This window comes from Streptomyces minutiscleroticus (genome assembly GCF_014650875.1).
Taxonomy (GTDB): Bacteria; Actinomycetota; Actinomycetes; order Streptomycetales; family Streptomycetaceae; genus Streptomyces; species Streptomyces minutiscleroticus.
Map to the genome: position 1 here is coordinate 461372 of NZ_BMVU01000001.1, position 228887 is coordinate 690258.

The 228887-nt window shown below is 73.7% G+C and carries 197 protein-coding genes, 1 tRNA gene, 2 pseudogenes and 2 riboswitches (2 of these 202 running past the window's edge); of the genes and pseudogenes, 120 read left to right on the forward strand and 80 right to left on the reverse strand.

Features of this window, described 5'->3' with window-relative positions; all coding sequences use genetic code 11:
- A protein-coding gene (locus IE271_RS01795) for an arsenate reductase family protein (RefSeq protein WP_190188295.1) crosses the window boundary here: on the reverse strand, positions 1-241 show its 5' portion. The gene continues 119 nt to the left of window position 1, outside the view; the window shows 241 of its 360 coding nt (coding positions 1-241); it begins with the start codon at positions 239-241; the stop codon falls past the left edge of the window.
- A gap of 154 nt (positions 242-395) precedes the next feature.
- On the opposite strand from IE271_RS01795, the gene IE271_RS01800 reads away from it, so the two are divergent.
- The 5 genes from IE271_RS01800 to IE271_RS01820 all read left to right on the forward strand — a co-directional run bounded on the left by IE271_RS01800 (position 396) and on the right by IE271_RS01820 (position 5013).
- Complete coding sequence (locus IE271_RS01800; RefSeq protein WP_190188296.1) at positions 396-710, forward strand: hypothetical protein; 315 nt, start codon at positions 396-398, stop codon at positions 708-710.
- A 130-nt stretch (positions 711-840) separates the two neighbouring features.
- Positions 841-1437 (forward strand): chemotaxis protein CheB, encoded by a 597-nt coding sequence (locus tag IE271_RS01805; RefSeq protein WP_190188297.1) that lies wholly within the window; start codon positions 841-843, stop codon positions 1435-1437.
- Positions 1438-1454: 17 nt separating this feature from the next.
- A complete protein-coding gene (locus IE271_RS01810) occupies positions 1455-3326 on the forward strand; it encodes a CheR family methyltransferase (RefSeq protein WP_190188298.1) in 1872 nt (623 codons plus the stop codon).
- A gap of 24 nt (positions 3327-3350) precedes the next feature.
- Complete coding sequence (locus tag IE271_RS01815) at positions 3351-4223, forward strand: GAF and ANTAR domain-containing protein (protein WP_190188299.1); 873 nt, start codon at positions 3351-3353, stop codon at positions 4221-4223.
- Between the two features lie 52 nt (positions 4224-4275).
- Positions 4276-5013 carry an ANTAR domain-containing response regulator gene (locus IE271_RS01820; RefSeq protein ID WP_190188300.1) on the forward strand — a complete coding sequence of 246 codons (738 nt, stop codon included), beginning with the start codon at positions 4276-4278 and terminating at the stop codon, positions 5011-5013.
- A 20-nt stretch (positions 5014-5033) separates the two neighbouring features.
- On the opposite strand, the gene IE271_RS01825 is transcribed toward IE271_RS01820, so the two are convergent.
- Entirely contained in the window at positions 5034-5756 is a 723-nt protein-coding gene (locus IE271_RS01825) for an alpha/beta hydrolase (RefSeq protein WP_190188301.1), read from the reverse strand.
- 202 nt (positions 5757-5958) lie between these two features.
- Between IE271_RS01825 and IE271_RS01830 the strand changes: the two genes are divergently transcribed.
- Positions 5959-6264, forward strand: a complete 306-nt coding sequence (locus IE271_RS01830) for a hypothetical protein (RefSeq protein WP_190188302.1) — start codon at positions 5959-5961, stop codon at positions 6262-6264.
- Positions 6265-6369: 105 nt separating this feature from the next.
- Here IE271_RS01830 and glnA read toward each other — a convergent pair whose 3' ends face one another.
- A complete protein-coding gene (gene glnA, locus IE271_RS01835; RefSeq protein ID WP_190188303.1) occupies positions 6370-7779 on the reverse strand; it encodes a type I glutamate--ammonia ligase in 1410 nt (469 codons plus the stop codon).
- A 212-nt stretch (positions 7780-7991) separates the two neighbouring features.
- On the opposite strand from glnA, the gene IE271_RS01840 reads away from it, so the two are divergent.
- Complete coding sequence (locus tag IE271_RS01840) at positions 7992-8459, forward strand: RDD family protein (RefSeq protein WP_190188304.1); 468 nt, start codon at positions 7992-7994, stop codon at positions 8457-8459.
- A gap of 135 nt (positions 8460-8594) precedes the next feature.
- Here the strand turns inward: IE271_RS01840 and IE271_RS01845 are convergent, their stop codons facing one another.
- From IE271_RS01845 to lipB, 4 genes are all read right to left on the reverse strand, one after another.
- Entirely contained in the window at positions 8595-9296 is a 702-nt protein-coding gene (locus IE271_RS01845; RefSeq protein WP_190188305.1) for a DUF4191 domain-containing protein, read from the reverse strand.
- 137 nt (positions 9297-9433) lie between these two features.
- The gene (locus IE271_RS01850; RefSeq protein WP_190188306.1) at positions 9434-9637 is read right to left on the reverse strand and encodes an SCO2195 family GlnR-regulated protein; all 204 of its coding nucleotides are present in this window, start codon (positions 9635-9637) and stop codon (positions 9434-9436) included.
- Positions 9638-9911: 274 nt separating this feature from the next.
- Positions 9912-10877 carry a lipoyl synthase gene (gene lipA, locus IE271_RS01855; protein ID WP_190188307.1) on the reverse strand — a complete coding sequence of 322 codons (966 nt, stop codon included), beginning with the start codon at positions 10875-10877 and terminating at the stop codon, positions 9912-9914.
- A 166-nt stretch (positions 10878-11043) separates the two neighbouring features.
- Complete coding sequence (gene lipB, locus IE271_RS01860) at positions 11044-11841, reverse strand: lipoyl(octanoyl) transferase LipB (protein ID WP_190188308.1); 798 nt, start codon at positions 11839-11841, stop codon at positions 11044-11046.
- Between the two features lie 269 nt (positions 11842-12110).
- On the opposite strand from lipB, the gene IE271_RS01865 reads away from it, so the two are divergent.
- On the forward strand, positions 12111-13589 hold the full coding sequence (locus IE271_RS01865; RefSeq protein ID WP_190188309.1) for an NsdA family TPR-like regulatory protein: 1479 nt from the start codon (positions 12111-12113) through the stop codon (positions 13587-13589).
- Between the two features lie 74 nt (positions 13590-13663).
- Here the strand turns inward: IE271_RS01865 and IE271_RS01870 are convergent, their stop codons facing one another.
- A complete protein-coding gene (locus IE271_RS01870) occupies positions 13664-14962 on the reverse strand; it encodes an FAD-dependent oxidoreductase (RefSeq protein ID WP_190188310.1) in 1299 nt (432 codons plus the stop codon).
- A 236-nt stretch (positions 14963-15198) separates the two neighbouring features.
- On the reverse strand, positions 15199-16098 hold the full coding sequence (locus IE271_RS01875) for a TIGR01777 family oxidoreductase (RefSeq protein ID WP_190188311.1): 900 nt from the start codon (positions 16096-16098) through the stop codon (positions 15199-15201).
- 103 nt (positions 16099-16201) lie between these two features.
- Between IE271_RS01875 and IE271_RS01880 the strand changes: the two genes are divergently transcribed.
- On the forward strand, positions 16202-16699 hold the full coding sequence (locus IE271_RS01880) for a GNAT family N-acetyltransferase (RefSeq protein ID WP_190188312.1): 498 nt from the start codon (positions 16202-16204) through the stop codon (positions 16697-16699).
- Positions 16700-16784: 85 nt separating this feature from the next.
- Here the strand turns inward: IE271_RS01880 and IE271_RS01885 are convergent, their stop codons facing one another.
- Both IE271_RS01885 and IE271_RS01890 read right to left on the reverse strand, forming a co-directional pair.
- Positions 16785-17381, reverse strand: a complete 597-nt coding sequence (locus tag IE271_RS01885) for a TetR family transcriptional regulator (RefSeq protein ID WP_190188561.1) — start codon at positions 17379-17381, stop codon at positions 16785-16787.
- Positions 17382-17640: 259 nt separating this feature from the next.
- Positions 17641-18831: a MarP family serine protease gene (locus IE271_RS01890; RefSeq protein WP_190188313.1), complete on the reverse strand. Its 1191-nt coding sequence runs from the start codon at positions 18829-18831 to the stop codon at positions 17641-17643.
- A gap of 183 nt (positions 18832-19014) precedes the next feature.
- On the opposite strand from IE271_RS01890, the gene IE271_RS43820 reads away from it, so the two are divergent.
- The gene (locus tag IE271_RS43820; protein ID WP_190188314.1) at positions 19015-20202 is read left to right on the forward strand and encodes a peptidoglycan recognition protein family protein; all 1188 of its coding nucleotides are present in this window, start codon (positions 19015-19017) and stop codon (positions 20200-20202) included.
- Positions 20203-20297: 95 nt separating this feature from the next.
- On the opposite strand, the gene IE271_RS01900 is transcribed toward IE271_RS43820, so the two are convergent.
- From IE271_RS01900 to cobT, 9 genes are all read right to left on the reverse strand, one after another.
- A complete protein-coding gene (locus tag IE271_RS01900) occupies positions 20298-20816 on the reverse strand; it encodes a DUF4240 domain-containing protein (RefSeq protein ID WP_190188562.1) in 519 nt (172 codons plus the stop codon).
- Positions 20817-21204: 388 nt separating this feature from the next.
- Positions 21205-22179 carry a helix-turn-helix transcriptional regulator gene (locus tag IE271_RS01905; protein WP_190188315.1) on the reverse strand — a complete coding sequence of 325 codons (975 nt, stop codon included), beginning with the start codon at positions 22177-22179 and terminating at the stop codon, positions 21205-21207.
- 136 nt (positions 22180-22315) lie between these two features.
- Entirely contained in the window at positions 22316-25018 is a 2703-nt protein-coding gene (aceE, locus tag IE271_RS01910; protein ID WP_190188316.1) for a pyruvate dehydrogenase (acetyl-transferring), homodimeric type, read from the reverse strand.
- Between the two features lie 338 nt (positions 25019-25356).
- On the reverse strand, positions 25357-25980 hold the full coding sequence (locus IE271_RS01915) for a GntR family transcriptional regulator (protein WP_190188317.1): 624 nt from the start codon (positions 25978-25980) through the stop codon (positions 25357-25359).
- Positions 25981-26222: 242 nt separating this feature from the next.
- Positions 26223-28076, reverse strand: a complete 1854-nt coding sequence (gene sucB / locus IE271_RS01920; RefSeq protein ID WP_190188318.1) for a 2-oxoglutarate dehydrogenase, E2 component, dihydrolipoamide succinyltransferase — start codon at positions 28074-28076, stop codon at positions 26223-26225.
- A gap of 54 nt (positions 28077-28130) precedes the next feature.
- Entirely contained in the window at positions 28131-29519 is a 1389-nt protein-coding gene (lpdA, locus tag IE271_RS01925; protein WP_190188319.1) for a dihydrolipoyl dehydrogenase, read from the reverse strand.
- Positions 29520-29816: 297 nt separating this feature from the next.
- Positions 29817-31343 (reverse strand): leucyl aminopeptidase, encoded by a 1527-nt coding sequence (locus IE271_RS01930; protein ID WP_190188320.1) that lies wholly within the window; start codon positions 31341-31343, stop codon positions 29817-29819.
- A gap of 363 nt (positions 31344-31706) precedes the next feature.
- Complete coding sequence (locus IE271_RS01935; RefSeq protein ID WP_190188321.1) at positions 31707-32492, reverse strand: adenosylcobinamide-GDP ribazoletransferase; 786 nt, start codon at positions 32490-32492, stop codon at positions 31707-31709.
- Positions 32493-32630: 138 nt separating this feature from the next.
- Positions 32631-33776, reverse strand: coding sequence for a nicotinate-nucleotide--dimethylbenzimidazole phosphoribosyltransferase (gene cobT, locus IE271_RS01940; RefSeq protein WP_190188322.1), 1146 nt, complete (start codon positions 33774-33776; stop codon positions 32631-32633).
- 251 nt (positions 33777-34027) lie between these two features.
- On the opposite strand from cobT, the gene IE271_RS01945 reads away from it, so the two are divergent.
- The gene (locus IE271_RS01945; RefSeq protein WP_190188323.1) at positions 34028-35197 is read left to right on the forward strand and encodes a class I SAM-dependent methyltransferase; all 1170 of its coding nucleotides are present in this window, start codon (positions 34028-34030) and stop codon (positions 35195-35197) included.
- 70 nt (positions 35198-35267) lie between these two features.
- Here IE271_RS01945 and IE271_RS01950 read toward each other — a convergent pair whose 3' ends face one another.
- Entirely contained in the window at positions 35268-36470 is a 1203-nt protein-coding gene (locus IE271_RS01950) for a bifunctional adenosylcobinamide kinase/adenosylcobinamide-phosphate guanylyltransferase (RefSeq protein ID WP_190188324.1), read from the reverse strand.
- 113 nt (positions 36471-36583) lie between these two features.
- Here IE271_RS01950 and IE271_RS01955 point away from each other — a divergent pair, with 113 nt between their 5' ends.
- On the forward strand, positions 36584-36796 hold the full coding sequence (locus tag IE271_RS01955; protein ID WP_190188325.1) for a hypothetical protein: 213 nt from the start codon (positions 36584-36586) through the stop codon (positions 36794-36796).
- A 228-nt stretch (positions 36797-37024) separates the two neighbouring features.
- Here the strand turns inward: IE271_RS01955 and IE271_RS01960 are convergent, their stop codons facing one another.
- From IE271_RS01960 to IE271_RS01970, 3 genes are all read right to left on the reverse strand, one after another.
- Positions 37025-38227: a S1C family serine protease gene (locus tag IE271_RS01960; protein WP_190188326.1), complete on the reverse strand. Its 1203-nt coding sequence runs from the start codon at positions 38225-38227 to the stop codon at positions 37025-37027.
- Between the two features lie 131 nt (positions 38228-38358).
- Positions 38359-39084, reverse strand: a complete 726-nt coding sequence (locus tag IE271_RS01965) for a class I SAM-dependent methyltransferase (protein ID WP_229919077.1) — start codon at positions 39082-39084, stop codon at positions 38359-38361.
- Positions 39085-39152: 68 nt separating this feature from the next.
- Complete coding sequence (locus IE271_RS01970; RefSeq protein WP_229919098.1) at positions 39153-39788, reverse strand: DUF3043 domain-containing protein; 636 nt, start codon at positions 39786-39788, stop codon at positions 39153-39155.
- 421 nt (positions 39789-40209) lie between these two features.
- Between IE271_RS01970 and IE271_RS01975 the strand changes: the two genes are divergently transcribed.
- The 5 genes from IE271_RS01975 to IE271_RS01995 all read left to right on the forward strand — a co-directional run bounded on the left by IE271_RS01975 (position 40210) and on the right by IE271_RS01995 (position 47198).
- On the forward strand, positions 40210-41004 hold the full coding sequence (locus tag IE271_RS01975; protein ID WP_190188327.1) for a PspA/IM30 family protein: 795 nt from the start codon (positions 40210-40212) through the stop codon (positions 41002-41004).
- Positions 41005-41035: 31 nt separating this feature from the next.
- Entirely contained in the window at positions 41036-41314 is a 279-nt protein-coding gene (gene pspAA / locus IE271_RS01980) for a PspA-associated protein PspAA (RefSeq protein WP_190188328.1), read from the forward strand.
- A 560-nt stretch (positions 41315-41874) separates the two neighbouring features.
- Positions 41875-43167, forward strand: a complete 1293-nt coding sequence (locus IE271_RS01985; RefSeq protein WP_190188329.1) for a histidine kinase — start codon at positions 41875-41877, stop codon at positions 43165-43167.
- Complete coding sequence (locus IE271_RS01990) at positions 43164-43844, forward strand: response regulator transcription factor (protein ID WP_190188330.1); 681 nt, start codon at positions 43164-43166, stop codon at positions 43842-43844. Before IE271_RS01985 ends, IE271_RS01990 begins: the two co-directional genes overlap by 4 nt.
- A 177-nt stretch (positions 43845-44021) precedes the next feature.
- Positions 44022-47198, forward strand: coding sequence for an efflux RND transporter permease subunit (locus tag IE271_RS01995; RefSeq protein ID WP_190188331.1), 3177 nt, complete (start codon positions 44022-44024; stop codon positions 47196-47198).
- Between the two features lie 207 nt (positions 47199-47405).
- Here the strand turns inward: IE271_RS01995 and nadA are convergent, their stop codons facing one another.
- Positions 47406-48590: a quinolinate synthase NadA gene (gene nadA / locus IE271_RS02000; RefSeq protein WP_190188332.1), complete on the reverse strand. Its 1185-nt coding sequence runs from the start codon at positions 48588-48590 to the stop codon at positions 47406-47408.
- Between the two features lie 332 nt (positions 48591-48922).
- Here nadA and erpA point away from each other — a divergent pair, with 332 nt between their 5' ends.
- On the forward strand, positions 48923-49279 hold the full coding sequence (gene erpA / locus IE271_RS02005) for an iron-sulfur cluster insertion protein ErpA (protein ID WP_067280313.1): 357 nt from the start codon (positions 48923-48925) through the stop codon (positions 49277-49279).
- Positions 49280-49378: 99 nt separating this feature from the next.
- Here the strand turns inward: erpA and IE271_RS02010 are convergent, their stop codons facing one another.
- Positions 49379-50845: a hypothetical protein gene (locus tag IE271_RS02010; protein WP_308435147.1), complete on the reverse strand. Its 1467-nt coding sequence runs from the start codon at positions 50843-50845 to the stop codon at positions 49379-49381.
- Positions 50846-51003: 158 nt separating this feature from the next.
- Positions 51004-51213, reverse strand: coding sequence for a hypothetical protein (locus IE271_RS02015; protein WP_190188333.1), 210 nt, complete (start codon positions 51211-51213; stop codon positions 51004-51006).
- Between the two features lie 133 nt (positions 51214-51346).
- On the opposite strand from IE271_RS02015, the gene IE271_RS02020 reads away from it, so the two are divergent.
- A complete protein-coding gene (locus IE271_RS02020) occupies positions 51347-52321 on the forward strand; it encodes a carbohydrate kinase family protein (RefSeq protein ID WP_190188334.1) in 975 nt (324 codons plus the stop codon).
- Between the two features lie 58 nt (positions 52322-52379).
- Here the strand turns inward: IE271_RS02020 and IE271_RS02025 are convergent, their stop codons facing one another.
- Positions 52380-53762 (reverse strand): cysteine desulfurase/sulfurtransferase TusA family protein, encoded by a 1383-nt coding sequence (locus IE271_RS02025; protein ID WP_190188335.1) that lies wholly within the window; start codon positions 53760-53762, stop codon positions 52380-52382.
- A 286-nt stretch (positions 53763-54048) separates the two neighbouring features.
- Here IE271_RS02025 and ctaC point away from each other — a divergent pair, with 286 nt between their 5' ends.
- From ctaC to IE271_RS02045, 4 genes are all read left to right on the forward strand, one after another.
- Positions 54049-55008, forward strand: coding sequence for an aa3-type cytochrome oxidase subunit II (gene ctaC / locus IE271_RS02030; RefSeq protein ID WP_190188336.1), 960 nt, complete (start codon positions 54049-54051; stop codon positions 55006-55008).
- On the forward strand, positions 55005-56741 hold the full coding sequence (ctaD, locus tag IE271_RS02035; protein ID WP_190188337.1) for an aa3-type cytochrome oxidase subunit I: 1737 nt from the start codon (positions 55005-55007) through the stop codon (positions 56739-56741). The genes ctaC and ctaD overlap by 4 nt, the downstream gene beginning before the upstream one ends.
- Positions 56738-57136 carry a cytochrome c oxidase subunit 4 gene (locus IE271_RS02040; RefSeq protein ID WP_190188338.1) on the forward strand — a complete coding sequence of 133 codons (399 nt, stop codon included), beginning with the start codon at positions 56738-56740 and terminating at the stop codon, positions 57134-57136. Before ctaD ends, IE271_RS02040 begins: the two co-directional genes overlap by 4 nt.
- Positions 57137-57263: 127 nt before the next feature.
- Entirely contained in the window at positions 57264-58532 is a 1269-nt protein-coding gene (locus IE271_RS02045; protein WP_190188339.1) for a L,D-transpeptidase, read from the forward strand.
- Between the two features lie 34 nt (positions 58533-58566).
- Here IE271_RS02045 and IE271_RS02050 read toward each other — a convergent pair whose 3' ends face one another.
- Entirely contained in the window at positions 58567-58968 is a 402-nt protein-coding gene (locus IE271_RS02050; RefSeq protein WP_190188340.1) for a response regulator transcription factor, read from the reverse strand.
- 188 nt (positions 58969-59156) lie between these two features.
- On the opposite strand from IE271_RS02050, the gene ctaE reads away from it, so the two are divergent.
- From ctaE to IE271_RS02080, 6 genes are all read left to right on the forward strand, one after another.
- Positions 59157-59777 carry an aa3-type cytochrome oxidase subunit III gene (ctaE, locus tag IE271_RS02055; RefSeq protein ID WP_190188341.1) on the forward strand — a complete coding sequence of 207 codons (621 nt, stop codon included), beginning with the start codon at positions 59157-59159 and terminating at the stop codon, positions 59775-59777.
- Between the two features lie 62 nt (positions 59778-59839).
- Positions 59840-60649, forward strand: a complete 810-nt coding sequence (gene qcrC / locus IE271_RS02060; RefSeq protein ID WP_190188342.1) for a cytochrome bc1 complex diheme cytochrome c subunit — start codon at positions 59840-59842, stop codon at positions 60647-60649.
- On the forward strand, positions 60646-61701 hold the full coding sequence (gene qcrA, locus IE271_RS02065) for a cytochrome bc1 complex Rieske iron-sulfur subunit (RefSeq protein ID WP_190188343.1): 1056 nt from the start codon (positions 60646-60648) through the stop codon (positions 61699-61701). Before qcrC ends, qcrA begins: the two co-directional genes overlap by 4 nt.
- Positions 61698-63335: a cytochrome bc1 complex cytochrome b subunit gene (gene qcrB / locus IE271_RS02070; RefSeq protein ID WP_190188344.1), complete on the forward strand. Its 1638-nt coding sequence runs from the start codon at positions 61698-61700 to the stop codon at positions 63333-63335. Before qcrA ends, qcrB begins: the two co-directional genes overlap by 4 nt.
- Before the next feature lie 185 nt (positions 63336-63520).
- On the forward strand, positions 63521-64585 hold the full coding sequence (gene trpD / locus IE271_RS02075) for an anthranilate phosphoribosyltransferase (protein ID WP_190188345.1): 1065 nt from the start codon (positions 63521-63523) through the stop codon (positions 64583-64585).
- A 252-nt stretch (positions 64586-64837) separates the two neighbouring features.
- A riboswitch (SAM riboswitch) is annotated at positions 64838-64954 on the forward strand.
- Between the two features lie 186 nt (positions 64955-65140).
- Positions 65141-66529 (forward strand): aminotransferase class V-fold PLP-dependent enzyme, encoded by a 1389-nt coding sequence (locus tag IE271_RS02080; RefSeq protein ID WP_229919078.1) that lies wholly within the window; start codon positions 65141-65143, stop codon positions 66527-66529.
- Positions 66530-66639: 110 nt separating this feature from the next.
- Here IE271_RS02080 and IE271_RS02085 read toward each other — a convergent pair whose 3' ends face one another.
- On the reverse strand, positions 66640-66921 hold the full coding sequence (locus IE271_RS02085; protein ID WP_024882613.1) for an Lrp/AsnC family transcriptional regulator: 282 nt from the start codon (positions 66919-66921) through the stop codon (positions 66640-66642).
- Entirely contained in the window at positions 66918-67679 is a 762-nt protein-coding gene (locus IE271_RS02090; protein ID WP_190188346.1) for a rhomboid family intramembrane serine protease, read from the reverse strand. Before IE271_RS02090 ends, IE271_RS02085 begins: the two co-directional genes overlap by 4 nt.
- Positions 67680-67831: 152 nt before the next feature.
- On the opposite strand from IE271_RS02090, the gene IE271_RS02095 reads away from it, so the two are divergent.
- The 6 genes from IE271_RS02095 to IE271_RS02120 all read left to right on the forward strand — a co-directional run bounded on the left by IE271_RS02095 (position 67832) and on the right by IE271_RS02120 (position 74743).
- Positions 67832-68071 (forward strand): hypothetical protein, encoded by a 240-nt coding sequence (locus IE271_RS02095; protein ID WP_190188347.1) that lies wholly within the window; start codon positions 67832-67834, stop codon positions 68069-68071.
- Between the two features lie 39 nt (positions 68072-68110).
- The gene (locus IE271_RS02100) at positions 68111-69460 is read left to right on the forward strand and encodes an NYN domain-containing protein (RefSeq protein ID WP_190188348.1); all 1350 of its coding nucleotides are present in this window, start codon (positions 68111-68113) and stop codon (positions 69458-69460) included.
- 535 nt (positions 69461-69995) lie between these two features.
- Complete coding sequence (locus IE271_RS02105; RefSeq protein ID WP_190188349.1) at positions 69996-71057, forward strand: C40 family peptidase; 1062 nt, start codon at positions 69996-69998, stop codon at positions 71055-71057.
- A 227-nt stretch (positions 71058-71284) separates the two neighbouring features.
- The gene (locus IE271_RS02110; RefSeq protein ID WP_190188350.1) at positions 71285-72301 is read left to right on the forward strand and encodes a C40 family peptidase; all 1017 of its coding nucleotides are present in this window, start codon (positions 71285-71287) and stop codon (positions 72299-72301) included.
- A gap of 32 nt (positions 72302-72333) precedes the next feature.
- Entirely contained in the window at positions 72334-73533 is a 1200-nt protein-coding gene (locus IE271_RS02115) for a hypothetical protein (RefSeq protein ID WP_190188351.1), read from the forward strand.
- Between the two features lie 67 nt (positions 73534-73600).
- The gene (locus tag IE271_RS02120; protein ID WP_190188352.1) at positions 73601-74743 is read left to right on the forward strand and encodes a glycosyltransferase family 4 protein; all 1143 of its coding nucleotides are present in this window, start codon (positions 73601-73603) and stop codon (positions 74741-74743) included.
- Between the two features lie 91 nt (positions 74744-74834).
- Here IE271_RS02120 and IE271_RS02125 read toward each other — a convergent pair whose 3' ends face one another.
- Positions 74835-76631 (reverse strand): AMP-dependent synthetase/ligase, encoded by a 1797-nt coding sequence (locus IE271_RS02125; protein ID WP_190188353.1) that lies wholly within the window; start codon positions 76629-76631, stop codon positions 74835-74837.
- Positions 76632-76928: 297 nt separating this feature from the next.
- On the opposite strand from IE271_RS02125, the gene IE271_RS02130 reads away from it, so the two are divergent.
- From IE271_RS02130 to IE271_RS02155, 6 genes are all read left to right on the forward strand, one after another.
- Positions 76929-77729: a metallophosphoesterase family protein gene (locus IE271_RS02130; protein ID WP_190188354.1), complete on the forward strand. Its 801-nt coding sequence runs from the start codon at positions 76929-76931 to the stop codon at positions 77727-77729.
- Positions 77730-78091: 362 nt separating this feature from the next.
- Positions 78092-78535 (forward strand): SRPBCC family protein, encoded by a 444-nt coding sequence (locus IE271_RS02135; protein WP_190188355.1) that lies wholly within the window; start codon positions 78092-78094, stop codon positions 78533-78535.
- A 545-nt stretch (positions 78536-79080) separates the two neighbouring features.
- Positions 79081-80259: an ArsA family ATPase gene (locus IE271_RS02140; RefSeq protein WP_190188356.1), complete on the forward strand. Its 1179-nt coding sequence runs from the start codon at positions 79081-79083 to the stop codon at positions 80257-80259.
- 175 nt (positions 80260-80434) lie between these two features.
- A complete protein-coding gene (locus tag IE271_RS02145) occupies positions 80435-80914 on the forward strand; it encodes a DUF5304 domain-containing protein (RefSeq protein WP_190188357.1) in 480 nt (159 codons plus the stop codon).
- A gap of 53 nt (positions 80915-80967) precedes the next feature.
- Positions 80968-81921 carry an ROK family glucokinase gene (locus IE271_RS02150; RefSeq protein WP_190188358.1) on the forward strand — a complete coding sequence of 318 codons (954 nt, stop codon included), beginning with the start codon at positions 80968-80970 and terminating at the stop codon, positions 81919-81921.
- A gap of 296 nt (positions 81922-82217) precedes the next feature.
- Positions 82218-82982: an endonuclease/exonuclease/phosphatase family protein gene (locus IE271_RS02155; protein WP_190188359.1), complete on the forward strand. Its 765-nt coding sequence runs from the start codon at positions 82218-82220 to the stop codon at positions 82980-82982.
- Positions 82983-83067: 85 nt separating this feature from the next.
- On the opposite strand, the gene IE271_RS02160 is transcribed toward IE271_RS02155, so the two are convergent.
- A complete protein-coding gene (locus tag IE271_RS02160) occupies positions 83068-83829 on the reverse strand; it encodes a hypothetical protein (RefSeq protein WP_190188360.1) in 762 nt (253 codons plus the stop codon).
- On the reverse strand, positions 83822-84631 hold the full coding sequence (locus IE271_RS02165; RefSeq protein ID WP_190188361.1) for an alpha/beta hydrolase: 810 nt from the start codon (positions 84629-84631) through the stop codon (positions 83822-83824). The genes IE271_RS02160 and IE271_RS02165 overlap by 8 nt, the downstream gene beginning before the upstream one ends.
- A 264-nt stretch (positions 84632-84895) precedes the next feature.
- Between IE271_RS02165 and IE271_RS02170 the strand changes: the two genes are divergently transcribed.
- From IE271_RS02170 to IE271_RS41615, 5 genes and pseudogenes are all read left to right on the forward strand, one after another.
- Positions 84896-85771: a lysophospholipid acyltransferase family protein gene (locus IE271_RS02170; protein ID WP_229919079.1), complete on the forward strand. Its 876-nt coding sequence runs from the start codon at positions 84896-84898 to the stop codon at positions 85769-85771.
- A gap of 54 nt (positions 85772-85825) precedes the next feature.
- On the forward strand, positions 85826-87052 hold the full coding sequence (gene macS, locus IE271_RS02175) for a MacS family sensor histidine kinase (protein ID WP_190188363.1): 1227 nt from the start codon (positions 85826-85828) through the stop codon (positions 87050-87052).
- Complete coding sequence (locus tag IE271_RS02180) at positions 87049-87750, forward strand: response regulator (RefSeq protein ID WP_190188364.1); 702 nt, start codon at positions 87049-87051, stop codon at positions 87748-87750. Before macS ends, IE271_RS02180 begins: the two co-directional genes overlap by 4 nt.
- A gap of 200 nt (positions 87751-87950) precedes the next feature.
- On the forward strand, positions 87951-88979 hold the full coding sequence (locus IE271_RS02185; protein ID WP_190188365.1) for a 6-phosphofructokinase: 1029 nt from the start codon (positions 87951-87953) through the stop codon (positions 88977-88979).
- A gap of 216 nt (positions 88980-89195) precedes the next feature.
- Positions 89196-89468: pseudogene (locus IE271_RS41615) on the forward strand (2-hydroxyacid dehydrogenase); the annotation flags it as partial.
- Here the strand turns inward: IE271_RS41615 and IE271_RS02190 are convergent.
- Both IE271_RS02190 and IE271_RS43825 read right to left on the reverse strand, forming a co-directional pair.
- Positions 89429-91408: an anthranilate synthase family protein gene (locus IE271_RS02190; protein WP_190188366.1), complete on the reverse strand. Its 1980-nt coding sequence runs from the start codon at positions 91406-91408 to the stop codon at positions 89429-89431. The pseudogene IE271_RS41615 and the gene IE271_RS02190 sit on opposite strands and share 40 nt — an antisense overlap.
- A 114-nt stretch (positions 91409-91522) precedes the next feature.
- Positions 91523-91624: a trp operon leader peptide gene (locus IE271_RS43825; RefSeq protein WP_190188367.1), complete on the reverse strand. Its 102-nt coding sequence runs from the start codon at positions 91622-91624 to the stop codon at positions 91523-91525.
- Positions 91625-91691: 67 nt separating this feature from the next.
- Between IE271_RS43825 and IE271_RS02200 the strand changes: the two genes are divergently transcribed.
- Entirely contained in the window at positions 91692-93044 is a 1353-nt protein-coding gene (locus IE271_RS02200; protein WP_190188368.1) for a class II 3-deoxy-7-phosphoheptulonate synthase, read from the forward strand.
- Between the two features lie 157 nt (positions 93045-93201).
- Positions 93202-93474 carry a (2Fe-2S)-binding protein gene (locus tag IE271_RS02205; RefSeq protein WP_190188369.1) on the forward strand — a complete coding sequence of 91 codons (273 nt, stop codon included), beginning with the start codon at positions 93202-93204 and terminating at the stop codon, positions 93472-93474.
- 33 nt (positions 93475-93507) lie between these two features.
- On the opposite strand, the gene bfr is transcribed toward IE271_RS02205, so the two are convergent.
- Positions 93508-94014: a bacterioferritin gene (bfr, locus tag IE271_RS02210; protein ID WP_190188370.1), complete on the reverse strand. Its 507-nt coding sequence runs from the start codon at positions 94012-94014 to the stop codon at positions 93508-93510.
- Between the two features lie 152 nt (positions 94015-94166).
- Between bfr and IE271_RS02215 the strand changes: the two genes are divergently transcribed.
- Positions 94167-94799 (forward strand): sulfite oxidase-like oxidoreductase, encoded by a 633-nt coding sequence (locus IE271_RS02215; protein ID WP_190188371.1) that lies wholly within the window; start codon positions 94167-94169, stop codon positions 94797-94799.
- A 39-nt stretch (positions 94800-94838) separates the two neighbouring features.
- Here IE271_RS02215 and IE271_RS02220 read toward each other — a convergent pair whose 3' ends face one another.
- From IE271_RS02220 to thiO, 5 genes are all read right to left on the reverse strand, one after another.
- On the reverse strand, positions 94839-95717 hold the full coding sequence (locus IE271_RS02220) for a deoxyribonuclease IV (protein WP_190188372.1): 879 nt from the start codon (positions 95715-95717) through the stop codon (positions 94839-94841).
- A gap of 103 nt (positions 95718-95820) precedes the next feature.
- Positions 95821-97767, reverse strand: a complete 1947-nt coding sequence (gene pknB, locus IE271_RS02225) for a Stk1 family PASTA domain-containing Ser/Thr kinase (protein ID WP_190188373.1) — start codon at positions 97765-97767, stop codon at positions 95821-95823.
- Positions 97768-97883: 116 nt separating this feature from the next.
- The gene (locus IE271_RS02230) at positions 97884-98678 is read right to left on the reverse strand and encodes a thiazole synthase (protein ID WP_190188374.1); all 795 of its coding nucleotides are present in this window, start codon (positions 98676-98678) and stop codon (positions 97884-97886) included.
- A 5-nt stretch (positions 98679-98683) separates the two neighbouring features.
- The gene (gene thiS / locus IE271_RS02235) at positions 98684-98884 is read right to left on the reverse strand and encodes a sulfur carrier protein ThiS (RefSeq protein ID WP_190188567.1); all 201 of its coding nucleotides are present in this window, start codon (positions 98882-98884) and stop codon (positions 98684-98686) included.
- Between the two features lie 17 nt (positions 98885-98901).
- Entirely contained in the window at positions 98902-100206 is a 1305-nt protein-coding gene (thiO, locus tag IE271_RS02240; RefSeq protein ID WP_190188375.1) for a glycine oxidase ThiO, read from the reverse strand.
- Positions 100204-100317: riboswitch (TPP riboswitch) on the reverse strand. It overlaps the preceding gene by 3 nt.
- 50 nt (positions 100318-100367) lie before the next feature.
- Between thiO and IE271_RS02245 the strand changes: the two genes are divergently transcribed.
- The 6 genes from IE271_RS02245 (at position 100368) to IE271_RS02270 (ending at position 105514) form a co-directional block, all read left to right on the forward strand.
- Positions 100368-100745 (forward strand): avidin-fold protein, encoded by a 378-nt coding sequence (locus tag IE271_RS02245; protein WP_190188376.1) that lies wholly within the window; start codon positions 100368-100370, stop codon positions 100743-100745.
- 54 nt (positions 100746-100799) lie between these two features.
- On the forward strand, positions 100800-102029 hold the full coding sequence (locus tag IE271_RS02250; protein ID WP_190188377.1) for an NAD(P)/FAD-dependent oxidoreductase: 1230 nt from the start codon (positions 100800-100802) through the stop codon (positions 102027-102029).
- A gap of 201 nt (positions 102030-102230) precedes the next feature.
- Positions 102231-102596, forward strand: coding sequence for an Rv2175c family DNA-binding protein (locus tag IE271_RS02255; RefSeq protein ID WP_190188378.1), 366 nt, complete (start codon positions 102231-102233; stop codon positions 102594-102596).
- 91 nt (positions 102597-102687) lie between these two features.
- Entirely contained in the window at positions 102688-103338 is a 651-nt protein-coding gene (thiE, locus tag IE271_RS02260) for a thiamine phosphate synthase (RefSeq protein WP_190188379.1), read from the forward strand.
- Between the two features lie 246 nt (positions 103339-103584).
- A complete protein-coding gene (metF, locus tag IE271_RS02265; protein ID WP_190188380.1) occupies positions 103585-104508 on the forward strand; it encodes a methylenetetrahydrofolate reductase [NAD(P)H] in 924 nt (307 codons plus the stop codon).
- Positions 104509-104563: 55 nt separating this feature from the next.
- A complete protein-coding gene (locus tag IE271_RS02270) occupies positions 104564-105514 on the forward strand; it encodes an SCO2102 family sporulation regulator (protein WP_190188381.1) in 951 nt (316 codons plus the stop codon).
- Between the two features lie 174 nt (positions 105515-105688).
- On the opposite strand, the gene IE271_RS02275 is transcribed toward IE271_RS02270, so the two are convergent.
- The 5 genes from IE271_RS02275 to IE271_RS02290 all read right to left on the reverse strand — a co-directional run bounded on the left by IE271_RS02275 (position 105689) and on the right by IE271_RS02290 (position 111466).
- Positions 105689-107233, reverse strand: a complete 1545-nt coding sequence (locus IE271_RS02275; RefSeq protein ID WP_190188382.1) for a phytoene desaturase family protein — start codon at positions 107231-107233, stop codon at positions 105689-105691.
- Positions 107234-107268: 35 nt separating this feature from the next.
- Positions 107269-107400, reverse strand: a complete 132-nt coding sequence (locus IE271_RS43235; protein ID WP_268256164.1) for a hypothetical protein — start codon at positions 107398-107400, stop codon at positions 107269-107271.
- A 394-nt stretch (positions 107401-107794) separates the two neighbouring features.
- Entirely contained in the window at positions 107795-108424 is a 630-nt protein-coding gene (locus IE271_RS02280; protein WP_190188383.1) for a TetR/AcrR family transcriptional regulator, read from the reverse strand.
- A 23-nt stretch (positions 108425-108447) separates the two neighbouring features.
- Positions 108448-110565, reverse strand: a complete 2118-nt coding sequence (locus tag IE271_RS02285; RefSeq protein ID WP_190188384.1) for a YhgE/Pip family protein — start codon at positions 110563-110565, stop codon at positions 108448-108450.
- Positions 110537-111466 (reverse strand): ATP-binding cassette domain-containing protein, encoded by a 930-nt coding sequence (locus tag IE271_RS02290; RefSeq protein ID WP_190188385.1) that lies wholly within the window; start codon positions 111464-111466, stop codon positions 110537-110539. The genes IE271_RS02285 and IE271_RS02290 overlap by 29 nt, the downstream gene beginning before the upstream one ends.
- Before the next feature lie 165 nt (positions 111467-111631).
- Between IE271_RS02290 and IE271_RS02295 the strand changes: the two genes are divergently transcribed.
- The 3 genes from IE271_RS02295 (at position 111632) to IE271_RS02305 (ending at position 113977) form a co-directional block, all read left to right on the forward strand.
- Entirely contained in the window at positions 111632-112219 is a 588-nt protein-coding gene (locus IE271_RS02295; RefSeq protein WP_190188386.1) for an SAV_6107 family HEPN domain-containing protein, read from the forward strand.
- A gap of 270 nt (positions 112220-112489) precedes the next feature.
- The gene (locus IE271_RS02300; protein WP_190188387.1) at positions 112490-113272 is read left to right on the forward strand and encodes a methyltransferase; all 783 of its coding nucleotides are present in this window, start codon (positions 112490-112492) and stop codon (positions 113270-113272) included.
- A 300-nt stretch (positions 113273-113572) separates the two neighbouring features.
- Positions 113573-113977 (forward strand): SCO2097 family morphological protein, encoded by a 405-nt coding sequence (locus tag IE271_RS02305; RefSeq protein ID WP_190188388.1) that lies wholly within the window; start codon positions 113573-113575, stop codon positions 113975-113977.
- A 512-nt stretch (positions 113978-114489) separates the two neighbouring features.
- Here IE271_RS02305 and IE271_RS02310 read toward each other — a convergent pair.
- The 4 genes from IE271_RS02310 to IE271_RS02325 all read right to left on the reverse strand — a co-directional run bounded on the left by IE271_RS02310 (position 114490) and on the right by IE271_RS02325 (position 120191).
- Positions 114490-116979, reverse strand: a complete 2490-nt coding sequence (locus tag IE271_RS02310; RefSeq protein ID WP_190188389.1) for a transglutaminase TgpA family protein — start codon at positions 116977-116979, stop codon at positions 114490-114492.
- Complete coding sequence (locus tag IE271_RS02315; protein ID WP_190188390.1) at positions 116976-118355, reverse strand: DUF58 domain-containing protein; 1380 nt, start codon at positions 118353-118355, stop codon at positions 116976-116978. The genes IE271_RS02310 and IE271_RS02315 overlap by 4 nt, the downstream gene beginning before the upstream one ends.
- Positions 118355-119425, reverse strand: a complete 1071-nt coding sequence (locus IE271_RS02320; protein WP_373308686.1) for an AAA family ATPase — start codon at positions 119423-119425, stop codon at positions 118355-118357. Before IE271_RS02320 ends, IE271_RS02315 begins: the two co-directional genes overlap by 1 nt.
- 208 nt (positions 119426-119633) lie before the next feature.
- The gene (locus IE271_RS02325) at positions 119634-120191 is read right to left on the reverse strand and encodes a beta-class carbonic anhydrase (protein ID WP_190188391.1); all 558 of its coding nucleotides are present in this window, start codon (positions 120189-120191) and stop codon (positions 119634-119636) included.
- A gap of 445 nt (positions 120192-120636) precedes the next feature.
- On the opposite strand from IE271_RS02325, the gene rsmH reads away from it, so the two are divergent.
- The 16 genes from rsmH (at position 120637) to IE271_RS02405 (ending at position 138597) form a co-directional block, all read left to right on the forward strand.
- Positions 120637-121641, forward strand: a complete 1005-nt coding sequence (rsmH, locus tag IE271_RS02330) for a 16S rRNA (cytosine(1402)-N(4))-methyltransferase RsmH (RefSeq protein ID WP_190188392.1) — start codon at positions 120637-120639, stop codon at positions 121639-121641.
- Positions 121642-121786: 145 nt separating this feature from the next.
- On the forward strand, positions 121787-122302 hold the full coding sequence (ftsL, locus tag IE271_RS02335; RefSeq protein WP_190188393.1) for a cell division protein FtsL: 516 nt from the start codon (positions 121787-121789) through the stop codon (positions 122300-122302).
- Between the two features lie 8 nt (positions 122303-122310).
- On the forward strand, positions 122311-124299 hold the full coding sequence (locus IE271_RS02340; protein WP_190188394.1) for a peptidoglycan D,D-transpeptidase FtsI family protein: 1989 nt from the start codon (positions 122311-122313) through the stop codon (positions 124297-124299).
- Positions 124300-124544: 245 nt separating this feature from the next.
- Positions 124545-126065 (forward strand): UDP-N-acetylmuramoyl-L-alanyl-D-glutamate--2,6-diaminopimelate ligase, encoded by a 1521-nt coding sequence (locus IE271_RS02345; RefSeq protein ID WP_190188395.1) that lies wholly within the window; start codon positions 124545-124547, stop codon positions 126063-126065.
- 4 nt (positions 126066-126069) lie between these two features.
- Positions 126070-127485 (forward strand): UDP-N-acetylmuramoyl-tripeptide--D-alanyl-D-alanine ligase, encoded by a 1416-nt coding sequence (locus tag IE271_RS02350; RefSeq protein WP_190188396.1) that lies wholly within the window; start codon positions 126070-126072, stop codon positions 127483-127485.
- Positions 127485-128555 (forward strand): phospho-N-acetylmuramoyl-pentapeptide-transferase, encoded by a 1071-nt coding sequence (gene mraY / locus IE271_RS02355; RefSeq protein ID WP_190188569.1) that lies wholly within the window; start codon positions 127485-127487, stop codon positions 128553-128555. Before IE271_RS02350 ends, mraY begins: the two co-directional genes overlap by 1 nt.
- A complete protein-coding gene (murD, locus tag IE271_RS02360) occupies positions 128537-129961 on the forward strand; it encodes a UDP-N-acetylmuramoyl-L-alanine--D-glutamate ligase (protein ID WP_190188397.1) in 1425 nt (474 codons plus the stop codon). The genes mraY and murD overlap by 19 nt, the downstream gene beginning before the upstream one ends.
- A gap of 81 nt (positions 129962-130042) precedes the next feature.
- On the forward strand, positions 130043-131407 hold the full coding sequence (gene ftsW, locus IE271_RS02365; protein WP_190188398.1) for a putative lipid II flippase FtsW: 1365 nt from the start codon (positions 130043-130045) through the stop codon (positions 131405-131407).
- Between the two features lie 6 nt (positions 131408-131413).
- Positions 131414-132502: an undecaprenyldiphospho-muramoylpentapeptide beta-N-acetylglucosaminyltransferase gene (murG, locus tag IE271_RS02370; protein ID WP_190188399.1), complete on the forward strand. Its 1089-nt coding sequence runs from the start codon at positions 131414-131416 to the stop codon at positions 132500-132502.
- A 42-nt stretch (positions 132503-132544) separates the two neighbouring features.
- The gene (locus tag IE271_RS02375; protein ID WP_190188400.1) at positions 132545-133345 is read left to right on the forward strand and encodes a cell division protein FtsQ/DivIB; all 801 of its coding nucleotides are present in this window, start codon (positions 132545-132547) and stop codon (positions 133343-133345) included.
- Positions 133346-133621: 276 nt separating this feature from the next.
- The gene (gene ftsZ, locus IE271_RS02380; RefSeq protein WP_190188401.1) at positions 133622-134821 is read left to right on the forward strand and encodes a cell division protein FtsZ; all 1200 of its coding nucleotides are present in this window, start codon (positions 133622-133624) and stop codon (positions 134819-134821) included.
- The gene (gene pgeF, locus IE271_RS02385) at positions 134818-135555 is read left to right on the forward strand and encodes a peptidoglycan editing factor PgeF (protein WP_190188402.1); all 738 of its coding nucleotides are present in this window, start codon (positions 134818-134820) and stop codon (positions 135553-135555) included. Before ftsZ ends, pgeF begins: the two co-directional genes overlap by 4 nt.
- A 6-nt stretch (positions 135556-135561) precedes the next feature.
- Complete coding sequence (locus IE271_RS02390; protein ID WP_190188403.1) at positions 135562-136281, forward strand: YggS family pyridoxal phosphate-dependent enzyme; 720 nt, start codon at positions 135562-135564, stop codon at positions 136279-136281.
- A 129-nt stretch (positions 136282-136410) separates the two neighbouring features.
- Entirely contained in the window at positions 136411-137043 is a 633-nt protein-coding gene (locus IE271_RS02395; protein ID WP_190188404.1) for a cell division protein SepF, read from the forward strand.
- A gap of 50 nt (positions 137044-137093) precedes the next feature.
- Positions 137094-137378 carry a YggT family protein gene (locus IE271_RS02400; protein ID WP_188339419.1) on the forward strand — a complete coding sequence of 95 codons (285 nt, stop codon included), beginning with the start codon at positions 137094-137096 and terminating at the stop codon, positions 137376-137378.
- 55 nt (positions 137379-137433) lie between these two features.
- Positions 137434-138597: a DivIVA domain-containing protein gene (locus IE271_RS02405; RefSeq protein ID WP_190188405.1), complete on the forward strand. Its 1164-nt coding sequence runs from the start codon at positions 137434-137436 to the stop codon at positions 138595-138597.
- A gap of 355 nt (positions 138598-138952) precedes the next feature.
- Here IE271_RS02405 and ileS read toward each other — a convergent pair whose 3' ends face one another.
- Complete coding sequence (gene ileS / locus IE271_RS02410; protein WP_190188406.1) at positions 138953-142126, reverse strand: isoleucine--tRNA ligase; 3174 nt, start codon at positions 142124-142126, stop codon at positions 138953-138955.
- A 595-nt stretch (positions 142127-142721) separates the two neighbouring features.
- Here ileS and IE271_RS43830 point away from each other — a divergent pair.
- The 6 genes from IE271_RS43830 to IE271_RS02440 all read left to right on the forward strand — a co-directional run bounded on the left by IE271_RS43830 (position 142722) and on the right by IE271_RS02440 (position 148901).
- Positions 142722-143915, forward strand: coding sequence for a TraR/DksA family transcriptional regulator (locus tag IE271_RS43830; protein WP_190188407.1), 1194 nt, complete (start codon positions 142722-142724; stop codon positions 143913-143915).
- Positions 143916-144078: 163 nt separating this feature from the next.
- The gene (lspA, locus tag IE271_RS02420) at positions 144079-144894 is read left to right on the forward strand and encodes a signal peptidase II (protein ID WP_190188408.1); all 816 of its coding nucleotides are present in this window, start codon (positions 144079-144081) and stop codon (positions 144892-144894) included.
- Between the two features lie 73 nt (positions 144895-144967).
- Positions 144968-145912, forward strand: a complete 945-nt coding sequence (locus IE271_RS02425) for an RluA family pseudouridine synthase (protein ID WP_190188409.1) — start codon at positions 144968-144970, stop codon at positions 145910-145912.
- Entirely contained in the window at positions 145909-146379 is a 471-nt protein-coding gene (locus IE271_RS02430) for a GNAT family N-acetyltransferase (RefSeq protein ID WP_190188410.1), read from the forward strand. The genes IE271_RS02425 and IE271_RS02430 overlap by 4 nt, the downstream gene beginning before the upstream one ends.
- A gap of 130 nt (positions 146380-146509) precedes the next feature.
- Positions 146510-148096, forward strand: a complete 1587-nt coding sequence (locus tag IE271_RS02435) for a Na+/H+ antiporter (protein WP_190188411.1) — start codon at positions 146510-146512, stop codon at positions 148094-148096.
- Between the two features lie 64 nt (positions 148097-148160).
- Positions 148161-148901 (forward strand): SDR family NAD(P)-dependent oxidoreductase, encoded by a 741-nt coding sequence (locus tag IE271_RS02440; RefSeq protein ID WP_190188412.1) that lies wholly within the window; start codon positions 148161-148163, stop codon positions 148899-148901.
- A 127-nt stretch (positions 148902-149028) separates the two neighbouring features.
- On the opposite strand, the gene IE271_RS02445 is transcribed toward IE271_RS02440, so the two are convergent.
- A complete protein-coding gene (locus tag IE271_RS02445; protein ID WP_190188413.1) occupies positions 149029-150153 on the reverse strand; it encodes a mechanosensitive ion channel family protein in 1125 nt (374 codons plus the stop codon).
- 262 nt (positions 150154-150415) lie between these two features.
- On the opposite strand from IE271_RS02445, the gene IE271_RS02450 reads away from it, so the two are divergent.
- The gene (locus tag IE271_RS02450; RefSeq protein WP_190188414.1) at positions 150416-150985 is read left to right on the forward strand and encodes a dienelactone hydrolase family protein; all 570 of its coding nucleotides are present in this window, start codon (positions 150416-150418) and stop codon (positions 150983-150985) included.
- A gap of 18 nt (positions 150986-151003) precedes the next feature.
- On the opposite strand, the gene IE271_RS02455 is transcribed toward IE271_RS02450, so the two are convergent.
- The 4 genes from IE271_RS02455 to IE271_RS02470 all read right to left on the reverse strand — a co-directional run bounded on the left by IE271_RS02455 (position 151004) and on the right by IE271_RS02470 (position 156003).
- Positions 151004-152575: an alkaline phosphatase D family protein gene (locus IE271_RS02455; RefSeq protein ID WP_229919099.1), complete on the reverse strand. Its 1572-nt coding sequence runs from the start codon at positions 152573-152575 to the stop codon at positions 151004-151006.
- Between the two features lie 271 nt (positions 152576-152846).
- Complete coding sequence (locus tag IE271_RS02460) at positions 152847-153659, reverse strand: DsbA family protein (protein WP_190188416.1); 813 nt, start codon at positions 153657-153659, stop codon at positions 152847-152849.
- A gap of 194 nt (positions 153660-153853) precedes the next feature.
- A complete protein-coding gene (locus IE271_RS02465; RefSeq protein ID WP_190188417.1) occupies positions 153854-154543 on the reverse strand; it encodes a hypothetical protein in 690 nt (229 codons plus the stop codon).
- A 101-nt stretch (positions 154544-154644) separates the two neighbouring features.
- Entirely contained in the window at positions 154645-156003 is a 1359-nt protein-coding gene (locus tag IE271_RS02470) for a DUF2252 domain-containing protein (RefSeq protein ID WP_190188418.1), read from the reverse strand.
- Between the two features lie 528 nt (positions 156004-156531).
- Between IE271_RS02470 and dnaE the strand changes: the two genes are divergently transcribed.
- The gene (gene dnaE, locus IE271_RS02475) at positions 156532-160071 is read left to right on the forward strand and encodes a DNA polymerase III subunit alpha (RefSeq protein ID WP_190188419.1); all 3540 of its coding nucleotides are present in this window, start codon (positions 156532-156534) and stop codon (positions 160069-160071) included.
- 148 nt (positions 160072-160219) lie between these two features.
- Here dnaE and IE271_RS02480 read toward each other — a convergent pair whose 3' ends face one another.
- A complete protein-coding gene (locus IE271_RS02480) occupies positions 160220-160399 on the reverse strand; it encodes a hypothetical protein (RefSeq protein ID WP_190188420.1) in 180 nt (59 codons plus the stop codon).
- 223 nt (positions 160400-160622) lie between these two features.
- Here IE271_RS02480 and IE271_RS02485 point away from each other — a divergent pair, with 223 nt between their 5' ends.
- From IE271_RS02485 to IE271_RS02500, 4 genes are all read left to right on the forward strand, one after another.
- Entirely contained in the window at positions 160623-161843 is a 1221-nt protein-coding gene (locus IE271_RS02485; protein ID WP_190188570.1) for an NYN domain-containing protein, read from the forward strand.
- 443 nt (positions 161844-162286) lie between these two features.
- A complete protein-coding gene (locus IE271_RS02490; protein ID WP_190188571.1) occupies positions 162287-163258 on the forward strand; it encodes an ABC transporter ATP-binding protein in 972 nt (323 codons plus the stop codon).
- A gap of 64 nt (positions 163259-163322) precedes the next feature.
- On the forward strand, positions 163323-164153 hold the full coding sequence (locus tag IE271_RS02495) for an ABC transporter permease (RefSeq protein ID WP_190188421.1): 831 nt from the start codon (positions 163323-163325) through the stop codon (positions 164151-164153).
- A 34-nt stretch (positions 164154-164187) separates the two neighbouring features.
- A complete protein-coding gene (locus tag IE271_RS02500; RefSeq protein WP_190188422.1) occupies positions 164188-164859 on the forward strand; it encodes an AAA family ATPase in 672 nt (223 codons plus the stop codon).
- A 174-nt stretch (positions 164860-165033) separates the two neighbouring features.
- Here the strand turns inward: IE271_RS02500 and IE271_RS44440 are convergent, their stop codons facing one another.
- From IE271_RS44440 to IE271_RS02520, 5 genes are all read right to left on the reverse strand, one after another.
- Positions 165034-165108 carry a hypothetical protein gene (locus IE271_RS44440; protein ID WP_491591085.1) on the reverse strand — a complete coding sequence of 25 codons (75 nt, stop codon included), beginning with the start codon at positions 165106-165108 and terminating at the stop codon, positions 165034-165036.
- Between the two features lie 129 nt (positions 165109-165237).
- Positions 165238-165741: a Cys-tRNA(Pro) deacylase gene (ybaK, locus tag IE271_RS02505; protein ID WP_190188423.1), complete on the reverse strand. Its 504-nt coding sequence runs from the start codon at positions 165739-165741 to the stop codon at positions 165238-165240.
- A gap of 70 nt (positions 165742-165811) precedes the next feature.
- Complete coding sequence (locus IE271_RS02510; protein WP_190188424.1) at positions 165812-166552, reverse strand: LON peptidase substrate-binding domain-containing protein; 741 nt, start codon at positions 166550-166552, stop codon at positions 165812-165814.
- 11 nt (positions 166553-166563) lie between these two features.
- Positions 166564-167643 (reverse strand): hypothetical protein, encoded by a 1080-nt coding sequence (locus IE271_RS02515; protein ID WP_190188425.1) that lies wholly within the window; start codon positions 167641-167643, stop codon positions 166564-166566.
- A gap of 194 nt (positions 167644-167837) precedes the next feature.
- On the reverse strand, positions 167838-169412 hold the full coding sequence (locus tag IE271_RS02520; RefSeq protein WP_190188426.1) for an oxidoreductase: 1575 nt from the start codon (positions 169410-169412) through the stop codon (positions 167838-167840).
- 379 nt (positions 169413-169791) lie between these two features.
- Between IE271_RS02520 and hisD the strand changes: the two genes are divergently transcribed.
- From hisD to hisF, 8 genes are read left to right on the forward strand one after another with little or no spacing between them, the layout of a single operon-like run.
- Positions 169792-171117 carry a histidinol dehydrogenase gene (hisD, locus tag IE271_RS02525; protein WP_190188427.1) on the forward strand — a complete coding sequence of 442 codons (1326 nt, stop codon included), beginning with the start codon at positions 169792-169794 and terminating at the stop codon, positions 171115-171117.
- Positions 171114-172226 carry a histidinol-phosphate transaminase gene (locus tag IE271_RS02530; RefSeq protein ID WP_190188428.1) on the forward strand — a complete coding sequence of 371 codons (1113 nt, stop codon included), beginning with the start codon at positions 171114-171116 and terminating at the stop codon, positions 172224-172226. Before hisD ends, IE271_RS02530 begins: the two co-directional genes overlap by 4 nt.
- Positions 172223-172816: an imidazoleglycerol-phosphate dehydratase HisB gene (gene hisB / locus IE271_RS02535; protein WP_190188429.1), complete on the forward strand. Its 594-nt coding sequence runs from the start codon at positions 172223-172225 to the stop codon at positions 172814-172816. The genes IE271_RS02530 and hisB overlap by 4 nt, the downstream gene beginning before the upstream one ends.
- 4 nt (positions 172817-172820) lie before the next feature.
- The gene (locus IE271_RS02540) at positions 172821-172985 is read left to right on the forward strand and encodes a CG2302 family histidine operon protein (protein WP_190188430.1); all 165 of its coding nucleotides are present in this window, start codon (positions 172821-172823) and stop codon (positions 172983-172985) included.
- A complete protein-coding gene (hisH, locus tag IE271_RS02545) occupies positions 172976-173623 on the forward strand; it encodes an imidazole glycerol phosphate synthase subunit HisH (protein WP_190188431.1) in 648 nt (215 codons plus the stop codon). Before IE271_RS02540 ends, hisH begins: the two co-directional genes overlap by 10 nt.
- Positions 173623-174348, forward strand: a complete 726-nt coding sequence (priA, locus tag IE271_RS02550) for a bifunctional 1-(5-phosphoribosyl)-5-((5-phosphoribosylamino)methylideneamino)imidazole-4-carboxamide isomerase/phosphoribosylanthranilate isomerase PriA (protein WP_190188432.1) — start codon at positions 173623-173625, stop codon at positions 174346-174348. Before hisH ends, priA begins: the two co-directional genes overlap by 1 nt.
- 16 nt (positions 174349-174364) lie before the next feature.
- Positions 174365-174769 carry a RidA family protein gene (locus tag IE271_RS02555; RefSeq protein ID WP_190188433.1) on the forward strand — a complete coding sequence of 135 codons (405 nt, stop codon included), beginning with the start codon at positions 174365-174367 and terminating at the stop codon, positions 174767-174769.
- Positions 174766-175521 (forward strand): imidazole glycerol phosphate synthase subunit HisF, encoded by a 756-nt coding sequence (gene hisF / locus IE271_RS02560; RefSeq protein WP_190188434.1) that lies wholly within the window; start codon positions 174766-174768, stop codon positions 175519-175521. Before IE271_RS02555 ends, hisF begins: the two co-directional genes overlap by 4 nt.
- Before the next feature lie 149 nt (positions 175522-175670).
- Here hisF and IE271_RS02565 read toward each other — a convergent pair whose 3' ends face one another.
- Positions 175671-176075 (reverse strand): VOC family protein, encoded by a 405-nt coding sequence (locus IE271_RS02565; protein WP_190188435.1) that lies wholly within the window; start codon positions 176073-176075, stop codon positions 175671-175673.
- Positions 176076-176094: 19 nt separating this feature from the next.
- The gene (locus IE271_RS02570) at positions 176095-176730 is read right to left on the reverse strand and encodes a TIGR03085 family metal-binding protein (protein WP_190188436.1); all 636 of its coding nucleotides are present in this window, start codon (positions 176728-176730) and stop codon (positions 176095-176097) included.
- Between the two features lie 140 nt (positions 176731-176870).
- Between IE271_RS02570 and hisI the strand changes: the two genes are divergently transcribed.
- The 14 genes from hisI (at position 176871) to IE271_RS02640 (ending at position 194147) form a co-directional block, all read left to right on the forward strand.
- Positions 176871-177269, forward strand: coding sequence for a phosphoribosyl-AMP cyclohydrolase (gene hisI / locus IE271_RS02575; RefSeq protein ID WP_190188437.1), 399 nt, complete (start codon positions 176871-176873; stop codon positions 177267-177269).
- 11 nt (positions 177270-177280) lie between these two features.
- The gene (locus tag IE271_RS02580; RefSeq protein ID WP_190188438.1) at positions 177281-178795 is read left to right on the forward strand and encodes an anthranilate synthase component I; all 1515 of its coding nucleotides are present in this window, start codon (positions 177281-177283) and stop codon (positions 178793-178795) included.
- Between the two features lie 127 nt (positions 178796-178922).
- Positions 178923-179564, forward strand: coding sequence for a TIGR02234 family membrane protein (locus IE271_RS02585; protein ID WP_190188439.1), 642 nt, complete (start codon positions 178923-178925; stop codon positions 179562-179564).
- 124 nt (positions 179565-179688) lie between these two features.
- Positions 179689-179919 (forward strand): HGxxPAAW family protein, encoded by a 231-nt coding sequence (locus IE271_RS02590; protein WP_190188440.1) that lies wholly within the window; start codon positions 179689-179691, stop codon positions 179917-179919.
- Positions 179920-180117: 198 nt separating this feature from the next.
- Positions 180118-180582 (forward strand): DUF2752 domain-containing protein, encoded by a 465-nt coding sequence (locus tag IE271_RS02595; RefSeq protein WP_190188441.1) that lies wholly within the window; start codon positions 180118-180120, stop codon positions 180580-180582.
- Positions 180583-180746: 164 nt separating this feature from the next.
- The gene (gene trpC, locus IE271_RS02600; protein ID WP_190188442.1) at positions 180747-181556 is read left to right on the forward strand and encodes an indole-3-glycerol phosphate synthase TrpC; all 810 of its coding nucleotides are present in this window, start codon (positions 180747-180749) and stop codon (positions 181554-181556) included.
- Between the two features lie 237 nt (positions 181557-181793).
- The gene (gene trpM, locus IE271_RS43835; protein WP_229919081.1) at positions 181794-182201 is read left to right on the forward strand and encodes a tryptophan biosynthesis modulator TrpM; all 408 of its coding nucleotides are present in this window, start codon (positions 181794-181796) and stop codon (positions 182199-182201) included.
- A gap of 420 nt (positions 182202-182621) precedes the next feature.
- A complete protein-coding gene (gene trpB, locus IE271_RS02610) occupies positions 182622-183905 on the forward strand; it encodes a tryptophan synthase subunit beta (protein WP_190188443.1) in 1284 nt (427 codons plus the stop codon).
- Positions 183902-184717, forward strand: coding sequence for a tryptophan synthase subunit alpha (trpA, locus tag IE271_RS02615; RefSeq protein ID WP_190188444.1), 816 nt, complete (start codon positions 183902-183904; stop codon positions 184715-184717). Before trpB ends, trpA begins: the two co-directional genes overlap by 4 nt.
- A gap of 106 nt (positions 184718-184823) precedes the next feature.
- On the forward strand, positions 184824-185597 hold the full coding sequence (locus IE271_RS02620; RefSeq protein ID WP_190188445.1) for a DsbA family protein: 774 nt from the start codon (positions 184824-184826) through the stop codon (positions 185595-185597).
- Between the two features lie 95 nt (positions 185598-185692).
- Complete coding sequence (lgt, locus tag IE271_RS02625; RefSeq protein ID WP_190188446.1) at positions 185693-186691, forward strand: prolipoprotein diacylglyceryl transferase; 999 nt, start codon at positions 185693-185695, stop codon at positions 186689-186691.
- Between the two features lie 216 nt (positions 186692-186907).
- The gene (locus IE271_RS02630; protein ID WP_190188447.1) at positions 186908-187639 is read left to right on the forward strand and encodes a VIT1/CCC1 transporter family protein; all 732 of its coding nucleotides are present in this window, start codon (positions 186908-186910) and stop codon (positions 187637-187639) included.
- Between the two features lie 456 nt (positions 187640-188095).
- Positions 188096-192694 (forward strand): glutamate synthase large subunit, encoded by a 4599-nt coding sequence (gltB, locus tag IE271_RS02635; RefSeq protein ID WP_190188448.1) that lies wholly within the window; start codon positions 188096-188098, stop codon positions 192692-192694.
- Entirely contained in the window at positions 192687-194147 is a 1461-nt protein-coding gene (locus IE271_RS02640; RefSeq protein WP_190188449.1) for a glutamate synthase subunit beta, read from the forward strand. Before gltB ends, IE271_RS02640 begins: the two co-directional genes overlap by 8 nt.
- A 214-nt stretch (positions 194148-194361) precedes the next feature.
- Here the strand turns inward: IE271_RS02640 and IE271_RS02645 are convergent, their stop codons facing one another.
- On the reverse strand, positions 194362-195273 hold the full coding sequence (locus IE271_RS02645) for a chitosanase (RefSeq protein WP_190188450.1): 912 nt from the start codon (positions 195271-195273) through the stop codon (positions 194362-194364).
- Positions 195274-195397: 124 nt separating this feature from the next.
- The gene (locus IE271_RS02650) at positions 195398-196321 is read right to left on the reverse strand and encodes a rhomboid family intramembrane serine protease (RefSeq protein WP_190188451.1); all 924 of its coding nucleotides are present in this window, start codon (positions 196319-196321) and stop codon (positions 195398-195400) included.
- 844 nt (positions 196322-197165) lie between these two features.
- On the opposite strand from IE271_RS02650, the gene IE271_RS43240 reads away from it, so the two are divergent.
- Entirely contained in the window at positions 197166-199886 is a 2721-nt protein-coding gene (locus tag IE271_RS43240) for a helix-turn-helix transcriptional regulator (protein WP_268256165.1), read from the forward strand.
- Between the two features lie 576 nt (positions 199887-200462).
- On the opposite strand, the gene IE271_RS02660 is transcribed toward IE271_RS43240, so the two are convergent.
- A complete protein-coding gene (locus IE271_RS02660) occupies positions 200463-201359 on the reverse strand; it encodes a hypothetical protein (protein WP_190188453.1) in 897 nt (298 codons plus the stop codon).
- Positions 201360-201495: 136 nt separating this feature from the next.
- Between IE271_RS02660 and IE271_RS02665 the strand changes: the two genes are divergently transcribed.
- The 4 genes from IE271_RS02665 to pepN all read left to right on the forward strand — a co-directional run bounded on the left by IE271_RS02665 (position 201496) and on the right by pepN (position 205908).
- Positions 201496-201924, forward strand: a complete 429-nt coding sequence (locus IE271_RS02665; RefSeq protein WP_229919082.1) for a helix-turn-helix domain-containing protein — start codon at positions 201496-201498, stop codon at positions 201922-201924.
- Between the two features lie 11 nt (positions 201925-201935).
- On the forward strand, positions 201936-202361 hold the full coding sequence (locus IE271_RS02670; RefSeq protein ID WP_190188454.1) for a chorismate mutase: 426 nt from the start codon (positions 201936-201938) through the stop codon (positions 202359-202361).
- A gap of 188 nt (positions 202362-202549) precedes the next feature.
- A complete protein-coding gene (locus IE271_RS02675; protein WP_190188455.1) occupies positions 202550-203095 on the forward strand; it encodes a response regulator in 546 nt (181 codons plus the stop codon).
- A gap of 323 nt (positions 203096-203418) precedes the next feature.
- Positions 203419-205908 carry an aminopeptidase N gene (gene pepN / locus IE271_RS02680; protein WP_190188456.1) on the forward strand — a complete coding sequence of 830 codons (2490 nt, stop codon included), beginning with the start codon at positions 203419-203421 and terminating at the stop codon, positions 205906-205908.
- A gap of 148 nt (positions 205909-206056) precedes the next feature.
- On the opposite strand, the gene IE271_RS02685 is transcribed toward pepN, so the two are convergent.
- The gene (locus IE271_RS02685; RefSeq protein ID WP_190188457.1) at positions 206057-207871 is read right to left on the reverse strand and encodes a bifunctional metallophosphatase/5'-nucleotidase; all 1815 of its coding nucleotides are present in this window, start codon (positions 207869-207871) and stop codon (positions 206057-206059) included.
- A gap of 345 nt (positions 207872-208216) precedes the next feature.
- Between IE271_RS02685 and pyk the strand changes: the two genes are divergently transcribed.
- The 5 genes from pyk (at position 208217) to IE271_RS02710 (ending at position 213604) form a co-directional block, all read left to right on the forward strand.
- The gene (gene pyk, locus IE271_RS02690; RefSeq protein ID WP_190188458.1) at positions 208217-209653 is read left to right on the forward strand and encodes a pyruvate kinase; all 1437 of its coding nucleotides are present in this window, start codon (positions 208217-208219) and stop codon (positions 209651-209653) included.
- A gap of 103 nt (positions 209654-209756) precedes the next feature.
- Positions 209757-210482 (forward strand): response regulator transcription factor, encoded by a 726-nt coding sequence (locus tag IE271_RS02695; RefSeq protein WP_190188459.1) that lies wholly within the window; start codon positions 209757-209759, stop codon positions 210480-210482.
- A gap of 64 nt (positions 210483-210546) precedes the next feature.
- Entirely contained in the window at positions 210547-212436 is a 1890-nt protein-coding gene (locus IE271_RS02700; protein WP_190188574.1) for a sensor histidine kinase, read from the forward strand.
- Between the two features lie 51 nt (positions 212437-212487).
- Positions 212488-212946, forward strand: a complete 459-nt coding sequence (locus IE271_RS02705; protein ID WP_308435149.1) for a hypothetical protein — start codon at positions 212488-212490, stop codon at positions 212944-212946.
- Positions 212947-213007: 61 nt separating this feature from the next.
- Positions 213008-213604 (forward strand): class F sortase, encoded by a 597-nt coding sequence (locus IE271_RS02710; RefSeq protein WP_190188460.1) that lies wholly within the window; start codon positions 213008-213010, stop codon positions 213602-213604.
- Here IE271_RS02710 and IE271_RS02715 read toward each other — a convergent pair.
- Positions 213573-214194: pseudogene (locus tag IE271_RS02715) on the reverse strand (transcriptional regulator). The gene IE271_RS02710 and the pseudogene IE271_RS02715 sit on opposite strands and share 32 nt — an antisense overlap.
- Positions 214195-214299: 105 nt before the next feature.
- Positions 214300-214372 (reverse strand) — tRNA-Leu (locus tag IE271_RS02720).
- A 99-nt stretch (positions 214373-214471) separates the two neighbouring features.
- Here IE271_RS02720 and IE271_RS02725 point away from each other — a divergent pair.
- The gene (locus IE271_RS02725; RefSeq protein ID WP_190188461.1) at positions 214472-215131 is read left to right on the forward strand and encodes an ANTAR domain-containing response regulator; all 660 of its coding nucleotides are present in this window, start codon (positions 214472-214474) and stop codon (positions 215129-215131) included.
- Between the two features lie 309 nt (positions 215132-215440).
- On the opposite strand, the gene IE271_RS02730 is transcribed toward IE271_RS02725, so the two are convergent.
- The 8 genes from IE271_RS02730 to IE271_RS02765 form a co-directional block, all read right to left on the reverse strand.
- Positions 215441-216157 (reverse strand): ABC transporter ATP-binding protein, encoded by a 717-nt coding sequence (locus tag IE271_RS02730; protein ID WP_190188462.1) that lies wholly within the window; start codon positions 216155-216157, stop codon positions 215441-215443.
- On the reverse strand, positions 216154-217086 hold the full coding sequence (locus IE271_RS02735; protein WP_190188463.1) for an ABC transporter ATP-binding protein: 933 nt from the start codon (positions 217084-217086) through the stop codon (positions 216154-216156). The genes IE271_RS02730 and IE271_RS02735 overlap by 4 nt, the downstream gene beginning before the upstream one ends.
- A gap of 5 nt (positions 217087-217091) precedes the next feature.
- A complete protein-coding gene (locus IE271_RS02740; RefSeq protein ID WP_190188464.1) occupies positions 217092-218921 on the reverse strand; it encodes a branched-chain amino acid ABC transporter permease in 1830 nt (609 codons plus the stop codon).
- A 5-nt stretch (positions 218922-218926) separates the two neighbouring features.
- Positions 218927-219859, reverse strand: coding sequence for a branched-chain amino acid ABC transporter permease (locus tag IE271_RS02745; RefSeq protein ID WP_190188465.1), 933 nt, complete (start codon positions 219857-219859; stop codon positions 218927-218929).
- Between the two features lie 150 nt (positions 219860-220009).
- Complete coding sequence (locus IE271_RS02750; protein ID WP_190188466.1) at positions 220010-221239, reverse strand: branched-chain amino acid ABC transporter substrate-binding protein; 1230 nt, start codon at positions 221237-221239, stop codon at positions 220010-220012.
- 899 nt (positions 221240-222138) lie between these two features.
- Positions 222139-222582, reverse strand: coding sequence for a hypothetical protein (locus IE271_RS02755; RefSeq protein WP_190188467.1), 444 nt, complete (start codon positions 222580-222582; stop codon positions 222139-222141).
- A 124-nt stretch (positions 222583-222706) separates the two neighbouring features.
- Positions 222707-223186, reverse strand: coding sequence for a PaaI family thioesterase (locus IE271_RS02760; protein WP_190188468.1), 480 nt, complete (start codon positions 223184-223186; stop codon positions 222707-222709).
- 74 nt (positions 223187-223260) lie between these two features.
- Positions 223261-225540, reverse strand: a complete 2280-nt coding sequence (locus IE271_RS02765) for an FdhF/YdeP family oxidoreductase (RefSeq protein ID WP_190188469.1) — start codon at positions 225538-225540, stop codon at positions 223261-223263.
- Positions 225541-225698: 158 nt separating this feature from the next.
- On the opposite strand from IE271_RS02765, the gene polA reads away from it, so the two are divergent.
- Positions 225699-228425, forward strand: a complete 2727-nt coding sequence (polA, locus tag IE271_RS02770) for a DNA polymerase I (RefSeq protein ID WP_190188470.1) — start codon at positions 225699-225701, stop codon at positions 228423-228425.
- Between the two features lie 378 nt (positions 228426-228803).
- Here polA and IE271_RS02775 read toward each other — a convergent pair whose 3' ends face one another.
- Positions 228804-228887, reverse strand: the 3' portion of a protein-coding gene (locus IE271_RS02775; RefSeq protein WP_190188471.1) for a DUF4184 family protein. Its footprint extends 831 nt past the window's final position; 84 of the gene's 915 nt are visible here — the last part of the coding sequence; its start codon lies off the right edge, out of view; the stop codon is at positions 228804-228806.

Consider the following 228887-nt stretch of genomic DNA (forward strand, 5'->3'; position numbering starts at 1 on the left):
ACCGCTCCCGTGCGCCGGCGTCGCGCGGCCACTCCTTCAGGCCGAGCTCCTTCGCGGCCGGCTCCTGGGTACGGGTGATGTCCCACGGTTCGAGCCCGAGCCGGCCGAGCACGTCGCGGATCTCGTCCTCGCCCGGGACGTCCTCCAGGTAGCGGCGGACGGTGTAGTCGGCGCCCTCGGCGTCGAGCAGGCGCAGCGCGCTCCGGCACTTCGAGCAGGCCGGGTTGATCCAGATCTCCATGCTCCAAAGGTACGCGGAACACCGTGCGCCCCGGGTGTCACAGAAGGCCTCAAAGCCCTTCTGGCCAGGGGCTTTTGTCAGTGCCCGGCAGTAGAATAGAAGCAGTGTTCGAGGGGTCGTCGTATGTTCCGAGGTCCCCGACCGCGACAGGAGGATGCCCGTGCCCGCTGCCGCCATCACCCCGCTGCCCACCCAGACCACGGTCAGGAGGGCGGTCCCGCTCGACCGTCCGTACGCCCCCGTGGAGAAGCGCCCGCTGCCGCCGGGCCGCCCCCGCGAGTGGTACATCACCCACAACCGCCGCCTGAAGGCGATGCGGCTGGCCATCGCCCTGCTCGACCTCGGGGTCCACAGCGCGAACCAGGCCCGCGACGAGAAGATACGCAGCACCGCCGAGCTGATCGGCGTCCACCCGCCGTCCGACACCACCTGCCGCATGGTCCGGGCCCTCATGCGCTACTCCCGCTGAGGTCCCGCCACGGCCTCCGGCGTCCCGGTCCCGGCGGACCGGGGCGCCGGCCCGTGCCACCTGCGCCGCCCGCCCGGTTCCGTCCGTCCGCGCCGCTGCCACGCGCCCGGCCCCCCGTTACGCTGGCCGTGTGGGACCGGAGAGGTCCGCCGACCACTACGCCGTGGTCGCGGTCGCGTCGTCCGCGGGCGGCGTCCACGCGCTGGGCACCCTGCTCGGCGGTCTCGGTCCCCGGCTGCCGGTGCCGGTCCTCGTCGTGCAGCACCTCGACCCGCGCCACCGCACCGTCATCGCCGACGTCCTGCGCCGCCGTACGCGCCTCGCCGTCGAGCTCGCCGAGGACGGCGGGCGGGCGCTGCCCGGCACCGTGCACATCGCCCCGCCCGACCGCCATCTCCTGGTCGGCCCCGGCGGCACCCTCACCCTGACCGGGAGCGAGCTGGTCCACTTCGTACGGCCCTCCGCCGACCTGCTCTTCGAGTCCTGCGCGGGCGCGTACGGACGGCGGACCATCGCCTGCGTGCTGACCGGCACCGGACGGGACGGCGCGATGGGCGTCGAGGCGGTGAAGTCCCGCGGAGGCACCGTCATCGTGGAGGATCCGCGCTCGGCGGAGTTCGCGGGCATGCCCGAGGCGGCGGTGGGTACGGGCGCGGTGGACTTCGTGCTACCTCTTGAGGAGATCGCCCCGGTCGTATGCGGGCTGACGGACATCGAGAAGCGGTAGCGCATGAAGGGGCGGCCATGAGCGACGTGCGGGACGTGGAGACCGACGAGGAGCTGGAGGAGCTGCTCGGCTTCCTGCGGGACGCCCGCGGTTTCGACTTCACCGGCTACAAGCGGTCCACGCTCGGCCGCCGCATCCGCAAGCGCATGGCGGAGGCGGAGGCGGAGACGTACGCCGACTACCGCGACCACCTGGAGACCAACGCCGACGAATTCAACGCGCTGTTCAACACCATCCTGATCAACGTCACGTCGGTCTTCCGCGATGCCGACGCCTGGACGTTCCTGCGGCGCGAGGTGCTGCCCGAGCTGCTGTCCCGGAGCGGCGCCGACGACGAGATCCGGGTGTGGAGCGCGGGCTGCTCCAGTGGCGAGGAGGCGTACTCGCTGGCGATCATGTTCGCGGAGGCCCTCGGCGTCGACGAGGCCCTCGGCCGTGTCAAGATCTACGGCACGGACGTCGACGAGGAGGCGCTGCGCGAGGCGCGCTCGGGGCTGTACCCGGCGAAGGCCCTCGAACCGCTCGCCCCCGAACTGCGCGAGAAGTACTTCGAGCAGCACGGCACCCGGTTCGGCTTCCGCCCCGACCTGCGCCGCCGCGTCATCTTCGGCCGCCACGACATCACCCGGGACGCGCCCATCTCCCGCCTCGACCTGCTGGTGTGCCGCAACACCCTCATGTACTTCAACGTCGAGGCGCAGACGCAGATCCTCGACCGGTTCCACTTCGCCCTGCGCGAGGGCGGCTTCCTCTTCCTCGGCAAGGCCGAGATGCTGCTGAACGACGCCGACCGGTTCGACGTCCTCAACATGCGCCAGCGGATCTTCCGCCGCCGCCCCGGCGACGCCGTGACGCCCTACCAGCCGACCGCGCCGAAGCCCAGGTCCGGCCTCGGCGCGGGCAGCGAACCGCACACCGCCGTGCGCGCCCGCCAGCTGCGCGACCTCATCCTCGACGCCTCGCCCGGCGCCTCCCTCGCCGTGGACACGGAGGGCACCGTCGTCCTCATCAACAGCCAGGCGCGCGGGCAGTTCGGGCTGACCGCGAACGACGTCGGACGGCCCATCCAGGACCTGGAGATCTCCTACCGCCCGGTGGAGCTGCGCTCGCTGATCGAACAGGCCACGCACGAACGCCGCACGCTGCGGGTCAACGGGGCCGAGCGCCGCACCGGCGACGACGTCCAGTACTTCGACATCTCCGTCCAGCCGCTCATCGGCGCCGACAGCCTGCCCGCCGCCACCGCCGTCACCTTCGTGGACGTCACGGTGGCCACCCGGCTCAAGGCCGAGGTCAAGCGCGTACGGGAGGACCTGGAGACGGCGTACGAGGAGCTCCAGTCGACCAACGAGGAGCTGGAGACCACCAACGAGGAACTCCAGTCCAGCATCGAGGAGCTGGAGACGACCAACGAGGAGCTCCAGTCGACCAACGAGGAGCTGGAGACCACCAACGAGGAACTCCAGTCCGGCAACGAGGAGCTGGAGACCATGAACGAGGAGATGCGCATCCGCACCGACGAGCTGGACGAGGCCCGCGCCTTCCTGGAGGCCGTCCTGACCAGCATCGCGGCGGGCGTCGTCGTCCTCGACAAGGACCTGAGGGTCAGGAGCTGGAACAAGGGCGCCGCGGACCTGTGGGGCCTGCGCCCGGAGGAGGTGCTGGACCGGCCGTTCTTCGACCTGGAGTTCGGACTGCCCACCCGGGAGCTGCGCGGGACGGTCCAGCGGTGCCTCGACGACGGGCGGCGCGCCGAGCCGGCCCTCGTCCCCGCGGTCAACCGGCTCGGCCGGCGCATCGGGTGCTCGGTGCTGTGCAGCCCCTTCGACGGGCACAACGGCGGTGTCGTCCTGCTGATGGAAGAGGAGCGAAGCGGCAGCGCTCCGTGACGGCCGTGGGCGTACCATGCAGGCATGCCCCCCGAGCGGGAAGTTCCGGAAGCCGCCTGGCGAGCACGTCGCCGCGCGGCCCAGGCGAGCGAGCGGGCGGAGCGGGAGCAGGCCGCCGCCGAGCGCAACGAACGCCTGGCCGCCGACACGGGCCAGGACTTCTACCGGCAGGCCGCGGCCGCGCACCGCAGGGCGGCCGCCGCCCACCGCAGGACGGCATCCTGCCAGCTGACGACCGCCCGGTTGCACGAGGCGCACGCGAGCAGCCTGCGGGCCTGGCGGACGAGCCGGAGCGGCGACCGCCCGCGCTTCATGACCGGTGTCGCGAGAGCGTGCGGCACCACGAGCGCGGCCGTCTCCCTCATCGGCCCCGACCGCGCCAGGCTCGCGGTCGCGGCCTCGAACGACCGGGCGCACGCCGCCCAGGAGCTGGAGTACCTGCTGGGCGAGGGGCCGGCCCGCGACGCCGCGAACGAGGTCCGCGTGGTCGCCGAGTCCGGCCGGGCCCTGCAGGAGCACTGGCCCGCGTACGGCCCGGCCCTGCGCGAGATGGGCATCACCGGGGTGATCGCGGCGCCGCTGCACGTGCCCGGCGGGTGCATCGGGGCCCTCTCCGTCTTCGGCGAGGGGGACGGCATGGCCGGAACCGGGCTCATCGCCGAAGTCGCCGACGCCCTCACCCGTACTGTGTTCCTCGGCCCGGACGCGGACCCGGGACTGTACGGTGACACCGACCTGGAGGCCGTCGTGCACCAGGCGGCCGGCATGGTCTCCGTACAGCTCGGCTGCCGGATCGGTGACGCGCTCGAACTCGTCAAGGCGCGTGCCTTCGCAGAAGGGGAGAGTCTGCGGACGATCGCCGAGCGCATCGTGCGCCGTGAACTGACACTCGGCTGAGACCGGCCGGGTGTCCCGTCAACGCCACGGACCTAGAGGCGGAAGGGAAACCATGACCACGCCCACGCCGGAGCAGCAACTGGCGCATATGTTCGTCGAGCTTGCCGGCGGTACGGTCACCGAGCCGTCGGACCCGTCGGGGATCCTGGCGATGCTGGCCGCGCACAGCACGCGCCTCCTGGCCGCCCGCGCCTCCAGCGTGCTGTACGTGCCGGACGACCGCGCCCCGCGCCAACTGGCCTCCACGGACCAGGAGCTGCTGCACCTGGAGGAGAGCGCCGTCGAATGGGGGGAGGGGCCCGGGTACGACGCCCACCGCTCCGGCCGGCGGGTGCCGGACACCCCGCTGGACTCCGACGAGGCGCACCGCCGCTGGCCGCAGTACGCGCCGCGGGCCGTGAAGCTGGGGCACCGGCGGGCCGCCGCGCTCCCGCTGCCCGGCCGGTCGGCCGAGCAGCCGGTGCTGGGCGCCCTGATCCTGCTGCGCTCCGACGACACGCCGTTCACCGCCGAGGTCCTGACGCTCGGCCAGTCCCTCACGGCCGTCGCGGGGCAGGTGCTGGCCCGCGAGCGCGAGGTCAGCGAGAGCCGCGCCCTGGCCGACCAGCTGGGCCAGGCGCTGACCAGCCGCGTCATCATCGAGCAGGCCAAGGGGGTGCTGGCCGCCCGGCTCTCCGTCCCGGTCGACGAGGCGTTCCGCCTGCTGCGCGGATACGCCCGCTCGCACCAGCGGCGCCTTGCCGAGGTGGCCCGCGAGGTGGTCCACGAGGACCTCAAGATCACCGGCTGACCGGGGGCGGGGCGCGGGACTCAGCCGAGGACCGCGTCCACGAACCGCCGCCGGTCCGCCGCGTGCTGCTGCAGCCACAGCCCCACCTGGTGCCCGGCGTCCGGCAGGTCCAGCCGCGCGAAGTCGGCGCCCTCGGTGAGCGCGGCGGCGACGGCCCCGGTCACCTCGGGCGGGATCACCTCGTCGGTGCCGGGCACGGCGAGGACCGCCCGGCCGGTGTACCGCCGCAGCGCGTCGAGCGCGGGGGAGTCGCGCCAGCTGCCGGGCGTACGGATGAGGGTGCTGAACGGCCCGTCGCCCGTCCCGAAGGGCAGGGACCAGGCCGCCGCCGCGTAGACGGCGGGCGCGCACAGGCCCAGCGCCACCACCCGGCTCCCGAAGTGCCCGGCCAGGTCGGCGACCGTCTGGCCGCTCATGCTGAAACCCACCACGACCAGCGGCCCGTCCGCCGGCACGCGCGCCCCGACGACGGAGACCGCCTGCTCGAACCGTCCCCGCAGGCTCAGCCCGCGCTGCTCCCCGGTGCTGTCCCCGTGCCCGGAGAAGTCGAAGGCCAGCCCGCGCAGGCCGCGCGCCGCGAACTCCTCGAGCAGCGGGAGCAGCCGCTCCTTGCTGCCGTGCCCGGCTCCGTGCAGCAGGACGGCGGTGGCCGGCCGCGCGCCGTCCGCGCCGGCGGGCACCGCCTCCACCCCGCTGAGGCGCTCTCCGTCGTGGTCGTGTGTGAAGGGGATCAGCTCGGTCATGCCCTCCATTCACTCACGCCCCACGGGGCCGCGGTCCACCCCTCCCGGCCGTTATTCGCTACCGCGGGGACGCCGCCCCCGGCAGACTGGAGTTACGCTCGACGCACGGACAACTACTCTCCGCGCACCGGCGGGCCGGTGCCGACACCCGCGCCGCGCCGGACACCTCAAGGTCCCACACCCCCGTTCAAGGAGATCCGCCATGGGTGCCTTGATCACTACGGCGACCCTCGTCCTGGTCGTCCTGGGCTTCGGCGAACCGCTCTGGTGGCTCGCCGCCTGCGCCCTGCTCCTCCTCTACGCCCTGTACGGCCGCCCCGGACGGCGCTCGTCCACCCGCTCCTCGTACGGCAGCGGCGTCCCGGCGGCCCCGCAGACGCGGTTCGACACCAGCTACCGCGCCTACCGCGAGCGCCGCGACCGCCAGGCCAGGTACGAGCGCCGCTACCGCCGCGAGCGTCCCGTCGAGGCCCGGCGGCAGGAGCGCCAGGGAGGCGGCCGGGCGTAGCACGGGACGAGGCCCCGTCCCCACCCGAAGGGCGGCGACGGGGCCTCGTCCCGTGAACCGTGCGGCGCGGCGCACGCGGTGCGTCCGCGCGGGTCCGGCTGCCGATCACACGTCGAAGTAGAGCTCGAACTCGTGCGGGTGCGGACGCAGCTGCAGCGGCGCGATCTCGTTCGTGCGCTTGTAGTCGATCCACGTCTCGATCAGGTCGGACGTGAAGACGTCGCCCTGGAGCAGGAACTCGTGGTCGGCCTCCAGCGAGTCGAGGACGGCCGGGAGCGAGGTCGGGACCTGCGGGACGCCCGCGTGCTCCTCGGGGGCCAGCTCGTAGAGGTCCTTGTCGATCGGTTCGGCCGGCTCGATCTTGTTCTTGATGCCGTCGAGGCCGGCGAGCAGCAGCGCCGAGAAGGCCAGGTACGGGTTGCCGGAGGAGTCCGGGGCGCGGAACTCGACGCGCTTGGCCTTCGGGTTGGAGCCGGTGATCGGGATGCGCATGGCCGCGGAGCGGTTGCGCTGCGAGTACACCAGGTTGACCGGGGCCTCGAAGCCGGGCACCAGGCGGTGGTAGGAGTTCACCGTCGGGTTGGTGAAGGCCAGCAGCGACGGGGCGTGCTTGAGGATGCCGCCGATGTAGTAGCGGGCGGTGTCGGACAGGCCCGCGTAGCCGGCCTCGTCGTAGAAGAGCGGGGAGCCGCCCTGCCACAGCGACTGGTGGACGTGCATGCCCGAGCCGTTGTCACCGAAGATCGGCTTCGGCATGAAGGTCGCGGTCTTGCCGTTGCGCCAGGCCACGTTCTTCACGATGTACTTGAAGAGCTGGAGGTCGTCGGCGGCGGCGAGCAGCGTGTTGAACTTGTAGTTGATCTCGGCCTGGCCCGCGGTGCCCACCTCGTGGTGCTGGCGCTCGATCTGCAGGCCGGCCTTCTCCAGCTCCAGGGAGATCTCGGCGCGCAGGTCGGCGAAGTGGTCGACCGGCGGGGCCGGGAAGTAGCCGCCCTTGTAGCGGACCTTGTAGCCGCGGTTGTCCTCGACGGCCCCGGTGTTCCAGGCGCCCGCCTCGGAGTCGATGTGGTAGTACGCCTCGTTCTCGGCGGTCTTGAAGCGCACGCTGTCGAAGACGTAGAACTCGGCCTCGGGGCCGAAGAAGGCGGTGTCGGCGATGCCGGTGGAGGCGAGGTATGCCTCGGCCTTCTTCGCCACGTTGCGCGGGTCGCGGGAGTACTGCTCGCCCGTGATCGGGTCGTGGATGAAGAAGTTGATGTTGACCGTCTTGTCGCGGCGGAAGGGGTCGACGCGCGCGGTGGACAGGTCGGCGCGGAGCGCCATGTCGGACTCGTGGATGGCCTGGAAGCCTCGGATCGAGGAGCCGTCGAACGCCAGCTCCTCGGACGGGTCGAAGGTCGCGGCCGGCACCGTGAAGTGCTGCATCACGCCCGGCAGGTCGCAGAAGCGGACGTCGACGAACTTGACGTCCTCGTCCGCGATGAACTTCTTGGCCTCGTCGGCGTTCTGGAACATCCAGCTCCTCCTACTCCCGGCCCGCCTCGGACCGGGGTGGTAGTTCGTTCGTGCGGCCAGTGCGGTGGCACACGCTGGACCCGACCATAGGGACGGGGGATTTCTCCAGCATGACTCATTTGTTTCGGAGAAGTTAACCGGAGTGGCGCCGCCGGGCCGCCCCGTCCACCCCGCCCGGCGGGCACCGCGCCCCGGCGCAGTACCGTGGACGGGTGGACAACAGGCAAGCAATCGGATCGTGGCTCTCCGGACCGCGCGCGGCCGCGGAGGACGCGGGTGTCGACTTCGGCTACCGGGGCGAGCAGCTCGGCCTCCCCGAGCACGGACCGGGTTCGATCGCCCGTCCCGGGCGGCGCCTGGGGGCCCTCGCCGTCGACTGGGCCCTGTGCCTGCTGATCGCATACGGCCTCCTCGCCGACGGTTACGACCAGACGACGAGCAACTGGGCGCTGCTCGTCTTCTTCGTCCTGAGCGTCCTCACCGTCGGCACGGTGGGCTTCACGCCGGGCAAGCGCCTGTTCGGCCTGCGGGTGGTCGCCGAGGGCACCGGCCGCGTCAGCCCGGCCCGCGGGCTGCTGCGCACCGTCCTGCTGTGCCTCGCGATCCCCGCCCTCGTCTGGGACCGCGACGGCCGCGGCCTGCACGACCGCCTGGCCCGCACGGTCGAGGTACGGAGCTGACCCCGCCGGGGCCGGGGCGCGGGCCCCGGTCCGGGGGCCCCGTACGGCGTGCCGGGAGTCCACGGCGTGCGCGGGAAAGGAAGAGGGGCGCCCGGGAACGTCGTTCCCGGGCGCCCCTCGCCGTGTCCGGCGCTGTCAGCGCATCTTCGGTCCGCCGCGCGGCATCCGCATGCCCTTGGGCATCGGGCCCTTCGGCAGCGGCATGTTGCTCATCAGGTCGCCCAGCGCGCGCAGGCGGTCGTTGGTCGCGGTGACCTGCGGGCCGCTGAGGACGCGGGGCAGCTTCAGCATGGTCGTGCGGACCTTCTTCAGCGGCACCTGGCCCTCGCCGTTGCCCACGACGATGTCGTGCACCGGCACGTCCGCCACGATGCGGTTCATCTTCTTCTTCTCGGCGGCCAGCAGGCTCTTCACCCGGTTCGGGTTGCCCTCGGCGACCAGCACGATGCCGGCCTTGCCGACGGCCCGGTGCACCACGTCCTGGCTGCGGTTCATGGCCACCGCCGGGGTCGTCGTCCAGCCGCGCCCGACGTTGTCGAGGACGGCCGCGGCGGCGCCCGGCTGGCCCTCCATCTGCCCGAAGGCGGCACGCTCGGCCCGGCGCCCGAAGACGATCGCCGTCGCGAGGAAGGCGAGCAGGAGGCCGAGAATGCCGAGATAGACCGGGTGACCGATCAAGAAGCCGATCGCGAGGAAGACACCAAGGGTGACGATGCCGACAGCCGCGAGTACAAGACCGATCTTCGAATCGGCCTTGCGGGTCATCTTGTAGGTCAGGGCGATCTGCTTGAGCCGCCCGGGGTTCGCAGCGTCCGCTGCGGGTTCCTTCCTCGCCATGCTCTGAAGTCTACGTGTCCCCCACGGGGCGGACGACGTCAGGAGGCCGGTGGTGCCGTCCGCGGAAACGATCGGTACCGAACCGGTACGGGACCAGTAGGGGTCCGTAATGATCGGTGACCGGTCGGAGCCGGACGCTACGGGCGGGTGGCCAGACCGGCCTGTTCGAACACGCGCTGCGCCTCGACCCTGTCCTTGGCGCGGCGGCGGTCCTCCAGGACCGACGTCCAGGCGTTGCGGCGGGCGGTGCGCTGACCGCCGCTCATGAGGAGGGACTCGACGGCACGGAGTGCATCGGTGAACGACGGGATCGCGGTGGCGCGGACGGGCGCGGCCTGCATGGTGGAGGTCCCCCCTCGGGATGGCGGCACTGGGTGAAGCTCTACGTGCGTGAGTCCAGGGTCACTGATTGGTGTTACCAGGGCGTGACCTGGCGGTCAAACGCCCATGAAGCCCCCATGTCGCGGCCCGGAGCGCGGGCGCGGCCCCGGCACCGCTCCCCATCTGCGGGAACGGCCGGGGCCGCGGCGTCTCGGACACTACTGGGAAGTAGCCTCTTGTGCGCGAATTCACACGGAAGGCGGAGCCCCCGTGCGGGGCACGGCTGACGGCGCGTCAGACGGCCTGCGAGGCGACGTACGCACCGCGCTTCTCGACCGCCATCTGGTAGAGGCGCCCGGCGCGGTACGAGGAGCGCACCAGCGGGCCCGACATCACACCGGAGAAGCCGATCTGCTCGGCCTCCTCCTTCAGCTCCACGAACTCGTTCGGCTTGACCCAGCGCTCCACCGGGTGGTGGCGGACGCTCGGCCGCAGGTACTGCGTGATGGTGATCAGCTCGCAGCCGGCCTCGTGCAGCTGGCGCAGCGCCTCGCCGACCTCCTCGCGGGTCTCGCCCATGCCGAGGATCAGGTTCGACTTGGTGACCAGGCCGTGGTCGCGGGCCTCGGTGATGACCTTCAGGGAGCGCTCGTAGCGGAAGCCGGGGCGGATGCGCTTGAAGATCCGCGGGACCGTCTCGACGTTGTGCGCGAAGACCTCGGGGCGGGAGGCGAAGACCTCCGCCAGCAGCTCCGGGACGGCGTTGAAGTCGGGGGCGAGCAGCTCGACCTTGGTGCGGCCGCCCTCGCGGTCCGCCGTCTGCGCGTGGATCTGGCGCACGGTCTCGGCGTACAGCCAGGCGCCGCCGTCCTCCAGGTCGTCGCGGGCGACGCCGGTGATCGTGGCGTAGTTCAGGTCCATCGTGACGACGGACTCGCCGACACGGCGCGGCTCGTCGCGGTCGAGCGCCTCGGGCTTGCCCGTGTCGATCTGGCAGAAGTCGCAGCGCCGGGTGCACTGGTCACCGCCGATGAGGAAGGTGGCCTCGCGGTCCTCCCAGCACTCGTAGATGTTGGGGCAGCCGGCTTCCTGGCAGACCGTGTGCAGGCCCTCGCTCTTCACGAGGTTCTGCATCTTGGTGTACTCGGGGCCCATTTTCGCCCGCGTCTTGATCCACTCGGGCTTGCGCTCGATGGGGGTCTGGGCGTTCCGGACCTCCAGGCGCAGCATCTTGCGTCCGTCGGGTGCGACTGCGGACACATCGGCTCCCTGTAGCTTCGATTCGTGGGCGTACCTCAGGGTACGCCCGTTGATTGCGCGGCCGGACGGCCGGGTGCCGGCCGCACTGCCCCTTGAGGCAACCCCGGCCCCGCGGGGCGCATTCCCCCGCGCCGGACCGGGGTCCCACCGCGGGCCGTGGCCCGCGTCACACCGTGGCGCGCTCGACCTCGCGCGGCTTGAGCTCGGCGTTCTCCAGCACCTCGCGCAGGTGGCGCTCCACCACCGGCAGGACCTCCTCGACCGTGACGTCGCGGCCCAGCTCGTTGGCCAGCGAGGTGACGCCCGCGTCGCGGATGCCGCACGGGATGATCCGGTCGAACCAGGCGTTGTCCGGGTTCACGTTGAACGAGAAGCCGTGCATCGTGACGCCCTTGGCGACGCGGATGCCGATGGCGGCGATCTTGCGGTCCTCGCGGCGCTGGCCCGCGTTGGAGGGCGCGTACTCCGGGCCGTTCAGGCGCGGGTCGAACTCCTCGTCCGTCAGGCGCGGGTCGAAGTCCAGGGACAGGCCGCCGAGCGACGGGCGCTGCTCGACGGGGTCGCCGAGGACCCAGACGCCGCTGCGGCCCTCGACCCGGGTGGTCTCCAGGCCGAACTCCGTACACGTGCGGATCAGGGCCTCCTCCAGGCGGCGCACGTGGGCGACGACGTCCACCGGGCGCGGCAGCTTCTGGATCGGGTAGCCCACGAGCTGGCCCGGGCCGTGCCAGGTGATCTTGCCGCCGCGGTCCACGTCGATGACCGGCGTGCCGTCCAGCGGCCGCTCGCTGTCCTCGGTGCGCCGCCCGGCCGTGTAGACCGGCGGGTGCTCCAGCAGCAGGCAGGTGTCGGGGATCTCGTCCTGGAAGCGGGCGGCGTGCACACGGCGCTGCTCGTCCCACGCCTCCTGGTACTCCACGGCGTCCGGGCCGAACCCCATGCGGACGAACCGCAACTCACTCACGGCAAGCGCCTCCTCTTCAGCGGCCGCGGGCCCGGAGACCGTCACCCCGGGTCTGCGTAAGGCACGAAAGATGCCCTTGCCACTGTACGACCGCCCGCCGTCCGTCAGCCGCGCGGGCGATACTCACCCGATTGGATGAATGGACGTGGAAGTGTGCGAGTCCCTGACTACGGAACGCTACATTCGCGCCGTTCATGAGGCCAATGAGGGCTGCTTGAGGCACGGCGGCCGACCTCGCCGACGCCGGAAGGCAGGAGATCGCACCGCAGATGACGGAACGACCCGCGCAGCGCATCCCCAATCGTCAGCTAGCCGCGCTCATCGCAGAAGCGGGATTCTCCAACGCGGGGCTCGCCCGCCGCGTGGACCAGCTCGGTCTGGAACACGGGCTGGACCTGAGATACGACAAGACCTCGGTCACCCGCTGGCTGCGCGGCCAGCAGCCCCGGGGCACGACCCCGGCCCTGATCGCCGAGGTGTTCACCCGCCGGCTCGGACGCCGGCTCACCGCCCAGGACCTCGGTCTCGACGCCTGCGCCCCCGTCTACGCGGGGCTGGAGTTCGCGGCCAGCCCGGAGGAGGCCGTCGACATCGTCAGCGGGCTGTGGCGCAAGGACTCCGGCAGCCACGCCGAGCTGCGCAAGATCGCGTTCACCCCGGCCGGGCTCGTCGTGCCGAGCCGGGACTGGCTGATCGGCCGCCCCGACGACCGGGTCGCCCGGGCCGAGGCGCCCCCGGGCGGCCGGGTGCCCCCGCAGGGCCGGCCCGTCGGCCGCCCCATGGCGGTGCCGGAGCAGCCGGGACAGGTGCCCCGGCAGCGGGCGCGCACCGAGCGCGAGCCCGGCCAGCGGGTGACCGGCGGCGACATCGCCGCGCTGCGCTCGGTGGGCGAGCTCTTCCGCGCGCTCGACCACGCCTACGGCGGCGGCCACGCCCGCCAGGCCCTGGTCCGCTACCTGGAGCACGAGGCCGAGCCGATGCTCCGCGGCAGCTACGGCGAGCAGACCGGGCGCCGGCTGTTCGCCGCGGTCGCCGACCTGACCCGGCTGGCCGGCTGGACCTCGTTCGACATCGGCGCGCACGGCCTGGCCCAGCGCTACTTCGTGCAGGCGCTGCGGCTCGCGCAGGCGGCGGGCGACCGGGCCTACGGCTCGTACGTGCTGGTGACCATGAGCCGCCAGGCCGTCTACCTGGGCCACGGCCGGGAGGCGATCCAGCTGGCGCGCGTCGCCCAGCAGGGCGTGGGCTCGTCCGCGCCGCCCGCCGTCCAGGCGCTGCTGTACGCCGTCGAGGCGCGCGGCCACGGCGTGCTCGGCGAGGTCCGGGCGTGCACCGCCTCGCTCGTCCGGTCCGAACGGGCGCTGGAGGCGTCCCGGACCACCGACGAGGTGCCGCACTGGGCGCGCTTCTTCGACGAGGCCCAGCTCGCCGACGAGTTCGGGCACTGCCACCGCGACCTGCAGCAGTACCGGGCCGCGGCGCAGCACGCGGAGCGCTCGCTGCAGCTGAGGGCGCCCGCCTTCGCGCGCAGCCGGCTGTTCTGCCGGGTCGTCCTCGCCTGCTCCCGGCTGGGTCTCGGCGAGCTCGACCAGGCGTGCCGGCTGGGCGCCGAGTCGGCGGCGCAGGCGTCGGAGATGCGGTCGGCCCGCGCGATCGAGTACGTGCGGGACTTCGAGCGCCGCCTGGAGCCGTACCGGGACGCGGCGCCCGTGCGCGGCTACCGGGACAAGGTGGCGACGCTCGGCTAGCCGGGCGGGACGCCTCCTGAGCGGCGGCCCCGGTGCGGACCCCTTCCGCGCCGGGGCCGCCCGCGTCCCGGCGGTCAGGCGGCGTGCGGCAGCGGGTCCGAGGCGAACGCCGCGCCCACGCCCAGGTCCGCGAGGACCGCCGCGGCGGCCCGGTGCCCCGAGCGCAGCGCGCCCTGGACCGTGCCGGTGTCGCGGTGGTCGCCGCAGACGTAGAGGCCGTCGAGGAGGCGGACCGGGCGGCGGGCGTCGTGCGGCGGCGGCATGGCCGGGACGGCCTCCGGCGTGTGGCGCACGGCGAGCGTCTCCCAGCGGTACGTCGGTCTGCCGTACAGGACCGCGAGCCGGGCCCGGACCACGGCCTCGACGTCGGCGGGCGGCGGACCGAGGACCGTGGTCGAGACCAGCGCGCGGCCCGCGGGCGCCCGCGACGGGTCCACCTCGCTGACGACCGCCGTGTGCGCCACCGGGCTGCGGCGGTCCGCGTCGAGCAGCAGCGACGGCTCGGCGAGCGGCGCCTCGTCGGCGGTGTGGTGCACCACCGTCACCGGGTGGAACGGCGGGACCCTGAGCCCCGGCAGCAGCTCGGCCGCGTCCCGCGCGCCGGTCGCCACCAGGACCGCGCGGCAGCGCAGTACGCCGTGGTCCGCGGTCGTCACGGAGGTGGTGGACACCGAGGTCGCCCGCACCCCCGTGCGGACCGTGCCGGCGGGCAGGGCCGCCGCCAGCAGCTCCGGCAGCGCGTCGGCGCCGCCCTCCGGCACGCACAGCCGGCCCGCGGCGAAGGAGCGCAGCGCGAGGTCCGCGCAGCGGCTGGACGTCGTCAGGTCCGGATCGCCGAGCAGCGCGGCCAGCAGCGGGCGCAGCAGCCCGTCGGCGGTACGGGAGGCGACGCCACGCGCCGCGAACGCCTCGCGGGCGGTCGTCTCCGGCCGGGACAGCAGCCGTTCCACGGGCGTGGCGGCGAGGCGGGCGAGCGCGGCGGTCAGGCGCGCCTGGTCGGAACCCAGAGGGGCGCTCACGAGGGCGCGTGCCGCGGTGAGTGCGCCCCGCGCGCCCCCGGCGCGTACGGTGCCGCCGACGCGCTGGGTGCGTCCCTCGCCGTGCACGAGGACGCCGGGCGCGAAGGGCCGCAGGACCAGGGCGTCAAGGCCCGGGGCGAGGCGCGGTTCCTGGGGCGAGGCCGACAGGAACCGCCCGACGCGGTCCAGCCGGAACCCGTCGATCTTCTCGGTCGCCATCCGGCCACCCGCACAGGAGGCGGCCTCCAGAACCACGGTGGGGACTCCCGCCCTGGTCAGCCGGTGGGCTGCGGTGAGTCCCGCGACTCCCGCCCCCACGACGACGACATCCGCCCGGAACGCCGGCTCAAGCACGTGCCCCTCCTCGAGGTTGCGCGGCTGTCGGAGACGTCATGCCCCCAACAACGTTCGGAAATACCCGAGTTCGCGTCGAGAGTAGGTCCGTGTCCGATCAGAGACAGTCGCGCATCGGAGAGGCACGGTCGCACGCCGGTCGCATACGGGTCGCACACGGCCGGAAGTTGTCACGGAGGGTGAGGCCGGGGCCCGGACCGGGGTCGGGGCCCGAGGTCCGGAGCCCGGACCGGCGCTCAGTCCAGTGCCGCCCTGATGGCCTGCTCGATCTTCGGGAAGGCGAAGTCGAAACCCGACTCCAGCAGGCGCGAGGGCAGGACGCGCTGGCTGCCGAGCACGTCCCCGGAGAACTCCCCGAGCACGGTCCGCAGGACCGGCGCCGGCACCGCGAACACCGTGGGCCGGCGCAGCACCCGCCCCATCGCCGCCGTCACCTCCCGGTTGGTGACCGGTTCCGGTGCCGTCAGGTTGAACGGGCCCGACAGGCCCTCCGTCTCCAGCAGGTGCCGCAGCGCCGCCACCTCGTCGTGCAGCGCGATGAAGCTCCAGTACTGCCGCCCGTCGCCGAGGCGCCCGCCGAGCCCCGCCTTGAACAGCGGGAACAGCCGCCCCCACGCGCCGCCGCCGGAGGCCACCACCAGGCCGGTGCGGGCGAACACCGTCCGGACGCCCGCCTCCCGCGCCGGAGCCGCCGCCTCCTCCCACTGGACGCACAGCGAGGGCAGGAAGCCGTCGCCCGGGGGCGCGCTCTCGTCCACCGCGCGGTCGCCGGTCTCCCCGTAGAAGCCGATCGCGCTGCCGTTGAGCAGCACCCGCGGCGGTTCGTCGAGCGCGGCGGCCGCCTCCGCGAGCGTCGCCGTGCCGAGCACCCGGCTGTCGCGGATCGTCCGCTTGTACGCGTCGGTCCAGCGGTGGTCGCCGACGCCGGCGCCCGCGAGGTTCACCACGGCCGTGCAGCCGGCGAGTCCGGCCGCGTCGACGTACTGCCGTTCCGGGTCCCAGCGGACCTCGTCCTGCGCGCGCGGCGCGCGCCGCACCAGCCGCACCACCTCGTGCCCGTCGGCGGTCAGTGAGCGCACCAGTGCCGTACCGATCAGTCCGGACGCGCCGGCCACGGCGATTCGGGTAGGTTCCATGCCCCCATCCTGCGCCACCCGCCCCCCGGACGAGGGGCGCGGGCCCGGGCCGGAGCAGGTGATTCCGGACGTGCCGCCGTGTTCCGGCCGTACAGTGACGTCCATGCCCGAGCCGCACGAGCCGTACATACGCACCGCCCTGCCCGACGACGAGGACGAGCTCGGCCGTCTGGACCGGGCGGCCTGGTCGCCCCTGCACGCGGTCAGCCCGCCGCCGCGACCGCCGTACGAGCCGTTCTTCACCGAGCGCTTCGGACCGCGCGACCACCTCGTCGCCGAGCTCGACGGGCGGATCGCCGGCTACGTGCGCCTCGGCTTCCCGACCTCCCTGCCCTCCAACGCGCACGTCCGCCAGATCCAGGGGCTCGCCGTCGCCGCCGAGGCGCGCGGCCGGGGCGTCGGCCGCGCGCTGCTCAGGGCGGTGGCCGAGGTGGCCCGCCGCCAGGGGGCGCTGCGCCTCACGCTGCGCGTCCTCGGCCACAACACGCCCGCGCGCAGGCTGTACGAGTCGGAGGGCTTCGTCGTCGAGGGCGTCCAGCCGGGGGAGTTCCACCTGGACGGGGAGTACGTGGACGACGTGCTGATGGGGCGCAGGCTCTAGGAGCCCGAAGCCCGAAGCCCGGGGGCCGGGGTTCCGGAGGCCCGGACGGCGGTGTCCCGTCGGGGGCGGGCGGGCCGGTGTCCCGTCAGGGGCGGATGCCGTCCATGAAACGGCGCAGGCAGCGGACCGCGAGGTCCCGGGGCGAGCCCGGGCCCTCCACGTCCGCGTCCGTCTCGGACCAGGTCTCCAGGGCGACCCGGATGGCGTCGGTGGCGGCCGCGGCCGCCAGGCGCACCTCCAGCGGGTCCGCGTCGCCGGCGAAGCGGGCCACCACCGGGACGAGCCGGTCCTCCGACTCCCGGTTCACCCGGTACCAGACCGTGCGCAGCGCCGGGTCCGCCGCGGCCGCCCGCAGCAGTCCGCGCGTCCAGCGCAGCCCCTCCGCCTTGAGCTCGCCGCGGACGGTCAGGGACTCCGCGATCGCCGCCTCCAGCGCCTCCGGGAGCGCCGTGTCCGGCGGCATCGCCGCCAGCCGCTCCCGCCAGTGGTCCCCGCCGACCGCCAGGAGCGGCGCGACCGCGTCCTGCTTGTTGCGGAAGTAGCGGTAGAACGTGCGCAGCGCGACGCCCGCGCGGGCCGCGATCTCCTCCGTCGTGGTGGCGTCCGGGCCCCGCTCGGTGAAGAGCTCGGCCGCCGCCCGGGCGATCTCGAACTGGGTGGCGGCCTTGCGGCGTTCGGTCAGGGAGGGGCCCTTGGCGGGGCCGGTGGACGCGCTGGACGCGGGGGGCGCGGGGGGCGCGGGGGACCCGGCGGGCGGAGTGGACCCGGCGGGTGCGGCGGACCCGGCGGACGCGACGGGCTTGGCGGACCTGGTGCTCACCGAAGGAAGCGTACGCCCGTGCGAGCACCGGCAACATGTGTCGCGCCCGTCCCGCCCGTCCCTTCCGCCTCGGGCACCGGCAGGGAGGCGGAAAGGGCGGGCGGTGCCGGGGACGCGCAGCTCAGGAGGTGACCGGGTCGCCGGTGTCCACCGGCCGCGTGGCGTCCGCCGCGCGTTCCGCTTCGGCCGCCACCTCGTCGGCCGTCAGCACGTACCCCGTCTCGTCGTCCGACGTGGAGCGGGCGAAGACCACGCCGTAGACCTCGCCGCCGGTCGTCAGCAGCGGCCCGCCGGAGTTGCCGGGGCGGACCGTGGAGCGGATCGAGTAGATCTCGCGGGTGACCATGCCGGTGCCGTAGATGTCCTGGCCGCGGGCCTGCGTCTTGCCGGCGACCGTGGCCGCCCGCAGGTCCAGGCCGCCGTCCTCCGGATAGCCCGCCACGACGGCCGCGTCCCCGCCGGCCGCACCGGTGTCGAAGTCCAGCACCGGTGCCCGGAGCCCGGGCACGTCGAGCACGGCCACGTCCTTGCCGGGGTCGAAGAGCACGACGCGCGCCTCGTACGCCCGGCCCGTGCCGCCCACCCGTACGGTCGGCTCGTCGATGCCGGCGACCACGTGCGCGTTCGTCATCACGTGCTCCGCCGCGTACACGAAGCCGCTGCCCTCGCGGCCCTGGGTGCCCGTGACGCCCTCGACCTTGACGGTGCTGAGCTGGGCCGCGCGCCTGGCGGCGGCCGTGACGCTGTCCCCGGAGGGGCGGGCGACGCCGGTGGTGGGCTCGTTCTCGAAGGGGTTGAACACCTGCGGGAACCCGGCCTCCGTGAGGGCCGAGGTGGCCCGCGCGAACCAGGTCGGCGTCGTCTCCGGCATCACGTCCTGCACCGTGCCGAGCAGCGCGGAGCCGCGGATCGCCCGGGTGAGCACCGGCGAGGCGGACGCGGCCAGGACGCTCGCGGCGACCCAGGCGACGAGCAGGACGGCGACGGCGTTCGCGGCGGCGCCGCCCACGCCGTCGACCACCCGGACCGGGCCGCCCGCGCGGTCGAGGCCGCGGCGCAGCCGCAGCGCAAGCCGCCCGGTCAGCTCGTGGCCGATCACGGCGGGCACCAGTACGGTCAGGACGGCCGTGACCGTCGCCGCCGTCGTGCCCGCCGTCACGAAGTCCATCACCCAGGGCAGCAGCCACACACCGACGACGGCTCCGCCCACGAAGCCGGCCAGCGAGACGCAGCCCGCCACGAGGCCGCGGCGGTAGCCGGACCCCGCGTAAGCCACCATCACCAGCAACAGCACGATGTCGAGCAGGTCCACGAGGCTCCTTCCGTCCGGGTCCCCTCGTCCGTACGACGCCGGGACCCCACGTACGTACGCCGCGTGCCCCGTGATCAGGCGCGGCCCGTGGACCTGTATAAACGTCCCGGACCAGGACATTGGTTCCACCGGCCGGCACACCACACGTCGCGGACGTCCGGAGTGTCCCGGAGAGTGGGGACCATGCGTGTCTTCCGCCCGCCCACCGTGCGCAGCAGCCGGGGCGCCGCCCTGCGCCGCCTGCTGCGCACGAGGCACGCGCGCGGAACGCACGGCGCGGCGAGCGGGGCGACGGAGCCTGAGCAAGACGAGGCGAGCGGGACGACGGCGCCTGCGCGAGGCGACGTGAGCGGGGCGACGGCATCGGCGTGCGGCGCGGCGAGCGGGGCGACGGCACCCGCGCACGACGGTGCCTCCGGGGCGACGGCGCCCACCCGGGGCACCTCTGCCCAGGGGGCCTCCGCCCAGGGCGCCCCCGGCCGGTACACCCCGCCCCAGGGCGCCTCCGCCCACGGCGCCTCCGTCCCGCCGCGCCGCTCCCCGTACCGCCGGCCCCCCGGCCGGCGGCGCCGGGCCAGGCACAGACGGCCGCGGGCCGTCCGGCCGGCGGTGCCGTTCCGGGGAGCGGCGCTGCCGCGCGCCGCGCGGGCCGCGCTCGGGTGCCTTCCCGGGCTCGTGGCCGTCGCCGCGCTCGTGCTGTGCGCGACGGGGGTCGACCGGAGCGCCACCGGGCCGGGGCGGGCCGCCGGGACACGGGCCACCGGGCCGCGGCCCGACATCGTGCCGCGGGAGCGCTGGGCCGCCGGCACCACGCGGAGCGAGGCACCCGTACGGTACGCGGACCGGGTGGCCGCCGTCTTCGTGCACCACACCGACTCCCCGAACGACTACGACTGCGCCGACGTGCCCCGCATCATCCGGACCCTGTACGAGGGCCAGGCCGGCGACCGGCACTGGGACGACATCGGCTACAACTTCCTCGTCGACCGCTGCGGCACCGTCTACGAGGGCCGCGCGGGCGGCGTCGAGCGCCCCGTCGTCGGCGCGCACACCCAGGGCTTCAACGCCGGCACGGCCGGCATCGCCGCGATCGGGACGTTCACGGAGGGCGTGCCCGTGCCGCGGGCCATGACCGACGCCATCGCGGCGGTCGCCGCCTGGAAGCTGGGCCTGTCCGGCGTCGACCCGCGCGCCCCGGTGCGACTGGTGTCCAGCAACAGCCTGAGCAGGTACCGCGCGGGCACCAGCGCCACCTTCAGGGCCGTCGCCGGGCACACCGACGGCTACGCCACCGTCTGCCCCGGCGCCGCCCTCACGGCCCGGCTCCCGGGGATCAGGGAGCGGGCCGCCCGCCTCCAGGGCCGCACCTGAGGCCGGCGCACCGCACAGGCGCCCCACAGCCGCCCCACCGGCCCCGCCGGCCCCGCCGGACTCCGCCCCCCGCTGCGGCCGGGGCGGTCCGCCGGTCAGTCCCCGAAGCGTTCCCAGAGCCTGGGCAGCCGGCGCGCCAGCGCCGCCTCGTCCGTCAGGTCCAGGGCGGTGCCCGCCGGCTGCGCGGGCGCGGGCGGGAGATCGAGGTCCGGCACGACGGTGCCGGTGAGCTGCTCGTACGCCTCGTCCGCCGCGTAGCCGAGCTCCTCGCCGTCGCCGTCGACCTCCTCGTCGAACCCGGCCAGCAGGTGGGCCAGCGCGTCCGGGTCGTGCACGGCCCTCTCGTACACCTCGCGCCCCTGCCCGATCAGCCAGCAGCGGAAGAGGTCGAAGGCGTCGTCGCCGTCGTCTCCCAGGAGGATCCGGGCGGCGCCCCACAGGTCCCAGGTGTACGCGCGGTTGTAGCGGGCCTCGAAGTGACGGGCGAAGTCCAGGACCGACTCGGGGTCCGACCGGACGAGCCGCTCGACGAGCAGGTCGGCCTGCTCGTCGGGGTCGCCCCCGGCGGCCTCGCGCGTGGTGTCCACCAGCTCCCAGAACCGTGTCTCGTCCATCACGGGTCCAGCATCGGCCTTGCGCCGGGCCCGCGCACCCGGGACATACGGCCCTTTGTCCGTGCCCGGCACCGCACGTCCCCTCCGTCCGCGGCGTCCGTCCGGCGGGCGGCCGGACGCCCCCGACGGGGGGAAGGAAAATCCGGCGGAACGTGCCGCCCGCGCGGTCGCCGCCCCGGTCTCCCGCGGTCGCCGGCCCGGACCGGGCCCGCCCGAACGGCCGGTCCCCGCCCGGCGGGCGGCCCGCCCGGGGGCGCGGCGTCACGGGCGCCGTCGGCTCCCGCCCGGACGTGCGGGGCCGCCCGCGGGACGGATCGGCGGGCCGGGAGGGCAGCCCGCCGCCGGACCCCGCAAGCCGCCGCCGGAGCCGCCCGGCGGGGGCGGCGCCTCAGTCCGCGTACAGCGCCGCCGCCCGCGCCGCCGCCTCCGCGAAACGGCGGCGCAGCGCGGGCGGCTCCAGGACCTCCGCCTCCGGGCCAAGCGCCAGCAGCTGGGCGTACGCCACCTCGTGCGACTCGACCGGGAGGGTCACGGTGAGCCGGCCCCCGGCGTCCGGCGGTCCCGCCGCCTCCAGCGCCTCGCGGGCGGCGGCGGGGTCGGCCACGTGCGGCAGCAGGCGGGCGCCCTGCTCCGACAGGCGCACCACCGCCTTCGCGCGCAGCAGCGAGCGCGCGAACTGCTCGGCCCGCTCCGCCCAGAAGGCGGGGAGGTCGAACTCCTCGTCGCGGTCGTAGCGGTCGGCGCCCGGCTCCACCGAGGTGAAGCGGTCGATCCGGTAGACGCGGTACGCCCCGGCTTCGGGGACGCGGGCGCACAGGTACCACACGCCCGCCTTCAGCACGAGCCCGTAGGGCTCCAGCTCCCGCTTCACGTCCGCCTCCCGGCGGCGGTAGCGGGCGACGACCCGCCGGTCGTCCCACACGGCGTCCGCGACGGCCGGCAGCCACTCGGGCGTGCGCGGCTCGGCGAACCAGGCCGGGGCGTCCAGGTGGAACCGCTGCGCCGCCGTCCGCGAGGCGTCCCGCAGGGACGGCAGCAGCGCGGCGGACACCTTCAGCCGGGCCGCCGAGGCCGCGTCCTCCAGGCCCATCTCGCGCAGCGCGCCCGGCACCCCGCTGAGGAACAGCGCCTCCGCCTCACCCCGGGCCAGGCCCGTCAGCCGGGTGCGGTAGCCGCCGATCAGGCGGTAGCCGCCGGTCCTGCCGCGGTCGGCGTACACCGGGACACCCGCCTCCGACAGGGCCTGGGCGTCCCGGGCGATCGTCCGCTCGGACACCTCCAGCTCCCGGGCCAGCTCCGCGGCGGTCATCGACGGCCGGGACTGGAGCAGCAGCACCATCTTGATCAGGCGGGCAGCGCGCATGGACTCATCATGCCGCGCGCCGCCGGCACCGCACGGCGGCAGCCGGGGGAGGAGGGCGCGTACGGCGAGGGGCGCGGCGGCCGAAGCCACCGCGCCCCTCGTCACCCCTCCCGGTCCACCGGAAGGGGATCACAGATCACAGGCCGTAGCGCTCGCGCGCCTCCTTCACGGCCGTCGCCTTGACCTCGCCGCGCCGGGCCAGCTGGGCCAGCGCCGCGACGACGATCGACTGCGCGTCGACGCCGAAGTGGCGGCGGGCCGCCTCGCGGGTGTCGGAGAGGCCGAAGCCGTCCGTGCCCAGCGAGGTGTAGTCCTGCTCGACCCACTGCGCGATCTGGTCCGGGACCTGGCGCATGTAGTCGGAGACCGCGAGGACCGGGCCCTCGGCGCCCTGGAGCGCCCGGCGCACGAACGGCACCCGCTCCTCGCCGCGCAGCAGCGCCTCGTCGGCCTCCATGGCGTCGCGCCGCAGCTCGGTCCAGGAGGTCGCGGACCACACGTCGGCGGCCACGCCCCACTCCTCGGCGAGCAGCCGCTGGGCGTCGAGGGCCCAGTGGATCGCCGTGCCGGAGCCGAGGAGCTGGATGCGCGGGGCGTTCGCCGGCGCGGTCAGGCCCGCGGTCTCCGCCGTGTTGAAGCGGTACAGGCCCTTGACGATGCCCTCGTCGATGCCGGGGACGGCCGGCTTCGCGGGCTGCGGCAGCGGCTCGTTGTAGACCGTCAGGTAGTAGAAGACGTTCTGGTCCTCGCCCGGGGCCGCCTCGCCGTACATCCGGCGCAGGCCCTCCTTGACGATGGCCGCGACCTCGTAGGCGAAGGCCGGGTCGTACGTCAGCGCCGCCGGGTTGGTGGCCGCGATGACCGGGGTGTGGCCGTCGGCGTGCTGCAGGCCCTCGCCGGTCAGCGTGGTGCGGCCGGCCGTGGCGCCGATCAGGAAGCCGCGGCCGAGCTGGTCGCCGAGCTGCCACATCTGGTCGGCGGTGCGCTGCCAGCCGAACATCGAGTAGAAGATGTAGAACGGGATCATCGCCTCGCCGTGCGTCGCGTACGCGGTCGACGCGGCGATGAAGTCGGCCATCGAGCCGGCCTCGGTGATCCCCTCGTTGAGGATCTGGCCGTCCTTGGCCTCCTTGTAGTACATCAGCTGGTCGCGGTCGACCGGCTCGTACGTCTGGCCCTTGGGCGAGTAGATGCCCAGCGACGGGAAGAGGCTCTCCATGCCGAAGGTGCGGGCCTCGTCGGGGACGATCGGCACCCAGCGCTTGCCGGTCTCCTTGTCGCGGACCAGGTCCTTGACCAGGCGGACGAAGGCCATGGTGGTGGCCACGTTCTGGGAGCCGGAGCCCTTGTCGAAGGCGGCGAACGCCTTGTCGGCGGGGGCGGGCAGCGGGGCGAGCGCGTGCGTGCGGCGGGCCGGGGCGGGGCCGCCGAGGGCCGCGCGGCGCTCCTGGAGGTAGCGGACCTCGGGGGAGTCGGCGCCCGGGTGGCCGTAGGGAACCTGGCCGTCGGCGAAGGCGCTGTCCGCGATGGGCAGCTCCAGGAGGTCGCGCATCTCCTTGAACTCGTCCACCGTCAGCTTCTTCATCTGGTGGTTGGCGTTCTTGGAGGCGAAGCCCTTGCCGAGCGTGAAGCCCTTGACCGTCTGCGCGAGGATCACGGTCGGCGCGCCCTTGTGGGACAGGGCCGCCTTGTAGGCCGCGTAGACCTTGCGGGCCTCGTGGCCGCCGCGCGAGAGGTGGAAGCACTCGAGGATCTTGTCGTCGCTCAGCAGCTTCGCCATCTCGACGAGCGCCGGGTCCTTGCCGAAGAAGTCCTCGCGGATGTAGGCCGCGTCGCGCGTCTGGTACGTCTGCACCTGCGCGTCGGGCACCTCGCGCAGGCGGCGGACCAGGGCGCCGGTGGTGTCGAGCCGGAACAGCTCGTCCCAGGCGGTGCCCCACAGGGTCTTGACGACGTTCCAGCCGGCGCCGCGGAACTGGGCCTCCAGCTCCTGCACGATCTTGAAGTTGGCGCGGACCGGGCCGTCCAGGCGCTGCAGGTTGCAGTTGATGACGAAGGTCAGGTTGTCCAGGCCCTCGCGGGAGGCGAGCGCCAGGGCCGCCGTCGACTCGGGCTCGTCCATCTCGCCGTCGCCGAGGAACGCCCACACGTGGGAGTCGGAGACGTCCTTGATGCCGCGGCTGGTCAGGTAGCGGTTGAAGCGCGCCTGGTAGATCGCCGACAGCGGGCCGAGGCCCATGGAGACGGTCGGGAACTCCCACAGCCAGGGGAGGCGGCGCGGGTGCGGGTAGGAGGGCAGGCCGTTGCCGCCGGCCTCCTGCCGGAAGTTGTCGAGGTGCGCCTCGGTGAGGCGGCCGTCGAGGAAGGCGCGGGCGTAGATGCCGGGGGCGGCGTGGCCCTGGACGTAGAGCTGGTCGCCGGAGCCGTCACCCTCCTTGCCCCTGAAGAAGTGGTTGAAGCCCGTCTCGTAGAGCCAGGCCGCGGAGGCGAAGGTGGCGATGTGGCCGCCGACGCCGTACTTGCTGCCGCGGGTCACCATCGCGGCCGCGTTCCAGCGGTTCCACGCGGTGATCTTCCGCTCCATCTCCTCGTCGCCGTCCACGGTGGGCTCGGCGGCGGTGGGGATGGTGTTGACGTAGTCCGTCTCCAGGAGCTTGGGCAGCGCGAGGCCGTTGCCCTCGGCGCGCTCCAGCGTGCGCCGCATCAGGTACGCGGCGCGGTGCGGCCCGGCCGCCTGGGTGACGGCGTCCAGGGAGGCCTGCCATTCGGCGGTCTCCTCGGGGTCGCGGTCCGGGAGCTGGTCGAGCTCGCTCGGCTGGATAGCGGTGGGGTCGGTCATTGCGCCGCCTTCCGGATGCGGAGGGGGGTTCCCTCGTCGGTAAGGGGTTTGGGGGTGCCCTTGGTCTTTGGCAGGACAGGGCGGCGGGCTTGGTGGAAGCCCGTCGAGGACTGTAACTCCGTGATCGATGATCGATCAAAGGGTTGACCAAGAAAACTTCTTGATCGCGACAAAGTAGGCACCGGGTGCCTTCCCATTAGGCACCCGGTGCCTTGTTTTCGAAGGATTCTCGCAGGTCGTGGCGGGTTCGAGCGAATCCGCGGCTTGCCGCGGGACGCCGTCCGGCGGTTTCGGCAACCGATGACCGGTGCTTTTCGCCCAGGCTCGTCCGGCGCCCCTCACGCACGCGGCGCGCAGCCCAGGACGTGCGCCTTGACCAGGTCCGCGATCAGCGGGTCCCGCCGCCGGAACGCCGCCACGAGCGCCTCGTGCTCCTCCGCGTACGACTGCTGCACGGTGCCCAGCCAGCGGATGGACAGCGCCGTGAACACCTCGATGCCGAGGCCCTCCCAGGTGTGCAGCAGGACGGAGTTGCCCGCGGCCCGCACCAGCTCGCGGTGGAAGGCGACCGTGTGGCGCACCTGCGCCGTGCCGTCCGCGTGCCGGTCGGCCTCGTAGAGCGCGGCCACGTGCGGCTCCAGGGCCGAGCAGTCCTCGGCCAGCCGGGCGGCCGCCAGCTCGGCGGCGATGGCCTCCAGACCGGCCCGCACCGGGTAGCTCTCCTCCAGGTCCGCCGCCGTCAGGTTCCGCACCCGCACGCCCTTGTTGGGTGCCGACTCGATCAGCCGCAGGGACTCCAGCTCGCGCAGCGCCTCGCGCACGGGGGTCTGGCTGACCTCCAGCTCCGTGGCGATGCGGCGCTCGACGATGCGCTCGCCCGGCTTCCAGCGCCCGCTGACGATCCCCTCCACGATGTGCTCGCGGATCTGTTCGCGCAGCGAGTGGACGACGGGCGCGGTCATGGAGGCTCCTTCGGCGGGGACGCACAGGACCCGAGGGCGTTGACTTCTAGACAATAAAGCCGTATCGCCCCGGTGCAGACCCGCGCGGGGGCGCTCGTCCACAGGTGAGACGAGGCGCACACGCCCCCGTCCCGCTCGTCCCTTTCGTACGCGGAGCCGGGCCGGGCGGACGGCCGCCGGACACGGCGGTGCCCCCGCCCGGACGTCCGGACGGGGGCACCGCGCACACCTGGCCCGAGGGGTCAGAGGCCGAGCTCGACCTCGAACTCGCCCGCCTCCAGGATGGCCTTGACCGTGGTCAGGTAACGGGCCGCGTCGGCGCCGTCCACCAGACGGTGGTCGTAGGAGAGGGTCAGGTAGGTCATGTCGCGGACGCCGATGACCGTGCCCTCCTCCGTCTCGATGACGGCCGGGCGCTTGACCGTGGCACCGATGCCGAGGATCGCGACCTGGTTCGGCGGCACGATGATCGTGTCGAACAGCGCGCCGCGCGAGCCGGTGTTGCTGATGGTGAAGGTCGCGCCGGCCAGCTCGTCCGGGCTGATCTTGCTGGCCCGGACCTTGCCCGCCAGCTCGGCCGTGGCCTTGGCGATGCCGGCGATGTTCAGGTCGCCCGCGTGCTTGATGACCGGGGTCATCAGGCCCTTCTCCGAGTCCACCGCGATACCGACGTTCTCGGTGTCGAAGTAGGTGATCGTGCCCTCGGCCTCGTTGATCCGGGCGTTGATGACCGGGTGGGCCTTCAGCGCCTGGGCGGCGGCCTTGACGAAGAACGGCATCGGGGAGAGCTTGACGCCCTCGCGCGCCGCGAACGCGTCCTTGGCCCGGGCGCGCAGCTTCATCAGGCGGGTGACGTCGACCTCGACCACCGAGGACAGCTGGGCCTGCTCGTGCAGGGCCTTGACCATGTTGTCGCCGATGACCTTGCGGATGCGCGGCATCTTGACGGTCTGGCCGCGCAGCGGGGAGGCCTCCAGGGAGGGGGCCTTCCTCGCCGAGGGGGCGGCCTGGGCGGGAGCCGCGGCCGGGGCCGGAGCGGCCTTCGCGGCCTCGGCGGCGGCGACGACGTCCTGCTTGCGGATGCGGCCGCCGACGCCCGTGCCCTTGACGGAGCCCAGGTCGACGCCGTTCTCGGCGGCGAGCTTGCGCACCAGCGGGGTCACGTACGCGCCCTCGCCACCGGAGGCCGCGGCCGGAGCCGGGGCCGGAGCGGCGGGAGCCTGCGCGGGGGCCGGAGCCGGAGCGGGGGCGGCGGGCGCCGGCTCGGAGGCCGGGGTGCGCTGCTCCTGCGGGGCCGGGGCGCTGGGCGCCTGCGGGGCGGCCGGCTGGGCCGGGGCCGCGGGGGCGGCCTGGGCCGGGGCCGCCTGCTGCGGGGCCGGAGCCGGGGCGGGAGCCTCGGCCGGGGCCTGCGGGGCCTCCTGCGGGGCGGCGGCCGGAGCCGCGCCCGGGGCGCCGATGACGCCGAGCTTGGCGCCCACCTCGGCCGTCTCGTCCTCGTTGACCGTGATCTCCAGGAGCACACCGGAGGTGGGCGCCGGGATCTCGGTGTCGACCTTGTCCGTGGAGACCTCGAGCAGCGGCTCGTCGGCCTCGACGGAGTCGCCCACCTCCTTGAGCCAGCGGGTGACGGTGCCCTCGGTGACCGACTCGCCCAGCGCGGGCAGGACGACGTCGGTGCCCTCGGCGCTGCCGCCGCCGGAGGCGGCCTCGGCGGTCGGGGCCGGGGCGGGGGCCTCGGTCTCGGTGGACGGCTTGGCCTGCGGGGCCTCGGGGGCCTGCTCCTGCCGGGCCGGAGCCTGCTCCTGCTGGGCCGGGGCGGCCTCGGCGGCCGGGGCCGGGGTCTCGGCCGGGGCGCCGGAACCGTCGTCGATCACGGCCAGCTCGGCGCCGACCTCGACGGTCTCGTCCTCGGCGACCTTGATGGAGGCGAGCACGCCGGCGGCCGGCGAGGGGATCTCGGTGTCGACCTTGTCGGTGGAGACCTCGAGCAGCGGCTCGTCGGCCTCGACACGCTCGCCCTCGGCCTTCAGCCAGCGGGTGACAGTGCCCTCGGTGACGCTCTCGCCGAGCGCCGGAAGGGTTACGGAAACCGCCATGGTTTCGGTTGCTCCTTACGAAAGTGCGGAAGTCTTGTCGTCGCCCGAGGGCTGTCAGTCGTGGGAGTGCAGCGGCTTGCCGGCCAGGGCCAGGTGGGCCTCGCCGAGCGCCTCGTTCTGGGTCGGGTGGGCGTGGATGAGCTGCGCGACCTCGGCGGGCAGCGCCTCCCAGTTGTAGATCAGCTGGGCCTCGCCGACCTGCTCGCCCATGCGGTCGCCGACCATGTGGACGCCGACCACGGCACCGTCCTTGACCTGGACGAGCTTGATCTCGCCCGCGGTCTTGAGGATCTTGCTCCGGCCGTTGCCCGCGAGGTTGTACTTCAGCGCGACGACCTTGTCCGCACCGTAGACCTCCTTGGCCTTGGCCTCGGTGATGCCGACGGAGGCGACCTCGGGGTGGCAGTAGGTCACGCGCGGCACGCCGTCGTAGTCGATCGGGACGGTCTTCAGGCCGGCCAGGCGCTCCGCGACGAGGATGCCCTCGGCGAAGCCGACGTGCGCGAGCTGGAGGGTCGGGACGAGGTCGCCGACGGCCGAGATCGTCGGCACGTTCGTACGCATGTACTCGTCGACCAGGACGTAGCCGCGGTCCATGGCGACCCCGGCCTCCTCGTAGCCCAGGCCCTGCGAGACCGGGCCGCGGCCGATGGCGACCAGCAGGACCTCGGCCTCGAACTCCTTGCCGTCGGCCAGGGTGACCTTGACGCCGTCCTGGGTGTACTCGGCCTTCTCGAAGAAGGTGCCCAGGTTGAACTTGATCCCGCGCTTGCGGAAGGCGCGCTCCAGCAGCTTGGAGCTGTTCTCGTCCTCGACCGGGACGAGGTGCTTCAGGCCCTCGACGATGGTGACGTCGGTGCCGAAGGACTTCCATGCGGAGGCGAACTCGACGCCGATGACGCCGCCGCCCAGGATGATCGCCGACTTCGGCACGCGGTCCAGGACGAGGGCGTGGTCGGAGGAGATGATCCGGTCGCCGTCGATGGTCAGGCCCGGCAGCGACTTCGGCACGGAGCCGGTCGCCAGCAGGACGTGGCGCCCCTGGACCCGCTGACCGTTGACGTCCACCGAGGTCGGGGAGGACAGGCGGCCCTCGCCCTCGATGTAGGTCACCTTGCGGGAGGCGATCAGGCCCTGCAGACCCTTGTACAGGCCCGAGATGACCTCGTCCTTGTACTTCTGGACGGCGGGGACGTCGATCCCCTCGAAGGTGGCCTTGACACCGAACTGCTCGCTCTCGCGGGCCTGGTCGGCGATCTCGCCCGCGTGGAGCAGGGCCTTGGTGGGAATGCATCCCTTGTGCAGGCAGGTGCCGCCGACCTTGTCCTTCTCGATCAGGGCGACGTCCAGACCCAGCTGCGCCCCGCGCAGGGCCGCGGCGTAACCACCGCTACCACCGCCGAGGATCACTAGGTCGAAAACGGTGCTGGCGTCGTTCGCCACGTCACGTCCTCCATGCATTGCGCCGTACGCCGGTCTCCACTGACCGGGCGGCGGCTGGTGTCCGGCCGCTCTTTCTTCGGCCCTGTGGTGGGGGCCCTGTCCTGCCGAGAACCCATCTTCGCACTTGTCGGGGACAGGTGGGACGCGGGGCCGGTGTGTGGACGTGTGATCGCTCACGTGACCGCCCGCGTGCGGGGAGCGCGGGCGCGCGGCGAGGCGCGGGTCCCGCCGGACGCGGAACGCGGCGCCGCGGGCCGGCTCCGGGCGCGTGGGCGCCCGGAGCCGGCCCGCCGGTGCTCAGCCCAGGTCGCCGGCGGCCGTCAGCTCGGCGAGCCGGACCAGGGTGCGCACCGCGGAGCCGGTGCCGCCCTTCGGGGTGTAGCCGAAGGGGGCCTGCTCGTTGAAGGCCGGGCCCGCGATGTCCAGGTGGGCCCACGAGATGCCCTCGCCGACGAACTCGCGCAGGAACAGGCCGGCCACCAGGCCGCCGCCCATGCGCTCGCCCATGTTGGCGATGTCGGCGGTCGCGGAGTCCATGCCCTTGCGCAGGTGCTCGGGCAGCGGCATCGGCCAGGCCGGCTCGCCGACCTCCTCGGCGGCCTCGTGGACGGCGGTGCGGAACGCGTCGTCGTTGGCCATGATGCCGAAGGTGCGGCTGCCGAGCGCGAGCATCATCGCGCCGGTCAGGGTCGCCACGTCGACGATCGCGTCCGGCTTCTCCTCGGAGGCCATCCACAGCGCGTCGGCCAGGACCAGGCGGCCCTCGGCGTCGGTGTTGAGCACCTCGACGGTCTTGCCGCTGTACATGCGCAGCACGTCGCCGGGGCGGGCGGCGGAGCCGGAGGGCATGTTCTCGGCGAGCGCCAGGTAGGCGGTGACGTTGACCTCCAGGCCGAGGCGGGCGGCGGCCACGACCGCGGCGAACACGGCGGCGGCGCCGCTCATGTCGCACTTCATCGTCTCGTTGTGCCCGGCCGGCTTGAGCGAGATGCCGCCCGAGTCGTACGTGATGCCCTTGCCGACGAAGGCCAGGTGCTTCTTCGCCTTGGAGGAGGTGTACGACAGCTTCACCAGGCGCGGGGGCGTGGCGGAGCCGGAGCCGACGCCGAGGATGCCGCCGTAGCCGCCCTTGGCCAGCGCCTTCTCGTCGAGCACCTGCACCTTCAGGCCGTGCTCCTTGGCCACGGTCTGCGCGATGGCGGCGAAGGCCGGCGGGTTGAGGTCGTTCGGCGGGGTGTTGATCAGGTCGCGGGCGCGGTTGAGCTCCTCCGACACGGTGACGGCGCGCTCGAGCGCGGCCTTGTAGGCCTTGTCGCGCGGCTTGCCGCCCAGGAGCACGGCCTCGCCGAGCGGGGCCTTGCCCTTCTTGGCGGCGTCCTTCCCGCCGTTCTCCTTGTACGCGTCGAACACGTACGCGCCCAGCAGGGCGCCCTCGCCGATCACGCCCGCGTCCGCGGCGTCCGCGACCGGCAGGGCGAAGGCGGCCTTCTTGGCGCCGACGAGCGCGCGGGCCGCGGACCCGGCCGCGCGGCGCAGGGCGTCCGCGTCGAAGGAGCCGTCCTTCTCGGGGACCGCGCCCAGGCCGACCGCCACCACGACGGGGGCCTTGAAGCCGGAGGGGGCCGGCAGCTTCGTCACCTCGCCCTCGGCGCCGGAGGCGCCGAGGGTCTCCAGGACACCGGCGAGCTTGCCGTCGTAGGCCTTGTCCACGGCCTCGGCGCCCGGCGCGACGACCGGTCCGTCGGTGCCCTTGGCGACACCGACGACGATCGCGTCGGCCCGCAGGCCCGACACCGCGGAGGTACTGAGAGTGAGAGCAGTCACGGTGGTGAAATCTCGCTTCCATTGAGTTGCTGTGGCCGGAGGGTGGGTCGACCGGGCCCTGAGCAGATCATGGAAACCCTAGAACGGGGCGATGAGACAGCCTGGACCGGGCCGGAGCGGTGCCCAGGACGAGCCTACGCGCGGGGTCGGGTTTCGCGGCTGCGCCGGAGCGGTTCGTTCCCGTGCGGCGTGGTGGCCGCGTTCCGTTGTGTGACGTCGTGTGCCCGGGAGCCGGGCGCGGATTCCCATGGGACCACGGCGGCGTCCCCCGTGTCCGCGCGGTACGCCGTACGGGGTGCCCGCGTCCCGTACGGCGGCGCACCGGGCTTCGGCTGACGGCCCGTCAGGGGCGGGGGCGGGGCCTCAGGGGCGCAGCGCCATGACGACCAGGGCGGCGGTCGCGGCCGTCTCGGCGAGGCCGCCGAAGACGTCGCCGGTCACCCCGCCGAAGCGGCGGGTGCAGCGGGCCAGCAGGAGCTCCGCGGCGCCGCAGGCCGCGACGACGGCGAGCGCGGCCCGCGCCGCGCCCCAGGGGCCCGCGAGCGCGCCCGCGCCGGCGGCGGCGCACACCACCACGGCCGCGGTGGCCAGCGCCGCGGGCACCGGGACCGTGCCCGCGACGGCGGCCCCCAGCCCTTCCGGGCGGGCCGGGGGGACGCCCGTGCGCGCGGCGAGGGTGAGGGCGAGCCGGGCGGCGACCGCCGGCACCACGGCGGCCAGGGCGCCCCACGCCCACGACGCCTCGTACGCCCGGGAGAGCGCCGCCACCTGGGCGAGCAGGACGAGGACCAGCGTGACGACGCCGAACGGGCCGATGTCGGACTGCTTCATGATCCGCAGCGCGTCCTCGGCGGGCCTGCCGCTGCCGAGGCCGTCCGCGGTGTCCGCGAGGCCGTCGAGGTGCAGTCCCCGGGTCAGCACGGCCGGCACCGCCGCACTCGCCACGGCGGCGAGCAGCGGGCCGGCGCCCAGGGCCAGCGCCAGCAGTCCGGCGGCGGCCGAGCCGAGGCCGACCACGAGCCCCGCGACGGGCGCGCACACCATGCCGCCGCGCGCCGCCCCGCGGTCCCACCTGGCCACCCGCACGGGCAGCACGGTGAGGGTCCCGAAGGCGAAGCGCAGGCCGTCCGGCCAGGGGTTTCTCGACACGGGCGCAGGCTACGCCACGGCCGGGGCGGGGCCGGTCCGCGGCCTCGGCCCGGTGCACGGGGCGAGTGGCCGGGGTGCCGTCCGCCGGGGGAGGGCGGTCCCGTGGCGCGGTCCCGGGCCCGCCCGTCGCCCCGTGCCCTATGCGGCGCCCGAGGGGTTCCCGGCGTCCGGCGCCTCCGCCGTCTCCGGCTCCTCCACCGCTTCCGGCGTCTGGGGCGTCTTCGTCAGGGCCGTCGGGGCCGGGTGCTCGGGCAGTTCCGCCGACAGGGCGGCCGCCGCCTGGACCAGGGGGAGGGCGAGCAGGGCGCCCGTGCCCTCGCCGACCGTCACGCCGTGGTCGAGGAGGGGTTCGAGGGCCATCCGGTCCAGGGCCTTGGCCTGGGCCGGCTCCCCGCTGGCGTGACCCGCCAGCCACCAGTCCGGGGCCCGGAACGCCACCCGCTGCCCGACCAGCGCGCACGCCGCCGACACCACGCCGTCCAGGATCACCGGCATCTTCCGCACGGCGCTCTGCAGCAGGAACCCGGTGATCGCGGCGAGGTCGGCGCCGCCCACCGTCGCCAGCAGCCGCAACTGGTCCCCGAGCACCGGACGGGCCCGGCGCAGCGCGTCCCGCACCGCCGCGCACTTGCGCATCCACGCCAGGTCGTCGATGGCCCGCCCGCCGCGCCCGGTGACCACCGAGGCGTCGGTCCCGCACAGCGCGGCGACCAGCACCGCCGCCGCCGTCGTCCCGCCCACGCTCAGGTCGCCGAGGACGACCAGGTCGGTGCCGGAGTCGGCCTCCTCGTCGGCGACCGCCATGCCCGCGCGGACGGCGGCCTCCGCCTCCTCCAGGGTCAGCGCGTCCTCGACGTCGATCCGGCCCGAGCCCCGGCGCACCCGGTGGCGCGTCACCTCCTCGGGCAGCCCCGCCGGGTCGCCGTCGAGCGCCATGTCCACCACGCGCACCGGCACGCCGAGCCGCCGGGCCAGCACCGCCACCGGGCTGCCGCCGTCGAGCACGTCCCGCACCAGCCGGCCGGCCGTGCCCGCGGGGCGCGCCGACACGTCCAGTCCGGCGACGCCGTGGTCGCCCGCGAACAGCACCACGCGCGGGTGCTCGATCGGCCGCACCGGCACGGCCGCCTGCGCCGCCGCCAGCCACTCACCCAGTTCGTCGAGCCGGCCCAGGGCCCCGGGGGGCACGGACAGCCGTTCCCGGCGGGCCTCGGCGTCACGGCGCACACCACCGTCCGGACGCTCGATCAGATCGGTGAAGTCGTCGAGATTAAGCGAGCTCATTCGCCGAACAGTACCGGCCGCGATCGAACACGGTCCCTGACGGGCCGTCAGGGGCGCGGAGGGGGAGGAAAGGCCCGCGTGCGCGGCGGTCCCGGCCCCTCCCGTCCCGCCGGCGGCGGCCGCTCCCGGCCCCCGGCCCGCCGGATCGGGTCACGCCGCGTGAACCGCCGACCCCGGCACGTCATTGCATCGGGGGCACCCATCCCATACGTTCCGGTTCGCACGGATTGTCGTAGCGCCAGGAGCTGCCCATGCCGCCCACCCCGCAGACCGTCGCAGCCCGCCGTGTCGCGTACCTCGGCGCACTCGCGCGGGGCACGGAGCGGTTCCACGAACCGCGCCGCCCCGACTGCCCCTGGTGCGGCTCCCGCCGCCTGCGCACCCGGCTGCGCACCGGCGACCTGCTCCAGGGCAAGCCCGGCACCTTCGTGGTCGACGAGTGCGAGGACTGCGCCCACGCCTTCCAGAACCCGCGCCTGACCGCCGAGGGACTCGCCTTCTACCACCGCGACCTGCGGCTGAACTCCGGCCCGGGGGCCTTCGCCGAGCGGTTCCTGCGCGGACGGGCGAACCGGGGCCGCCACCTCGCGGCGGCCCGCGCCATGCTCCCGTACCCCGAGCCCGAGAGCTGGCTGGACGTCGGCACGGGCCTCGGCCACTTCCCGGCCGCCGCCCGCGAGGTGCACCCGTACACGGCCTTCGACGGGACCGGCGCCGGCCGCGCCGTCGAGGTGGCGCGCACCGCCGGGCGGATCGACGAGGCGCACCGCGGCCGCCTCACCGACCTCGCCGGACGGCTGAGCGCCCGCTACGACGTGGTCAGCATGTTCCACCACCTGGAACACAGCCCCGACCCGCGCGAGGAGCTGTGCGCCGCGCTGCGCGTGCTGCGCCCCGGCGGCCACCTGCTGATCGAGGTGCCGGACCCCGCCTGCGCGTTCGGGATGCTGCTCGGCAAGTGGTGGGTGGCCTACGACCAGCCCCGCCACCTGCACCTCATCCCGCTGCACAACCTGCTCGGCGAACTGGAGCGGCTGGGCTGCTCCGTCGTCCGCACCGACCGGCGCGAGCCGCACGTCCCGTACGACCTGACCGGCGCGCTGGCCCTCGCCATCGGGCACCGGCTGCCCGGCGCCGACGAGCCGTGGTACCCCGTCCCGCCGTCCGAGCTCCAGCGCACCGTGCGCACGGTCCTCACCCGGGCCGCCGTGCCGGTGCTCGCCTCCGCGGCCGTCGTGGACCACGCCCTCGCCCCGCTGCTGCGGCGCACCCGCTTCTCGAACGCGTACCGGCTCATCGCCCGCAAGAACCCGGAACCGCCCCCGCTGTGGCCCGGCCACGAGGAGGGGGCGTCCGCCGACGGCACGGACGCCGGCGGACGGGGCGCCAGGAGGAGGAGCGCCGGGGGAACGGACGCCTGAGCGCCCCGGGCCGTACGGGACGCGCCGGTCCGGGGCGGGGCGGTACGGGACGGGCGCCGGGCCGGGGCGCTCAGGCGCCCTTCAGCGGCAGCGCCTGCCCCGCCACCACCAGCAGCACGTGCTCGCACTCGGCCGCGAACGCCGCGTTCAGACGGCCCAGTTCGTCGCGGTAGCGGCGGCCGGAGGCGGTCGCGGGGACGATGCCGGAGCCCACCTCGTTGGAGACGGCGACGACCGTGCGGCGGGTGTGCCGCACCGCCTCCGCCAGCTCCCCGACGCGGGTCCGCAGCTCCCGCTCGCCGCCGCCCGCCCACTCCGCGTCGTCCCAGGCGCCCACCGCGTCCATGGCGTCGGTCAGCCACAGCGACAGGCAGTCGATCAGCAGCGGCGGCCCGTCGTCCTTCAGGAGCGGGACGAGGTCGCAGGTCTCGGCGGTGCGCCAGGAGCCGGGCCGCCGCTCCCGGTGGGCGTGCACGCGCGCCGCCCACTCGCCGTCGCCGTTCCGCGTCCCGCCCGTCGCCACGTACAGCACGTCCGGGAACGCCTCCAGGCGCCGCTCCGCCTCCGCCGACTTGCCCGAGCGGGCGCCGCCCAGCACCAGCGTGCGGCGCGGCACGTCCGGCACGTCCTCGTACGCGCCCACGATCAGCGTGCTGCCGTCCGGCACCGCCCGCGCCCCGGCGGCCGCGAGGCGGCGCCGCAGCTCCGCGCCGGGCGGCACGTCGTGGTCGAGGTGCACGGCGACCACGTCCGTGGTCGGCCCGACGGCGCCGGCCGCCCGCAGCCGGGCCAGGGCGTCGGGCCGCCCGAGCACGTCCGCGAGGACCATGCCGTACACGCCGGGCGCCTCGCCGGGCGCCGCGGGGGCCGCGCCCGGCGGCAGGTAGAGCAGCCGCTCCCCGTCCGGGCCCGTCACCGCGTACCCGGTGCCCGGCGCGTCCATCGGCACCGCCCGCACCCGGTGCCCCGTCAGCAGCGCCAGCTCCCGCCCGTCGGGCACCCGGGCCGGCTGCGGCAGACCCGCCGGGATCTCGACCGGGGGACCGTCGTGCGGATGCGTGAGCAGCACCTGCCGTACGCCGCCCAGCGAGTGCCCGGCGCGGGCGGCCGCCAGGACGGCGCCGGGCGTGAGGTCGAGCAGCAGCGTGCCGTCCACGAGCAGCGCGGTCGCCGCGCGCGCCTGCGCGCCGTGCGCGGTGGCGCAGGAGGCGCAGGGGCAGTCGGGGCGGGGCAGGCCCGCGGGGGCACCGGTGCCGAGCAGTGTCAGTTCCACGGTGCCGATTTTTCCGTGTCCCCGCAGGTCTTGCGCGCCCGGCTAGGCTTCGGACGGGGAGTGGGATCTTGTCCGGCCCCCGCTCGGCAGCGAGTTCACACTGGGAGGCGTACATGGCGGCATGGACGTGGCGGTTCGAGAAGGCCGACGGGACGGAGGTCGAGCCCGCGGTCCAGCCGGAGGAGTTCACCACCCAGGGCGACGCCGAGTCCTGGGTCGGCGAGCACTGGAAGGAACTGGCCGACGGGGGAGCGGACCAGGTCCGCCTCTTCGAGGACGCCACCGAGATCTACGGGCCGATGAGCCTGCACGCGGCGGACTCGTGATCCCGCGGTCCCGCGACGCCCGCGACCCGCGGCCGTAGTCCGCTGGACCCGCGTGCACGTGCGCGTGCGACGGCCCCGTCCGGACCGCTCCGGACGGGGCCGTCGCACGCCGTGCCGCTGCGGGCCGTGCACCGAACCGCCGCACGCCGTGCCGCTGTCGCGCGCCGTGCCCTCGCGCGCCGTGTCCCGCGCCGCCGTGGCCGGCCGTCCGCCGGACGCGGCTCAGGGTCACTGCTCGCCCAGCGTGACCCGGGCGGTCCGCTCCCGCCCCTCCCTGACGTACGTCACCTTCGCCCGGTCGCCGGGCCGGAGGGCCGCGAGCGCCTCGGAGAGCGCGGTGATCGTGGCGACGTCCGTGTCGCCGAGCCGGGTGATCACGTCCCCGGCGCGCAGGCCCGCCCGGTCGGCCGCGCCGCCGTCCCGCACCTCCGCCACGGCGACCCCGGCGGGCCGCGCGTCCCCGCCGACCACCGTACGGCCGGTGATGTCCAGCGCCGCCCGGCCCGAGTCGACGACCCGGCCGTGCTCCACGATCTGCCCGGCGATCGTCCGCACCGTCGACGCGGGGATCGCGAAGCCGATGCCGGGCGCCGCGCCGCCGCCCTGCCCCGGGTCCGCCGCGGCGAGCGTCGGGACGCCGACGACCCGGCCCCGGAGGTCGACCAGGGCGCCCCCGCTGTTGCCCGGGTTGATCGCCGCCGACGTCTGCACCAGGCCGGGGATCGTCGCGCCGGTGCCGCCGCCCTCACTGCTCTCGGTGACGGTCCGCCCGGTCGCCGACACGATGCCCTGGGTCACGCTGGACGACAGCCCGAGCGGCGAGCCCATCGCCAGCACGATCTGCCCGACCTGGACCTTCCCGGAGTCGCCGAACTCGGCGGCCCGCAGCCCGTCCGGCACCCGGTCCAGCTTGATCACCGCCAGGTCCTGCTGCGGGTACGAGGAGACCAGGCGCGCGGCCAGCACCTCCTCGCTGCCCGCCGTCGTCACCCGGAACGTCCGTGCGTCGCCGACGACGTGGGCGTTGGTGACGATGTGCCCCTTGTCGTCGTAGACGACGCCGGAGCCGAGGTCGGAGCCGGCCTGGATCTGCACGACCGACGGCAGCGCGTCCTCGATCACGCGCAGGTAGTCGTCCTCCAGCGCGTTGGCGGCACCGGGCGCGACGGCCCGGGCGGCGTCGGCCGCCTCGCGCGGGCGCTCGCTCCGCGCCGCGGCCGGCGTCTCGGAGGTCCCGCTCCCGGCGGCCCGTTCCGTGCCGGGGCCGGAGCAGCCGCCGAGCAGCGCGGCACAGCAGGCGGCCGCGGGCGCGACCGCGGCCGCGACCGGCAGGACCGGCTCCGGAGCCCGGCGGGACCTGCGGACGGAACGGGCGGAACGGGCGGAGCGGACGGACGTGCGGGGGGCTTCCGAGTCCCTGGGGGCTTCCATGTCCCGAGTGTGACCGCGGCACCACCGCCCGGTCCTGCGGTGCGCCGCCGATCAGGGGGTCTGCCGGGCCGGCCTGGGCGCCCGCACCGGGCGCCCAGGCCGCGGGGCCGCCCAGGCGGCTCGTCCGCGGTTCAGCCGCGCACCCCGCACAGGTGCAGCAGGGCCGCCACCCGCCGGTAGGGATCGGTGCGGCCGGCCCGCTCCTCCACGGCCAGCAGGGTCTCCAGGGCCGCCGGGTCCGCCGGGGGCTCCGCCTCGTCGGCCGCCGTGTCGGTGAAGACCCGTACGCCGTACCACGCGTGCAGCGGGGCGCTGATGCCCGTGAGCGTGGCCGTCAGCGCGTCCAGCCGGTCGGCGCGCACGTCCAGGCCGAGCCGGTTGGTGTACGCGTCGGTGCCGAACGCGGCCAGCGCCCCGGCCCAGTCGCCGGCCAGGCCCGGCCGCATGGCGAGCGCGTCGGCGTTGCGCACGAGCAGCGACAGCAGCCCGCCCGGGGCCAGCATCCGGGCCAGCCCGGCGAGCGTCGCGTCGGGGTCCTCGACGTACATCAGCACGCCGTGGCAGACCACCACGTCGAAGCTGCCCGGCAGGAAGTGCACGCCGGTCTCCTGGCCCGCGCCCTCCACGAACCGCACCCGGCCGCGGATGCCCTCCGGCTCGGCGGCCAGCGCCTCACGCGCCGCGGCCAGCAGCTTGGCGTCCCGCTCCAGGCCGGTGACCTTGTGCCCCGCCCGGGCCAGGCGCAGCACCTGGCCGCCCTCGCCCATCCCGACGTCGAGCACGCGCAGCCGCCGCCCGACCGGGAACCGCGCGGCTATCTGCTCGTCGAGCTGCCGGGCCACCAGCTCCTTGCGCACGACCTCGCGCAGCCCGCCGAGGCGGTTGAGCCAGGTGTCCGCCGCATCCGGTGTGTACGGTGCCTCGCTCAGGGCCGCTCTCCGCGCTTGACCTGCGGCTTCGGCAGGCGCAGGCGACGCATCTGAAGGGTGCGCATCAGCGCGTAGGCGACGGCGCCCTTACGGGGCGTGTCGGGGAAGCGCTCGTTCAGCTGCTTCTTCAGACGGAACCCGATGCCGATCGAGTCGATCACGATCAGCACGATCACGAAGAGCCACAGCAGCAGTGCGATGTTCTGCAGCTGCGGGACCCGGATCATGCTGAGGACCAGGATGACCACGGCCAGCGGCAGGAAGAACTCCGCGATGGCGAACCGGGAGTCCACGAAGTCGCGCGCGAACTTGCGCACCGGCCCCTTGTCCCGGGCGGGCAGATAGCGCTCGTCGCCGCTGGCCAGCGCCTGGCGCTGCTTCTCCAGCTGGGCACGGCGCTCGTCGCGCTGCCGCTTCGCCGCTTCCTTGCGGGTCGTCGGCGTATTGGCGACGCTGCGGCGCTGGGACTGCGCCACGCTGCGCTTCGGCGTGGGCCGGCCCTTCGGGGCCTGCGGGTCACGGGGCTGATTGGAGACGGCCACCTGCGCCTGATCGGCGGGGGCCTTCTCTTCCTTGGCACGGCTACGGAACACAAAAGCCAAGGGTACGGGGTGGGGCCCCGAGGACCCCAGCGGAGTGGGGAACGATCCGGCAACACCGGACGTCTGTACGGGGACAGAGGGGACGATGCGCGCGGTTCGCCGGGATCGGGACCGGGGCCGCAGCGGCGTCCGGGATGACGGGTGCGGAAGCCGGGAAGGATCTCCGGGACGGCCGGTGGCGAGCGCGGGGACGGCTCGGGGACGGCTCGGGGAGGGACCTCGGGGAAGGACGGGGGAGCACCGGGGTACCGGGGAAGCGACCAGGGGAGCCCGGGGAGGGGGACTCGGGGAAGCGCCTACTCCTCACGCCGGATCGGAGCACGTCGCAGGTCGTCCTTGGGGAGGAGCGCATCCGTCCCCGAACAGTGCGGTAATGGAAGCAGGACCCGTACTGTGGGTTCTGTTGCAGTGGCTGGAGCCGGAGTCCGTCAGAAGGGGGCGCGCGAAGCCCATGAGCGGTGTCATGAAGCGTATGGGGATGATCTTCCGCGCGAAGGCGAACAAGGCCCTTGACCGGGCCGAGGACCCGCGCGAGACCCTGGACTACTCGTACCAGAAGCAGCTGGAGCTGCTGCAGAAGGTCCGCCGGGGCGTCGCCGACGTGGCGACCTCCCGCAAGCGGCTCGAACTGCAGCTCAACCAGCTCCAGTCGCAGTCCTCCAAGCTGGAGGACCAGGGCCGCAAGGCGCTGGCGCTGGGCCGGGAGGACCTGGCCCGCGAGGCGCTGTCACGCCGGGCCGCGCTCCAGCAGCAGGTCACCGACCTGGAGACGCAGCACCAGACGCTCCAGGGCGAGGAGGAGAAGCTCACCCTCGCGGCGCAGCGGCTGCAGGCCAAGGTGGACGCCTTCCGCACGAAGAAGGAGACCATCAAGGCCACGTACACCGCGGCGCAGGCGCAGACCCGGATCGGCGAGGCCTTCTCCGGCATCTCCGAGGAGATGGGCGACGTCGGCCTGGCCATCCAGCGGGCCGAGGACAAGACCGCGCAGATGCAGGCGCGGGCCGGCGCCATCGACGAGCTGCTCGCCTCCGGCGCCCTCGACGACCCGTCCGGCATGGCCAAGGACGACATCCAGGCCGAGCTGGACCGGCTCTCCGGCGGTACGGACGTGGAACTGGAGCTGCAGCGGATGAAGGCGGAACTGGCCGGGGGGTCGGCGCCCCAACAGGCGATCGAGCCCGGACAGGACCAGACTCGGTCGCAGCAGCAGCCGCAGGACACCCCGCGCTTCGACAAGCAGTAGCGCGGGCGGGTCCCACGCCGAGGAGGGCGACGTGATCGTACGGATCATGGGAGAGGGACAGGCGAGGCTGGACGACGGCCACCTCGCGGAACTCGACCGGCTGGACGACGAGCTCCTGGCGGAGGTGGAGAAGGGCGACGAGCCCGGGTTCCGCCGGACGCTCGGCGCCCTCCTCGACGCCGTGCGCCGCCTCGGCACGCCCCTGCCCGACGACGCCCTGGAACCGTCGGAACTGATCCTTCCGGCCCCGGACGCCTCCCTGGAGGAGGTCCGCGAGATGCTCGGCGACGGCGGCCTGATCCCGGGCTGACCCGGGCCCGAGTCCGGGACCGGTGCCACGCCGCCCCGCCCCGGGCGCGTACCGCACCGGTCCGCTCCCGGGGACGCACCCCGCACGGGCTCGTCCTCGGGGACGCACCGCCCCGGCCGCCTCACGCGCACGCCCCACCACCGGCTCGCTCCGGGCGCGCACGGACACGTTCCGTCCCCGGGCGCGCGCCGCAGCGGTCCGCTCCCGGGCGAGTGCCGCACCGCCCCGATCGGCTCACGCGCCCGTGCCGCACCACCGGCCTGCTCCCGGGCGCGCCCGGACACGGCCCGTTCCCGGGCGCGTGTGCCGTGCCGGGCGGTGCCCAGGCGCAGGGCGTCCCGGGCGGCTCCGGGCACTCGTCGCCCCGGGCGGCTCCCGGGCGTGGGCCGCCGGGCGGCTCCCCGGGCGTACGCGCCGGGGCGACCGCTCTCCGCCGGACGCGCACGCCGAGAGGGCACCGCCGGGAGGGCGGCCGCCCCGGCGGCGCGCCGCCACGGGGACGGCCCCGCTCCCGGCCGTCCGCGTTCCGCCCGCCCGCGGCGGCCCCGTACCGTGTGGGCGTGAGCACACTGGAGCGGACGCGGTGCCGGATGCGGGCGCACCCGCTGGTCGTGGACGGGGCACTGGCCGCGGCCGTGCTGGTCTGCATGGTGGTGGCCTCGTTCGCCGGTCCGCACGGCGGGCAGGGGCCCGAGTGGGGCACGCGCTCGCCGGGCGTCCTCGGGGTGGTCCTGATGGTCCTCGGCGCCGCCGCGCTCGTCCTGCGGCGCCGCGCCCCGATGGCGGTGCTCGCCGTCACCGCGGCCCTGTGCCTGGTGGAGTTCGTGGCCGGCGAGGTCCGCGTCCCCGTCGCGATGTCCTGCGCCGTCGCCCTGTACACGGTGGCCGCGACCACCGACCGCCCCACCACCTGGCGCGTCGGCCTGCTCACCATGACCGTGCTCACCGGCTGCGCCATGCTCGCCGGCCCGCTGCCCTGGTACGCCCAGGAAAACCTCGGCATCTTCGCCTGGACCGGCATGGCCGCCGCCGCGGGCGACGCCGTCCGCAGCCGCCGCGCCTTCGTGGACGCCATCCGCGAGCGGGCCGAGCGCGCCGAGCGCACCCGCGAGGAGGAGGCCCGCCGCCGGGTGGCCGAGGAGCGGCTGCGCATCGCCCGCGACCTGCACGACGTCGTCGCGCACCACATCGCCCTGGTCAACGTGCAGGCCGGGGTCGCCGCCCACGTCATGGACCGGCGCCCGGACCAGGCCAAGGAGGCGCTCGCGCACGTGCGCGAGGCCAGCCGCTCCGCGCTGGACGAGCTGCGCGCCACCGTCGGCCTGCTGCGGCAGAGCGGCGACCCGGCGGCGCCCACGGAACCGGCGCCCGGCCTCGACCGGCTCGACGACCTCGTCGGCACCTTCCACAGCGCCGGGCTCGCCGTCGAGGTGGCCCGCGCCGACCACGGCACGGTGCTGCCCGCGGCCGTCGGCCTCGCGGCGTACCGCGTCGTCCAGGAGGCCCTCACCAACGTGCAGAAGCACGCGGGAACGGGGGCGAAGGCCGAGGTCAGCATCGTACGCGTGGGCGCGCACGTGGAGATCACCGTCCTCGACGACGGAGGCGGGGGCGGGCGCGGGGAGGACGGGAGCGACGGGAGCGGGGGCCGCGACCGCGACGGGAGCGGGGACGGCGGCGCCCGGCCGGACGGCTCCGGCGGCCACGGCCTCCTCGGCATGCGCGAGCGCGTCACCGCCCTCGGCGGCCGCTGCACGGCGGGACCCCGGCACGGCGGCGGCTGGCGGGTCCATGCGATCCTGCCGGTCGACCACCGCGACCGGACCACGGCCACCACGGGGGAGCCCGCATGACCATCCGCGTCCTGCTCGCCGACGACCAGGCGCTCCTCAGGAGCGCCTTCCGCGTCCTGGTCGACTCCGAGCCCGACATGGAGGTGGTGGGGGAGGCGTCGGACGGGGCCGACGCGGTCCGCCTCGCCCGCGAGGAGCGCGCCGACGTCGTGCTCATGGACATCCGGATGCCCGGCACCGACGGGCTCGCCGCGACCCGCCTGATCAGCGCGGACCCGGACCTGAAGGACGTACGGGTGGTCATGCTCACCACCTTCGAGGTGGACGAGTACGTGGTGGAGTCGCTGCGGGCCGGCGCCTCCGGCTTCCTCGGCAAGGGCTCGGAGCCCGACGAGCTGCTCGCCGCCATCCGCATCGCGGCGGCCGGCGAGGCGCTGCTGTCGCCCGCCGCCACCAAGAGCCTGATCGCCCGGTTCCTCGCCCAGGGCGGCGCGGACGACGGCCGCGACCCCGCCCGCTCCGACCGCCTCGACGCGCTCACGGTCCGGGAGCGGGAGGTGCTGGTCCAAGTGGCGGGCGGCCATTCCAACGACGAGATCGCCGAACGCCTCCAGGTCAGTCCGCTGACCGTCAAGACGCACGTCAACCGGGCGATGGCCAAGCTGGGCGCCCGCGACCGGGCGCAGCTGGTGGTCATCGCCTACGAGTCCGGACTGGTCCGTCCGAGGGTGGACTGAGACACCGCCCGAGGGTGTACCGGTGGCGCGCCCGGTCTACTGCGCTCGTAGTAGGGAGGGCGTGAGGAACGGCACCGGGGGCTGACACATCGGGCCCCGCGCATGCCCCAGTGTGAGAGAGCGGGTGCCGTTCCGCGCCCGGCCTGCTTTCCCGCCACGGAAGAGAGACCCTGACCCATGTCCTGGCTGTCCCGATTCAGCCTCGCACAACGGGCCCTGATCGGACTGATGTCCATCGTCGCGCTCGTCTTCGGAGCGATCGCGATACCGCAGCTCAAGCAGCAGCTCCTGCCCACCATCGAACTGCCCATGGTCTCGGTGGTCGCGCCCTACCAGGGCGCGTCCCCGGACGTGGTCGAGAAGCAGGTCGTCGAGCCCATCGAGAACAACCTCGAAGCCGTCGACGGCCTCACCGGCGTCACCTCCACCGCCAGCGAGGGCAGCGCCGTGATCATGGCGTCCTTCGACTACGGCCCCGGCACCGACCAGCTCGTCGCCGACGTCCAGCAGGCCGTCAACCGGGCCCGCGCCCTGCTGCCCGACGAGGTCGACCCGCAGGTCGTCGCCGGGTCCACCGACGACCTGCCGACCGTGGTGCTGGCCGTCACCTCGGACAAGGACCAGCAGGCGCTCTCCGACCAGCTCGACCGGACCGTCGTCCCCGAGCTGAAGGGGATCGACGGCGTCGCCCGGGTCGCCGTGGACGGCGTGCGCGACCTCCGGGTCGCCGTCACGCCCGACGACGCGAAGACCGCGCGGGCGGGCCTCACCTCCGCGGCGATCGTCCAGGCCCTTCAGGCCGGCGGCGCCAGCGTGCCCGCCGGCTCCTTCGACGAGGACGGCGCCAGCCGCACCGTCCGGGTCGGCGGCGGCTTCACCTCGGTGAAGCAGATCGAGGACCTGAGGATCACCGGCGAGGGCGACGGCGGGCCCGTACGCCTCGGCGACGTCGCCGAGGTGAAGGAGGAGCAGGCCCCGGCCGACTCCCTCACCCGCACGAACGGCGAGCCGAGCCTGGCCGTGTCCGTCACCATGGACCACGACGGCAGCGCGGTCGCCATCTCCGACGCCGTCGCCGACAAGCTGCCGGAGATGCGCGAGGCGCTCGGCTCCGGCGCGACGGTCACCGTCGTCAGCGACCAGGGGCCCGCGGTCTCCAAGTCGATCGAGGGCCTGACCACCGAGGGCGCGCTCGGCCTGCTCTTCGCGGTCGTCGTCATCCTCGTCTTCCTGGCCTCGGTCCGCTCCACGCTGGTGACGGCCGTGTCCATCCCGCTGTCGGTCGTCCTCGCGCTGATCGTGCTGTGGACCCGCGACCTGTCGCTGAACATGCTGACGCTGGGCGCGCTGACCATCGCCATCGGCCGCGTCGTCGACGACTCGATCGTGGTCCTGGAGAACATCAAGCGCCACCTCGGCTACGGCGAGGAGCGCCAGGAGGCGATCCTCAAGGCCGTGCGCGAGGTCGCGGGCGCGGTGACCTCCTCGACGCTGACGACGGTCGCGGTGTTCCTGCCGATCGGCCTGACCGGCGGCATGGTCGGCGAGCTGTTCGGTTCCTTCAGCCTGACCGTGACGGCGGCGCTGCTCGCGTCCCTGCTGGTGTCGCTGACCGTGGTGCCGGTGCTGTCGTACTGGTTCCTGCGCGCGCCCAAGGGCACGCCCGAGGACGCCGAGGAGGCCCGCCGGCAGGCCGAGGAGAAGGAGGCGCGCAGCCGCCTGCAGCGCTTCTACGTGCCGGTCCTGCGCTTCGCCACCCGGCGCCGGCTGACCAGCGTGGCCATCGCGGTCGTCGTCCTGATCGCCACGTTCGGCATGGCGCCGCTGCTGAAGACGAACTTCTTCGACCAGGGCGAGCAGGAGGTCCTGAGCATCAGCCAGGAGCTGGAGCCCGGCACCGGCCTGGCGAGGACCGACGCGGCCGCGCAGAAGGTCGAGAAGCTGCTCGACGGCGTCGAGGGCGTGGCCGACTACCAGGTCACCGTCGGCTCCTCCGGCTTCATGGCGGCCTTCGGCGGCGGCTCGGGCACCAACCAGGCGTCGTACTCGGTCAGGATCGCGGACTCCGCCTCGTACGCGGACGTGGAGGACGCGATCGAGAAGGGGCTCGGCAAGCTCTCCGGGATCGGCGAGACGACCGTCGCGGGCGGCGACGGCTTCGGCAACCAGGACCTCAGCGTGGTGGTCAAGGCCGCCGACGCGGACGTGCTGCGCAAGGCCGCGGACGAGGTGCGGGACACGGTCGCCGGCCTGGACGACGTCACCGACGTCACCAGCGACCTGGCGCAGTCGGTGCCGCGGATCTCGGTGAAGGCCAGGCCCGCCGCGGCCGCGGCCGGGCTCGACGACCAGAAGCTCGGCGCGCTGGTCGCCCAGGCGGTGCGCGGCACCACCGGAGGCAAGGCGGTCCTGGGCGACACCGAGCGCGACGTCGTGGTCGTGTCGGCGAAGCCCGCGCGGACGCTGGACGAGCTGAAGAGGCTGCCGGTCGGACCGGACGCGCGGCTGAGCGACGTCGCGACGGTCGAACTCGTCGACGGACCGGTGTCGATGACCCGGATCGACGGCCAGCGGGCCGCCACGATCACGGCGAAGCCGACCGGTGACAACACCGGCGCGGTCAGCGCCGACCTCACGAAGAAGCTCGACGCGCTGAAGCTGCCGGCGGGCGCCACGGCCGAGATCGGCGGCGTCACCGCGGACCAGGACGAGGCGTTCACCAACCTGTTCCTCGCGATGCTCGCGGCGGTCGCCATCGTGTTCATGCTGCTGGTGGCGACCTTCCGTTCGCTGGTCCAGCCGCTGATCCTGCTCGTGTCCATCCCGTTCGCGGCGACGGGCGCGATCGGCCTCCTGGTGGCGACCGGCACCCCGATGGGCGTCCCCGCGATGATCGGCATGCTGATGCTGATCGGCATCGTGGTGACCAACGCGATCGTGCTGATCGACCTGATCAACCAGTACCGCGCCCAGGGGTACGGTGTCGTGGAGGCCGTCCTGGAGGGCGGCCGGCACCGGCTCCGCCCGATCCTGATGACGGCCCTGGCGACGATCTTCGCCCTGCTCCCGATGGCCCTCGGGGTCACCGGCGAGGGCGGCTTCATCGCCCAGCCGCTGGCGGTCGTGGTGATCGGCGGTCTGGTCACGTCGACGCTGCTCACGCTGCTGCTCGTGCCGACGCTCTACGCGATGATCGAGCTGCGCAAGGAGCGCCGGGCCGCGAAGCGCGCGGCCCGGCGGGCCGGCCGGGAGGGCGGAACGGGCGAGGGCCGGGACGGCGGCAGGGACGAGGGCGACGGCGGCACCCCGCCCACCCCGTCCCCGTCCGACGACCCGGAGCCGGCCCGGGCCTGACCGGAACCGGACACGGGGTGCGCGTCCCGCCCGCAGGACGGCGGGACGCGCACCCCTTCCGAGACAGTGCAAACGGCGCAGAGGGCGCGGAGACCACTCTCCGCGCCCTCTGCGCCGTTCCGGGAAGGTGCCCGCAGCCCGCCGGGACTCCGGTGCACCGCCACTCCAGTGCGCGGGGCCCCGGCGCGCCGGGGCCCCGCGGGTCCGCTACGGCAGCGCCAGCATCCGCTCCAGCGCCAGCTTCGCGAACGCCTCCGTCTCCTTGTCGACCTCGATGCGGTTGACCAGGGTGCCCTCGGCCAGGGACTCCAGGGTCCACACCAGGTGGGGGAGGTCGATGCGGTTCATCGTCGAGCAGAAGCAGACCGTCCGGTCGAGGAAGACGATCTCCTTGCCCTCGGGAGCGAAACGGTTCGCCAGACGGCGGACCAGGTTCAGCTCCGTGCCGATCGCCCACTTGGAGCCGGCCGGGGCCGCCTCCAGCGCCTTGATGATGTACTCCGTGGACCCCACGTAGTCGGCCGCGGCGACGACCTCGTGCCTGCACTCGGGGTGGACGAGGACGTTCACGCCGGGGATGCGCTCGCGCACGTCGTTCACCGAGTCCAGGCTGAACCGGCCGTGCACGGAGCAGTGCCCGCGCCACAGGATCATCCTCGCGTCGCGCAGCTGCTCGGGCGTGAGCCCGCCGCCCGGCTTGTGCGGGTTGTAGACCACGCAGTCGTCCAGGGACATCCCCATGTCCCGCACGGCGGTGTTGCGGCCCAGGTGCTGGTCGGGCAGGAAGAGCACCTTCTCGCCCTGCTCGAACGCCCACTCCAGGGCCCGGCGGGCGTTGGAGGACGTGCAGATCGTGCCGCCGTGCTTGCCGGTGAAGGCCTTGATGTCCGCCGACGAGTTCATGTACGAGACGGGCACGACCTGCTCGGCGATCCCCGCCTCGGTCAGCACGTCCCAGCACTCGGCGACCTGCTCGGCGGTGGCCATGTCGGCCATCGAGCAGCCGGCGGCCAGGTCCGGCAGGACGACCTTCTGGTCGTCGGAGGTCAGGATGTCGGCCGACTCGGCCATGAAGTGCACGCCGCAGAAGACGATGTACTCGGCCTCCGGGCGGGCGGCGGCGTCCCGCGCGAGCTTGAAGGAGTCGCCCGTGACGTCCGCGAACTGGATGACCTCGTCGCGCTGGTAGTGGTGGCCGAGCACGAAGACCTTGTCCCCGAGCTTCTCCTTGGCCGCGCGGGCGCGCTCCACCAGGTCCGGGTCGGACGGCGAGGGGAGGTCGCCGGGGCACTCGACGCCGCGCTCGCTCCTGGGGTCGGCCTCGCGGCCGAGCAGCAGCAGGGCGAGGGGCGTCGGCTCTACGTCGAGCTCCTGGGGCTGGGCGGTGGTCACGACACGCACCCTTTCTGTTCTGCGGTTCGCCGCCCGCTGACCGGTCCGGCGAGACATGTGGGACATGCCTTTTCGTCGAATTGACGTTATCTATCATAACCGCTTCACGTCAGTTTGACGATGGCCATAGCGTCGATGTGACGTGAATCCCGGACGCCTGTCCGCCGCGGCGGTGACGTCGCCCACCGGCCGGTTCTCGCTCCGCGGCGCATGTGCGAGCATGAGGAGGAAGGGCACGGATCGAAAGACGGTGCCCGGCCCGGAATGAATCCGCGGCCCCGCCGGTTGGAACCGTCGGCAAGCAGTCTCCGTACAACCCGGGAGAGATGTAGATGTCCGTATCGGACGAGACCACCACCGTCACCGACGGCATCATCCTGACCGACGCCGCCGCGGCCAAGGTCAAGGCCCTGCTCGACCAGGAAGGCCGTGACGACCTGGCGCTCCGCGTCGCCGTTCAGCCCGGCGGCTGCTCCGGCCTGCGGTACCAGCTCTTCTTCGACGAGCGCTCCCTCGACGGCGACGTCGTCAAGGAGTTCGGCGGCGTGAAGGTCGTCACCGACCGCATGAGCGCCCCGTACCTGGGCGGCGCGTCCATCGACTTCGTGGACACCATCGAGAAGCAGGGCTTCACGATCGACAACCCGAACGCGACGGGTTCCTGCGCCTGCGGCGACTCCTTCAGCTGAGCCGCACCCACCGTGCGCCAAGGCGGCGCCCCCCGTTCCGGGGGGCGCCGCCTTGGCGTGTGAGGTCCGGCGGATCCGCGCGGTCCGGCGGGTCCGGCGCTACTCGGCGCTCCGCGCGGGCGACCCCTTCTCCTCCGGCACCGGCTTGCCGTCCGTGCCGACGACCTCGCGGTCGCCGAGCCCGCGCTCCAGCTCCACCGGCTCGCGGTAGACCCTGGCCACCGCGATGCAGACCTGCCGGTCCCGCTGGGGCTTCCCGCTCACCTCGACCGTCACCTTCTCGGCGCTCTCCCGCACGGTCGCGGTGTAGTCGCTGCACACCCCGCCCGTGAAGCGCAGGGTCAGCTCCTCGCCGTCCACGGTGTACGCCTCCACGTCGACGTCGCGGGGCTCCGACGCGCCGCCCGGCCGCGACGGCTCCCGCTCCGCACCGTCCGGGCCGCCCGACGGGGCCAGGTAGGCGGGGTCGACCGCCGGGCGCGTCACGACGGAGGTGTCCGGCGCGCCCTGCGGCCGCACCTCGAACAGCCAGGACGGCACCAGTGCCGGACGCCCGCCCACGGAGTGCGCGGCCAGGCCGAACGCGGCCTTCTCCACGGTGACCGGAGCGGTCTGCGGCCTCGCCGTCGCCGACGTCTCGCACGGCGCCTGCGTGCCGTCCTCCAGCGGTACGGGACCGGTGCAGCCGCCGATGCCGGCGCGCCCGCGGGCCGCGGACGAGCCGTTCATCGACTCCAGCGTCTCCTGGGCGCCCAGCACCGGATACGTGTCCTTCTCCACCGGGGCCTTCAGCTGCCCGCTGCCCCCGACGACCCGGCCGTCCGCGCCGACCTGGACACCGGTGGTCCAGCCGTACGTCGGCAGCCCGCCGATCTCGGGCTCGGCGTTCACGACGCGCACGGACCCCGTCAGCTGATCCGCGTCCAGCTTCGCCCCGTCCTGGCCCACGGCCTTCAGCACGGGCGCGGCGGCCTCCTTCGCGGTGTCCTCGTCCACCGGGTCGGCCTGCGACGCGCCGGGGCCCTTGCACCTGCCGGGGGTGGCGCAGCCGTTGTCGCCGCCGGGCGCGTACCTGCTGAACGTCCAGGTGCCCGGGGCCCGCTCGCCGACCCGCAGCGTCGGGCCGGAGCCGTCCCCGCCCTCCCCGACGCGCCACGAGCCGCCCTCCGCCCGCGGTGTGCCCGGCACGCCGAGCGCCTTCGCGAGCCGGGCCACCTCGGCCGCGGTGACCTTCCCCTCGGCCCGGTACACGGCCGCCGAGCGGGGGCCGTCGGGAAGGCCGCCCTCGGCGCGGTAGACGGTGCCGTAGGGGTCGGGCTCGCCGGGCGCGATCCCGTTCGCGCCGCCGGCCGGGGCGTCGTCCAGGGCGAGCCGCGGCGGCGCGCCGCCGCCCGCCGGGCCGCCCGGGCCGCCGTCGTCACCGCCGGACGCGGTCGCGGCGACGTACGCCGCACCGCCCGCGACGAGCAGGACCGCGGCCGCGACCGAGGCGACGGCCGCCCTGGAACGCCGCCGGGGCGGCCGGGCCGCTTCGTCCTCGGGCCGCTCGGTGTTCACCGCGTTCACCGCATCGCTCCTTCTGCCGTGCCGCCGGGCCGGGGGAGCCCGGCCCGGCCCGGCCGGGACGCCCCGTCGTGACCGGCGTCCCCTTCACCGGGACGGCGATGGGACGCGGCACGGAAGCGCCCGGTTCCCCGATGCGCCCTTTTCTTGTCGGTGTCCGGTCAGTCGCCGTAGTCGGACATGGCGTCCAGCAGCCGGGCGGAGGCCGGGGGCACGGACACGCCGTGGATGCGGGACGGCGGCACCGGCCGCGGGGCGGTCCGGACGGGCGCCGCCCAGTGCGGGGCCATGCGGACGCAGTCGCCGCGCAGCGCCGCCAGGCCCTCCTCGTGCTCGGGTGAAGCGGAACCGTGGACCTTCGGATGCGTCATGGGGGCACCGTAAGCACCCCGGAGCCAGGAGGAAAAGCCCTACTATCGCGTAGTTTCCCCTGCTTCTGAGCAGGGTGACGACCGGGTAGCGTGAACTGTCAGTCCATCATCCCCGCAGGAGCGTGTCCTCGCCGTGCGTATCGCAGTCACCGGCTCCATCGCCACCGACCACCTCATGACCTTCCCCGGCCGCTTCGCCGACCAGCTCGTCGCGGACCAGTTGCACACGGTCTCCCTGTCCTTCCTGGTCGACAAGTTGAACGTGCGCCGGGGCGGCGTCGGCGCGAACATCGCCTTCGGCATGGGCCAGCTGGGCAGCTCGCCGGTCCTCGTCGGCGCCGCGGGCGCCGACTTCGACGAGTACCGCGCCTGGCTGGACCGGCACGGCGTCGACACCGAGTCGGTGCGCATCTCCGAGACGCTGCACACCGCGCGCTTCGTGTGCACCACGGACGCCGACCACAACCAGATCGGCTCCTTCTACACCGGCGCCATGAGCGAGGCCCGCCTCATCGAGCTGAAGACCGTCGCGGACCGCGTCGGCGGCCTCGACCTGGTCCTGATCGGCGCGGACGACCCGGAGGCGATGCTGCGCCACACGGAGGAGTGCCGCTCCCGCTCCATCCCCTTCGCGGCCGACTTCTCCCAGCAGATCGCCCGTATGGACGGCGAGGAGATCCGGATACTGCTGGACGGGGCGACCTACCTCTTCTCCAACGAGTACGAGAAGGGGCTCATCGAGTCCAAGACCGGCTGGTCCGACGAGGAGATCCTGGGCCGGGTCGGCCACCGCGTGACCACCCTCGGCGCGCGCGGCGTCCGCATCGAGCGCAAGGGCGAGGACCCGATCGAGGTCGGCGTCCCCCAGGAGACCGCCAAGGTCGATCCCACCGGCGTGGGCGACGCCTTCCGCGCCGGCTTCCTGTCCGGCCTGGCCTGGGGCGTCTCCCTGGAGCGCGCCGCCCAGGTCGGCTGCATGCTCGCCACGCTGGTGATCGAGACGCTGGGCACCCAGGAGTACCAGCTGCGCCGCGCCCACTTCATGGAGCGCTTCACCGGGGCCTACGGCGAGGACGCCGCCTCCGAGGTCAAGAAGCACCTGCTCTGAGCCGTACCGCGGGAAGGGGGGAGGGGCGGACACGCTCCTCCCCCCTTCCCGCGGGCCGCTACACCAGGCGGCGCACCACGTACGCCGCGCCCCGCTCCGCCGGCTCCTCGCCGACGTACTCCTGGCCGCGCATCTCGCACCACGCCGGGACGTCCAGGCGCGCGGCCTCGTCGTCGGACAGGACCCGGACCGTGCCGCCCAGGGGCACGTCGCCGATCACCTTCGCCAGCTCGATCACCGGAACGGGGCAGCGCCGGCCGAGCGCGTCCACGACCAGTTCGTCCCCGCGGGGCACGGCCCGCGGCGCGGCCGCCGGGGCGCCCAGCTGGGCGCGGACGGCCGCGACCGCCTCCGGCAGCACCCGCAGGAACCCCTCCACGTCCCCGGCGGCCGTGCCCGGGGGCAGGGACACCCGGACGTTGCCCTCGCTCAGCACCCCCATCGCCTTCAGCACGTGGCTCGGGGTGAGCGTGCTGCTCGTGCAGGACGAGCCGGAGGAGACGGAGTAACCCGCCCGGTCCAACGCGTGCAGCAGGCTCTCGCCGTCCACGTAGAGACAGGAGAACGTGACCAGGTGCGGCAGCCGCCGCTCCGGGTCGCCGACCACCTCCACGTCCGGCACCAGCTCCGGCACCCGGGCGCGGATCCGCTCCGTCAGCTCCCGCAGCCGGGCCGCCTCCGCCGCCGCCTCGGCGCGCACGGCCCGCAGCGAGGCCGCCGCGGCCACGATCGCGGGCAGGTCGGGGAAGCCCGGCGCGCGCCCGGACTCCCGCTCGTCGGCCGGGCCCTGCGGCGCGAACCGCGTCCCCTTGCGCACCACGAGCAGCCCCACCCCCGACGGCCCGCCCCATTTGTGGGCGCTCCCCGTCAGCAGCGACCACGCGCCCTCCACCGGACCCCAGGCCAGCGACTGGGCCGCGTCCACCAGCAGCGGCACCCCGGCCTCCCGGCACGCCTGCGCCACCTCGGCGACCGGCTGCACCGTGCCCACCTCGTGGTTGGCGGACTGCAGGCAGGCCAGCGCGGTGTCCTCGCGCAGCGCGGCGGCGTACGCCTCCGCACCGGCCGCGCCCGCGCGGTCCACCGGCACCTCGGTGACCGTGCCGCCCGCGGCGCGGTGCGTGTCCGCCGAATGGAGCACCGACGAGTGTTCGACGGCGGACACGACCAGGTGCCGCCCGGCCCGGCGCCGCCCGGCCAGCGCCCCGGCGATCCCGGAGTGCACCGCCGTGGTGCCCGAGGAGGTGAAGGCCAGCTCGTCCGGACGGCAGCCCACCGCCTCGGCGGCCGCCTCGCGCGCCGCGTCCAGCAGCAGCCGGGCCCGGCGTCCCTCCCGGTACAGCCGGGCGGGGTCGGCCCAGCCCTCGTCGAGGGAGGCCAGCAGGGCCTGCCGGGCCACGGGGTGCAGGGGGGCGGCGGAGGCGGCGTCGAAGTAGGGCACGGCGACACGCTAACCCCTGGCCCGGACGCCGGTCCCGGGCCGAGGGCCCGTCAGGAGGCGGACCGCCCAGGTCCGTCGGGTGCCGCGATCCCCCCGCGGAATGCCCGCGTCCACCCCTTCGGGGAGTCGGACGGCGCGTTGGGCACCCTCCCCGCGCGACCCCAAATGGCGTCCAGTAGGGTTTGGTCCGCATAAACATCCAAACCCCTGCCCGACGCAGGGCGGCGACCGACCAGCGAGAAGGCCGCAGCCGACCGCGCGGGCGAGACTCTCGGGAAGGCGCTACGTGAGTCCCAACGGCTCCGACCGCTCGCCGCGGCGCCCGATGCGGCGGAAGCTGCTGCAGGCACTGACCGCGGGCCTGGTCCTGGCGACCGCCACCGGTTGCACATACGAGGACTTCCCCCGCCTCGGCATGCCCACCCCGACCACGGAAGAGGCTCCGCGGATCCTCTCCCTGTGGCAGGGTTCCTGGGCCGCCGCGCTCGCCGTCGGCGTGCTGGTGTGGGGCCTGATCCTGTGGAGTGCTTTCTTCCACCGGCGCAGCCGCACCAAGGTCGAGGTACCTCCGCAGACCCGGTACAACATGCCCATCGAGGCGCTGTACACGGTCGTCCCCCTGATCATCGTCTCGGTGCTGTTCTACTTCACCGCCCGTGACGAGTCGAAGCTCCTGGACATGTCCAAGAAGCCCGACGTCACCGTCAACGTCGTCGGCTACCAGTGGAGCTGGGCCTTCAACTACGTCGAGGACGTCGAGGGCTCGACGGGCGACGCGAAGACCGACAAGAACCTGGACGCCATTCCGGACCGGTACAAGAAGGACTTCCCGGCGAACGCGGGCGGCGTCTACGACGCCGGCATCCCCAGCACGCGGAACCCGCAGACGAACAACCCCGGCCCGACCCTCTGGCTGCCCAAGGGCAAGACGGTCCGCTTCGTCCTGACCTCGCGCGACGTCATCCACTCCTTCTGGGTGGTGCCGTTCCTCATGAAGCAGGACGTCATCCCGGGCCACACCAACTCCTTCCAGGTGACCCCCAACAAGGAGGGCACCTTCCTGGGCAAGTGCGCCGAACTCTGCGGCGTCGACCACTCCCGGATGCTCTTCAACGTGAAGGTCGTCTCGCCCGAGCGCTACGAGGCCCACCTCAAGGAGCTCGCCGAGAAGGGCCAGACCGGTTACGTCCCCTCGGGCATTGAGCAGGCGGGCCACGAGAAGAACCGGGAGTCGAACATCCTGTGAGCATCCTCAACGAACCCCAGGGTGCCGCCACCGCAGCAGGCACCTACCAGGACGAAGTGCCGGTCCGGCGTCAGCGCCGCGGTGAGCTCGTCGTCAAGTGGATGACCACCACTGACCACAAGACGATCGGCTCGCTGTACCTGATCACGTCCTTCATCTTCTTCTGCATCGGCGGCGTGATGGCGCTCCTCATGCGCGCCGAGCTGGCCCGTCCGGGCCTGCAGATCATGTCGAACGAGCAGTTCAACCAGGCGTTCACCATGCATGGCACGATCATGCTGCTGATGTTCGCCACCCCGCTGTTCGCCGGCTTCGCGAACTGGATCATGCCGCTGCAGATCGGCGCGCCCGACGTGGCGTTCCCGCGGCTGAACATGTTCGCCTACTGGCTCTACCTGATCGGCTCGACGATCGCGGTGGGCGGCTTCCTCACCCCGCAGGGCGCGGCCGACTTCGGCTGGTTCGCCTACTCCCCGCTGTCGGACGCGGTCCGCTCGCCGGGCGTCGGCGCCGACATGTGGATCATGGGTCTGGCCCTCTCCGGCTTCGGCACGATCCTCGGCGCGGTCAACTTCATCACCACGATCATCTGCATGCGCGCCCCCGGCATGACGATGTTCCGCATGCCGATCTTCACCTGGAACGTGCTGCTCACCGGTGTGCTGGTGCTGCTGGCCTTCCCGGTCCTCGCGGCCGCGCTGTTCGCCCTGGAGGCGGACCGCAAGTTCGGTGCCCACGTCTTCGACGCGGCCAACGGCGGAGCGCTGCTGTGGCAGCACCTCTTCTGGTTCTTCGGCCACCCAGAGGTGTACATCATCGCGCTGCCGTTCTTCGGGATCATCTCCGAGATCATCCCGGTCTTCTCGCGCAAGCCGATGTTCGGCTACATGGGCCTGATCGGCGCCACCATCGCCATCGCCGGCCTGTCCGTGACCGTGTGGGCGCACCACATGTACGTCACCGGCGGCGTGCTCCTGCCGTTCTTCTCCTTCATGACGTTCCTCATCGCCGTCCCCACCGGCGTGAAGTTCTTCAACTGGATCGGCACGATGTGGAAGGGCTCGCTGTCCTTCGAGACGCCGATGCTGTGGACGATCGGCTTCCTGATCACCTTCACCTTCGGCGGTCTGACCGGTGTCATCCTGGCGTCGCCGCCGATGGACTTCCACGTCTCCGACTCGTACTTCGTCGTCGCGCACTTCCACTACGTCGTCTTCGGCACCGTGGTCTTCGCGATGTTCGCCGGCTTCCACTTCTGGTGGCCGAAGTTCACGGGCAAGATGCTGGACGAGCGGCTCGGCAAGATCACCTTCTGGACGCTGTTCATCGGCTTCCACGGCACGTTCCTGGTCCAGCACTGGCTGGGCGCCGAGGGCATGCCGCGCCGGTACGCGGACTACCTCGCGGCCGACGGCTTCACCGCGCTGAACACGATCTCGACGATCAGCTCGTTCCTGCTCGGCCTGTCGATCCTGCCGTTCTTCTACAACGTCTGGAAGACCGCCAAGTACGGCAAGCCCGTCGAGGTCGACGACCCGTGGGGCTACGGCCGGTCGCTGGAGTGGGCCACGTCCTGCCCGCCGCCGCGCCACAACTTCCTGGTCCTGCCGCGGATCCGCAGCGAATCCCCGGCCTTCGACCTGCACCACCCCGAGATCGCCGCGCTCGACCAGCTCGAGAACGTCGGTCACGGTGAGAAGGCCCTCGCGGGTGAGAAGGAGGCCGGCAAGTGAAGATCCAGGGCAAGATGTTCATCTGGCTGGCCGTCTTCATCCTCGTCATGGCGATCGTCTATGGCGTGTGGTCGAAGGAGCCGGCCGGCACCACGGCGCTCTTCCTGGCCTTCGGCCTGAGCATCATGATCGGCTTCTACCTGGCCTTCACGGCCCGGCGGGTCGACGCGGGCGCGCAGGACAACAAGGAGGCCGACGTCGCGGACGACGCCGGTGAGCTGGGCTTCTTCAGCCCGCACAGCTGGCAGCCGCTCTCCCTGGCCGTCGGTGGCGCCCTCGCCTTCCTGGGCGTCGTCTTCGGCTGGTGGCTGATGTTCTTCTCGGCGCCGATCCTGCTGATCGGCCTGTGGGGCTGGGTCTTCGAGTACTACCGCGGTGAGAACCGCACCCAGTAGCACGCGCTGAGCACCGGGAGCCCGGACACTCCGTCAGGAGGTCCGGGCTCCCGTGTTTCCCCCGCGCCCGTCCCCCACACGGATCACTCGCCGCGCCGGGCCCCGGCGGCCTCCCTAGCGTGGGCCCATGAGCCACTCACCGCGCACCCGCACCGTCGTCGGCTGCACCCTGCTGGTGGCCGTCCTCGTCGCGGGCGGCACCGCGTGCGACGAGCGGGGCGGTCACCCGCTCGCGGCCCGGCCGTACGACGCGGCGGACCAGATCGCCTTCGACGGCCCGGTGGGCCGCGGCCGGACGGCCGACCCCGACCGGCCCCTGTCCGTCACCCTCAAGGACGAGAAGGGGCGCATCACGGACGTCACGGCCGCCGACGCCTCGGGGCGCCGCGTGGCGGGCGAGCTGTCCGCCGACGGCAGCCGCTGGCACAGCACCTCGCCGCTCGCCGCGGGGACCCGCTACACGGTCCGCGTGAGCACGGAGAACGAGAGGGGCGAGCCCGGCCGCCGGGTCCTCCTCCTCGACACCAGCGCGCCCACCGCCAGGAAGCGGCTCACCGTCACGTTCGGCCCCGGGCAGGGCACGTTCGGGGTCGGCCAGCCCGTCGTCGCCGAACTCGGCGAGCCCGTCCGGGACAGGGCGGCCCGCGCCGTCGTCGAGCGCGGGCTGCACGTGGAGTCGACGCCCGCGGTGCAGGGCTCCTGGCACTGGGTGGACGACAGGACGCTGCACTACCGCCCCAGGGAGTACTGGCCCGCCCACGCCACCGTGGTGGCCCGCAGCGGCCTGCGGGGCGTCCGGGTGGGCGAGCGGCTGTGGGGCGGCGAGGCGGACCCGCTCGAATTCCGTACCGGCGACCGCGTGGTGGCGGTGACGGACGCCGCCGCGCACACGATGACCGTCCACCGCAACGGCCGGGTCGTACGGCGTATCCCGGTGACCACCGGCAAGCCCGGCTTCGAGACCCGCAACGGCGTCAAGGTGGTGCTCGGCAAGGAGCGCCTCGTACGCATGCGCGGTACGACCATCGGCATCGCGGAGGGCTCCACCGAGTCCTACGACCTGAAGGTGCACTACGCCACCCGGGTGACCTGGAGCGGCGAGTACGTGCACGCGGCGCCCTGGTCGGTGGGGTCGCAGGGCTACGCCAACGTCAGCCACGGCTGCACCGGCATGAGCACCGCCGAGGCGAAGTGGTTCTTCGAGACCGTGCGCGAGGGCGACGTCGTCCAGGTCGTCAACTCCGACGGCGAGACCATGGAGTCCTTCGGCAACGGCTACGGGGACTGGAACCTCGGCTGGGCGGAATGGCGCAAGGGGAGCGCTCTGACGGGTGACGGGGCCCAGGACGGACCCCGTCGCGCGGAGCGTGCGCGGCTGCGCCCGCAGGCCCTCTGAGGGGCCGGGCCCGCCGCCCGCGGGGCGGGGCCCGTCAGGCGCCCACGGCGGTCCGCCGGCGCAGCAGGGCGGCCAGCGCGTCCGCGAACTCCACCGGGTCCACCGGCTGCGTCACGGCGGCGTCCGCACGGCTCCAGGTGGCCAGCCAGGCGTCCTGCGGGCGGCCGATCAGCAGCAGCACGGGCGGGCAGTCGAAGACCTCGTCCTTGATCTGGCGGCACACGCCCATGCCGCCCGCCGGCACGGCCTCGCCGTCCAGGACGCAGACGTCGACCCCGCCCCGCTCCAGCTCCTTCAGGACGGCCGGCAGCGTCGCGCACTCGACGAACTCGACGGCCGGGACGTCGGCGGCCGGCCTGCGGCCCGTCGCCAGCCGGACCTGTTCGCGGGTGGTGGAGTCGTCGCTGTAGACCAGCACCGTGGCGGTCGGCTGCATAGTTCCTCCGTGACTTCGGCGACGTCGGCGTTGTACGGGTGTGTGAACCTTGCGCGGATGCTACTCCCTCCCCCCGCCCGTCGACACCGTCCCGTACGGGGGTCGGCTGGGCCATACGGGCAGGACACACCCCGCAGACACTCCGAACGGCACCCCCCGGAGTGAGGGCGGGATAAGCGACCGACATAATGTCGGTCGTGGCGACAGCAACGACAGTAGAAACCGGGCACGCGCACCCGTCGGTCAATCGACCGAACCTCACCAGCGTCGGAACCATCATCTGGCTGAGTTCCGAGCTGATGTTCTTCGCGGCCCTCTTCGCGATGTACTTCACCCTGCGATCGGTGACCGGTCCCGAGTTCTGGAGCGAGAAGGCCTCGGCCTTGAACTTCCCGTTCTCGGCGACCAACACCACGATCCTGGTGCTCTCCTCCCTCACCTGTCAGCTCGGCGTGTTCGCCGCCGAGCGCGGTGACGTGAAGAAGCTCAGGATGTGGTTCATCGTCACCTTCGTCATGGGCGCGATCTTCATCGGCGGTCAGGTGTACGAGTACACCGAGCTGGTCAAGCACGAGGGCCTCTCGCTCTCGTCCGACCCGTACGGCTCGGTGTTCTACCTGACCACCGGCTTCCACGGCCTGCACGTGACGGGTGGTCTCATCGCCTTCCTGCTGGTCCTCGGCCGCACCTACGCGGCGCGGAGGTTCACCCACGAGCAGGCGACCGCCGCCATCGTCGTGTCCTACTACTGGCACTTCGTCGATGTCGTCTGGATCGGCCTCTTCGCCACGATCTACATGATCAAGTAGCGGGTCCGCTCCCGCACAGTCCAGAAGCACCGACGCAGAAGATCCTGACACCGGGGTAATCCGTGAAAAAGCTCTCCGCACGACGACGCCATCCGCTGGCGGCGGTCGTCGTTCTCCTCCTCGCGCTGGCGGCCACCGGGGGGCTGTACGCCGTGTTCGCGCCCGCGGGCAAGGCACAGGCCGAGGAAACCGCCCAGTCGATGGCCATCGACGAGGGCAAGAAGCTCTATTCCGTCGGCTGTGCCACGTGCCACGGCACCGGGGGTCAGGGCACCTCCGACGGCCCGTCGCTGGTGGGTGTGGGCGCGGCGGCCGTCGACTTCCAGGTCGGCACCGGCCGTATGCCGGCCCAGCAGCCCGGCGCGCAGGTGCCGAAGAAGAAGGTCATCTACACGCAGGCCGAGATCGACCAGCTCGCGGCCTACATCGCTTCGCTGGGCGCCGGTCCCGCCGTGCCGACCGAGGAGAAGTACGGGCCCGAGGGCGCCGACATCGCCGCCGGCGGTGAGCTGTTCCGCACCAACTGCGCCCAGTGCCACAACTTCACCGGCAAGGGCGGCGCGCTGACGAACGGCAAGTTCGCCCCGAACCTCGAAGGCGTCTCCGCGAAGCACATCTACGAGGCCATGCAGACCGGCCCGCAGAACATGCCGTCCTTCCCCGACACCACGCTGTCGGAGAAGAACAAGAAGGACATCATCGCTTACCTCGACGCGGTCAACGGTGACAAGACGGAGAGCGCCGGCGGTCTGGAGCTGGGCGGCCTCGGGCCGGTCAGCGAGGGCCTCTTCGGCTGGATCTTCGGCCTCGGCACCCTGATCGCCGTCGCCGCCTGGGTCGCCGCTCGGACCGCAAAGGCCAAGAAGTCATGAGTAGCCAAGACATTCCCGAGAAGAACCTGCCCGCTGAGCAGGGCCACGCGCACGGCGCGGTGGGCACCGTGGAGGGCGACCCGTTCGCCGACCCCGGCATGCCGCCGCACGAGCACCGGATCCAGGACATCGACGAGCGGGCAGCCAAGCGCTCCGAGCGCGTGGTCGCCCTGCTGTTCACGGTGTCCATGCTGGCCACCATCGGCTTCATCGCCTCCTACGTGGCCATCCCGCACGACAAGTCGATCTACCTCTTCCCGCTCGGGCACATCAGCGCGCAGAACTTCGCGCTGGGCGTGACGCTCGGCGTGGCGCTGTTCACCATCGGCGCGGGCGCGGTCCACTGGGCCCGCACCCTGATGTCCGACGTGGAGATCGCCGACGAGCGCCACGCGATCGAGGCGCCGGCCGAGGTCAGCGAGAAGGTCAAGGCGGACTTCCGGCTGGGTGCCGAGGAGTCGCAGCTGGGCCGCCGCAAGCTGATCCGCAACACGATGTTCGGCGCGCTGGCCCTGGTCCCGCTCTCCGGTGTCGTCCTGCTGCGCGACCTGGGCCCGCTGCCCGAGGAGAAGCTGCGGCACACCATCTGGCGCAAGGGCAAGCTGCTCGTCAACATGAACACCGACGAGCCGCTGCGTCCCTCCGACGTCGCCGTGGGGTCGCTGACCTTCGCCAAGCCCGAGGGCCTGGAGGAGCACGACCACGATTTCCAGAACGAGATCGCCAAGGCGGCCCTGATGATCGTCCGGCTGCAGCCCGACGACATCAAGGACAAGCGGGAACTCGAGTGGTCCCACGAGGGCATCGTGGCGTACTCGAAGATCTGCACCCACGTCGGTTGCCCGATCTCCCTGTACGAGCAGCAGACGCACCACGTGCTCTGCCCCTGCCACCAGTCCACCTTCGACCTCTCCGACGGTGCCCGAGTGATCTTCGGCCCCGCGGGTCACGCCCTGCCGCAGCTGCGCATCGGCGTGAACGATGAGGGCTACCTCGAGGCGCTCGGCGACTTCGAAGAGCCCGTCGGTCCTGCTTTCTGGGAGCGCGGATGAGCACTTCGACCACGACCGACTCGCGCTCGCGCGGGAAAGCCCCGGCCGGCGAGCGGATCGCCGACTGGGCGGACGGCCGGCTCGGGATCTACTCCCTGGCCAAGGCCAACATGCGCAAGATCTTCCCCGACCACTGGTCGTTCATGCTGGGCGAGATCTGCATGTACAGCTTCATCATCATCATCCTCACGGGTGTGTACCTGACGCTGTTCTTCCACCCGTCGATGAACGAGGTGGAGTACCACGGCAGCTACGTCCCGCTGCAGGGCCAGCTGATGAGCGAGGCGTTCAACTCGACGCTGCACATCAGCTTCGAGGTCCGCGGCGGTCTGCTCATCCGGCAGATCCACCACTGGGCCGCGCTGATCTTCATCGCCGGCATGTTCGTGCACATGATGCGCGTGTTCTTCACCGGCGCGTTCCGCAAGCCGCGTGAGATCAACTGGCTGTTCGGCTTCCTGCTGCTCGTCCTGGGCATGTTCACCGGTTTCACCGGCTACTCGCTCCCGGACGACCTGCTCTCCGGCACCGGTGTCCGCTTCACGCAGGGCGCGATCCTGTCCGTGCCGATCGTCGGCACGTACATCTCGATGTTCCTGTTCGGCGGCGAGTTCCCGGGCGGCGACTTCGTGGCCCGCTTCTACTCGATCCACATCCTGCTGCTGCCGGGCATCATGCTCGGCCTGATGGTGGCGCACCTGATCCTGGTCTTCTACCACAAGCACACGCAGTTCGCGGGTCCCGGCAAGACCAACACCAACGTGGTGGGCATGCCCCTGCTGCCGGTGTACATGGCGAAGGCCGGAGGCTTCTTCTTCCTGGTCTTCGGCGTGATCGCGCTCATCGCGGGCATCGCCTCGATCAACCCGATCTGGGCCCTGGGCCCGTACCGCCCGGACCAGGTGTCCACCGGCGCCCAGCCCGACTGGTACATGGGCTTCGCCGAGGGTCTGGTCCGCGCCATGCCGGGCTGGGAGATCAACTTCTGGGGCCACACGCTCGTCCTGGGCGTGTTCATCCCGCTGGTCCTCTTCGGGCTGCTGCTGGGCGTCATCGCCGTCTACCCGTTCATCGAGTCCTGGGTCACCGGCGACAAGCGCGAGCACCACATCCTGGACCGCCCGCGCAACGCGCCGACCCGCACGGCTTTCGGCGTCGCCTGGGCCACCGCCTACCTGGTGGGTCTGCTCGGCGGTGGCAACGACATCATCGCGACGCACTTCCACATGTCGCTGAACGCGGTCACCTGGTTCGTCCGCATCGCGTTCTTCGTCGGCCCGGTCGTCGCGTTCATCATCACCAAGCGGATCTGCCTCGGCCTGCAGCGCCGCGACAAGGAGAAGGTGCTGCACGGCCGCGAGTCGGGCATCATCAAGCGCCTGCCGCACGGTGAGTTCATCGAGGTGCACGAGCCGCTCAGCCAGGAGCAGCTGCACACCCTCACGGCGCACGAGCAGTACAAGCCCGCCGAGATCGGCCCGACGGTCGACGAGAACGGCGTCGAGCGCAAGGTCAAGCGCTCGGAGAAGCTGCGGGCGAAACTGAGCGAGTCCTACTACGGCGAGGACAGCCAGATCGCCAAGCCGACCGCCGAGGAGTACCGGGAGATCACCAGCGGCCACGGCCACCACTGACCCCCCGGCCGTGAACGGCCACTGATCACCGTCGATCGCCACGGCGAGGGCCCCGTCCAGTGCATGGACGGGGCTCTTCGCCGTTCCGGGGGCCGATAGGGTGGAGCCGTCCCGCCGGCGCCCCGCACGCGCCGCGGAGAACCCGTTGGATGTCCCGTGAGCGGGACGGACCCCAGGAGCGGCCGATGAGCGCTGTGACCCCCGCTGGAGGCGACACCACGGCGGGCCGTTCCTGGCCCCGGGTGCTGAACGGACTGCTCGACGGCCGCGACCAGAGCGCCGCCGACACGGCCTGGGCGATGGACCGCATCATGCGCGGCGAGGCGACGGACGTGCAGATCGCCGGGTTCGCGGTGGCGCTGCGGGCCAAGGGCGAGACGGTCGACGAGATCACCGGCCTGGTCCGGGCGATGTACGAGCACGCCAACGTGATCGAGGTACCGGGGCGGACCGTCGACATCGTCGGCACGGGCGGCGACGGCGCCAGGACCGTCAACATCTCCACCATGTCCGCGATCGTCGTCGCCGGCACGGGCGCGAAGGTCGTCAAGCACGGCAACCGCGCGGCCTCCTCTGCCTCCGGCGCCTCCGACGTCCTGGAGAAGCTCGGCGTCAATCTGGAGCTGACCCCGAAGCGGGTCGCCGAGGTCGCCGAGGAGGCCGGGATCACCTTCTGCTTCGCGGTGAAGTTCCACCCCGCCCTGCGCCACGTGGGCGTGGCCCGCGGCCAGCTCGGCATCCGGACCGTCTTCAACTTCCTCGGCCCGCTCACCAACCCCGCGCGCGTGAAGGCGCAGGCGGTGGGCGTCGCCGACCCGCGCATGGCGCCCATCGTGGCCGGCGTCTTCGCCGAGCGCGGCCACTCCTCGCTGGTCTTCCGCGGCGACGACGGCCTCGACGAGCTGACCACCACGTCGACCTCCCGGGTGTGGGTCGTGCGCGACGGGCAGGTGCGCGAGGAGACCTTCGACCCGCGCGACGTCGGCATCGACCTGGTCCCCGTGGAGGCCCTGCGCGGAGCCGACGCCTCGTACAACGCGGACGTGGCCCGCCGCCTGCTGAACGGCGAGAAGGGGCCCGTACGGGACGCGGTGCTGCTCAACTCGGCCGCCGCCCTGGCCGCCCTGGAGCCGGGCGAGGGCCCGCTCGCCGAGCAGATCCGCGCGGGCATGGAGAGGGCCGCCGAGTCCATCGACTCGGGCGCGGCGGCGCGGACGCTGGAGCGCTGGGTGGCGGCCACCAACGCGTGACGCCCCGGCGGTCCGCCGCCGGGGTCCGGCACGCGCTCCCGGCGGGGCGCGTGCCGGACGGAAGCGCCCGCGGGACGAGGCGCTGTACGCGAGAGGCGCTGCGCGAACCGCAGACCTCCTGCGGCCCCTTCACGCCCGGAGCCGCCGCACCGGGCGGCCGGTCCCGGCCGTCCGCGGGCCCCTGCCCGGACGCCGTCCCGGGATCCGGACAGGGGTTGCGGGCGACGATCACTTGTCGTACGTTCGGCGGCAGGTCATGAGCGACAGCCATGAGGCCCCGGCCGGCTGTCCGGCAACCCTCCGTCCGTGGCGGGGTGCCCCGGGTGAGGACCAGGCCGTGGACAGCAAGGTCCGCGGCAAGCGCGGACCCCTCGCGTCACCAGGGGTCCTGGTCGTTCGAGGGAGCCTTCCGTGAGCAAGCGAATGCGCTAGGGCGTCGAGCCCCGCCTCCGCATCCTCCGTTCCGTCACCTCGTGTGCACCCCTGCGCCGTCGACGTCCCCCCGCGCGGACCGTCCGGCGTACGGACACACCTGCCTTCTCACGGGAGTTCGCCATGTCCGCACCCACCGCTGCCACCGCCGCCCCCGCCACCGCTTCCGGCGCCGACCGCTGCGTGCGCGCCCCGCTGCCCGTCCTCGGCCGCGACGTCACCGTCCCGCTCGTCACCGGCGGCGAGGTCGCCTACGCCGCGCTCGACTACGCCGCCAGCGCCCCGGCCCTGCAGCGGGTCTGGGACGACGTCGCCGCGTACGCCCCGTACTACGGCAGCGTGCACCGCGGCGCCGGGTACCTCTCGCAGCTGTCCACCGACCTGTTCGAGAACGCCCGCCGGACGGTCGCGGAGTTCCTCGGCTGCCGCGACGGCGACCAGGTCGTCTTCACCCGGTCCACCACCGACTCCCTGAACCTGCTGGCCGCCGCGCTGCCCGCCGGCTGCGAGGTCCTCGTCTTCGAGACCGAGCACCACGCCTCGCTGCTGCCCTGGCGCGGCGCCCGGGTGACGTACCTGGACGCCCCCCGCACCCCGGACGAGGCCGTGGACGCCCTGGAGCGCGCCCTCGCCGGCCGCGAGCCCCACGGACCCGCCCTGGTGTGCGTCACCGGCGCCTCCAACGTCACCGGCGAGCTGTGGCCGGTGCGCGAACTGGCCGCCGCCGCGCACGCGCACGGCGCCCGCATCGTGCTCGACGCCGCGCAGCTCGCCCCGCACCACCCGGTGTCCGTGACGGACCTGGACGTCGACTGGGTCGCCTTCTCCGGGCACAAGCTGTACGCGCCCTTCGGCTCCGGGGTCCTGGCCGGCCGCGCCGACTGGCTGCGCGAGGCCGAGCCGTATCTCGCGGGCGGCGGCGCCTCCCGCACGGTCTCCCGGCGCGCGGACGGCGGCGTGGACGTCGAGTGGCACGACGGCGCCGCCCGCCACGAGGCCGGCTCCCCGAACGTCATCGGCGCCCACGCCGTCGCCTCCGCCTGCAAGGCGCTCACCGAGGAGGGCTTCGAGAACCTCGTCGCCCGCGAGCGCCACCTGATCGGGAAGGTGCGCACGGGCCTGGCCGCGGTCCCCGGGGTACGGATCCTGTCGCTCTTCGGCGACGACGCCCCGCGCGTCGGCGTCATCAGCTTCGTCGTCGAGGGCTGGAACAGCTCGCACTTCGCCGCCGCGCTCTCCGCCGAGTACGGCATCGGCGTCCGCGACGGCCTGTTCTGCGCCCACCCGCTGGTGCGCATCCTGCTGGGCGGCGACCCGCAGGCGCAGGGGGAGTGCGGCGCCCCCGAGGCCGCGCCCGGCGAGAAGTCCCTCAACGCCGTGCGGGTGAGCTTCGGCGCGGGCACGCCGGACGAGCACGTGGAGCGGTTCGTGCGCGCGACGGCCGAACTGGTCGCCCAGGGCGCGCAGTGGGACTACCGCACGCAGGACGGCCGCTGCGTGCCGGTCGTCTGACCTGCCTGCCCCTTCCCCCGGCGGCCCCCGGCCGCTCACCGGGCGCCCCGCGCGGTCCGTGCCGTCCCGGCGCGGGCCGCGGGACCCTTCTCAGGAGTCCGGGCGACCCTTCAGGAGTCCAGGCCGATCGCGAAGGCCGCCTCCAGGTCGTGCTGCGAATAGGTGCGGAAGGCGACGTGCGTGTCCGTGCCCTCCACGCCCTGGATCTTGCTGATGCGGCCGGGGATGACCTCGGCCAGGTCCTCGTGCTCCCGGACCCGGACCATCGCGATCAGGTCGTAGGTCCCGGTGACGGAGAACACCTCGCTGACGGAGTCCAGCGCGGCGATCTGCTCCGCGATCTCGGGGATCCGGTCCACGCTGGTCTTGATGAGCACGATCGCGGTGATCACGGCTGGCTGTCTCCCTCGGGGGCCGTCGCTGGGGACTTCACTCTAGCCCTACGCCCCGGCCGTCCGGCCGTGCGCCCGTAGCGCACCCACGCGTAGAGAAGTCCCAGCGTGAAGCCGATGAGATGGGCCAGGTAGGCCACTGTGGGACCCGCCTCGGCGCGGCCCGCCGCCAGCCACTGCAGGGCCACCCAGAAGGGCAGCACGACCCACGCCGGGAAGCGCAGCGGCAGGAAGAACAGGAACGGGAAGAGACTGGTCACGCGCGCGGTGGGGAACAGGTACAGGAACGCGCCGAGGACCGCGGAGATCGCGCCCGACGCGCCGACCAGCGTCTGCTCCGAGCCGGCGTTGGCCACCGCGTAGCCGAGCAGCGCGAGACAGCCGCAGGCCAGGTAGAGCAGGGCGAACCCGGTCCGGCCCATGCGCTCCTCGGCCATCGCGCCGAACACGTAGAGGAAGAGCATGTTCCCCAGGAGATGCAGCCAGCTGCCGTGCACGAAGAGCGCGGTGGCCGGCGTCGCGAGGGCGCGCGGCGCACCGCCCGTCAGATCGGCCGGGATCACGCCCCAGCGGGCGAAGTAGTCCTGCTGCGCCGCGAGCAGCTCGTCGCCGGTGCCGTACACCGGGTTGAGTCCGGCCGCCGGGCCCAGTACGAAGACGAGGCAGCACAGGACGATCGCCCCGTGCGTCACCGGCGCCGACTGCTTTCCGACCGCCCTGGTGACGGTCGCGCCCCACTTGTCCCACTTGCCGATCATTGACAGAGCATGACGTAACAGGACGGACTGGCGTGAAACGCCTCGCCGCCGTGGACGCACGAGCGGCGGGTACGGGCCAGGCCGTAGGGTTACGAGCCACACGCACCAGGGAAACTGGCGCATCACGGAGACTGGAAGGAAGAGCAGGCACGATGACCGTTCCGCTGCCCACGGACAAGACCCGGTGGCGCTGCACGCTCTGCGGCAACCTCACCCGGTTCGACGTGACCCGCTCCTCGAAGGTCGTCGAGTACGTTCACCTCGACCTGGCCGGTGAGCCGAGCGTCGAGGAGCGCGAGGTGGTCAGTGAGACCATCGAGTCGGTCCGGTGCCGCTGGTGCAACGCGGTGGACCAGGTGGAACTAGTGGACAGGCCGGGCACCGGCTCCTGAGGTCAGGGGCCGGTCCCGCACGGAGGATGGGTGTGACGGATGGCGGAGACCACGGGTGAGGGGCCGGGCGACGGCGCCGCCGAGGTGCTCGACCGTCCGCTGCCCGACGGCGTGCGGCGGCGGGTCGTCCAGATCGTCTCGGACGGCTTCGGCGGCCTGACCGTCGCGGAACTGCCCGCGCAGCTGCGGCAGTACGCCCGGTTCGCCCCGAACCGCCGGGCCAAGTTCGCGGGCAACGCCATGGCGACCGCCCTGGAGACCGACCCGCTGTTCCGGCAGCGGATCGGGGAGAAGCTCAGAGACGCGCAGCCGGAGCTGGCCGGCGCCCTCGACGCCGGTTCGCCGCCCCCGGCCGCGGACCCGCTGGACGTGGCGGCCGCGGCCTACGTGCTGCGTCCCACGGGCTGGGTGAAGCTCGTGACCGCCGCGGGCGAGGAGGCCCAGCGGGCGGACGCCGAGCGCGCGGACGAGGAGAGCCGCGCCGAACTGGAGCGGCTGCGCGCCCAGCTGGCCGAGGCCCGCGCCCAGACCCGGGCGGAGACCGAGCGCCTGCGGGCGGAACTGGAGTCCGCCAGGAGGGAAGCGGAATCGCTTCACCGCAAGCTGCGCGGCGCCCTGAGCGACGTCAAGCGGGGCGAGGCGGCCCTGCGCAAGGCGCAGGCGGAGGTCGAGGCGGCGCGCACCGAGGGGCAGACGCAGGTGTCCGCCGCGGAGAGCGAGGCCCGGCGGCTCAAGGCGCGGCTCGGCGAGGCCGAGGCGGCCCTGGAGGCCACCCGGCGGGCGGCCCGTGAGGGGCGCAGCGTCGAGGACATGCGGGTGCGGCTGCTGCTGGACACGGTGCTCGACGCGGCGCAGGGCCTGCGCCGCGAACTGGCGCTGCCGCCCGTCTCCGTGCGCCCCGCCGAGACCGTGGACGCGGTCGAGCCGGGCCGGATGACCCCCAAGGACATCGCGGCCCGCGCGCTGTCCGAGCACGACCCCGCGATCCTGGACCAGTTGCTCGCGCTGCCCCAGGCGCACCTGGTCGTCGACGGCTACAACGTCACCAAGACCGGCTATCCGCAGATGCCGCTGGAGAAGCAGCGCCTCAGACTGCTCGGCCAGCTCTCGCAGCTCGCCGCGCAGACCGGGGCCGAGGTCACCTGCGTCTTCGACGGGGCCGAACTGGCGGCCCCCGTACTGCTCGCGCCGCCGCGCGGGGTGCGGGTGCTGTTCTCCAAGCCGGGCGTCACCGCGGACGAGCTGATCCGCCAGCTGGTGCGGGCCGAGCCGCCCGGGCGGCCGGTGATCGTCGCCTCCACCGACCGCGAGGTCGCCGACGGCGTCGCCAAGGCGGGCGCCCGCCCGGTGGCCTCGGCGGTCCTGCTGAAGCGGTTCATGCGCGGCTGAGCCGCGGGGCGCCGGCGGGTCCCGCGCCGCCCGGTCCCGCCCGGGTGCCGGGCGGCCGCGAGCGGGGGCCGGGCGGCCGCGGTCGGGAGCGGGCGCGGGGCCGGACGGCCTCGGAGCCGGGTCGGACGGGGGCCGCGTCGAACAGCCTCGTACGCGTGGCCGATTCCCGCGCCCCGTGGCCGGAATCGACCGTTCCGTACGTCCCGCGCCCCTGTGGCGCGCCGCTGTCCCTCCTGTCTCGTACGACCCGGTCGGCGCCGTACGTCTCTGTCGTAACTTCTGGGCTGCTTGCCCGAGTTGGAGAAACCTTCGCGCAACGTAGCGTCAGGACGGCATCACCGCACGTGAGCCAGGGGAACGGAATGCGTTCGGTAACCGAGATTTTTCTGTTGAGGATTTGAACTGATCACAAGAAGGTCACTAGGGTCTGGCGTCGAACCTCCGCTCGGGTGATCGCTCATCGGGAGTGACGGCGGAGGGGCACCGCCCACCGGTGTGTTCGGTAGGCGGCTGGAGGAAGAAGGAGCTCGCCTCCGTGGCGTCCCACCGTCGACCCAAGCAGCCGAGCCGTGCCCGCGTGACCGTGCTCACCGCGACCGCGGCCGCCGCCGTGGCCCTCACCTCCCAGGCCGCGAACGCCGCCCCGAGCGAGAAGCCGAGCAAGGACGAGGTCAAGTCCAAGGTCGACAAGCTCTACGAAGAGGCGGAGAAGGCCACCGAGAAGTACAACGGGGCCAAGGAGAAGCAGGAGAAGCTCGAGAAGCAGATCGACGATCTGCAGGACAACGTGGCCCGCGGCCAGGAGGAGCTCAACGAGCTGCGGGACGGCCTCGGCTCGATGGCCAGCGCCCAGTACCGCTCGGGCGGCATCGATCCCTCCGTCCAGCTCTTCCTCTCCGCCGACCCGGACGACTACCTCGACAAGGCGTCCACCATGGACCAGCTGAGCGGTCAGCAGGTCGAGGCGCTGAAGAAGGTCCAGGAGAAGCAGCGCTCGCTCGCCCAGCAGCGCAAGGAGGCCTCCGAGAAGCTCGCGGACCTCGCCGACACCCGCACCGAGCTCGGCAAGAAGAAGAAGGAAGTCCAGGGCAAGCTCGCCGAGGCGCAGAAGCTGCTCAACTCCCTGACGGCCGCGGAGAGGGCCGCGCTCCAGGAGGAGGAGCAGAGAGCCTCCCGCGCCAGCGAGCGCAACGCCCTCGACGCGAGCACCGGGAGCGCCGGGAGCGGTGGCCAGGCGGCCTCCGGCCGCGCCTCGGCCGCGTACGCCGCCGCGCAGAGCAGGATCGGCTCGCCGTACGTCTACGGTGCCACCGGCCCCAGCTCCTTCGACTGCTCCGGCCTCACCTCCTGGGCCTACGCCCAGGCCGGCGTCGGCATCCCGCGCACCTCCGAGGCCCAGGCCAACTACGGCACGCGCATCTACTCCCAGAGCGACCTCCAGATCGGCGACCTGGTCTTCTTCTTCAACGACCTGCACCACGTCGGCCTCTACGCCGGCAACGGCCAGGTCCTGCACGCGCCGCGCACCGGCACCGTCGTGCGGTACGAGTCGATGAACACCATCGGCGGCCCGTTCATGTTCGGCGTCCGGGTCTGATCCGGCCGGCCCCTCCACGGCCTCCGCGGGCCACGCCTCCTACCGCCCGATCGGGCGAATTCGGCGCCGCATGCTGACCCCTCGCCCCGCCGGTGACCTGCGTCTCCGGCGGGGCGTCGCCGTGTCCGCCCGGTCGCGTCTTTGTCCGCCGCGTGATCGCGCGGCTACTCTCTGCCGCGTTTCCCCCAACTCCGGGGGACCGTCAGCGGAAGGGAGACCGGCTTCCCGTGGGGTCCCATCGCCGTCCCGCACCATCCGGCCTCGACCGGGGCGCCCGCAGCGCCGCCCTCTGCGTGCTCTCCGTCGCCGCCGCCTTCGGCTCGCTCCCGGCCGCCGGCGCCGCGCCCGAGGACGACGTCCGCGCCCGGGTGGACCGCCTGTACGAGGAGGCCGAGCGCGCCACCGAGGCGTACAACAAGGCCGACGACCGGGCGGACGGCCTGAGCGAGCAGGTGGGCCTGGCCCAGGACCGCCTCGCACGGCAGCAGGACCGGGTCAACGCCCTGCGGGACGCGCTCGGTTCGCTCGCCGGGGCCCAGTACCGCTCCGGTGGCATCGACCCCTCGCTCGCCCTGCTCTTCTCCACGGACCCGGACGGCTACCTCGACAAGGCCGCCGCCCTGGACCGGATCGGCGTCCGCCAGGCGGGCGAGCTCCGGCGCCTCAACTCGGCCCTGCGCGTCCTGGGACAGCAGCGCGAGGAGGCCGGCCGCAAGCTCGCCGAGCTGGAGGAGAGCCGCCGGGACGTGGCCCGCAACAAGCGCCTCGTCGAGCGGAAGCTCGCGGTGGCCCGGCGGCTGCTCAACACGCTGTCCGCCGACGAGCGCGAGGCGTTCGGCCGGGCCTCCCGCTCGGCGCGCGGCGCGCTGCCGGAGTTCGGCGGCTCGGCCGCGCCCTCCGGCCGCGCCGCCGCCGCCCTCGCCGCGGCCCGCTCCGCCCTCGGCCGCCCGTACGTGTGGGGCGCCACCGGTCCCTCCGGCTTCGACTGCTCGGGCCTCATGCAGTGGTCGTACGCGCAGGCGGGCGTCGCCCTGCCGCGCACCTCGCAGGAGCAGCGGCACGCCGGGCGGCAGGTGCCGCTCGCCGAGGCCCGCCCCGGCGACCTGGTCACCTATCGCTCGGACGCCAGCCACGTCGGGATGTACGTCGGCGGCGGGCAGGTCATCCACGCGCCCCACCCGGGCGCCGCGGTCCGCTACGACCCGGTGGGCATGATGCCCGTCTCGTCCGTGACGCGCCCCTGAGCCGGCGGCGCGGACCCCGTACGATCGGGCGGATGGCCGGTCGAAGCGTTGCGTCGGGATGGGTCGTGGGGCTGCTGCTCGCCGGCCTGGTGGGCTGCGGGGCGCCGGCCTCGCCGGACACCACGGCCGCGGCGGTGCAGCGGCTGCTCGACCGGCGGGCCGGTGCGGTGCTCGACGGGGACGCGGTCGCGTACGCGGAGACCTCGGCTCCGGCCGGTGGCGCGTCCGCCGGGACGGACCTCGGCCGGCTGCGCGCCGTTCCGCTCGCCGCCTGGTCCTACCGCGTGACCGCCGTCCGCCGCGACGGCGACGCGGCCACCGTGCGGGCCGAGCTGCGCTACCGCCTCGACGGGTACGACCGGGCGCCCGTCACCGCCGGGCGCACCCTGCGGCTGACCCGCACCGACGGGCGCTGGTACGTGGCCTCGGACCGGCCCGCCGGGCGGTCGGCGCAGCAGCTGTGGGACCAGGGCGCCGTCCGCGCGGTGCGGGGCGGGCACAGCCTCGTCCTGGGGGCGGGGCAGTCCGAGGAAACGTTGCGCCGGTACGCGGACCTCGCCGACCGCGCGGTGCCCGCGGTGCGGGCGGCGTGGGACGGGGACTGGCCGGGGCGGGTGGTGGTCCTGGTGCCCGGCTCGGTGGACGGGATGGCGGCGCTGCTCGGGGCGTCCGCGTCCGCGTACCGGGGGATAGCGGCGGTCACCACGGGCGAGACGGGCGGCGGGGAGAAGGTCCCGGCGGACCGGATCGTGGTGAACCCGGACGCGTACGGCGCCCTCGGCGACCTCGGCAGGCAGGTCGTGCTCACCCACGAGACCACGCACGTGGCGACCCGCGCGCACACCTCGGCGGCCACCCCGCTGTGGCTCTCCGAGGGGTACGCGGACTGGGCCGGCTACCGCGGCACCGGCCGGACGGCCGCCCAGGCGGCGCCCGAGCTGCGGCGCGCCGTGGCGGCGGGGGACCGGCCCGCCGAGCTGCCGCAGGACGCGGACTTCGCCTTCTCCGGGGACGCCGCGCGGCTGGCGCGGGCGTACGAGGGCGGCTGGCTGGCCTGCCGCATGGTCGCCGGCCGCTGGGGCGAGGCCCGCCTGAACGAGTTCTACCGGGCGGTGGCCGCCCACGGACGGCGCGCGGGCGCGCTGGAGACGGCCCTGCGGGACGTCCTGGGCACGACCCCGCAAAAGTTCACGGCGGACTGGAAGGCGTACGTCGCGGACCGGCTGGGGTGAGCGGGGCCGGGGACGCGGAACCGGCCCGGGGACGGGCGGCGGCGCGCGTTGGATAGGGTCGGCCCCGATGCACAAGACCCTGATCGTGACGAACGACTTCCCGCCGCGGCCCGGTGGCATCCAGGCGTTCCTGCACAACATGGCGCTGCGCCTGGACCCCGAGCGGGTCGTCGTCTACGCGTCCACCTGGAAGCGGAGCCGGGAGGGCGTCGGGGCCACGGCCGCGTTCGACGCCGAGCAGCCCTTCACGGTCGTACGCGACCGCACCACGATGCTGCTGCCCACGCCGGGCGCCACGCGCCGCGCCACCGGGCTGCTGCGCGAGCACGGCTGCACGTCGGTGTGGTTCGGCGCGGCGGCGCCGCTCGGGCTGATGGCGCCCGCGCTGCGCGCGGCGGGGGCCGAGCGGCTGGTGGCCACCACCCACGGCCACGAGGCGGGCTGGGCCCAGCTGCCCGCCGCGCGCGGCCTGCTGCGCCGCATCGGCGAGGCCACGGACACGGTCACGTACCTGGGCGAGTACACGCGCTCCCGGATCGCGGGGGCGCTGAGCCCGGCGGCGGCCGACCGGATGGCCCACCTGCCGCCCGGCGTCGACGAGAAGACCTTCCACCCCGGCTCCGGCGGCGACGAGGTCCGTGCCCGGCTGGGGCTCACCGACCGCCCGGTCGTCGTCTGCGTCTCCCGCCTCGTGCCGCGCAAGGGCCAGGACACGCTGATCCGGGCCATGCCGCGGATCCTGGCCGGGGAGTCGGACGCCGTCCTGCTGATCGTCGGCGGTGGCCCGTACGAGAGGGACCTGCGCCGGCTGGCGGAGGAGACCGGGGTCGCCGGCTCCGTGCGCTTCACCGGGTCGGTGCCCTGGTCCGAGCTGCCGGCCCACTACGGCGCAGGCGACGTCTTCGCCATGCCGTGCCGCACCCGCCGGGGCGGGCTCGACGTGGAGGGGCTCGGCATCGTGTACCTGGAGGCCTCGGCGACCGGGCTGCCGGTCGTCGCGGGCGACTCCGGCGGCGCCCCGGACGCCGTCCTGGACGGCGAGACCGGCTGGGTCGTGCGCGGCGGCTCCCCGGAGGAGGCCGCGGACCGGATCACCGCGCTGCTCGGCGACGCGGAGCTGCGCCGCCGCATGGGGGAGCGCGGCCGGGCGTGGGTCGAGGAGAAGTGGCGCTGGGACCTGCTGGCGGAGCGGTTGCAGGAGCTGCTGTAGCGACCGGCGGCCCGCACGGGCCTACGCAGGGGGCGCGGGACCTCGTCCGAGGTCCCGCGCCCCCTGCGTACGAGCGGTTCGTTCGTGGGGCTCAGCCCCGGTAGAGCGCCTCGATCTCGTCCGCGTAGTCCTTGGCGACGACGTTGCGCTTGAGCTTCAGGGACGGGGTGAGGTGCCCCGACTCCTCGGTGAACTGGGCGGACAGGACGCGGAACTTGCGCACCGACTCCGCCTTCGACACCGCGGCGTTGCCGTCGTCGACCGCGGACTGGACCGCGGCCAGCAGGTCCGCGTCCTCGCGCAGCGTCGCCGCCGTGGAGCCGGCCGGCTTGCCGTGCTCGGCGCACCAGCGGGCCAGGAACTCCTCGTCGAGCGTGACCAGCGCGCCCACGAACGGCCGCCCGTCGCCGACCACCATGCACTCCGCGACCAGCGCGTGCGCCCGGATGCGGTCCTCGATCACGGCCGGGGCGACGTTCTTGCCGCCCGCGGTGACGATGATCTCCTTCTTGCGGCCGGTGATCCGCAGGTAGCCGTCCTCGTCGAGGGTGCCGAGGTCGCCGGTGTGGAACCAGCCGTCCGCGAGCGCCTCGGCGGTCGCGCCGTCGTTGTTCCAGTACTCCTTGAACAGGTGCTCGCCGTGCAGCAGCACCTCGCCGTCGTCGGCGATGCGCACCACCGAGCCCGGCAGCGGCTGGCCGACCGTGCCGATCTTCTGCCGGTCCCACGGGTTGAACGCCGTGGCCGCGCAGGACTCCGTCAGGCCGTAGCCCTCCAGGACGGAGAAGCCGATGCCGCGGAAGAAGTGGCCGAGCCGCTCGCCCAGCGGGGCGCCGCCGGAGATCGCGTACTCGCCCCGGCCGCCGAGCACCGCGCGCAGCTTGCCGTAGACCAGCTTGTCGAAGAGCTTGTGCTTGAGCCTGAGGCCGAGGGACGGGCCCGAGGGGGTGTCCAGCGCGCGGCTGTACGCGATCGCCGTGTCCGCCGCCCTGTCGAAGATCCGGCCCTTGCCGTCGGCCTGCGCCTTGGCCCGCGCGCCGTTGTAGACCTTCTCGAAGACCCGCGGCACGCCGAGGATCAGCGTCGGCCGGAACGCGGCCAGCTCGTCGGTGAGGTTCTTGATGTCCGGGACCAGGCCCAGCTTGATCGGCGCCATCATCGGCGCGATCTGCACCAGCCGCCCGAAGACGTGGGCCAGCGGCAGGAACAGCAGCACCGAGCACTCGCCCGTGCGGAACAGGGGGCGCAGCCGCTCCACGATGTTGCCGCACTCGGCGAAGAAGCTGCGGTGGGTGAGCACGCAGCCCTTGGGGCGCCCCGTGGTGCCGGAGGTGTAGACGATGGTCGCCGGGTCGTCGGCCTTCGCGACCGAGCTGCGCTCCTCGACGGTCGCGTCCTCGACGTCCGCGCCGAGCCGCTCCAGCTCCGCCACGCCGCCGCCGTCGATCCGCCAGAGGTGCTCCAGGGCGGGCAGCCGGTCGCGCACGGACTCCACGGACGCCGCGTGCGCCGCCGTCTCCACGACGCAGGCCACGGCGCCGGAGTCGCCGAGGATCCACTGGACCTGCTCGGGCGAGCTGGTCTCGTACACCGGCACGGTGACGCCGCCCGCGCTCCAGATCGCGAAGTCCAGCAGCGTCCACTCGTAGCGGGTGCGCGACATCAGGCCGACCCGGTCGCCGGGCCGCACGCCGGCGGCGATCAGCCCCTTGGCGGCGGCCCTGACCTCGGCGAGGAACGCGGTGGCGGTGACGTCCGTCCAGGTGCCGCCGGTCTTGCGGGCGATCACGGCGACATCGGGGTGCTGCGCGGCGTTTCTGCGGACGATGTCGGTCAGATTGCCGTCCGCTGGGACCTCGTACAAGGCCGGAAGGCTGAACTCGCGCAAGACTGCTGCTCCTCATAGGGCGCCGGCGCCACGACTCTGTGTGATGCGACGGTGCGGTCCAAGGCTCGGGCAGGCACTCGGGGGACGGCGTGGCTGACACCTGAGTGCGACTGGACTGCCCGGACGTTACCCGCCGGTACTGCTGTCACGACAGGGGGTCGGGCGGAGATGTTCCCTGCGTCACACAGCTCGGCATTCCTTTCGCGCACAGTAGTCCACGGGATTCCCGACTGAGAAGTAACCGCAGGTCCGGCTGCGTCTGCACACGCCTGCTCCACGGCTCTACGCTTGATCGCCATGGCAGCTACACAGAACGGGCGGGGCGAACGGCCCGGCACCCGCGTCCACGTGGTGAGCGACGTGCACGGCAACGCGCGCGACCTGGCCGTGGCGGGGGAGGGCGCCGACGCCCTGATCTGCCTGGGCGACCTCATCCTCTTCCTCGACTACGCCGACCACTCGCGCGGCATCTTCCCCGACCTCTTCGGCGAGGAGAACGCGGACCGCATCGTCGAGCTGCGCACCGCGCGCCGCTTCGAGGAGGCGCGCGCGTTCGGACGGCGGCTGTGGGCGGGCCTCGACCGCGAGGCGGCTACGGAGAGGGCGGTGCGCAAGCAGTACGCCGAGCTGTTCGCCGCGTTCCCCACGCCGACGTACGCCACGTACGGCAACGTCGACATGCCGGCCCTGTGGCCGGAGTACGCCGGACCCGGTACGACCGTGCTGGACGGCGAGCGGGTCGAGATCGGCGGCCGGGTCTTCGGCTTCGTCGGCGGCGGCCTGCGCACCCCGATGAGGACGCCCTTCGAGATCGGCGACGAGGAGTACGCGGCCAAGATCGAGGCCGTCGGCGAGGTGGACGTGCTGTGCACGCACATCCCGCCCGAGGTGCCGGAGCTCGTGTACGACACGGTGGCGCGCCGCTTCGAGCGGGGCAGCCGCGCCCTGCTGGACGCCATCCGGCGGACCCGTCCGCGCTACTCCCTCTTCGGGCACGTGCACCAGCCGCTGGCGCGGCGCATGCGGATCGGGGCGACCGAGTGCGTCAACGTGGGGCACTTCGCCAGGACGGGGAAGCCGTGGGTGCTGGAGTGGTGACGCCCGGGCGGCCCGGCCGGCGGGCCGGCGGGCGGACCGGGACACCGGCGCGCTGAACCGGCGGACCGGCAGGTCGGACCGGTGGACCGGTGGGCGGGGGCGGTGGACCGGCCGGCCGGACCGGTGGACCGGCGGGCGGGGGCGGCGGCGGTGCCGGGGCCCGTGCACCCCGGGCGCCCCGGCGGCTTCCGGCCACCGGGGGCGCGCGGCGGGGCACCGGGCTCCGGGGCGGGGGCCGTCGGCGGGGCGCCGCGCGGTAGCCTTCACGCTGCATACACACGCGCGGGTCCGTGCACCGCGAACGTGCGGGTCACGCGGACAGCGCCCCTCTTCACCGGACCGCACCTGGAGGAGCCACGGCGATGGCGGAACACACCAGCTCGAGCATCACGATCGAGGCGGCGCCGGCCGACGTCATGGGAGTGATCGCCGACTTCGCCCGCTACCCGGACTGGACGGGAGAGGTGAAGGAGGCGGAGGTGCTCGCCACCGACGACCGGGGCCGCGCCGAGCAGGTGCGCCTCGTCATGGACGCGGGCGCCATCAAGGACGACCAGACCCTCGCGTACACCTGGACCGGCGACCACGAGGTGTCGTGGACCCTGGTGAAGTCCCAGATGCTGCGCTCGCTCGACGGCTCCTACCTGCTGCGCCCCGCGGGCGACGGCGTCACGGAGGTCACCTACCGGCTGACCGTCGACGTCAAGATCCCCATGCTCGGGATGATCAAGCGCAAGGCGGAGAAGGTCATCATCGACCGCGCCCTGGCGGGCCTGAAGAAGCGCGTGGAGTCGGGCGAGAAGTAGCACCGGCCCGACGGCGGGGCGGGCGGCCGACGCTCCCCGGCGCCGGCCGCCGGCTTCCGGGGCCCGCCGGGCCCGTGCCCCGGGGGCGGTCGGACGCGCGCCCGGCCGCTTGAGGGACCGGCCCCCTCGGGACCCGTGCCCGGCCACCGCGGCACCCGTGCCCGGCCGCCGGCCCGGTCCGTACGCGGGCCGGCCCGGACCGCCGTGCTCCGTGAACCGGACCGGGCCGCCCGCCGTTACGTCGCGCGTGGGCCGGTCCGGGCCGCCCGCCGTTACGTCGCGCGTGGGCCGGTCCGGGCCGCCTGTCGTTCGTGGGCCGGTCGGGGCCGCCCGGCGTGCCCGTCGCCCGTGGGCCGGGCCGCCTGTCGTGTCCGTCGCCTGTCGTTCGTGGGCCGCTCCGGGCCGCCCGGCGTGCCCGTGACCCGTCCGTCGCCCGTGGGCCGGGCCGGAGCCGGGCGGGGGCCGGGGGAAGCCGCCCCGCAGCCCGGACCGGTGCAGCGGCCGTGATCCGGAGCGGGCGGGCGGCGCGGGTAGCGTTCAGCCCCATGCGCACCATCCTGATCACCGGGCCCGGCGGCAGCGGCCGCACCACGGTCGCCGCGGCCACCGCGCTCGCCGCCGCCCGCGAGGGCGCCCGCACGCTCGTACTGGGCGCCGACCGCACCGACACGCTGGGCGCGGCCCTCGGCGTGCGCACGGGCCCGGAGCCCGTCACGGCCGCCCCCGGCCTGACCGCCCTGCGCCCGGACCCCGACGCGGACTTCCGCGCGGCCCTCCTCTCCCTGCAGGACCGCGCGGCCACCGCCCTCGACCTGCTCGGCTCCGCCCGCCTGGAGGACGAGGAGCTGACCCCGCTCCCGGGCGCCGGGGAGCTGTCCCTGCTGCGCGCCCTGCGCGAGGCGGCGACGGCGGACGCGTACGACCTGCTCGTGCTCGACCTCCCGCCGGCCGCGCAGGCCCTCGCCCTCCTCGCGCTCCCCGAGGAACTGCGCCGCTACCTGCGCCGGCTGCTGCCGCCCGAACGGCAGGCGGCCCGCGCCCTGCGCCCCGTCCTCGGCCGGCTCGCGGGCGTTCCCATGCCGGCCGAGCGGCTGTACGAGACGGCCGCCCGCTGGGACCTGGAGCTGGCCGCCGCCGAGGCCGTCGTGAACGACCCGGGGACGACCGTGCGGCTCGTCGCGGAGCCCGGACCGGCGGGCCTCGACGCGGTGCGCGACGCCGTGACCGGGTGCGCGCTGCGCGGACTGCGCGTCGAGGGCGTGATCGCCAACCGCGTCCTGCCCGACGATCCGGCCGACGCCCGGCTCGCCGGGCTCGCCGCCCAGCAGCGCAAGGCCGTGGACGAGTGGCGCGCGGCGAGCGAGGTGGACGTGGTGGACGTGGTGGCGCACCTCGGGCGCGACCCGCGCGGCGCCGACGACCTCGCCGCGCTCGCCGTGCCCGGCGCCGGCGACGCCCCCGGGCCCGTCCGCTGGCCCGTGCGCGACCGGCTCGCCGACGACGGCGTCCTGGTCTGGCACATACCCCTGCCCGGCGCGGTGCGCGGGGAGGTCGAGCTCGTCCGCCGCGGGGACGAACTCGTCGTCGCCGCGGGCCGCTTCCGCCGCGTCGTGCCGCTGCCGTCCGTGCTGCGCCGCTGCACCGTCGACGGCGCGGCCCTGCGCGAGGGCGAGCTGACCGTCCGCTTCGCGCCCGACCCGGAGCTGTGGCCGCGGGAGCGGTGAGCGCGCCGCGCGGGGACGGCCGCCCGGCCGGCACCCGCCGGTCCCGCGGCCGTCCGCCGTCGCCCGCGCCGCCCGGCGGCGTGGCCGGTCCCGATCGGGGAGTGCGCGGGCGGTGAACGGTTTACGCCCGTTCGGGTAACGTCGGAAGGGACAGCGCCGACGCTTGGAGTCCGCCATGAGCGAAGAGCACCCCCCGTCCGGGCCCGCGCACGGGGCGGCCGACGAGGTGCGTGCCACCGAGGCCGACGCCGACGCCTGGGCGAAGGCGTGCGCGGAGGACCTGGAGGCGGAGAAGGCCCGCCGCCGGGCGGAGTACGGGCCGCCCCCCGGCTCGGCCGCCGAGGAGCTGCGCAAGCTCGTCGACGCGGTCGCGGACAAGCTCGCCGGCCTGCAGTCCCCGCTGTTCGGAGCGGTCGCCCAGGGGGGCGCCCAGCAGCTGGTGAACCAGGTGGTGCGGCAGGCCAAAGCCGCCGTCGAGCCCGTCGTCGAACGCAATCCCGAGGTCTTCGACCACCTGGCGGCGGCCGGCTCCGAGCTGCTCGCCGCCTACCGCTCCGCCGTGGAGGCGCAGGAACGGCGCTGGACCCGTGGTCCCGACCGCACCCGGGGCCGCGGCGAGGAGCCCGGACCCGGGGAACACATCGACCTGGACTGAGGCCCCTCGGGTACGGTTGGCCGTAGCGGGGCTCGACCGAAACTGAGGGATTCATGGGACTCACCATCGGCGTCGACATCGGCGGCACGAAGATCGCGGCCGGCGTGGTCGACGAGGAAGGCAACATCCTCTCGACCTTCAAGGTGCCGACTCCCACGACGCCGGAAGCCATCGTGGACGCCATCGCCTCCGCCGTGGAGGGCGCCAGGGCGGGGCACGAGATCGTCGGCGTGGGCATCGGCGCCGCCGGCTACGTCAACCGGCAGCGCTCCACCGTCTACTTCGCGCCCAACATCGACTGGCGCCAGGAGCCGCTCAAGGCCGAGGTGGAGGGGCGCGTCGGCCTGCCCGTCGTCGTGGAGAACGACGCGAACGCGGCGGCCTGGGGCGAGTACAAGTTCGGCGCGGGCAAGGGCCACCGCAACGTCATCTGCATCACGCTCGGCACCGGCCTGGGCGGCGGCATCATCATCGGCAACAAGCTGCGCCGCGGCCACTTCGGCGTCGCCGCCGAGTTCGGCCACATCCGGATGGTGCCGGACGGCCTGCTGTGCGGCTGCGGCTCGCAGGGCTGCTGGGAGCAGTACGCCTCGGGCCGCGCCCTCGTCCGCTACGCCAAGCAGCGGGCGAACGCCACGCCCGAGCGCGCCGAGACCCTGCTCGCGCTGGGCGACGGCACCCCCGACGGCATCGAGGGCAAGCACATCTCGGTGGCCGCTCGGCAGGGCGACCCGGTGGCGGTCGACTCCTACCGCGAGCTGGCCCGCTGGGCGGGCGCCGGCCTGGCCGACCTGGCCTCGCTGTTCGACCCGTCCGCGTTCATCGTCGGCGGCGGCCTCTCGGACGAGGGCGAGCTGGTCCTCGACCCGATCCGCAAGTCGTACAAGCGCTGGCTCGTCGGCGGCAACTGGCGGCCGGTGGCCGACGTGATCGCCGCCCAGCTCGGCAACGACGCGGGCCTCGTGGGCGCGGCCGACCTGGCCCGGGAGCCCGACCCGATCATGTGACACGGGCGTCCCCGGCGACGCCCGCACGACGACGCCCGCCGCTCCCTCCGGGGAGGGCGGGCGCTCGCCGTTCAGGGACCCCGCCCGGCAGGCCCGTCCCGGGGACCTGACCGGCACGTCTGACCCGGGGACCTGACCGGCACGCGCACGCCGGGGACCCGTCCGGCACCTCTGGTCCGGGGGTCCGCCCGGGCACGCCCGTGCCGGTACCGGCACCGTCCGCGGGAGGGCGCCGTGCCGCTTCCGTGCCCCGCCGCTCCCCGGCGGCGGACCGCCCGAGGCGTATCTTGATCGGCATGCCGACCAGTTCCACGCCGTTCACCCTGCCCAACTCCCGCACGGAGCCGGACGGTTCGGCCGTCGTCCGGGTGCTGAGCTACAACATCCGCTCGATGCAGGACGACACCGCCGCGCTCGCCCGGGTGATCGCCGCGTGCGCGCCCGACCTGGTCCTGCTGCAGGAGGCGCCGCGGTTCTTCCGCTGGCGCAAGAAGCTGGCCCGGCTCGCGGCCGCGTCGGGGCTGGTGACCCTGTCGGGCGGCGGCACCGCCGCGGGCCCCGCGCTGCTCTGCTCGCTGCGGGCCACCGTCGAACGCACCGAGGACGTCCTGCTGCCGCTCACCCCGGGCCTGCACCGGCGCGGCCTCGCCACCGCGGTCGTCCGCTTCGGCGGCGCCCGCCTCGGCGTGCTGAGCTGCCACCTCTCGCTCCAGCGGGACGAGCGGTACGAGCAGGGCGGCATGCTCCTGGACCGGCTCGCCGGGCTCGGCGTCCCGCACGCCGTCGCCGGCGGCGACCTCAACGAACGGCCCGAGGGGCGCACCTTCCGGCGCCTGGCCTCCCACCTCCAGGACGGCTGGGCGGTCGCGCCCCGGGGCGGCGAGCACACCTACGCGGCCACCGGCCCGTACCAGCGCATCGACTCCGTCTTCGCCACGGCGGGCGTGGAGGTCCTCGGCTGCGGCGTCCCGCTCGGCCACCCGGGGGTCACGGAGGCGGACCTGCGGGCGGCCACGGACCACCTGCCCGTCCTCGCCGACCTCCGGGTCCCGGCCGCCTGACCCCGCCCGGTGAGGACGGGCGGGACCGCGACGGAAGCCAGGACCGTACGGAAGGCGGGCCGTGCCGGCGGGCGGCGCGCCCGGGTCAGACCACCGCGCCGCGGCCGGGGTCGTCGTCGTCCTCGTCGCCGGGGTTCATCCGCATCACCAGCGTCGCGAAGCCGCCCAGGAAGCCGCCGATGCCGAGCGTGGTCAGCCACCAGGTCATGTCCCAGCCGAGCAGCACGGCGAGCAGCAGCAGGACCGGGCCGCCGACGACCGCGAGCCAGGCGAACTTGACCGTCGCGTCCGCCTCGGGCAGCGGAGGCGGCTCCGGCGGCACGAAGTGGTCCTCGTCGTCCGCGTCGGCGTCCGGCGCCTCGTAGTCGCGCGGGCCGCTGCGCACGCCCGGTGCGAAGGCCACCGAGGAGCCCAGGGGTCTCACGGCCACCGGCGGCTCGTCCTCGCCGCCGTCCCGGGGACCCGGACCGCTCCCGCGGTCCTCCCCGTCCCCGTCCTTCCGGGCGCCGCCCCCCGGGTCGCCGGAGCCGCCCGGACTGCCGGGCCGGTCGGACCCGCCCGGCCCGGCGCCGGTCTCCGGCTCCGGCAGGAACAGGTTCTCGACGGGTCTGAAGGGCCTGGTGCCGGGCGGGTCCGCCGGCTCCTCGCCGTAGCCCGCGACGATCGCGGCCCACGCGGCGTCCTCGTCGAACGGCGCCTCCCGCGCGTCGTCCCGGCCGCCGTCCCGCTCCTTTTGCGCGCCGTCCTCCTCGCCCCCGGCGTGCTTCTCCCGGTCCTCCCGGTCCTCGTGCTTCTCCCGGTCCTCGCGCTCCTCGCGTCCTTCGCGGTCCGCGTCGTACTCAGCCACCGGAGCCCGTCCCTTCCTGCTGCCCCACCTGCTCCGCGACGGCCCCCTCGCCGGCGCCGGGTGCGAGCCGGCCGATGAACGAGTGGCTCTCCTCGAAGATCCGGTCCGCGTCGTGGTCCAACGTCGCGACGTGGTAGCTGTGTTCCAGCAGCACCTCCGTCACGTCCGTGGACGACACCCGGCCGAGGACGCGGGCCGCGTCGACGGGCGGCACCACGTGGTCCTGGGGGCTGCGCAGCAGCAGGAGCGGCTGCGTCACCTGCGGCAGCTCGGCGTCGACCAGCCGCAGGAAGGACCGCAGCGAGTGGGCCGCGTGCAGGGGCACCCGGTCGTAACCGAGCTCGGTGGCGCCCTCCTTCGCGATGTCGTCGGTCAGGCCCCTGGTCGTGCGCACCACGTGGCGCAGCAGCGGCAGGGCGTACGCCGACAGGCCGTGCACCCTGTTCGCCGGGTTGACGACGACCACGCCCGCGACCGCGTCCCCGTGCCGGGCGGCGAGTCGCAACGCCAGCGCGCCACCCATGGACAGACCGCACACGAAGACCCGGGAGCACCGCTCGCGCAGGGAGCGCAGCTCGCGGTCCACCTCCGCGTACCAGTCCTGCCAGCCGGTGACCTGCATGTCCTCCCAGCGGGTGCCGTGTCCGGGCAGCAGCGGGAGCGAGACGGTCAGGTCGCGCGCGGCGAGGTACTCCGCCCAGGGGCGCAGCGACTGCGGGGAACCGGTGAAACCGTGACAGAGGAGGACGCCGACCTCCCCGCCCTCGTGGCGGTACGGCTCGGCTCCGGGGAGGACCGGCACCTTCGGTCTCCTGTTCGTGAGAGGGAGGAACGGGACGCGGCGGAACACGGGGGACGCGGACGGGACCGGAGGACGGTGACGGGCACCGGCGCCCGGGCGCGGACGGGACCGGACGGTACGGCCCCGCGGGACCGGGCCGTGCTTCACGCTTCACGGTACGCGACCGCACTGACACCGACCAGGGTCGACGGCCCCGTTCGGTGACGCTCCGGGTTAAGGTCTGATCCACAGACACAGGAGGCACTCGGTTTGATCTACGGCGCAATGAAGTTTTCCATCGGAGGACCGCTGAAGCTCGCCTTCCGGCCCTGGGTGGAAGGCCTCGAGAACGTGCCCGCCGAGGGCCCCGCCGTCCTGGCGAGCAACCACCTGTCGTTCTCGGACTCCTTCTTCCTGCCCGCGGTCCTGGACCGCAAGGTCACGTTCATCGCCAAGGCCGAGTACTTCACGACGCCCGGCGTCAAGGGGCGCCTGACCGCCGCCTTCTTCAAGGGCGTCGGCCAGCTGCCGGTGGACCGCTCCGGCGCGCGCGGCGCCGGCGAGGCCGCGATCAGGAGCGGTATCGAGGTCCTGGAGCGCGGCGAGCTGTTCGGTATCTATCCCGAGGGCACGCGCTCGCCCGACGGGCGCCTGTACCGCGGCAAGCCCGGCGGCCTCGCCCGCGTGGCGCTCGCCACCGGCGCGCCCGTCATCCCCGTGGCGATGATCGACACGGAGAAGATCCAGCCGCCGGGCAAGGTCGTCCCGAAGCTGATGCGGCCCGGCATCCGGATCGGCAGGCCGCTGGACTTCAGCCGGTACCACGGTATGGAGCACGACCGTTTCGTGCTGCGCGCGGTGACCGACGAGGTCATGTACGAGATCATGAAGCTCTCCGGCCAGGAGTACGTCGACATGTACGCGACCGCCGCCAAGCGGCAGATCGCGGAGGCGGCCAAGGCCGAGAAGCAGGCCCACAAGCAGGCCGGGCCGGAGCGGAAGCAGGCCGAGGAGCGGGCCGAGCAGGTCCGGCGGCAGGACGGGCCCGGGGAGAAGCCGGACGACGAGCCGGGCGGCGCGCCGGACGGCGGCACGGACGAGCGGGCGCACGGGGAAGGCGGACCGGGCCGCGGGGACGCGGCCGGGGACGCGAAGCGGTAGGCCGCAGGAGGACGGCCCGGTTCCGGGGCGTCCGTCGCGGCGGGGGTGGGGGACATGGCCGAGCGCGGAAAAGTCATGAGGATGTCGGTCGAGCAGCCGCTGTGGCGTGCGCTCACCGCGTACCGGGTCCTGACGATGGTCTACGCCGTCGGGCTCTTCGTCGCCCAGCACGACGCGTTCCCGCGGCCCGAAGTGGCCGTCGCCTACTACGCGGTGCTGGTGCCCTGGACGCTCGCGACGCTGCCGAAGGTCGCGAACGCGGCGAGCTGCACCCGGTGGTTCCTCGCCGTGGACCTGTCCGTCGCCCTCACCGGCATCCTGCTCACGCCGGTCGCGGACGCCCACGACCGGATCGTCGCGGGCGGCCCGACCCTGCCGTCGATATGGACCGCGGGCTCCGTCCTGGCGTTCGCGATCAAGGGCGGCTGGCGCTGGGCGGCCTTCGCCTCCGCGCTCGTCGGCGTCGCCAACCTCGTGCAGCGCGGCGCCGCCAGCCAGGACACCGTCCACAACGTCCTGCTGGTCTGGGTCGCCGCCATCGCCATCGGCTACGTCGTCGAGGTCGCCCGCGCCTCCGAGCGCACCCTCGCCCGCGCCCTGGAGATCGAGGCCGCGACCCGCGAGCGGGAGCGGCTGGCCCGGGACATCCACGACAGCGTGCTGCAGGTGCTGGCCATGGTGCAGCGGCGCGGCACCGCGATCGGCGGCGAGGCGGCCGAACTGGGCCGGATGGCCGGCGAGCAGGAGGTGGCGCTGCGCACGCTCGTCACCGGCGGCCTGGCACCCGCGTCCCCGGCGCCCGAGGACGCCTCCCGGCCGCCCGCGGCGCGTGCGGACGGCGCGCCCGGCGGGGCGGACGGCGCGTCCGGCGGGGCGGGCGAGGCCGACCTGCGCCCGCTGCTCGCCGCGTACGCCACGGCCCGCGTGACCCTGTCCGAGCCCGGCGCACCCGTCCTGCTCGCGCCCGTCGCCGCGCGGGAACTGGCCGCGGCCGTCGGCGCCGCCCTGGACAATGTCCACCGGCACGCGGGGGACGGTGCGCGCGCCTGGATATTGGTCGAGGACGAGCCGGACGAGGTGATCGTGACCGTGCGCGACGACGGGCCGGGCATCCCCGAGGGGCGGCTCGCCCAGGCCGAGGGCGAGGGGCGCCTGGGGGTGGCCCTGTCCATCCGCGGCCGGCTGCGCGACATCGGGGGCACGGCCGAGCTGGTCTCGGTCCCGGGCCAGGGCACGGAAGTCGAACTGAAGGTCCCACGGGGGAAGGCGGAGCAGCGATGACAGGGACGGCGGAGACCACGGACGAGCGGCCGCGGGACACGATCAGGGTGATGGTGGTCGACGACCACCCGATGTGGCGCGACGCCGTCGCCCGCGACCTGGGCGAGGCGGGCTTCGACGTGGTGGCCACGGCGGGCGACGGCGAGCAGGCGGTCCGCCGGGCCGGGGCGGCCGCCCCGGACGTCCTGGTGCTCGACCTCAACCTGCCCGTCAAGCCCGGCGTCCAGGTCTGCAAGGAACTCGTCGGCGCCGACCCGAGGCTGCGCGTCCTCGTCCTGTCGGCCAGCGGCGAGCACGCCGACGTCCTGGAGGCCGTGAAGTCGGGCGCCACCGGCTACCTGGTGAAGTCCGCCTCCACGGAGGAGCTGATCGACGCGGTGGGCCGTACGGCGGTGGGCGACCCCGTCTTCACGCCGGGCCTCGCGGGCCTGGTCCTCGGCGAGTACCGGCGCCTGGCCTCCGAGCCCGCGCCCGCCGCGGGCGCCGACGAGCCGGGGGCCCCGCGGCTCACCGAGCGCGAGACCGAGGTGCTGCGGCTGGTCGCCAAGGGCCTGAGCTACAAGCAGATCGCCGAGCGCCTGGTCATCTCCCACCGCACCGTGCAGAACCACGTGCAGAACACCCTCGGCAAGCTCCAGCTGCACAACCGCGTGGAGCTGGTCCGGTACGCGATCGAGCGCGGACTGGACGACGAGTGATCCGCGCGGGCCGGGGGCGGCTCCCGCGGCCGCCGGGACCCGGACGTCAAGGGCGGGGGCGCGTACCCGCCTTCGGGTGATGGTGCGGCAGTCAACTGCGCCCGTCCGTACCGTAATTGACGCTCCGCACCATCCCGGAGTGACGTGGATCACTATTAGCGTGTCCCTTCACCAGGCACCCCCGGCGAAGGGACATTTCCATGCGGGTCGGAGTACTGACCGGAGGCGGCGACTGCCCCGGGCTCAACGCCGTCATCCGGGGCGTCGTCCGCAAGGGCGTACAGGAGTACGGCTACGAATTCACCGGCTTCCGGGACGGCTGGCGGGGGCCGCTGGAGGGCGACGCCGTACGGCTCGACATCCCGGCCGTCCGCGGCATCCTGCCGCGCGGCGGCACCATCCTCGGCTCCTCGCGCACCAACCCCCTCAAACTGGAGAACGGCATCCGCCGGATCAAGGACAACCTCGCCAAGTGCGAGGTCGACTCCCTGATCGCGATCGGCGGGGAGGACACCCTGGGCGTCGCCGCGCGCCTCAGCGACGAGTACGGCGTGCCCGTCGTCGGCGTGCCCAAGACCATCGACAACGACCTGTCCGCCACCGACTACACCTTCGGCTTCGACACGGCCGTCAACATCGCCACCGAGGCGATCGACCGCCTGCACACCACGGCCGAGTCGCACATGCGGGTGCTCGTCGTGGAGGTCATGGGCCGGCACGCGGGCTGGATCGCCCTGCACTCCGGGCTCGCGGGCGGCGCGAACGTCATCCTCATCCCCGAGCAGCGCTTCGACCTCGACCAGGTCTGCGCCTGGGTGACCTCCCGCTTCCGCGCCAGCTACGCCCCCATCGTGGTCGTCGCCGAGGGCGCGACGCCCAGGGACGGCGAGATGGTGCTCAAGGACGAGTCGCTGGACTCCTTCGGGCACGTGCGGCTGTCCGGGGTGGGCGAGTGGCTGGCCAAGCAGATCGAGAAGCGCACCGGCAAGGAGGCCCGCACGACCGTTCTCGGCCACGTCCAGCGCGGCGGCACCCCGAGCGCCTTCGACCGCTGGCTCGCCACCCGCTTCGGGCTGCACGCGATCGACGCCGTGCGCGACGGCGACTTCGGGAAGATGGTCGCGCTGCGCGGCACCGACATCGTGCGGGTGCCGATCGGGGAGGCCACGGCCCGGCTGAAGACGGTGGACCCGCGCCTGTACCAGGAGGTCGGGGTGTTCTTCGGCTGATACCGGCCGGCGCTTTGCGGCCCGCCCGGCGCCGCGGTGGCCGCCGCCCTGCATTCGGCGGTGACCACCGCAGACGGGAGAAACCGTGGAGATCCTCGCGTTCGGCGTGCAGGCCGACGAGAAGCCGCTGACCGAGAAGACCTTCGCCGCGCACCGGCACGACGTGCGGTGCCTGGACGTCTCCCCGGACGGGGACACCGCGCCCATCGCGGCCGTACCCGGGCCCTCGTCGCCGAGCTGCGCGAGGGCCGCTTCACGGGCGTCGGCCTGGACGTGTACGAGGCGGAGGCCGGGCTCTTCCTCCAGGACCGGTCCCCGCGGGGCATCGACGACGACACCCTCGCCCGCCTCGTCACCTTCCCGAACGTGCTGGTCACGTTCCACCAGGCGTACTACACGGTGGACGCCGCCGGGCAGATCGCCGGGACCACCGCGGGCACCGTCGTGGACTACCTCGCGGGCCGCCGCTCGGGGAACGTGCTGGTGCCCGCGCTCGTCCGCAGCCGACCCAGCAGCTCGCGCACGATGCCGGCCCCGCGCAGCGACAGCACCGACTCCGGGTGGAACTGCACGCCCGCGAAGCCCGGCCCGCGCAGCGCGTGCACCTCGCCCGTGCGGGCGTCCCGGCTGACCTCCACCCCGTGCGCCGCCAGCTCCGCGGCGGCCTCGTCGTCGCAGCGCGCCACGAAGCTGTTGTAGAAGCCGACCGTCTCGGTCCGCCCGAACAGGTCGACCGCGCACTGCGCGCCCTGGTACGGGACCCGCTTGCGGACGACGTCCAGGCCCAGCTCGGCCGCGATCAGCTCGTGGCCCAGGCAGACGCCGAGCACGCCGTGCCGGTGCGCGGGGGCCGCGCCGGGCGTGCGGGACCGCACCCGGGAGTGGATCACGTCGGCGGTCAGGGCGCGCAGGAACGCCATCTTCGGGTCGGCGGTGTCCGCGGGGTCGCCGGGGCCGGGGCCCAGGACCAGCGGGCCCTCGTGGGCGAGCGCGGCCTCGCGCAGCCCCGGCTCGTCGAAGCGGCGCACCGTCACCTGAAGGCCCGACGAGCGCAGCAGGTGCGCGAGCATCGCCGTGAAGGTGTCCTCGCCGTCCACGACCAGGGCGTGCCCCTCCAGGGCGGCCGAGCGCTCCTGCATCCGCAGCCAGAACGGCGCGAGCGCGGCGCGCCGCCCGTCGAGGGCGGCCCGCACCCGCGGGTCGTCCGCGAGGACGGGCCGGTGCGCCTCCTCGCGCGGGCGGCCCGGCCGCACCCCCAGCGCGGCCAGCACCCCGGCGGCCTTCGCGTGCGTCTCCGCCACCTCGCCGTGCGGGTCCGAGCCGCGCACCAGGGTCGCCCCGACCGGCACCCGCAGCCGCCCGTCGGCGGCGATGTCGGCGGTGCGGATCAGGATGGGGGAGTCCAGCGTCTGGGCGCCGCCGTCGTCGCGCCCGACCAGCGCGAGGGCGCCCGCGTAGTAGCCGCGCCCGCCGGGCTCGTACCGCTCGATGACGCGGCAGGCGTTCTGCACCGGCGAGCCCGTGACGGTCGCGGCGAACATGGTCTCCCTCAGCACCGCCCGCACGTCCAGCGAGGAGCGGCCGCGCAGCTCGTACTCGGTGTGCGCGAGGTGGGCCATCTCCCTCAGGCGCGGCCCGACGACGACCCCGCCCCGGTCGCCGACCGTGCACATCATCTTGAGCTCCTCGTCGACGACCATCGACAGCTCCTCGGTCTCCTTGCCGTCGGCGAGGAAGTCCAGCAGGCCCTCGGCGTCCGGGCCGCCGGCCGGGTAGCGGTAGGTCCCGCTGATCGGGTTCATCACGACCGTGCCGCCGGACATCCGCACGTGCACCTCCGGGCTGGCGCCCACCAGCACGCGCCCACCCGTCCCCCGCCCCCGCCCTTCCGGGGAAGGCCCTCCGGGCCCTTCTCCCCCTCCGGTGTGCACGACGAAGGTCCAGTACGCGCCGCGCTCGCCGACGAGCAGCCGGCGGAAGAGCGCCAGCGCGTCGGCCCGCCCGAAGCCGGGGACCACGCCCTCGTAGGTCCGGCGGATCACGAAGTTCGCGCCCTCGCCCCGGCCGATCTCGTCGCGCAGCACCCGCCCGACGATCTGCGCGTACTCCTCGTCGGGGACGTCGAAGCCGCCGTCCTCCACCCGCACGTCGTGCGCCGGGAGCTGGTCGAGGGCGTCGGCCAGCGGCAGCTCGTACGTCTCCTCGGGCGTCAGCACGGTCAGGGGCGTGCCGTCGTCGCGCACGTCGAAGCCGCGCTCGCGCAGCTGGCGGAAGGGGACGAGGGCCAGGCCGTCGGGGATGTCGGCCAGCCGCTCGTACTCGGCGACGGGTCCGACCAGCACCTCCACGGTGTCGTGGTCGCGGCCGGGCGTGCGGCGGCGCAGCAGGGCGAAGGGGCGGTCGTCGTGCTGCAGGTCGAGCAGGTTCATCGGTCCTGTTCCTTCTCGCGTCGAGGGGATCGGGGAGAGGAACGGCCGGGTGGCGGAGACGCCGAAGGCCGCCCCTCGGGGCGGCCTTCGCGAAGTCCTGTCAGTACGCGCAGATCAGCGGGCCGCCGGAGGAGCGGTCCACCACCAGTTCCGGTTCGAGTGCGCGTACATGCCGGTCACCCTACCCGATGCCGGTCGCGGCGTGACACGGATCATGAGCGGACGGTGTCTCAATTGATGAGCACACGGAGGGGCGCCCCGGCCGACCCCGTAGGGTTGTCGCGTGACCGTGAACGCTAAGACCAGTGAGAGCGCTGGCAACACCTGGCGAAACCTGCCCGCGGCGCAGCAGCCCGAGTACCCCGATGCCGAGGCTCTGCGCGATGTGATCGCGGACCTCGAGTCGTATCCGCCGCTCGTCTTCGCGGGCGAGTGCGACCAGCTGCGCGCCCGGATGGGAGCCGTCGCCAGGGGCGAGGCGTTCCTGCTCCAGGGCGGCGACTGCGCCGAGGCCTTCGATGCCGTCTCCGCCGACCACATCCGCAACAAGCTCAAGACGCTGCTGCAGATGGGTGCCGTCCTCACGTACGCGGCCTCCGTGCCGGTCGTGAAGGTGGGCCGCATCGCCGGCCAGTACTCCAAGCCGCGCTCCAAGCCGACCGAGACCCGCGACGGCGTGACGCTGCCGACCTACCGCGGCGACTCCGTCAACGGCTTCGAGTTCACCGAGGAGGCCCGCGTCCCGGACCCCGAGCGCCTGAAGCGGATGTACCACGCCTCCGCCTCGACGCTGAACCTGGTGCGCGCCTTCACCACCGGCGGCTACGCCGACCTGCGCCAGGTGCACGCCTGGAACCAGGACTTCGTGAAGTCCTCCCCCTCGGGCCAGCGCTACGAGCAGCTGGCGCGCGAGATCGACAACGCGCTGAACTTCATGCGGGCCTGCGGCACCGACCCGGAGGAGTTCAAGACCGTCGAGTTCTTCGCCTCCCACGAGGCGCTGCTGCTCGACTACGAGTCGGCGCTGACCCGCGTGGACTCGCGCACCGGGCAGCTGTACGACGTCTCCGGCCACATGGTGTGGATCGGTGAGCGCACCCGGCAGCTGGACGGGGCGCACATCGAGTTCGCCTCGAAGATCCGCAACCCGATCGGCGTCAAGCTCGGCCCGACGACGACGGCCGAGGAGGCGCTGCAGTACATCGAGCGGCTCGACCCGGACCGCGAGCCGGGCCGGCTGACCTTCATCGTCCGTATGGGCGCCGACAAGGTCCGCGACCGGCTGCCCGAGCTGGTCGAGAAGGTCACCGCCTCGGGCGCGACCGTGGCCTGGGTGACCGACCCGATGCACGGCAACACCTTCGAGGCGGCCTCCGGACACAAGACCCGCCGCTTCGACGACGTGCTCGACGAGGTCAAGGGCTTCTTCGAGGTCCACAAGGGGCTCGGCACCCACCCGGGCGGCATCCACGTCGAGCTGACCGGCGACGACGTCACCGAGTGCGTGGGCGGCGGCGACGAGATCTTCGTCGACGACCTGCACCAGCGCTACGAGACGGCCTGCGACCCGCGGCTCAACCGCAGCCAGTCCCTGGACCTGGCGTTCCTGGTGGCGGAGATGTACCGGGACCAGTAGCGGGTCACCCGTCACGACAGTGCGTACTGGGGCGCGGATCACATGCGATCCGCGCCCCCTCGCGCTTTTGCGGGTGCACAGTGACGGGTAAGGTTAGGTTTGCCTCACCAAATCGGGGAGTGCTCCGCAGACCGTTCCCCGTCGGGAGGTGGACTCCGTGTTCGTCTGCAGCTGTTTCGGTGTGACCGAGGAGCAGGTGAGGAAGCACGCCGAGTCCGGCGCCTGCACACCCCGCCAGATCGCCTCGGCCTGCAAGGCGGGCACGGACTGCGGTGGCTGCGTACGGCGTATCCAGGCACTGCTCGGCCGGGGCGCGTGCCCGCGCCGGGAATCGGCCGACCGGGGCGCGCCCGCTCTCACGGGTGCCGCGGCGGCGCGGACGGGCGAGGACCGGCAGGGCGCACCCGTGGCGCTGCCCGACGCGGCCTAGCCGGCCGGACCGGGGTCCGGTCCACCGGGCGGGCTAGTGGGTGGAGCCGAGGTTCGGGGTGTCGGGCTGGCTCTGCTCGATGACCGTCGAGAGGTAGAGCGGCTCGCCCAGTTTCTCGATCAGGTCCAGCTGGGTCTCCAGGTAGTCGACGTGCAGCTCCTCGTCGGCGAGGATGGCCTCGAAGATGTTCGCCGACGTGATGTCGTTCTTGGCGCGCATGACCTGGATCCCGCGCCGCAGCCGGTCGATCGCCTCGATCTCGACCTGCCGGTCGGCCTCGAACATCTCGGTGACGGTCTGGCCCACCCGGACGTGGAAGAGTCGCTGGTAGTTCGGCAGGCCGTCCAGCAGCAGGATGCGGTCGGTCAGGAGCTCCGCGTGCCGCATCTCGTCGAAGGACTCGTCGCGGGTGTACTTGGCGAGCCTCGTCCAGCCCTTGTGGTCCTGCAGCTTGGAGTGCAGGAAGTACTGGTTGATCGCGGTCAGCTCGGCGGTCAGCTGCTCGTTCAGGAACTCGATGACCTCGGGGTCGCCCTGCATGGCAGAGGCTCCTTCCAGAAGGGACCGGTGGGTTGCGCCGCATGATTGCATCGGTGCGACAGGTCGTCCAGTAAGTGCCTCCTTAGTAGGAGTTGCCCGAATCGGGGGAGGGCTGGTCGGGCGCATCGGCTCCCGTCTGTCAGGATGGAGACATGGGTCAGCCGGTGGATCGCGCATCTGGGGAAGCAGGACAGCAGGAGCTTCCGCCGGGCCAGCGCCTCCAGAGGGGCTGGCCGGTCACCCACTACGGGCCCGTACCGAAGTTCCGCCCCGAGCGGTGGGAGTTCCGGGTCTTCGGCGCCACGGCCGACCAGGAGAAGCACGGCTGGACGCACGAGGAGTTCACGGCCCTGCCGTACGCCACGGTCGTCGCCGACCTGCACTGCGTCACGAAGTACAGCATGCTCGGGGCCGAATGGGGCGGTGTCCCGGCCCGGACCCTCCTGGAGATCGTGCCGCCCGCGCCCGCCGTCACCCACGTGATGGTGTGGGCCGAGTACGGCTTCAGCTCCAACCTGCGGCTGAGCGACTTCGCCGCCGAGCGCACCATCTTCGCCACCCACAAGGACGGCGAGCTGCTCACCGCCGAGCACGGCTTCCCGCTCCGCCTCGTGGTGCCGCACCTGTACGCCTGGAAGGGGCCCAAATGGGTGCGCGGTGTCGAGTACATGACCGCGGACCGGCGCGGCTTCTGGGAGGAGCGCGGCTACCACAACATCGGCGACCCCTGGCGCGAGCAGCGCTACTCCTACCAGGAGGAACCGGGGGACGGTCCGGAGCTGTAGCCCGTCCGGGGCGGCGGCCCGTCCCGGACGGAGGCCCGCTCAGCCCTCGCGGCTCTCGCGCAGCTTCTTCAGGCGCTCCACGTCCGCGGCGTGCCCCTCCTTGCCGCCGGGCGTCTCGATGACCAGCGGCACGCCCTCGGTGGCGGGATGGGTCATCAGGGCGCGGAACGGGTCCTCGCCGATGTGGCCCGCGCCGATGTTGGCGTGCCGGTCCTTGTGCGCGCCCACGACGTCCTTGGAGTCGTTGGCGTGGACCAGCTTCAGCCGTCCCGGGCCGACCGTGCCGACCAGCAGGTCCAGGGTCTGATGCATCCCGGCCGGCCCGGTCAGGTCGTGCCCGGCCGCGAAGACGTGGCAGGTGTCCAGGCAGACGCCCAGCCTCGGGTGGGCGTCCAGCGCCTCGAAGTACGGGCCGAAGTCCCAGGTCCGCGAGCAGAGCGAGGAGCCCTGGCCCGCGGTGGACTCCAGCAGCAGGTACGGGTCGTCGTCGTGCGTCAGCTCGTCGAGGAGCGGCAGGACGCGCTCGCGCACCTGGCGCAGGGCGACCGCGCGCTCCCGGCCGCCGGTCGCCGAGCCCGTGTGGACGACGACGCCCAGCGCGCCGATCTGCCGGGCGCGCCGCAGGGAGTGCCGCAGCGAGTCCACCGACCGCTCCACGGTGGCCTCGGTGTGCGAACCGAAGTTGATCAGATAGGGCGCGTGGACGTACGCGGGGATCCCCCCGTCGGCGCAGGCGGCCCGGAACTCCTCGTCCTGCCGCGGGTTGCCGGCCGGCGTCGCCCAGCCGCGCGGGTTGGCCACGAACACCTGCACCGCCTCGGCGCCGAGGTCCCGTGCGTACGACAGCCCGACCGAGGCGAGCCCGCCGGCGACGGGCACATGACCGCCGACGGGATTGCGCGACACCTGCTTGCTCACCCCTCAAGGGTCCCACGTGCCGCGGACCACCCGGACGGCGGAGCGGGCCGAAGGCGCCGAGGACCGACGGACCGCCGGCGTCCGCGCCGCCCTGCGGCCCCGGTCAGCGAATGGTGATCTTGATGGTGGAGCCCTTCGGGGCCTCCTCGCCGCCCTCCACCGACTGGCTTCTGACCGTGTCGCCGAAGAGGCCCAGCAGCCCGCGGTCCTCCCGGACCTCGAAGCCCGCCTCCTCCAGCGCCCGCCTCGCGTCGTCGACGCTGTCGCCCACGACGTCCGGGACCTCGACCGTCTCGGGCCCCCTGGAGAGCGTCAGCGTCACCGTGTCGCCCTCGGCCACCTGCTCGCCGGGCGCCGGCGACTGCTCCGCGACCTCGCCCTTGCCGTACTCGTCGGAGGTGACCTGCCGCGTGGAGACCTTCACCTCCAGGCCGTCCTCCTCCAGGGCCTCCCGCGCGCCGTCCAGGTCCGAGCCCAGGACGTCGGGCACCTCCACCGGCGCGCCCCTGCTCACGACCAGCGCGATGGCCGAGCCGGCCCGCCGCTCCGTGCCGGTGCCCGGCTCCGTGCGCACGACCCTGCCCTCGGCCACCTCCCCGCTGAACGCGCGGGTGACCATGCCCGGCTCCAGGCCGCTCTCCTTCAGCAGGGACTTCGCCTCGGCCAGCGGCCGGCCGCCCACGTCGGGCACCTTCACGGTCTCCGGGCCCCTGGAGATCGTCAGGGACACGGAGTCGTTGTCGCGTATCCGCTCGCCGGGCGCCGGGTCGGTGCTGACGACCTTGCCGCGCGCGACCGTGTCGCTGTAGGCCTCCTCGACGTCGCCGACGCCCAGACCGGCCTGCTCCAGCCGCTCCTTCGCCTGCGCCTCCGTCTTCGACAGCAGCGCCGGGACCTCGGTGAACTGGCCGGAGTTGATGTACCAGACGCCCGTGCCGACCCCCAGCACCAGCAGGACGGCGGCCACGACCGCCAGCACGCGGCGGCGCGGGCGCGCGGTGCGCCGCGGGGGAGCGGGCGGCGGGCTCTCCAGGACGCTCGTGCGGTGCACCCCGTCCCCTGCGGCCCCGGCACCCTCGCCGCCCTCGTCCACGGGGAGCGGCCGCGGCACCACCGGCGTGCGCGGGAGCACGCTCGTGCGGTCCTCCGCGTTGTCGTGCCGGCCGTCGCCGACGGCCCCCGGCGGCACGGAGTCCAGCTGCTCGGCGGAGAGCTCGGCGCGCGCCCGGCGCACCAGCGCGAGCAGCGCCACCGCGTCGGGCGGCCGTACGTCCGCGTCGCGCGCCGTCGCCGTGGCGACCAGGGCGTCCAGCCCGCCGGCCAGGCCCGGGACGACGGCCGAGGGCGGCGGCACGTCCTCGTGGAGGTGCTTGTAGAGGATCTGCGCGGGGGAGTCGCCCGAGTGCGGACGGTCGCCCGTGAGCATCTCGTACAGGACGATGCCGCACGCGTAGACGTCGACCCGGGGGTCGGCCGTGCCGTGCTCGATCTGCTCGGGCGCGAGGTACGAGACGGTGCCGAGGACCGACCCCGTCGAGTGCGTGACGGTGTCCACGGCCCGCACGAGGCCGAAGTCGGCCACCTTGACCCGCCCGTCGTCGCCGATCAGGACGTTCTCGGGCTTCATGTCGCGGTGCACGAAGCCGGCGCGATGCGCGGCGCCCAGCGCGGCGAGGACCGGCTCCAGGACGTCCAGGGCCGCGCGCGGCTGCAGCGCCCCGCGCTCGCGCAGCACGTCGCGCAGCGTGCACCCGGCGACGTACTCCATCGCGAGGTAGACGTACGAGCCGTCCGTGCCCTGGTCGAAGACGCCCACCACGTTCGGGTGCGCGAGCCGGGCCACGGACTTCGCCTCGCGGATGAAGCGGTCGACGAAGGTGGCGTCGGCGGCCAGCGTCGGATGCATCACCTTGAGCGCGAGCACGCGGTCGAGGCGGGTGTCCACGGCCCGGTAGACCGTGGCCATCCCGCCGACCGCGATCCGCGCGTCCACGCGGTAGCGGCCGTCGAGCACCTGCCCGACCAGGGGGTCATGAAGGGTCGTGTCCACGCAGGTGAGTCTACGAGCCGTCGCCCGGGCCCCACCCGCTTCGGTTCGACCATTGCCGTACTGCAGCCGACCTGTGACACCGGGCCCGCGCCCGGCGGGCCCGGTGACGGCGCTGGTCAGAAGGCGGGGCGCTCCGGGTCCAGGCGCGCGAGGCCGTCCGTGGGCGAGGACGCCTCGGCGAAGTGGCGGCGCGGGATGCGCCCGGCCCGGTAGGCCAGCCGTCCCGCCTCCACCGCGTGCCGCATGCCCTCGGCCATCAGCACCGGCTCCTGCGCCCGCGTCACCGCCGAGGCGAGCATCACGCCGGCGCACCCCAGCTCCATGGCGAGCGCCGCGTCGGACGCCGTGCCGGCCCCCGCGTCCAGGATCACCGGCACGCCCGCGTTCTCCACGATCAGCTGGAAGTTGTGCGGGTTGCGGATGCCGAGCCCGGAGCCGATGGGGGAGCCGAGCGGCATGATCGCCGCACAGCCGGCGTCCTCCAGCTTCCGGGCGAGGACCGGGTCGTCGTTGGTGTACGGCAGGACCGTGAAGCCGTCGTCGACCAGGGTCTCGGCGGCGTCGAGCAGCTCGACCGGGTCGGGCAGCAGGGTGCGCTCGTCGGCGATGACCTCCAGCTTGACCAGGTCCGTGCCGAGGGCCTCGCGTGCGAGGCGGGCGGTCAGCACGGCCTCGCCCGCGGTGAAGCAGCCCGCGGTGTTCGGCAGGACGCGGATGCCCAGCCTCTCCAGCACGGACAGGACCGAGCCGTGCACGGAGGCGTCCACGCGCCGCATCGCGACCGTGGTCAGCTCGGTGCCCGAGGCGGCCAGCGAGCGCTCCAGGACGTCGAGGCTCGGGGCACCGCCGGTGCCCATGATCAGGCGGGACGCGTAGGTCGTGCCGCCGAGGACGAAGGGGTCGTCGGCCATGGTGTTCAGCCTCCTTGGACGGCGGTGAGGACTTCCACGCGGTCTCCCTCGGCCAGGGCGGTCGACGGCCACTGCGCGCGCGGGACGACGGTCTCGTTGAGGGCGGCGGCCACGCCGGAGGGCGCCGCGGTGAGGGTGGCGACGAGCGCGTCCAGGGCGGTGCCCGGGGCGATCCGGCGCGGCTCGCCGTTGACGCAGACGGAGATCGTGGCGGAAGAGACGGTCATGCGGGCTGCTCCCCGAGTCGTGCGGACGGCTCCCCGTGCCGTGCGGGCTGCTCGGCGAGGGGGACGGGCTGCTCCCCGTGTCGTGCGGGCTGCTCGGCGAGGGGGACGGGGGGTACGGGCCGCTCCCCGGGGCGTACGGGCCGCTCCGCGGGCGCGGTGCCGAAACGGCGGGGGGTGAAGGCGCGGGCCACGTCCGGGAGTTCGCCGGTGGTGAGCACCTGCGCCATGACGTCGCCGGTGACCGGTGTGAGCAGGACGCCGTTGCGGTGGTGCCCGGTGGCCAGCAGCAGTCCGGGCAGATCGGTCGGGCCGAGCAGCGGAGCGTTGTCCGGGGAGCCCGGCCGCAGCCCGGCCCGGGTCTCGGTCAGCGGCAGCTCGGTGATGCCGGGCACCAGCTCGTGGGCGTCGCGCAGCAGCCCGTAGACGCCGCCCGCGGTCACCGTGGTGTCCCAGCCCAGCTCCTCGCTGGTGGCGCCGACGACCAGCTCGCCGTTCTCGCGCGGCACCAGGTAGACGTGGCTGCCGCGGACGACGGCCCGCACGGTGCGGCTCAGGAACGGCGCGTACCGGGGCGGCACGGCCAGCCGCAGCACCTGCCCCTTCACGGGCCGCACCGGCGGCAGCACCTCCTCGGGGACGCCGGCCAGCCTCCCGCTGAGGCTGCCGCCCGCGAGGACCACCTGCCCGGCGGCCAGCGCGGCGCCCTCCTCCGTGACGACGCCGGCGGCCCGGCCCCGCTCGACGACGAGCCGCCCGGCCCAGCCGCGGTGGAACACGACCCCGGCGCGCTCGCACGCCACGACCAGCGCGGCCGCCAGCCGCCGCGGGTCGATCTGGTGGTCGCCGTCCACCCGGAGGCCGCCGCGCACGCCGGGCGCCAGCATCGGCTCCAGACGCCGGCACTCGCGCCCCGTCAGCCACTCCGACTCCAGCCCCGAACCGCGCTGGAAGGCGTGGAGCTCGCGCAGGTGGGCGCGGTCGTCGGCGTCGAGCGCGACCGTCAGCGTGCCGCACGTGCGGTAGCCGAGGTCCCGGCCGCTCGCCTCGGCCAGCTCGGCGGCGAAGACCGGGTAGCGGCGCGCGGAGGCGAGGTTGAGGCCGAGCAGCGTCTGCTCGCCGTAGTGCAGTTCCGTGACGGCGGCCAGCATGCCGGCCGCGACCTGCGCGGCGCCGCCGCCGGGCGCGGGGTCCACGAGCGCGGTCGCCAGACCGCGCTGCGCGGCCCGCCAGGCCGTGACCAGGCCGATGATCCCGCCCCCCACGACGAGGACGTCGGAGGTGTCCGGTGGTGTGCGCGACATGGGCGTCCAGCCCCTCCCTTCGCCGGCATGACCCGGATCAGGTTCGTACGGTCGGAGGCCGCGCCAGCCTCCCTCTCAGCCCGCTGCGTCCGGGCTCCCGCGAGTGCTCTACGGTGGCCACCCTAGCCCGCCGCCACGCCGCCCAGTAAGGGAGCCTCCCCATGACCGCCCCGTCCCGCAGGTCCCTGGACGGCCTCGTCCTCGCCCCGGTCGCGGACCAGGCCCCCGGTCAGGTGGGGACCCGCACCCGGTTCGCGTACCACGAGCGGGACGGCGTGGTCTGGGCCGAGTACGCGGGCGGCGACGTCGTCCGCGGCCACCTCGTGGGCACGAGGGAGGGCGACCGGCTCGACTTCCGCTACGTCCAGCTGAAGCACGACGGGACCACGTCGAGCGGGCACTGCGTGTCCGCCGTCGGCGAGACGGCCGACGGCCGGATCCGCCTGGAGGAGACGTGGGAGTGGGAGTCGCAGGAGGGCAGCGGCACGAGCGTGGTGGAGGAGCTCGCCCCGGGCCCGCAGGAGGGGACCGGCGCCTGACGGGTACCGGAGGGCCCGCTCCGCCACCGGCCCGCGGTTGTCTAGGGTGATCCGGTGACCGAAGAGACGCAGGAACCCGGCCGGGCGGCGGCCCGGCGCGCCGTCGTGGTGGGCGCGGGCATGGCGGGGGCGCAGACCGCGGTCGCCCTGCGCGAGCAGGGCTTCACCGGTGAGCTGACCGTGCTGGGCGCGGAACCGCACCAGCCGTACGACCGCCCGCCGCTGTCCAAGGCCGTCCTGCTCGGCAAGGCGGAGAGCGCGGCCCTCGACGTGGACTTCGCGGCGCTGGGCGTCGACCTGCGGCTGGGCCGCGAGGCGAGCGGCGTCCGCCCGGCCGACCACGAACTGGACACCGCCGACGGGCCCGTGCCGTACGACGTGCTGGTCGTCGCGACCGGTGCCGAAGCGATCCGGCTGCCGGGCACCGAGGGCGTCCCCGGCGTCCACCTGCTGCGCACCCTGGACGACGCGGAGCGGCTGCGGCCCGTCCTCGCCGAGCAGCGCGACGTCGTGGTGGTGGGCGCGGGCTGGATCGGCGCCGAGTTCGCGACGGCCGCGCGGGAGGCCGGCTGCGCGGTGACCGTCGTCGAGGCCGCCGACCGCCCCCTGGCGGGAGCGCTCCCGGCCGAGGCGGCCGCCCCCATGGCCGCCTGGTACGCGGACAGCGGGGCCGAGTTGCGCACCCACGCGCGCGTGGCGCGCGTCGAGCCCGGCGCGGTGGTCCTCGACGACGGCACCCGGGTGCCCGCGGGCGCGGTCGTCGTGGGCATCGGCGCGCGCCCCGCGACCGGCTGGCTGGCCGGTTCCGGGATCGGGCTGGGCGTCCACGGCGAGGTGCTCGCGGACGAGTTCCTGCGCACCTCCGCGCCCGACGTGTACGCGGTCGGCGACTGCGCCTCCTTCCCGTCGCGCCGCTACGGCGAGCGCCTGCTGGTCCACCACTGGGACAACGCCCTCCAGGGCCCGCGCACGGTCGCCGCGGACGTCGTGGGCGCGGCGCCCGCGCCGTACGACCCGGTGCCGTACTTCTGGTCCGAGCAGTTCGGCCGCTTCGTGCAGTACGCCGGGCACCACGGCGCGGCCGACGCGACGGTGTGGCGCGGCGACCCGGCCGGGCCCGCCTGGTCGGTCTGCTGGCTGCGCGAGAACCGCCTGGTCGCGGTCCTCGCCGTGGGCCGCCCCCGGGACCTGGCCCAGGGCCGCAAACTGATCGAGTCGGCGACCCCGATGAACCCCGCGACCCTGGCGGACCCGTCCCGCCCCCTGAAGAAGGCGACGGCCTGAGAACCGCCGTCCGCCGGCCGACGGACGGACGGGACGGCCCGAGGGCCGTGGCCCGCGCAGGGGCGCGGTCCGGCGGGCGGTCCCGTCCGTCCGCGCGGCGCCGTCCGGGGCGGCCCGTCGCGGCCGTGCCCCGTGCCCCGGGGCCCCCGCCCGGACCCGCCCGGCTTCCCGCTGTCGGTGCGGGATGGCAGGCTTGATTCCGTGACCGAGATTGACGCAAAGATCGATGCTCTCGTCCCCGCCTGGCTCACCCTCCCCGACATCGCCGAACAGTTCGGCGTCGAGGTGACCCGCGTCCGGCAGCTGGTCAAGGAGGGCCAGCTCATCGCCGTACGCCGTGGTGAGAACCGGGCGCTGCACGTCCCCGCCGCCTTCATCGACGGGGACAAGGTCGTCAAGGGCCTGACCGGCCTGCTGACGCTCCTGCGGGACGACGGCTTCACCGACGAAGAGATGCTGGAGTGGCTCTTCACCGCCGACCCGACCCTGCCCGGCACCCCGGCGCAGGCCCTGAGCGAGAATCGCGGCACGGAGGTGAAGCGCCGCGCCCAGGCGCTCGCCGTCTGATCGACCCGCCCGTCCGGCGTACGGACCGCGCGGCCGGCCCCCGCCGCCGCGCGGTCCGCACGTCCGGGCCCGACCGTCCGGGGGACCCCTGATGCCCGAAGCCACCGCCCGCGCGCAGCTCGCCGACGCCCGGCTCTACCTGTGCACGGACGCCCGCAGGCGCCAGGGGGACCTCCCGGCCTTCCTGGACGCGGTCCTGGCGAACGGCGTCGACATCGTGCAGCTGCGCGACAAGGGCATGGAGGCCGCCGAGGAGCTGACGCACCTGCGGACCTTCGCCGACGCCTGCGCCCGCCACGGCAAGCTCCTCGCGGTGAACGACCGGGCGGACGTCGCCCACGCCGCCGCCTCCGACGTCCTCCACCTCGGCCAGGGCGACCTGCCCGTGCCGGCCGCCCGCGCGATCCTCGGCGGGGACGTCCTCGTCGGCCGCTCCACGCACAGCGAGGAGGAGGCCGCGGCCGCCGCGGTCCAGGACGGCGTGGACTACTTCTGCACGGGCCCCTGCTGGCCGACCCCCACCAAGCCGGGCCGCCCCGCGCCGGGCCTGGACCTGGTGCGGTACGCGGCCTCCCTGGGCACGCGGCGCCCCTGGTTCGCCATCGGCGGCATCGACCTCGGCAACCTCGACGAGGTGCTGGCGGCGGGCGCCCGCCGCGTCGTGGTCGTACGGGCGATCACGGACGCCGAGGACCCGGGCGCGGCGGCGGCGGAGTTCGCCGAGCGCCTGCGCAAGGTCTGAGCGGCGGCCGCGCCCGGCCCCCGCGGGCCCGGCCGGATGCGCGCACGGCCGCCCGCCGGCCACGTGTGCACGGCCGCCACGCGCGGGCCGCGTACGGCCTGCGCGCGGTCGGTGCGCGGCCCGCACGCGGCCGCCGCGCGGCCCGTGTGCCGCCCCGCTGTCCGAGGGGTGGACAACAAAGCGGCAAGTCCGACAAATCACCGGCTTGCGGTTGGGGGACCGTCATGCCCTGGCTAACCTGCGAGTATGGCCCTAGGAACTGCTTCCACCAGGACTGACCGCGCACGCACCGTGCGCGACATGCTCGCGAGCGGCAAGACGACGTACTCCTTCGAGTTCTCGGCGCCGAAGACGCCCAAGGGCGAGCGGAACCTGTGGAACGCCCTCCGCCGGGTCGAGGCCGTCGCCCCCGACTTCGTCTCCGTCACCTACGGCGCGGGCGGCTCCACGCGCGCCGGCACGGTCAAGGAGACCCAGCAGATCGTCGCGGACACGACGCTCACCCCGGTCGCCCACCTCACGGCGGTCGACCACTCCGTCGCCGAGCTGCGCAACATCATCGGCCAGTACGCCGACGCCGGCATCCGCAACATGCTCGCCGTGCGCGGCGACCCGCCGGGCGACCCGATGGGCGAGTGGGTGGCCCACCCGCAGGGCCTGACCTACGCGGCCGAACTGGTCCGCCTCATCAAGGAGTCCGGCGACTTCTGCGTGGGCGTCGCGGCCTTCCCCGAGATGCACCCGCGCTCCTCGGACTGGGACGCCGACGTGCGGCACTTCGTCGACAAGTGCCGCGCCGGCGCCGACTACGCCATCACGCAGATGTTCTTCCACCCGGAGGCGTACCTGAGGCTGCGCGACCGGGTGGCCGCGGCCGGGTGCGAGACCCCGGTGATCCCCGAGATCCTGCCCGTGACCAGTGTCAGAATGCTGGAGCGGCTGCCCAGGCTGAGCAACGCGGCCTTCCCCGCACAGCTGGGGGAGCGGATGCTCACAGCCAAGGACGATCCGGCCGCTGTACGCTCCCTCGGTATCGACTTCGCCACGGAGTTCTGTGCGAAGCTGCTGGCCGAGGGAGTCCCCGGACTGCACTTCATCACACTCAACAACTCCACTGCGACACTGGAAATTCACGAGAACCTGGGCCTGCAGACACCACAGCAGACCTAGACCGGTCGCATCGTCGTACGACACACTGCGTAGCGGCCATAGGGAGAGGGGCGCCATGGGCTGGACGGTCCTGTACATCGCGTTCGGCATCGTCGCGCTCTGGCTGCTCGGCGAGGTGCTGCTGCAGTACAAGGCGCGGCTGCGCTGGCGGCTGCTCGCCTTCGTCGGCTTCCTCGGCGTCGTCGTCGGCGTGCTGATCCCCTCCGTGCCGGTCATCGGCCTGGGCGCGGCCGCCTTCGCCGTCGGCCAGACCTACGTCACCCTCTCCTTCCGCCGCGGCTTCTCCACCGGCTGGGCGCTCAAGAACGGCCGTGGCGGCGGCGCCCCCAGCAAGCGCCGCCGGGGCGGGGACCGCCGGGACCCGACGCTGGAGGTCTCCGGCCTGGAGGTCTCCGACCCGGGGGCGGCGGACGCCGGAACGTACCGCCACGATCCCGGCCACGACGACGTGACGGCCGACGACGACAACGTCTTCGCCCCCGCGCAGCGCACCTCCCCGGAGGCCGGGGCCACGACGGTGTACGAGCCGCAGCCGATGCCCGACGACACCAACCAGTACGGCGTCTACAGCGACGCCGCGTACGCCGCCGCCACCGACCCGTCCTACGCGCCGGCGGGCCGGCCGTCCGACGGCCGGGACCACGCCTACGACGGCTACGCGGGCGGCTACGACCCCCAGCAGCAGTACGGCTACGACGCGGGGCAGCAGCAGTACGCGGGCTACACCGACCCGTACGGGGGCGGCCAGGGCTACGACGGCGGCTCCTACGACGGCACCGGGCAGCAGCAGTACGGGCAGCAGGGGTACGGGCAGCAGGGGTACGGCCAGGACCAGTACGGCGACGGCACCGGGGCCGAGGGCTACGGCGAGACCCCGCCGGGCGGCCTGTGGGTGCCGCAGCAGCGCGGCGCCCAGGACCAGTACGGCGGCGAGCTGCCCGCCGAGCAGCCGTACCCGTACCAGGACGGTCACACCTACGACGACCGGCAGCAGTACCGGTACTAGGGCACCCAGCGCACCACCGGGGACGCGAGGGCGCCGGGCCGGGGCGTGCGACCGGTCCGGGGCGTGCGACCGGTCCGGCCGGGCGCCTCCCGCACGGGACGCGCCGCCCGCGTCACCGCCGAGCCCGCACCTGCCACAGCGAGCCCGCATCCCGTCACCGCGGACCCGCGCCCGTCACTGCGAGCCGCGGAAGTCCGGCCCCTCGACGATCAGCCCGGCGACCAGCGCGCCCGACATGCCCGCGTGCGGCAGGCCGCCGCCCGGGTGCGCCCAGCCGCCGACCGCGAACAGCCCCGGTACGCGGGTGGAGTTGGCCGGGTGCAGCAGCCGCCCCCGCGCGGCCGACAGGGCCGGTGCCGGGACCGCCCCTCCCGGTGCGCCGGTGGTCCCGGCGACGTCCCAGGGCGTGCGGACCTCGTGCCACAGCATGCGGTCCCGCAGGCCGGGGACGGCCCGCTCGGCGTGCCGGATCATCTCCCGGGCCTGCTCGGCGAAGAACCGCCGAGACGCCTCCTCCGGGGCGCCGTGCGCCGCGGGCACCGTCGCCGTCAGCGTGACCGCCTCGTGCCCGCCGTCCGGGACCAGCTCCGCGTCGTCGGGCCGCAGCACGGTGACCGTGGGCCCCGCCACCGCCGTGAAGGAGCCGCCGAACACCGCGTCCAGCTCCGCGTCGCGGTCCGCCGCGTGCACCACGGTCCGGTGCGGGGTGCCCGCCGGGCGGGCACCCCGCAGCGCCAGGTGGACCGTCAGGCGGCTGGTCCCCCCGCGCTGGGCGGGCACCTCGCCCTCCCCGCGCAGGGCGGCGGGACCCAGCCGGTCCAGCACCTCCGGCGCGACGCCGGCGACCACGAAGTCGGCGTCCACGACGGTCCGCCCCCCGGAGCCGGCGGCCCCAAAGGCGCCCTCGGCCAGCTCCACGCCCGCCGCCCGGCCGTCCTTCTCGACGATCCGCTCCACGGACGCCCCGAAGACGAACTCGACCCGGCGGGCCAGGCACCGCTCGTACACGGCGCGCGCCAGCCGCCGCAGCCCGCCCTTCACGTACCAGGTGCCGAAGGCGTGCTCCATGTAGGGCAGGACGGCCGCCGAGGCGGGCGCGGTGCGCGGGTCCAGGCCGTACGCCAGCGCGTGGCTCTCCAGCAGGGCCGCGAGCCGCGGGTCGCCCAGCTCCAGGGCGCCGACCTCGGCGAGGGTGGCCGCCGTACGGGTCACCAGCAGCCGGCGCCGCCGCACCGCCGGGTAGGGCTCGCGCCCGGCGAGCACGTCCCAGTTCGACCACAGCGTCTCCTCCAGGAGCGGCCGGCGCGTGCGGTCCCAGGTCTCACGGGCGCGGACCAGGAACTCGCCCCAGCGCTCGCCCGCGTCCGCGCCGAGCGCCGCGCCCAGGGCCGAGACGACGCCCGCGCGCGAGGCGTTCGCCAGCGGGGCCTCGGTGCCGTCGGCGAAGACGTGGTGCGCGGACGGGTCGACCTGGACGAGGTCGACGCACCGCTCCAGGGGCTCCTTGCCCGTCTTGACGAACAGGTCGCGGTAGACCGCGGGCAGCGGGAGCAGACCCGGGCCCGTGTCGAAGACGAAACCGTCCCGCTCGAAGGTCCCCACCGCCCCGCCGTACGTCGCCGCGCGCTCGTACACCGTCACCCGGTGGCCCGCGACGGCCAGCCGGGCGGCAGCCGCCATGGCGCCCATCCCGGCGCCGATCACCGCAATCCGTGCCATGCCAGGGACTTTATCGGCCGCCTGCGACCGTCCCGTCAGGGGTGCCGGTCCGCGGCCCGGCCGCCGGTGGCGGCGGCGGGGGCGGCGGCGGGGGCACCGGCGCGGACGCGGCCGTCCCCGGCCGCGGGCGGCGCGTCCTGGGCAGGAGCGCGCACGGCTGAGTACATGTACCTAGGAAGCGACTTGAGTAGGCGTGCGGATAGGCCCCGACCTGCGCGGACGGGAGAGTGGGGGCACGGAAGAGGGGCACGGCTCCGGCACCGCCGACACGGGGCGGCGGAACGGACCGGACCCTTGACCGCTCCTTCCGCCGGCACCGTCGGCGGGAGCGAGGCACGGGGGACTCCGGGGGAGATCCACGGGGGTCCGCACGGGGGATGCACGGGGGTGCACCACGGGGGGCGCGGAGGAGCGCCGGTTCGATCGGTCCACGGGGGCGGCCGGTCGGAGCGGCGCTCCGACGTGCGGGCCCGCTCCGGCCCGCTCCGCTCCGGCTCGACCCGGCCCGCCGGACGGCCGGACCACGGACCGGGACGGCCGGGCGGACCGGAGCGGCAGGTCTCAGCGGCCGCCCGACACCCGGCCCTGCAGCAGCCGGGACAGCGCCGCGTGGACGTCGTCCAGGGACCGCTCCGGCTGGAACGCCTGCCAGTCCAGGGCCGCCACCAGGACCATGCCGACCAGCGCCGCCGCCGTCAGCGGGATGTCGATCTCCTCGCTCAGCTCGCCGTCGGCGACGCCCGCGCGCAGCACGTCCTCGACGACCGCGACCGCCTGCTGCCTGACCACCATCAGGGTGGACTGCCAGGCCCGGTTGGTGCGCCACAGCTCGGCGACGTACAGCTGGGTGAAGGCCGGGTAGCGGTCGATGAACACGAGACCCGCCCGGATCATCGCGTCCAGCGCGTCGACCCTGCTCCCGCCCTCCCGCGCGGTCCGCTCGGCGGCCTCCCGCAGGGAGGCGGTGAGCAGCCCCACGCCGTGCCGCAGCAACTCCTCGAAGAGGACGGACTTGCTGGCGAAGTTGTAGTAGACGGTGCCCTTCGCGACCCCGGCGCGTTCGGCGATCTCGTCCACCGTGGTGGCCGAGAACCCCTGCTCCGCGATGAGGGTGACGGCTGCTTCGTAGAGCTTCTGCCGGGTGGCCTCGCGGCGGCCGCCGGCACCTCCCGTGGCGCTGCTGCGTTCCATGGCCCCGATTCTCACAGGAGCGGTCACAGGGTCAGCTCCGGGTGGAGCCGGTCCAGGGTCCACACCTGCTTGCGGCGCGCGGAGAGCGCGGTCAGCGCCAGGGCGCCCGCGGTGAAGGCCGCGAGAACAACGCACGCCTGCCGGACCGGGTCCAGGCCGCCGCCCGTGATGAGCCTCCTCAGGGCCTCGACGACGTAGCTCATCGGCAGGAAGGGGTGGATCGCGTTGAAGAACCCCGGGCTGGTCTGCACCGGGTACGTGCCGCCCGCCGACGTCAGCTGGAGCATCAGCAGGGCGAGCACCAGGATGCGGCCCGCCGCCCCGAAGCGCGCGTTCAGCCACTGCACGACCGCCGCGAAGCAGGCCGTGACGAGGAAGAGGAAGGCGACGGTCCCGGCGGCGTGCACCATGCGCAGTCCGACGGCCCAGTGCAGGACGGACATCAGGGCGGCGGTCTGCAGCACGCCCAGGGCGGCCACCGGAAGCCAGCCCGCCGTCGCGATGCGCCACGCGGGGGCGCCCGTGGCGAGCGCGCGCCGGTTGAGCGGCGGGATCACCATGTAGGCCACCATCGCGCCCACCCACAGGGACAGCGGAATGAAGTACGGGGCGAAACCGGTGCCGTAGTTGGGCGCCTTGTGCAGGTCCCGTGAGGCGAGCCGCACCGGGTCGGACATCACCTCGGTGCGCAGGTCGCGGTCCTTCTCGTCGTAGTCGGGGATCCTGTCGGCACCGTCGTGCAGCCCGCCGGCCAGCTCCTCGGAGCCGTCGACCAGCCTGTGGATGCCGCCGTCGAGGTCGTCCGCGCCGGTGCGCAGCGTGCCGATGCCGGTGTCGAGATCGTCGGCGCCGGTCCTCGCCGTGCCCAGGCCGGTGTGCAGCGTCTTCGCGCCCTCGGCGACCCGCCCGGCCCCCTTGTTCAGCGCGTCGACCTTCGCGACCGCCGTGTCGAGGTCCTCGCTCAGGTGCGGCGCGGCCTTCGCCAGGGCCCGGGCCTGCCTCTGGAGGGTGGCCAGGTCCTCGTCCAGGGACTTCACGTCGCCCCCGTAGTCCCTCACCACGGTGTCGACGTCCCCGGTGAGGCGCGCCGCGTCCGCCGCGGCGTCCCTGGCCTTCTTCAGGTCCCCGCAGGCCGCGTCGGGCACCGCCGGCCGGGTCCCGTCCTGCGGGCCCGCGCCCTGCCCGGCCTCGCAGCGCCTCGCGTAGACGCCGTCCAGCGTGTCGGCCGCCTCGCGGGTGCCGGCCGCCGCCAGGGGCACCGTCCTCACGAAGGCGTCCAGGTGCTCGCGGACCGTGCCCGCCGAGTCGGCGACCAGGGCGGCCGTGTCCGCGATCGTCGCGCCGTTCTCCCTCAGGAACGGCCGCACCCGGTCGGCGGCCCCGTGCACCTTGTCCGCGAGGGCCTGGGTGCCCTCGGCGACCTGCCGCGAACCGTCCTCCAGGTCCCCGGCCCCCGTGTCGAGCTTCTTCAGGCCCCGGGCGAGCCTGCCGCTGCCCTTCTCGGCGTCCTTCAGGCCGTCGGCGAGGTCCTTCGCGCCCTTCTTCGCCCGGCCGATGCCGCCCTCCAGCTCGTCGGCGCCCTCGGCCGCCTTCACGGTCTCGCCGTGGATGTCGGAGAACGAGATGAAGATCCTGTCCAGGAACGAGCGCGACGCCCTGGTCGACGCCGCCGACCGCACCTCGCTGAAGACGGTCCGCGAGATCTGCCCGACGATGTAGTTGTTCGCGTCGTTCGTACGCACCTGGAGCGCGCCCGTCTCGGGGCTGTCCCCGGAGCTCGACGCGATCCTCTCGCTGAAGTCCGAGGGCATGGTCAGCGACAGGTAGTACGTGCCGTTCTCGACCCCCGCGCGGGCCTCGGCGGCGCTCACCTCGTGCCACTCGAAGGTGTCGCTCTCGTGCAGCCCTTCGGTGATGTCGTCGCCCGCCGTGAGCTTCCGGCCCGCGGCCGTGGCCCCCTTGTCGTCGTTCACCAGCGCCACCGGGATCCGGTCGAGCCGGCCGTACGGGTCCCAGAACGACCACAGGTAGAGGGCGCCGTACAGCAGCGGCAGCAGCAGGAGCGCCGCGAGGGCCGCGCGGGGCAGCCGGCCCCGGCCGAAGCGCCGCAGCTCAAGCGCGGCCAGTCGCGGGGAGCGCATCCGCCGCCTCCTCGTCGTCGTGATCGTCCTGGACGTCGTGATCGTCGTGGTCGTCGGGCTCGTCGCCGTCCCCGGGGTCTTCGCGGCCGGCGCCGTCCTCGGGGTCCGCGGGGCCCTCCCGGTCCTCCCGGTCCCCGTGCGGGGTCCCGGCGGGCGGGGCGGTGGAGACGGTGGAGACCACGAGCGCGTCCTCGGGCGCTTCGCTGCACACCGTCACGACCGTCGTGCCGGAGGCGGCGACCGTGCGCAGCAGGGCCCAGGCCTCGGCCCGTTCGGCGTCCGGGAGCTTGAGGTCGGTGTCGTCGACGCCCAGCAGGCGCGGGCGCCCGATCAGGGCCAGCGCGACGGAGAGGCGCAGCGCCTCCAGCCGTCCGAGGTCGCGCACGGCGGTCCGGACGCCCTTGGGCAGCGTCCGCGGGTCCAGCCCCGCGGCGGCGAGCGCGGCGTCGATCCGCCGGCCGGCCTCCGCGGCCCTTCCCCCGGCTCCCGGCGGGGTCGGGCCGGAGGCGCCCGCCGCGCGCGGCCGCAGCAGTTCCCGCAGCGGGCCGCCGAACCTGCGCTCCAGCAGCGCCCGTTCCCGCAGGTGCTCGCCGACGGTGAGGGCCGGGTCCAGGTCGGTCACGCCCGGCACGTGGGCGAGTCCGGCGAGTCTGCGGACCGCCGCCGCCTGCTTCGGCAGCCTCGCCGGGCCGACGCGCGCCGTCCCCTCGGTGGTCCTCATCCGGCCGGTGAGCGCGAGCAGCAGCGCCGTGCGCCCCGAACCGGACGGCCCCTCGACCGCGACGAGCGAGCCGGGCCCGGCATCGAAGGAGACCCCCCGGAACGCCCAGCCGCGCGGGCCCCTCAGGCCCAAGTCCCGGGCCGTGACGGCGAGTCCCTCCGGTTCCTCCGGTCCGTCCACCGCGTCCCCACTCCCCGGAAGTTTTTGCACTGACTGGTCAGTGCAAAAATTACCCCGAACCTCCGGACGGGGCAAAAGGCCAGGTCAGAACGGATTGTCAGTGCCATACCCCACTATGGGCACATACGGCCACAGAGCCGTCACGGAGACGACAGGAGGTTCGTCATGGCCAGCTACGACGCAGCCGCCGCCCGCCGGCGCCGCGCCACCGGCCCTGCCCCCTCACTGACCGGCCCGGCGAGCGACGTGCACCCCGTGCTGCGCCGGGCGACGGCCCCGCCGGCCGCGCTGGACCTGCTGGCCCAGGCCCGCGCCGGACTCGACGAGGCAGCCGTCCTGGAGACGCCCAACGAGCGCTACGCGACGGCGCACCTCGCCGCCCTGCGTACCGCGGCCGCCGTTCTCGCCGCCCGGGGCCGCCCGGAGACCACGCCCCGGCGCCGGGCCCGCATACGGAGCGCCTGGGAGGTGCTCCCGGAGATAGCGCCGGAACTGAGCGAGTGGAGCGCGCTCTTCGCCTCCGGCGCCGCCCGCCGGGCCCGCGCCGAGGCGGGCATACAGGGCGCGGCCAGCGGCCGCGACGCCGACGACCTGATCCGCGACGTGGCCATGTTCCTGCGTCTGGTCGAGCGGATGCTGGTGCTGCAGCCGGTCCTGCCGCAGCCCCGGCAGGACACCGGCCGGGACGCGGAGCAGGGGACGAGACGGCGCCCGGGCAGGGGGAGCGGCGAGGACGTCCCGGACGCGGGGTGACCGTGCCCGCCGGCCGCGGGTGACGGCCCGTCCGCCCACCACGGAGCGACCGCGCCCCCACTTCCGCCGGGCGACCGAGCGCCCGCCGGACGCGGGGCGTCCGGGCGTCGGCGCGGGGCGTGTCCGGCGCGCGGGACGCGGCGCCGGGCCCGGCGCCGCAGGCAATAGGGTTGGAGAAGCCGCATCTCCCGTGGCCGAGAACCGGCCGGGGGAGCCATCCCATCGCTCCGCCGTTCACTCAGGCGGTGCCGCGCCGAGGAGTCAACTGCCGTGTCGGACCCGATGCGCCCCCGCGCCTCTCTCCGTACCGCCGTGGTCTGGGACGTACTGAAGGACGCGCTCGACCGGCGGGCCAAGACCGCGGGACGCGATCCGCACGGCGTCCTGGACGTGCTCGACACCGGCGGCGGCAGCGGCAACTTCGCGGTCCCGGTCGCCCGCCTGGGCCACCGGGTCACGGTCGTGGACCCCAGCCCGAACGCGCTGTTCGCGCTGGAGCGCCGGGCCGCCGAGGCCGGCGTGGCCGACCGGGTGAAGGGCGTGCAGGGCGACGCGCACGGCCTCTTCGACGTGGTGGAGCCCGGCGGGTACGACGCCGTGCTGTGCCACGGCGTGCTGGAGTACGTGGACGACCCGGCGGAGGGCGTGCGCAACGTGGTCCGCGCGCTGCGCCCCGAGGGCGTCCTCAGCCTGCTCGCCGCCGGTCTGGGCGGCGCGGTGCTCGCCCGCGCGCTCGCCGGGCACTTCAAGGAGGCGCACCAGGCGCTGAGCGACCCGGACGGCCGCTGGGGCGAGGGCGACCCCGTCCCGCACCGCTTCACCGCCGAGCAGCTCACCGCCCTGGTCGAGGACGCGGGCCTGCGGGTCGGGGCCGTGCACGGCGTGCGGGTCTTCGCGGACCTGGTGCCCGGCGTCCTCGTCGACACCGAGCCCGGCGCGCTGGACGCGCTGCTGAAGCTGGAGGCCGCGGCGGCCGAGCTGTCCGCCTTCCACTCCGTGGCCACGCAGCTGCACGTGTTGGCCGAGGCGGAGGAGACCGCCGGAGGCAGTTGAGACGCCTGGGACCACCGGGGCTCGTGACGCCTGCCGGGGTGCGCCCGCTGATCAGGAACGGGACGGCGGATGGAGTACGCCACAGGCCCCCCGATCGGGCGTCCGGCGCCGTATGATCGAGGGAGGCCGCCCGGCATGACGGGCCGGTCACTGGGGAATTCAGATCTCAGTGAACCGGGTTGCCATGGCGGGCTCCGGTTGGCGAATTGGCGTAGAGGGGCGGGTTTCACGGGGGCGATTCCCTGCCTATCCTGAAGGGACCCCCTGTCGCCCCGGCGACTGCACGATGAGGAGGACTCCGTGCCGCTCTCGGAGCACGAGCAGCGCATGCTCGAGCAGATGGAGCGAGCGCTGTACGCCGAAGATCCCAAGTTCGCGACAGCGCTCGAGGGAAGCGGGCTGCGTACGTACACCCGGCGACGGGTCTACCAGGCGGTCGCCGGCTTCCTCGTAGGTATCGCGCTCCTCATGGCCGGAATGGTCGCACAGCAGATCTGGATCAGCGTGGTGGGCTTCCTCGTCATGCTGGGCTGCGCGGTGCTCGCCGTGACCGGTTGGCGCAAGGCCCCCAAGCCGGGCGAGCAGCCTGCCGCGGGCGTCCCCGGCGCGCCGCAGGCGCGGCGGCGGAACAGGCCGCGCGGCTCCATGATGGACCGCATCGAGCAGCGCTGGCAGCGCCGCCGGGACGAGCAGCAGGGTCACTAGCCCTCCGGGACGGACGAGGTCCCGGCACGGAATCGTCGACGAGGGGTGACCGCCGCAGGGCGGATCACCCCTCACGCATGCGCACGGATCCCGGTGGGGTCCGCCGGCCCCGGCCGACCGCCGGTGCCCACCGGTGCGGCGCCCGCGTCGCTCACCGGCTTGAGGCCCGCGTTCGGTGTGGCGGAATCCGCCCGTGTTCCGGCGACGAGGCCCCGTCCGTGAAGTCCGTCCGCGCTCGCGGGACGGGGTTGTGAGGTCCGTCCGCGCCGCGGGGCCGGCCCGTGGAGTGTGCCCACGTTCGTGGGACTGTCCCGTGAAGTGTGTCCGCGCTCGCGGGACAGGGGGCTTTGTTCGTGCCCGGGTGACGGGATCCGTCCGCATCCGTCCACGCGCGTGTGGCGCGGTTCGGTCGTGCCCGGTCGGTCGTGCCGGTGGCGCCGTCCCCGAGGGCGGCGCCACCGCCACGACCGGTATCCGTGGTCATCGCACCGACTTGCCGGTGCCGGCCGGTGTCAGGCCGTGGGCGTGGTCTCCGTGGTCCCCGCGCCTCCCCGGGAGGACCGGTGCCGCAGCGCCGCCCAGCGGGTGATCACCCGGGCCCTGAGCGCCGCCCAGCGGTCGGCGACGGCCCAGACCACCCGTACGGACGAACGCGGCAGGAGAAGTGCCCTGAGGCGGGTGCCGCGGCCCGCCGCGGCCCGCAGGGACCCGGTCACCCGGCGCACGTCGTCGGCCAGCCCCGCCTGCGGCCGCGGCCGCGGCGCGTACAGGGACTGCTCCAGCGCGGTCACCACCCGGTGCAGTGAGGCCGAGGCCGCCTCGTCCAGTCGGCCGGCCCGGGCGATCCGCGCGGCCGCGACGCGCGGCGTCAGCGACTCGTCCGGCAGGATGCCGTGGTCCCAGGCCGTGTCGGTCACCTCCTGCCACGTCGCGAGGGCCCGCCCGGCCGTCTCCCGCGCGCCGCGGTCCCGGGCCGCGGCGGCCGCCTGCGGCGACGCCGCGGTGACGGGTCCGGCCGCGCCCTGCGCGCCGCGGCCGTACGCGCCGAGCCGCACGGCCCGGACCCGTGTCCGCCACAGCAGCGGCAACAGGAGGACCACCAGCGCGAGGAGCCCGGCGGCGCTCCAGAGGGCGATCCGGAACCACGGCGGGCCGTCGTCCGTCGCGCCCACCGCCGCCTCCGGCGACTGGCTGCCGCACGGCTCGTTCAGCCGCCGCTGCGCCACCGAGCAGCTCTCGTCCGCCGACGGCGCGGCGGACGGCTCCGCGGACTCCTCCTCCGAGGGCACCGCCGGGTCCGGCACGGTGGTGCCGGACGACTGCGGCCGCGTGTACTCGGGGGTCGTGCCGCGGGTCGGGGTCGGCTCGAAACGGGTCCAGCCGACGCCCTCGAAGTACAGCTCGGGCCAGGCGTGCGCGTCCCGCAGGCCCACCGACATCGTGCCGTCCGCCTGCGCGGAGCCGGGGGTGAAGCCGACCGCCACCCGGGCGGGGATGCCGAGCGTGCGGGCCATCGCGGCCATCGAGAAGGAGAAGTGGACGCAGAAGCCCTCCTTGTCCCGCAGGAACCGCGCTATGGCCGCGGACCCGCTGCCCACCTGCACCTGCGTGTCGTAGGTGAAGCCGCCGTCCACGGAGAACCAGTCCTGCAGGTCGACCGCCCGCTCGTAGTCGTTGGCAGCCCCCTCGGTGACCTCCCGCGCCGTCTGCGCCACCACCCCCGGCAGCGACTCCGGGACCTGCGTGAACTCCCGCCGCAGGTCCGCGGGCGCCTCCGGGGCGTCGGCCAGCTGCGCCGCCGTGGGCCGCACCACCAGGCTGTCGACCGTGTACCGGGCGCCGCGCGTGTTCTGGCCGTGGTCCCCGACGAGGGTGCGGCCCACCTCCTCGTACCGCCACTGGCCGTCGATGTCGACCCGGCTGGCCGGGTACGGCATGGGCAGCCAGTCCTGCGCGTACCAGTTCGCGGCCGCGATGTTCGTGCGGATCTCCGTGCGCCGGACGTCGCCGGCGAGGCCGGGCGGGGTCGGGAAGGACTCGGGGACGTCCTTGATGCGCCGCACGGCCGGCTTCCAGGCCGTGCCGTCGAAGTCGTCCAGGGAGACGATGCGCAGGTACAGGTCCTGGGTCTCCTCCGAGTTCGTGCGGTACGACATGACCTCGCGGTCCTCGTCCACGTTCAGGCTGTCGCGCAGGGAGACCAGGGGGTTGACCGCGGAGATCGTGCCGCCGCCGCCCGAGCCCGTGCCGACCCCGGCGCCCGCGCCGTCCAGCAGCCCGCCGTCGAGCGAGGGCAGGCCCAGCGGCACCACCAGCGCGATGCCGAGCGCGACGACGCCGATGCGCCGCCCGGTGCGCAGCGGCGCCGCCGTGCCGCCGGCCGGCTTCTCGGCAGGGGTGCGCGGCGCGCCGCTGAAGACGCGGCCCCACTGCGCGAGCCGGTCGCGGCCCTCCGCGAGCAGCAGCACCAGGTAGCCGACGGCAGCGAGCAGGAACCACAGCCAGCCCGCGCCGCCGTCCGACAGCCCCGCGGCCACCGAGTACAGCGCGAGCAGCGGCAGGCCGGCCGGGGCCGCGCTGCGGAACGTCACCGCCAGCGCGTCCACCGCGAGCCCGATCAGCACCACGCCGCCGACCAGCATCAGCCGGATGCCGTCGGTCAGCGGCGCCGGTATCGCGTACTGCCCGACGTCCTCCGCGCCCGTCCGCAGCAGCTCGCCGAACCGCAGGAACACGTCCGGGCCGGGCAGGAAGCCCGCGAGCGCCTGCTCGCGGGCGAAGAACAGCGTCAGCAGCAGCAGGGTGACCGCCGCCTGCGCCGCGACCGTCAGCGTCCGGGCCAGCGGCACGCGCCGCGCCGCGGCGCCCGCGCCGGTCTGCACGGCCAGCAGGAACGCCGCCTGCAGGATCCACGTCGCCGGGTCGACGAGCGGCAGCAGCGCGCACGCCGCCGCCAGTGTGGCCACCGCGGCGCACACCGCCAGCCGGGTCCGTCCGCTCATGAGGCACCTCCCGCCGTGCCGCCCGTGGACGCCGCGCCCACGCGCTGCTGGTCGGCCCGGCGCCACAGGTCGGCCGGCTCCGCGCCCGGAGGCACCGGCAGCGCGGTCCAGCCCGCCTCGCGCAGCATCCGCAGCCGCTCCCCGGCCGTTCCGGTCCCGTCGGGTCCGCCGTCCTGTCCGTCCGCGGCGCCGCCGCGCAGCCACGCCCCGCTGTCCAGCAGGAAGGCGATCGCCGCGCCGCTGCGCCGCCGCATCCGGGCGAGCAGGGCCGCCTGCTCCTCGTCGAGGTCGCCGAGGAAGGCCACCAGCAGCCCCTCGGTCCCGCCGCGCAGCACGTCGTACGCCCGGGACAGGCCCGTGCCGTCGGAGTGGTCGACCACCGCGAGGGTGTCCATCAGCAGTCCCGCCGCGTCCGCCGACTCCTGGCCGGTGCCCGCGAACCCCTCGGAGCCCTCCCCGGGCACCGAACTGCCGGTGTCCGTCAGCAGCCGCACGGAGAAGCCCCGTCCCAGCATGTGCACCAGCACGGAGGCCGCGCCCGACACCGCCCACTCGAAGGCCGAGTCGGGTCCTGCCCCCTCGAAGGCGACGGTCCGGGTGTCCAGCAGCACCGTGCAGCGGGCGCGCTGCGGCTGCTCCTCGCGGCGCACCATCAGCTCGCCGTGGCGCGCGGTCGAGCGCCAGTGGACCCGGCGCAGGTCGTCGCCGTGCCGGTAGCCGCGCGGGATGATGTCGTCCTCGCCGGCCAGCGCCAGCGAGCGCTGCCGCCCGTCGCCGTACCCCGTGGCCTCGCCGCTCAGCCGCACCGGGGGCAGCGCCTGCACGCGGGGGACCACGGTCAGCGTGTCGTACGTGGAGAAGGAGCGGGTCAGCTCGCACATGCCGAAGGGGTCGCCGAGCCGCAGCTGCAGCGGTCCGAGGGGGTAGCGGCCCCGCAGGTCGGAGCGGACCCGGTAGGACACCTCGCGGCGGCCGCCCGCCTCCATCCGGTCCAGGACGAACCGGGGCCGCGGCCCCAGCACGTACGGCACCCGGTCCTGGAGCATCAGCAGGCCGGTGGGAAGCCGCGAGACGTTGTCCACGCGCAGGTGGACGCGGGCCTCGGAGCCGGCGGGCACCCGCTCGGGGGAGAGCCGGCGGCCGCCCGCGACCCGGTAGCGGGTGCGGTGGAGCATGACCGCGCAGACCAGCGGCAGCACGGCGAGCAGCACCCCGACCCGGAGCAGGTCGCCCTGCCCCAGGACGTACGCGCAGACGGCGGCGGCCACACCGGCGGCCAGGAAGGAGCGCCCGCGGGTGGTGAGCCCGGCCAGTGCCGTGCGCAGCCCACCGCTGTCGTGCTCCCCGTCCCGGGCCGGCGGCGCCCCCGGGGCCATCACGGCCTCCGCGGCTGCTGCCGGCCGTAGGCGGGGCCGCCCCGGCCGAAGGCGAGGCCGCTCTGCTGCGGGGCGGCCGGCACCGGTGTGCGCTGCACGATCTCCTCGACGACCTGCTCGGCCGTGCGGCGGTTGAGCTGGGCCTGTGCGGTGGGCAGCAGGCGGTGCGCCAGGACGGCCACGGCCAGCGACTGGACGTCGTCCGGCAGCGCGTACTCCCGGCCGTCCATGGCGGCGGACGCCTTCGCCGCGCGCAGCAGGTGCAGGGTGGCGCGCGGCGAGGCGCCGAGTCTGAGGTCCGGGTGGGTGCGGGTGGCGGCGACCAGGTCGACCGCGTACCTGCGGACCGGCTCGGAGACGTGGACCTCGCGGACCGCCTCCACGAGCTTCACGATCTCGTGCGCGTGCGCCACCGGCTGGAGGTCGTCCAGCGGGGAGACGCCCCCGTGCACGTCCAGCATCTCCACCTCGGCCTCCGCGCTGGGGTAGCCGATGGAGACGCGGGCCATGAAGCGGTCGCGCTGCGCCTCCGGCAGTGGGTAGGTGCCCTCCATCTCCACCGGGTTCTGCGTGGCCACCACCATGAAGGGGCTGGGCAGTTCGTACGTCTGCCCGTCGGTGGTGACCTGGCGCTCCTCCATGGACTCCAGCAGCGCCGACTGGGTCTTGGGCGAGGCGCGGTTGATCTCGTCGCCGATCACGATCTGCGCGAAGATCGCACCCGGCTTGAACTCGAAGTCCCGGCGCTGCTGGTCCCAGATGGACACCCCGGTGATGTCCGAGGGCAGCAGGTCGGGCGTGAACTGGATGCGCCGCACCGAGCAGTCGATGGACCGCGCCAGCGCCTTGGCGAGCATCGTCTTGCCGACGCCGGGGACGTCCTCGATCAGAAGGTGTCCCTCGGCGAGCAGCACCGTCAGGGAGAGCCGTACGACCTCGGGCTTGCCCTCGATCACCGCCTCCACCGAGGCGCGGACACGGTCCACGGTGGCGGTCAGGTCGTCCCCCACCCGTGAATATGCCCGGACGGGGGCGCCCCCATGGCTCGCCTGATCGTCATAGGTCGTCACCCGGCCCTCCTCGGCCCTTCCCCGAGCCCCACGAGGAGCAGGGGGATACCCCTAACACGCGGACCGTCGCTCTGTGATGCGGACCGGCCCACCCCGAAACACGGACACCACGCGTGGAAAGTTCCGCGTGACGCCACACCCGCATTCTTGTTGCCGTTACCGGTTCGTGTCACTCGCCTGTGGACAACTCCCGGCGAAATGCCGGGTCTTAGGCGCTTTGTACGGGATCGATCTCGCGCAGCCGGCCGGTCTTCACGTCGAACACGAAGCCGCGGATGTCGTCGGTGTGCAGCAGGAAGGGGGAGGTGCGCACCCGCTGCATCGACTGCCGCACGTCCTGGTCGACGTCGCGGAACGCCTCCACCGCCCAGGACGGCCGCTGCCCGACCTCCATCTCCAGCTCGTGCCGGAACTCCTCGGTCAGCGACTCCAGACCGCAGCCGGTGTGGTGGATGAGGACGACGCTGCGGGTGCCGAGCGCCCGCTGGCTGATGGTGAGGGAGCGGATCACGTCGTCGGTGACGACGCCGCCCGCGTTGCGGATGGTGTGGCAGTCGCCCAGCTCCAGGCCGAGTGCGGCGTGCAGGTCGAGCCGGGCGTCCATGCATGCCACGACGGCGACGCGGAGCACCGGGCGGGCGTCCATGCCCGGGTCGGTGAACTCGGCGGCGTAGCGCCCGTTGGCCTCGACGAGACGGTCGGTGACCGTACCGGCGGGGGACATGGCGTCTTCGGGCTCGGCGGGAACGGATGCAGAAGTCGTCATGCCTATGACGTTACTGGTCACACGGCCCGGCGGCCCGTCGTGAGACGGGACAAAGAACGTCAACGAGCGTTGTTGTGAGGTAACCCACAGGGTCGGCGACATCTCGCCCTTATGGGGGATTCCGGCCGTTCCGCGGCTTCGGGGCGGAGGAACCGCGACGCGCAGGCCGGTTGATTGACCGGAAGACAGGGTGGACTAAAGTGACGCGAAGCGGGAGGCGAGAGGCTCTCCCCGCGACTGTCATCCCGGAGGGTCCGGCACACGCCGGAATCTCCCCGCGTGCGCGGTGCGTACGTACGGCTCGGCCTCCCCCGCTCCCGGTCGGCTGACGCCCTTCCCCGGCGCCGGCGGGCCGCGCCCCCTCACCGGGGGCACCTCCCGGCGCAGGCCGGGAAGGGCGGGGACCCGGCGGTGCGTACGGCCGCGCCGGACCTGAGAGGGCCACATGCAACGGCGCGAAGCGCTTCCTCGAGAGGGCGCCGGCGGCGGGCGGGAGGGGCAGAGCCGACACGTTCCGGTGATGCTCCAGCGGTGCCTGGACCTGCTCGCCCCCGCCCTTCAGAGGCCGGGCGCCGTCGTCGTCGACTGCACCCTCGGCCTCGGCGGCCACAGCGAGGCGCTGCTCACCCGCTTCCCCGAGGCCCGGCTCGTCGCCCTCGACCGCGACAAGGAGGCGCTGCGCCTGTCCGGGGAGCGGCTCGCCCCCTTCGGCGACCGCGCCACCCTGGTGCACGCCGTCTACGACGAGCTGCCCGACGTGCTCGCCCGGCTCGGCGTGCCGCGCGTCCAGGGCGTCCTGTTCGACCTGGGCGTCTCCTCCATGCAGCTGGACGAGGCGGACCGCGGCTTCGCGTACGCCCAGGACGCCCCCCTGGACATGCGCATGGACCAGACGACCGGCGTCAGCGCCGCCGAGGTGCTCAACACCTACCCGGCGGGCGAGCTGGTGCGGATCCTGCGGGCCTACGGCGAGGAGAAGCAGGCCAAGCGGATCGTGGGAGCGATCGTGCGGGAGCGCGAGAAGGAGCCCTTCACCACCAGCGCCCGGCTGGTGGAGCTGATCCGCGACAGCCTGCCGCAGGCCGCCAAGCGCACCGGCGGCAACCCCGCGAAGCGCACCTTCCAGGCGCTGCGCATCGAGGTCAACGGCGAACTCGCCGTCCTGGAGCGGGCGGTCCCGGCCGCCGTGAAGGCGCTCGCCGTGGACGGCCGGATCGCCGTGCTGTCCTACCACTCGCTGGAGGACCGGCTGGTCAAGCAGGTCTTCGCGGCCGGTGCCGCCTCCACCGCGCCGCCCGGCCTGCCGGTCGTGCCCGAGCGCTACCAGCCCCGCCTGAAGCTGCTCACGCGCGGCGCCGAACTGCCCACCGAGGAAGAGGTCGCACAGAACCGCAGGGCCGCTCCGGCCCGGCTGCGCGGCGCCCAGCGCATCCGGGAGGACGCGGAGTGACGCGAGGGGGTGCGCGGGCGGCGTTCCGGAACCCCGGCACGGGACGCGCGGCCCTCGTCCGTACCGCCGGGCGCCCCGGCGCGGAGCCGGCCGTACCGGGCGGCGGGGACGCGCGCCTGTGTCCCGGACCCGCGGGGGAGGGCGCATGAGCAAGGAGCCCGAGCTGAGGGGCAGGGGGGCCCGGCTCGCCCGGCTGTTCCCCGCCGCGGGCGGCCGCTCCGCCGCCCGTACGCCCTTCGTCCTGCTGGTCGTGGCGCTGCTCGGCGGCGGCCTGATCGGGCTGCTGGTGCTGAACTCCGCGCTCAGCGAGGGGTCGTTCCGCCTCGACGACCTGGAGCGGGACACCAAGAGCCTCACCGACGAGGAGCAGGCGCTGCAGCGGGACGTGGACTCCTACTCCGCCCCGGACGCCCTGCAGCGCCGCGCCCTCGAACTGGGCATGGTGCCCGGCGGCGACCCGGTCTTCCTCGACCCCGACGGCACCGTGCGCGGCGTGCCCGGCACCGCCGGCGCCGACCCGTCCTCCGTACGCCTCCCCGCGGTGCGCCCGCAGCAGATGCCGGGGTCGCTTCCCGTGCCGGACCCCGCCGGCGCGCCGTCCGGCGCCCCGGGCACCGGCACCGCCGTCCCCGCCCAGCCCCCGACCACCCCCGGCAGGTGAACGGAACAGTGTCCGACAGGGAACCGCCGCGCCGCCGGGTGCCCCCGCCCGCACGGCCCGTCCGCCCCGCCACCCGGCAGCGGCCCGGTCCCGGCGCCCGTCCCGCCCGGCGCCCGTCCCGTCCGCAGGCCGGGGCCGCGCGCGGGGGGCCGCGCTCCCGCCGCCCCGGGGGCCCGCGCACCATCCGGCTCGGCAGCCCCAGGCCCCGGCTGCGGCTGGTCGGCCTCGCGCTGACGCTGGTGATGCTCGTGTTCGTGGTCAGGCTGCTCCAGGTGCAGGCCGTCGACGCCGACGCGTACGCGGCCAAGGCCGCGCAGAACCGCTACTACACCCACACCCTGGCCGCCGAGCGCGGCGGCATCACCGACCGCAACGGCGTCGAGCTGGCGATCAGTGTGGACGCCAACGACATCACGGCCGACCCCACGCTGTTCACGGAGAAGGCGACCGGGGTCCCGGACGCCCCGGAGCAGGCGGCCGCGCTCCTGGCGCCCATCCTCGGCGAGGACGCCGCCGACCTCGCCGCGCTGCTGCGCAAGAAGGACACCCGCTACGTCCTGCTCGCCCGCCGGCAGACCCCCGAGGTCTGGAAGCAGATCAAGGACCTGAAGGCCACCCTCGCGGCCAAGGCCACCAAGGACCCCGGAACCGTGAACGTGCTGGCCGGCGTCCTGTCCGACCCCAGCAGCAAGCGCGTGTACCCCAACGGCGACCTGGCCGCCGGGATACTGGGCTGGGTCAACGCCGAGGGCAAGGGCGGCGGCGGCGTCGAGCAGCAGCTGGACAAGGAGCTCGCGGGCAAGGACGGCCAGATCCGCTACGCCCAGTCAGGCGGCCGCCAGGTGCCCACGGCGGGCTCCACGGAGACCCCCGCCGTGGCCGGCTCCGACGTCGAGCTGACCCTCGACCGCGACATCCAGTGGGCCGCGCAGAACGCGATCACCGAGCAGGTGGAGAAGTCCCGGGCGGACCGCGGCTACGTGATCGTGCAGGACACCCGGACCGGCGAGATCCTCGCCATGGCGAACTCGCCCGGCTTCGACCCCAACGACCTCTCCTCGGCCGACTCCGCCGCGCTGGGCAACGCCGCCGTCCAGGACGCCTACGAGCCCGGCTCGACCGCCAAGGTCATGTCGATGGCCGCCGTCCTGGAGGAGGGGGCCGCCACCCCCGCCACGCACGTCACCGTGCCCAACCGGCTGCACCGCGGCGACCGCCTCTTCCAGGACGACGTCGACCACCCGACCTGGTACCTCACGCTCAACGGCGTGCTCGCCAAGTCCAGCAACATCGGCACCATCCTGGCCACCGGGCAGCTCGGCAGGACGCAGAAGGAGGCCAACCGGGTCCTCCACTCGTACCTGCGCAAGTTCGGCATCGGAGAGAAGACCGGCCTGGACTTCCCCGGCGAGACGAAGGGCATCCTCGCGCCGCCCTCCCAGTGGTCCACCTCGCAGCAGTACACGATCCCTTTCGGCCAGGGCGTGTCCGTCAACGCGATGCAGGCGGCCTCCGTCTACTCCACCATCGCCAACGGCGGCGTACGCGTCGAACCGACCCTCGTCCGCGGCACCAAGGGGGCCGACGGACGTTTCACCCCGGCCGACAAGCCCGAGAAGACGCGGGTCGTGAGCGAGAAGACGGCGAAGACCCTGGCCCGGATGCTGGAGTCGGTCGTGGACGACGAGGAGGGCACCGGCACCAAGGCCCGCATCCCCGGCTACCGCGTCGCGGGCAAGACCGGTACGGCGAACCGAGTGGATCCGGCCACCGGGAAGTACAAGGGCTACACGTCCTCCTTCGCCGGGTTCGCCCCCGCCGACCAGCCGCGCGTCACCGTGTACTGCGCCATCCAGAACGCCACCGAGGGCAGCTACTTCGGCGGCCAGATCTGCGGACCCGTCTACAAGGAGGTCATGGAGTTCGCGCTCAAGACCCTCCAGGTCCCGCCCACCGGCGCCGACCCCGCGAGACTGCCCGTCACCTTCAAGCCCTGAGCCCCGTCCCGCGCCCACGACGGCCCGCACCGCACATCCGTGATCCAGACCAGGAACCGCCCGTGACAACGATCACTCCCGGCCCGGGCAACCGGCCGGCCCCCTCCCCTTCCCCCGGCGCGTCCCCGGCTCCGCCGGACGGCCCCGTCCGCGCACACCGCTTTGGCTCCGGCGGGGGTCGGCCCGGTACGCTCACCGCCGTGCCACACGCTGATCCTTCCCAAACCACCCAGAAGGGCGTTCCTGTGACATATCCGGGACCGCCGCGACCGGTGCGGGTGACCGCCGTATCCCTCGCGGACCTCGCCGCTCAGCTGGGTGTTCCCGCGCCGGAGGGCGCCGCCGAGGTCACGGGCATCACCCATGACTCCCGCGCCGTGCGCCCCGGCGACCTGTACGCCGCCCTGCCCGGCGCCCGGCTGCACGGCGCCGACTTCGTCGACCAGGCCGCAAGCCTCGGCGCCGCCGCCGTGCTCACCGACCCGACCGGCGCCGAGCGCGCCGCGTCCGCCGGGCTGCCGGTCCTCGTCACCGACGACCCGCGCGGCGGCATGGGCGAGCTGGCCGCCACCGTCTACGGCCACCCCGGCCGCGATCTGCTGCAGATCGGCATCACCGGCACCTCGGGCAAGACCACGACGGCGTACCTGATGGAGGGCGGCCTCAGGACCGTCCGCAACACCGGGCTGATCGGCACCGTCGAGATGCGCATCGGCGACGAGCGCATCAAGTCCGAGCGCACCACCCCCGAGGCCACCGACCTCCAGGCGCTGTTCGCGGTCATGCGAGAGCGCGGCGTGGACGCGGTCGCCATGGAGGTCTCCAGCCACGCGCTGGTCCTCGGCCGGGTGGACGGCTGCGTCTTCGACGTCGCCGTCTTCACCAACCTCAGCCCGGAGCACATGGAGTTCCACTCCGACATGGAGGACTACTTCCGGGCCAAGGCGCAGCTGTTCACGCCGAGGCGCAGCAAACAGGGCGTGGTCAACCTCGACGACGAGTACGGCCGCCGGCTGGTGAAGGAGGCCGGCGTCCCCGTCGTCACCTTCTCCGCCGAGGGGCACCCGGACGCCGACTGGCGCGCCGTGGACGTCGAGGTCGGCCGGCTGGACTCGACGTTCACCGCGATCGGCCCCAAGGGCGAGCGGATCGCCGCCAGGTCGCCGCTGCCCGGCCCCTTCAACGTGGCCAACACCCTCGCCGCGATCGCCGCCCTGGCCGTGGCCGGGATCGACCCGCAGACCGCCGCCGACGGCGTGGCCGCCGTCCCCGGCGTGCCCGGCCGCCTGGAGCGCGTGGACGCCGGCCAGGACTTCCTCGCGGTCGTCGACTACGCCCACAAGACGGACGCCGTCGAGTCCGTGCTGCGCGCGCTGCGCAAGGTCACCGAGGGGCGGCTGCACGTCGTCCTCGGCTGCGGCGGCGACCGCGACAGGACCAAGCGGATGCCGATGGGCGCCGCGGTGGCCCGCCTGGCCGACACGGCCGTGCTGACCTCGGACAACCCCCGCTCGGAAGACCCCCTGGCGATTCTCGCCACCATGCTCGCGGGCGCCGCCGGGGTGCCGTCGCACGAGCGCGGCGAGGTCCAGGTCTTCGAGGACCGGGCGGCCGCCATCGCCGCGGCCGTCGCCCGCGCCCGGCCCGGCGACACCGTCCTCGTCGCGGGCAAGGGCCACGAACAAGGCCAGGACATCGCCGGCGTCGTCCGCCCCTTCGACGACCGCCAGGTGCTTCGCGAAGCTATCCAGAAGACCCAGGGATGAACTTGTGATCGCCCTCTCCCTCGCCGAGATCGCATCAGTGGTCGGCGGGCAGACGCACGACATACCGGATCCGTCGGTCCAGGTCACCGGACCCGTCGTCAGAGACTCCCGGGAGGCCGTTCCCGGCAGCCTGTTCGTCGCCTTCGTGGGCGAGCGCGTCGACGGCCACGACTTCGCCGCCCGGGTCGTCGAGGCAGGCGCGGCCGCCGTACTGGCCTCCCGCCCCGTCGGCGTCCCCGCGATCGTCGTCGACGACGTGCAGGCCGCCCTCGGCGCCCTCGCCCGGCACGTGGTCGAGCGGCTCGGCGCCACCCTCGTCGCCCTCACCGGCTCGGCCGGCAAGACCAGCACCAAGGACCTGATCGCCCAGGTCCTCGGCCGGATGGCCCCGACCGTCTTCACGCCGGGCTCGCTCAACAACGAGATCGGACTGCCCCTCACCGCGCTCACCGCCACCGAGGAGACCCGCTACCTCGTCCTGGAGATGGGTGCCCGCGGCATCGGCCACATCCGCTACCTCACGGGCCTCACCCCGCCGAGGATAGGGGTGGTGCTGAACGTCGGCTCCGCCCACATCGGCGAGTTCGGCGGCCGCGAGCAGATCGCCCAGGCCAAGGGCGAGCTGGTGGAGAGCCTGCCCTCCGCGGACGCCGGCGGCACCGCGGTCCTCAACGCCGACGATCCCCTCGTGCGGGCCATGGCCGCGCGCACCAAGGCGCGCGTCCTGCTCTTCGGAGAGTCCGACGAAGCGGACGTACGGGCGGAGAACGTCCGTCTCACGGCCGCCGGACAGCCCTCGTTCAGGCTTCACACACCCTCCGGGTGCAGCGACGTGACCATGCGCCTGTACGGTGAGCACCACGTGTCGAACGCGCTCGCCGCGGCCGCCGTCGCCCATGAGCTGGGCATGCCCGCAGACGAGATCGCAGTGGCGCTCTCCGAGGCGGGCTCCCTCTCCCGCTGGCGCATGGAGGTCACCGAGCGCCCGGACGGCGTGACGGTCGTCAACGACGCCTACAACGCGAACCCCGAGTCCATGCGAGCCGCCCTGCGCGCGCTCGTGGCGATGGGCCAGGGGCGCCGTACGTGGGCGGTGCTCGGCAAGATGGCCGAGCTCGGTGACGAGGCGCTCGCCGAGCACGACGCGGTCGGACGGCTCGCCGTCCGGCTCAACGTCAGCAAGCTCGTCGCGGTCGGGGGCAGGGAAGCGTCCTGGCTGCAACTGGGCGCATATAACGAGGGTTCGTGGGGTGAGGAGTCGGTGCACGTGTCCGACGCACAGGCGGCTGTCGACCTGTTGCGCAGCGAGCTGCGCCCGGGGGATGTCGTGCTCGTGAAGGCGTCCCGGTCGGTCGGTCTGGAGAGCGTGGCGCAGGCGCTGCTCGAGACCGGTGCCGAGGGTGAGGTTGCCGCCCGATGATGAATCAGATCCTGTTCGCGGGCGTCATCGGACTCTTCCTGACGCTCGTGGGCACGCCGCTGCTGATCAAGCTGCTCGCGCGCAAGGGCTACGGCCAGTACATCCGCGACGACGGCCCGCGCGAGCACCACAGCAAGCGCGGTACGCCGACCATGGGCGGCATCGCCTTCATCCTGGCGACGATCATCGCGTACTTCGCCAGCAAGGTGATCACCGGCAAGCCGATCACCTTCTCGGGTCTGCTGGTGCTCGGCCTGATGGCGGGCATGGGCCTGGTCGGCTTCCTGGACGACTACATCAAGATCGTCAAGCGGCGCTCGCTCGGTCTGCGCGCCAAGGCCAAGATGGCGGGCCAGCTGATCGTCGGCATCGCCTTCGCGGTGCTCGCGCTGCAGTTCGCGGACAACCGCGGCAACACCCCGGCCTCCACGAAGCTCTCCTTCATCACGGACTTCGGCTGGACCATCGGCCCGGTGCTGTTCGTGGTCTGGGCGCTGTTCATGATCCTGGCCATGTCCAACGGCGTGAACCTGACGGACGGTCTGGACGGCCTGGCCACCGGCGCGTCGGTGATGGTCTTCGGCGCCTACACCTTCATCGGCGTCTGGCAGTTCCAGGAGTCGTGCGCCAACGCGGCCACGCTCACCAACCCGGCGGCCTGCTTCGAGGTGCGCGACCCGCTCGACCTCGCGGTCGTGGCCTCCGCCCTGATGGGCGCCTGCTTCGGCTTCCTGTGGTGGAACACCTCCCCGGCCAAGATCTTCATGGGCGACACCGGTTCGCTCGCGCTCGGCGGCGCGCTCGCCGGCCTCGCGATCTGCTCCCGCACCGAGCTGCTGCTCGCGCTGCTCGGCGGCCTGTTCGTGCTGATCACCATGTCGGTCGTCATCCAGGTCGGCTCCTTCCGCCTCACCGGCAAGCGGGTCTTCCGGATGGCCCCGCTCCAGCACCACTTCGAGCTCAAGGGCTGGTCCGAGGTGCTCGTCGTGGTCCGCTTCTGGATCATCCAGGGCATGTGCGTGATCGTCGGCCTCGGAATCTTCTACGCGGGATGGGCAGCGGAGAAATGACCACCTCCTGGGCAGGCCGGCACGTCACCGTCGCCGGTCTCGGCGTGAGCGGCGTCAGCGCCGCGCGCGCCCTGGCCGGCCTCGGCGCGTCGGTCACCGTCGTGGACGGCGGCGACTCCGAGGCGCTGCGGGAGCGGGCCGAGGGCCTGCGCGCGGGGGGCCTCGCGGTGCGCCTCGGCGACGCGGAGACGCTCCCCGAGGGCACGGACCTCGTCGTCACCTCGCCGGGCTGGAAGCCGTCGAGCCCGCTGTTCGCGGCGGCCGCGGCGGCGGGCGTGGAGGTCGTCGGCGACGTGGAGGTCGCCTGGCGGCTGCGCGGCCCCGGCGCGGCCCCCTGGCTGGCCGTCACGGGCACCAACGGCAAGACCACCACCACCCGCATGCTGGCCTCGATCCTGCGCGCCGCGGGGCTGCGCACGGCCGAGGTCGGCAACATCGGCACGCCGATCGTCGACGTGGTCCTGGAGGGCGACGCCGCGTACGACGTGCTGGCCGTGGAGCTGTCCAGCTACCAGCTGCACTGGGCGCCCTCCCTGCGCGCCCACTCCGCCGCCGTCCTCAACCTCGCCCCCGACCACCTCGACTGGCACGGCTCCATGGAGGCGTACGCCGCCGACAAGGGCCGGATCTACGAGGGCAACACGGTCGCCTGCGTCTACAACGTCGCCGACAAGGCCACCGAGGACCTGGTGCGCGAGGCGGACGTGGAGGAGGGCTGCCGGGCCGTCGGCTTCACGCTGGGCACCCCCGGCCCGTCCCAACTCGGCGTCGTGGAGGGCATCCTGGTCGACCGCGCCTTCGTCGAGAACCGGCACAAGAACGCCCAGGAGCTCGCCGAGGTCGCCGACGTCGACCCGCCCGCCCCGCACAACATCGCCAACGCCCTGGCGGCGGCGGCCCTGGCCCGCGCCTTCGGCGTGCCCGCCACGGCCGTCCGCGACGGCCTGCGGGCCTTCCGCCCGGACGCCCACCGCATCCAGCACGTGGCCGACGTGGCCGGGGTCGCGTACGTCGACGACTCCAAGGCCACCAACACCCACGCCGCACAGGCGTCGTTGGCGGCGTACGACCCCGTCGTGTGGATCGCCGGCGGCCTGGCCAAGGGCGCGGCCTTCGACGAGCTGGTCGCGGGGTCCGCGCAGCGGCTGCGGGGCGTCGTCCTGATCGGCGCCGACCGGCACCTGATCCGCGAAGCACTCGCGCGACACGCGCCCGAGGTACCCGTCGTCGACCTCGACCGGACCGACACTGGGGCGATGTCCGAGGCGGTGCGGGAGGCGGCGCGGCTCGCCGAGCCGGGGGACACGGTGCTGCTGGCGCCGGCCTGCGCCTCGATGGACATGTTCGCCAACTACAACCAGCGCGGCGACGCGTTCGCGGAGGCCGTCCGCGGACTCGGCGCCTGAGAGTCCGGCCGCCCCGCCGGGCGACCTCGGAGGGACGCGTGACAGGGTTGCGTCCGGTGTCCGGCGGATGCGGAGGTAGCGATGCCCAGTAGTAGTCGTACCCGGCCGCCCGTGCAGCGGGCGGCCCGGCGGCCCGCCGTCGCGTCGAGCCCGCCCCGGGACACCCCGGTGCACCGGCTGGTGGCCCGCGTCCGGCGCGCCTGGGACCGGCCGCTGACCGCGTACTACCTGATCCTCGGCAGCAGCCTGCTGATCACCGTGCTCGGCCTGGTCATGGTCTACTCGGCCTCGATGATCACGGCGCTGCAGCTGTCGCTGCCCGGGTCGTACTTCTTCCGCAAGCAGTTCCTGGCCGCCGTCATCGGCGCCGTGCTGCTGCTGGCCGCCTCGCGGATGCCGGTGCGGCTGCACCGGGCGCTGGCCTACCCGATGCTCGCGGTCTCCGTCTTCCTGATGGTGCTGGTGCAGATCCCGGGGATAGGGCGGTCGGTCAACGGCAACCAGAACTGGATCTCCATCGGCGGCCCCTTCCAGCTCCAGCCCAGCGAGTTCGGCAAGCTGGCGCTGGTGCTGTGGGGCGCCGACCTGCTCGCCCGCAAGAGCGACAAGCGGCTGCTGACGCAGTGGAAGCACATGCTGGTGCCGCTGGTCCCGGTGGCCTTCATGCTGCTCGGGCTGATCATGCTCGGCGGCGACATGGGCACCGCGATCATCCTCACGGCGATCCTGTTCGGCCTGCTGTGGCTGGCCGGCGCGCCGACGCGGCTGTTCGCGGGCGTGCTCGCCGTCGCCGCGGCCATCGGCGTACTGCTGATCAGGACCAGCCCCAACCGCATGGCCCGGCTCGCCTGCATCGGCGCCTCCGAACCCGGCCCGAACGACCAGTGCTGGCAGGCCGTGCACGGCATCTACGCGCTCGCCTCGGGCGGGTTCTTCGGCTCGGGCCTGGGAGCGAGTGTGGAGAAATGGGGCCAACTGCCCGAAGCCCACACCGACTTCATCTTCGCCATCACCGGTGAGGAATTGGGCCTCGCGGGTACGCTGTCGGTCCTCGCGCTCTTCGCGGCTCTAGGCTATGCGGGTATCCGCGTGGCCGGACGCACGGAGGACCCCTTCGTGAGGTACGCCGCGGGAGGCGTGACCACCTGGATCACGGCCCAGGCCGTGATCAACGTGGGTGCGGTGCTCGGCCTGCTGCCGATCGCCGGAGTCCCCCTCCCGCTGTTCTCCTACGGGGGGTCGGCCCTGCTGCCGACCATGTTCGCCGTCGGGCTGCTGATCGCCTTCGCGCGGGAGGACCCCGCCGCGCGGGCGGCGCTTGCGATGCGGCAACCCCGTTTTGGTAGAAAGCGAGTCGCGGTGCGAGGCTCCGTGTCGAACCGGGGGCCTCGGAGATGGAACACGATGCGACGGCGCGCTCCCGCGCGTCCGTCCGGAGAGCGGTGAATTTCGGTGCATGTCGTACTCGCTGGTGGGGGGACCGCCGGCCACATCGAGCCCGCGCTCGCCCTCGCGGACGCCCTGCGCAGGCAGGACCCGACCGTGGGGATCACGGCCCTGGGCACGGAGCGGGGCCTGGAGACCCGGCTCGTGCCCGAGCGCGGCTACGAACTCGCGCTGATCCCCGCCGTGCCCCTGCCCCGCAAGCCCACCCCCGAGCTGATCACCGTCCCCGGGCGGCTGCGCGGCACGATCAAGGCGGCCGAGCAGGTCCTGGAGCGCACCAAGGCGGACGCGGTCGTGGGCTTCGGCGGCTACGTGGCGCTGCCCGGCTACCTCGCGGCCAAGCGCCTGGGCGTGCCGATCGTGATCCACGAGGCGAACGCCCGGCCGGGCCTGGCCAACAAGATCGGTTCGCGGTACGCGGCCCGGGTCGCCGTCTCCACCCCGGACAGCAAGCTGCGCGACGCCCGCTACATCGGCATCCCGCTGCGGCGCTCCATCGCCACCCTCGACCGGGCCGCCGTGCGCCCGGAGGCCCGCGCCGCCTTCGGTCTCGACCCGAACCTGCCGACCCTGCTCGTCTCCGGCGGCTCCCAGGGCGCCCGGCGCCTGAACGAGGTGGTCCAGCAGGTCGCGCCGTTCCTCCAGCAGGCCGGCATCCAGATCCTGCACGCGGTCGGCCCCAAGAACGAACTGCCGCACGTCCAGCAGATGCCGGGGATGCCCCCCTACATCCCGGTACCGTACGTGGACCGGATGGACCTCGCGTACGCCGCGGCCGACATGATGCTCTGCCGCGCGGGCGCGATGACCGTCGCCGAGCTGTCCGCCGTCGGGCTGCCGGCCGCGTACGTCCCGCTGCCGATCGGCAACGGCGAGCAGCGGCTGAACGCCCAGCCACTGGTCAAGGCCGGCGGCGGTCTGCTGGTCGACGACGCGGAGCTGACCCCGCAGTGGGTCCAGTCCCACGTACTGCCCGTGCTCGCCGACCCGCACCGGCTGTACGAGATGTCCCGCGCCGCCGGCGAGTTCGGCCGCCGGGACGCCGACGACCTGCTCGTCGGCATGGTGTACGAGGCGATCGCCGCCCGCCGCTAGGGCGGCACCGCCCTTCGTTTCGAGGAAGGCAGGGGCAAGCACGTGGCCGGACCGGTGACCGCCGAGCGCGGTGGACGGCAGCAGTCGGAGTCCGGCCCGCCCCGGCCGCCCCGCCGCCTCGCGCGGCTCGTCCGCCCCCGCGCGCTCGCCCTCCTGGCCCTCGGCGCCGTCCTGCTCGGCGGGGCGGCGCTCTGGGTCCTGTACGGCTCGCAGTGGCTGCGCGCGGAGCGCGTCACCGTCTCCGGCACGCGCGTCCTGACGCCCGCTCAGGTGCGCGCGGCGGCGGACGTCCCTCTGGGGCACCCGTTGATTTCCGTGGACACCGATGCCGTCGAGGCGAGACTGCGCTCGGAATTGCCGCGTATCGCCTCGGTCGACGTGGTCCGATCCTGGCCACATGAAATCGGGCTGAAAGTGACCGAGCGGACTCCGGTTCTTCTTGTCGAAAAGGGTGGAAAGTTCATCGAAGTGGACGCGGAAGGGGTGCGATTTGCCACGGTTTCCCGTGCCCCGGAAGGGGTTCCCACCCTGGAATTGACGGCCTCCCAGTCCGCCACGGGAACCGCCAGCCTGCGACGTTTCGGGGCAAACCGGCTGATGGGCGAGGCGGTCCGGGTGGCAGGTGACATTCCGGCCGCCGTGGCGCGTGACGCCCGCGTGGTTCGCGTCGCCTCCTACGACGGCATTTCCCTGGAGTTGACCGGGGACCGGACCGTCGACTGGGGGAGCGGTGAGAAGGGCCCGGCCAAGGCCAGGACGCTGACCGCGCTGATGAAAGCGTCCCCGGGCGCGCTCCACTTCGACGTGAGCGTTCCCACCGCTCCGGCGGCATCGGCGAGTTGACGCACATCCGTGCAGGCCAGCACCCTGGTTGGGCACCCCTATGGCTGATCACATAGGGTGAAAAGAAAAACGGGAGGTTCGGCGTGTTCGTTGAACGTGCGCCACTTGTCGACTTAGTGTCCTGTTCGGAAGAGTCCAGGGAACAGACACACTGGTAACCCTAAACTTCAGCGTTAGGGTTCGGGTCGGCGTATCGGACCGTCCCATTCGGCATCAGTCGTCGGATCGCGGCACAGCGAGGCGGCGACACGTAACTCGAGGCGAGAGGCCTTCGACGTGGCAGCACCGCAGAACTACCTCGCAGTCATCAAAGTCATCGGTGTCGGCGGCGGTGGTGTCAATGCCATCAACCGGATGATCGAGGTCGGTCTGAAGGGCGTCGAGTTCATCGCCATCAACACCGACGCGCAGGCGTTGTTGATGAGCGACGCCGACGTCAAGCTGGACGTCGGCCGGGAACTCACCCGGGGGCTCGGCGCCGGCGCCAACCCGGCCGTCGGCCGCAAGGCCGCCGAGGACCACCGCGAGGAGATCGAGGAGGTCCTCAAGGGGGCCGACATGGTCTTCGTGACGGCCGGTGAGGGCGGCGGCACGGGCACCGGCGGTGCACCCGTCGTGGCCAACATCGCGCGTTCCCTGGGCGCCCTCACCATCGGCGTCGTCACGCGCCCGTTCACCTTCGAGGGCCGCCGCCGCGCCAACCAGGCCGAGGACGGCATCGCCGAGCTGCGCGAAGAGGTCGACACCCTCATCGTCATCCCGAACGACCGGCTGCTGTCCATCTCGGACCGCCAGGTCAGCGTGCTCGACGCCTTCAAGTCCGCCGACCAGGTCCTGCTCTCCGGCGTCCAGGGCATCACCGATCTCATCACCACGCCCGGCCTGATCAACCTCGACTTCGCCGACGTCAAGTCCGTGATGTCCGAGGCCGGTTCCGCGCTCATGGGCATCGGCTCGGCCCGCGGCGACGACCGCGCGGTGGCCGCCGCCGAGATGGCGATCTCCTCGCCGCTCCTCGAGGCGTCCATCGACGGCGCCCGGGGCGTGCTGCTGTCCATCTCCGGCGGCTCGGACCTCGGCCTGTTCGAGATCAACGAGGCGGCCCAGCTGGTGAGCGAGGCCGCCCACCCGGAAGCCAACATCATCTTCGGCGCCGTCATCGACGACGCGCTCGGCGACGAGGTGCGGGTCACCGTGATCGCCGCCGGTTTCGACGGCGGACAGCCGCCGGCCAAGCGGGACAACGTCCTCGGCTCCTCCTCCGCCAAGCGCGAGGAGCCCGCCCCGCCCCGCCCCGTCGAGAGCCGCCCGTCCTTCGGCGCGCTCGGCAGCGTCACGCCGAAGGAGGCCCCGGAGCCCGCCGCGCCCGAGCCGGCCCCGGCCCCCGAACTGCCGGTCTCCCCGCCGGTCCCGCCGTCGCGCGCCTACTCGGACAGCGCGGCCGAGGAGCTGGACGTACCGGACTTCCTGAAGTGATAGGACCACGCTCCGGCACGAGCACGACGAGCGGCGCGCACTTCGGCTTCACCGACCGGTGGGGCGGGGTGAGCGCCGCTCCGTACGAGGAGCTCAACCTCGGCGGGGCGGTCGGCGACGCCCCCGAGGCGGTACGGGCCAACCGCGAGATCGCCGCCAAGTCGCTGGGGATCGACCCGGCGCGCGTCGTGTGGATGAACCAGGTGCACGGACGGGACGTCGCCGTGGTCGACGGACCGTGGGGCGAGCGCCCCGTGCCCGAGGTCGACGCGGTCGTCACCGCCCGCCGCGGCCTCGCCCTCGCCGTGCTCACCGCCGACTGCACCCCCGTCCTGCTGGCCGACCCGGTCGCCGGGGTCGTCGCCGCCGCCCACGCCGGCCGGCCCGGCATGGTCGCCGGGGTCGTGCCCGCCGCCGTCGAGGCGATGGTCCGGCTCGGCGCCGAGCCCGCCCGGATCGTCGCCCGCACGGGCCCCGCCGTCTGCGGCCGCTGCTACGAGGTCCCCGCGGACATGCGGGACGAGGTGGCCGCCGTCGAGCCGGCCGCGTACGCCGAGACGAGCTGGGGCACACCCGCCGTGGACGTGACCGCCGGCGTGCACGCACAGCTCGAACGGCTCGGAGTGCGCGACCGTGAGCGGTCCTCCGTGTGCACGCGGGAGTCGGACGATCACTTCTCGTACCGCCGCGACCGCACCACGGGGCGGCTCGCGGGCTATGTATGGCTGGACTGATGGGGCATGACGGAACGTAAGGATCAACTCGCCGCGAACCTGGCGAAGGTGGAGGAGCGCATCGCCGCGGCGTGCGCGGCGGCGGGCCGCGCCCGCGAGGAGGTGACCCTGATCGTGGTCACCAAGACGTACCCCGCGAGCGACGTGCGCGTCCTGTGTGAACTGGGCGTGCGGCACGTCGCCGAGAACCGCGACCAGGACGCGGCGCCCAAGGCCGCCGCGTGCGCGGACCTGCCGCTGACGTGGCACTTCGTCGGTCAACTGCAGACCAATAAAGTACGTTCCGTGGTCGGTTACGCGGACTTCGTGCAGTCCGTCGACCGGTCCAGGCTGGTCGCGGCGCTGTCCCGGGAGGCGGTGCGCGCCGGGCGCGAGGTGGGGTGCCTCCTGCAGGTCGCGCTCGACGCGGACGAGAGCGGGCGGGGAGCCCGCGGGGGTGTGGCGCCCGAGGGCGTCCCCGAACTGGCCGACCTCGTGGCCGGGTCGCCGGGGCTGAGGCTCGACGGCCTGATGACCGTCGCCCCGCTCACCGGCCCGTACGCCGGACGCGAACAGGCGGCGTTCGAGCGGCTGATGGATTTGTCGACCGACCTGCGCCGGGCTCATCCGGCTGCGAACATGGTCTCGGCAGGGATGAGCTCGGACCTCGAGCAGGCCGTGGCGGCCGGAGCGACACATGTGCGCATCGGTACCGCGGTACTCGGAGTCCGTGCCGGGCTCGGGTAACGTCGCCAAGAAGTCGGACCACAGCAGAAAATATGGTCATTACCGCCACGAAGGCGGGCATACGACCTCGTGGATCGCGGGCACTTGGCAATCGTCAGCCGATCCACCACAGAGCGGAGGACTCAGAGCATGGCCGGCGCGATGCGCAAGATGGCGGTCTACCTCGGCCTCGTGGAGGACGATGGGTACGACGGCCGGGGTTTCGACCCCGACGACGACTTCGAGCCCGAACTCGATCCGGAGCCCGAGCGGGACCACCGGCGGCACGATCCGCCGCATCAGGCGCACCCGCCCCACCGGGAGGAACCGGTACGCGTGGTACAGCCCCCGGCGCAGCGCGACCCGGTGTCCCATTCCGCACCGCTTCCCGCCGAAACCGGGCGTCCGGCGCGTATCGCACCCGTGGCGTCCATCACACAAGAACGTCAGAGTCTGGAGAAGAACGCGCCGGTGATCATGCCCAAGGTCGTGTCCGAGCGAGAGCCGTACCGGATCACCACGCTCCACCCCCGGACCTACAACGAGGCCCGTACCATCGGGGAACACTTCCGTGAGGGCACTCCGGTGATCATGAATCTCACGGAGATGGACGACACCGACGCGAAGCGACTTGTCGACTTTGCGGCCGGTCTGGTCTTCGGCCTGCACGGCAGCATCGAGCGGGTGACGCAGAAGGTGTTCCTGTTGTCTCCTGCTAACGTCGATGTCACGGCGGAGGACAAGGCCCGCATCGCAGAGGGCGGGTTCTTCAACCAGAGCTGATACGCAGGACCAGACACAGCACGGAAACAGGGGAGAGGGAAGCACGGATCATGGGCGTGGTCTTGGATGTCGTCTACATCGCGCTGATGTGCTTCCTCATCGTGCTGATCTTCCGGTTGGTCATGGACTACGTCTTCCAGTTCGCCCGCTCGTGGCAACCCGGCAAGGCGATGGTGGTCGTTCTGGAGGCCACTTACACTGTCACTGATCCACCGCTCAAGCTTCTGCGGCGGTTCATCCCGCCGCTGCGTCTCGGGGGCGTGGCGCTCGACTTGTCCTTCTTCGTACTGATGATCATCGTCTACATCCTGATCTCCGTTGTGAGCCGGCTGTGAACGATACGGTCTTGCCGAACGCCGACGATGCCGACGACTACGTTGAGGTGAAGAGATGCCGTTGACCCCCGAGGACGTGCGGAACAAGCAGTTCACGACCGTCCGCCTCCGAGAAGGCTATGACGAGGACGAGGTCGATGCCTTCCTCGACGAGGTCGAGGCCGAGCTGACCCGTCTGCTCCGTGAGAACGAGGACCTGCGCGCCAAGCTGGCGGCGGCCACGCGTGCCGCGGCCCAGAACCAGCAGCAGGGCATGCGCAAACCCCCCGAGCAGCAGGACCAGCAGCAGCACCCGCAGCACCCGCAGCAGCAGGGCATGCGCGGTCCGGGCGCCCCCGTGCCCGCCGCCATATCGGGCCCGCAGCCGGTTCCGCCGCAGCAGCAGCAGATGGGCGGCCCCATGGGCGGTCCTCCGCAGCTGCCGAGCGGCGCGCCGCAGCTGCCCGCAGGCCCCGGCGGCCAGGGCGGTCCGCAGGGTCCCGGCCCGATGGGCCAGGGTCCGATGGGTCAGGGCCCGGGTCCGATGCAGCAGCAGATGGGCGGCCCCATGGGCGGTCCCATGGGCGGCCCGATGGGCGGCCACGGCGGCCCGCAGATGCCCCAGCCCGGTCAGGGCCCCGGCGGCGACAGCGCCGCGCGCGTCCTGTCGCTGGCCCAGCAGACCGCGGACCAGGCGATCGCCGAGGCCCGCTCCGAGGCCAACAAGATCGTCGGTGAGGCCCGCAGCCGTGCCGAGGGTCTGGAGCGCGACGCCCGCGCCAAGGCCGACGCCCTGGAGCGGGACGCCCAGGAGAAGCACCGCGTCGCGATGGGCTCCCTGGAGTCCGCCCGCGCCACGCTGGAGCGCAAGGTCGAGGACCTGCGCGGTTTCGAGCGCGAGTACCGCACGCGGCTGAAGTCCTACCTGGAGTCGCAGCTGCGCCAGCTGGAGACCCAGGCCGACGACTCGCTGGCCCCGCCGCGGACGCCCGCGACCGCCTCGCTGCCCTCCTCGGCCCCGTCCATGGCCCCGGCCGGCGCGAGCGCCCCGTCCTACGGCGGCAACCAGTCGATGGGCGGCGGACCCGGCCAGGGCGGCCCGTCCTACGGCGGCGGCCAGCAGCAGATGTCGCCGGCCATGACCCAGCCGATGGCGCCGGTGCGGCCGCAGGGCCCGTCCCCGATGGGGCAGGCTCCGTCGCCGATGCGCGGCTTCCTCATCGACGAGGACGACAACTGACGGTCTTCCTCACGTCGTAGACGTCGGCAGCGTTCAGGGCGGGGCCCCGGGAGTACGTCTCCCGGGGCCCCGCCCTTGTCGTACGCGGGCTCCCGGTGCGCCGGGGCCCCGGTCCGGGGTCGCTCGTTCGGCTGGAACGGCGGCACGGTACACGGCGGGGCGCGGAAGGCGGCGCAGGCGCGCTCTCGCGCACCCGTTCCGGACGGAACCGGCGTTCGCGCGGGACGGGCCGGATGTGAACAGGTGTTCGTATCGGGCGGGCGTCCGTACGGGCGCCCGCACGGACGGAGGGCGGCGACGCCGAAGGCCCGGGGCCGCCGGAGGAGATCCGGGGCCCCGGGCCTTCGCGCGCTCGCTACGCCCTGCGGAGACGGAAGACGAGGGACAGGCCCTCGTCGACGAAGGCGGAGCCGAAGCTGTCGTCCGCCTCGCCCTGCCCGAAGTCCGTGGCGAGTACCTCGTCGGCGATGAGCGCCTCGTGCTCGGACAGTGCCGCGACGACCGCCGGGTCCGTGGACGTCCAGCGCAGCACGATGCGGTCGGCGACGTCCAGGCCGCTGTTCTTGCGGGCCTCCTGGATCAGCCGGATCGCGTCACGGGCCAGGCCCGCCCGGCGCAGCTCCTCGGTGATCTCCAGGTCCAGGGCGACCGTGGCACCGGAGTCGGAGGCCACGGACCAGCCCTCGCGCGGGGTCTCCGTGATGATCACCTCGTCGGGCGCGAGTGTGATCGTCTCGCCGTCGACCTCCACCGACGCCGTGCCCTCGCGCAGGGCCAGGGACAGCGCGGCCGCGTCGGCGTTCGCGACGGCCCTGGCCACGTCCTGCACGCGCTTGCCGAAGCGCTTGCCGAGCGCGCGGAAGTTCGCCTTGGCGGTGGTGTCCACCAGCGAGCCGCCCACCTCGGAGAGCGAGGCCAGCGAGGAGACGTTCAGCTCCTCGGTGATCTGCGCGTGCAGCTCGCGGTCGAGCGTCTCGAAGCCGGCCGCCGCCACCAGCGCGCGCGACAGCGGCTGGCGGGTCTTGACGCCCGACTCCGCGCGGGTGGCGCGGCCCAGCTCGACCAGTCGGCGCACGAGCACCATCTGCCGCGACAGCTCCGGGTCGACGGCGGTGAGGTCCGCCTGGGGCCAGGAGGACAGGTGCACGGACTCCGGGGCGCCCGGGGTGACGGGCACGATCAGGTCCTGCCAGACCCGCTCGGTGATGAACGGGGTCAGCGGGGCCATCAGCTTCGTGACCGTCTCCACGACCTCGTGCAGGGTGCGCAGCGCGGCCTTGTCGCCCTGCCAGAAGCGGCGGCGCGAGCGGCGCACGTACCAGTTGGACAGGTCGTCGACGAACGCGGACAGCAGCTTGCCGGCGCGCTGGGTGTCGTACGCCTCCAGGGCCTGGGTGACCTGGTCGGTGAGCGCGTGCAGCTCGGAGAGCAGCCAGCGGTCCAGGACCGGGCGGTCGGCCGGGGCCGGGTCGGCCTCCGACGGCGCCCAGCCCGCGGTGCGGGCGTACAGGGCCTGGAAGGCGACGGTGTTCCAGTAGGTCAGCAGCGTCTTGCGGACGACCTCCTGGATCGTGCCGTGGCCGACGCGGCGGGCCGCCCACGGGGAGCCGCCGGCCGCCATGAACCAGCGCACCGCGTCCGCGCCGTGCTGGTCCATGAGCGGGATCGGCTGCAGGATGTTGCCCAGGTGCTTGGACATCTTGCGGCCGTCCTCGGCGAGGATGTGGCCGAGGCACACGACGTTCTCGTACGACGACTTGTCGAACACCAGCGTGCCGACCGCCATCAGCGTGTAGAACCAGCCGCGGGTCTGGTCGATGGCCTCCGAGATGAACTGCGCCGGGTAGCGGCTCTCGAAGAGCTCCTTGTTCTTGTACGGGTAGCCCCACTGCGCGAACGGCATCGAGCCCGAGTCGTACCAGGCGTCGATCACCTCGGGGACGCGCACGGCCGTCTTCGCGCACTCCGGGCAGGCGAACGTGACCTCGTCGATGTACGGGCGGTGCGGGTCGAGGTCCGACTGGTCGGTGCCGGTCAGCTCGGTCAGCTCGGCGCGCGAGCCGACGCAGGTGAGGTGGCCGTCCTCGCAGCGCCACAGTGGCAGCGGGGTGCCCCAGTAGCGGCTGCGGGAGAGCGCCCAGTCGATGTTGTTGTTCAGCCAGTCGCCGAAGCGGCCGTGCTTGACCGACTCCGGGAACCAGTTGGTCTTCTCGTTCTCCTGGAGGAGGCGGTCCTTGACGGCCGTGGTGCGGATGTACCAGGACGGCTGCGCGTAATAGAGGAGCGCCGTGTGGCAGCGCCAGCAGTGCGGGTAGCTGTGCTCGTACGGCAGGTGCCGGAAGAGCAGGCCGCGGTCCTTCAGGTCCGCGGTGAGCGCTTCGTCGGCCTTCTTGAAGAAGACGCCGCCGACCAGGGGCAGGTCCTCCTCGAAGGTGCCGTCCGGGCGGACCGGGTTGACCACGGGCAGGCCGTAGGAGCGGCAGACCTTGAGGTCGTCCTCACCGAAGGCGGGGGACTGGTGGACCAGACCCGTGCCGTCCTCGGTCGTGACGTACTCGGCGTTGACGACGAAATGCGCCGCGGCGGGACCGTGCCCGTCGGTTCCCTCGCCGATGCTCGGGAACTCGACGAAGTCGAAGGGACGTTGATAGGTCCAGCGCTCCATCTCGGCGCCCGTGAAGGTCTCGCCGGTGGTCTCCCAGCCCTCGCCGAGCGCCTTGGCCACCAGCGGCTCGGCGACGACGAGCTTCTCCTCGCCGTTCGTGGCGACGACGTAGGTGACGCCGGGGTGGGCGGCGACCGCGGTGTTGGACACCAGGGTCCACGGGGTCGTCGTCCACACCAGGAGCGCGGCCTCGCCCGCGAGCGGACCGGAGGTGAGCGGGAAACGGACGTACACCGAGGGGTCGACGACCGTCTCGTAGCCCTGCGCCAGCTCGTGGTCGGACAGGCCGGTGCCGCAGCGCGGGCACCAGGGGGCGACGCGGTGGTCCTCGACCAGCAGGCCCTTGTTGAAGATCTCCTTGAGCGACCACCAGACCGACTCCACGTACTCGGGGTCCATGGTCCGGTAGGCGTCGTCCAGGTCCACCCAGTAGCCCATGCGGGTGGTCAGCTCGGCGAAGGCGTCGGTGTGCCGGGTCACGGACTCGCGGCACTTGGCGTTGAACTCGGCGATGCCGTACGCCTCGATGTCCTTCTTGCCGGAGAAGCCGAGCTCCTTCTCGACCGCCAGCTCCACGGGGAGGCCGTGGCAGTCCCAGCCGGCCTTGCGGCCCACGTGGTAGCCGCGCATGGTGCGGAAGCGCGGGAAGACGTCCTTGAAGACGCGTGCCTCGATGTGGTGGGCGCCCGGCATGCCGTTGGCGGTCGGCGGGCCCTCGTAGAAGACCCACTCGGGGCGGCCCTGGGACTGCTCCAGGCTCTTGGCGAAGATCTTCTGCTCGCGCCAGAAGTCGAGCACGGCGTGCTCGAGGGCGGGCAGGTCGACCTGGGCGGGCACCTGGCGGTACTGCGGCTGAGTGTTCAACGGCCTTCCTCCGGCGGACTTGCTGCCTTCCGTCCGGAGGGACGAGAGCCGTATGGCTACGTGCGCCGTGTGCGGCGCGCTCCCGCGGTACCACCCTCCTTGGCCCCCCGGCGCGCCCAGCGCTCCGGTGAGCCCCCTCATTGGGGTCGCGATGCCGGTTCTACTCGCCCTCGGATGCGGGCTTTCCTCCGGCGGCTCCGGGGTGATCTTCACGACGCGCTCGCCCCCGGGCTTCCACCGTCCCCGGGTCGCTCATGGCCGCGTACGCCGCTACTCGTCCCCATCCACGCTTTTCGCTGTGCCCAGTGTACGGCGCCCGGCGGGCGGCGGCGGACCGGTTTTCCCGCCGCCGCCGCGCGGGAGCGGCGGACCGCGGCGGTGACCCGAACGGCGACACCGCGGCGGACACGTTCCGGGGTGCCGGAGCCGGCCGGCGACAGGTCGCGGAGCTGGGAACACCTCCGGCGGGTGCGCCGGGCGGCACTCCGGGGGCGGCCGGAAGGGGCGGCGTGCCCCGTTGCCGCCGGACTCGAGTCGATTTATCGTCCCAGCACGATTCGCGTGCAAGATCACAATATGTGAAGGGGCCGCGGCCATGGTGGCGAAGAGGACCGCCGTACAGCAGTCGGCGTCGGGCAGATCCACGGGTGCGGCGGGCGCCGGGGGCGTCGGCGCGGAGAAGGCCGCGCGGACGGCGTCCGCGGCGGAGCCGGGCGCCCGGACGGCCGGGGGCGCGGCGCCGTCCGGTTCCGGCGGGCCGTCGGTCGCCGAGACGGACGTCGGGCCCGGTCCCGTGCCCACGAAGAAGTCGGTCGCCGGGCGGACGGCCCTCGGGGGGTCCGGGCGGACGGCCGGCGGGGGGTCCGGGAGGACGGCCGGCGGGGAGGCCGCCTCCGAGGGGACGGCGGGGAAGGAAGGGGCCGGGAGGAAGGCAGGGGCCGAGAAGGCGGAGGGGAAGAGGACCGCGGCCCGGAAGGCGGCGGGGAAGAAGGCCGCGGCGGGGAAGGCCGCTGCCGGGGACACCGCTGTCCCTGGTGCTGCCCCCGGCACCGGCGCCGGGGGCGCCGCCCCCGGGGACGGTGCCGGGAAGGCCGCCCCCGGGGCGGACGCCGCGCGGCACGGCGGTCGTGCGGACGGCCCGAGGGATGCCGGGGGCGCGGTGGGGAAGAACGTGGAGCGGACGGACGGCGGAGCGGCCGGGGAGAGGACCGCCCCGGGGGCGGCGGCCGGGAGCACGACCGACAAGGCGGTCGCTCGCGCGGCCGAGGACGCGGCCGAGGCCGCGACGACGACGGGAGCCACGACGGTGGTTGCGAAGAAGAGTCCTGGCACGGCCGCGGCGACGGACGAGCACACCGCGGTCCCCAAGGCGCGTTCCGCGGCGGCGGAGCCCGGCGAGCTTCCGGTGCGCCCCGGCGAGGAGCCCTGGACGCCCGAGGAGGTGGAGGAGGCCCGCGGGGAGCTGGACTCCGAGGCGGAGCGGCTGCGCGCCGAGATCGACTCCTCCGAGAGGGCCCTGGCGGGCCTGATGCGCGACTCCGGCGACGGTGCCGGGGACGACCAGGCCGACACCGGGACCAAGAACATCACCCGCGAGCACGAGATGGCGCTCGCGGCCAACGCGCGCGAGATGCTCCTGCAGACCGAGCGGGCCCTGCAGCGCCTCGACGCGGGCACGTACGGCCTGTGCGAGAACTGCGGCCGTCCCATCGGCAAGGCGCGCATGCAGGCGTTCCCGCGCGCCACCCTGTGCGTCGAGTGCAAGCAGAAGCAGGAGCGGCGCCCCTGAGGGGCGCCGCCCCGCCGGCGGCCGGGCACCGGGAGGACGCCGCCCCGCCGGCCGGGCGCACCCGCACGCCGCCGATCGTCCCCGTGCCCCTCCTGAGCACGTGGCCGCGCGGGGACGTGCCGTACTCTCGTCTCCAGTCAGGCACCTAGGTTGAGGGACTCACGTGGCAGAGGCGGAGCGCATCATCGGTACGCCGGACACCCCGCGCGCGGCGGGGTCCGAGCCGGGCCAGTCCGACGCGAACGCGGCAGCGGGCGAACGGGCCGGCACCGAAGCGGCGCGGCCCCGTACCGGGGAGCCGTCCGCCCCCGCCCCGGAGCGGGCCCCGGGGGCCGCTCCGGCGGCCCCGGACGCGAGCGCCTCCGCCGGGGGCGCGGCCCCCGCCGAGGGCGCCGCGGCCCGTGCCGGGGACGCTCCCGCCGGTCCGGACGGTTCCGCGCCGGCGGAGGGTTCCCCGCACGCCGGGGCCGCCGCGGCGGGGGAGCGGCCCGGAGGGCGGCGCCGCATCGCCGTGCTCTTCACCGTCGCCGCCCTGGCGTACGCCCTGGACCTGGCCAGCAAGATGCTCGTGGTCGCGAAGCTGGAGCACCACGAGCCGATCGAGATCGTCGGGGAGTGGCTGCGCTTCGAGGCGATCCGCAACGCGGGCGCGGCCTTCGGCTTCGGCGAGGCCTTCACCGTGATCTTCACGGTGATCGCGGCGGTCGTGATCGTGGTGATCGCCCGGCTCGCGCGCAAGCTCTACAGCCTGCCCTGGGCGATCGCGCTCGGCCTGCTCCTCGGCGGGGCGCTGGGCAACCTCACCGACCGGATCTTCCGCTCGCCGGGCGTCTTCGAGGGCGCCGTCGTCGACTTCATCGCGCCCAAGGGCTTCGCGGTGTTCAACCTCGCGGACTCGGCGATCGTGTGCGGCGGCATCCTGATCGTGCTGCTGTCCTTCCGGGGCCTGGACCCGGACGGGACCGTGCACAAGGACTGACCGCGCTCCGGGGCGGGCGTACGGGAGCGGACGGGCGTACGGGAGTGCCGGGCGCGTCCGGCATACTCGACGGGTGAGCACGATTCCCGAGATCCGTACCCTGCCCGTGCCCGACGGCCTGGAGGGCGAGCGCGTCGACGCCGCCATCTCCCGCATGTTCGGCTTCTCCCGTACCAAGGCCGCCGAGCTGGCCGCGGCGGGCAAGGTGCAGGTCGACGGGGCGGTGGTCGGCAAGTCCGAGCGCGTGCACGGTGGTGCCTGGCTGGAGGTCGAGATGCCGCAGGCGCCCGCGCCCGTGCAGATCGTCGCCGAGCCGGTCGAGGGCATGGAGATCGTGCACGACGACGAGGACGTGGTCGTGATCGTCAAGCCGGTCGGGGTGGCCGCCCACCCGAGCCCCGGCTGGACCGGTCCGACCGTGATCGGCGGCCTGGCCGCCGCCGGGTACCGGATCTCCACCTCGGGCGCCGCCGAGCGCCAGGGCATCGTGCACCGCCTGGACGTGGGCACCTCGGGCCTGATGGTGGTGGCCAAGTCGGAGCGCGCGTACACGTCGCTCAAGCGCCAGTTCAAGGAGCGCACGGTCGACAAGCGCTACCACACGCTGGTCCAGGGCCACCCCGACCCGACGAGCGGCACCATCGACGCCCCCATCGGCCGGCACCCGAACCACGACTACAAGTGGGCCGTGACGGCCGAGGGCAAGCCCTCCGTCACGCACTACGACCTCATCGAGGCGTTCCGCGCGGCCTCGCTCCTCGACGTCAAGCTGGAGACCGGGCGCACCCACCAGATCCGCGTGCACATGTCGGCCCACCGCCACCCGTGCGTGGGCGACCTGACCTACGGCGCGGACCCCACGCTGGCCAAGCGGCTCGGCCTGACCCGCCAGTGGCTGCACGCGGTGCGCCTCGGCTTCGAGCATCCGGGCGACGGCCAGTGGGTGGAGTTCGCCAGCGACTACCCCGAGGACCTGCAGAAGGCCCTGGACCGGGTGCGTGAGGAGACCTACGCATGAGCGCGCCGGCCCACGTGGTGCGGGTCGCCGAGGACCCCGCCGACCGCGAGGCCTGCTTCGCGGTCCGCAAGGAGGTCTTCGTCGCCGAGCAGGGCGTCCCCGAGGACATCGAGTACGACGCGTACGACGCCGGCGCGCTGCACGTGATCGCGGTGCGGGAGGACGGGACGCCGCTCGGCACCGGCCGCCTGCTGCACGGTCCCGGCGTGGCGCACAAGACCGGCGGCGACCTCACGGTCGGCTCGCTCGGGCGGCTCGCCGTGACCCGGGAGGCGCGCGGGCTCGGGGTCGGGGCCGCGCTGGTCCGCGCCGTCGAGGACGCGGCCCGCGCGCGGGGTCTCGCGGCGGTCGACCTGCACGCCCAGACGCACGCGCTCGGCTTCTACGAGCGGCTCGGGTACGAGGCGTACGGGCCCGAGTTCCCGGACGCGGGCATTCCGCACCGCGCGATGCGGCGTTCCCTCTAGATCGCTCCGGATCGCGCGGGAAGTCCGGCGCGGGTGTCCGAGCAGGCCGGTCGTACCGGTTAGACGGCCGGGACACGTGGAACGCTTGAGGTCTGGTTGCTTGATCGCCTAGACCCCGCGGAGCACTCACGTGGATCAGTTGGCCCTGTTGTTCGTGCTGCTGCTCGGGGCCGTCGTCAGCGTCCCCGTGGGCGACCGGCTCGGGCTGCCCGCGCCGGTGCTGATGACGGTCTTCGGGATCGTCCTCGCCCTCCTGGAGTTCGTGCCGAACGTCGAGGTCCCGCCCGACCTCATCCTGCCCGCGCTGCTGCCGCCGCTGCTCTACGCCGCCGTGCGGCGCACCTCCTGGCGGCAGTTCGCGGCGAACAAACGGCCGATCTTCCTGCTCGCGGTGGCCCTGGTCTTCGTCACCACGGCGGCCGTGGCGGCCGTGGCCCACACGGTCGTGGCCGGACTGCCGATCGCCGCCGCCGTCGCCCTCGGCGCCCTCGTCGCGCCGCCCGACCCGGTCGCGGCGACCGCCGTCGCGGGCCGCCTCGGGCTGCCCCGGCGCCTGGTGTCGATCCTGGAGGGCGAGGGACTGTTCAACGACGTCACGGCCATCGTGCTCTACCACATCGCGATCTCCGCGGTCGTCAGCGGGACGTTCTCGGCGCCCGAGGCCGCCCTCGACCTGGTGCTGTCCGCCGTCGTCGCGGTCGCCGTCGGCGTCGTCCTGGGCTGGGTCGCCAACCGGCTGATGAGCCTCCTCGACGACGCCACGCTGCAGATCGGCCTCACCCTGCTGGTCCCGTACGGCTCGTACGTGCTGGCCGAGGAGCTGCACGGCTCCGGGGTGCTGGCGGTGCTCACCACCGCGCTGTTCCTCGCGGAGTACGCCTCCGACGCCGACGACGTGCTGACCCGGCTGGCCGGGCACACCTTCTGGGACGTCGTGGACACGCTGATCACCGGCGTCGCGTTCGGGCTCATCGGACTCGAACTGCACATCGCCCTGCGCACCGCCTCCGGCCGCTGGGGCGAGATGCTCGGGCTGGCCGCCGCGGTCGTCGCCGTCGTCGTCTTCGTCCGGCTGGCGTGGCTGCTGCCCGCCACCTGGCTCGCCCGGCGGATGCACCGCAAACGGGACCAGGACGAGGAGATCCCCACGACCTGGCGGGAGACCGTGGTCATGTGGTGGTCCGGCATGCGCGGCGTGGCCTCCGTGGCGCTGGTGCTGGCGATCCCGCTGGAGACGGACGACGGGGCGCCGTTCCCGCACCGCGAGGAGATCGTCTTCATCGCCTTCGGCGTGATCATGACCACGCTGCTCCTCCAGGGGCTCACCCTGCCGTGGCTGGTCAAGCGGCTCGGGGTGCGGGCCGACTCCGAGAGCGAGAAGGAGTTCGAGAAGCAGCTCGCCCTGCGGGCCGCGCGCGCCGCCAAGCAGCGGTTCCACGAGATCGAGAAGGACGAGGAACTGCCCGAGGACCTGGCCGAGCAGCTGCGGCGCCGGGCCCTGGACATCGGCCTGCGGATCAGCCCCGACATCGGCGAGGAGGAGCGGCGCGAGGCGCACCGGCAGCGGGTGAAGCAGATCAGGAAGATCCGCCGGATCCAGGGGGAGATGCTGTCCGCGGCCCGCCACGAGGTGCTGGCGGCGCGCAGCGAGCCGGGCTCCGACCCCGAGATCGTCGACCGAGTCCTGCGCCACCTGGACGTACGCAGTCTGCGCTGAGCGGGGGCGCGGGAGGGCGGCGGAACCGGTGCGCCGCGCGGCGGGCGCTCCTACCATCGGCCGCATGGCACGCAACGTGGTGGTCAGCGGTGGCGGCACGGGCATCGGGCTCGCGACGGCCCGGGCGTTCGCGGCGGACGGTGACCGGGTGCTGCTGCTCGGCCGGCGCGAGCCGGTGCTGCGCGCGGCGGACGTGCCGGGCGCGCTCACCCTCGCGGCCGACCTGAGCGACGTCGGGGCGGTGCGCCGGGTGCGCGCCTTCGTCGCGGAGGAGCTGGGCACCGTGGACGTCCTGGTGCACAGCGCGGGCGGCGCCGGGCAGCGCGTCCCCGGGCCGGTGAGCGACGACCCGCTCGACGTCGCCGCGCACAGCTGGACGGAGAACTTCCGGCTCAACACCCTGACGGCGGTGCTGCTCACCGAGGCGCTGCGGGACCGGCTCGCCTCGCCCGGCGGACGCGTGCTGTTCCTCAGCTCCATCGCCGCCTACCGGGGCTCGGGCAGCGGGTCGTACGGCGGCTCCAAGGCCGCGCTGCACCCGTACGCCTTCGAACTCGCCCGGGACCTGGGCCCGCGCGGCGTCACGGTGAACGTGGTGGCGCCCGGCTACGTCGAGGACACCGGCTTCTTCGGCGGGGCCGTGGACGCGGCGCGCCGCGAGCGGCTGATCGGCGAGACATCCACCGGCCGCGCGGGCACGCCCGGGGACGTCGCCGCGACGCTGCACTGGCTGGCCTCCCACGGCGCCGGGCACATCACCGCCCAGGTGATCCAGGTGAACGGGGGCGCGGAGCGCGGTCACTGAACCGCGCCCCGCGCCCCTGACGGCCGTGTCCGTGCCTCCGGCGGCCGTGCTCCGGCGGAACCGGGTCCGTGCCCCGGCGGCCGTGCCCGTCGTGCCCCCTCAGGGCGGGCCGGTGCCGGTGCCGGTCTCAGCCCTTCCTCGGCACCTCGTGGAACCGGCTGCGGCCGCGCGGCACGTGCCCGTCGCCGCGGCCGTCCGCACGGCCGTCGGGACGGCCGGGCGGCAGCACCGCGTCGGCCGTGTTGACCCGCGGCAGCGCGTAGGGGTGACGCTCGGTCAGCCAGCGGACCATCCGCTCGCGGACGGTGACCCGCACCGTCCAGATGTCGTCCGCGTCCTTGGCGGTCGCCAGGGCGCGCACCTCCAGGGTGGTGGGGGTGGTGTCGGTGACGGACAGGTCCCAGGCACGGCCGTCCCAGGCCGGGCACTCGCGCAGGATGTCGCGCAGCTTCTCGCGCATGGCCTCCACGGGCGCGGAGTGGTCGACGTGGAAGAAGACGGTGCCGGTCATCTGCGGGGTGCCCCGCGACCAGTTCTCGAAGGGCTTGGCGGTGAAGTAGGAGACCGGCATGGTGATCCGCCGGTCGTCCCAGGTGCGGACGGTCAGGAAGGTCAGCGTGATCTCGTCGACGGTGCCCCACTCGCCGTCCACCACCACCGTGTCGCCCAGCCGGACCATGTCGCCGAAGGCGATCTGCAGGCCGGCAAAGAGGTTGCTGAGCGTGGACTGGGCGGCGACGCCGGCGACGATGCCGAGGACGCCGGCCGAGGCCAGCAGGGAGGCGCCGGCCGTGCGCATGCCGGGGAAGGTCAGCAGCATCGCGGCGGCCGCGACCACGCCGACGACCGCGGTCACCACCCGCTGGATCAGCGCCACCTGCGTACGGACCCGGCGGACCCGGGCCGGGTCGCGGTGCGCGTGGGCGTAGCGGGCGTACGAGGACTCCACGACCGCCGCCGCGATGCGGATCACCAGCCAGGCCGTGCAGCCGATGAGGACCAGGGTGAGGCCCCGGCCGATCAGCGCCGACTGGTTCGTGAGGATCCCCATCTGGGGGTAGGCGCCTCTCAGCGCGGCCGTGCACAGGACCACCTGGAGGGGGATCCGGACACGGCGCAGCAGACCCCACAGCGGTGTCTCGCGGTGCCGCTCGTCGGCCCGTCGCAGCAGCCGGTCGACGGCCCACCCGACGACCAGCACGAGCACGACCGTGCCGCCGACGACGATCAACGGACGCAGTACGTTCTCCATGAATGCGAACGTAACCGGCTCCGGGCGGTGATGAACATGTGATCTGGGTCCCGCCCTGGGTAGCGCGCGCGAGCGGAGCCGCCCGCGGACCGGACGCCCCGGCGGGACGGACGGGGCCGCGGGGAACGGACGGCCACGGGGAACGGGGCGGGTCCGGGAGCGGGCTGGTCACGCGGGACGAGGCCGGCCCGGAAGCGCGCGGCCACGGGGAACGGGGCGGGTCCGGGGACGGGCGGGGCCGCCGGGCTGGCACCATGGCCCCATGAACATCATGCTCTTCCACTCGACCTACGGTCTGCGGCCCGCCGTGCGCGACGCGGCGGACCGGCTGCGCGCCGCGGGACACGAGGTGTGGACCCCCGACCTCTTCGAGGGACGCGTCTTCGACACCGTCGAGGAGGGCATGGCCTGCCAGAACGAGATCGGCAACGACGAGCTGCTCAGGCGCGCGGTCCTCGCCGCCGCCCCGTACTCGGGGCGGGGGCTCGTGTACGCCGGGTTCTCCTTCGGCGCCGCGACCGCGCAGACCCTCGCCCTCGGCGACGCCGAGGCGCGCGGCCTGCTGCTCCTGCACGGCACCTCGGACATCGCCGAGAACGCGTCGGTGGACGACCTGCCGGTGCAGCTGCACGTCGCCGAGCCGGACCCGTTCGAGACGGACGACTGGCTGAGCGCCTGGTACCTGCAGATGCGGAAGGCCGGCGCCGACGTGGAGGTCCACCGCTACCCCGGCGCGGGGCACCTGTACACCGACCCGGACCTGCCCGACCACGACGCCGAGGCCGCCGAGGCCACCTGGCGGGTGGCGCTCGGCTTCCTCGACAGCCTGTAGGCCCGCGGCCGCCCGCGCCTACACCGGGGCGTGGACGCGCTCGATCCGCTGGGTGCCGCTGCGCGTGCGGTAGGACCGGGCCCAGGACGCCGTCGCGCCGGGGTCGGTCCGGTCGGACAGCACGTAGTAGTCCATCTGCGCGCGCTCGGCGGTCAGGTCGAGGACGCCGAAGCCGTGGCGGTCGGTGTCGACCCAGTGGACGTGCCGGTTGGCGGCGCGGATCAGCGGTGCGGCGACGGCGGAGACGGTGCCCTCGGCCGCGCCCACGGCGTCGTCCAGGTTGTCGGAGGTGACCGAGGTGACGACGAACTCCGTGGCGGCCGAGGCGGACAGCGGGTACGTGGCGGCGTGCACGGGCACGTCGTTCGCCCACGCCATGTGGATGTCGCCGGTCAGGAAGACCGTGTTCCGGATCGCCTGGTCGCGCAGGTGGGCGAGGAGCTCGCGGCGGTCGGCGGTGTAGCCGTCCCACTGGTCGGTGTTCAGGGCCAGCCCTCCGCGCGGCAGTCCGAGCAGCTCGGCGAGGGGCCCGAGGAGCGTGGCCGGCAGCGAGCCGACCGCGAAGGGCGCGATCATCACCGGGTTGCCGATGAGCCGCCAGGTGGTGTCCGACGCGCTCAGCCCGGCCTTCAGCCAGTCCATCTGGGCGCGGCCGGTGAGGGTGCGCGCGGGGTCGTCGACCGCGCCGCTGCCGGTGGCGGCCTGCTGCGTACGGAAGGTCCGCAGGTCCAGCAGCGACAGGTCGGCGAGGGCGCCGAAGCGCAGCCTGCGGTAGGTGGTGCCCTCGGTCGCCGTGCGGACCGGCATCCACTCGAAGTACGCCTGCCGGGCGGCGGCCTGCCGGGCGGACCACGTGCCCTCCGCGCCCTCGGTGTGGTTCCCGGCCCCGCCGGACCAGGCGTTGTCCGCGAACTCGTGGTCGTCCCAGATCGCGACCACGGGGGCCGCTGCGTGCAGCGCCTGCAGGTCGGGGTCGGTCCTGTAGCGGCCGTGCCGGGTGCGGTAGTCGGCGAGGGTGACGGTCTCGTGCGCGGGGGCGTGCGGGCGCACGACCGTGCCGCGGGCCGCGTACTCCCCGGTCCCGTACTCGTAGACGTAGTCCCCGAGGTGCAGCCAGGCGTCCAGGTCGCCGCGCGCGGCCAGGTGGCGGTGGGCGGAGAAGTGCCCGGCCTCCCAGTTGGCGCAGGAGACCACGCCGAAGCGGAGGTTCGCCACCGCCGCGTCCCGAGCCGGGGCGGTGCGGGTGCGGGCGGCGGGGGAGGCGGCGCCGCCGGCGGTGAAGCGGAACCAGTAGTCCGTCGCGGGCCGCAGACCGCGCACGTCGGCCTTGACGGTGTGGTCACAGGCGGCGGTCGCGGTGACCGCGCCCTCGGCGACGACGTCCGCGAACGCCCGGTCGGCGGCCACCGTCCAGCGCACCTCGACGTCAGGGCCGAGCCCGGAGCCGGGTATCGCCTCGGGCACGGGTGTCACGCGCGTCCACAGCAGGACGCCGTCGGGCAGCGGGTCGCCGGAGGCGACGCCGTGCAGGAAGGCGGGGGTGCCGGTCGCTGCGCGGGCGGGGGACGCGGCGGCGAGGGGGCCCGCCAGGACGGCGCCGGCGGCCGCGGCCCGGACGACCGTGCGGCGGCGCGGCGCGAGGGGAGCGGTGACGGGGGCGGGGACGGCGGTGGCGGCCGGGGAGCCGGCGGCCGCGGGGGAAGGATCACGACGGGTGCTGGTCACGGGCGATCAGATTACTGATCGGTACAGCCGAAGAGCGGGCGGACTCGTGAGAGTTCGCCCGCTCTTCGGTCGGATGTCGCTCGGGGACGGGCCGTCCGGAGGCGCCCGCCCGGGTGCCGTCCGGGACGGCGCGGACTCAGGCCTTGAGCGCCTTGTCGATCGCCGTGTTGAAGTCGGCGACGGTCATCGGGGCGTTCTGCCCGTCCGAGCCGACCAGCTTCTCGCCGTCCATCTTCAGCGTCGGGGTGCCGCTCACGCCGCTCTTGTCGAACTTCTCCGACATCAGCAGCGCCCACTTGTCGTAGGTGCCGTCCTCGACGGCCTTCTGGAACTCCTTGTTGCCCTTGAGCTCGTCGACCGTGTTCGCGACCTTGATCAGGTACGCGTCGTCCTTGAACTTGTCCTCGGTCTCCTCGGGGTGGTACTCCGCCGAGTACAGCGCGGTCTTGTACGCGAGGAACGCCTCCGGGCTCACGTTCAGCGCGGCGCCCATCGCGCTGAGCGCGTTCTTGGACCCCTCGCCCTGGGTGCTGTCGTCGATGAACGTGGCACCGATGTACTGGATCTTGTACTTGCCGTCCTCGACGCCCTTGTCGACCGTCTCGCCGACGGTCTGCTCGAAGCTGGCGCAGACCGGGCAGCGCGGGTCCTCGTACATCTCGAGGGTCTTCTCGGCGCTGTCCTTGCCGATCACGACGGTCGTGCCGTTCTCGCCGGAGGTGTTGGCGGGCTTGACGAGCTTGTCGTCCTTGGCGGCCTCCCAGTGGCCGGGCTTGTTGGCCTGGACGACCGCGTAGCCGATGCCGCCGGCTATCGCGAGCACGGCGACCATCGAGCCGGCGACGATCGCCTGCCGCTTCGCCTTGTCGCGCTTGGCCTGCCGCTCGCGCTCGATGCGCAGCCGCTCGCGGGCCGCCGTCTTCGCCGCCTGGCTGTTCCTCTTGCTCATGGGGGTGATCTCCCTGTGGGGGACGCGCACGTCGCGTGCGCATGATGCGTACGGGGGACTGCTGTGTCTTGTGTCCGCCGGGGCCGGGCGGGGACGCGGGCTCCCGCCCGGGTGTCCCGGCCGGAGTCCGGGCCCGTGGCCCGGCGGCTCGCCGTGCGCTCGCTCCGTCCGCCCGGGGCGGGCCCGCGGGCGGTTCAGACGAGGGCGGCGGCCGGGGCGGGCGGTCCGCGCAGCCCCAGGGAGTGCACCAGGAGGAGGGTGCGCGGGCCGGCGACCCGGCGGACGGGACGCGGCAGCCGGCGTACGGGCGCCGGGCGCGCCGTCACCGCGGCGACCGCGATCAGCAGGGGCCGGAAGGTGGCCGCGGCCACCGCCCGCAGCAGCTGGTCCAGGGCCCGCTCGCCGCGGCGCAGCCAGGCGGCCGCGAGCAGTCCGACGCCGACGTGCGCGCCGAGCAGCAGCCACGCCGTGGCCGGGTCGGCGTGCATCACCAGGGACGCGGCGCGGCCTGCCGGGGCGCCGGTCACGTGCGCCAGCGGGGTGCCGACGCTGCCGCCGCCGCACAGCACGTCGAGGCCGACGGAGCGCAGCGGACCCGCGACGGGGCCGCCCGCCCGGCCGTAGCAGACGTGCTGGCCGGTGGTGAACACCGTGTCGGCGGCCAGCTCCAGCGGGATCAGCAGGGCGGAGATCGCTCCGAAGCCCCGCTCGCGGCCCGCCAGGGCGTATGCGACGGCGAACACGGCGGCCGAGATCACGGCCACCGTGCCCAGCGGCAGCGGGGCCCGGGACAGCAGGACGTGCGACGCGGTGGAGAGCGTCACGACGACAGCCGTGAACAGCGCCGCGCGTACGGCTCTGAGCTGGGTCCCGGTTATGTCCATGGCGGAGGGAAGTGTCCCACGTGCTCCTGTAAGGGGCCGTTAAAGGGCCTAAGGCGTTACCGGAGCGTTGTGCGACGGTCGTAGGGGCGGTCAGCGGGTGGTCACTGGGTACGGAGGCCGGGGATCCGGCCGTTGCGGAACAGGTCCACGAAGATCTGGTGGTCGGCCCGGGCGCGGGCGCCGTACGCGTGCGCGAAGTCCACGAGCAGGTCCCCGAAGCCGTCCTCGTCGGCGGCGATGGCCGCGTCGATGGCGCGCTCCGTGGAGAACGGCACCAGGGACTCGCCGGACTGGTCGTCCGCCGCCGCGTGCATGGTCGCCGTGGCCCGGCCCAGGTCGGCGACGACGGCCGCGATCTCCTCCGGGTCGTCGATGTCGCCCCAGTCCAGGTCGACTGCGTACGGCGAGACCTCGGCGACCAGCTGGCCCGCGCCGTCCAGCTCGGTCCAGCCCAGCCACGGGTCGGCGTGCGCCTGCAGCGCGCGCTGCGAGATCACCGTGCGGTGCCCCTCGTGCTGGAAGTAGGCGCGGATGGCGGGGTCCGTGACGTGCCGGGAGACGGCCGGGGTCTGGGCCTGCTTGACGTAGATCACCACGTCGTTCTCCAGGGCGTCGCTGTTGCCCTCCAGCAGGATGTTGTACGACGGCAGGCCCGCGGAGCCTATGCCGATGCCGCGGCGGCCGACGACGTCCTTCACACGGTAGGAGTCGGGGCGGGCCAGCGAGGACTCCGGGAGCGTCTCCAGGTAGCCGTCGAAGGCGGCGAGCACCTTGTAGCGCGTGGCCGCGTCCAGCTCGATCGAGCCGCCGCCGGGCGCGAAGCGGCGCTCGAAGTCGCGGATCTCCGTCATCGAGTCCAGCAGCCCGAAGCGGGTCAGCGACCGGGCGTCGCGCAGCGCGTCCAGCAGGGCGCCCTGGGCGGTGTCCAGGGTGAAGGGCGGCACCTCGTCGCTCTTGGCGCCCGTGGCCAGGGCGTGGACGCGCTCGCGGTAGGCCGCCGCGTAGATCCGCACCAGCTCGGTGATCTGCCCGTCGCTGAGCGCCTTCGCGTAGCCGATCAGCGCCACGGAGGCCGCGAAGCGGCCGAGGTCCCAGGTGAAGGGGCCTACATAGGCCTCGTCGAAGTCGTTGACGTTGAAGATCAGGCGGCCCTGGGAGTCCATGTACGTGCCGAAGTTCTCCGCGTGCAGGTCGCCGTGGATCCACACCCGCGAGGTCCGCTCGTCCAGGTACGGCCCGCCGGCCACGCGGCTGGTGCCCAGGCCCGTCTCCCCGGCGTCGAGGTCGCGGTAGAAGAGGCACGCCGTGCCGCGGTAGAAGGCGAACGCGGAGGCCGCCATCTTGCGGAACTTCACGCGGAACGCGGCCGGGTCCGCGGCCAGCAGTTCGCCGAAGGCGGTGTCGAAGACGGCGAGGATCTGCTCCCCGCGCTGCTCGTCGCTGAGCTGCGGAACCGACATCGCTGGGTGCCTCCTGGTACGGGTGGTGCGGCGGGACGGACGGCCCGTCCCCTCGACAACGGACGACGGTACGCGGGAGTGCCCGCCCGGCGCCCGGGAACCCCGCCGACCGGTGGCGCGCCCCCGGCCCACGCGTCCCCACCGCAGGGCGGCGACGGAAGGCGACGGCCGGCCCGAGACGCCCCAACCGTCTCGACCGCCCCGGCCGCCCCGGCCGCCCCGACCGGGGCGTCTCGGGGCCCAGGTCGGGCGGTGCCGGGCAGGACCCGTGCGGGCGGCACGGGGCGGGCCGCCCGCACGGCCCGCACGCCCCCGGGGCGGCGGTACGGAGCGCTCCGCGCGCCCGTCCGGGGCACGGAGCGTGAGCGGCCGTGTGCCGTCCGCGCCGCGGATTCCGTGCCTCCGGAACACGTCCCGGCCGTGGGGGGCGGGCGACCGCGCGGTGCCGGCCGGCGGGCATAGACTTCGAGGCTGTCCCCCAGGACTGTCCGCCACCCGTCGCCCGGTGTTCCCCAGGAGGCCCCAGCCGTGTCGAAGCCGCCGTTCACGCACCTGCACGTCCACACCCAGTACTCGCTGCTGGACGGTGCCGCGCGGCTCAAGGACATGTTCGATGCCTGCAATGAGATGGGCATGACGCACATCGCCATGAGCGACCACGGCAACCTCCACGGGGCGTACGACTTCTTCCACTCCGCCAAGAAGGCGGGGGTCACGCCGATCATCGGCATCGAGGCCTACGTGGCGCCCGAGTCGCGGCGCACCAAGCGCAAGATCCAGTGGGGCCAGCCGCACCAGAAGCGGGACGACGTCTCCGGTTCGGGCGGTTACACCCACAAGACGATCTGGGCGGCGAACGCCACCGGCCTGCACAACCTCTTCCGGCTCTCCTCCGACGCGTACGCCGAGGGCTGGCTGCAGAAGTGGCCCCGCATGGACAAGGAGTCCATCTCCCAGTGGTCCGAGGGGCTCATCGCCTCCACGGGCTGCCCCTCGGGCGAGCTGCAGACCCGGCTGCGCCTCGGCCAGTACGACGAGGCCCTGAAGTCGGCGGCCGAGTACCAGGACATCTTCGGCAAGGACCGTTACTTCCTGGAGCTGATGGACCACGGCATCGAGATCGAGCGCCGGGTCCGCGACGGCCTGCTGGAGATCGGCAGGAAGCTCGGCATCCCGCCGCTGGTGACGAACGACTCGCACTACACGCACGCGCACGAGGCGACCGCCCACGACGCCCTGCTGTGCATCCAGACCGGCAAGAACCTCTCCGACCCCGACCGCTTCAAGTTCGACGGCACCGGCTACTACCTGAAGTCCACGGAGGAGATGTACGCCATCGACTCCTCGGACGCCTGGCAGGAGGGCTGCCGCAACACGCTCCTGGTGGCCGAGCAGATCGACACCACCGGGATGTTCGAGAAGCGCGACCTGATGCCGAAGTTCGACATCCCGGAGGGCTACACCGAGGTCACCTGGTTCAAGGAGGAGGTCCGCCGCGGCATGGAGCGCCGCTTCCCGGGCGGCATCCCCGAGGACCGCCAGAAGCAGGTCGAGTACGAGATGGACGTCATCATCCAGATGGGGTTCCCGGGGTACTTCCTCGTCGTCGCCGACTTCATCATGTGGGCCAAGAACAACGGCATCGCGGTCGGCCCCGGCCGCGGTTCCGCGGCCGGCTCGATCGTCGCCTACGCCCTGGGCATCACCGACCTCGACCCGATCCCGCACGGCCTGATCTTCGAGCGGTTCCTCAACCCCGAGCGCGTCTCCATGCCCGACGTCGACATCGACTTCGACGAGCGCAGGCGCGTCGAGGTGATCAGGTACGTGACGGAGAAGTACGGCGCCGACAAGGTCGCCATGATCGGCACCTACGGCAAGATCAAGGCCAAGAACGCGATCAAGGACTCCGCGCGCGTGCTGGGCTACCCGTACGCGATGGGCGACCGGATCACCAAGGCCATGCCCGCCGACGTGCTCGGCAAGGGCATCGACCTGGACGGCATCACCAACCCCTCGCACCCCCGGTACAACGAGGCGGGCGAGGTCCGCGCGATGTACGAGAACGAGCCGGACGTGAAGAAGGTCATCGACACCGCCAAGGGCGTCGAGGGCCTGGTCCGGCAGATGGGCGTGCACGCCGCCGGCGTGATCATGTCCAGCGAGACCATCACCGAGCACGTGCCCGTCTGGGTGCGCCACACCGACGGCGTGACCATCACGCAGTGGGACTACCCGAGCTGCGAGTCGCTCGGCCTGCTGAAGATGGACTTCCTCGGCCTGCGCAACCTGACGATCATGGACGACGCCGTCAAGATGGTGAAGTCCAACAAGGGCGTCGACATCGACCTGCTGAGCCTGCCGCTCGACGACCCCAAGACCTTCGAACTGCTCCAGCGCGGCGACACCCTCGGCGTCTTCCAGTTCGACGGCGGCCCCATGCGCTCCCTGCTGCGCCTGATGAAGCCCGACAACTTCGAGGACATCTCCGCCGTCTCGGCCCTGTACCGCCCCGGCCCGATGGGCATGGACTCGCACACGAACTACGCGCTGCGCAAGAACGGCCTCCAGGAGATCACCCCGATCCACAAGGAGCTGGAGGAGCCGCTCAAGGAGGTCCTGGACGTCACCTACGGCCTGATCGTCTACCAGGAGCAGGTGCAGAAGGCCGCCCAGATCATCGCCGGCTACTCGCTCGGCGAGGCCGACATCCTCCGCCGCGTGATGGGCAAGAAGAAGCCCGACGAACTGGCGAAGAACTTCACCATCTTCCAGGCCGGCGCCCAGAAGAACGGCTACAGCGACGAGGCGATCCAGGCGCTGTGGGACGTGCTGGTGCCGTTCGCCGGCTACGCGTTCAACAAGGCCCACTCCGCCGCGTACGGACTGGTCTCGTACTGGACCGCGTACCTCAAGGCCAACTACCCCGCCGAGTACATGGCGGCGCTGCTGACGTCCGTCAAGGACGACAAGGACAAGTCGGCCGTCTACCTCAACGAGTGCCGGCGCATGGGCATCAAGGTGCTCCCGCCGGACGTCAACGAGTCGGAGTCGAACTTCGCCGCCCAGGGCGACGACGTGATCCTCTTCGGTCTCTCCGCCGTCCGCAACGTCGGCACGAACGTGGTGGACTCGATCATCCGCTGCCGCAAGGCCAAGGGGAAGTACGCCTCGTTCCCCGACTACCTCGACAAGGTCGAGGCGGTCGTCTGCAACAAGCGCACCACCGAATCGCTCATCAAGGCGGGCGCGTTCGACACCATGGGGCACACCCGCAAGGGCCTCATGGCGCAGTACGAGCCGATGATCGACAACGTGGTGCAGGTCAAGCGCAAGGAGGCCGAGGGCCAGTTCGACCTCTTCGGCGGCATGGGGGAGGAGGACAGCAGCGAACCGGGCTTCGGGCTCGACGTCACCTTCACCGACGAGGAGTGGGACAAGACCTACCTCCTCGCCCAGGAGCGGGAGATGCTCGGCCTGTACGTCTCCGACCACCCGCTCTTCGGCCTGGAGCACGTGCTGTCCGACAAGGCGGACGCGGGCATCTCCCAGCTCACCGGAGGCGAGCACGCGGACGGCGCGGTCGTCACCATCGGCGGCATCATCTCCGGCCTCCAGCGCAAGATGACCAAGCAGGGCAACGCCTGGGCGATCGCCACGGTCGAGGACCTCGCGGGCTCCATCGAGTGCATGTTCTTCCCGGCGACCTACCAGCTGGTGTCCACGCAACTCGTCGAGGACGCCGTGGTGTTCGTCAAGGGACGCCTGGACAAGCGCGAGGACGTGCCGCGCCTGGTGGCCATGGAGCTGATGGTCCCGGACCTGTCGAACGCGGGCGCCAACGCGCCCGTGGTCCTCACCATCCCGGCCCTGAAGGTCACCCCGCCCATGGTCAGCAGGCTCGGTGAGATCCTCGGCAACCACAAGGGCGACAGCGAGGTGCGGATCAGGCTCCAGGGCCCGCGCAAGACCACGGTGCTGCGGCTCGACCGGCACCGGGTGAAGCCCGACCCCGCGCTCTTCGGCGACCTGAAGGTGCTGCTCGGCCCGGCCTGCCTGGCGGGCTGAGCGGCGCCCGCCCGGGCCCGGGGCGCCACGGGGTCCGGGCCGGTGACCGCGCGGGGCCGGGGCCCGGGGCACCACGGGTGAGGGGCGCGTCCGCCGGCGGACGCGCCCCTCACCCGTATGCGGGCCGCAACAGCCCTTCACGGCGGCCTCAGTTGTGGCCGAAACGCTTCTGTTGCTTACGGGCGACATCGGCGGGGCTGCCCTGCACGTGCGACAGCGTCGCCTGCTGCGACTCGGCGGCCGAGCCCACCGCCCGTTCCGGGGCCGGGCCCGCCTGCGTACTGCGCTCCTGCTGGCCGGGCTGCTTGCGGTTCTTGTTCTTGGCCATGGTGATGCCTCCTGTGGGGGTCTCTAGGGACCAGGGCCGGAATCAGCCTCACATGAGGCGACATGCCGCGCATGTCAGGGAATCACCCTGTGTGACAAGGCCTGTCGGGACGTGTCGCGCGGATCCGCCACGCCGAAGATCGAGTTCGAGCCGTTAACCTCCGCGTGGTCGGGCAGACTCGAAGGAAGCCCGAAGCACACCTCCAGGAAAGAGGGTGGACCGCGTGGACCGCTGCATCGTCCTGGTGGACGCCGGGTATCTGCTCGGGGCCGCCGCCAGCCTGCTCGCCGGCGAGCCCTCGCGATCGCGGATCACCGTCGACCACGCCGCCCTCATCCAGGGGCTGCGCGAACGCGCCGAGTCCGACACCGGACGGCCGCTGCTGCGGATCTACTGGTTCGACGGCGCGCCCGACCGCGTACCGCAGCCCGAGCACCGCCGGCTGCGCGTCATGCCGCGCGTGACGGTCCGGCTCGGCGCCCTGACCCGCAGCGACGGCCGGTGGGCGCAGAAGGGCGTGGACGCCGCGATGCACGCCGAGCTGACCGAACTGGCGCGCAACCGCGCCTGCTCCGACGTCGTCCTCGTCACCGGCGACGGCGATCTGCTGCCGGGCATGATGGCCGCCAAGGAGCACGGGGTGGCCGTGCACCTGTGGGCCGTGCAGGCCGCCGACGGCGACTACAACCAGTCCGAGGACCTGGTCGCCGAGGCCGACGAGCGCCGCGTCCTGGACCGGGTCTGGATCACCCGGGCCGTGCGCCCCAAGGAGTTCGGCGGGGTCTGCGCGCCGCCGCCCGTGCCGCGGCCCGAGATCGCCGCGATCCTCTCGGCACCGCTGCCCGAGTCCGCGCTCGCCGCCGCCTCGGAGCGGCGCGCGCAGGAGGCCGAGCACACCTCCCCGGCCGCCGCGCGCAACGGCGACGCGGAGCGCGCCCCGGCCGCCAAGGGCGTCCCGACGCCGAAGGACCTCGCCGCGCTGCGCGCGCCCGGCGCCACGGCCGGCGTCCAGCACCCCGCGAGCGCGACGCTGCGCTGGTCCTCCGACAAGGGCTGGGTCGACCGGCCCGGCGTCGCCGCCGAGCCCCCGGAGGCCGCGTCGCTGCCGACGCTGGCGCAGCTGACCACGGCCGAGCAGCGCTGGGCCGACCGCGAGGAGGACATCACGACGGTCGGCGGCGACCCGTACGAGGTCGGACAGGTGTTCGCACGCCGCTGGATGGAGCGGCTGCCGGACCAGACGCAGCTGCGGAAGCTGTCGGCCCTGTACCCGCGGGTGCCGCACCGCATCGACGGCGAGCTGCTGCGGTACGCGGCCCGGTTCGGGCTGCTCGCCCACAAGGACGACCAGATCGACGAGCACGACCGCTACGCCATCCGGGCGGGTTTCTGGCGCGAGGTCGACACGCGGACGGCGGTGGAGCACGCGCAGGCACGGGACTGAGGCGCCGCGCGACGGGACCCGGGGCCCGTACGGGCGCCTCGGCGAGGCGGCCGGCCGGAACCGCCGGACGGGTCCGGGGTGCCCTGCCCGCGCACCGGGCGGTGCGGGCGTCCCGTACGGCGGCCGACGGAGCGCGGGATCCCTCCGGCCGGAGGTCCGGGCGCGTGCCTCCCGGCCCGGCGGCGGCGCCCGGGCGGACCCCTCCGTGAGAGCGCCGGCGGTGGTTTCGGGCGGGCTCGGGGCGTATGTCCCCGGTGGTCCTCCCCGCCGCTCCCGAGGGCGGCCGGGGGTCCCGGCGGAGGGGCCGCCGGGCCGGGCCGCCGCGCGGGGTGTGCGCTGTTCGCCCGACCCGGAAGTGGTTCCGGGCGCGGGACCCCGTAGTCTCGTCCTTCGTGAGCACGCGCATCCCACAGACGGTCCGCCCCGGACGCGAGGGCGACGTCGTGTGCGCGGTGCGCGGTCTGACCAAGACCTATCCGGCCGTGCGCGGGCGGCGCGGCGTACCCGGCACCCCCGAGGTGCGCGCCACCGACGCCGTCGACCTGGACATCAGACGCGGCGAGATCTTCGGCCTGCTCGGCCCGAACGGCGCGGGCAAGTCCACCCTCGTACGGCAGATGACCGGGCTGATGCGCCCCGACCGCGGCAGCGTGGAGATTCTCGGCCACGACATCGTGCGCCACCCGGAGCGGGCCGCGCGGATCCTGGCCTACCTCGGCCAGGAGTCCACCGCCCTCGACGAGCTGACCGTCTCGCTCGCCGCCGAGACCACCGGGCGCCTGCGCGGCCTCGACGTCGCGAGCGCCCGCGCCGAGCGGGACGCCGTCCTGGACGAACTGGGGCTCGCCCCGCTCGCGGCGCGCCCGCTCAGACGCCTCTCCGGCGGCCAGCGGCGGCTCGCCTGCTTCGCCGCCGCGCTGGTGGGCCGGCGCCCGTTCCTGGTGCTCGACGAGCCGACCACGGGCATGGACCCGGTGGCCCGCCGCGCCGTCTGGGCCGCCGTCGACCGGCGCAGGGCCGAGCACGGCGCGACCGTCCTGCTGGTCACCCACAACGTCATCGAGGCCGAGACCGTCCTCGACCGCGTCGCCGTCCTCGACCGGGGCCGGGTCATCGCCTGCGACACCCCGAGCGGGCTGAAGGAGCAGGTCGCGGGCGAGGTGCGGGTCGAACTCGTCTGGCGCGAGCGCGCGCCGCTCGACGTCCCCGAGGTCGCCGCCCTGCGCGAGGCCGCCGTGGAGTCGGGCCGCCGCTGGACGCTGCGCCTGGCCCCCGAGGAGGCCCGCGCGGCCGTCGCCACGGTCACCGGCGGCGACGCCTTCGCCGCCCTGGACGACTTCACGCTCGCCACGCCCAGCCTGGAGGACGTGTACCTGGCCCTGGGCGGGGACGCGCGGGGACTGGTGAAGGCATGAGCGCGCGAGCCGCCGCGTCCGTACGGGACAGGACGGCAGTCCGAGCGAAGAGGAGCAGCACGACGTGAGTGTCGTACCCGCCGAGGTCCTGCCGGGCCGTGCCGCGCCCGCACAGGACACGGCCGGCCGCGGTGCCGGGCCGGCCGAGCTCGGTCCGCGCGCCCGCCTGTGGCCCGCGCTGAGCGCCGTGTACCGGGCGCAGCTCTCCCGTGCCCGGGTGGCGCGGATCCCGCTGCTGTTCGTCGCCACCTTCCAGTCCGTCGGGATCATGATCCTGATGCGCGGGGTGGTGGACGGCGGCCACGAGGCGCGGGCCGTGGTGGCCGGCGCCTCCGTCCTGGTCGTCGCGTTCGTCGCGCTCAACCTGCTCGCCCAGTACTTCGGGCAGCTGCGGGCCAGCGGCGGGCTCGACCACTACGCCACGCTGCCGGTGCCGCCCGCGGCCGTGGTCCTCGGCGCGGCGGCCGCGTACGCCTCGTTCACCGTGCCGGGCACCGTCGTCACGGCCGTCTTCGGCTGCCTGCTGTTCCAGCTGCCGCTGGCGCACCTGTGGGTGCTGGCGGCGGTGATCCCGCTGGCGGGCGCCGCGCTCGCCGGGCTCGGGGCGGCGCTGGGACTGCTCGCGCCGCGCCCCGAGCTGGCCACGCTGCTGGGCCAGCTCGGCATGTCGGCGGCGCTGCTGCTCGGCGTGCTGCCGCCGGACAGACTGCCGTCGGTGGTGCGGCTCGGCCGCGACCTGCTGCCCTCGACGTACGGCGTGGAGGCCTTCGCCCGCACGTTCGACGGGCATCCCGACTGGGCCGTCGTCCTGCTCGACCTCTCCGTCTGCGCCGGGGTCGGGGTGGCCTCGCTCGCCGTCGCCACCTGGGCGTACCGCCGCGCCGCCGTCCGATGACGCGCCGGGCGGGCGGGCCTGGCACGATGTCAGGGTGACCGCACCGCTGACTCCGCCCCCGCCGCCCCGCCAGCCCTCGCACCACGACCGGCAGGGACCGCCCGCAGGGAGTGCCGTGGGACTCGCCGCGTACGAACAGGACGGCCCCGGGATGAAGACCGAAGTGCGGGAGTCCGCCGTGGTCGCGGTGGCCATGGGCGTCGGCGGGGTGCTGCTCGGACTGCTGTGGTGGTGGCTGGCGCCCCAGGTGCCGCTGGTCGCGAACGCGGAGGCCGTGTACCTGAAGGACTCCGAGGGCGAGCAGGCCATCGGCGTCGACGGAACGTTCACGCTGCTGGCGCTCGGCTTCGGCGCGCTGAGCGCGCTCGTGGTGTTCCTGGTGCGCCGCCGCGGCGGCGCACCGCTCGTGGTGGGCATGACCGTCGGCGGGCTGCTCGGCTCACTGCTCGCCTGGCGGCTCGGCGTCTGGCTCGGTCCCGCCCAGGACGTGGTCGCGCACGCCAAGGAGGTCGGCAAGGGCGTCACGTTCGCCGCGCCGCTGGAGCTGGGCGCCAAGGGCGCGCTGCTCGCCTGGTCCGTCGCCGCGCTCGTCGTCCACCTCGGCCTGACGGCCCTGTTCGGCCCGCGCGACCCCGACCCGTACGCGGCGTCCCCGTACCCGCCCGAGGCGTCCCCGTACCCGCCGGAGGACGGGCCCCGGTCCTGACGGCACGGGGCGGGCCGCTCGCGCCCGGCACCGGCACCCACGTACGCCGGGGGGCCGGCCCGCTCACCGCGGACCGGCCCCCTGCCCTTCGTCCTCCCGTCGCCGGACGGTGTCGTCCGCCTCTCTGGTGCCGTGACCGGAAAGGTTCACCGGCTCACGACGCCCGGCACGGCACTAGGCGGGCCGCCGACCGTGGTTGGAGCGGGACTTCCTCACCCGCCACTTGCGCTTGCGCGTCCTCTTCGACATGTCCTCGGTACTTAGCCGAGGACCGGGCGCCCGTCGAGGGTCCGCGCACCCGGGACCGCCCGTACCGGACGCACCGGGCCGGGAACGCGCCGGTGCCGCGGCGGGCGGCACCGGCGGCGCCGCGGGCCGCTACGGGCGGGCGACCGGGGCCGAGACGGCGTCCGTGAGCTTCTCCAGGTCGGCCGGTGCGAGTTCGACCTCCAGGCCGCGGCGCCCGGCCGAGACGCAGATCGTCTCGTGCGCGCGGGCCGAGGCGTCCAGCACCGTGCGCAGCTTCTTGCGCTGGCCCAGCGGGGAGATGCCGCCGCGCACGTAGCCCGTCGTGCGCTCGGCGGCCGCCGGGTCGGCCATCGCGGCCCGCTTGCCGCCGACCGCCGAGGCCAGCGCCTTCAGGTCGAGCGACCCGGCGACGGGGACGACGGCGACGGTCAGCTCGCCGTCCACGTCCGCCACCAGCGTCTTGAAGACCCGCTCGGGGGAGACGCCCATCGCCTGCGCCGCCTCCTCGCCGTACGAGGGGTGCGAGGGGTCGTGCTCGTAGGCGTGCACGGTGAACGCGACACCCGCCGCGGTGAGGGCGACGGTCGCGGGGGTCCCCCCGGACTGCTGCTGCTTCTTCGTCTTCTTCGCCAAGGAATCCACGTCCTGCGTTCGTCCGGGACCCGTCGTCGGCCGGGTCCCGCCGGCTGTCTGGTGCGACGCGTCAGTTGAGACTCGTCGGCCCGCGGGTCAGGTCCGCCGCGGGCAGTGAGGGCAGCGTACGGATGATCGCGGTCTCGGCGCGCAGGAGTTTCAGCTCGTCGCGCAGGCGCGAGGCGGTGTCCGGAGCCTGGAGCAGCCGCTGCTTGGCGGGCACGTCCAGCATCGCGGCCGCCGCGACCAGGTACGAGACCACGGCCGGCTCGTCCGGCAGGTCGCCGCCGGCCGACAGGGACCGCTCGCGGGCCCCGGCGAGGCGCTTCTGGTACTGGCGGAAGGCCCGCAGGACGCTCTCGGCGAGCGCGTCCGCCTCGTCGCCCGGCTCCTCGGCCAGCTCCTCCAGCTCGGCGGTCAGATAGGGGCCGGAGGCGTCCACGGACAGCAGCCGCACCCGGGTCGTCCCGGTGGCCAGCACCTCGAAGCCGCCGTCGGGGCGCTCCCGGACCGTCGCCGCGTCCGCGACGCAGCCGACCTTGTGGAAGGAGCGCGCCGGGTCGTCGCCGAAGCCGGCCGCGGGACCCCGCTCGGGCGCGGCCGTCGGGTCCGGCATGCCCGGCGCGCTGGGGGCGACCTCGTGGCCGTCCCGGATCGCCACGACGGCGAACCGGCGCGGTTCGTCCTCGGGGGTCTTCAGCAGGTCGCGCATCATGGCGCGATAGCGCTCCTCGAACACGTTCAACGGGAGCACCAGTCCCGGGAACAGCACCGAGTTGAGGGGAAAGAGCGGCAGCCGCACGGTGGTCACGACGCAAGAGCCTAATGGGCGGCCCCGGTGGAGCGTCCGCCGCGGTCACCCTCCGCAAGGACGCGGTCGCTCGCTCGCGGGCACAGCGGCGTCGCGCGGGCCACTTCGAGGCGCACGGCGCGGCGCAGTTCCAGGAAGCGGCCGAGCGGGTCCCCGTCCGGCCGGTCCCACGGGAACGAGGTCGCGTACGGGCCGGTCAGCCGGAACTGCTCGAGCGCGTCCCGCCAGCGCTCCAGGGCGGCCAGCACGTACGCGAGCACGTTGCGGCCCTCCGCGGACCAGGGGTCCGCGGACGGGTGGTGCCGGGAGACGGCGATCGCGAGGTCGGCCGCGGCGTCCAGGCGTGCGCGCGGGACGGCGGCCCCGTCCGGCGGCGCTCCCCCGCCGGGCCCGGCCCCGGTCAGGTACGCGAAGGCCGCGCGTGCCGGGAGCGCCTGCGCCGGCGAGCCGGGCGCCGCGTCCTGGGCGGCGCGCTCGGCGAAGTCGAAGCACTCGCGGTACGAGCCGCGCCGGGCGGCGGACAGGTACTGCAGGGCCGAGACGTGGCAGCCGTAGTGGAGCGCGCTGCGGCGGACGGCCTCGGCCCACAGCTCCTCGAAGGCGGTGTGCGGGGCGTGCGTGCCCCGGGCGTGGTCCAGCGCGATCCGCCAGGGCACCGGGTCGCCCGGGCTCGCCTGGGCGGCCGCGGCGATCAGGGGCGCGACCGGGCGCAGCAGCTCGTCCCGGGCCGGCGACGCCCACGCCCGCGTCACCGCCAGCTCGGCCCCGAGCAGCAGGACGTCGGGGTCGTCCGGCGCCGCCCGCCGCCAGCGCTCGAACCACTCGGGCCGGGAGCGCGCGAAGGCCGCGAGCCGGACCGCGTACCGGTCCCGGTGCTCCCACTCGGCGGCCTCGCGCGTGGCGGCCAGCAGCGCGGACGCCGGCCCGTACTCGCCGCGCCCGGCCCCGACGAGCGCGGGGCCGAGCCGTCCGTCGGGGGCGTCGAGCAGGACGTCGTCGTCGGGCGGCAGTCCGACGGAGAGGCGGGGGGAGTGCTTGATCGTCCGGGCCGTCCGGAGGACCGTGCGCAGAAGTGCCATGTCGCCGACCATTGAAGAGCCCGCGCGGGAGCGGTTCCAGCACGTTTGGGTAAACGCGTCAGGGTTGTACCCGGACTGGTCAAGGGCGGGCAAAAACGCGCTGTGTGCGGTCTGTTGGCCCGCCGTCCACCCGTCCGTCGCCGTCCGTCCGCCGTGGCGCGCGGGGGCACGGGGGCACGGAGGCATGCGGTCCCGGGTCCGCGGGATCAGCTGCGGCGCAGGAGTCTGGTCGCGCCGGCCGCGACGGTCGTGGCCAGGGTCCAGCCGAGCAGGATCACCACGGCGGCCAGCCACTGCCAGCCGCCGCGCAGCTGCCAGTAGCCCACCTGCCCGAGGTCGATGACCGGCAGGAGCAGGTCCAGCGCGAACAGGGAGGCGTTCCACGGCGGGTGCTCGCCGCTCTTGATCGGCGGGTGGTCCGCGTGCGAGAAGGCGAGCGAGGTCGCCGCCCACAGCACCGCCATCCACACGGCGGCCCGGCCCGGCCGGTAGCCGTAGGCCACCGTCCAGTCCTGCACGTAGCCCCACAGTTTGCCCGCGGGCGGCAGGATCTCCCGGCGGTGGCGCTGCTTGGCCAGCAGCACCTCGCGGGCGCCCTCGTCCTCGCCGCCGTTGCGCAGCACGGCGGCGAGCCGCTCGTACGGCTCCGGGTTGTACTCGGCGGTCGCGGCGGCCACCCACTGCAACCGCTCCACCAGCGGGAACGGGCCGCGCGGCACGAGGTTCTCGTAGCAGAAGCCGCCCATGTGCAGCATGCCGGGGCCCGGCCAGCTCGCCGCGCGGTCCATCAGGTTGACCACCCGGGCCCCGGACAGCACCACGTGTCCCGCGCGCGGCCGCTCGCCCAGGAAGCGCAGCTCGGGCGTCTGCACCCGGCGCAGCGACAGCTCCTGGTCGCCGGCCAGCAGGAACCGTGCCCGGTCGAGGTCGACGGCGTCCCCGAACCGCCCGTCGTCCAGCCGCATCCCGCCCCGGCACTCGAAGCGCTGGACGCGGGTGCCCTGCGCCGGGGTGACGCCGGCGGCCTGCTGCGGGCCGCCGACGCCGGCCGGGGTCAGGTACAGCGTGCGCTCGACGGTCAGCTGCGGCGCGTTCAGGGCGAAGCGCTCGCGGGGGTTGCTCAGGCGGCTGCCGCGCAGGCTGAGAGAGACGCCGATCTGGGCGCCGCGCAGGCTCAGTTCGCCGTACGACTCCAGCATCTCGGCCTGCAGGTCCTGGCCGACGGTCATGCCGTCGCCCGCGATGGAGCGGCCGCGCCGGTCCGGGTGCACGACCGCCTGGCTGAGCAGCAGGTCCGTGCCGATGTGCGCGTCGGTGAGGCGGACGCCGCGGCGGAAGCGGCAGCGCGGCAGGTGCAGGTCGCCCTCGGTGTGCAGCCGGGCGGCCTCCAGGCGCGGCACCGAGCAGTCCACCAGCCGCAGGGTCGTGAACCGCGTCTCGGGCAGCACGACCTCCTTCTCGAACCGGCAGCCCCGCAGCTCCACGTACGGCTCGATCGTGCCGCCCGCGAGGTCCAGGACGCCGGTGATCCGTAAGCCGGTCAGCTTCAGGGACGAGACCCGGCCCGACAGGGCGGGCGGCCCGTCCAGCAGCAGCATGGCGACGACGCGCGCCCGCACGCTGCGCTCCGGCCCCCACGGGGCCGCGCCGTGCGGATCGTCCACGGCGGCGTCCCCGCTGCTCAGGTCGTACTCGCTGCCGTTGCGGAACGCCTGCCACATTCCCGCCTCGGCACTGGTCACTCCGTCCGGCAGCTCCCCGGTCCCTGCCCCGTCCGTCACGGCGCGTCCCTCCGTCCCCGACAGTGCACCCCTTCGCACAACCGTTCATGCCCGCTGAGTGACGGCGTGAACGCCGAGAGTGACAAAGATCTTGTGCGGGGCGGAGACCGGCCGGCGTCCGCCCCGGCCCGGACGCCGGCCCGGGCACCGCCCCGGCCGTGTCCGGGACGCGCCCGGGCCGCCCCGGTGAGTTTCCGCACAGCGGCCCGGCGGTGCCGGGCGCCGCCGGACACGCGCCCGGCGGCGCCCGCCGCCCCCGGGGCCCGCGCGTGCGGTCCGCTCCCGGTCCTGCCGGCCGCCGCCCCTCCCGCCCGGACGGCCGTATCAGCGATTGATACGGCCGTCCGGCGCCGTCCGCGGGTCTGAGAGAATTGGGACCGTGATCTCCCGAATCGATCTGCGCGGCGACGCCCTCCCCGAGGGCTCCGCCCTGCGCGCTCTGCTGCCCCGAGCCGACTTCGACGTAGCGGCCGCCCTGGAGAAGGTGCGTCCGATCTGCGAGGACGTGCATCATCGCGGGGACGAGGCGCTGATCGAGTACGCGGAGCGGTTCGACGGCGTCCGCCTCGACGAGGTGCGGGTGCCCGCCGAGGCGCTCACCCGGGCCCTGGAGGAGCTGGACCCGGCCGTGCGCGCGGCCCTGGAGGAGTCCATCCGCCGCGCCCGCCTGGTCCACCGCGCCCAGCGCCGCGAGGCGCACACCACGCAGGTCGTGCCCGGCGGCACGGTCAAGGAGAAGTGGGTCCCGGTCGAGCGCGTCGGCCTGTACGCGCCGGGCGGCCGCTCCGTCTACCCCTCCTCCGTGATCATGAACGCGGTGCCCGCGCAGGAGGCCGGCGTCGCGTCGGTCGCGCTGGCCTCGCCCGCCCAGGCGGAGTTCGGCGGTCTGCCGCACCCGACGATCCTGGCCGCCTGCGCGCTGCTCGGCGTCGACGAGGTGTACGCGGCGGGCGGCGCCACGGCCGTCGCGATGTTCGCGTACGGCACCGAGTCCTGCGCCCCGGCCGACATGGTCACCGGTCCCGGCAACATCTGGGTCGCCGCCGCCAAGCGCTACTTCACCGGGAAGATCGGCATCGACACCGAGGCGGGACCGACCGAGATCGCGATCCTCGCCGACGACACCGCCGACCCGGTGCACGTCGCCTCCGACCTGATCAGCCAGGCCGAGCACGACCCGCTGGCCGCCGCCGTCCTCGTCACCGACTCGGCCGAGCTGGCCGACGCCGTGGCGAAGGAGCTGGTCCCGCAGGTCGGGGCCAGCAAGCACGTGACCGACCGGATCGCACCGGCGCTCGCCGGCAAGCAGTCCGCGATCGTGCTGGTCGACGGCGTCGAGGAGGGCCTGCGCGTCGTCGACGCGTACGGCGCCGAGCACCTGGAGATCCAGACCCGCGACGCCGCGGCCGTCGCCGACCGCGTGAGGAACGCGGGCGCGGTCTTCGTCGGCCCCTGGGCGCCCGTCTCGCTCGGCGACTACGCCGCGGGCTCCAACCACGTGCTGCCCACCGGCGGCTGCGCCTGCCACTCCTCGGGCCTGAGCGTGCAGTCCTTCCTGCGCGGCATCCACGTCGTGGACTACACGCGCGACGCCCTGGCCGAGGTCGCCCACCACGTGGTGACCCTCGCCGAGGCCGAGGACCTGCCCGCACACGGGGCCGCGATCAAGGCCCGCTTCGGATGGAAGGTGCCGGAAGGCAAGTGACCGACGTACGCATCGACGACCTCCCCGTCCGCGAGGAACTGCGCGGCAAGTCCCCGTACGGCGCGCCCCAGCTCGACGTCCCCGTGCGGCTGAACACCAACGAGAACCCCTACCCGCTGCCCGAGCCGCTGGTGGAGCGGATCGCGGAGCGGGTGCGCGAGGCCGCGCGGAACCTCAACCGCTACCCCGACCGGGACGCGGTCGAGCTGCGCACCGAGCTGGCCCGCTACCTGACCAGGACCGGCGGGTACGCGGTCGGTACGGAGAACGTCTGGGCGGCCAACGGCTCCAACGAGGTCATCCAGCAGCTGCTGCAGACCTTCGGCGGCCCCGGCCGCACCGCGATCGGCTTCGAGCCCTCGTACTCGATGCACGGCCTGATCGCGCGCGGCACCGGCACCGGCTGGATCTCCGGCCCCCGGAACGAGGACTTCACGATCGACCTCGCGGCGGCCGAGAGGGCCATCGCCGAGCACCGGCCGGACGTCGTCTTCGTCACCACGCCCAACAACCCCACCGGCAACAGCGTCCCGCCCGGGACGGTCCTCGCCCTGTACGAGGCCGCGCAGGCGGCGAAGCCGTCCATGGTGGTCGTGGACGAGGCCTACGTGGAGTTCAGCCACGGCGCCTCGCTGCTGCCGCTCCTGGAGGGCCGCCCGCACCTGGTCGTCTCCCGGACCATGTCCAAGGCGTTCGGCGCGGCCGGGCTGCGCCTGGGCTACCTCGCCGCGCACCCCGCGGTCGTGGACGCCGTCCAGCTCGTCCGCCTGCCCTACCACCTGTCGGCCGTCACCCAGGCCACCGCCCTGGCCGCCCTGGAGCACACCGACACGCTGCTGAAGTACGTCGAGCAGCTGAAGGCCGAGCGCGACCGGCTGGTCGCCGAGCTGCGCGGACTCGGCTACGACGTCGTGGAGTCGGACGCGAACTTCGTCCAGTTCGGACGGTTCGACGACGCCCACGAGGTCTGGCGGAAGATCCTCGACCGGGGCGTCCTGGTCCGGGACAACGGGGTTCCGGGGTGGCTGCGCGTCTGCGCCGGCACGCCCGAAGAGAACGACGCGTTCCTCGATGCGGTACGCGAACTGAAGAAGGAGCAGCACGCATGAGCCGCACAGGCCGGGTCGAACGGACCACCAAGGAGACCTCCGTCCTCGTCGAGATCGACCTCGACGGCACGGGGAAGGTCGACGTGTCGACCGGGGTCGGCTTCTTCGACCACATGCTCGACCAGCTCGGCCGCCACGGTCTGTTCGACCTCACCGTGAAGACCGAGGGCGACCTGCACATCGACTCGCACCACACCATCGAGGACACCGCCCTCGCGCTGGGCGCCGCCTTCAAGCAGGCCCTCGGCGACAAGGTCGGCATCTACCGCTTCGGCAACTGCACGGTCCCGCTGGACGAGTCCCTCGCCCAGGTCACCGTCGACCTCTCCGGCCGCCCGTACCTCGTGCACACCGAGCCCGAGAACATGGCGCCGATGATCGGCGAGTACGACACGACGATGACCCGGCACATCCTGGAGTCGCTCGTGGCGCAGGCGCAGATCGCGCTGCACGTGCACGTGCCCTACGGGCGCAACGCCCACCACATCGTGGAGTGCCAGTTCAAGGCCCTCGCCCGCGCGCTGCGCTACGCCAGTGAGCGCGACCCGCGCGCGGCCGGCATCCTGCCCTCCACGAAGGGCGCGCTGTAGAGCCATGAACGGCCTGTCCACCGTCCTGATCGTCGTCGGTCTCTTCCTGATCGGCGGGATCATCTCCTTCGTCAAGCAGCAGATGCCCAAGAGCCTGATCGTGCTGCTGTCCATCGGCGCCGCGATGTGCCTCGCGGCGGGAATCCTCCGGCTGGAGGTGTGGAATTGAGTTCCCCCAAGAAGGTCGTCGTCTTCGACTACGGCTTCGGCAACGTCCGCTCCGCCGAGCGCGCCCTGGCGCGCGCGGGGGCCGACGTCGAGATCACACGTGACTTCGACCGCGCCATGAACGCCGACGGGCTCCTCGTGCCAGGCGTCGGCGCCTTCGCCGCCTGCATGACCGGGCTCAAGGAGGCCCGCGGCGACTGGATCGTCGGCCGCCGGCTGGCCGGGGGCCGCCCGGTCATGGGCATCTGCGTCGGCATGCAGATCCTGTTCTCCCGCGGCATCGAGCACGGCGTGGAGGCCGAGGGCCTCGACGAGTGGCCCGGCACGGTCGGTCCGCTCCAGGCCGACGTCGTCCCGCACATGGGCTGGAACACGGTCGAGGCTCCGGCCGGTTCGCAGCTGTTCGCGGACCTCGACGAGGACGCACGCTTCTACTTCGTGCACTCCTACGCCGTGCACGACTGGTCCCTGGAGACCGCGAACCCGGCGATGAAGGCCCCCCTGGTGACCTGGTCCACGCACGGCAAGCCCTTCGTGGCGGCCGTGGAGAACGGCGCCCTGTGGGCCACGCAGTTCCACCCCGAGAAGTCCGGCGACGCCGGAGCGCAGCTGCTGAACAACTGGATCGGAACCCTCTGATGGCCGTCAAGCTCGAACTCCTCCCCGCCGTCGACGTGCGCGACGGCCAGGCCGTCCGCCTGGTGCACGGCGAGTCCGGCACGGAGACCTCCTACGGCTCGCCGCTGGAGGCGGCCCTCGCCTGGCAGCGGGCGGGCGCCGAGTGGCTGCACCTGGTCGACCTGGACGCCGCGTTCGGCACGGGCGACAACCGCGCGCTGATCGCCGAGGTCACCCAGGCGATGGACATCAAGGTGGAGCTGTCCGGCGGCATCCGCGACGACGACACGCTCGCCGCCGCCCTCGCCACCGGCTGCACCCGCGTCAACCTCGGCACCGCCGCCCTGGAGACCCCCGAGTGGGTCGCCAAGGTCATCGCCGAGCACGGCGACAGGATCGCGGTCGGCCTCGACGTGCGCGGCACCACGCTGCGCGGCCGCGGCTGGACCCGCGACGGCGGCGACCTGTACGAGACGCTGGAGCGCCTGAACAAGGAGGGCTGCGCCCGCTACGTGGTCACCGACATCGCCAAGGACGGCACGCTCCAGGGCCCCAACCTGGAGCTGCTGAGGAACGTCTGCGCGGCGACCGACCGCCCCGTGGTCGCCTCCGGCGGCGTCTCGTCCCTGGACGACCTGCGCGCGATCGCGGAGCTCGTCCCGCTGGGCGTGGAGGGCTCCATCGTCGGCAAGGCCCTGTACGCGAAGGCGTTCACCCTCGAAGAGGCCCTGGCGGCCGTGGAGTGACGAAGGAAGCGGTGACATGACGTCCGACGCCGTGCGGCGGGTGCGCAGCGGGAGCTCCTGGGAGGAGGCCTTCGGCTTCGCGCGCGCCGTCGCGGCGGGCGACCGTGTCCTGGTGGCCGGCACGACGGCCTTCAAGGACGAGGTGCTCCACGGGGAGGGCGACCCCTACGAGCAGGCCAGGGTGGCTTTCGGGCAGGCCCTGGAGGCGATCGCGGAGTTCGGGCTCGACGCCCGGTCCGTGGTCCTGACCCGGATGTACCTGACCCACGCGCACGACGTGGAGGAGGTGGGCCGCGCCCACCGGGAACTCTTCGGTGCGGCGCCGCCGGCCGCGACCCTTCTGGTCGTGGACGGCTTCGTGGACCCGCGCATCCTGGTCGAAGTGGAACTGGAAGCATTCAGAGGAGCCGAGAACCCATGACCCTGGCGGTCCGAGTCATCCCCTGCCTGGACGTCGACAACGGCCGGGTCGTCAAGGGAGTCAACTTCCAGAACCTGCGCGACGCGGGCGACCCCGTCGAGATGGCCAAGGTGTACGACGCCGAGGGCGCCGACGAGCTGACGTTCCTGGACATCACCGCGTCCTCCGGCAACCGCGAGACCACCTACGACGTGGTCCGCCGCACCGCCGAGCAGGTCTTCATCCCGCTCACCGTCGGCGGCGGCGTGCGCACCGCCGAGGACGTGGACAGGCTGCTGCGGGCCGGCGCGGACAAGGTCGGCGTGAACACCGCCGCCATCGCCCGCCCCGACCTCATCCGCGAGATCGCCGAGCGCTTCGGCCGCCAGGTGCTGGTCCTCTCGGTGGACGCCCGCCGCACGGAGACCGGCTCCTTCGAGGTCACCACCCACGGCGGCCGCAAGGGCACCGGCATCGACGCCGTGGAGTGGGCGCACCGCGCGGCCGAGCTGGGCGCGGGGGAGATCCTGCTGAACTCCATGGACGCCGACGGCACCAAGGACGGCTACGACATCGAGATGATCCGGGCCGTCCGCAAGCACGTGAGCGTCCCCGTCATCGCCTCCGGCGGCGCGGGCGCCCTGGAGCACTTCCCGCCGGCCGTCGACGCGGGCGCCGACGCGGTCCTGGCCGCCTCGGTCTTCCACTTCGGCGACCTGCGCATCGGCGAGGTCAAGGCCACACTGCGCACGGCGGGCCACCCGGTCCGCTGACGCCCGGCGCGGCCCGTGCCGCACGCCGCCGCGGCGGCCCCGGGCCCCCGGCTGCCCGTGCCGCCCGGCGGACACCTGCCGCCTCGTCGGGCCGGCGGACTCCGGACCCGGCCGTCCCGGCGGGGCGGCGCGCTCCGGGGCCCGTCGGCTCAGCCGGCCGGGGCCTCCGCCTCCATCAGCTGGATCAGGTTGCCCACCGTGTCGTCGAGGATCGCGGCGAGGACGGGGCCCTGCCGTCCGGGCGGCTGGGGGAAGCCGACCTCCAGGGCGCGCAGGCGGTCGTACTCGGCGCGCAGGTCGTCCACCGAGAAGACGACGGCCGGGATGCCCGCCTCGTACAGCGCCCTGCGGTACGGCTCGGCGATCGGCCCCCCGCCCGGCTCCAGCAGCAGCTCCACGTCCTGCCGGCCGCCCGCCGCGCCCACCGTGACGAACGGTGCGCCGCCGCCCACGTCCACGTTCGTCCGCGTCTCGAAGCCGAGCACGTCCGTGTAGAAGGCGTGGGCCCGCGGCACGTCGTCGACGTACACACCGGTCATGGCGACTCTGATCATCGACGTGCTCCCGGGCGGTTCAGATCCCCAGCTGCTTGGTCTCCTGCAGCCTCGCGATCGCTTCCTTGTCGCCGTCCACCTCGACGTCGGCGGCGTTCTGCCGACCGTAGGCGAAGAGCAGCAGCTCGGAGGGCTCACCCGTCACGGTCACCACAGGCGTACCCCGGTGGGCGACGACCGTACGGCCGTCCGGGCGCCGCAGCACCAGGCCGACCGGCGCCTTGCGGCCCACCAGCCTGGCCGTGCGCTCCAGGTTCGACCACAGGGTGTCCTGGAAGACGGGGTCCAGCTCGCGCCGCGAGAAGTCGGGGCGGGCCCGGCGCACGTCCTCCGTGTGGACGTAGAACTCCACCGTGTTGGCCGCCTCGTCGATCTGCTTGAGCGAGAAGGGCGAGACACGGGGCGGGCCGGTCCTGATGAGCCGGACCAGCTCCTCGTAGGGCTTCGCGGCGAAGTCCGCGCGCACCCGCTCCGCCCGCGCGGCCAGCGGCTTGATGACGGCGCCCGCCGCGGCGTCCGGGCGGCGCTCCCGCACGACCACGTGGGCGGCGAGATCACGGGTCTTCCAGCCCTCGCACAGAGTGGGGGCGTCCGGTCCCTCGGCCTCCAACAGGTCGGCGAGGAGGAGTCGTTCGCGCTTGGCATGGGTCGACATGTCCGCCAGCCTACGGCCGGGCGGGACGTCCGCCCACCCGTAGTCCGGCCGCCCTCGGACCGCTTTCCGCCCCGGGCGCCCCGCCTCTCGGTCCGTGGACGCGGGCGGGGCCCGCCGCTCCGGCGCGGCACAATGGGCGGATGACCAGCACGCCCCCGCCCAGCAGCCTCGACCCCGCCATCGCCGCGCGCCTCAAGCGCAGCCCCGACGGGCTCGTCCCCGCCATCGCCCAGCAGTACGACACCGGAGAGGTGCTGATGCTGGGCTGGATGGACGACGAGGCGCTGCACCGCACGCTGACCACGGGCCGCTGCACCTACTGGTCGCGCAGCCGCCGCGAGTACTGGGTGAAGGGCGACACCTCCGGGCACGTCCAGCTCGTGAAGTCGGTGGCCCTGGACTGCGACGCCGACACCGTGCTCGTCAAGGTCGACCAGGTGGGCGCCGCCTGCCACACGGGCGCCCGCACCTGCTTCGACGAGGACGTCCTGCCCGTACGGGAGGGGTCCCGCTCCGACGTCCCGACCGCCGGTCAGTAGGGTCGGCGGCCATGGATCTCGAGACGTTCCGCAAGCTGGCCGCCGACCGGCGCGTCATCCCCGTCAGCCGCAAGCTCCTCGCCGACGGGGACACGCCCGTCGCCCTCTACCGCAAGCTGGCCGCCGAGCGCCCCGGCACCTTCCTGCTGGAATCCGCCGATGGGGGTGCCACCCACGCGTTCAGCAGTGGGGGAGGCCGCACCTGGTCCCGCTACTCCTTCGTGGGCGTGCGCAGCGCCGCCACCCTCACCGAGCGCGACGGACAGGCCCACTGGCTGGGCACCCCGCCCGTCGGCGTCCCCGTGGAGGGCGACCCGCTCGCGGCCCTGCGCGCCACCGTCGAGGCGCTGCACACCCCGCGCGACCTCGCCGCCGGGCTGCCCCCGTTCACCGGCGGCATGGTCGGCTACCTCGGCTACGACATCGTGCGCCGCCTGGAGAAGATCGGTCCCGGCGAGCGGGACGACCTGAAGCTGCCCGAGCTGACCATGCTGCTGACCAGCGACCTCGCGGTCCTGGACCACTGGGACGGCTCGGTCCTGCTGATCGCCAACGCCATCAACCACAACGACCTCGACACCGGGGTCGACGAGGCGTACGCGGACGCCGTCGCCCGCCTCGACGCCATGGAGGCCGACCTCTCCCGGCCGGTCTCCCAGCCCCCGGCGGCCCTGCCGCCCTCGGAGCTGCCCGAGTACACCGCGCTGTGGGGCGGCGCGCAGTTCCAGGAGGCCGTGGAGGACGTCAAGGAGCGCATCAGGGCGGGCGAGGCCTTCCAGGTCGTGCCCTCCCAGCGCTTCGAGACGCCGTGCACCGCGAGCGCGCTCGACGTCTACCGGGTGCTGCGGGCCACGAACCCCTCCCCGTACATGTACCTCTTGCGCCTCGACGGCTTCGACGTCGTCGGCTCCTCCCCGGAGGCACTGGTCAAGGTCGAGGACGGGCACGCGATGCTGCACCCCATCGCCGGCACCCGGCCGCGCGGCGCCACCCCGCAGGAGGACCAGGCGCTCGCCGAGGAGCTGCTCGCCGACCCCAAGGAGCGCGCCGAGCACCTGATGCTCGTCGACCTCGGCCGCAACGACCTGGGCCGGGTCTGCGAGCCCGGCTCCGTCGAGGTCGTGGACTTCATGTCCATCGAGCGGTACTCGCACGTCATGCACATCGTGTCGACGGTGACGGGCAAGGTGGCCGAAAACCGTACGGCCTTCGACGTGCTCACCGCCTGCTTCCCCGCGGGCACCCTGTCCGGCGCGCCCAAGCCGCGCGCGATGCAGATCATCGACGAGCTGGAGCCCAGCAGGCGCGGCCTGTACGGCGGCTGCGTCGGCTACCTCGACTTCGCGGGCGACTCCGACACCGCCATCGCCATCCGCACCGCCCTGCTGCGCGACGGCACGGCGTACGTGCAGGCCGGGGCGGGCGTCGTCGCCGACTCCGACCCGGTCGCCGAGGACGCCGAGTGCCGCAACAAGGCGGCGGCCGTGCTCCGCGCGGTGCACACCGCCAACAGGCTGGGACGTTAGGCGACTTCCGGCCGCGGGACGGCGCGTCCCGCGGCCCGGACGCCGCCCGCGCGGACCGCGCCCGGCCGCCGAATGGGGCGCTTCTCACGTGAACCCCGGGTACGTGTCCGCCGGGGTTCGGGTGATAGTGGAGTACGTGACTGCTGTACCTCACCCCCGTTCCCAGGCCGCCGTGGACGTACGGTCCGCCCGGCGCAGCCTCGGCCTCGCCCTGCTGTTCGGCGCCCTCGGCGCGGCCGTGGCGCTGCTCTCCTCGCGCCAGGGCTGGTCGCAGGGGACCGCCACGGTCGCCGGCGGCGCCTTCCCGCTGAGCGCCAAGGGCAGCGACGTCACCGGCGTCCCCGCGGCCCTCGCCATAGTGGGCCTCGCCGCCCTCGTCGCCGTCTTCGCGGTGCGCCGCTCCGGCCGCCTGCTGGTCGCCGCCCTCCTCGCGCTGTCCGGCGCCGGCACCGTGGCCGCGGCCCTGCTCGGCGCCGACGACAGCTCCGCCCTCGACGCGAAGGCCGCCGCGGCCTCCGGGGACACCGCGGCGACGGTCGACACCATGAGCCACACCGGCTGGCCGTACGTCGCCGCCGCCGGCGGTCTGCTCCTGCTGCTCGCCGGCCTGCTCGCGCTGCGCTACGGGCGGCTGTGGCCGGTCATGTCCGGCCGGTACGAGCGCTCCGGCGCGCCCCGGCCGCGCCGCGCGAGGCCCGTCGTGGACCCCGACCGCCCCGAGGACCTGTGGAAGGCCCTGGACCGCGGCGAGGACCCCACCCGTCCGTAGCCCCGTGCACGGGTCCCGGGCGGCGCGCCCGGAGCGACCCCGGGTCACGCGCGGCGCGCGGGTGCGGGACAATGGTCACCGAGCGTCGGACTCGCACAACGCCACAGCAACGAGGAGCTACGTCATGTCGGGCAGCAGCCACGGACACACCCCGGCCGCCTGGACCGGTGTCATCATCGCCTTCATCGGTTTCTGCGCCGCGGGGGCCTTCATGGTGATGGCCAACCCGGTCGGCTTCTGGGCCAGCATGGCGGTCGTCCTTCTCGGCGGCGTCGTCGGCGCCATCATGCGCGCGATGGGCATGGGGCAGCCGAAGGAGACCCACCCGACCCACAAGGTCGCCGCGGACGCCTGACCCCAGGCCCTCCGCAGCACGGGAGACGGGACCCGGCCGTACGGCCCGGGCCCGCCTCCCGCCGCACGTATGGAGCAAGGCCCCCGCGACGGCGGCACCACCCGCCCTCCCGCACGCGGGAGCCGGGGCCCGCTCCCCTCGTGCACGGCGGCCGGGACCCGCTCCCCTCGCGTGCGGCGGCCGGGACCACCCGGCAGAATGCGGCGGGTGAACGCCGACACGCCTCCGGTGACGCCGTCCCCCGCACCCCCGGCCGCCGCCACCGGCCCCGTCCCGCGCCGGCTCGCCGTGCCCGCCGCCGTCCTCGCGGCCGTCGCCGGGGCCTTCGCCTACGTCGGCGCCGTCGACCCGAACGAGCCCGGCCACTACCCCGTCTGCCCGCTCCTGCGCAGCACGGGCCTGTACTGCCCCGGCTGCGGCGGGCTGCGCAGCGCGCACGCGTTCGTGCACGGGGACCTGGTGACCGCGCTGCACGCCAACGCCGCCGCCGTCCTCGGCTTCCTCGCCTTCGCGGTCCTGTGGACCGTCTGGGTGGTCCGCGTGCTGGGGAAGCGGCCCGTCCGCCTCGATCCGGGACCGGTCGTGCCGGCCGTCTCCGGCCTGTTGCTGCTGGTCTTCACGGTTGTCCGGAACCTGCCCTTCGGCGGTTGGCTCCATCCTTGACGGATCGGCGAAGGCCCAGGTGGGGGCATCGGCGTCAACCGGATGCGAAGGCTGCGCCCCGCTGCGGATACCATCGCAATGACCGCCGTACCACCCTCGGGGGCGACCCGGACCGAGGTTTCCCACCGCTGCAGACGTCCACTGTCAGGAAGGGGGCCGCTCGCGTGAGTGTGCTCGACGAGATCATCGACGGAGTCCGTGCCGACCTCGCGGAGCGGCAGGCGCGCGTCAGCCTCGACGAGCTCAAGGAGCGCGCCGCGCAGGCTGCCCCCGCCAAGGACGGCGCCGCCGCGCTGCGCGGCGACGGCGTCAAGGTGATCTGCGAGGTCAAGCGCTCCAGCCCGTCCAAGGGCGCGCTCGCCGCGATCGCCGACCCGGCGGGACTCGCCGCCGACTACGAGGCGGGCGGCGCGGCCGTCATCTCCGTCCTCACGGAGCAGCGCCGCTTCGGCGGCTCGCTGGCCGACCTGGAGGCCGTGCGCGCCCGGGTCGACATCCCGGTGCTGCGCAAGGACTTCATCGTCACCTCGTACCAGCTGTGGGAGGCCCGCGCGTACGGCGCCGACCTCGCCCTGCTGATCGTCGCCGCCCTGGAGCAGCCCGCCCTGGAGTCCCTGATCGAGCGCGCCGAGTCCATCGGTCTGACGCCGCTGGTCGAGGTGCACGACGAGGAGGAGGTCGAGCGGGCGGTCGCCGCCGGCGCCCGGGTGGTCGGCGTCAACGCGCGCAACCTCAAGACCCTCAAGGTCGACCGCGACACCTTCGAGCGGGTCGCCCCCGAGATCCCGGACGGCCTCGTCAAGGTCGCCGAGTCCGGCGTCCGCGGCCCGCACGACCTGATCGCGTACGCCAACGCGGGCGCCGACGCGGTCCTGGTCGGCGAGTCCCTCGTCACCGGCCGCGACCCCAGGACGGCCGTCGCCGACCTGGTGGCGGCGGGCGAGCACCCCGCGCTGCGGCACGGACGGAGCTGAGCCCCGGCCGTGCGTCCCGCCCCGTCCGACCTCCGCCGCTCCCGGTCCGGTGCCCTCGCCGGACCGGCCGCCGGGGTGCGCGCGGACGGCCGGCGCACGGAAGCGCAGGCCCCGGCTCCGGCAGCCGCGGCCGCTCCGGGCCCCCGCCGGACCGGCCCCGCGGCTCCGGGCCGCGGTACGGTCCCGGCCGGGCCGGCCGTCGTGCCCGCTGCCCGCGTCCGGCCCGGTGCCGCGACCGTGACGCGGCCGGGCCCCACCGGCCAGGCGCCGCACGCCCCCGGCCGTCCGGGGCCCGCCGCCGCGTGTGCGGACGGCACCGGGTCCCGTACCGCCGCGAGCGGGGGAGGGGCCCCGGTTCCCGCCCTCTTCCCGGCCACCGTCCGGGCCGCCGTCCGGCCCCGTCCCGCCGTCGGCGCGGGCGTCTCCGGAGCCGTGCTGTCCCCGGCCGCCACCGGACGGGCCGCCGCCACGGCCGCCCGCGACCCCTACGCCCGCCTCGCCCGGGGATGCCGGCCGCGCGGCTGCCGCGCGCCCGCACGGCGCGTGCACGGCCGCCGCGTCCGCTACGTCATCGGCGACGAGCCGGGCCAGGTCAACGGCATGCGATGGCGCCGCCGCGTGCGCACGCGGCTCTTCCGCGGCTGATCCGGACCGTCCTCCCGCCCTGCCGGCGTCGGCAGACGCCTGACGGCGCCGGACGGCGGCCGACGCCCCGGCGGACCACCGCCCGGCACGGCAGTCGGCCGGTCCCGGACCGGTGGTCTCCGGCCTGGTGTCCGGCGCGGCAGTCGGCGGGTCCCGGCCCGGCCGTCTCCGCCCGGCCTGTGCCGGACCGCGGCAGCCGGCCGGTCGGACCGGTACCGCGGTCCGGCCCGTCCGGAGGCTCGCCGCCCGTCCGGAGGCCCCGCCCGCCGCCCGTTCCCGCGCCGCCCCCGGCGACGCCGGGGCGGACGGCCGGAGGGAGGCCGCCCGGAGCCGAGGCCCGGCCGTGTGCGTACGCGCGTCACCCGCGCGACCGTTTCCCGACGTCTTCGACCGGGGCCCGAGCCCCAGCGAGGTATCCGCATGCCCAGCGAGTTCTTCATTCCCGACCCCGACGGCGGGGTCCCCGGCGCCGAGGGCTACTTCGGCGCGTTCGGCGGCAAGTTCATCCCGGAGGCGCTGGTCGCCGCCGTGGACGAGGTCGCCGTCGAGTACGACAAGGCCAAGAACGACCCCGAGTTCGCCCGTGAGCTGGACGAACTGCTCGTCCACTACACCGGCCGGCCCAGCTCCCTCACCGAGGTGTCCCGGTTCGCCGAGCACGCCGGCGGCGCCCGGGTCTTCCTCAAGCGCGAGGACCTGAACCACACCGGCTCGCACAAGATCAACAATGTGCTCGGCCAGGCCCTGCTCACCAAGCGGATGGGCAAGACCCGCGTCATCGCCGAGACCGGCGCGGGCCAGCACGGCGTCGCGACCGCCACCGCCTGCGCGCTGTTCGGTCTCGAGTGCACGATCTACATGGGTGAGATCGACACGCAGCGCCAGGCCCTGAACGTGGCCCGCATGCGCATGCTGGGCGCCGAGGTCGTCGCGGTGAAGTCCGGCAGCCGCACCCTGAAGGACGCCATCAACGAGGCGTTCCGCGACTGGGTCGCCAACGTCGACCGCACCCACTACCTCTTCGGCACGGTCGCGGGCCCCCACCCCTTCCCGGCGATGGTGCGCGACTTCCACCGCGTCATCGGCGTGGAGGCCAGGCGGCAGATCCTCCAGCGCGCGGGCCGGCTGCCCGACGCCGCGATCGCCTGCGTGGGCGGCGGCTCCAACGCCATCGGCCTCTTCCACGCCTTCATCCCCGACGAGGGCGTGCGCCTGATCGGCTGCGAACCCGCCGGGCACGGCGTCGAGACCGGCGAGCACGCGGCGACCCTGACCGCCGGCGAGCCCGGCATCCTGCACGGGTCGCGCTCGTACGTCCTGCAGGACGACGAGGGGCAGATCACCGAGCCGTACTCGATCTCGGCCGGCCTGGACTACCCGGGCATCGGCCCCGAGCACGCCTACCTCAAGGACAGCGGCCGCGGCGAGTACCGCGCGGTCACCGACGACGCGGCCATGCGGGCGCTGCGCCTGCTGTCGCGCACCGAGGGCATCATCCCGGCCATCGAGAGCGCCCACGCCCTGGCCGGCGCCCTGGAGGTCGGCAGGGAGCTGGGCGAGGACGGGCTGATCGTCGTCAACCTGTCCGGGCGCGGCGACAAGGACATGGACACGGCCGCCCGTTACTTCGGCCTGTACGACACCGACGCGGCCGTCCCCGAGGACGCCGCCGACCTCGCCGAGATCGAGGAGGACGCCAAGTGAGCGGCAACGTCCAGCTGTTGAGCGACACCCTCGCCGCGGCGCGGGCCGAGGGCCGCGCCGCCCTGATCAGCTACCTCCCGGCCGGCTTCCCGACCGTGGACGGCGGCATCGCGGCGATCAGGGCCGTCTTCGACGGCGGCGCCGACGTCGTCGAGGTCGGGCTGCCGCACAGCGACCCGGTCCTGGACGGCCCCGTCATCCAGACCGCCGACGACATCGCCCTGCGCGGCGGCGTGCGGATCGCGGACGTCATGCGCACGGTCCGCGAGGCGTACGAGGCGACCGGCAAGCCCGTGCTCGTCATGACGTACTGGAACCCCGTCGACCGCTACGGCGTCGAGCGGTTCACCGCGGAACTGGCCGAGGCGGGCGGCGCCGGCTGCATCCTGCCCGACCTGCCCGTGCAGGAGTCCGCGCTGTGGCGCGAGCACGCGGAGAAGCACGGCCTCGCGACCGTCTTCGTCGTCGCCCCCAGCAGCAAGGACGCCCGCCTCGCCGAGATCACCGCGGCCGGCAGCGGCTTCGTGTACGCGGCCTCGCTGATGGGCGTCACCGGCACCCGCGAATCGGTGGGCGAGCAGGCCCAGGACCTGGTGCGGCGTACCAAGGCCACCACCGACCTGCCGGTCTGCGTCGGCCTCGGCGTCTCCAACGCCACCCAGGCCGCCGAGGTCGCGGGCTTCGCCGACGGCGTCATCGTCGGCTCCGCCTTCGTCAAGCTGCTGCTGGACGCCCCGGACGAGGCGGCCGGTCTGGAGGCCGTCCGGGCCCTCGCCGGGGACCTCGCCAAGGGCGTGCGCGGCACCGCGTAGGCGCTGTCCGGCCCGTGCCCGCGCGGACCGGACACCGTGATCACTCGAACGGGTGGACCTGGGACCGGGGAGGCGCGCTGCGCCTCCCCGGTTCGTTCTGCCGGATGTGAGCGAGAAGAACCGTGAGGGAAAGCGCACCGCCCGCGAGCGTCTGGCGGCCGAGCGCAAGAAGCAGAGGACCGCGGAGAAGCGCCGCCGGGGGCTGATCGTGGGCGGCGCCGTCGCCGGCGTGCTGGCCCTGGCCGCGGCCGGCGGCGTCCTGGCCGCGAGTGCGGGCAAGGACGACGGCGCCTCGGCGGGCCCGGTCGTCATCCCCTCCGGCGCCCAGGGCAAGGACGCCCTCGCGATCCCCGTCGGCGAGGACGGCGCCAGGTCGACCCTCACGGTGTGGGAGGACTTCCGCTGCCCGGTCTGCAAGACCTTCGAGGACGCCTACCGCTCCACGCTCCACGAGCTGACCGACTCGGGGCAGCTGAAGATCGAGTACCACTTCGCCACGATCATCGACGGGAACATGAGGGGCAGCGGCTCCCTGCGCGCGACCAACGCCGCCGCCTGCGCCCAGGACGCCGGGAAGTTCCCCGAGTACCACGACGTGCTGTACCAGAACCAGCCGCAGGAGGCGGACGACCGGTTCGCCGACAACGGCAGGCTGCTCGACCTGGCCGAGAAGGTCGACGGCCTGCGCACCGACGCGTTCGAGAAGTGCGTCGAGGACGGCACGCACGACAGCTGGGTCGCCAAGTCCGCCGCCGCCTTCCGCGAGAGCGGCCACCAGGGCACGCCGACCGTGCTGCTCAACGGCAAGCAGCTCTTCGAGGACGGGACGCTGACCCCGGACAAGTTCAAGCGGATGGTCGTGGAGGCGAACAAGGCGTAGCTCCCGGAGGGACCCGCTCCGGCGGGCCTTGTTATGGAGCCGTAGCCGGGTGGGCGGCCGCGCCCGACGCCCGGCACGGTAGCGTCGACCCTGCCATGGACCTTGCCTACATTCCCAGCCCGTCACGCGGGGTGCTGTACCTCGGCCCCCTTCCGCTGCGCGGCTATGCGTTCTGCATCATCATCGGCGTCTTCGTGGCCGTCTGGCTCGGCAACAAACGCTGGGTCGCCCGCGGCGGCCGGTCCGGCACCGTGGCCGACATCGCCGTCTGGGCGGTGCCGTTCGGCCTGGTCGGCGGCCGCCTCTACCACGTGATCACGGACTACGAGCTGTACTTCAGCGAGGGCCGCGACTGGGTGGACGCCTTCAAGGTCTGGGAGGGCGGCCTCGGCATCTGGGGCGCGATCGCGCTCGGCGCCGTCGGAGCCTGGATCGGCTGCCGGCGCCGGGGCATCCCGATGCCCGCGTACGCCGACGCCGTGGCGCCCGGCATCGCCGTCGCCCAGGCCCTGGGCCGCTGGGGCAACTGGTTCAACCAGGAGCTCTACGGCCGGGAGACCACCCTCCCCTGGGCGGTGAGGATCACTTCCTCGGAGGGCGGCCGCGTCCCGGGCACGTACCACCCGACGTTCCTGTACGAGTCGCTGTGGTGCATCGGCGTCGCGCTGCTGGTGATCTGGGCGGACCGCCGCTTCAAGCTCGGGCACGGCCGCGCCTTCGCGCTGTACGTCGCCGCGTACTGCGCGGGCCGCTTCTGGATCGAGTACATGCGCGTCGACGAGGCCCACCACATCCTGGGCCTGCGGCTGAACAACTGGACCGCCCTGCTGGTGTTCGTGCTCGCCGTGGTCTACATCGTGGTGTCGGCGCGGGTGCGGCCGGGCCGCGAGGAGGTCGTCGAGCCCGGCGCGGCCGAGGACACCGGCGCCGCCGAGGAGGCCGGTGACGGGACGGACGCGGACGAGAAGGAGTCGGCCGGGACGGCGGGCGAGCAGGACGGGACGGCGGGCGACGGGGCCTCCGCCGCTTCCGCGGACGGCGGGAAGCCCGAGGCCAAGGCCGAGGACGGGGCCGGATCCCTCAAGAAGAGCTGACCGCTCACACGTACGCGAGAAGGGGCGTCCCGGGGAGACCGGGGCGCCCCTTCTCTGTGTGCCTCGGTGTGCCCTCGGGCCGCCGGACCGCCCGCCACGGAGGGCGAAATCGCAGGTAAGTACGGCCTTCCTTGCTGGCGGGCCGGAAATGCGCGGCGTACTTTTGGTGTTGTCAAAGAATGGATTCAGTCCAAACAAGCACCATGAGGGGCCGGCGTGAGCATCATCGAGACCGAGGCGGCGCTGCACGAGGCGCACCGCGACAACCACACCCACCGGGACGTCAACGGGGGCTGGCTGCGGCCCGCCGTCTTCGGCGCGATGGACGGCCTGGTCTCCAACCTCGCCCTGATGACCGGCGTCGCCGGCGGGGACGTCAGCCAGCGGACCCTCGTCGTCACCGGGCTCGCGGGGCTGGCGGCCGGCGCCTTCTCGATGGCCGCGGGCGAGTACACCTCGGTCGCCTCCCAGCGCGAGCTGGTCGAGGCCGAGCTCGACGTCGAGCGCCGTGAGCTGCGCAAACACCCCCTGGACGAGGAGCGGGAGCTGGCCGAGCTCTATGTGGCCCGCGGGGTCGAGCCGGGGCTGGCCCGCGAGGTCGCCCGGCAGCTGTCCGCCGACCCCGAGCAGGCGCTGGAGATCCACGCCCGTGAGGAGCTGGGCGTCGACCCCGGCGACCTGCCCTCGCCCGCGGTGGCGGCCGTGTCGTCCTTCGGGTCGTTCGCGCTCGGCGCCCTGCTGCCGGTGCTGCCCTACCTGCTGGGCGCGAGCGCCCTGTGGCCCGCCGTGCTGCTGGCGCTGGCCGGGCTCTTCGCGTGCGGTGCGGTCGTGGCCAAGGTGACGGCCCGCTCCTGGTGGTTCAGCGGTCTGCGGCAACTCGCGCTGGGCGGGGCCGCGGCGGGTGTGACGTACGCCCTGGGCAGTCTGTTCGGAACGGCCGTAAACTGAGGCTGGAGCACTTATGCAAGGGACTGCATAAGTACCCGTTACCCGCTGGTTTCAAATCCATGACCACTGGGCATGAGCCGTAAGCGCCGCTGGCAATGACGCCTGCTCCGCACCCCACGCGACGGGCGACGAAGCCCTCCGCGCACGGGCCGTGGGGACCGATCTGTCCCCAAGCGCCCCCTTGACTTCGCCGCCACGAGCGGCACCTTGCCGCCACCAGCGGTGTCCGCATGTTGGAATGAACTATCCGCTTCCCGGGAGTCGCTCCATCATGTAACCTGCTCGAAATTTCGCCAGGGCCAGCGTCGTCCCTAATCACGCCCCCAGAGCCGGCCGCAAAGGCCTGGGAGGCCGCCCTCCCAGAGCACCGAAGCCGAGGCCTGGGAAGCACCCCCGCCCTCCCAGAGCCCCGAAAGCCTGCGAGGTATCCCCATCACGACGACGACGGGAGAGCCGATGCGTACGCCGCGCCAGCCGTCCCAGCACTCCGCGAGTGGCCAGAACTGGTCGTTCATGGATGCTCGCCCTGCCGCGCAGGGCATGTACGACCCGCGCAACGAGCACGACGCCTGCGGCGTCGGCTTCGTGGCCACCCTCACCGGTGAGGCGAGCCATGCGCTGGTCGAGCAGGCGCTGACCGTGCTCCGCAATCTGGAGCACCGCGGCGCCACCGGCTCCGAGCCGGACTCGGGCGACGGCGCGGGCCTGCTGTCCCAGGTGCCCCACGCCTTCTTCCGCGAGGTGGCCGGATTCGAGCTGCCCGAGGCGGGCGCCTACGCGGTCGGTATCGCCTTCCTGCCCGAGGACGGCGCCGCCGAGGCCGTCTCGCGCATCGAGACGATCGCCGCCGAGGAGAGCCTGACGGTGCTCGGCTGGCGCGAGGTCCCGGTCGCCCCCGAGCTGCTGGGCGCCACCGCCCGCTCGACGATGCCGGCCTTCCGCCAGATCTTCGTCGCCGACACCGTCGGCGCGAGCACGGGCATCGACCTCGACCGCAAGGCGTTCGTGCTGCGCAAGCGCGCCGAGCGCGAGGCGGGCGTCTACTTCCCGTCGCTGTCCGCGCGGACGATCGTCTACAAGGGCATGCTGACCACCGGCCAGCTGGAGCCCTTCTTCCCGGACCTGTCCGACCGCCGCTTCGCCTCCGCGATCGCGCTGGTCCACTCCCGGTTCTCCACCAACACCTTCCCGAGCTGGCCGCTGGCCCACCCGTACCGCTTCGTCGCGCACAACGGCGAGATCAACACGGTCAAGGGCAACCGCAACTGGATGCGCGCCCGCGAGTCGCAGCTCGCCTCGGAGCTGTTCGGCGGCGAGAACCTCGACCGGATCTTCCCCGTCTGCACGCCGGACGCCTCCGACTCCGCCTCCTTCGACGAGGTCCTGGAGCTGCTCCACCTCGGCGGCCGCTCCCTGCCGCACTCCGTGCTGATGATGATCCCGGAGGCGTGGGAGAACCACGACTCCATGGACCCGGCCAGGCGCGCCTTCTACCAGTACCACTCCACGATGATGGAGCCCTGGGACGGCCCGGCCTGCGTCACCTTCACCGACGGCACCCAGGTCGGCGCGGTCCTGGACCGCAACGGCCTGCGCCCGGGGCGCTACTGGGTCACCGACGACGGCCTCGTCGTCCTCGGCTCCGAGGTCGGCGTCCTCGACATCGACCCCGCCAAGGTGGTCCGCAAGGGCCGGCTGCAGCCCGGCCGGATGTTCCTCGTGGACACCGCCGAGCACCGCATCATCGAGGACGACGAGATCAAGGCCGACCTCGCCGCCGAGCAGCCGTACCAGGAGTGGCTGGAGGCCGGCGAGATCGAGCTCTCCGACCTGCCCGAGCGCGAGCACATCGTGCACACCCACGCCTCGGTCACCCGCCGCCAGCAGACCTTCGGCTACACCGAGGAGGAGCTGCGCGTCATCCTCGCGCCGATGGCCAAGGCCGGCGCCGAGCCGATCGGCTCCATGGGCACCGACTCGCCGATCGCCGCCCTGTCGACGCGCCCCCGCCTCCTCTTCGACTACTTCACCCAGCTCTTCGCGCAGGTCACCAACCCGCCGCTGGACGCCATCCGCGAGGAGCTCGTCACCTCGCTGCGCTCCTCCCTCGGCCCGCAGGGCAACCTGCTGGAGCCGACCGCCGCGTCCTGTCGCAGCGTCACCCTGCCCTTCCCGGTGATCGACAACGACGAGCTGGCCAAGCTCATCCACATCAACGCCGACGGCGACATGCCCGGCATGAAGGCCGCGACCCTGTCCGGCCTGTACCGGGTCTCCGGCGGCGGCGAGGCGCTGGCCGCGCGGATCGAGGAGATCTGCGCCGAGGCCGACGCCGCCATCGGCAACGGCGCCCGCCTGATCGTCCTGTCGGACCGCCACTCCGACGCCGAGCACGCGCCGATCCCGTCGCTGCTGCTCACCGCGGCCGTCCACCACCACCTCATCCGCACCAAGCAGCGCACCCAGGTGGGCCTGCTGGTCGAGGCGGGCGACGTCCGCGAGGTGCACCACGTCGCCCTGCTCATCGGCTACGGCGCCGCCGCGGTCAACCCGTACCTGGCGATGGAGTCCGTCGAGGACCTGGTCCGCGCCGGCACCTTCCTGCCCGGCATCGAGCCCGAGAAGGCCATCCGCAACCTGATCTACGCCCTGGGCAAGGGCGTGCTCAAGGTCATGTCCAAGATGGGCATCTCGACCGTCGCCTCCTACCGCGGCGCCCAGGTCTTCGAGGCCGTCGGCCTGGACGAGTCCTTCGTCGAGAAGTACTTCAACGGCACCGCCACCAAGATCGGCGGCGTCGGCATCGACGTCGTCGCCGAGGAGGTCGCCGCCCGCCACGCCAAGGCCTACCCGGTCTCCGGCATCGCCCCGGCGCACCGCGCGCTGGAGATCGGCGGCGAGTACCAGTGGCGCCGCGAGGGCGAGCCGCACCTGTTCGACCCGGAGACGGTCTTCCGCCTGCAGCACTCCACGCGCTCGGGCCGCTACGACATCTTCAAGAAGTACACGGACCGCGTGAACGAGCAGTCCGAGCGGCTGATGACGCTGCGCGGCCTGTTCGGCTTCAAGTCCGACCGCCCCTCGATCCCGGTCGAGGAGGTCGAGCCGGTCTCCGAGATCGTCAAGCGGTTCTCCACCGGCGCCATGTCGTACGGCTCGATCTCCCGCGAGGCGCACGAGACCCTGGCCATCGCCATGAACCAGCTGGGCGGCAAGTCCAACACCGGTGAGGGCGGCGAGGACCCGGAGCGCCTGTACGACCCGGCGCGCCGCTCCAGCATCAAGCAGGTGGCCTCCGGCCGCTTCGGCGTGACCTCCGAGTACCTGGTCAACGCCGACGACATCCAGATCAAGATGGCCCAGGGCGCCAAGCCCGGCGAGGGCGGCCAGCTGCCCGGCCACAAGGTGTACCCGTGGGTGGCCAAGACCCGGCACAGCACCCCCGGTGTCGGTCTGATCTCCCCGCCGCCGCACCACGACATCTACTCCATCGAGGACCTGGCGCAGCTGATCCACGACCTGAAGAACGCCAACCCGCAGGCCCGCATCCACGTGAAGCTGGTCTCCGAGGTCGGCGTCGGCACGGTCGCGGCCGGCGTGTCCAAGGCCCACGCGGACGTCGTGCTGATCTCCGGCCACGACGGCGGCACGGGCGCCTCGCCGCTCACCTCGCTGAAGCACGCGGGCGGCCCCTGGGAGCTCGGCCTCGCCGAGACCCAGCAGACGCTGCTGCTCAACGGCCTGCGCGACCGCATCGTGGTGCAGACCGACGGCCAGCTGAAGACCGGCCGCGACGTGGTCATCGCCGCGCTGCTCGGCGCCGAGGAGTTCGGCTTCGCGACCGCGCCGCTCGTCGTCTCCGGCTGCGTCATGATGCGCGTGTGCCACCTGGACACCTGCCCGGTCGGCATCGCCACCCAGAACCCGGTGCTGCGCGAGCGCTTCTCCGGCAAGGCCGAGTACGTGGTGAACTTCTTCCGGTTCATCGCGCAGGAGGTCCGCGAGCTCCTGGCCGAGCTGGGCTTCCGCTCCATCGAGGAGGCCGTCGGCCACGCCGAGGCGCTCGACGTGACCCGCGCGGTGAACCACTGGAAGGCGCAGGGCCTGGACCTGGAGCCGCTGTTCCACGTGCCCGAGCTGCCCGAGGGCGCGGTGCGCCACCAGCTGATCGCCCAGGACCACGGCCTGGAGAAGGCGCTCGACAACCAGCTGATCAAGCTGGCCGCCGACGCCCTGGCCGCGTCCGGCGCGGCCGAGGCCCAGCCGGTGCGCGCCCAGGTCCCGATCCGCAACATCAACCGCACGGTCGGCACCATGCTCGGCCACGAGGTGACGAAGAAGTTCGGCGGCGCGGGCCTGCCCGACGACACCATCGACATCACCTTCACCGGCTCCGCGGGCCAGTCCTTCGGCGCCTTCCTGCCGCGCGGTGTCACCCTGCGCCTGGAGGGCGACGCCAACGACTACGTCGGCAAGGGCCTGTCCGGCGGCCGCGTGATCGTCCGTCCCGACCGGGGCGCCGACCACCTGGCCGAGTACTCCACGATCGCGGGCAACACGATCGGCTACGGCGCCACCGGCGGCGAGCTGTTCCTGCGCGGCCGCACCGGCGAGCGCTTCTGCGTGCGCAACTCCGGCGCGCTGGTCGTCTCCGAGGGCGTGGGCGACCACGGCTGCGAGTACATGACCGGCGGTCACGCGGTCGTCCTCGGCGAGACGGGCCGCAACTTCGCGGCCGGCATGTCGGGCGGCGTCGCCTACGTGATCGACCTGAACCGCGACAACGTCAACGCCGGCAACGTCTCCGCGATCGAGGCCCTCGACGACGCGGACAAGCAGTGGCTGCACGACGTGGTGCGCCGGCACCAGGAGGAGACCGGCTCGACCGTGGCCGAGAAGCTCCTGGCGGAGTGGGACACGGCCGTGGACCGCTTCAGCAAGATCATCCCCAGCACGTACAAGGCAGTGCTCGCCGCCAAGGACGCCGCCGAGCGAGCCGGTCTCTCCGAGACCGAGATCACCGAGAAGATGATGGAGGCGGCGACCAATGGCTGATCCCAAGGGCTTTCTCAACCACGGCCGCGAGGTCGCCCGGACCCGTCCGGTCGAGGAGCGCGTCAAGGACTGGAACGAGGTCTACGTCCCCGGCTCCCTGCTGCCGATCATCAGCAAGCAGGCCAGCCGGTGCATGGACTGCGGCATCCCGTTCTGCCACAACGGCTGTCCGCTGGGGAACCTGATCCCCGAGTGGAACGACTACGCCTACCGCGAGGACTGGTCCTCGGCCTCCGAACGGCTGCACGCCACCAACAACTTCCCGGAGTTCACGGGCCGGCTGTGCCCCGCCCCGTGCGAGTCGGCGTGCGTGCTCGGCATCAACCAGCCCCCGGTGACCATCAAGAACGTCGAGGTCTCCATCATCGACAAGGCGTGGGACAGCGGTGACGTCAGGCCGCAGGCGCCCGAGCGCCTGTCGGGCAAGACGGTCGCGGTGATCGGTTCGGGCCCCGCCGGGCTCGCCGCCGCGCAGCAGCTGACCCGGGCCGGCCACACCGTCGCCGTCTACGAGCGCGCGGACCGCATCGGAGGCCTCCTCCGCTACGGCATCCCCGAGTTCAAGATGGAGAAGCGGCACATCAACCGCCGTATCGAGCAGATGCGCGCGGAGGGCACCAAGTTCCGCACCGGCGTGGAGGTCGGCCGGGACATCGACGCGGCCAAGCTGCGCCGCCGCTACGACGCCGTGGTCATCGCCGCCGGCTCCACCACCGCCCGCGACCTGCCCGTCCCGGGCCGCGAGCTCAAGGGCGTCTACCAGGCGATGGAGTACCTGCCGCTGGCCAACAAGGTGCAGGAGGGCGACTACGTCACCTCGCCGGTCTCGGCCGAGGGCAAGCACGTCGTCGTGATCGGCGGCGGTGACACCGGCGCGGACTGCGTGGGCACCGCCCACCGCCAGGGCGCGGCCTCCGTCACCCAGCTGGAGATCATGCCGAAGCCGGGCGAGGAGCGGAGCGAGGGCCAGCCCTGGCCGACGTTCCCGATGCTCTACAAGGTCACCTCCGCGCACGAGGAGGGCGGCGAGCGGGTCTACTCCGTCAACACCACCCACTTCGAGGGCGACGAGGACGGCAACGTCCAGTGGCTGCACCTGGTCGAGGTCGAGTTCGTCGACGGCAAGCTGACCTCCAAGCCGGGCACGGAGCGCAGGATCCCCGCCCAGCTGGTCACCCTGGCCATGGGCTTCACGGGCACCGACAAGGAGAACGGCCTGGTCGAGCAGTTCGGTCTGGACCTCGACGAGCGCGGCAACATCGCCCGCGACGCCGACTTCCAGACCAACGTGCCGGGCGTGTTCGTCGCCGGTGACGCGGGCCGCGGCCAGTCGCTGATCGTGTGGGCCATCGCGGAGGGCCGCTCGGCCGCCCGCGGCGTCGACCGCTTCCTCACGGGCGCCAGCGACCTGCCCGCCCCGATCCGCCCGACGGACCGCGCACTGATGGTCTGACCGCGGCACGCGGTACCGCGCCCGCGCGGTACCGCTCCGCACGCACCACCCGCACCACCCACAGGACGTCCGTACAAAGGCGTACGGAACCGAGCACGGCGCTTGCCCTGTCCCCGACCGGACGACGGCAGGCGCCGTGGCGCATACGGAGACCGGCGCCCGCCCCCGTCGTACGACGGGGGCGGGCGCCGGCGTGTGCAGAGGGGCGTCCCGGTCAGGGCACCCGGTAGGTCTCCCCGTACACCTGCCACTGCAGCGGGGTGTCCAGGCCCGTGTTGCCGTCGTGCAGGAACCGGCGCTGGGCGGTGTCGATGCGGCTGGTGTCGCGGTCGGGGCCCTTGGCCCGCTCCATGGCCTCGCGGCGGACGTCCAGGAAGATGTCGAGATACGCCTTCTCCTCGCCGCCCTGGGCGGGGGTGTCGGCCTCCTCCATGGCGCGCTCGCGCAGGCCGTAGAAGCCGTCCGGGTCGGTGTCGGGGCCGTGCAGGACCATCGCGTCGTAGTAGACGAACTGGCCCAGCGTGCCCAGGCCGTCGAGCTTGGCCAGCCGCACGGCCGGGTCGAAGTAGACGCGGTCGCGCTCGGTCTCCTGGGCCTCGCGGAACGCCTCGACCCGCGCCTCCGCCCGCCACGCGGCGGTGAAGCCGGGGTCCAGGCCCTCGTGGGAGTCGGTGCCGTCCACCTCGCGCAGCGCGGGCAGGTAGCGGGCGAGCCCGTTGCCGGGGTGGTCCTTCGTGTAGCGCTCGACGAGGGTGAGCAGGTCGTGGGTGCCGGTGCAGAAGCCGACGATGCCGGCGGTGTAGCCGTCGCCGTCGCCGGTGTCCTCTATGGAGCCGTACTGGCTGCGCCAGTCGAGCGTGGCGCTCTCCGCGCTCGTCACGATCTTCTGCGCCAGCTCCTTCTTCTCCGGCGCGGCGAGCCCGGGCGGCATGCTCGCGACCGCCGCGTCGTCGGCCTCGCGCTCGGCCTCCTCCTTGGCCGCCCGGGCGTCCTGGTCCTGGCTCTGCGCCGCCGCCGTCGTGCTCCCGCCGTCCCGCGACCCGGACTCGGCGGGCGAGAACAGGTAGACCACCGCCGTGACGGCGACGGGGACGGTGACGAAGAGCAGACAGCCGGCGCGTTTCATGGGGGACAGGGTAAGCGGGGTTTCGGCCACCGGCCGATCCCGTTCCCGAACTGGTATCCGATTGCGGGGGGTTGGGCGCCCCCCTCCCTACGGCCGCCCGGACGGTCCGCGCGTGCGCCGCGGGTCAGACCGCGCCGTCGCGCAGCGCCGCCGCCCTGACGGCGGCGAGGAGCACGAGCAGCACCAGGGCGCCCGCGCACGCGGCGGCCTGCACCGCGCTCCGGCGCGGCCCCCGGGGCGCGTACGCGAGGGCCGCCGTGACCGCGCCGCCCGTCAGCAGCCCGCCGAGGTGCCCCTGCCAGGAGGTCAGCCCCGCCGAGACGAGCAGCCAGATCAGCAGGCCCGCCATGAACCGGTCGACACCGCGCGGGTCGCCGCCGAGCCGGCGGGCCGTGACGTAGTACGCCGCCCCCAGACCGAAGATCGCGCCCGAGGCGCCGACGGTGGGCACGTCCGGCGCGAGCAGCAGCACGAGCACCGAGCCGCCGAGCGCCGACAGCAGGTACAGCGCGAGGTACCGGACGCGGCCGAGCTGCGCCTCGACGGCCCGGCCCACCATCCACAGCAGGACCATGTTCAGCACGACGTGCAGCACGCCGAACGTGCCGTCGGTGGGCGGCAGATGCAGGAACGCCCCGGTCAGCAGCCGGTACCACTCCCCGGCGACGACGCCCTCCGGCTCGTAGCCCGGCGGGTACGCGTCCTGCCAGACGTAGTGCCCGCCGTCCGGTCCCGCCAGCCCCGCGCCCAGCGTCTCGAAGCGGTCCACGATCTCGGGGCGCACCAGCTCGGCCAGGTAGACCAGCAGGTTGAGGCAGATCAGCGCCGACGTCACGCCGGGCGCCCCGAAGACCCGGCCGCCGAACGCCGTGCGGGCCCGCCGCACGCACCGCGGACACCGGGGACCCGCGGCCGCCCCGCGCCTGCAGTCCGGGCAGACGTACCGGTCGCAGCGGCCGCAGCGGACGTGCGCCCCGGCCCCCGGATGGCGGTGGCAGACGGCGACCGCGGACTCCGGAGGGAGGGGGGAGGGGGACTCGGGTTCCACGACCGGGCTCCTCGGGAGGCGCGTGAACGCGGGGACGGGGGACGGGCGTCGGGGGCGGCGGGCCGGTGGGGACGGCGACCGACAACATAACCGACCGGCGGCCCGCCGCAGCGGCACGGCTTCCGCGCACGCTCGCCATCCCGCCGTCCGGCCCGGGAGCGCGGGTATGGCCGCGATCGGTCTCGACAAGGCGGAGCGCACCGCCCCGCGCCGGCCGGCCTCTCCGAGCGGGCGGGCGCGCCCCGGCCGGGAACGGGCCGGACCGGACGGAGCGCCGCCGCCCACCCGGCCGTCGGCCGCTCCGGCTCGACGCGGCCGTACCGCGGGGACGGCCGCGTGCGGGCGCTCGCCGACCGCGTCCTCGGGCTCTTGGCACACCGGGACGACGGCGGGTCCGTGCCGGTGATGTTCTCCTCCGCCGCCTCCTCCGCCGCCTCCGCCGCCGCCTCCGCCGCCGCCGCCTCCGCCGACGCCGCCGCCTCCGCCGCCGCCTCCGCCGCCCCCGCCTCCGCCGATGCCGACGCGGTGACGCGCGTGACCGACCCGCGCGAGGCCGCGACCGCCTCCCGCCGGTGCCGCCCCCGGCCTGCCGGTGCCGCACCCGGCCCGGCGGGTACCGCACCCGGCCCGGTCGGTGTCGACGCGGCCCGGCCGGTGCTGTACGCGGCCCTGCGGGCAGCCGTACGAGGTCCGCCGGTCCGCCGGTCCGTGGGGGCGGCGGACCGGCGCCGCCCCCACTTCCACCGATCTGCGTACCGCAACCCGGCGCCGGGAACGCTGGACCCCGGCCGCCCAGGTCGCGAGGATGCCCGGCAGGGGCGGCGCCGCGGAGGTGGGCCACAGGATGGACGTTCCGTTCGTGGGGCGCGGGGACTGCCTCGCGCTGCTCGCGCAGGCGCGTGAGGGGGCGCGCGACGGCCGGCCCCGCCGCGTGCTCGTCGAGGGCCCGGCCGGCATCGGCAAGACGGCCCTCGTCCGCCGGTTCCTGGGCGAGGGCCCGGCCGTGCTGTACGCGGCGGGGGAGGAGGCCGAGTCCGCCCTCGACTTCGGGCTGCTGGAACGGCTGCTCGGCACCCGCGCGCGCTGGCCCGACGCGCACGCGGCCGGAGCGGCCCTGCTGGAGGCGCTCGACGAGGCGCAGACGGAGCGGGCGCCCGTCGCGCTCGCCGTCGACGACGCCCAGTGGGCCGACCAGCCCTCGCTGCAGGCCCTGGCGTTCGCCGTGCGGCGGCTGCGCGCCGACCGGGTGCTGGTGCTCCTCGTGGTCCGGGACGCGGCGGAGGCCCGGCTGCCCGAGGGGCTGCGCCGGCTGTTCACCGAGGACGACGCCGTACGGGTCCGCGTCGACGGACTCGCCCCCGCCGACCTGCGGCGGCTCGCCGGCGCGCTGGGGGTGCGCGGCCTGACCGCGCGCGCCGCGGCCCGGCTGCACGCCCACACCGCGGGCAACCCCCTGTACGCCAGGGCCCTGCTGGAGCAGGAGGGCGACGGGCTCCTCGACGCCCTCGCCGAGCCCGACGTCGCCCCGCCCGCCCCCAGGTCCTTCACGGCGCTGGTCCTGGCCAGGCTCGCCGCCTGCTCCCCGGCGGCCGACGCCCTGGTGTGCGCCGCGTCCGTGCTGGGCGCGCACTGCGTGCTGACCGACGCCTGGGAGGTGGCCGCGGCGGACCTGCTCGCGGCGGACCACGAGGACGCCGAGGTGCTCACCGCCCTGGAGGAGGCGGCCGGCGCCGGCCTGCTCACCGAGGCGCCCGGCGACCCGGTGATCCGCTTCCCGCACCCCCTGGTGCACGCCGCCGTCTACCACCAGCTCGGCCCGTCCCGCCGCGGCGCCCTGCACCTGCGGGCCGCCCGCACCGTCGGCGACCCGGCGCAGCGGCTGCGCCACCGGGCCCTGGCCGCACCCGGCCCCGACCCCGGCCTCGCGGCGGAACTCGCCACGCTGGGGCGTGGCTTCGCCGCCACCGGCGCCTGGCACAACGCCGCCGGGCAGCTGTCGGCGGCGGCCCGGCTGAGCGGCGACACCGCCCGCTACGAGCGGTACACCCTGGAGGCCGTCGAGTGCGCGCTGCTCGCCGGGGACGTCCCCGACGTGGGCGAGGCGGCCGAGCGGATCGCCCGCTTCGCCCCCGGCGGCTGGCGCAGCTATCTGCTCGGCCGGCTCAGCCTGTACGACCTGGAGCGGGCGGAGGAACTGCTCACCGACGCCTGGCGGCGCTGCGACCCGGCCGCCGAACCCCGCCTCGCGGCCCGGATCGCGGGCCAGTTCGCCGCGCTGCACGGCAGCATGGCGCACGGCGGCGAGATGGCCGAGTGGGCCGGACTCGCGCTGCGGCTCGCCCCCGACGACACCGCCACCGACCTGATCCGCTACCTGCGCCTCAGCGGCCTCGCCCTGAACGGCGAGGCCGTCCCGGCGCTCGCCGCGCTCGGCCCGCTGCCCGACCCCGTCCTCGCGGGACCGGCCGAACTGGAGGAGCTGCTCGGCCGCGGCACCCTGCGCGCGTGGACCGGCGACCTCACCGGCGCCGTACGGGACCTGCGGGGCGTCCTCGGGGTCTGCCGCGACCGCGCCGCCTCCTTCCGGGTGGTCTGCGCGACCGCGCTGGCCTCCGCCGAGTACCGGGCCGGCCACTGGGACGACGTGGTCGTCCACACCGGTCTGGCCCTGTCGCTCGCCGACGACACCGACCAGCCGCACATCGCCCTGTACTGCCGGCTGCTCGCCGCGCTGGTGCACTCCGCGCGCGGCGCCTTCGAGGAGGCCCGCGCCCACGCGCGCGTCAACCGCGACTACGCCGCGGGCGGGCACGTCCACCCCACCCTGTGGGCCGCGCTCGCCGAGGCCCAGCTCGCCCGCGCCGAGGGCCGGCCCGAGGGCGTCGCGCTGGCGCTGGGACCGCTGCCCGGCCTCGCCGCCCGCGGCGACCTGCTGGAACCGGGCGGCATCCCCTGGTCCGACCTGCTGGCCGAGGCCCGGGCCGCGCTCGGCGACGACAAGGGCGCCGAGCAGGCCCTCGCCCCGTACGAGACGCTCGCCGCGCGGCGCGGGCACCGCACGGCGATGCTGGCGGCCGCCCGAGCCCGGGGCGTCCTGGAGGCGGGGCGCGGCGACGCCGGGGCCGCCGAACGCGCCTTCCGCGCGGGCCTGGAGCACGCCGCGCACGTCGAGGCGCCCTTCGACCGCGCGCTGCTGCACCTGGCCTACGGCTCGTTCCTGCGCCGGGCCGGCCGCCGCACCCGCGCGGGCGAGCAGCTGACGCGCGCCCGCGACCTCCTCGCCCGCCTGGGCGCGGCCCCCGACCTGGCGCGCTGCGAGCGGGAGCTGGCCGCGTGCGGCGTCGGTCCGGCCGAGCGCGAGCCGCGCGTCCGGGGCACCGACGGGCTGACCGCGCAGGAGCTCGCGGTGGCCCGCCTGGTGATCTCCGGCCTCACCAACCGGCAGGTGGCGCGCGAGCTGGTGATCAGCGTGAAGACGGTCGAGTACCACCTGGGCCGGATCTTCACCAAGCTCGGCGTGGACTCCCGCACCCGCCTCACGGCCGTCCTGGCCGACGCGTCCTAGGCCCTGTCGCCAGACTCCCGCCTGCCACGCGACACCTGGTGCGTGCGGCCGCCCCGCGGGCGACGACGGGAGTTCGACGACAGGACCCAGCCGGTCACCGGACCCCGGCGAGGGGACCTAGGAATTTCCCCGGGGCATACCCCGGGGCGCCGGGACGGCCGGTTCCGTACCGTCTGTGGGGCCTTCGCGGTGCACCGGCCGCCGGACACGGGGGGTTTGGCGGTCCACCGTCCCAGGTGGTGCGAGACCGGCGCGCGCCGACCGGGCGGCTCCCGGCGGCACCGGCCGACCACGGTGGCACGGAGGCGGGCAGGGCCGTCGTCCGTCGACGGGAGAGTCGGACGGCGGTCCTGCGCTGTGGCGTGTGCGCACCGGGCGGAGGCGGGACGGCCGTCCTCCGTCCCTCGTCCCCCGCCGTCCCCCGTCCTCGCTGTTTTTCGTCCTTCGCCGTCCCTCGTCCTCGCTGTTTTTCGTCCTTCGCCGTCCCTCGTCCTCGCTGTTCCTCGTCCTCCGCCGTCCCTCGTCCTCCGCCCCGCGGCCCCGGCCCCGCGCACGCCCCCGGCGCCACGGGCCGGGTCACGTGTCGCACTCCAGCACCGTGCGGCACAGACCGCAGCGCGCCCGCACCCGCCCCCGCACCGGCACCCGGATGCGCTGGTGGCAGGTCGGGCACGGGAAGGACACGCGCAGCGGACCCCCGGCGTCCGGCGTGAACGCGTACGGCACGCCCGGCGTCGGGCCGGGGGAGGAGGACTCCTGGGCGCGCCGGCGGTCGCGCGCGTACCGGCGGCGGCCCGCCCAGCCGGCCGCCGTCAGCGGCGGCTGCCGCGCGTCGGATCGGGCCCGCGCCAGGCCCTCGGCGTACGCGGTGTACGCCTGCGGGCTGGTGAACCACACCGCCGGGTCCTCGCCGAACGCCAGGGCCCGCTTGGCCAGCACGTACCCGAACTCCTCCGGGGTCAGATAGCCCAGCTTCTGCGACGAGGCGGCGTCCTCGCGGTAGGCGTCGAGCAGCAGCCAGCCCGCGCCCAGGTAGGCGGCCGCGGTGTCGGTGAGGATCTCGTTGTCGCGCGTGCCCGGGAACGTCAGGTCCAGGCGGTGCAGCAGGACGTGCGTCACCTCGTGCGCGAGGGCCGCGCCGATGTCCCGGCGGTGGGTGCGGAAGCGGTCGTTCAGCTCGACGAAGTACTCGGGACCGGCGGCCAGTTCGACGTTCGCGGCGTGCCGCATCGCGCGGAAGGCGACGATCATGCGGGCGTCCGGCAGCCGGTAGTGCCGCACCAGCTCGCGGGCCACCCGCTGCGCGCCCAGGTGCAGGTCGTCGGTGTCGCAGAACGCCACGTCCGCGGGGGCCACGCTGGTGCCGAAGGAGTGGACGCTGTCGTACGAGAGCCGCCGGTACAGCGCGGTGATCGCCGCCCGCACCGTGTCCAGGTGCGGGTAGCCGTGCTCGACCGGTCCGTCGTTCGCCACGCCCGCACCCCCACGGAGCCGCCTGAACCTCCCCCCACTCTAGGACGACGGCCCCGGCCCACCCAGCCCCGCGCCCGCCCGCCGCCGGCTCGGCCCGGTCCGCCCCGGCGTCGGCCTCCGGCACGGGGCGCTGCCCGTGGTCGGCCCCCGCGTCCCCGGCCACCACGTGGCCGGGGACGTCAGCGCGGGCGACGGCTGGTCCGAGGGCGCCGACGGCCGCCGCCGGACCGCCGCCGAGCGCGCCGCCCGGCACGGCATGACCACCGACCGGCTGCGCGCCGCCGTGCGCCGCGACGCAGGCCGCACCCCCGAGGAGTACCTGCCCGGCATCCGCCCGGGCCGCGCCGAGGACCTCCTCGCCACCGCCGACCCGCCCGTCGCGGCCGCGGCCCGCCGGGCCGGCTACGACGCCCCCGCCCGCTTCCCCCGGCCGGTCACCCGCCGGGCGGCCACCGCCCCCGTCCGCTTCCGCGCCCGGCGGGGCCGCACCGTCCCCGGCGGCAGGCGCCACCAGGTGGCCGGTCCCGGCGGCCCACCGGCGGCCGACGGCACCCCGGACCCTTAGGGTGGACGCCCATGAGCACCCGCAGCACGGACGACACCGCCGTCCCCGGAGCCGAGGGCTCCGCCGGAGCCGGCGCCCACCGCAACGATCCGGCCAGCCCTCGCACCCCGGGAGCCCGTCCCGCCCCCGACGTCGACCCCGCCGTCCGCGAGGAGCTCGGCGCCCTGCGCGACAGCATCGACAACATCGACGCCGCCGTGGTGCACATGCTCGCCGAACGCTTCAAGTGCACCCAGCAGGTCGGGCGGCTCAAGGCGCTCCACCACCTGCCGCCCGCCGACCCGGCCCGCGAGGCCCGGCAGATCGACCGGCTGCGCCGGCTCGCCGAGAGCGCCAAACTCGACCCGGCGTTCGCCGAGAAGCTCCTCAACTTCATCATCGCCGAGGTCATCCGCCATCACGAGCGCCTCGCGGAGGACGCGCAGACCACCCGCTGACCCCTGCCGCGGGCCCGTGCCCGCGGCACGGCGGAAAACCTTCGACGTTGTCGGCATATCCTCTCGGCGCGTGCGCCGAAATACGGCATCGTTCCCTCTGCACCCCCAGCACTCCTTACGGCCGACGGGTATCCACCGTCCGCGGATTCGGGCAGAAGCTGTTGTTCCAAGCGAGGGGACGTCGCTCCATGCCGCCGGATGCCAAGATCCTCATCGTCGACGACCATGAGGACACGCTGTACGCACTCGAGAGCGCCCTGGCCCCGCTGGGGTACCGGATCACCCGCGCCACCAGCGGCGACGAGGCCCTCAAACAGGTTCTGCGCGGCCAGGTCGGGCTGCTTCTCCTCGACGTCCGCATGCCCGGCGTCAGCGGCCTCGACGTCGTCCGCTACATGCGCCGCCTGGAACAGACGAGAAACATCCCCGTCGTCCTCGTCACCGGCTTCGGCCCCAACAGCGAACTCGCCACCACCGCCTTCCGGCTCGGCGTCGCCGACCTGGTCATGAAGCCCATCGACCCCTGGACGCTGCGTACCAAGATCCGCTACCTGTACGACTACCACCGCCGCTGCCAGGCGCTCGAACAGGAGGTCCGCGACCTGCGGGCCCGCGTCAAGGAGGAGAACGACGCCGGGCACCTCCCGGCCCGCGCCCACTCCGACACCGCCCGCGTCCCCCTCGCCCGGTCCCGCCCCCACGAACACGAACGCGAACAGGACAGAACCGCCTGACCACCCGTGTCCTGAGCGCCCGACCGCCGGTGTCCCACGAGCACCCGACCGCCCGTGTCCCACGAGCACCCGGCGGATCGAGAGGCCGGCGGTCCGACGGCCCGGCCGCCTCCGAGCCGCTCCTCCCGACCCGGCTCCGAGTCCGTCCGTCCCGCCCGCCGCACCCGCTCCCGCCCCCGGTGAGCCGCCCGCCGAAGCACCTCCCCGCACCCGGCGCACCTCCCCGCACCCGGCGCAGTCCGCCGGACCCGTCCGGTGTCCAGTACAACCGCCTCACGGGGTCACCCCTGTGCCCGGCCGAGCCCATCAGGCAGCATGTCCCCATGTCCGTACTGACGCGCGCCGAAGCGCAGACCCGTGCCAGGCTCCTCGACGTCCACCGCTACCGCGTCGAACTCGACCTCACCGGCGGCGACGAGACCTTCGGCTCCCGCACCACGATCCGCTTCACCGCCCGCGCCACCGCGGACACCTTCGTCGAGCTCAAGCCCGCCGCGCTGCGCTCCGCCGCCCTCGACGGACACCCCCTGGACCCGGCGGACCTCGACGGCGGCCGGTTCCCCCTGAAGGACCTCGCCGCCGGCGAGCACGAACTCGTCGTCGACGCCGAGATGCGCTACTCCCGCACCGGCGAGGGCATGCACCGCTTCACCGACCCCAGCGACGGCGAGACCTACCTCTACACCCAGCTCTTCCTCGACGACGTCCAGCGCGTCTTCGCCGCCTTCGACCAGCCCGACCTCAAGGCCGTCTTCGACCTGGAGATCACCGCGCCCGAGGGCTGGACCGTCCTCGCCAACAGCGTCACCGAGGACCTCGGCGGCGGCCGCTGGCGCGCCGCGACCACCCCGCCGATCTCCACCTACCTCGTCGCCGTCGCCGCGGGCCCCTGGCACTCCGTGCGCACCCGCCACCGCGGCCTGCCCTTCGGCATCCACTGCCGCCGCTCCCTGGCCCCGTACCTCGACGCCGACGCCGAGGAGATCCTCGACATCACCCGCGCCTGCTTCGACCGCTACCACGAGAGGTTCGACGAGCCCTACCCCTTCGACTCCTACGACCAGGCGTTCGTCCCCGAGTTCAACGCCGGCGCCATGGAGAACCCCGGCCTCGTCACCTTCCGCGACGAGTACGTCTTCCGCTCCGCCGTCACCGACACCGAGCGCCAGACCCGCGCCGTCGTCGTCGCCCACGAGATGGCCCACATGTGGTTCGGCGACCTCGTCACCCTCAAGTGGTGGGACGACATCTGGCTCAACGAGTCCTTCGCCGAGTACATGGGCTACCAGATCCTCACCGAGGCCACCCGTTTCACCGGCACCTGGACCGACTTCGGCATCGCCCGCAAGGCCTGGGGCTACGACGCCGACCAGCGCCCCTCCACCCACCCCGTCGCCCCCGACGCCGTCCCCGACACCGCCTCCGCACTGCTCAACTTCGACGGCATCTCCTACGCCAAGGGCGCGTCCGCCCTGCGCCAGCTCGTCACCTGGCTCGGCGAGAAGGACTTCCTCGCCGGCATCAACACCCACTTCACCCGGCACAAGTTCGCCAACGCCACCCTGGCCGACCTCATCGAGTCCCTCGCCTCGGCCACCGACCGCGACGTCCACGCCTGGGCCGAGACCTGGCTGCGCACCACCGGCGTCGACATCCTCACCGCCGCCGTCGACGCCCGTCCCGGCGACTGGACCCTCGCCCTCGACCACCGCGGCGGCCGCCCGCACCGCATCGCCGTCGGCGTCTACGAGCGCGAACTCACCGGGGACCGCGCCCTCGTCCTGCGCGAACGCTACGAGACCGACGTCCCCGGCGCCCCGGAGACACGGCGCGGCCCCCGCCCCGCCCTCGTCGTCCCCAACGACCAGGACCTCTCCTACACCAAGATCCGCCTGGACGCGGCGTCCCAGGAGACCGCCCTGCGCTGCCTCTCCGGCGTCCCCGACCCCCTCACCCGCACCGTCCTGTGGAACGCGCTGCGCGACATGGTCCGCGACGGCGACCTCGCACCCGCCGCGTACCTGGAGGCCGCCCGCACCCACCTCCCCGAGGAGAGCGACCTCGCGATCGTGCAGGGCGTCCTCGCCTTCGCCGTCACCCAGGTCACCGACCGCCTCCTGCCCGCCGCCGGGCGCCCCGCCGCCCTCGCCACCCTCACCGACCTGTGCCGCGACCTGATCCGCCGCACCGAGGACGGCGACCACCCCGGACTGCGCCTGACCGCCGTACGGCACCTCATCGACGTCGCCGCCCACCCCGACACCCTCGCCGCCTGGCTCTCCGAGGGCACCGTCCCCGGCGGCCCCGAACTCGACCCCGAGCTGCGCTGGCGCATCCTCGGCCGCCTCGCCGTCCTCGGCGCGATCGACGACGTCGTCATCGAGGCCGAACTCGTCCAGGACCCCAGCGCCACCGGCCAGGAGGGAGCCGCCCGCTGCCGCGCCGCCCTGCCCGACCCCGACGCCAAGCGCGCCGCCTGGGACGCCCTCTTCCACCGCGACGACCTGTCCAACTACCTGTTCACCGCCACCGCCCAGGGCTTCTGGCAGCCCGAGCAGGCCGACCTCACCCGCACCTACGTCCCGCGCTACTTCACCGACGTCGTCGCCGTGGCCGCCCGCCGGGGCCCCGCCATCGCCGAGGCCGCCGGACGGTACGCCTTCCCCGCCCACGCCGTCGACCCCGGGACCCTGCGCCTGGGGCACGCCTGCCTCGACGGGGACGGCCCCACCCCCGCCCTGCGCCGCAAGCTCACCGACCAGCTCGACGACCTGGCCCGCGCCCTGCGCGTCCGAGAGGCCCACGGGGACTGACCGGACCCGCCCGCACACGCCGACGGCGCCGGCGCCCCGCGAAGGGGCACCGGCGCCGTCGGCGTACGCTCCGGAGGACCGAGGACCGAGGACCGAGGACCCGGGGACCCGAGGACCCGGGGACCGGCGGACCGGGGACCCGGGACGGTCAGAACACCGGCACGCCGTCCCGCGTCAGACGCCAGTCCACCGACGCGAAGTCCGCCGGGTCCAGCGTCCCCCTCGCCGTCACCCACTCCGCGATCCGGGTACGGATCTCCGTCGACTCCGACCACACCTCCGTCGCCGACGCCACGTGCGGGAACGCCCCGCCGCCGTTGGCCCGGTAGTTGTTCACCGCGAACACGAACCGCTGCGCGTCGTCCAGCGCCGCGCCGCCGTACGTCAGGTTCTTGATCCGCGACCCCGCCGGCTGCGCGACGTCGATGTCGTACCGCACCCCGGACACGTAGTCGTAGTTGTAGTCCGGCCGATTGCCCGCGTTCGTCAGCTTGTCCGCGTCCACCGCCGCGCCGGCCGGCGTCTGCACGTAGTACTCCGCCGAGTACTCCAGGTACGCCCGCACCTGCGCACCCGTCATCACCTTCGCCACCAGCGTGTTGTCGTACACGTACAGGCTCGACAGGTCCCGGATCGTCACCTCGCCCGCCGGGATCTCCGAGGTGCGCGAGAACGGCGACGCCTGCGAGAGCACCGGCAGGTCCGCGTACTCCGTCCCCGCCAGCGCCTCCCGGACCACGTCCTCCTGGACCTTGTTGATCAGGTCGATGATCGGGGCGTCCTTGTACCGGGCGTCCACCGTCGTCAGCGTCTCGGTCGCGCTGCCCACGACCTGGTTGACGTACTCCACGACCGCCTCGTGCTGCTTGCGCAGCAGCCTGGTGATCCGCGGGTCGTCGGCCGCCGTGCGCGCGTCCCGCAGCGACGCCTTCACCGACTCCACCTGCCAGCGGCCCTTGTCGAAGACCAGCTCGAAGTCGAACAGCGTCAGCCGCTCGCCCCACATCAGCGGCTCCGACAGCACGACCGTCCTCCCGGTCCTCTCGTTGACGACCTTCAGCTCGGCGATCTCCTGGTGCGCGTGGCCCACCAGGATCGCGTCGATCCCGGGCACCTGCTGCGCCACCAGCGCCGCCGAGTTCTCCACGTACGGCAGCTGGTCACCGTAGGACGACGTGCCGGACGCGCCGCTGTGCGCCGAGACCACGACCACGTCCGCGCCCATCGAGCGCAGCTTCGGCACCCACTTCGCCGCCTGCTCCTCCAGCCCCGGGAACTTCAGCCTGCCCTGCACGTACGCCTTGTCCCAGATCGCGATGCCCGGGTTCGTCAGGCCGAGGACCGCGACCTTCACCGGCGGCAGGCCCTTCGCCTTCAGCGTCTTGAAGAAGTAGGGCGGGAAGGCCGGCTTCAGCGTCCTGGCGTCCACCGCGTTCGCGCCGAGCAGCGGGAAGTCGCACTGCGACTCGAACCTGCGCAGCGTCTCGATGCCGTAGTTGAACTCGTGGTTGCCCAGCGCCACCGCGTCGTACCCGATCGCGTTCATGGCCTTCGCCATCGGGTGCACCGGGCCGCCCTCGGCGGTGATCGGGTCGACCTTCGCGTAGTAGTACGTCAGCGGCGTGCCCTGGATCGTGTCGCCCGCGTCGATCAGCAGCGTGTTGGCGCGGCCCTTCTCCTCGCGGACCTCGTCCACCAGCGTCGCGATCCGGGCCAGGCCCATCGCGTTGCCCGCGGCGTCGGAGTACTCCGCGTCCTTGAAGTAGTCCCAGTTGAAGACGTGCCCGTGCAGGTCCGTGGTGCCCAGGACGGTGAACGCGTACCGCTTCGCCTTCGACGGCTTCGGCCGCCCGTGACCCCGGTCCGGGGCCGCCGCGGCGGGCACCGCGGCCGCGCCGGTCAGGGCCACCCCCGCCCCCGTCGCGGCGGACCGGCCCAGGAACGACCTTCTGTCGAGCGGCATTGCTTACTCCTCGATAACCCGGTGATCGGAGCGTCGCGGTGCGACGCGGGCGCACGTCGCGGCACGGCGGATCCGCGCACCACGGCACAACGCGCGTAGATTCTGACCCACCCCAGGTAGCGGGCAACACCCCCGCAACGTTTCGATCCGATGACCGGCCACCGCCGCCCGCCCCGCCCGCGCCTACCCGCCCGCACCGCCCGCCACCTCGGCGAACCCGTCCGCGCGCTCAACAGAGCACCCATGCGCACACTTCAACACTTGTCAATTCCCCTTCACCGAACCGCCGTTGAGTAGTCACGCACGACCAAACCCCTACCCATCGGTAAGCCCTAATCTCGAACCATGCGCCGAGCCAAAATCGTCTGCACCCTGGGCCCCGCGACCCACACGTACGATCAGATCAAGGCCCTGGTCGAAGCCGGAATGGACGTAGCACGCTTCAACCTCAGCCACGGCAGCCACGCCGAGCACGAAGAGCGCTACCACCACGTCCGCAAGGCCTCCGACGAGACCGGACGCAGCGTCGGCATCCTCGCCGACCTTCAAGGCCCGAAGATCAGGCTCGGCCGCTTCACCGAAGGACCCGTACTCCTCGAACGCGGCGACAGCTTCACCATCACCGTCGAAGAAGGCACCGAAGGCGACCGCCAGACCTGCGGCACCACCTACGAAGGCCTCGCCGCCGACGTCACCCCCGGCGAACGCATCCTCGTCGACGACGGCAAGGTCTGCCTGGAGGTCACCGAGGTCGACGGCCCCCGCGTCCGCACCACCGTCGTCGAAGGCGGCATGGTCTCCGACCACAAGGGCCTCAACCTCCCCGGCGTCGCCGTCTCCGTCCCCGCCCTGTCCGACAAGGACGAGGCCGACCTCCGCTGGGCCCTGCGCACCGGCTTCGACGTCATCGCCCTCTCCTTCGTCCGCACCGGCCGCGACATCGAGGACGTCCACCGCATCATGGACGAGGAGGGCCGCCGCCTCCCCGTCATCGCCAAGGTCGAGAAACCCCAGGCCGTCGAGAACATCGACGACATCGTCGCCGCCTTCGACGGCATCATGGTCGCCCGCGGCGACCTCGGCGTCGAGATGCCCCTCGAACAGGTCCCCATCGTCCAGAAGCGCGCCGTCAAACTCGCCCGCCGCAACGCCAAGCCGGTCATCGTCGCCACCCAGATGCTCGACTCCATGATCGACAACTCCCGGCCCACCCGCGCCGAGGCCAGCGACGTCGCCAACGCCGTCATCGACGGCACCGACGCCGTCATGCTCTCCGGCGAGACCAGCGTCGGCAAATACCCCGTCGAGACCGTCCGCACCATGGCCCGCATCGTCGAGGCAGCCGAGGAGGACATCCTCGCCAAGGGCCTGCCGCCGCTGACCGAGCGCAACAAGCCCCGCACCCAGGGCGGCGCCGTCGCCCGCGCCGCCGCCGAGATGGGCGACTTCCTCGGCGCCAAGTTCCTCGTCGCCTTCACCCAGTCCGGCGACACGGTGCGACGCCTGTCCCGCTACCGCTCGCCCATCCCCCTCCTGGCCTTCACCCCCGAACCGGCCACCCGCTCCCAGCTCAGCCTCACCTGGGGCGTCGAGACCTTCCTCGGCCCGCACGTCGACTCCACCGACGCGATGGTCGACCAGGTCGACGAACTCCTCCTCCAGTACGGCCGCTGCCAGAAGGGCGACACCGTCGTCATCACCGCCGGCTCCCCGCCCGGCGTCTCCGGCTCCACGAACCTCGTCCGCGTCCACCACATCGGCGAGGACGACAGCCCCAAGTAGGCAGCCGTACCGGCGGGCCCCTCCCAGGAGGGGACCCGCCGGCGGCCCCGAGCGAACCGCACCCCGGACGGCTCCCCCTCCGGCCGCCCTTACGATCGTCCGCGTGTGCGCAGACGTCATCGTCGCCGAAGACGACGGAAAACAGGCCGAACTCATACGCCGCTACCTCGAACGCGAGGGCCACACGGTCACCGTCGTCGCGGACGGCCTCACCGCCCTCGAACAGGTACGGCACCGCGACCCCGACCTCCTGCTCCTCGACGTGATGATGCCCCGCGCCGACGGCCTGGACGTCGTCCGCGTCCTGCGCGCCGAACACCGCGACCTCCCCGTCCTCATGCTCACCGCCCGCACCACCGAGGACGACCTGCTGCTCGGCCTCGACCTCGGCGCCGACGACTACATGACCAAGCCCTACAGCCCCCGCGAACTCATGGCCCGGGTACGCACCCTCCTGCGCCGCCCCCGACGCACCGCCGACCCCGGCCCCGCCCCGGACACGCCCCTGCGCGTCGGCACCCTCGCCGTCGACCCGGCCCGCCACGAGGTCTCCGTCGACGGCACCCCCGTCGACTGCACACCCGGTGAGTTCCGCATCCTCGCCGCCCTGGCCGCCGAACCCGGACGCGTCTTCAGCAGACGGCGGCTCCTCGAAGAACTCCACGGCTTCGACCGCTACATCGGCCACCGCACCGTCGACATGCACATCTCCAACCTGCGCAAGAAGATCGAACCCGATCCCCGGCGACCGGCCCTGCTGCTCACCGTCTTCGGCGTCGGCTACAAGATGGCAGACCCGGGAAAGGGTCCACGACGTGCCGAGCCGTGACCGCACCGACGAACGACGCACCCGGCCCCCGCTCCGCAAGAGCCTCCTCGGCCGCCTCCTGCTCATGTCCGCGCTGGTCGCCGCCTGCTCGGTCACTGCCACCGCCTGGCTCGCCTCCCAGACCACCTCCGGCGCCATCAGACAGCAGCAAGGACGCGACCTCACCGCCGACGCCCGCATCTACAACACCCTCCTCGGCTACGCCGCCGCCCACCCCCGCTGGGACGGCGTCCAGCAGACCGTGCGGGACCTGGCGGAACACTCCGAGCGCCGCATCGTCCTCACCACCCAGAGCCGCCGGCCCATCGCCGACTCCGGCGGACGCAGCACACCACCGACCCTGCCCCCGCAGGCATCGGCGGTCGTGGACCCCCTGTCGGTGGACACCGCCCTCACCGATGCCTCCTCCGGCACGGCCGACCGCATCGACCCCCGCGCAGTGGGCCCCTTCCTGCTCCCCGCCGCCGAACAGAGAGCACTCCGCAAGGCCGCGGACGAGCACGTCGCCTGCCTCAACCGCCTCGGCATCGCCGCCGACGTCGTCCGGACGGCCAGCGGACGCCCCCGCGTCCAGCTCGTCGGCGGCCAGACCGCCACCACCCAGGACACCCGCTGCCGCACGAGCACACTGGACCGGCCCACCACCACCGAACAACAGGCCCTCGGCGCCCTCAACCAACTGGCCGACGCCTGCCTGGACCGCCAGGACCGCCCCGGTATCCGGCTCAACCTGGACTTCTCCTGGCCCCGGGCCGGCACGGACGGCTACGACACCTCGCCGACCGAAGCCCCCGTCGCCGCCGAACGCGCCCCGACCGCCGTACCCGCCCCGACCGCCGTACCCGCCCCCGCCCCCTCCACCGAACCCACCGTCCCCGACAGCGAGGCCGACCGCGCCGCCGCCTCCTGCGTCGACAGCGCCCGCCGCGAACAACTCGGCTCCTACGTCGCCTCACCCGCGCTGCTCTTCATCACCGACCCCGGCGGCACCACCGCCACCCCCACGTACGACCTCACCCCGGCCAACACCGCACGCATCGCCGGAGTCGCCGCCATCGTCCTCGCCCTCACCGTCGGCGCCTCACTCCTCGCCGGAGCCCGGCTCGTACGCCCCCTGCACGCCCTCACCGGCGCCGCCCAGCGCATGCGCGACGGCGAGGAACCCGAGACCGTACCCGTCGCGGAGGACAACGAGATCGGACGACTGGCCGCCGCCTTCAACGACATGACCGCCCACCGCGCCCGCCTCGAAGAACAACGCAAGGCCATGGTCAGCGACGTGGCCCACGAACTGCGCACACCCCTGAGCAACATCCGCGGCTGGCTCGAAGCCGCACAGGACGGCCTGGCCGCCCCCGACCCCGCCTTCCTCTCCTCGCTCCACGACGAAGCGGTCCAGCTCCAGCACATCATCGACGACCTCCAGGACCTCGCCGCCGCCGACGCGGGCACGCTGCGGCTCCACCGCGAACCGGTCGTGATCGACGACCTCCTCGCCCAGGTCGCCGCGGCCCACCAGGCGGGGGCGGACACGGCAGGAGTCACGCTGGAAGTGGTCCCGGGCGCACCGGCCGCACTGACGGCCGACCCGGTACGACTCCGGCAGGCCGTCGGCAACCTCGTCTCCAACGCCCTCCGCCACACCCCGGCGGGAGGCAGCGTCACCCTCCACGCCCACACCGCCCCGGACGGACAGCAGACCGTCATCGACGTCACCGACACCGGCAGCGGCATACCGGCCACGGACCTCCCGTACGTCTTCGACCGCTTCTGGCGCGCCGAGAAGTCCCGCAACCGCCGCACCGGAGGCAGCGGACTCGGCCTCTCCATCGTCAGGAAACTGACCGAAGCCCACGGCGGGACGGTCAGCGCCACCAGCACCGAGGGAAAGGGCTCCGTCTTCACCCTCCGCCTGCCGGCCGCCGAACCGCCCGCCGGTGAGGGAACACGGTGACCTGACCGCCGCCTGACAGGTTCCTCACAACTCCCGGCCAAGGTGTGGGACATGGCCCGCAGCACGCACGACGCGTCACCGAGGAGCGGGCCGGAACTGGAGTCGTCCCACATGTCCCTGTCCCACCGCCCGTCCCTCCTCCGCGCCGCCGTGGTCGCCCTCGGCGTGACCGGCGCGGTGCTCGCCCCCGCCACCGCCGCCCTCGCCACCGACGAGCCGACGCGCCCGGCGACCGAGGCCAAGCCCGAACCCACCACGGCCCCCGAGGAGGGCGCCGACCGCGACGAAGCCGCCGAGGGCACCGACCGCACCCCGGCCAAGCCCGAACCCACCCGGGCACCGGAAGACGCCACGATCCCGCGCGGCGGCGTCGCCGCCGGCGAGCGCCCGGCCTCCCCGGCCCCGGGCAGTGACGCCGCCCTCTACGGCACGGCCGCCGGCACCGTCCTGCTCGCGGGCGCGGGCACGTACGTCCTGCGCCGCCGCGCGGGCGCGCAGCACAACGGCTGACCCGCATCAGGCGCCTGGTCCACCACGGCGGACCAGGCGCCCCGCCCTGTCTGGAGTCCTCGTGTCCCGCACCACCCGCACCGCGTCGGCCCTCGCCTGCGCCACCCTCGTCGCACTGACGGGCTGCTCGCCGAACCCCACGGCGGACAGCGCCCCCACCCCGCGGAAGCAGCGGGCCGCACCCGCCGGCCCGACGAACCCCACCCACGTGACCATCCCCTCCCTCGGCATCTCCAGCCCGGTGACGGAACTCGGCCTCAACGAGGACCGCACCGTCCAGGTCCCGCCCGCCGACCAGCCCATGACCACCGGCTGGTACACCGGCAGCAGCGTCCCCGGCGACGTCGGGGCGGCGGTCCTCATAGGCCACAACGAGACCCGCCACGGCGACGCCGTCTTCCACGACCTGAAGAAGATCCGCGAGGGCGCGGACATCACGGTCGAGGACACCGAGGGCACGACGCTCCACTTCACCGTCACCGCCACCGAGGCCGTCAAGAAGAACGCCTTCCCCTCCCAGAAGGTCTACGGCCCGACCGACGACCGCGCCCTGCGCCTGATCACCTGCGACGGCGCGTACGACTCCGACGGCCACACGGTGGACAACCTGATCGTGTACGCCACGCTCAGTGCTCAGGCCCCACGTGGGCGTCCATGAGGGCTACGGAGGCTCTGCGGGCGACGGAGATGTTGTAAGGACTGCCATGACGTGTGCAGTGCGTCCACTCCACGCCCAGGCGGTCCAGGGTGTCCGTGAACAGCTTCCGGGTGTCGTCGGACACGTCGGTGAAGAAGTACCGCGGGTACTCGTAGCGCTTGCGCTCACCGCCGACGAGGCGGGTCGTCCAGTTGGTGACCCGGCAGCCGTCGGAGTGGATCAGACCGCGGATGAACTCCCATGGGTGGGCGTCGACGATCTCCTGCTGCCAGGGTTCGAGCGTGATGAGCCCCGGCCAGGCGTTGTCGCACACGATGCGCAGGTAGTGGACGCCTCTGCGATGAGCGCTGATACAGCCGTCGCCGAGGTAGAAGCCGAGGAGGTAAGCGTACGAAGCCGGTCGGTCGGGACGGCCGGGGGCGCCCTGGCAGCGGGGGCACGGACGGTCGGCCCGTGAGCGGGGTTCGACCCGGGTGCGCCAGGAACGTATGGCCGCGCGGGAGACGCCCGTCTCCTTGCTGACGGAGTTCAGGGTGCGTCCCTGGTCGAGTAGCGCGAGCGCCCGCTTGGCGTGTGCCCATGTCGTACATACGGACACTCTGTGGCCGACGTCGCCGCGACACACAGCAAAAGGCGGATGTTCACGAGAATGGGGACATCCGCTTGGGGTGATGACCTTGGAAAGGAAGGAGAAGTGCCCCGAGTCGGATTCGAACCGACGCTGTCGGTGGTTTGAGCACCGTGTCTCTACCGCTGGACTACCGGGGCTTCCTGCGAAACAAAGGTTGGCGGTTACCCCGCCGTGCTCTTACCTTACCGCAGCTAGGTAGGCTCTTGGGAGCAGCACCCTGCCCTGAAGGAGCCCCCGTGACCGCCCCCGAGTCGCCCCAGCCCGTAGACGCGCCCGATGACGAGAAGTCGCACGTGCCTCCGCTGACGACCCGTGTCGTCATCGCCGAGGACGAGGCCCTCATCCGCCTCGACCTCAAGGAGATGCTCGAAGAAGAGGGTTACTCCGTCGTCGGTGAGGCGGGCGACGGCGAGCAGGCCGTCGAGCTGGCCCGCGAGCACCGTCCCGACCTGGTGATCATGGACGTGAAGATGCCGAAGCTCGACGGCATCTCGGCGGCCGAGAGGATCGCCGAGGAGTCGATCGCGCCGGTGCTGATGCTGACCGCGTTCTCGCAGCGCGACCTGGTGGAGCGGGCGCGGGACGCGGGTGCGATGGCGTATCTGGTGAAGCCGTTCAGCAAGAGCGACGTGGTGCCGGCGATCGAGATGGCGGTCTCCCGTTTCGCGCAGCTGAAGACGCTGGAGAAGGAGGTCGCGGACCTCGCGCAGCGGCTGGAGACGCGCAAGCTGGTGGACCGGGCGAAGTCGGTGCTGCAGACGGAGTACGGGCTGACGGAGCCGGCGGCGTTCCGGTGGATCCAGAAGACGTCGATGGACCGGCGGATGTCGATGCAGCAGGTGGCGGAGGCGGTCATCCAGGACGCGCAGGAGAAGAAGGCGGCCAAGGGCGGCTGAGTCCTGTCGTGCGGTGGGGCCGGTCGTGACGGCCTCGCCGGACGAGAGGTTGGTCGTGGCCGGTGTTCGCCGTGCGGCTGGGGCGGTCGTGGCGGTGTTCGTCGTGCGGTGCGGCCGGTGGTGGTCGTGCGAGGTGAGGCCGTGGTGGTCGTGCGAGGTGTGCGAAGGGCCCGCATCCCGGGGAACGGGGTGCGGGCCCTTCGTGTGCCGTACCGGGCGCGCGGCCCGGGGTGCTCCCAGGGCCGCGCACCCGGGGTGGTCCCAGGGGGCGGCCCGGTGGGGCCGGGGGTGTGCGGCCCGGTGGCCGGGTCAGTCCTCGCCGAGGTAGGCCTTGCGGACCGACTCGTCGTGGAGGAGGTCGCGGCCCGTGCCGGAGAGCACGATCTTGCCGATCTCCATGACGTGGCCGTGATCGGCGAGGGAGAGCGCCGCCTGGGCGTTCTGCTCGACGAGCAGGATGGTGGTGCCCTGGGACCTGAGTTCGGCGATGGTGGCCATGATCTTCTGCATCATGATCGGGGAGAGGCCCATGGAGGGTTCGTCGAGCATGAGCAGTTTGGGCTGGGACATCAGGGCCCGGCCCATGGCGAGCATCTGCTGCTCGCCGCCGGAGAGGGTGCCGGCGGCCTGTTTGCGGCGTTCCCCGAGGATGGGGAAGAGGTCGTAGGCGCGCTGGATGTCCTTCTCGATGCCGGCCTTGTCGTTGCGGAGGAAGGCGCCGAGACGCAGGTTGTCCTCGATCGTCATGCGGGGGAAGATGTGCCGCCCCTCGGGGGAGTGGGCGAGGCCGAGGGAGACGATCTGGTGGGCGGGGGTCTTCTTCAGGGATTTGCCGTCGAACCTGATCTGGCCGCCGACGGGCTTGAGGAGGCCGGACAGGGTGCGCAGGGTGGTGGTCTTGCCGGCGCCGTTGGTGCCGATGAGGGTGACGACCTCGCCGGCGTCGACCTTGAAGGAGATGCCCTTGACGGCTTCGATCTTGCCGTAGGCGACCCGGAGGTCCTCCACTTCGAGCAGTGCGGTCATCGGTCGTTCTCCTTGCCGGTCGCCGTGTCGGTCGCCTCGCGGGGTGCGGCGTCCGCGGTGGACCCGGCGTGCGTCTCGGCGGCCTCGACCTCTGCGGCCTCCTCGTCGCCGGGTGCGTTCTCGAAGGGTTCTCCGAGGTAGGCGGCGACGACGCGTTCGTCGCCCTGCACGGTCGCGCTGTCGCCCTCGACGAGTTTCTCGCCCTGGACGAGGACGGCGACGCGGTCGCAGAGGTTGAAGATGAAGCGCATGTCGTGCTCGATGACGAGGACGGCGATGCCCTGGTCGCGGATGGCGAAGACGAGTTCCTCGGTGGCGCGGGTCTCCTGGGGGTTCATGCCGGCGGTGGGCTCGTCGAGGAGGAGCAGGCCGGGTTCGCTGGCCAGGGCCCGGGCGATCTCCAGTTTGCGCTGTTCGCCGTAGGGGAGGTTGCGGGCCAGGTGTTCGGCCTTGTCGGCGAGGCCGACGAATTCCAGGAGTTCCTGGGCGCGGGCGCGGGAGGCGGCTTCGGCCTTGTGGAAGCCGGGGCCGCGCAGGAGGGCGGACCAGAGGCCTTCCTTGGTGCGGGTGTGGCGGCCGACGAGGACGTTCTCCAGGACCGTCATGTTGGCGAAGAGGCGGATGTTCTGGAAGGTGCGGGCGATGCCGGCGGCGGTGACCTTGAAGGATTTGGGGGGCAGGACCTGGCCCTTGTAGCGGACCTCTCCTTCGGTGGGGATGTAGAGGCCGGTGAGGCAGTTGAAGAAGGTGGTCTTGCCGGCGCCGTTGGGGCCGATGAGTCCGACGATCTCGCCGCTGTTGACGTGCAGGTCGACGTTGCGTACGGCGGTGAGGCCGCCGAAGCGCATGGTGACGCCGCGTGCGTCGAGGACGGTCTCGCCGGGTGCGGCGGCCGGGGCGGTGCTCTGGGTGGTGGTGTCGGTGGTCATGGTGGTCAGGCCCCTGCCTTGCTGAGGACTGTGGGTGCTTCCGTCTCTTCGTGGAATTCGAGCTGGCGGCGCCGGTTCGGGATGAGGCCTTCCGGACGGAAGCGCATGAGCAGGACGAGCGCGAGGCCGAAGGCGAAGAGCTGGTAGTCGCCGAGGAACTGGAGCTTGGCCGGGATCAGGTAGAGCAGGGCGGCGCCGACGAGGGGGCCGCTGATGGTGCCCATGCCGCCGAGGACGACCGCGGCGAGCAGGAAGGCGGAGTTGGGCGGGACGACGTGGGCGAACTGGTACTGCTCGGGTGTGACGGTGTAGGTGACGTGGGCCTGGACGGTGCCGGCGAGGCCGGCGAGGGCGGCGCCGAGGGCGAAGGCGATGAGTTTGACGCGGAAGCCGTTGATGCCCATGGCGAGGGCGGCGGTCTCGTCCTCGCGGATGGCGATCCAGGCGCGGCCGATGCGGGAGTCGCTGCTGCGCCGGAAGACGATCACGACGACGAGTGTGATGAGCAGCATCAGCAGGAAGTAGTTGGCGAAGCGGCCGATGGCGAAGCCGGCGATGCTGTGTTCCTCGCCGAAGTCGAAGCCGAGGATGTTGAGGTTCGGGATCGAGGAGATGCCGTTGGAGCCGTTGGTGATGTCGGGTCCGGAGGTGCCGTCCATGTTGAGGACGGTGATGCGGAAGATCTCGCCGAAGCCGAGGGTGACGATGGCGAGGTAGTCGCCGCGCAGGCGGAGGGTGGGGGCGCCGATGATGACGCCGAAGACCATGGCGACGGCGGCGCCGAGGAGGGCGGAGGCCCAGAAGGGGAGGTGGATGTCGAAGGGGGAGGAGGGGGAGCCGGAGACCATGGCGGCGGTGTAGGCGCCGACGCCGAGGAAGGCGACGTAGCCGAGGTCGAGGAGGCCGGCGAGGCCGACGACGATGTTGAGGCCGAGGGCGACGGTGGCGAAGATCAGGATGTAGACGCCGATGGTGGCGTACTGGTCGTCGGACTGGGTGAAGGGGAAGGCGGCGGCCGCGACGAACGCGCCGACCAGGGTGACGTTGCGGTGCTTGGCGGTGAGTGCGGAGACGCGGCTGACGAGTCCGGCCTTGGCGACGGCGGCGAAGGCGAAGCCGGTGGTGATGAGGAAGCCGACGAAGAGTTCGTCGTACTCGGTGCCGATGCCGTAGGTGAAGACGGTCAGGCCGAGTGCGAGGGCGACGACGATGACGAGGATCTCGGCGTAGGCGGGCAGAGCGCGCGGCGGGGCGACGGGGCCCGTGGTGAAGCCGGCCTTGAAGACGGTGGCGGCGTTGCGCGCGCTGTGGCGGAACTTCTCCCAGCCGCTGTCGTCGGGGTCGCCGGGTTCGGTCTCGGGGCGCTCGTAGGGCAGGGAGAGGGCGCCGAGGGCGGTGGCGAGTCCGGCGGCGGCGGCGACGTAGCCGCCGGGTTCGAGGTTGACGAGGCCGCCGAGCTGCACGCTGATCGCGATGATCGTGTACCAGGTGGTGACGAAGGTACCGAGGGCGGCGAGTTTGAGGGCGCTGTCGGCGCTGCCCGGGGTGAGGGCGCGCAGGCCCTTGACGCCGTAGGAGGCGAGGCCGAACAGGGCGGTGAGGGCGCCGCCGATGAGGACGAGGACCTGCAGGCCGCCCGGGTAGCCGTAGACGGTGAGGTCGCCGGGGAACTCGGAGGTCCAGGTCCAGGCGAGGAAGGTGGAGACGACGGCGAGGGCGCCGCCGCCGGTGGCGAGGGCGCGGCCGGTGGGCGCGGGGATGCCGATGAGGCTGTAGGGCTTGGTGGCGGCGTCGCCGCGCGGGGCCTCGGGTGCGGTGGTCTGAGTGGTGGTCATCGGTGTCACGCCCTGTCCGCGACGCGCTCTCCGAGCAGGCCCTGGGGCCTGAAGAGGAGCACGAGGATGAGGAGTACGAAGGCCCAGACGTTGGCCCAGGACTGGCTGCCGAACTGGTCCATGCCGGGGATGTCGGCGATGTAGGCGGTGGACAGGGACTCGGCGACGCCGAGGACCAGGCCGCCGAGCATGGCGCCGTAGATGTTGCCGATGCCGCCGAGGACGGCGGCGGTGAAGGCCTTCAGGCCGAGGATGAAGCCCATGCGGAACTGGACCTCGCCGTACTTGAGGCCGTAGGCGACGGCTCCGACGGCGGCGAACGCGGCGCCGAGGGCGAAGGCGACCACGATGATGCGGTCGGTGTTGATGCCCATGAGCTTGGCGGTGTCGGGGTCCTGCGCGGTGGCCTGCATGCCGCGGCCGGTGCGGGTCTTCATCACGAAGTAGGCGAGGATCGCCATGCTGAGGGGGGCGGCGATGATCAGGAAGATGTCGCCGGTCTGGATGGTGACGCCGCCGATCTCGAAGGGGCCGCCGTCGATGTGCGGGAAGGTGATCGCGGAGCGTGCGTCGGGGTACCAGGCCCAGACGGCCTGCTGCAGGGCGAGGGAGAGGCCGATGGCGGTGATCAGGGGGGCGAGGCGGGGTGCTCCGCGCAGGGGGCGGTAGGCGAACCGTTCCGCTCCGACGGCGACGAGCACGGAGGCTATGACGCCGCCGAGGATCATCAGGGGGAGCGCTATCACCATGGACGTGCCGTCGGGCAGCGCGTACAGGTAGACGGTGAGGGCGCCGAAGCCGCCCACCATGAAGATCTCGCCGTGGGCGAAGTTGATGAGCTGGACGATGCCATAGACCATCGTGTAGCCGATGGCGACCAGCCCGTACATGGATCCCAGTAGCAGGCCGTTGACCAGCTGCTGCGGCAGTTCGTTCACCGCATGTCCTCCGAGCTTTCGGATAGTCGAGGGGTGTGACCGGATGCGAGTCCGCGCGGGCGGCGCGTGCGGTGCGGCGCCCATGCGAGTGCGCGCGGGGCGCCGGTGGTGCGGCGCCCCGCGCGGCTCGGTGTGAGTGGTGCGGTCGGCTCAGCCGGTGTACGTGCCGGACTTGACCGGCTTCCACTCGCCGCCCTCGACCGAGTAGACGGTGAGCTGCTTGTTGGTGGTGTCGCCGAACTCGTCGAAGGAGACCTTGCCGGTCACGCCGTCGAAGGAGACGTTCTGCATGGTCTCGGTGACCTTGGCGCGGGCGTCGTCGGGGAGCTTGCCGTCGTTGTCCTCGACGACCTTCTTGACGGCCTCGATGATGGCCCAGGCGGAGTCGTAGGAGTAGCCGCCGTAGGCGCCGTAGGCCTCCTTGTAGCCGGCCTCCTTGTACTTGGCGACGAACTCCTTGGCCGAGGGGAGGTCCTCGACCGGGGCGCCGACGGAGGTGGCGAGGTCGCCGGTGCTGTCCTTGCCGGCGAGCTGGATGAAGGTCGGGTCGTAGATGCCGTCGCCGCCGACCAGCGGGATCTTGGCGCCGGCGGCCTTGATCTGCTTGCCGAGCGGGCCGGCCTGCGGGTACTCGCCGCCGTAGTAGACGACGTCGGCGCCGGAGTTCTTCACCTTGGTGGCGACGGTGGAGAAGTCCTTGGTGTCCGGGTCGATGTGCTCGGTGCCCACGATCTTGCCGCCGAGCTTCTTGAACTCGTCGGTGAAGGTGGCGGCGAGGCCGGCGCCGTAGGTCTTCTTGTCGTCGATGACGAAGACCTTCTTCTTCTTGGCGTCGTTGTAGACGTACTGGGCGGCGAACGGGCCCTGGATGGCGTCCGTGGTCGCGGTGCGGAAGTACGCCTTGTAGGGGCGGACCTTCTTGGTCTGCCAGTCGGCGCCCTGGGTGAGGCCGGGGCCGGTGTTGGCGGGGGAGACCTGGACGAGCTTGGCGTCGTCGAGGACCTTCTGCATGGACTCGCCGACGGAGGAGTTCAGGGGGCCGACGACGCCGAGGACCTCGTCCTTGGAGACGAAGGTGCTGGCGTTCTGCTGGCCCGAGGAGGGCTGCGCCTGGTCGTCGAGGGCCTCGACCTTGAAGGTGACGCCCTCGACGTACTTGTCCTTGTTGGCCGTCTTGGCGGCGAGGTCGACGGAGTTCTTGATGCCGAGGCCGAGGGCGGACAGGTCGCCGGTCAGCGGGGCGTCGACGCCGATGACGACGGTGGTGCCGCCGCCGGAGGAGTCGCCGCTGCCGCCCTCGTCGCGCGAGCCGCAGGCGGTGAGGGTAAGTGCTCCCGCCGCCAGCGCGGCGGTGATGGCGATGAGCGAACGTTGACGCACGATCAGTCCTTTCCCTGGCGCGGCCCGTCCTGATGGAAGGGTCCGAGTCGAGCGCTGGGCCGAAATCATTCGAATCCGATGGCGCGGTGACTGGCCGTGACTCTAAGCGGGTGTGGGGAACGTGGAGGAGAGTCTGACAGAGGCTGTGACGCTCTTGTTATGACACGACGTAATGCAGAGCGGTACCCGCTGGGCGGAAGAGAGGAATTCCGGTTGATTCGCCCGGTCCGCATAGTGAGAATCCGCAGGACAGCCGCTTCTGATTCCAGCAGCGTTCTTTAGTTTTGGTGATTACCTTGCCGGGTGGGCGCAGATGCTCCGCAGGGCCCGTGAGACGTCCTGCGCGTAGCGCTCGCCCAGGATGAAACTGTGGTTCTCCATTGCGTCCGTATTACGCAGAGTTACGTCCAGGAAAGGCAGTCCGGCATTCCCAGGCACCTGAGAGCAATCCAGGACATGCATGGTGATCGCGATCCTGCGGGCGGGTCCGGTCCCGGCCGGGAAAGGCGTCCGGGGTGTCGAACTCAGGGAAATGGCGTCGTAGGGCTGGGAAATCCCGGCCACCGTGACGGGCGGTCCCGATTTCGTTGTAAGGAGCACCGAAAAGGAGAAATCGCTGGTGGAAGCGGATGGAGGAGGTAATTCCGCTTTCTCGTACGTGATCCGCACGCGCTGCGACGGGGGCAGTTGCGAGGGCTGCGGGGCCCGCTCGCGGGCGGCGTACAGGCAGCCGCCGCCCACCAGGAGCGCGGTCGCCGCCGCTCCGGCGAGCACCGCGCGGCGGTGCCGTGCGAGGGATTCCGCCAGGCGTCCGCGCGCGGATCCGGGCACGGGCGGTGAGCTTCGCCCCGCGTCCCGCGCGAGCGTGCTCCCCTCCGGCTCGACCGGGCCGACGCCGCTCACTGCCAGGGGCCTTCGCCCGGTCCGCCGTCGCGGTACCAGGCATCGCAGCCCCGCCGCGCCTCGCGGTCGACCAGCCGCTGTGCCGCCTCGCGGCCGTCGCGCTCCCGCACCGGCCGGGCCGCGTCCACGACGGCCCTGAGGATCTCGTACTGCCCGTTCGACAGGCCCATCGACTGGTAGTCGCCGTAGGTGTCGCCGTCCAGCGCCTCGCGCGACCAGTACGCCACGACCCGTGCGCACAGGTCCTGCGGGGGCGTGGCGGACGGGGACGGCGGCGCGCCGGACGCGGCGCGCCCGGCGCGGGGGCCCGGGGCGTCCGTCGCTCTCCCGCCCGGCGCGTCGGCCGCGCCGCAGCCGGCGACCAGGCCGCCGGTCAGGAGCGCCGCCCCGAGCCGCCGCCCGAGCGCCGCCCCCGGCCGGGAGGCTCCTGCTGTCGTCATGTCTCGACGCTAAGGCGCCGCAGGCCCGGGAACAACGGGCCGGAGGGCGCGGGCACCCAGCGCAGGAGCCGGGCGTACGGACCGCCGCGTCCCCCGGGTTGCAGCCCGCCGCGTCTTCCGGGGTTCAGCCGGCCGCGCGGGCCCCGTCGGAGCCGGCGTCGCGCAGCATGCAGGTCAGCCGGGCGGTGCAGACCCGCTTGCCGTCCTCGCCGGTGATGACGATCTCGTACGTCGCCGTCGAGCGCCCGCGGTGCACGGGCGTGGCCACCCCGGTCACCAGACCGGAGCGCGCCGCCCGGTGGTGCGTGCAGTTGAGGTCGACGCCCACGGCGAGCTTGGAGCTGCCGCCGTGCAGCATGGCGCCGACCGAGCCGAGGGTCTCGGCGAGCACGGCGGAGGCGCCGCCGTGCAGCAGCCCGTACGGCTGGGTGTTGCCCTCGACCGGCATGGTGCCGACGACGCGGTCCGCGGACGCCTCGACGATCTGCACGCCCATGCGGGTGCCGAGGTGGCCGGCGGAGAAGAGGGCCACCAGGTCGACGCCGAGCGCCGCGTACTCGTCGATGACCTCCTGCGGGAACTTCACGGTGTGCTGCTCGCCCATGGGCACCGGCTCCGTTTCGTCGTGGATCGCGTCTCGTCGTGGACCGATCGGCTTCCGGTCGACTGAGCGAACGCTCAGTCGGTGGCCGATTGTTCCAGACGCACCACGACGGACTTGCTGGCCGGGGTGTTGCTGGTGTCTGCGGTGGCGCCCAGCGGCACCAGGACGTTGGTCTCCGGGTAGTAGGCGGCCGCGCAGCCCCGGGCGGTGGGGTAGTGCACGACGCGGAAGCCGGGCGCGCGCCGCTCCACGCCGTCCGTCCACTCGCTCACCAGGTCCACGTACGAGCCGTCGGCGACCTTCAGCTCCCGCGCGTCCTCGGGGTTGACCAGCACCACCCGGCGGCCGTTCCTGATCCCGCGGTAGCGGTCGTCCAGGCCGTAGACCGTGGTGTTGTACTGGTCGTGCGAGCGCAGGGTCTGCAGCAGCAGCCGGCCCTCGGGCACCTCCGGGTACTCCACCGGGGCGGCGGTGAAGTTGGCCTTCCCGGTGGCGGTGGGGAAGCGGCGCTCGTCGCGCGGGGCGTGGGGGAGCGCGAAGCCGCCGGGGCGGGCCACGCGCGCGTTGAAGTCCTCGAAGCCGGGCACCACGCGCGCGATGCGGTCGCGGATCGCCGCGTAGTCCTTCTCGAACTCCTCCCAGGGCACCGTGCTGCCCTCGCCCAGCACCCGGCGGGCCAGCCGGCAGACGATGGCGGGCTCCGACAGCAGGTGCTCGCTCGCGGGCTCCAGGCGGCCGCGCGAGGCGTGCACCATGCCCATGGAGTCCTCGACGGTGACGACCTGCTCGCCGCTGCCCTGCAGGTCGCGCTCGGTGCGGCCGAGGGTGGGCAGGATCAGGGCGCGGGCGCCGGTGACGACGTGCGAGCGGTTGAGCTTGGTGGAGACGTGGACGGTCAGCCGGGCCCGGCGCATCGCGGCCTCGGTGACGGCGGTGTCGGGGGAGGCGGAGACGAAGTTGCCGCCCATGGCGAAGAAGACCTTCGCCCGGCCGTCGCGCAGGGCCTCGATGGCCCGGACGACGTCGAGACCGTGCTCCCGGGGCGGTGCGAAGCCGAACTCCTTCTCCAGGGCGTCCAGGAAGGCGGGCGCGGGCCGCTCGAAGATGCCCATCGTGCGGTCGCCCTGCACGTTGGAGTGGCCGCGCACCGGGCACACGCCGGCACCGGGGCGGCCGACGTTGCCGCGCAGGAGCAGGAAGTTGACCACCTCGCGGATGGTCGGCACGGAGTGCTTGTGCTGGGTCAGGCCCATCGCCCAGCACACGATGGTGCGCTTCGAGGCGAGCACCATCTCCAGCGCCTTCTCGATCTCCGCGCGGGTCAGGCCGGTGGCGGCGAGCGTCTCGTCCCAGTCGGCGGCGCGGGCGGCCGCGGCGAACTCCTCGTAGCCGTGCGTGTGCTCGCGCACGAACTCCTCGTCGACGGCGCCCTCGGTCTCTAGGACCAGCTTGTTGAGCAGCCGGAAGAGGGCCTGGTCGCCGCCGATGCGGATCTGCAGGAACAGGTCGGTCAGGGCGGCGCCCCTGACGAGGCCCCGGGGTGTCTGCGGGTTCTTGAAGCGCTCCAGGCCCGCCTCGGGCAGCGGGTTGACGCTGATGATCCTCGCGCCGTTCGCCTTGGCCTTCTCCAGGGCCGACAGCATGCGCGGGTGGTTCGTGCCCGGGTTCTGCCCGGCCACGACGATCAGGTCCGCCTTGTACAGGTCCTCCAGCAGGACGCTGCCCTTGCCGACGCCGAGGGTCTCGGTGAGCGCGGAACCGGAGGACTCGTGGCACATGTTGGAGCAGTCCGGCAGGTTGTTCGTGCCGAACTCGCGGGCGAACAGCTGGTAGAGGAACGCGGCCTCGTTGCTCGTGCGGCCCGAGGTGTAGAACAGCGCCTCGTCGGGGGAGGCCAGGGCGTCCAGCTCCTCGGCGACGATGTCGAAGGCGCGCTCCCAGGACACCGGCTCGTAGCGGTCGGCGCCCTCCGCCAGGTACATGGGGTGGGTGAGCCGGCCCTGCTGGCCCAGCCAGTAGCCGCTGCGGTGCGCGAGGTCGGCGACGGGGTGCGCGGCGAAGAAGTCCGGGGTGACCCGGCGCAGCGTGGCCTCCTCGGCGACCGCCTTCGCGCCGTTCTCGCAGAACTCGGCCGCGTGCCGCCGCTCGCCCTCCGGCCAGGCGCAGCCGGGGCAGTCGAAGCCGTTCTTCTGGTTGACGCGCAGCAGGGTCAGCGCGGTGCGCCGCACGCCCATCTGCTCCCGGGCCATGGCGAGGCTGTGCCTGACGGCGGGGAGGCCGGCGGCCGCGTGCTGCGGTCCGGAGACCTGCGGCGCGTCCTGGACGGGATCGCCCTGTGGCGGCTTGCTGACCATCGCTGCTCCCTCTCGGGCCGTCGGGTGCACCTGTGCCGGGTCTGCCGGGCGCACATGGTGGGACAGTCCTCCGATCCTCCCACGCGCCGGTGACACCGGGGCCGCCGGGCAGAGCGGCGCGAGCCCCGTTGTCGGTGCGGCGTGGCAGGATCGGGGGCGTGGCACAGACAGCATCGAAGAAGACCGAGAAGACCGCAGGCGGCGACCGGCCCCGGCTGATGCTCATGGACGGGCATTCGCTGGCCTACCGCGCGTTCTTCGCGCTGCCCGCGGAGAACTTCACGACGGCGACCGGCCAGCCGACGAACGCCATCTATGGTTTCGCGTCGATGCTGGCGAACACGCTGCGCGACGAGGCTCCCACGCACTTCGCGGTGGCGTTCGACGTCTCCCGCAAGACGTGGCGCTCGCAGGAGTTCGCCGAGTACAAGGCGAACCGCTCCAAGACCCCCGACGAGTTCCGCGGGCAGGTGGAGCTGATCGGCGAGCTGCTCGACGCGATGCACGTGCAGCGGTTCGCCGTCGAGGGCTTCGAGGCCGACGACATCATCGCCACGCTCGCCACGCAGGCCGAGGCCGAGGGCTTCGAGGTGCTGATCGTCACCGGCGACCGCGACTCCTTCCAGCTGGTCACCGAGAACACCACCGTGCTGTACCCGACCAAGGGCGTCTCCGAGCTGACCCGGTACACGCCGGAGAAGGTCGTCGAGAAGTACGGCCTGACGCCCGCCCAGTACCCCGACTTCGCGGCGCTGCGCGGCGACCCGTCCGACAACCTGCCCGGCATCCCCGGCGTCGGCGAGAAGACCGCCGCGAAGTGGATCAACCAGTTCGGGTCGTTCGCCGAGCTGGTCGAGCGCGCCGACGAGGTCAAGGGCAAGGCCGGGCAGAACTTCCGCGACCACCTGGAGTCGGTGAAGCTCAACCGCCGCCTCACGGAGATGGTGCGCGACGTCGAGCTGCCCAAGGCGGTGACCGACCTGGAGCGCGTCGCCTACGACCGCAAGAGCCTGGCGATGATCCTGGACACCCTGGAGATCCGCAATCCGTCGCTGCGCGAGCGGCTGCTCGCCGTCGACCCGGGCGCCGAGGAGGCGGACACCGTCCCCGTCGCCGCCGACGGGGTGGAGATCGACGGCGCGGTGCTCGGCACGGGCGGGCTGGCGCCGTGGCTCGACGGGCGCGGGGACGCCGTCCTCGGGCTGAGCACGGTCGACTCCTGGGCGCTCGGCACGGGTTCGGTGGCCGAGGTGGCGCTCGCCGCGGCCGACGGCTCCGCCGCCTGGTTCGACCCGGCGGAGCTGGACGAGGCGGACGAGAACGCGTTCGCGCGGTGGCTCGCCGACCCCGGGCGGCCCAAGGTGCTGCACAACGCCAAGGGCGTGATGCGGGTCTTCGCCGAGCACGGCTGGGAGGTGGCGGGCGTGTCCATGGACACCGCGCTCGCCGCGTACCTGGTCAAGCCGGGCCGCCGCTCCTTCGACCTGGACGCGCTGTCCCTGGAGTACCTCGGCCGCGAGCTGGCGCCCCCGGCGGCCGCCGACGGGCAGCTGGCGTTCGGCACCGACGACGGCGCCGCGGCCGAGGCCCTCATGGTGCAGGCCCGCGCCGTGCTCGACCTGGGCGAGGCGTTCGGGACCCGGCTGCGCGAGGTCGGCGCCGCGGACCTGCTGTGCGACGTGGAGCTGCCCACGTCCGTGCTGCTCGCCCGCCTGGAGCGGCACGGCATCGCCGCCGACCGGGCCCATCTGGAGGCCATGGAGCAGATGTTCGCGGGCGCCGTCCAGCAGGCCGTGAAGGAGGCGCACGCGGCGGCCGGGCACGAGTTCAACCTCGGCTCGCCCAAGCAGCTCCAGGAGGTCCTCTTCGGCGAGCTGGGCCTGCCGAGGACCAAGAAGACCAAGACCGGCTACACGACGGACGCGGACGCCCTGGCCTGGCTCGCCGGCCAGACCGACAACGAACTGCCGGTGATCATGCTCCGCCACCGCGAGCAGGCCAAGCTGCGCGTCACGGTCGAGGGCCTGATCAAGTCGATCGCGGCGGACGGCCGCATCCACACCACCTTCAACCAGACGATCACCGCCACCGGCCGGCTCTCCTCCACCGACCCGAACCTGCAGAACATCCCCGTCCGCACGGACGAGGGCCGCGCGATCCGCCGCGGCTTCGTCGTCGGCGACGGCTTCGAGTCGCTGATGACCGCCGACTACAGCCAGATCGAACTGCGCGTGATGGCGCACCTGTCGGAGGACGCCGGGCTCATCGAGGCGTTCACCTCCGGCGAGGACCTGCACACCACGGTCGCCTCGCAGGTCTTCGGCGTGGAGCGGTCCGCGGTCGACGCCGAGATGCGCCGCAAGATCAAGGCCATGTCCTACGGGCTGGCGTACGGGCTGTCGGCCTTCGGCCTCTCGCAGCAGCTCAACATCGACGCGGGCGAGGCCCGCGCGCTGATGGAGACCTACTTCGAGCGGTTCGGCGGGGTGCGCGACTACCTGCACCGCGTGGTCGACGAGGCGCGCGCGACCGGGTACACGGAGACGCTGCTCGGCCGCCGCCGCTACCTGCCCGACCTCAACAGCGACAACCGCCAGCGCCGCGAGACCGCCGAGCGCATGGCCCTGAACGCGCCGATCCAGGGCACCGCCGCGGACATCGTCAAGATCGCGATGCTGAACGTGGACCGCGCGCTGCGCGAGGCGGACCTCAAGTCGCGCATGCTGCTCCAGGTCCACGACGAGATCGTCCTGGAGGTCGCCCCCGGCGAGCACGAGGCCGCGGAGGAACTGGTCCGCCGCGAGATGGCGAACGCGGTCCACCTGCGGGCCCCGCTGGACGTGTCGGTGGGCTACGGCACGGACTGGGAGTCGGCGGCGCACTAGTGCCGTGACCGGAAGGGTTCACCGGCTCGCGACGCCCGGCACGGCACTCCCCCTGGCTCTTCGAGCAGGGGGGACCCCCACGCCGCGTTGTCGGAGCCATCCGGGTACGTCCAAGTACGAGGGCGGTCCTCCGCCTCGCGGCGCACCGCACCGGACGCCGCGAGCCCACGGCGGACCTTTCCGGCCACGGCCGGTCACGGCCCTAGGCAGGCCGCCCGCTCAGGGCGTCGGACGGCCGCCCGGCCCCCTCCCGGGGCGCCGGGCGGCCGTTTCGTACGGGGGCACGGGCTCGGTACGGGCTTCCCCGCGGGAGCCGTCCGTGTCCGGGCCGGTCAGGGGTCCGCGGCCGGCGGTCCCGGGCCGGGGCCGCGCCGGGCGTTACGTGCGGCCGGGCCGTTCGGCGGCCCTGGACCGACGGCCCGCGGCAGGGACCGCGCCCGGCTCCGCCGGCGCCGGTGGAGC

What these genes read in the sequence shown, in the direction of transcription:
- IE271_RS02170 (WP_229919079.1), top strand. Translation starts at nt 84,896, where the DNA reads ATGAAGTTTTCCATCGGAGGACCGCTGAAGCTCGCCTTCCGGCCCTGG.
- IE271_RS02430 (WP_190188410.1), top strand. Translation starts at nt 145,909, where the DNA reads ATGAGCGCGCCGGCCCACGTGGTGCGGGTCGCCGAGGACCCCGCCGAC.
- IE271_RS02185 (WP_190188365.1), top strand. Translation starts at nt 87,951, where the DNA reads ATGCGGGTCGGAGTACTGACCGGAGGCGGCGACTGCCCCGGGCTCAAC.
- IE271_RS02540 (WP_190188430.1), top strand. Translation starts at nt 172,821, where the DNA reads ATGAACGGCCTGTCCACCGTCCTGATCGTCGTCGGTCTCTTCCTGATC.
- IE271_RS02670 (WP_190188454.1), top strand. Translation starts at nt 201,936, where the DNA reads ATGAGCACCCGCAGCACGGACGACACCGCCGTCCCCGGAGCCGAGGGC.
- IE271_RS02460 (WP_190188416.1), bottom strand. Translation starts at nt 153,659, where the DNA reads ATGAGCAAGAGGAACAGCCAGGCGGCGAAGACGGCGGCCCGCGAGCGG.
- qcrA (WP_190188343.1), top strand. Translation starts at nt 60,646, where the DNA reads ATGAGTAGCCAAGACATTCCCGAGAAGAACCTGCCCGCTGAGCAGGGC.
- IE271_RS02645 (WP_190188450.1), bottom strand. Translation starts at nt 195,273, where the DNA reads ATGAAACGCGCCGGCTGTCTGCTCTTCGTCACCGTCCCCGTCGCCGTC.
- ftsW (WP_190188398.1), top strand. Translation starts at nt 130,043, where the DNA reads ATGCCCAGTAGTAGTCGTACCCGGCCGCCCGTGCAGCGGGCGGCCCGG.
- IE271_RS02445 (WP_190188413.1), bottom strand. Translation starts at nt 150,153, where the DNA reads ATGGAGAACGTACTGCGTCCGTTGATCGTCGTCGGCGGCACGGTCGTG.
- IE271_RS01880 (WP_190188312.1), top strand. Translation starts at nt 16,202, where the DNA reads ATGCCCGAGCCGCACGAGCCGTACATACGCACCGCCCTGCCCGACGAC.
- IE271_RS02115 (WP_190188351.1), top strand. Translation starts at nt 72,334, where the DNA reads ATGGCCGGTCGAAGCGTTGCGTCGGGATGGGTCGTGGGGCTGCTGCTC.
- IE271_RS02685 (WP_190188457.1), bottom strand. Translation starts at nt 207,871, where the DNA reads ATGCCGCTCGACAGAAGGTCGTTCCTGGGCCGGTCCGCCGCGACGGGG.
- IE271_RS02120 (WP_190188352.1), top strand. Translation starts at nt 73,601, where the DNA reads ATGCACAAGACCCTGATCGTGACGAACGACTTCCCGCCGCGGCCCGGT.
- IE271_RS01850 (WP_190188306.1), bottom strand. Translation starts at nt 9,637, where the DNA reads ATGCAGGCCGCGCCCGTCCGCGCCACCGCGATCCCGTCGTTCACCGAT.
- hisI (WP_190188437.1), top strand. Translation starts at nt 176,871, where the DNA reads ATGACCAGCACGCCCCCGCCCAGCAGCCTCGACCCCGCCATCGCCGCG.
- IE271_RS02100 (WP_190188348.1), top strand. Translation starts at nt 68,111, where the DNA reads ATGGCGGAGACCACGGGTGAGGGGCCGGGCGACGGCGCCGCCGAGGTG.
- thiO (WP_190188375.1), bottom strand. Translation starts at nt 100,206, where the DNA reads ATGTCGCGCACACCACCGGACACCTCCGACGTCCTCGTCGTGGGGGGC.
- IE271_RS01810 (WP_190188298.1), top strand. Translation starts at nt 1,455, where the DNA reads ATGAGCGACGTGCGGGACGTGGAGACCGACGAGGAGCTGGAGGAGCTG.
- IE271_RS02050 (WP_190188340.1), bottom strand. Translation starts at nt 58,968, where the DNA reads ATGCAGCCGACCGCCACGGTGCTGGTCTACAGCGACGACTCCACCACC.
- IE271_RS01995 (WP_190188331.1), top strand. Translation starts at nt 44,022, where the DNA reads ATGTCCTGGCTGTCCCGATTCAGCCTCGCACAACGGGCCCTGATCGGA.
- erpA (WP_067280313.1), top strand. Translation starts at nt 48,923, where the DNA reads ATGTCCGTATCGGACGAGACCACCACCGTCACCGACGGCATCATCCTG.
- IE271_RS02640 (WP_190188449.1), top strand. Translation starts at nt 192,687, where the DNA reads ATGGCTGATCCCAAGGGCTTTCTCAACCACGGCCGCGAGGTCGCCCGG.
- IE271_RS43830 (WP_190188407.1), top strand. Translation starts at nt 142,722, where the DNA reads ATGGTGGCGAAGAGGACCGCCGTACAGCAGTCGGCGTCGGGCAGATCC.
- IE271_RS02390 (WP_190188403.1), top strand. Translation starts at nt 135,562, where the DNA reads ATGACGGAACGTAAGGATCAACTCGCCGCGAACCTGGCGAAGGTGGAG.
- IE271_RS02155 (WP_190188359.1), top strand. Translation starts at nt 82,218, where the DNA reads ATGCCGACCAGTTCCACGCCGTTCACCCTGCCCAACTCCCGCACGGAG.
- IE271_RS43240 (WP_268256165.1), top strand. Translation starts at nt 197,166, where the DNA reads ATGGACGTTCCGTTCGTGGGGCGCGGGGACTGCCTCGCGCTGCTCGCG.
- IE271_RS01845 (WP_190188305.1), bottom strand. Translation starts at nt 9,296, where the DNA reads ATGGCGAGGAAGGAACCCGCAGCGGACGCTGCGAACCCCGGGCGGCTC.
- IE271_RS02705 (WP_308435149.1), top strand. Translation starts at nt 212,488, where the DNA reads ATGGCCCGCAGCACGCACGACGCGTCACCGAGGAGCGGGCCGGAACTG.
- IE271_RS02565 (WP_190188435.1), bottom strand. Translation starts at nt 176,075, where the DNA reads ATGATCAGAGTCGCCATGACCGGTGTGTACGTCGACGACGTGCCGCGG.
- IE271_RS02080 (WP_229919078.1), top strand. Translation starts at nt 65,141, where the DNA reads ATGTCCGCACCCACCGCTGCCACCGCCGCCCCCGCCACCGCTTCCGGC.
- IE271_RS02515 (WP_190188425.1), bottom strand. Translation starts at nt 167,643, where the DNA reads ATGGTCGGCGACATGGCACTTCTGCGCACGGTCCTCCGGACGGCCCGG.
- priA (WP_190188432.1), top strand. Translation starts at nt 173,623, where the DNA reads ATGGCCGTCAAGCTCGAACTCCTCCCCGCCGTCGACGTGCGCGACGGC.
- lgt (WP_190188446.1), top strand. Translation starts at nt 185,693, where the DNA reads ATGGACCTTGCCTACATTCCCAGCCCGTCACGCGGGGTGCTGTACCTC.
- IE271_RS02555 (WP_190188433.1), top strand. Translation starts at nt 174,365, where the DNA reads ATGACGTCCGACGCCGTGCGGCGGGTGCGCAGCGGGAGCTCCTGGGAG.
- IE271_RS02280 (WP_190188383.1), bottom strand. Translation starts at nt 108,424, where the DNA reads ATGGAACGCAGCAGCGCCACGGGAGGTGCCGGCGGCCGCCGCGAGGCC.
- IE271_RS01830 (WP_190188302.1), top strand. Translation starts at nt 5,959, where the DNA reads ATGGGTGCCTTGATCACTACGGCGACCCTCGTCCTGGTCGTCCTGGGC.
- IE271_RS02215 (WP_190188371.1), top strand. Translation starts at nt 94,167, where the DNA reads ATGGGTCAGCCGGTGGATCGCGCATCTGGGGAAGCAGGACAGCAGGAG.
- IE271_RS01800 (WP_190188296.1), top strand. Translation starts at nt 396, where the DNA reads ATGCCCGTGCCCGCTGCCGCCATCACCCCGCTGCCCACCCAGACCACG.
- IE271_RS02595 (WP_190188441.1), top strand. Translation starts at nt 180,118, where the DNA reads ATGCGGCGGGTGAACGCCGACACGCCTCCGGTGACGCCGTCCCCCGCA.
- IE271_RS02395 (WP_190188404.1), top strand. Translation starts at nt 136,411, where the DNA reads ATGGCCGGCGCGATGCGCAAGATGGCGGTCTACCTCGGCCTCGTGGAG.
- IE271_RS02090 (WP_190188346.1), bottom strand. Translation starts at nt 67,679, where the DNA reads ATGATCGGCAAGTGGGACAAGTGGGGCGCGACCGTCACCAGGGCGGTC.
- IE271_RS02700 (WP_190188574.1), top strand. Translation starts at nt 210,547, where the DNA reads ATGTCCGCGCTGGTCGCCGCCTGCTCGGTCACTGCCACCGCCTGGCTC.
- IE271_RS02190 (WP_190188366.1), bottom strand. Translation starts at nt 91,408, where the DNA reads ATGAACCTGCTCGACCTGCAGCACGACGACCGCCCCTTCGCCCTGCTG.
- IE271_RS02675 (WP_190188455.1), top strand. Translation starts at nt 202,550, where the DNA reads ATGCCGCCGGATGCCAAGATCCTCATCGTCGACGACCATGAGGACACG.
- IE271_RS01960 (WP_190188326.1), bottom strand. Translation starts at nt 38,227, where the DNA reads ATGGAAGCCCCCAGGGACTCGGAAGCCCCCCGCACGTCCGTCCGCTCC.
- thiE (WP_190188379.1), top strand. Translation starts at nt 102,688, where the DNA reads ATGCCCGAAGCCACCGCCCGCGCGCAGCTCGCCGACGCCCGGCTCTAC.
- IE271_RS02130 (WP_190188354.1), top strand. Translation starts at nt 76,929, where the DNA reads ATGGCAGCTACACAGAACGGGCGGGGCGAACGGCCCGGCACCCGCGTC.
- IE271_RS01915 (WP_190188317.1), bottom strand. Translation starts at nt 25,980, where the DNA reads ATGACCGCGCCCGTCGTCCACTCGCTGCGCGAACAGATCCGCGAGCAC.
- IE271_RS02440 (WP_190188412.1), top strand. Translation starts at nt 148,161, where the DNA reads ATGGCACGCAACGTGGTGGTCAGCGGTGGCGGCACGGGCATCGGGCTC.
- IE271_RS02180 (WP_190188364.1), top strand. Translation starts at nt 87,049, where the DNA reads ATGACAGGGACGGCGGAGACCACGGACGAGCGGCCGCGGGACACGATC.
- trpB (WP_190188443.1), top strand. Translation starts at nt 182,622, where the DNA reads ATGCCCAGCGAGTTCTTCATTCCCGACCCCGACGGCGGGGTCCCCGGC.
- IE271_RS43820 (WP_190188314.1), top strand. Translation starts at nt 19,015, where the DNA reads ATGCGTGTCTTCCGCCCGCCCACCGTGCGCAGCAGCCGGGGCGCCGCC.
- IE271_RS02270 (WP_190188381.1), top strand. Translation starts at nt 104,564, where the DNA reads ATGGGCTGGACGGTCCTGTACATCGCGTTCGGCATCGTCGCGCTCTGG.
- IE271_RS02470 (WP_190188418.1), bottom strand. Translation starts at nt 156,003, where the DNA reads ATGTCGGTTCCGCAGCTCAGCGACGAGCAGCGCGGGGAGCAGATCCTC.
- IE271_RS01875 (WP_190188311.1), bottom strand. Translation starts at nt 16,098, where the DNA reads ATGGAACCTACCCGAATCGCCGTGGCCGGCGCGTCCGGACTGATCGGT.
- ctaE (WP_190188341.1), top strand. Translation starts at nt 59,157, where the DNA reads ATGTCGGTCGTGGCGACAGCAACGACAGTAGAAACCGGGCACGCGCAC.
- IE271_RS02315 (WP_190188390.1), bottom strand. Translation starts at nt 118,355, where the DNA reads ATGGCCCCGGGGGCGCCGCCGGCCCGGGACGGGGAGCACGACAGCGGT.
- aceE (WP_190188316.1), bottom strand. Translation starts at nt 25,018, where the DNA reads ATGACCGACCCCACCGCTATCCAGCCGAGCGAGCTCGACCAGCTCCCG.
- murD (WP_190188397.1), top strand. Translation starts at nt 128,537, where the DNA reads ATGGGCAGCGGAGAAATGACCACCTCCTGGGCAGGCCGGCACGTCACC.
- ftsL (WP_190188393.1), top strand. Translation starts at nt 121,787, where the DNA reads ATGAGCAAGGAGCCCGAGCTGAGGGGCAGGGGGGCCCGGCTCGCCCGG.
- IE271_RS02465 (WP_190188417.1), bottom strand. Translation starts at nt 154,543, where the DNA reads ATGGACATAACCGGGACCCAGCTCAGAGCCGTACGCGCGGCGCTGTTC.
- IE271_RS02735 (WP_190188463.1), bottom strand. Translation starts at nt 217,086, where the DNA reads ATGACCACCGACACCACCACCCAGAGCACCGCCCCGGCCGCCGCACCC.
- IE271_RS02275 (WP_190188382.1), bottom strand. Translation starts at nt 107,233, where the DNA reads ATGGCACGGATTGCGGTGATCGGCGCCGGGATGGGCGCCATGGCGGCT.
- IE271_RS02045 (WP_190188339.1), top strand. Translation starts at nt 57,264, where the DNA reads ATGAGCCACTCACCGCGCACCCGCACCGTCGTCGGCTGCACCCTGCTG.
- IE271_RS01865 (WP_190188309.1), top strand. Translation starts at nt 12,111, where the DNA reads ATGACGGAACGACCCGCGCAGCGCATCCCCAATCGTCAGCTAGCCGCG.
- IE271_RS01820 (WP_190188300.1), top strand. Translation starts at nt 4,276, where the DNA reads ATGACCACGCCCACGCCGGAGCAGCAACTGGCGCATATGTTCGTCGAG.
- IE271_RS02310 (WP_190188389.1), bottom strand. Translation starts at nt 116,979, where the DNA reads ATGAGCGGACGGACCCGGCTGGCGGTGTGCGCCGCGGTGGCCACACTG.
- IE271_RS01905 (WP_190188315.1), bottom strand. Translation starts at nt 22,179, where the DNA reads ATGCGCGCTGCCCGCCTGATCAAGATGGTGCTGCTGCTCCAGTCCCGG.
- IE271_RS02230 (WP_190188374.1), bottom strand. Translation starts at nt 98,678, where the DNA reads ATGGCCGACGACCCCTTCGTCCTCGGCGGCACGACCTACGCGTCCCGC.
- glnA (WP_190188303.1), bottom strand. Translation starts at nt 7,779, where the DNA reads ATGTTCCAGAACGCCGACGAGGCCAAGAAGTTCATCGCGGACGAGGAC.
- IE271_RS02135 (WP_190188355.1), top strand. Translation starts at nt 78,092, where the DNA reads ATGGCGGAACACACCAGCTCGAGCATCACGATCGAGGCGGCGCCGGCC.
- IE271_RS02400 (WP_188339419.1), top strand. Translation starts at nt 137,094, where the DNA reads ATGGGCGTGGTCTTGGATGTCGTCTACATCGCGCTGATGTGCTTCCTC.
- IE271_RS02405 (WP_190188405.1), top strand. Translation starts at nt 137,434, where the DNA reads ATGCCGTTGACCCCCGAGGACGTGCGGAACAAGCAGTTCACGACCGTC.
- IE271_RS43825 (WP_190188367.1), bottom strand. Translation starts at nt 91,624, where the DNA reads ATGATCCGTGTCACGCCGCGACCGGCATCGGGTAGGGTGACCGGCATG.
- IE271_RS02015 (WP_190188333.1), bottom strand. Translation starts at nt 51,213, where the DNA reads ATGACGCATCCGAAGGTCCACGGTTCCGCTTCACCCGAGCACGAGGAG.
- IE271_RS02325 (WP_190188391.1), bottom strand. Translation starts at nt 120,191, where the DNA reads ATGACGACTTCTGCATCCGTTCCCGCCGAGCCCGAAGACGCCATGTCC.
- IE271_RS02765 (WP_190188469.1), bottom strand. Translation starts at nt 225,540, where the DNA reads ATGGTCAGCAAGCCGCCACAGGGCGATCCCGTCCAGGACGCGCCGCAG.
- bfr (WP_190188370.1), bottom strand. Translation starts at nt 94,014, where the DNA reads ATGCAGGGCGACCCCGAGGTCATCGAGTTCCTGAACGAGCAGCTGACC.
- IE271_RS02755 (WP_190188467.1), bottom strand. Translation starts at nt 222,582, where the DNA reads ATGACGACAGCAGGAGCCTCCCGGCCGGGGGCGGCGCTCGGGCGGCGG.
- IE271_RS02730 (WP_190188462.1), bottom strand. Translation starts at nt 216,157, where the DNA reads ATGACCGCACTGCTCGAAGTGGAGGACCTCCGGGTCGCCTACGGCAAG.
- IE271_RS02140 (WP_190188356.1), top strand. Translation starts at nt 79,081, where the DNA reads ATGCGCACCATCCTGATCACCGGGCCCGGCGGCAGCGGCCGCACCACG.
- IE271_RS02480 (WP_190188420.1), bottom strand. Translation starts at nt 160,399, where the DNA reads ATGGCCAAGAACAAGAACCGCAAGCAGCCCGGCCAGCAGGAGCGCAGT.
- qcrB (WP_190188344.1), top strand. Translation starts at nt 61,698, where the DNA reads ATGAGCACTTCGACCACGACCGACTCGCGCTCGCGCGGGAAAGCCCCG.
- IE271_RS02450 (WP_190188414.1), top strand. Translation starts at nt 150,416, where the DNA reads ATGAACATCATGCTCTTCCACTCGACCTACGGTCTGCGGCCCGCCGTG.
- IE271_RS02590 (WP_190188440.1), top strand. Translation starts at nt 179,689, where the DNA reads ATGTCGGGCAGCAGCCACGGACACACCCCGGCCGCCTGGACCGGTGTC.
- hisB (WP_190188429.1), top strand. Translation starts at nt 172,223, where the DNA reads ATGAGCCGCACAGGCCGGGTCGAACGGACCACCAAGGAGACCTCCGTC.
- IE271_RS02760 (WP_190188468.1), bottom strand. Translation starts at nt 223,186, where the DNA reads ATGGGCGAGCAGCACACCGTGAAGTTCCCGCAGGAGGTCATCGACGAG.
- IE271_RS02740 (WP_190188464.1), bottom strand. Translation starts at nt 218,921, where the DNA reads ATGACCACCACTCAGACCACCGCACCCGAGGCCCCGCGCGGCGACGCC.
- IE271_RS02095 (WP_190188347.1), top strand. Translation starts at nt 67,832, where the DNA reads ATGACCGTTCCGCTGCCCACGGACAAGACCCGGTGGCGCTGCACGCTC.
- IE271_RS01955 (WP_190188325.1), top strand. Translation starts at nt 36,584, where the DNA reads ATGGCGGCATGGACGTGGCGGTTCGAGAAGGCCGACGGGACGGAGGTC.
- gltB (WP_190188448.1), top strand. Translation starts at nt 188,096, where the DNA reads ATGCGTACGCCGCGCCAGCCGTCCCAGCACTCCGCGAGTGGCCAGAAC.
- IE271_RS01815 (WP_190188299.1), top strand. Translation starts at nt 3,351, where the DNA reads ATGCCCCCCGAGCGGGAAGTTCCGGAAGCCGCCTGGCGAGCACGTCGC.
- IE271_RS02145 (WP_190188357.1), top strand. Translation starts at nt 80,435, where the DNA reads ATGAGCGAAGAGCACCCCCCGTCCGGGCCCGCGCACGGGGCGGCCGAC.
- IE271_RS02285 (WP_190188384.1), bottom strand. Translation starts at nt 110,565, where the DNA reads ATGCGCTCCCCGCGACTGGCCGCGCTTGAGCTGCGGCGCTTCGGCCGG.
- macS (WP_190188363.1), top strand. Translation starts at nt 85,826, where the DNA reads ATGGCCGAGCGCGGAAAAGTCATGAGGATGTCGGTCGAGCAGCCGCTG.
- mraY (WP_190188569.1), top strand. Translation starts at nt 127,485, where the DNA reads ATGAATCAGATCCTGTTCGCGGGCGTCATCGGACTCTTCCTGACGCTC.
- pyk (WP_190188458.1), top strand. Translation starts at nt 208,217, where the DNA reads ATGCGCCGAGCCAAAATCGTCTGCACCCTGGGCCCCGCGACCCACACG.
- pepN (WP_190188456.1), top strand. Translation starts at nt 203,419, where the DNA reads ATGTCCGTACTGACGCGCGCCGAAGCGCAGACCCGTGCCAGGCTCCTC.
- IE271_RS02150 (WP_190188358.1), top strand. Translation starts at nt 80,968, where the DNA reads ATGGGACTCACCATCGGCGTCGACATCGGCGGCACGAAGATCGCGGCC.
- trpD (WP_190188345.1), top strand. Translation starts at nt 63,521, where the DNA reads ATGAGCGCTGTGACCCCCGCTGGAGGCGACACCACGGCGGGCCGTTCC.
- IE271_RS02580 (WP_190188438.1), top strand. Translation starts at nt 177,281, where the DNA reads ATGGATCTCGAGACGTTCCGCAAGCTGGCCGCCGACCGGCGCGTCATC.
- rsmH (WP_190188392.1), top strand. Translation starts at nt 120,637, where the DNA reads ATGCAACGGCGCGAAGCGCTTCCTCGAGAGGGCGCCGGCGGCGGGCGG.
- IE271_RS01975 (WP_190188327.1), top strand. Translation starts at nt 40,210, where the DNA reads ATGAGCGGTGTCATGAAGCGTATGGGGATGATCTTCCGCGCGAAGGCG.
- IE271_RS02245 (WP_190188376.1), top strand. Translation starts at nt 100,368, where the DNA reads ATGACCGCCCCGTCCCGCAGGTCCCTGGACGGCCTCGTCCTCGCCCCG.
- IE271_RS01825 (WP_190188301.1), bottom strand. Translation starts at nt 5,756, where the DNA reads ATGACCGAGCTGATCCCCTTCACACACGACCACGACGGAGAGCGCCTC.
- IE271_RS02295 (WP_190188386.1), top strand. Translation starts at nt 111,632, where the DNA reads ATGGCCAGCTACGACGCAGCCGCCGCCCGCCGGCGCCGCGCCACCGGC.
- metF (WP_190188380.1), top strand. Translation starts at nt 103,585, where the DNA reads ATGGCCCTAGGAACTGCTTCCACCAGGACTGACCGCGCACGCACCGTG.
- IE271_RS02570 (WP_190188436.1), bottom strand. Translation starts at nt 176,730, where the DNA reads ATGTCGACCCATGCCAAGCGCGAACGACTCCTCCTCGCCGACCTGTTG.
- IE271_RS01990 (WP_190188330.1), top strand. Translation starts at nt 43,164, where the DNA reads ATGACCATCCGCGTCCTGCTCGCCGACGACCAGGCGCTCCTCAGGAGC.
- IE271_RS43235 (WP_268256164.1), bottom strand. Translation starts at nt 107,400, where the DNA reads ATGTACTCAGCCGTGCGCGCTCCTGCCCAGGACGCGCCGCCCGCGGCC.
- IE271_RS01945 (WP_190188323.1), top strand. Translation starts at nt 34,028, where the DNA reads ATGCCGCCCACCCCGCAGACCGTCGCAGCCCGCCGTGTCGCGTACCTC.
- cobT (WP_190188322.1), bottom strand. Translation starts at nt 33,776, where the DNA reads ATGAGCTCGCTTAATCTCGACGACTTCACCGATCTGATCGAGCGTCCG.
- sucB (WP_190188318.1), bottom strand. Translation starts at nt 28,076, where the DNA reads ATGGCGGTTTCCGTAACCCTTCCGGCGCTCGGCGAGAGCGTCACCGAG.
- hisF (WP_190188434.1), top strand. Translation starts at nt 174,766, where the DNA reads ATGACCCTGGCGGTCCGAGTCATCCCCTGCCTGGACGTCGACAACGGC.
- IE271_RS01900 (WP_190188562.1), bottom strand. Translation starts at nt 20,816, where the DNA reads ATGGACGAGACACGGTTCTGGGAGCTGGTGGACACCACGCGCGAGGCC.